Here is a 230,686-nt window from a genome sequence, read left to right on the forward strand (position 1 = left end):
GAGATAAATATGGCAGGAGCATTGTTTTTGGCCATCCAGCTTTGTTTAAAGTCTTCCAGTGTTAATGGTTCTTCCTGTTGCGGTAACTGGTGATCTTCGGGTTTAAAGGCATCTATTTTGTTAAATACAGTAATGATGCGTTTGTCGATAGCACCAATGTCTTTCAGAGTTTCGTTAACCGTGCGGATTTGATCTTCAAAATTAGGGTGTGAAATATCTACCACATGGATCAGGATATCCGCTTCGCGGGTTTCATCAAGCGTCGATTTAAAACACTCAACCAAATGGTGGGGCAGCTTACGGATAAAGCCTACCGTATCCGACATCAGGAAAGGCAGGTTTTCAATCACAACTTTCCTCACGGTGGTATCTAACGTAGCAAACAGCTTATTCTCCGCAAACACCTCCGATTTGGCAATCATGTTCATTATTGTTGATTTGCCTACGTTGGTATAACCAACCAATGCCGTACGCACCAGTTGATGGCGGTTTTTACGCTGGGTTTCGTTCTGTTTATCTATCTGCCTTAGCTTATCCTTTAGTAAGGAGATTTTATTCAGGATCAAACGACGGTCGGTTTCAATTTGCGACTCACCCGGGCCGCGCATACCAATACCTCCCTTCTGGCGCTCCAAGTGTGTCCAAAGGCGAGTAAGGCGGGGTAATAAATATTGCAATTGTGCTAACTCAACCTGGGTTTTGGCCTGCGCTGTTTGAGCACGGCTTGCAAAAATATCCAGGATCAGGTTATTGCGGTCCAGGATCTTTACCTGTAGTTCGTTCTCAATATTACGCAATTGTGAAGGCGAAAGGCCATCATCAAAAATAACTATATCAATTTCTTCTTCTTTAACGTAGGCTTTAATATCTTCCAGCTTACCTGAGCCAACAAAAGTTGCCCTGTCCGGGCGCTGCAGTTTTTGAGTAAAGTGGGTAACAGTCAATGCCCCAGCCGTGCTGGCCAAAAACTCTAACTCTTCCAGGTGTTCCTTCTCAATCTCGTCGGTTTCGTTAGGGGTTATTACACCAACAAGTACAGCTTTTTCCTGCTTCACAGCAGTATCATAAAATTTTTGCTTCATTAATTACAGTATGTCAATCCAAATGCCAATTGAATAAATGTACGTAAACGGGGCTGTGAAATAAAATTTTAATGTCAAAATAACATAAGCGGGAATAAATTCATGACAGAAGCTTTCATTATGAAAAATTAAATTAAAATGACTAAAAAAATTTGCTTTTAAATATTCCGGTAATTGTTATTTTTGATTTGATTAAACCTCATCACGATGAACAGGCTCTTACTGCTGCTTGGAGCAGCCCTATTTAGGTTACCGGCTAAAACCTCAAAAGCCGGAACACATCTCCATTTTTTTCATTTTATAACTTGACCATATCAGTACCCGAACGATTACGTATCATTCTGCGATCATCTGTTTGCTCTGAATTAAAATAATCCTGATAGGCAAATGCACCTCATGTAATGCTCTATTAGCCTGCACTCAAACCATTATAGTATAATTTAAACCCTTACAATTAATTTAAATGAATAAGTTATTAACCCTTATTGCAATAGGAGCCTTTGCAACTGCCGCAAAAGCACAAGCTCCTGCTATCCCTACCGCTCAGGCCTTTGGCAAGGTGGACAAAGCCGACCTTGAAATGAAAGCCTGCGATTTTGAAAAAGATGCCAACGCTGAAATTCTTTTTGATAAAGGCGAAGTGTACTTCGATACCCAATACAATATCATATTTGAAAGGCACAAGCGGATTAAAATATTTAACGATAATGGTAAAGATGAGGCCAATATCCGGTTATCTTATATCAGTGCCAATCATTCGGAATTTATAACAGGCTTACAGGCCGAAACTATTAACCTTGAAAATGGCGTGGCAACTCCAATTAAGGTCGACAAAAAGCAGATCTTCACACAAACAGTCGATAAAAGCCGCTCCGCAATTGTTTTTTCGTTCCCTAATGTAAAACCCGGTAGTATTATTGAATATAAATACAGGCATACCATTAATAACATTGTTGATTTTCCCGACTGGTATTTTCAGGACGAATTACCAACACGCTACAGCGAGCTTAATACCAATATTCCGGATATTCTAACTTACAAAAACCTGGTAAACCTTCATTACCCTTTGGTGGTGGATAAAACTTCGGGCAGTAATACCCACACCCAGGCAATGGCCAACATCCCTTCGGTAAAAGAGGAGCCATACATGGATGCCATTAACGATAATTCGGAAAGGATCCTTTTCCAGTTGCTAAGCGTTCGCGGAACTTTTATGCACAGCTTCTCCGACACATGGACAAAAGTTGGCGAAAATGTTGTTAAATGGGAAGATTTCGGCGAACAGCTTAACCGCAAACTCGCAGGCGAGGAAACAATTGTTGCTAAAGCAAAAACTTTCAAAACCGACGAAGAAAAAATAGCCTACATTTTTAACGAGGTTAAAAACACCATGAAATGGGACGAGTCATATGACAAAACCACCAACGATGGTACAGTTAAAGCATGGGAAAAGAAAACCGGCAACTCAACAGAGGTAAACCTTATCCTTTATCATTTACTTCAAAAAGCGGGCTTAAAGGTTTACCCTATGATGGTTAGTACCCGTAAACATGGCCGCATAAACCCGGCTTATCCAAACTCATACCAGTTTAACAGCACGGTGGCTTACATACCTGTTGATAGCGCAAAACACTACGTACTTGATGCCACCAGCAAATACAATCTTTATAACCAAATCCCTTATAACTACCTTAATTCATTTGGTTTTTTAATAAACAAAGCGGATAATATTTACGAAATGACGTTTTTACAAAATACTGATGCGGTAAGACAGGTAGTTTTGATTAACGCCGAAATTAAGCCTGATGGCAAAATGGCCGGAAGCGCCGATATCAGCAGCTTTGCCTATAACAGGATCAATGTTATAAGAGGTTATAAAACCGATGGTGAAAAAAAATATATTGAAAACCTGCGCGATAATAACAACAGCCTTAAAATATCGTCGCTAAAAATTGAAGATATTGACGTTGATACGCTACCTGTACGTCAAAACATCAATTTCAATCTCGACCTTGCAGGCTCAGATGATAATTATATCTACTTTAATTCAAACCTGTTTACCGATCTTAAAAAGAACCCGTTTTTAAGTGAAAACCGTACTACAGATATCAACTTCGGCTATCGTGACAACTATGCTATTACCGGCATTTTTAAGCTGCCTGCGGGTTATAAAGTTGATGCCTTACCTAAGAGCGTAAGTATGGCTACTCCTGATAACTCCATTGTGTTTAAACGCATGGTAGCCGAACAGGATGGGCAGATCATGGTACGTCTTAATATCGATCACAAAAAATCGATATACTTTAAAGAAGAATATGCTGATTTTCATGAGTTCTGTAAAAAAATGTACGAGATGATCAACGAGCAGATCGTGCTTAAAAAGTCATAATAAATAATATGTTCAGTAAATATTTTAACAGGCTGCTGCTAACTGCAGCAGCCCTGTTTGTTTTAGCGGCTAAAAGCTACGGACAGGATAAAACCATTCCTAAAGATCTTTATATAGCCTCAACTATTCCCGATTCATTGAAGGAGGATGCAAATTCTGTAGTGCGCTATAGCATGGAAGATGATAATTTTATAGGTCCCGGTAAAGCGGAAGAGCACTTCCATACTATTGTTACCATCTTAAATGAAAAAGGAAACGACGAGGCCGAGAAGGTTTTACAATACAACAGAAAGTACAGCCTGGTAAATTCATTTGAAATGCGTGTTTACGGTGCTGATGGTACCCTCATCAAAAAATATCACAAAAGTGATATGTATGATAGGTTAGCTGTTGACAATGAAACCATGGCAACTGATGACAGGCTGCTTGCTATAAGTCATACCATTGCCAGTTATCCTACAACTGTTGAGTTTATTTATGATTTAGATGTTAGGAGCCTGATGGACCTTGGAAGCTGGGCTTACCAGGATTATGAACAATCTGTTCAAAATGCCTATTATCACATCTCCATTAACAGCGATGCCGGCTTTAGGTACCTGAATAAGAATACCAGTATTAAGCCACAAAAAACCACCGCCGATAAAATTGACAGCTATTCGTGGAAGGTTGCCAACCTAAAAGCCTTTAAGCATGAAGAAGGGTCAAAGGGATGGCGGGTATTGCCAAGGGTCTATTTTGCCGCCAGCGATTTTGAGTTTTACGGCGTGCCCGGCAATATCAGCACCTGGCAAAACTATGGCAAATGGCAACAAAAATTGAATGCAGATGTATGTACACTTAGCCCGGAGCGGGTTGAGGAAATAAAGAAAATGACTGCCGATATAAAAACTGATAAAGAAAAAGTGAAGTTTTTATATGAATATATGCAACACAATGTACGTTATGTGAGCATACAATTAGGTATAGGCGGCTGGAAACCCTTCCCCGCAACATTTGTTGATCAAAAAAAATATGGTGACTGCAAGGCTTTATCTAATTATATGTCGGCCTTACTTAAAGCGGTAAATATACCTTCGTGCTATGCAATCATAAACGCGGGCGCAAACATGCAACCGGCAGACCCTTCATTCCCTTACGATCCTTTTAACCACATTATATTATGTGTACCGCTTAAAAGCGATACTACCTGGCTTGAATGCACAAGCCAGACCCAGGCTTTTGGAAAGTTAGGCTCATTTACCGAAAACAGGTATGCGTTATTAGTCACTGAAGATGGCGGCAAACTCGTAAAAACGCCTAAGAGTATAGATACTGATAACCAGTTTAACAGCGAAGTACATATCACACTTGATGCCGATGGCGGTGCCAAGGCAAACGTCAAAATCATCAGTACAGGCGATTACAGGGACGATTATCTTGGCTTAATGTATTTAAAAACAGATGAACAGAAATCGAAGGTGATAACTATGTTGAACATGAAACAGCCTTCCGTTTTTACTTTTAAACCGTCAACAGACAAAGATGGGGTAAAAGAAGTCGACATCGATCTGGAGTACGATAAGTTTTGTGATGTATCAGCAGGTGGCAAACAGTTTTATAAACCAAGAGTATTTGATTTATGGCAGTCAACATTCCCGGTAGAAGAAAAACGAAAAAGTGATTATTATTTTGAAGTACCCATGTTAAAAACATGCGTTACTACTATCGATCTGCCTGCTGGCTTTGAAATTGACGCCCTGCCAACCGATCAAAGCCTTAAATTTACTTACGGTACTTATGATGTTAAGTATGTTTATGACGCAACTAAAAACCAGGTGGTAAGCACTACCAAATTCAATTTAAAAAACCACGTGATCCCGGCTGCCAAATACAGCGAGATGCAGGTTTATATGGATGCTATAGCCAAAGCCCAAAATAAAAAGCTGGTGATACGCCGTAAAGCATAAATTTGTGCCTGATGATATTCAGGCTCGACGAACGTTTAATATTTCCAAAGCCCGATCTGGCCGAACCAGACGGGCTTTTGGCTGTTGGCGGTGATTTGAGTACCAAACGGTTATTGCTGGCCTATCAAAACGGCATTTTTCCCTGGTATAGTGATGATACGCCCATCCTGTGGTATTCGCCGCACGAGCGGTTTGTTTTATTTCCTGATGAGCTAAAAGTATCCAAATCCATGCGGCAGGTATTACGCTCAGGCAAACTGAACGTTACTGTTGATACCTGCTTTAACGATGTCATAACAGCCTGTTCAACCGCTCCGCGTGAAGGGCAGGATGGCACCTGGATTGTGCCCGATATGATAGCTGCATACAATCGCCTGCATTTGGAAGGCTATGCCCACTCTGTTGAGGTATGGCAGGATGACAAGCTGGTAGGCGGGCTGTACGGTGTACACGTAGGTGATGTTTTTTGTGGGGAGAGTATGTTTAGCCGCGTCAGCAACGCTTCAAAAACAGCGCTCATCTATCTGTGCAATACAGGGCTTTACAAGCTTATCGATTGTCAGGTACACACCGGTCATCTCGAATCGCTGGGAGCAAGGATGATAAGCCGGGAGCAATATATGGATGTATTGCTAAATAATTTAGTTTGATTAGTTACCTTTGGGCCCTATGCAGCAGGTGGTAAATTTAAAGGAAAGGATCATTTTAGGTATCGACCCCGGCACAGCCGTTATGGGTTACGGACTGCTAAAGGAAACCGGCCCTAAAATTGAGCTACTTGCTATGGGCGTAGTAAAAATGCCCGTTACAGACGATCATATGCTTAAGCTGCAGCGTATCTTCGAAAAAACCGTCGCCATTATAGATAACTATCACCCCGATTGCCTGGCTATTGAAGCTCCTTTTTACGGCAAAAATATACAGGTAATGCTTAAACTTGGCCGCGCCCAGGGCATGGCCATAGCCGCCGCATTATCGCGCAATGTAGAGATCACCGAATACGCTCCCCGTAAAATAAAACAATCCATAACCGGTAACGGGAACGCTACCAAAGAACAGGTAGCTGCCATGCTGCAAAGCCTGTTAAAGTTCAAGGAAACCCCCGATTTTCTGGATGCTACCGATGGTTTGGCTGTAGCTGTTTGCCATTCATTTCAACGGATCCCTACAGGTTCGGGTTCCGGAAACCCGGGCTCTAAAAAATCATATTCAGGTTGGGATACTTTTGTGAAGGATAATGCTAAGCGGGTTGTGAAGTGAGATGAATTTGAAGTAGGATAATAAAAGAAGCGTCATTGCGAGGTACGAAGCAATCCCAAACTATACAGGGCGGACCTGCTAATCGGGGATTGCTTCGTACCTCGCAATGACGCTGTTATGTTTTGAATATTTCGCCTTTACGGCTTCACCACACTTTTCACATACTTATCTACACGCCCGTCTTTAATCACCCCTTTCCAGTTTAAGCCAAAACCGAAATCATATTTATTGCCCTGCTCGTCAACATAGCATTTCATATCGTGCGGCACATCCTCAAACTGGGCTTCAACGGCTTTCATATCCACCGGCATTTGCAGCGGTAACAATGCAGATGGCTCTGCTTTACCTGTCATGACATCAAGTGACGCCTGGCCTTGCACGCCGAAATCAACAATGATGGCATTGGCATCCTTTTCAAATTCAGCAAATACCATTGGATTGCTCATATTAACAGATACAATAACCGGCTTCCCTTTCATTTTGGCATAAGTATCGGTAACCATAACCAAATCGGTAACATTAATAGCAGTGCTTGACTTACCGTTGTAAGTACGGTTTGTAAATTTCTCCAGCGGATCGCCGCCTGCTATACTGGTTGCGCGGGCATCGGCAGCAGTATAGGCACCGTATTGCAGGTTAACCGGTACATAACCTGTTCCGCCGTTTTTGGCATCGGCACTGTTATAACCGCCGCCGCTGTTGGGGCTGGCTATGAATACCAGGGCATAATCGGCTTCATCCGGATTATCTGTTACTTTAAAATATTTTTTAACAGTCTCCATATTTACAGGATATTCCAATTTTTCAGGTGTCTCCATTCCCAAAAAATTCCTGCCGGCAGGGGTGAATTTTTTAGGAACATATACCGTTTTGCCGCTTTGTAAAGGCAGAATATTAGCCTTATTTTTAAGCATCACTATCGATTTAAGCTGCGCCTGGTAACCGGCATCCATAAACTCAGGCTTGCCAACAACCTGTTTGGAAACTTCAGGTTCCAGATAAGGGTTTTCAAATAATCCCGTCCTGAAAATATTGCGCAATAACCTCACTGCCGATTGCTCAAACCTTGCCCGCATAAACGCTTCGCCATGTTCTTTTATGCCTATCTGGTATGCTTCAACAACCGGGGCAACCTCGTTATTGCCGCCAAACTGATCAACACCCGCCATCAGCACTTTGTAATGGCGCTGCGCTATAGAAAGCCCTTCAACACCCCATGACTTACCCGAAAGGAATGAATCAACGGTAGTTTCATCGCCGGTAACCAGCCAATCGGTACAAACTACACCATCATATTTGTACTTTTTGCGAAGCAAGTCGTTAATAATGTAGGAGTTATAGTTGTTGGCCACGTTTTCGTGGTTTTTGATATCCTGGTTATAGGAGATGGTGTAATAAGGCATTACGGCTGCGGCCATGCCGGTTTTACCTTGCAGCTTAAATGCGCCCTCGGTAAAAGGGATCAGATGCTGATTAAAATTATTCCCAGGATAAACGGCATACTTACCATAAGCATAATGCGCATCCCTGCCGCCCTCACCGGCACCACCACCGGGCCAGTGTTTAACCATAGCGTTTACACTGTTATATCCCCAGCCATTTTTAATTTCCTTTTCGGCAGCCGAAGTCTGGAAGCCATCAATATAAGCACGGGCCATATCGGCAGCTAACTGCGGATCTTCGCCAAAGGTACCGCTAACGCGAGCCCAGCGCGGATCTGTAGCAATATCTACCTGTGGCGAAAGCGCTGTCGAGATCCCCAATGCCCTGTATTCCTGTGCTGCAATGTGGCCGAAATTTTTTACCACTTCAGGATCAAAGGTTGCGGCCAATCCAAGCGAACCAGGCCACATGGAAATAGCGCCGCCTGCCCCTGCATTATATTCGGCGGTAGCTACGGTACCATGTCGTGGGTCGGAGCTATTATTATTCGGAATGCCCAAACCCAACCCTTCCACAAATGCCTGCGCATTGTTATTCCATTGGGCTGCTATTTCAGGGCTTTGTACCGAGGTTACCAGCACATGCCTTACATTATCCTTAGCTAAAAATTGCTTTTGTTGATCCGAAAGATCAGACGCTTTGGCACCGCTTTCAGCAAAAACTTTATTGTTATAAGTACCGGCGAATGGCCCGCCCGCTGCCGCCGGGATTGGTTGATGACGGCTGTACAACATCAACCCGGCAATTTGCTCAACACTCATTTTTGAGGCAAGGTCTTTGGCACGCTCATCAACCGGCAAGCGCCAGTCTTCATATTTATCAAGCTTCCCGTTCTTGTTCAGGTCTTTAAAAGCAAAGCCATCAACGGTTAATATTTTCACACCCGATGTGGTAGCGTAGCCCAGGTTTTGCCCACCTGTGTTAGTAACAAAAGCAATATCGCCTGCTTTTCTTTCTGTCCATTTGTTTTGTGCTATAACAGCGGTTGCCGGCAGCAGGGCCAGCAGGGTTATCAGTTTAATAGGTTTGGCCATGATCATTCATGATTCGGGTTAAAGAAAAAAGCCCCTGCAAAAAATATGCAGAGGCCGGGGTTGGTTTTACTTTAGTTTTAGTTCTTTTATGGTTTGTTCGGGCAGCAGCGCTTTGTTTACCTTTTCAACAGTGATATCTTTAGCAAGGCTGAAAGATGCCGTTTCTTCTATTTTGCGCGATGATGAGCCTATTTTCACTTTATAGCTTCCTTCATCAGCTATCCAGGCCTGCCTGTCGGTATAAAACGAAGCCAGATCTGCCGCTTTGATAGTAAACGTTAAGGTTTGAGATTGGCCCGGTGCCAGCAGCTTTGTTTTACCAAAAGCCTTCAGTTCATCTTCCGGTTTATCCAGGTCCTTTTTAGGAGCAGCGAGATATAGTTGCACCACCTCTTTACCGGCAACATCACCGGTATTTTTAACAGTAACCGAGGCAGTGATCATGTTTTTGAAAACCTTCGAACTCAATTTCAGATCGCTGAATTTAAAATTGGTGTATGACAAGCCATAGCCAAACTCATAGGCCGGGGTAACTTTAGCGGCATCGTAATAACGGTAGCCCACGTAAATACCTTCCTCATAGATAACCTGTGTTGGTTTACCTTCGGGCGTGCCGGGGAAATTATTAGCCGATGGCACATCTTTATAGTCGGCAGGGAAAGTAGTTGCCAGTTTGCCCGATGGGTTTACTTTACCGCTTAACACATCGGCAATGGCGTTACCGGCTTCCAGGCCTGGCTGCCAGGCTAATAAAATCCCGTCTACCTTATCGCGCCAGGTGGTAACATCAACAACACCACCTACGTTAAGCACAACAATTACCTTTTTACCTTTAGCATGAAACGCGCTGGCAACACCATTGATCAATCCTTTTTCGGCATCGTTTAAATAATAATCGCTTTCCAATTTTCGGTCAGCACCTTCGCCCGCGTTACGGCCAATAGTAATCAGCGCTTCATCGGCACCATTAGCTTCTTCGCCTACGATAGCGTTTACATCCATTTCGGGTATTGGGGCAGGATGGTCAAAAAAGTTTTTAGGTTTTGGCTGTTTGGCCTTCATATCAGTGAGGTACGCTTTGTAATTATTGGAAAGCGTTTCCTGTAACTTGAAGTTGGCATTCGCCAGGCCCTGCATTAACGAAATGGTATAGGCTTTGTTCACATCGCCGCTGCCGGTACCGCCTGCAATAATATCGTACGAGGTATTACCAAACACTGCAATCCTTTTACCGGCACCAAATGGCAGTGCATGGTCATCGTTCTTTAAAAGTACCATACCCTGGGCCGCAGCTTCACGGGCTACAGCAGCATGACCGGTCAGATCTGGCGCATCAGAGTATTTATATTTTTTGAATGTAGGTGATTGTATAATTACATTCAGGATACGCTCGACATTGGCATCAAGTTGTTGAGCGCTAAGCTTCCCGCTTTTTACAGCAGCCACTATGTCATCAGATTGGGTTGGGTTACCCGGCATCAACAGATCGTTGCCTGCTTTCATCTGTGCTACGGCATCTTTACCGCCAAACCAATCGGTCATAACAAAACCTTTAAAGCCCCACTCCTTTTTAAGGATTGTAGTGAGCAGGTCGCGCCTTTCGGATGTAAAAGTGCCGTTCAGTTTGTTATATGACGACATCACCGTCCATGGCTGCGCTTTTTTTACCGCAATCTCAAAACCACGCAAATACAACTCGCGCATGGCACGCTCGCTTACTATGGTGTTGATGGAGTTACGGTTGGTTTCCTGGTTGTTGGCAGCGTAATGTTTAATAGAAGTACCTACCCCGTTTGATTCGATACCGTTAACAATAGCAGCGGTCATACTGCCGGCCACTAAAGGATCTTCAGAATAATATTCAAAATTCCGGCCGCCCAGCGGGTTGCGGTGAATGTTGAGGCCCGGCGCCAGCAAAATATCCACACCGTATTCGCGCACTTCGTTACCAAAGGCAACGCCTACTTTATTTACCAGTTGGGTATCCCAGGTTGAGGCCAACAAGGTGGCAACCGGGAACGCCGTAGCATAATACGTTTTTGATTTATCGCCATTGCGGATAGGCTCGATCCTCAACCCTGCCGGACCATCAGATACCGTGATAGACGGGATGCCTAAACGTGGAACAGCATGCGTCCGGCCGGCAGCTCCGGGTACTTTTTCGGGGATATTATAAGCATCCGGATCAGAGGGTGGCAATTTAAAACCGCCTATATCAATTGCCTCAGGTTTTTTGCCCTTTACCGGCGGCGGTACGCCCGGCATCTTAAAACCCATTCCCACAATAAGCTTCGATTTTTCTTCGAGTGTCATGGCAGCAACAATCTGCTTTACGTTTGTTGCGCTTAATTGTGGGGCAGGGCTTTTGCTTTGGGCTTGTACTGCCTGGTGAATACCACCGGCAAATAAAACGCATGCTAAAGCAACGTGTAGTTTGTAGCTCGTTCTCATTTTTTAAAATTAAATAGGTTAAAGGGGCTAATTGGCGATAATAACAGCAAGGAAAATATACTCTTTGTGTCATTATTACACAATAGTAAAAATTAAGTTTTACAATAGCAAGTTTTATCGATGAATAGATGAAGAATACGGATGGAAAGGAGAAATTGGACGATAAAATGGGACAATGATAAATTTTAAACTACCTGTTATTCTGAAAGATAACGAAAAATATTTTCAAGATGCGGGGCTGCCATACAGGGTGAAGAAGATGCTTCGTTCCTACCCATGACATGTTAAAAAAGGCGTTCTTCGTCAGCAGGTAAGCTTTGGGCGAAAACGGGCGGAACAATGGTGGCCTTGAGCGAAGGAAAAGGGCATAGCAAGTTTTTGCGGAAGCGTTGGACATGTGTGTGCGAAGCGGGGCAAAATAATTGCAGCCCGTGGTTCTGACTGTTTTGCAGGGCAAGGCCGGCGCGACGGGTTGTGGAGTGGGTGAGCGCAAAGAAGCCTCCCTGCTGACTTGATTTATTCGTTAAGTATATGTTTTAATAGGTACTCATGAGCTCGTTTCACTCGGTTTTTGGGTACTTTTGTATCAAGACAAAAGTACCTGGCCCCGCGCGGCCAAAAGCGCGACGATGTAAGTTTATTATAACAACAGCTGTTACCTGCCTCCGTGCGATTGCTTCGTTCCTCGCAATGACATGTTGAAGATGCCATTTCACCTTTAGATCCCAATTTTCTCAGCCAGGACAGCAGAAGAGTAACGAGAGCCGGCCCTACGCCAATACCTCTTCCAATACATCTGCCGACTTAATATTACCAAAGCCTTCAATATGCATAGCGTAGTATTCAAGCAGTTTATTTACCAGGTAGCGGCGTTCATCATTACTTAGCTTAAGGTGGAGCATGTCTTCAAAACCGGTTTGCAGCACCAATGCAAAATTCCGGGTGTGCGGAGGTGAAAGGTATGAAATGCTTTCGGGCTTGTAACGGGTAAATTGCCCGTTTTTAATGTCGAAATAATCAGCCTCATCCTCCATATATCTGTCGGGGTAAAAGCCAAGATAACGGGTAAGCCGGGTTAAAAATATTAAATGAAAGTTGGCCACGCTTTCGGTTTGATGATCGAGCCATTCAATAGCACTGAAAATAAAGTCGAAAAGGTTCTCATCCGTCGATTGCTGCTTGATGGCTTTATATAGCACCTCGTTCAAAAATATGGCTATACAGCTCTTAATCACATCGTAAGGGATACTGAGCAATACCGGCGCATTCTTTAATTCGGAAATGCGCTGCAAGCTGCCTGTATTTTTGTGATAAACCACCAGATCTAACAAATGCAGGGGTTGCAGCATGTTCCTGCCTATCTTAGCCTTGGGCTTTTTAGCACCATTAATGATGTACGATTGCAGACCAAATTTCTCGGTAAAGATCTGTACGATCACACTGCTTTCACCGTAATCGGTAGCCCTGAATATGATACCCCGGGTTTTATGCAGCATGCCTTATCAATAAAATGATCTTCGGTAAAAAAATAACTATCCCGGTTATCAGCGCGAACAATGCAGCCACAACAACAGCGCCGGCAGCTATATCTTTTACATGCCCCGCTTTTTCGTTATAAGTAGGCGAAACAAGGTCGGTCAGTGTTTCGAGCGAAGTATTGAGTAATTCGGTGATAAGCACTACTGCAATGCAGGCCGTAAGCCAAAGCCACTCGGCAGTTGAGATCTGAAAAAGTAAGCCCAGGATTACGGCGATCGTTCCGGCCACCAAATGAAACCTGAAGTTAGGCTGGGTTTTAGCAGCATACCCCAAACCCTTAAACGCAAAACCAAAACTGCGTACCAACCTTTTCATGTTCAAAAATACAAAGTTTAGGCACAAAAGCGGATAGCGCATTTACAGCGCTCCTGCCATAGGTATGGCACCAATAGCAAAGGACATAATACAAGTGTTCAATTTTTAAAAAAACCGGTGTTCAACTTTTTCTTTTACCAAAATACAAAATCTTGATTATCAACACCAATTTGTTCAAACGCCAAAAAACAACCAATCCAATAAAATACAACACACTGATTATCAAGACCAATATTTTATAAAACAACAACAAGTGTTCAGTCCTAAAAAAGTTGAACACTAAACGCTGCAAATAAATCAGCTGATGGCATATAACCCGTTACCCGTTAACTCATTGTCACATTATCACTATCATTAATAGGCAGATAACGCATTTTTCGTAGTTTTGCGCCTCTCTCTTACATATCACGTTAATAATGTTCTGGAAACATATAGCTTCTGCAATTCTTAAAAACAGGCTGATAATTTTTATTTGCGTTTTAGCGCTGAGTGCCTTTATGGGCTATGAAGCGTCGAAGGTAAAAATCACCTTCAATGGCGGTAAGGTGCTTCCGGTTACCGACTCTGCTTTTATCCGTTATGCCGAGTTCAAGAAGACCTTCGGGCAGGATGCCTCATCGATGGTTATTGGCATTAAATCACCCAACATTTTTGATAAAGATGTTTTTAACGACTGGTACCAGATTGGCGAACAGTTAAAGAAAATAAAAGGGATTAAAGCTGTGATCTCGGCGGCTAATATCTACAACCTGCAAAAGGACACCCTGCAGCATAAATTTGTATTGAAGCCTTTGGTTTCCGGTCCGCTGCAAACCGCCGCGGCTGTTGATAGTGTAAAACAACAACTTGCTTCCATGCCATTTTATAAGGGGCTGATTGTAAGTAACGATGGCCAGAGCACCCTGATGGCCATTACTTTTGATGATAAGATCATCAACACGCCGTTCCGCGTGCCCATCATTAAAAAGATCAACCAGCTTGGGCAGACATTTGAAAACAAGCATAATATCAAAGTACACTATTCGGGCCTACCGCTTATCCGTACCGTGGTTGGCGACCTGGTGGCCCATGAGTTTTCATTATTCCTGAGCCTTTCAGTGGCTATTACCGGCCTTATCCTGCTACTGTTTTTCCGATCTGTATTCCCGGTTATTTTCCCGGTACTGATCGTGATATTGGGTGTAATATTCAGTCTTGGCGTACTGCAAATGATGCATTATGAGATGACACTTTTAACCGGCATCATCCCGCCGCTTATTGTGGTTATCGGGATCCCCAACTGTGTATTTATCCTCAATAAGTATTTTCACGAGTACGGCATCAGCGGCAATAAAATGGCTGCTTTGGAGGTTGCCGTTGAGCGAGCAGGTATCACCACCTTTATAGCCAACGTTACTACGGCTATTGGCTTTGGTGTGTTATGCTTTACCAATAGCGAATTGCTTACCCAGTTTGGTTTAATAGCCTCAATTGGTATCATGGGCACTTTTGGGTTGAGCCTTATTTTAGTGCCTATTATCTTCAGCTTTCTGCCTGCACCAAAGGCAAGTCAAACCGGTATTAAAGACAGTAAACTAATGGATGGGCTATTGGCCACTTTAGATAAGCTGGTGCATACCAAACGTAAAACTATTTATTTAACCACAGCCCTATTGGTTGTCATCGCCATTGTTGGTATGATCAGGATCAATATCAATGGTTATGTGGTTGACGACCTGCCCCAAAGCAACAACACCCTGCACGATCTTAAATTTTTTGAATCGAATTTTAACGGGGTGCTTCCTTTAGAGGTTAGTATCGATACCAAACGCAAAAACGGCGTAATGAACTTAGCCACCATCCGCAAGGTGGAGAAACTGGAAAAACTGATTTCCTCCTACCCTGAATTTAGTCGCTCGGTATCATTGATCCAAGTGTTGAAATTCAGCACGCAGGCATTTTATGGTGGCAGCCCTGAGTATTACCGCCTGCCCGATGGGCTGGAGCAAAATTTTATCCTCAACTATGCCGGCAACTCAGGCAAAGGTACAAGCGGCCTGCTGAAAACTTATCTCGACAGCACCCACCGCGTTACCCGTGTCACCTTCGAAATGGTTGATGCCGGTTCAAAAAAAATGAATACCGTATTAGCTGAATTGCAGCCCAGGATCGATTCTATTTTCAACCCGAAGAAGTTCCATGTTGAGCTAACCGGCTCGAGCATCATATTTATAAAGGGCACCAACTACCTGTTGAAAAACCTATATGAAAGCCTGGCCTGGGCTATTGTACTTATTGCGGGCGTAATGTGGATCCTTTTCCGGGGTATAAAAATGATTGCCATATCGCTTGTGCCAAACCTTATTCCTCTTGTTATCACAGCGGGCATCATGGGCTTTTTCGGGATCCCGCTTAAACCATCAACCATATTGATTTTCAGTATTGCCATGGGTATCTCATCCGACCAGACCATTTATTTCATTACCCGTTACCGTCATGAATTACGTCACAGTAAAAAAAGTATCTCTAAAATAGTTTCAGACACTATCCGCGAAACCGGTGTCAGCATGATCTTCATTGCTACTGTGCTGTTTTTTGGGTTCGGTATTTTCGCGATATCAAAATTTGGGGGCACCGTTGCTTTGGGCGTATTGCTATCCATTACCCTGCTGGTGGCTATGATCAGCAACCTTACTTTGCTGCCTGCGTTTTTACTCTCGCTTGAAGGCGGTGTTGACCGCGACAAGATCAAAGGACCGGATATTGAGGAAGCTTAAAACAATCGCATATCTATGGCAGGCATTTAGGCCCATAACTAAATGATTTAAGTACAATTCCTTTTGGCATAAATAAATACTGTACATTTATTTATGCCAAAAGATGAGGTTACCGATCTACTTTTCTTTATGAGAACCTTCCCTTCCGAAGTGCGGGAGCGCGCTTTATGGCTGCGCGATTTTATATGGGACTTGTACCCGCAGGCCAATGAACTTATTTACGATAATTATAATGCATTGGCCGTGGGCTGGTCGCCTACCGAAAAAATGAGCCATATATTTTGCTCGTTTGCCGTATACCGGGGCATTAATTACAACACCCATTTTGGTTTTTATTGGGGCGCCGAGCTTTCTGATCCGCAAAAATTACTTATTGGTGAAGGCAAGCAGTATCGCTATTTGCTGGTGAACGATATTGAAGCTTTTCCGCAGCAGGGAATAAGAAAGTTGGTAGACGAAGCCTGGCAAAATTCGCTGGCAAAAGTTAAAGATGCCAAACAGCTAACCCAGGGTAAAACCATTGTAAAAATGGTATCTGATAATAAGAGAGAGAAGAAACTTAAAGTCCCTAAGAAGTAACCCACTTAAAGTTACAAATCTGTGAAGGCTTTACAGGTCATAATATTCCTGGCTCTTATGTCTAAAAGTCTCGATTTTCTTCCCGCGCTCATCCCCTAAATACCTGCACTCATGTACTTTATCTTTTAACTATATAATAGTTTTTGTTGCTTTGATAATAATTCGGCAGCAAGCAAATTGAAACAACAGGTAACTATATCACTTTATTGGAAATGTCAGCTCATTGGCTGGTCGGTTGCGGCGCTTTACTGGGGATATACCGGCTACAATCAGCCGGGCTTTAACTGGTGGTTAAGCATTCTTCAATTTACTACCGATGTTGCAGTTTATATTACCATAACCCACCTTTACCATCGCTTCGCTGTAAAATTGGGCTGGCAAAACCTCGGATTAAACAAATTATTACCCAGGTTAGTACCCGCAGTCGTCGTATTGGGGTTGGTTTACCTGTTTGTAACTGTTTCAAAGGTTTACCTTTTCAGAGTGTGGTTTAAACCGGGCTTCTCGGAAGCGTTCGGTGATTTTTTTGATTTCTACCGGGATAGCATTTTCGTGGCCGGGGTACGGTTAATGTCCATCTGGCTACTGGCTTACCACATGTACCATTACTCAAAACGCGAGATCAGCATTGCCAGAGAAAATGCCCGGCTGGCGGTTATTACGCGCGATGCGCAGCTTAACAGCCTTTCGGCACAACTTAACCCGCATTTCTTATTCAACTCTTTAAATAACATTAAAGCTTTGGTTATTGATGATCCCAAATCGGCAAGACGGGCAATCGACCTGCTGGCCGATCTGCTGCGGAACTCCCTTTACAGCGGCGACAAACAAATGATCTCCATAAAAGAAGAGCTGGAACTTGTTAAAGATTACCTCGAACTGGAAAAACTCCGGCTTGAAGAGCGGCTACAGTATCACATTGAAGCGGGCGATGAGTATCATAGTATGCTTATTCCCCGCTTGTGTATTCAAACGCTTGTTGAAAATGCTATAAAGCATGGCATCAGTCAGCAAAAACAAGGTGGGCTCATTCGGGTACAACTTATTAATGATCATGACAATTTGATAGTATCCGTAAGTAATCCCGGCCGGTTAAATCCGACGGACGATAGCAGCGGGCTTGGCCTTAAAAACCTAACTGAGCGTTTGCGATTACAATACAAAGACTTTGCCCATTTTACCATCAGCGAAACAAATGGCATAGTAACGGCAACCATTAAAATTCCTGTTTCATGAAAAAGATAATGGTCTTGATTGTTGATGATGAACGCGCTGCCAGAAATGAAATACGGCGACTGTTGGCCAATTATCCAGACTTTGAAATTGCAGGAGAAGCCGCCAATGCCGATGATGCTCTGAAAATAATAAATGACCAAATACCCGACCTCCTTTTCTTAGACATCCAGATGCCCGAAAAATCAGGCTTTGACTTACTGGAATCGTTAGAGAAGGCACCACCGGTGATATTTACAACGGCTTATGACCAATATGCGGTTAAAGCTTTCGAAGTAAGTGCGCTTGATTACCTTGTAAAACCTATCCGCGATGAAAGATTTGAAAAAGCCATAGCGCAGTCAAGGCAGCGCCTGGGTAAAACAGACCCTGCCGGACAGATCTTTGTGAAAGACCGTCAGCAATATCATTTCATTCAGTGGAGCTCTGTACACCTTATTGAATCGATGGATAATTATGCAAGGATCTTTTTGGGCGATAAAACGGTGTTCCTGAAAAGCTCTCTTAACCAGTTGGAAGATAAATTGACCAGCAATATCTTTTTCAGGATCAATCGTGCGCAAATTGTTAACAGGCAATACATCCAAACCATAACAACGGTGGATGGCCGTTTAAAAATAACGCTTAGTACAGGTGCTCAACTGGAGGTTTCCGAACGACAGTCTGGCAAATTCAGGCAATGGATAGCAAGTAAGTAAATCAACCAACACATAAATAAACAATAAAAAATGATGAGAAAATTATTCTCCCCGCTATTGCTATGCTTTGTTTTTGGCAGCATGGCATCGGCACAAAGCAAAAAAGCTACGGGATCTTACCTTCAGGATAGCGTATTGCTAAAAACACGTGACGGCGCATTTGTTACCGTGATGGTGGCCCGCAAAAAAGGCGTAACCGAAAAGCTGCCAGCTATTTTCCAGTTTACCATTTATGCCCGACGAACAGATTCATTAAAAATTCAGGAAGCTGCAGACAGGGGTTATGTTGGTGTGTTTGCCTATACCCGCGGCAAATGGAACAGTCCCGGTGAGCCGCTGGCTTATGAAACCGACGGCCGCGATGCATACGATGTGATCGACTGGATCAGCAAACAACCCTGGAGCGATGGCCGGGTTGGCATGTACGGCGGAAGCTATAACGGCTTTACACAATGGGCTGCTACAAAGAAGCTTCACCCGGCGCTTAAAACCATTGTACCATCGGCCGCGGTAGCACCGGGGCTTGACGTACCCATGACCAATAATGTGCAAATGAGCTTCGTTTTTTCGTGGACTTATTACACCAGCAACAATAAATTCCTGGATGAAAAAGATTACAACAGTCCGCAATGGAACCAGTTGTACTGGAAATGGTATAATGCAGGCTTAGCTTATCATACCCTTGATAGCCTTACCGGCCGCGGAGTTAACCACATGTTCAAGCACTGGGTAGCACACCCCACTTATGATCAATACTGGCAGGATATGATCCCTTATAAAAAAGAATTTGCAGATATCAACATACCCGTGTTAACAACTACCGGCTACTACGATGGCGGGCAAATTGGCGGCATGTATTACTATCGCGAACATCTTAAATATAATCATAACGCCAACCACTATGTCATCATCGGCCCCTACGGGCATTTCGGTTCACAAGGGCATCCCGATTCGGTTTTTAATGGTTACCGCATTGATGATGCGGCGCGGATCAATATTCACGAAATTATTTACCAGTGGTTTGATTATATCTTCAAAAACAAACCCAAACCTGCTATCCTGAAGAATAAATTCAACTTTGAAGTTATGAGCAGCAACGGGTGGAAACATGTGCCTTCATTAAAGCAAATGAGTAATGATACCCTGAAGTTTTATTTGGATAACTCCCGGTTAAATCCGGTTAAGCCATTGAAGAAGCACTTCACCTCACAACGTGTAGATTTTGCCAACCGGGATAGTATCAGCAGTTATTATTTTTTAAATCAGCTTATTTACGACACGCTGAATACCGGCAGCAGCCTTGTTTTTAAAAGTGATCCGCTCGAAAAGCCTTTAACTATAAGCGGAGCTTTTTCGGGCGTTTTAAAAACCATCATCAATAAAAAAGATATGGACTACCATATGGTTATGTTTGAAGAAATGCCTGATGGCAAATATTTTTATCTCACCTACTTTATGGGCCGGGCGAGTTATGCCACCAACGCCGAGAAAAGGCATTTATTAAAACCCGAACAAATGGAAAGCATTCCTTTTACCAACAGCTATATCACCAGCCGTCAATTCAGCAAAGGCAGCCGTATCGTGATCCTGCTCAATATCAACAAAAGCCCTTTTGAGCAGATCAATTACGGAACAGGAAAAAATGTAAGTGACGAAACTATCAGCGATGCTAAAGAACCACTGCAAATAAAATGGTTTAATGATAGCTACATTAATGTTCCGGTATTGAGGTGAGGAAAGACACGAGATGCCCAGGAAACAAGAGGCAGGGATGAAATATATCGTCAAGTTGTAGAATCCAGACTTACGAAGTTTCAGAAACTTCGTAAGTCTTCACACGTCAAATTTTCCAACTCACAATAATGACGATTTAGTCATGGACAAGCCTTATAACTTCTTAATCTCAATATTCCTGTACCAAACATCTGCGCCATGATCCTGCAATACGATGTGGCCGGTTTTAAAGGTGCCGAAATCGGGCCATTCTTTAAACTTACTACCTGCTACCAGTTTTTTCCAGTTATCATCCCATAGCGTAGTTGACAATACATGCTCGCCATTGATTGTAAAATCAAGCTTGCTGTTATCGCAAACTATCTCCACCTGGTTCCATTCGCCGGCAGGTTTAACTACTTCTTTTGATATGGAGATCAGATCGTACAGATCACCTGCACGGTGCTTGATGAGTTTGCCGTCTTCGTTCTCCTTGTTATCAACAACCTGGCATTCGGGGCCGGTAAAGTAGCTGTATTTATATCTAGTAGTATCTTCCTTAACATGAAACAGAATCCCGCTGTTGCCGCCTTTGGAAATTTTCCATTCCAGCTTCAGATCAAAATTTTCATATTCACCATTGCTCACCATGTCGCCGCCGTTTTTGCTTTGCCAGTCGCCTTTTTCTGAGGCATCAAGGTGTAGTATGCCATCTTTGGCTTTCCATGCTAAACCAGGTGCCGGTTTACCATATGCGTGCCAGCCATCGGTAGTTTTGCCATCAAATAATGGCTCAAATCCAAGCGCTGTACTTTCCGTTTTTTTGTTGGTATCAGCAACAACGGTGCTGTCCTTATTATAGTTTTTGGGGGTAGATGAATGGCAGCCGCTTATGGCGATGGCTGTTAGTGCTATTAAAAACAACTTGTTCATTGGTGCTATGTTTAATTAGTAAGTTTTAAATATTTCCCTTTTTAAATTCGCCCACGGCATAAGTAGCAGCGCGGGCTGTTAATGCCATATACAAAATTGAGGGGCTTTGGTTTCCGGTTGTAGTCATACAAGCGCCATCGGTAACAAATACGTTTTTACATAAGTGCAGTTGGTTCCACTGGTTAAGCAGCGATGTTTTAGGGTCTTTCCCCATGCGTACTCCTCCCATTTCGTGGATGTCCAGTCCTGGAGCCTGTTTATTTTCGTGCTTTTGAATATTGGTACAGCCGGCTTTCTCAAACATATCGGCGGTTTGGGTTAAAAAGTCCTGGATCATGCGCTCATCATTATCATCATACTCAACCGAAGTGATTAGCAGCGGGATCCCCCATTGATCTTTCTGCTCTTTACTTAAACGCACATGGTTCCTTTCCTTGGGTATGGTTTCGCCCTGCAGGTACATGTAAGCACTCCATCCGCCCGGTTCTGTAAGCGAATCTTTGTAAGCCCCTCCTACCCCGCCTTCGGCAGTTTCTTTTGGTCCCCGGTTACGGTATGCACCCATAAACGTGGTGAAGCCACCTTTATAATCGGTTTCCTGTTTGTGCAGGTTACGATAATTGGCCAGGATCAGCTCGGTTGGGTTACGGCCAAAATAATATCGATCTAAAAAACCATCTATATCGGCGGTAACCGATGCCCGGTAATTTTGAAAGGCGATGTATTTGCCCAGTAATCCATTATCATTACCAAGCCCGTTCGGGAAGCGGCCCGATGTTGAATTAAGCAAAACCAGGTTAGTATTCAATGCCGAGGCATTCATGAAAATGATACGTGCTTTATATATAAGTTCCTGTTTGGTATTGGTATCAATAACTTTTACTCCGGTAGCTTTGCCCAGTTTTTCATCATAAATAATAGAATGAACAACCGAGAACGGCCGTATGGTTAGATTACCTGTTTTTTTGGCCCATGGCAGCGTTGAACTCACTGAGCTAAAATAACCACCGAAGGGGCAACCGCGCATACACAGGTTGCGTGCCATGCATTTAACCCGGCCCTGGTCAATATGGATCTGCTTCGGCTCAGTAATATGCGCCCAGCGGGCATGTACCAGGTGCCTGTCTGGATAGTTTTCTTTTACTTTTTTGCTGATATGTTCCTGCACGGCATTCATATCAAAAGGAGGCAAAAACTCACCATCGGGCATAGCTTCAATGCCATCCTTACTGCCGCAAACACCTATAAACTTTTCTACATGTGAGTACCATGGCGCCACATCATCATAACTAATAGGCCATTCAATACCATAACCAAGCCGTGCCGGGTTTTCAAACTCATACTTGCTCCATCGCTGGCAGGCCCTTCCCCAGGTAAGCGATTTACCGCCAACCTGGTAGCCACGGATCCAATCGAAAGGTTTTTCCTGAATGTAAGGATGATCTTTATCCTTCACAAAAAAATGGGCATCGTCTTCACCATAACCGGCAGCTCGGCTTATCAACGGATTTTCGTCGAGGAAAGCTTTCGTCATAGCCCCGCGGTGTTTAAACTCCCAGGGATCCATAGTTGCGGTGGGATAATCTTTGATGTGCTGCACATTACGGCCCCGCTCCAGCACCAGGGTTTTTAAGCCCTGCTCGCAAAGCTCTTTAGCCGCCCATCCGCCGCTGATGCCCGAGCCTATTACTATGGCATCATAAGTAAACCGCTCGGCGGTATTTTTAGGTTCATCAGGCATAGCTACAATTGGTTATGGTTAATAAACTGTTTAATTGCCAATAGGTTTTATAAAGCTAAAAGCAGAAGGCTTAAAGCTATTCGCCTTTACCTTTATGTTTTCCGCCCTCGGCTTTCAACTCTTATACTGTTAAGCTCAGTTGCGCCGCCGCGGCTTCATCTAAAAACACCTGCGCATATTGTAGCGTTTTAAATATGGAAGCCGGTATATCATTAGTGACACATCCCTGCAAAGCCTGTGCTATTATAGGTGCTTTTTTACTCCCGCTGGCTATCAGCACCGGTACGGAAGCTTCGGCCAGCTGCCTTAAACCAAGCGTAATGCCTTCGGTTAAAACAGTATCCGTAGTAAAATATTTTTGAGCAACCTCAATAGTAATGGGCGCCAGGGGCGAGTGGTGGGCATACGAATGAAAATCAGCACCGGGCTCATTAAGACCGATGTGACCATTTAGCCCCACGCCAACCACCATCATATCCAGACCACCAAGTTTATCAATATGTTTGTTCATAGCCTGGCATTCGGCATCCAGATCATCAGCAACGGCATTAAAAAACTTCTTTTTGTTAGCTGAAATATTAAGCGGCGTAAAAAAATGTTTTTCGAGGAAGTAGGTACAGCTGCCATCATTAGTACGGTCGAGGCCCACCCATTCATCCAGGCCAACAAAATTGGTTTGGCTAAAATTAACAAGGCCATGGTTTGCATATTGAACCAGGTAGCTAAGCAAACCGGTCGGCGAATCACCTGAAGGGAAACAAATTAGCGCATTTGGCTTTTGGTTAACCAGGGTAACTACCAGGTCGGCCACCGCCTTCGACATGGTATTATAATCAGGATATGTATGTAATTTCATTTGCTATTTATTATCGAGCCAAAGATTTACCGGTTTATCAACCTTTGCCGAAAAAGGCAGCTCAATTTTTTTGCCGGCACCTGCTGATGCGTAGGCCGCGTAAATGAGCTCAAGCACCGCCCTGCCGTCTTCGCCCGTTACCAATGGTGTTTTGTTGTTTTGTACACAGTCAATAAAATGTTTTAGCTCATGCGGATAGCCCTGGTTAAAAGCCTCTTCAAAAATGGTAAAACTCCAGCCTTGTGTAGTATCCGATTTTTCCATGGCGTAACTATAGCCATCGCGGCTGTATGTTACTGCTGCATTGCCCATAAACAAATCGGCATAAATAACGCCGCTAAGGCCATGAATTTCGCAACGGTCATCCATTCCACCATGTTTCGCCCAGCTGTTTTCTGCCACGGCAGTTACCCCGTTTTCAAACTCAACAATAATTACCGAATTGTCTTCGCCTTTGGTACGACCTTTATGCAGCACCGTGCTCATGCTGGCATACACACTTTTAGGCTTGGCATTATTCAGCATCCAACGAAACCAGCCTAACGCGTGGCAGCCCATATCCATGATCACCCCACCGCCCGAAAAATTGATATCATAAAACCAATCCGAATGCGGACCCGAATGCTTTTCGCCCTGCTTCAGCATATAGATCTCGCCGACGGCGCCCTCTTTTACCAAATGCCTTGCCCGCTCATATTTGGGTGCGAAGCAAAGCTCTTCGGCATACATCAGCTTTACGTTGTTGGCCTTGCATACGGCTATCATTTCATCGGCCTCCTCAAGCGTAACGGCAAGTGGTTTTTCAATAATAACATGCTTGCCGGCTTTGGCTGCTTTGATGGTGGCTTCGGCATGCAAATAATTAGGCAGGCAGATGTCCACTACCTCGCAGCCCGATTCGGCAAGCAGTTTATCAATATCATCAAACCATTGGGCTATGTGATATTTTTCGGCAAAGGCTTTGGCTTTTTCCGGGTTGCGGGCATAGCAGGCCACCACATCAGCTTCGGGAATAAAGCGATGATATGATTCCATGTGGATATCGGTAATAAAACCGGCGCCCAGTATGGCTACTTTAGTTTTGTTCATAAAACATATATATAATAAAGCGCCGATAATTGGAACAGCGCGCAGGGTTTATCTGGTTTAGAATACCGTTCAAGATTAATGAATAATATTTAGAAATTGAAAATTTTTGGAAGATGCTTGTTGGGAGCATGTAAGAGCTGTTGTTGTATCCAAGTCACATTGGCCCGCTCAATCGCCGCAGATTGGATTTGTTCTTTTTCTTGATAAAAAGAACCAAAACCGAGCCGAGTGAGCTCATGAGCACCTATAAAACAAAATACTTCGCGAATAAATCAAGTCAGCAGATAGGCTTCTTTGCGCGCAAGGCCTTTGCCCTGCAAACCGGGCAGAACCACGGGCTGCAATTATTTTGCCCTGCCTTCACAGGCTCCCGCTCCTGCAAAAACTTGCTATGCCCTTTCCTGCGCTCTTGGCCACCATTGTTCTGCCCGCTTTCGCCCGAAGCTTACCTGCTGACAGAAGCGGTTTCAAATATGTTACGGGAATTTAACCAGAGCCTTTATAAATACCATCTCCAAGTTTAGCAACAGTTTTATTCTCCTACCCCTCCATAATGTGTTTTTTAATAAACTCGATGGTTGATTCGGGCAGGGCATTGCCGCTGGCCTGGGTAAGGCTGCCGTCGGGCTGTAACTCGAGCTCGGCATTGATGTTGTTATCAATAAAAACATGCAGCTTATTTTGCTCTTTTTCAACACGGCAGGTAAGCTCACGTTCTGAGTAGTTGATCAGGAATTCGTACTTCCCATCTTTCGCGGCCGGTGTGGTATCTTTTTGATCGATCATGGCAGTTTGTTTATTGAGATAACATACCACGATTGATGATGTTTACTTTATTGAAAAATAAAACAGTTGTTTAAACATGCTTTAAAATGAGGCAGAAAAAAAGAGATAGCCCGCCGGCTGTCTCTTTTTTAAATTTAAGTTGACTGACCTCATTATTTATCATAAAGAACTAATTGGTTAGAACGATAATAACAATTAGTCAAATATAAGCACTATAGAATTAGTAGACTAATTTTTTGGATAAAAAATGTTACTTTTTTTTCATTTTGGGTCAGTTTTTCTTAACAGATGGCGTTTTGTTAACAATACTGTCCTTTTTCTGCCCATTTCCAGGCAGTTTTGGTGCAAAATTTCTGATTATCGTATCCTTTTTAAATTTTATCGTATTATTCTTCCCAGTATCAACTTTTAGAGTACTATCCTGCATATTTTTTAATCCCGGCCCTTTCAGGCTATCAGTTTTGAGGTTTAGCCCCGGCTTAACAGTTCCGGGTTTAGCAGGGGCATTTTTTGCCGGCGATTTGGTCGATGCTGTTTTTTTACTGTGCTTTTTAATGATATCTTCTTTTGATGCTGGACGCTCTTTAGGCTTCCATAAAAAGCCTTTCAATATCTTATCGTCTTCCTTTACTTTATCAATAGGGATATACCTGTTTTCGGGCTTGGTTAAAAAGTAAATATCCGTAGCCTGGTTCTTTTTAAAAACAGTACGGATGCGGCTGCTTAATGACCGCTGCATGCCCGAAACCTTGCCGCTGTCGCGTTGAAAATATATGGTTTCGGCATTGCCAAACGTATACATCTGGTCAAGCTTATCATCCTTAAAATATCCCCGCATTTTTTTACCCGATACCTGGTTAAAATGCGTTGAATCATCCTTTTCAATATTTACGATGAAAGCCGATGGGAACAGTTCGATATTATCCAGCTTTTTATGGCGCATTTGCATATATACGGTATCCCCGCTCAGTTGTGAGCCCTGTGTCCAGATAATTGGGTTCACATACATGCGCATGGTTGAGTCGCTGTTGCTGTAAAATACCGAATCAGATTTAGCCTGCAGATCAGATTTAAAGATCTTAACGTGGTGATGGCCAATAAGCATCCGCACGCGTGCCGTATCTTTCAAATTAACCGGGTATTGTTTAAAAACCGGGTCCCGTTGCATTTGTTCACGGTATATACTATCCTGCTTTGCTTTTTTAGCGGCAGCGAGTGCGTCCTTTTTCCTTTGTAATGAATCATTTACCGGTTTAGGCTTTCCAAAAAAATCGCGGTGAAAGTAACTGGTGTCTTTAGGTACCTTTATATAATAAGTAGTAAGAAACTTCGACGATTTTTTATCAGCCGCCAGTTTACGCTGCTTCAACGTAGTATCGCGTAAAGTACGCTGGCGTTCCTGGTAAATTTTCTGGTTTTTATAGGTCATGATCTGCGTTTCGATCGTATCAGCAGTCATATATATCGAATCGCGTTTGATGTGGCTGGTATCCTTTGGCGCCACAGTTGTTTGTACGGGGACAAGCTTTCCTGCTACTTTAGCAACCCCAGGCTTAATAGCATCGGCCACCCCGGCCAGGCTGCCTATGTTTTTTATATTCGCTTTATCTTTATTGTTTTTTAATGCTGGGGCCGCCGCCTTCAGTGCCGAATCGATCAGCTTTTCGTTCCCTTTTTTGGCCTGTGTTGCCGCTTTTATCAAAGCATCGGCATTAGCATCTTTATTATTTTTTAAAGCACCCTGTACCAGCGCAGTCGCCATATCAACATTGGCACTATCCTTTTTACCTATGGTAAAAGGCTGTTTAACGGGAATAGTATTGGCCGGGGCCTTGCGGTTGCTATCAGGTTTTATAGCATTAGCAATTTTAGTAAGGTCAGTTACTTTTTTGGCCGCCGCTTTGGCATTCTTATTTGCAGCGGGTAATTGCTTAGCTGTGGTATCGGTTTTACTGGTGTCCTTTTGCTCGGAGATCAGTACCACATAAGCATTTTCGGTAACAACAGTTTTTTCTTCGGCCCTGTAATAAGTACCCAGGTCGCCTTTAATGGTTACTTTTTGTTCCTTGTCTTCGAAGGTGATGTTCTTTACCGCGCGGCCATATCCTTTTAGCTTATCGTAAAAAAGGCTGTCCCCTTTTAATGATTTGGTACCTTGCCTGTATGAGTTTTTTTTACCAAAATATGCCTGCTCGGTAACGGTGTTATACAAACCGTTCTCGGTATACAGGGTATCTTTATCCTTGGTGCCGTAAATGTTAGTTGGGCCGAAAAAATAGGCAATACGCGTACCTGTGTTATACTTAAGGGTATCGTTTTTTATCAAAGCATCGGGTGTGGTGAGCACCACATCGTACCTGAAATATGAGTCGCGGCTGAAGGCAAAATAGTAACCGTTTTTACTGGTAAGCACATTATCCTTATTCACCAGCTTTCCGCCGCCTGTATAAGTGCCTATGCGGCTGGCTGTATTATAGGTAAGATAGTTAGTGGTTAGCGTGGCATCACGGTCAACCATTTTAACGTTATCGGTGAGGATGGCTGTTTTGGTGTTGCCGTTATAGTTCAGTTTATCCGAAAATATATTCAGCGTATCGCCCTGGTTTATATTTACATTGCCAAAAGCGTCAAATGCGTTTTCGTTAGGGTAAAAGTAAGCGCTGTCTGATCGGAGGATGGAGTAATCCTGCTTAAACACACCTTTGTATACCTTAATCAGCTGTCTGCCACTGGCCGTTTTTCCGCCGGTGCTTCGTTCAGATTGTATCAGGTTTACAATTGATTTTTTTTGAGCTATAGCTGCAGTTGCCATCGCCAAAAACAAAAAGCATAAAACGTATTTCCTCACAATGGCAAAATTAGTTTTTTGTTGGGGTTATTAAATTAATAATTTTGATGAATGCTACCAGTCAATCAGTTTGTTAATTTTATTGAACAAAACAGCTTATTTACGCCATCTACCAAAATACTGGCAGCTGTAAGCGGCGGCATCGATTCGGTTTTAATGGTACACCTGCTTAAAGCCGCGGGATATGATTTCGGCATTGCCCATTGTAACTTTCAGCTGCGCGGTGATGAAGCCTTGCGCGATCAGGCTTTTTGCCGTAACCTCGCCACTACCCTCGGCGTACCTTTCCACACGGTTAATTTTGATACAGAACAATACGCCGCAGACAACAAGGTATCCATACAAATGGCAGCCCGCGATTTGCGTTATCAATGGTTTGATACCATCGGTCAGCAATCAGGTTATGAGGTTGTTGCGCTTGCTCACCACCAAAACGATACTATCGAAACAATATTGTTAAACCTTACCCGCGGCACCGGAATTGCCGGTTTGCATGGGATTTTACCTAAAAACGGCAAGTTGGTACGCCCGTTGCTATTCCTCAGCCGTACAGAAATACAGACCATTGTTACAACCGAAGGTTTAACTTTTGTGGAGGACAGCTCTAACGCATCAGCAAAATATGCCCGTAATAAGATCCGGCTTGAAGTAGTACCTAAGCTGAAGGAACTGAACCCCTCGCTGGAAAAAACATTTGAAAACAACCTGCTCCATTTCCGTGACCTGGAACTATTGCTTGAACTTAAGCTTGATGAATTAAGGCAAACGTTGCCGCAGATACATAATGACCTCACATACCTGCCCATTACCAAAGTAAAAAACCTAAACCCCAAACGGCTGCTTCTTTTTAAACTGCTGGATGAATACGGTTTTAATGAAACTACCATCGACGATCTCATTGCCTCACTTGATAAACACCCGGGCCGGGTATTTGAGTCCGGAACACATACCTTATTGCTCGACAGGGAAAATATCATTCTCAAACAAAAAACAGCGACCCACCTGTCCGAAGTTATTATCAATGCTACAGACCACGAGGCAAATTTTGGCGTTTATAAGCTTAACCTGTTGCATGATGATAGTCCGCTGATTATAAAAGATAATCCGTTCGCAGTATCCATTGATGCTGATAAGTTAGTTTATCCGTTAAAAATGCGTACCTGGCACGAGGGCGATCATTTTTTCCCTTTGGGGATGAAGGGCAAAAAAAAACTGAGCGATTTTTTTATTAATCAAAAAGTGCCGCTGCACCAAAAGGAAGAAATCCCAATCCTGATAAATGGCAATGGCGAAATTATGTGGGTTGGCGGCTATCGCCCCGACGAAAGGTATAAAGTGAGTGATAACACTAAAAAAGTTACTATCTTCGAACTGTTTAAACTAACATGAGCGATAAATCCGTTTTTACCGAAAAACAATACCTTGGCCGGGAATTTATACCGCTAACCATACGCCTGGTTTTAGCTATGTTCTGTTTTGCAGCCTACTTTTTCACCGACGAACGCGAACGCAACGGCGATTTGCTGGTTGTAGTGGGCTTTTCCATCATCATTATTTCCATTATCCTGGGATTCCTGCTGCATTTCCGTACCCGTGTAGAAAACAAAAGCGTTATGCTTGACGGTTTGTGGACAACCAAGCTGGTAAAAATAGATTTGAACAGTATTGTTAAAGCCGAAAAAGGTACCTATAGCCGTTATCTTTTTAACAATCCTGTTTATAACCTGCATACCAAAGGTACCATTCGTTTTTTTACTTCCGGCAACGAAGCTATTCATCTTACAGATCGTGACGGACTGCTTTATATCATCGGCTCCAAACACCCTAATGAGTTTTTGAGGGCTATACGGGAAGAGATGAAGAAGTAACCAGCCACCTAACACACTGATCATCAACCAGCTGATTCAGGTAAAATTACGCATTCACATTTACCATATTGAGTAAAACTACTCACGTTATTTAAAATACCATCGTTTATATTTGGAACATATGCTACAGGCAGCCTTTTGAATAAAGCTTTTGCCTTATATGTTACAACGGCACCATTAGTTTCTATCAAATAGTTTAACCTTAAAGTAATTGGTATGAACCTCTTTAAAAGTGCATTGCTTTGGTATTTATGTATCATGAGCAACCTGGCCTTTGCACAAATAATCAGCCGCCCCAGGCCGCAATCTACTCCTCAGGTTATTATGCGCCGTATGCCCACCCGTTATGCGTTTTCAACAGAACAGCAAAGGAGGCTTGATTCATTATTAAGAGCTTATAAAATAAAAGCAAACGACCTAAGACGGATGTCGCCTGTTGTATCTGAACGCAGTTTAATGATATTACAGACTGAAACCCGGCAAAAAGCCAGTCAACTGCTCACTACCGATCAGAAACAAAATTTCCAGGCGTTATCGCAGGATACCCTGATGGTGGCTTTTGATAAAGCAGTTGCCCCTATTAAGTCTTTCCCTTTTCCTCCGCCTATAGGTTACACTTACGCGGTACTTGACGATGCGATTTTTAGCAGCTGCCAGTTATTAGGCGATGCAAGCAATATCATCTATAGGGCCATTACTTCATCAAATTGCAATTATGGTGACGTTGGGTACTACGCTATTCCTGATGGCTTTGTAGTAGTTACCAAAGTAGAAGAAATTAATGACGATGCTACTTCCGTTAGCGGCAGTGACCGTTTTTCTGAAGGGCGGTACCAAAGTATGAGCCTGTTAGATTTTTTTGCTCCCCGTAAAGGATATTTCAGGGTTTTCGCTTTTTTGGTAACGGATGTGCCATTTAATGCAACTAACACCCCTGTAACTGCAGGCAATGCACTGGAATGGATCCGTATGGCAGCCAATGTTTTACCGGATGCCATTAAAAAGAAACCTTTTAAGCCGGGATATAATTGCACCGTAATTGTTTATGAATTTAAATCCGAGGAGGCCAACACGCATTTGTCACCTTTGTTATCACCCCGGTTCAATGCTCAAACCCATCTCCAAAAATCACATATAGCCCAAAGCTTACAACCCTGATTATGGCCTCGATCATTAAATATAAAGCCCAGAAAAAGCTAACAACAGTTTGGTTTTGTTCATCCGCATTGCTTTTGATTTACGTAATTTTATGGCAGATGACAGGTAAAGAGACCATTACAGATATCGCATCATGGTTATTACAGCATCTTGTCCCCTACCTCACTCTCATTACAACAGGTTTTATAGTGGCTTATAGTCAGGAAAACAAATACGACAATGCACAAATAGATATTTTCTTTTACAGGCTATCATTGTTGGTAAGCATTTTTTATATAGGTTTCCTGCTGGTGGTTTTGGTTATGATCCCTAAAGATCAATTTCAGCACGGTCAGCAATATGCCAAAGATTCCTTTGAACAAACCAGCAAGATATTGCCCTATTTTGAGGCGATACTGGGCGGTGTACTTGGGGTATTTTTTACCAAGAAAAGTGATTGAAAATTTTTCTGCACATTTTCAATAGTCATATTATCTACTTCCCATTATTAAGTTTTTCAACTCATCAATAAAACCGGGCTCTGTGGGTTGATAAAAGTTTGATGATATTATTTTTAAGTTATCCAAAATCACATATCGCGGAATAGATGATATATTTAACTGGCGCACAATAGCTGATTTAGTTGCCGCACCAAGGTGATAATTGTTTATTCCAAGATGTTTTTTTTCGGCCAGGGATGCGGTTTTCCAGGATGCTTCTTTTTGATCGAGATTAATCGAAATTACCTCCACAGCATTTTTTCTCAATGCAGATCTTAAACTATCTATCACCGGCAACTGAGCCCTGCAGGGCGAACACCAGCTTGCCCAAAAATCCAATATGTAAAACTGTTTCTTCGATTTAAGCAGATGATTCAATGATACTTTTTTTCCGTTTAAACTAATTAACATATCGCTTGATATAATCTGCTTGCCATCCAGCATGTTTCTCATAATGCTATCGAGATGTATCAAATAGGCTGTATTAACCATCTTTCTCTTGTAGTCCTTTATTATTTCGCCAAATTCAGCCCCTTTTTTTACCGGCGAATGAGTTAAACAAATAATAAGATAGCTGGCTTTAAACCTGCCCAAATTAGCTGCCGATGCTTCTTTATATATAGTAATGCCATTAACATAGTCCTCACCTTTGTTAATGATTTTGAGCCTGACGTAGCCGTCAATCACACTCAATAAATCTTCGGCCAAAAATAGGTGTGGGCTATTTAAAACATGCTCGATATCCTCACTCAACTTTGAAAGTACAGGTAAAGCAGGCTCAAAGTATTGGCCATTACCCTCATAAAGCCAATTAAACAACCGTTTGTAATAATGAAGTTTACAGTTGATTGTCAGTTGCTCAAATGCTGATGAATCTATTTGAAAATTAGCCAAAAGGCCATTGATCCTATCCGTTTCTTCTCGAAATTTTCTATTAAATTCTGTATAAAAAGATTTCCAAAGTTCATTCTTGGAGGATACTGCTTTGCCGCCGGGCGCAGTAGTATAGTTGGTATAATATGAAATAGAATCGTTGGATAATACAATTCCTTTTTTTAATCTTTCTGTATTCAGAAATCCCTGGCTTGTTAATGATAAATTCAATGTATCTCCAGGCGATGCAAGTACTGAAAACTTTCTTTCTTTCGTGCTTTTATCTTTTCCAAACTCAAAAAAAGTCATTGTTAAGGCAACAGGAATATCTGTTGTTACATTACGTATAATTACAGTATCCTTTTCCCCGGGATTGATAAATTTGAGTTGCTTTGCTTCCAAAAAAGCGTTCATATACTCGAGCCTGAACTGCTCATGGGCTTTAAGCCGGAATACAATCGTTGCTTTAGAGCCGTTTTCCGTTGCTTGACTATGAATTGATTTGTGCTGATCAGGCCGAAACGCGGCAAAGAGCTGAACACATATTACAGATAGTAATATCTGGTAAAAAATTGATTTAAGGCTCATAGATAAGGTTTATATCGGATTATAACTCAAATATAAACAGATTATTATATCGCTTATAGCCCGTTAAAGATATATCATGTGTAAATATTCACTACACACTCTCCATCACCCGCATCAATTCCTCAATAAATAAAATAGCCGCGCGTTTGCGGTAAACACCTTTTTGCCATAGTATGTATGATTGCCGTTTGATATCTTTTGATTCGATGGGTATGGCGATAACTTTATTCCAGCCTATTATTGCTTTTTCATTCAGGATAGTTGCCCAATGGCCGTTCTCAACCAGGGCCAGTAATGAATGCACATCATTGAGCTCGATTTTAATATTGGGCACTATCTTTTTACGGTTAAACAAATCATTAATAAAATCGCGCGAGCTGAAGCCTTTGCCCGGTAAAATGAGGTCAAGCTTAGCCAATTCTTCCAGACTTACTTTTTTGAGTTGCGCCAGCGGATTATTTTTTGAAACCACCATTACCACGCTCGAGCTAAACAATTCCTGCATTTCCAGGTCTTCGTCATCACTTTCATTGTGGAAAGCGAGGATCATATCCAGCTCGGCAAGGCGCAGTTTCTTTTCCAATTCTTCGGGGCTGCCATAAGTGATAAAGATCTTGATACCGGGATATTTAGTACTGAAGGGTGCCAATGCAGGTAACAGCAAAGAAGTAAAAGCGTACGAAACGCCAAGGTTAAGCTCGCCGATGGTAGCATTTTGCAATTCACTGATGGCCTGCTTGCTCCGCTGCACATCGTTAAGAATCTTGCGGGCATGAGTTAAAAATATATGACCAGCCTCAGTGATCCGTACATGCTTGCCTATCCTGTCGAACAAAAGCATGCCCAGCTCCTCTTCAAGCTGCTTGATTTGCTGCGATAGCGTGCTTTGTGTAATAAACACAGCGGCTGCAGCCTCGGTAAAATTCACGGTTTCGGCAGCTTTAACAAAGTACTGCAATTGACGCAATTCCATAATCAATCGTTTTTATCTATCAATTCTATTAAAACAATCTATTTTACAAATGTATTGATATGCGCGATATTTGCAGCATAAAACAATTCAATAGTCTTGTATTAAGTACTCCCCTGAAATTGCTTTTGTTATGAATTGAACAAATGAATGTGTTTCGCTCTTTAAAGTACCGTAATTTTAAGCTGTTTTTTTACGGTCAGTCAATATCCCTCATTGGCACGTGGATGCAAAAAACAGCCGTAAGCTGGCTGGTTTACCGCCTTACAGGTTCAGCACTTTTATTAGGTATAGTAAGCTTTGTAAGCCTGATCCCATCATTAATATTGGCCCCATACGCGGGCAGTATTGTCGACAGGCATAACCGTTACCGTATTTTGGTTATTACCCAGGTGGTATCCATGCTGCAGGCGGGCGCTTTTGCTTTTATGATCTTTTTCAAGATCTATAACATCCCGGCTATTATCGGTCTTAGCCTGTTGCAGGGTATTGTCAATGCCTTTGATGTTACCTGTCGCCAATCATTAATGGTGGATATGGTTGATGACAAGGCCGATCTGCCAAATGCCATCGCTTTAAACTCAACCATGACCAACCTGGCGCGTATTGCAGGCCCGGCCATTGCAGGTATTGTACTGAGTGCTTTTGGTGAGGATGTTTGTTTCTTCGGTAACTTTTTAAGTTATATCCCGGTACTTGCCTGTTTATTCATGATGAAGCTAAACACCATAGTGCCTGTCCGTTCAGAAAAAAGTATCTGGACAGAATTACAGGAAGGTTTCAGATACGTGTCCGGCGACAGCGACCTGAGCAGCATGATCCTGATGCTTACCGCAAGCAGCCTGTTTGTGATACCATTTAATACACTGATGCCCATCTTCGCCAAAGATCTTTTTAATGGCGATGCAAAAACCTTCAGCTGGTTTGAGAGCGCAGCTGGTTTAGGCTCAGTAATTAGTGCTGTATATCTGGCTAACCTGAAGAGTAATAAAAACCTGGTAAAGATCATGTCAATAGCAAGTCTCATTTTTGGTATAAGCGTGCTGATGGTGGCCTATGCTGGCAAACTACCTTTTGCTTTAATATTTATGGTATTTACAGGCGTTGGTATGATGGCGCAAACATCGGCCATTAATACTTATATCCAAACCCATGCTATCCCGGCCATGCGGGCAAGGGCTATCAGCTATTATGTAATGGCTTACCAGGGCATGATCCCGGTGGGAAGTTTGATGGCCGGTTGGTTAGCCAACGAGCTCGGTCCACGCAGGGCTGTTTGTATCGAGGGAATTATTGGGGTATTGGCTACTGCATTGTTTGTATTGTATAAAAGAAGACAGGCATCCGGTGAAGCCGTTGAAGGAAAAGCCGTGCTGGCTGATTAAAATATGTTAATGCTTAGGGATTGAATGAAACAAAGCATTAATATCGATCAATAAATGACAAATGATCAAAACTTTAATATTGCGGTACTTATAATAGTGGTACCCAAAAATCAGCCCAATAACAAATGGCACAAGCATATTAATAAGGGTGCCATACCCAGCGTGGACTAAGGCAAAACAAAGTGCCGATATAAGAACTGGGAAATGCCAGTGATCAAAAAGAAGTTGTAACCGGCTTTGAATATAACCCCTAAAAATTAATTCTTCCAAAACACCGGCAGTGATCAGGGCGAAAATCTTCAACGGTACTGCCATCTGCAAAAACTGAGCTGCTAAAGCACTGGTTTTAAACCCCACCGCTTTTAAAGGAAGCCACAGCAAAACAGTTGCAGCTACAATGACTACCACTATAACGATGACAGATATTATATAAAACCTAAACGGATATCTTTCTTCTTTCCACAACAAAAAAGGCCGTTTTTCAACCTCACGGGCGTACAGATAAACAACACCACAATAAACCCAAAACGTTATTCTGGTTATCAACATCCTTTCGGCTATTGGTAAGCCGCGCAACAGTATTGAACTTAACGACCAGCATACATGGAGTGATATAACAACTAAAAGACTGTTAATTATTACCTTCCGTTCATCGTTTTCCAGTTGTTGTATCATTTAGCGATTTAAGGTTTAGTGTTTCAATGTACCAAAAGATTATGAATTAGCAATGGTTTGGGCAGAGCTTATTTCAGACGTAACTCAATTTTCTTTTCAACCCTTGCAAGCGTAATCCAATCTAAAAAATTCTCAGATGGAACACATCCTTTTAAATCCAATCCCCGCGTATATCTGCTAAGTGCTTTCGGGCCTAAACTTATTGTCATCTCGTATTCTCCCTGCCCGTCTTCCCCAATCCATGCTTTGGTTACGATTTTACGGGTATCGTTAACGCTTTTAGCCGTTAGCTGCTTTTCATTTGCCGGCATTGACACTCCATCGCACCAAAAACGTCTTAATTCATCATCTTCAAAATTTTTGAATGTCTTTGACAGATGGTATTCAAGGTAGATACAAAAATCTTCACTAAATGAATGGTGAGGGTTATCTCCTGTCATAAAATGGCGGGCGGCGGATAAAATAATCTGTTACAAAAAAAGCCCTCTCAAAACTGAAAGGGCTTGTAATATCTTACATCTTCAAACCAATCTCTCTCAAGCGCTCATCCAAATACTCACCAGCAGTGATATCAGTATACAGCTTAGGATGCTGCTCATCAATACATGAATCAAGACTGGTCAAATCCATACCTGATTTTGGGTGCAGGAAAAACGGTACCGAGAAACGTGAAAACTTCATCAACTCACGCGGCGGGTTCACCACACGGTGAGTGGTTGATTTCAGTTTATTGTTAGTTAAGCGCTGCAGCATGTCGCCAACGTTAACTACCAGGTCTTCGCCGTAAGCTTTAACCGGGAACCAGGTATTATCGCGGGTTAACAGTTCAAGACCATCGGCGCTGGCTCCTATTAACAGGGTGATCAGGTTAATATCTTCGTGGGCTCCGGCACGTACAGCATCATCAGGCACCGATTCAGGCTCGGTTATCGGAAAATAATGCAGGGTACGAAGTATGGAATTACCGTTATGGACTTTATCATCAAAATAGTTTTCGGGCAATTCGAGGTAAACGGCAATTGCGCGGAGCAGATGTTTACCGGCTGTCTCAAGCTTTTTGTAAACTTCGATGGTGGTTGGGTTAAATTCAGGCAGCTCGTTAACGGTTACATTATCCGGGTACTGTGCTTTCAGCGTCTCATCGTCAGTTACGGTTTGGCCAATCTGCCAAAACTCTTTCAGGTCGGGGGTTTTAAAGCCCTTTGCTGTTTCCTTGCCCTTTCCGGTGTACCCACGCTGGCCAGCCAAACCGGGAATTTCATATTGCTGTTTTATTGCATCGGGCAGGGCAAACAGCGTTTTAACCTGATCGTAAAGCCTATCTATCAATTCTTTACTGAGGCCGTGATTAGTGATGGTAACAAAGCCGGTTTGGTTAAAAGCCTTGCCGATATCGTTCGAAAATTGCTTGCGTTCTTCGGCACTGCCGTTTATATAGGTATTCAGGTCCAGGCGTGGAATGTTTACTGTGCTCATAGTTATAGTTTATAAAACAGGTAGCAAAATTATTTAATTTTTAAGCGAGGAACACAAGATAGTGATAAAATTTTATCCCCATAATTACGCTGAGCCTGTTCGCATTAACTCTTCAAAACAATTTTTGCTTTAAACGTTTTATACTTCTGCTTGTCATACATTCAGCAACACCACGTGACAGGCCATCTTAAACATACGTTATTATGAAATTTATTAATAAAATATGCGGTATCAGCTTAATAGCATTTTTAATAATGCTTGCCGCACCAAACATGAGCAAAGCCCAGGAAGGAGGCTATGTATCCGACCAGGAGTTTTACGACGAACTTGACCCATACGGTACCTGGGTTAACGACCCGCAATACGGCAACGTTTGGATCCCGGACGCCGGTGACGATTTCAGACCATATGCTACGCGGGGCCACTGGGTTGTAACCGACTATGGCAATACCTGGGTATCCGATTATGAATGGGGCTGGGCCCCGTTTCATTATGGCCGCTGGCGTTATGATGATTATTACGGCTGGGAATGGATTCCGGGCCACGAATGGGCACCGGCATGGGTTAGCTGGAGGCATGGCGGCGGTTATTACGGCTGGGCGCCTTTACAACCGGGCATCAGTATCAGCATATCATTGGGCAACAGTTACCGTGTGCCGGATTATTACTGGGTTTGTGCGCCACAGGCTTATATTACCAGGCCAAACATTTACAACTATTATGTACCGCCAACACGTGTGGTGAACATTATTCATCAAACAACCATTATTAACAACACTTATGTTAATAACAACCGCACTTATATAGCCGGCCCACGAATTAACGAGATCAGGCAGGTTACCAACAACCGTAACGTTCGTGTTTACAACATTAATAATGTTAACCGGCCAAACGGCGGCGGTAGAATAGTTAATAATACAGTAAACATTTATCGTCCTGAGGTAAGGAAAGCACCCGATGCACGCCCGGCAAGAGTTGTGAACGCGGCAGCTTACAGGCAGCAAAACCCTAATGATGGCATAGCCAACAGGCGAGCCGGTAACGCTGGCATCAACCGGAACAACGCTGCCCGCTTAAAGGAAGTGGCCCGAAATACACAACCAGACAACAAGGTAGTACAGGTGAATCATGAAAGGCCCGCTACCCGGCCAAATCCCGGTGCTAACGCTCGCCCTAATCAACCCAATGTAAGGCCGGTAGGCGACAACCAGCAGGCACAGCGTCAGCAACAAGCACAACAACGCCAGCAACAACAGCAGGCACAGCGTCAACAGCAACTGCAGCAACGGCCTCAAAACCAACAGGAACAGCAAGTGCAAAGGCAGCAACAACAAGCTCAGCGCCAACAGCAACAGGAACAACAACGTGAGCAGCAACGGCCTCAAAACCAACAGGAACAGCAACGTCAGCAACAGCAAGCTCAGCGCCAACAACAGCAAGAACAGCAACGTCAGCAACAGCAAGCTCAGCGCCAACAACAGCAGGAACAGCAACGTCAGCAACAGCAAGCTCAGCGCCAACAACAGCAGGAACAGCAACGTCAGCAACAGCAAGCTCAGCGCCAACAACAGATGGAACAGCAACGTCAGCAGCAACAAGCTCAGCGCCAACAACAGATGGAACAGCAACGTCAGCAGCAACAAGCTCAGCGCCAACAACAGCAGGAACAGCAACGTCAGCAGCAACAAGCTCAGCGCCAACAACAGCAGGAACAGCAACGTCAGCAGCAACAAGCTCAGCGCCAACAACAGCAGGAACAGCAACGTCAGCAGCAACAAGCTCAGCGCCAACAACAGCAGGAACAGCAACGTCAGCAGCAACAAGCTCAGCGCCAACAACAGCAGGAACAGCAACGTCAGCAGCAACAAGCTCAGCGCCAGCAACAGCAGGAACAGCAACGTCAGCAGCAACAAGCTCAACGCCAACAGCAGCAGCAACAGCAACACCGCCCCTAAAACAATTAAATTATAACCGCTACAATAAACAGCACGTATAAAGCATTATATACGTGCTGTTTTATTACCAATCAATCTATTAAAATGAAAAACCTCCTACATATAAGTTATTTTATCACCTTAATTGCCCTTGTGTCCAGCTCAGCTGCAAAAGCCCAGGAAACCACCAGCAAATCATCAACCCAAATCAACTTTATTGAAAACTCCTGGACCGAAGCTCTAAAACAGGCTGCCCGTCAAAACAAATATATTTTTGTTGATGCTTATGCCACTTGGTGTGGTCCCTGCAAAATGCTCAAGGCTACCACATTTAAAAACAACAAAGTAGCCGATTTTTACAACGATAATTTTGTAAATGTAGCTATCGACATGGAAAAAGGACAAGGCCCTGCCCTGGCTGCCGAATGGGGACTGCAGGCCTACCCTACCATGATTATATTTACCAGCAAAGGCAAACCCGTATCAGGAACCGTAGGCTATATCAGGGCAAATGACCTCATTAAATTTGGCAGGCAGGCATTGAATAAATAGTTCAATTGAACCTATAAAAAAAGACCGGCGCTATAAGCAACCGGTCTTTTTTTTAACTCAATTAACAACTTTATTTAGGTGTAGATAAAAGTACCTACTAATAAAGCCAACACCTGGTCCATAGATAATGGCTCATCAAAAGCTGCGGTAGCCACCTCAACAGAAGTTGAAGAGCTTGATAAACCAGGTAATGTGGTAACGTTAACACCACCCTGGGTAACGTTTTGTTCGCCATCGTAATTTCCGTTAACCTGCGTCACACCGGTATCATTACCCAAAGTAGCGGTACTGGTAATCCACGGGGAAACACCCAGCAACTGTCGGATAGCCGATGCGTGGCGGGCTTCAACCGCATGGATTGATAAAGCCGCGGTCAAAATATCTTTATTGCCCAGCAAGTTAGGTGCCTGGCCTTTATAAGCACGTACACCCGTATCTTCAAAAGCCAGCGCCACCTTCAAAAACAAGTTGTAATTTCCGAACAAACCTTTAAAGGGCCCGTTACCTGTGCCGCCGCCTGCTGTAAAATCAAACTTGGGCGAAGTAACCGGCGTACCGCCCGAAGCTGTAATGGCTGATTTCAGGAAGGCCACATGTTGGTTTTCGTCGTCTTTTACTGTGTTGATATAAGAGGCGCCTGCAGCAGGGATCAAACCTGCTGAGGCAGCACCTGTATTATAAAATGACGACTCAAGATATTCAAGTGTTAAAGCATAATTTAAAACCTCAATCACTGTTGGAGCAGCAGCAGCCCCGTACGCCTTTTTGAGCATGGTACCCATGGCAAACGGCACAGCAGCCATAGCCACTTTTGAACCGAAGCTGGTTATATTTTTGATAGCTGCACGACGCGGATTAAGCCTGTCGTTCAGTTCGGGATCAAATTTTTCTATTTCGTCTATTATATTAAATAAATTCATGGCGATGTGGGTTTAAGCTGTGTAACTGTAATTGGATGCACTCACTTTAGTTTTGAGGTAGGTGTTTGCGATAGGCAATACCTCGGCAATGGTAGCTGATTTATTCAAACCGTTGCTGTCTACCTGGTCATCGGCAGCAAATGACCCTGCCATCAGGATATTGCTGATCAATGCTGCGTGCCTGGCCTCAACCGATACAATTTTACCGGCAATGGTTAAATAACCGGCATCCTTAATCAGGTAACCTGCACCATCATAAGCTTTAACACCGGTATCTTCAAATGCTTTAGCAGCACCAAGTACGGCTGCTTTTTTGGTAAAATCGATAGTGCTGAAATCGGTGGTAAGAGCAGGGATTGCATTACCTCCTAAAGCAGCTTTGAAAAATTCACGGTGGAGTATCTCATGATCACGAATACTTGTTAAAAGCGCTCTTTCATCGGAGGTCATCCCCGAATATGGGGTGGTAATTACCTGGATATAAAACGCAGCTTCCAGTTGCTCAAGCGCGTAAGCGTAGTTAAGGATCGCAAGATCGCCTTTGGCACCGATATCAATGCCCCCGCCAACAATTACCTTATGGTCTTTGTGACAAGCTGCTGTAGCTAAGAGTCCGGCTGATGCCACGCCTAACCCTGCATAGCGTAAAAATGACCTCCTGGCCATATTTGCTCCGCCTATGCTTTCCTGTTCAGATGTTTTCATAGAATTCGATTTTTAATGCTATAATTAGTTATCTTGTAGATGGATATACGCCCGTTATAATCCAACAGATTTCAATTTACGATAATTAATCTACTCTTAATTGGAGTGTTTAACTGCAGGTAAAACCCATGGCCCTATTTACAGCTAAAAAAACTTCAGAAAAAATTGAGAATAATAAAAAAGGCCGAAACACTCTCGCAGTTTTTCGGCCCTACATCTACCTATGAAAACAACCCTTTGAGAAGGGTGTTAATACTTATCCAAACCGGGTGCCAAATCATAAAACCGCTTTAAACTTCTATAAATAAGCTTTTTGGAGCTAACAGTTGTCACCGTGTGGAAAGCAATCCCAAAATCGGGGATTATAAGCTACTGTCATTAAATATTCTTAATTAAAAAGCAATCAGATCAGAGAGAGATTGAAATTTCCGCTAAATAAAAAAGGCCGGACAACTCTCGCAGTTATTCCGGCCCTACATCTACCTATGAAAAACAACCCTTTGAGAAGGGTATTAAACTATATTCAAACCTGATGCCAATGTTTAAAAATGGCTTTAAATGCCTAATTGGCAGCTTTTTAAAACACAACCGCACCTCAATGTGTAGAAATGACACCCAAAACCGGGAATTAATTTCCCAATGGTTAATTTCGGCAGGCTACATTTTAATTATCAGGCAACATAACGCCGTAATAAAAAAAGGCCGGACAACTCTCGCAGTTGGTCCGGCCCTACATCTACCTATGAAAAACAACCCTTTTTAGTAAGGGTATTAACTGTAATTCAAACCAGGTGCCAAATGCCAAAATGCCTTTCCAGTACTCAGAACGCATTTTCAAAGGCGTAGTGAATATAAAGTGAGTAAATACTTTCCTGGAAATAGTGGTATAATTTTCCCAGAGGTTAAAACTCGATCGGCTAAACTACCTCACCCATCATCACCCAGACTGGATGACCTATCCGGTTACATAAACCTGCTTAAAGAGGAAACCGGCACCAAACATTGGATAATAAAAAAGGTCGAAATACTCTCGCAGTATTTCGACCCTACATCTACCTATGAAAAACAACCCTTTGAGAAGGGTAATAACATTTATTCAAACGAAATGCCAATTGTTAAACATGCATCTATATACCTTAAAAACAGCTTTTTAATATTACTTAAATATTAAACTGTAGATTTTTTCCCCAAACGAGGGTGCAATTTCCACACCCGGGGAAACAGATTAAAAAATCAAACAATTCTGAGTATTAAATGCTTAATAAAGAAACCATCCCATATAAACTTTGTTAAACCGATTATGGACTATAATGTATATTTACTGGCAACCGATCCCCAAAACCCCTGTAGGGATGTGATCCATTCCAGGGATACACGCCTCAAGGTAAAAGTTTACTGTCTTGATGAAGAACAATTTAGTCCGGATGATAACGAGATCCAGCTTTATGGATACGCCGATCAGAAGCTTTACGCCTTTGAAACGGTTAGTGTAGCTGCCGAAGACGCGCTGGATTTGGTAGGCGCCATACAATGGTATGCCCACTATATCGAATTTCCGGAAATGGAAATCCTCCCGGAAGACCCCCGTCCGCGTGCCCAGTACAGGGATGTGAAGTAAATTACTAAAATACATCTCATTAAAAATCAATATATTACAAAAAATGCAAAATATTTTTTGAAGAATAAACATCAAGCCCTATATTTGCAGTCCCAAAAGCAAGGGAGCTTAGCTCAGCTGGTTCAGAGCATCTGCCTTACAAGCAGAGGGTCACTGGTTCGAACCCAGTAGCTCCCACCAAAAGCCTGACAGTAATGTTGGGCTTTTTTATACTTGCGCTCTTCGCTAAATACTTCACGAAAGTATTTGCATTATATGGCAAAGTGATTTAACTTCGCCGCTCGGTTTTGCCAAAACGATGGTAAAATTAAAAACAAAGGGAGCTTAGCTCAGCTGGTTCAGAGCATCTGCCTTACAAGCAGAGGGTCACTGGTTCGAACCCAGTAGTTCCCACAAAAAGGCCTTGCAATTGCAGGGCCTTTTTATTTAAAATCAGCCTTTAAAGTCTTTCAAACTCATTTTTATCGCAATACGCTTTGAGTTAATCCCCCTTGAAACTATCCACAAAAGCTTTAACCGCATCTGCCGTGGTTTGAAAAAATGCCGGCCCGGCAAGTAATGTTATTTGAGTTAAAGGCTTAGCCGAACTCAGCAAGTGATCTTTCAAAAAAGCCTCGGTTTCATAGGCGCTTATAGCGCCTTTAATAATGTTGACAGCAACAACGCCTGTAGGCGAATCAATACCAGCATCCTTTAAATCGCTGGCATGCGAATAACTGCTTACCCCCAGCCTTAAAGCTTCGCGCATTTCCACACGGCCAACACTGATCATTAGTTCAGGATTAAAGGACTTTCGGTCGCCAAGCCCTATGATCAGCAACTTTCCGGCAGGCAAGCTGCCAACTGATGGTGTAATAAGCATTGTTTCCAGGGTCCGGCCTTCAAACCTGCCGCTTTTACGCAATTCGGTGAGTATCCCTTTTAAGGCCTCATCTACATGTACAAGGCCGTTAAGATTGCGTGGCAATGCGGGCGGTGAATTAAAAATATCGCCCTCTGTGTATTCAAAAACACAAATTACCTGAAGTGGTGTTTGCTGATTGGAGGGTGATTGAACTGCAGTTGATATTGTTATACCGTCTATTTGGCCAATTGTTGCCGATGTACCGGGAGCGGGTAAAGTTGACACTTGTGTTTGTGCCCAACCCTTTGTAAAACTTACTAAGCTGATAATTGCCATTGCAAACATCAGCTTTAACGAGCCCGTATGCGATTTTATAGCTGCTTTCTTAATTATTGTAATATTGTGTTCCATGGATGACGATGTTTAAATTGATATTATTTATCTCTCTCATTAATACATCAAAAGTGGAGGAAATTGAAAAACAAAAAGATGACGTAGATTAAGAAATAAAAAATCATCTTAAAAGCTAAATAAATCTAAACGCGATTCCACCATATCATATATGAGGCACAACCAAAATGTTAAGCATTTTTTGTTCTTTTGCTTTAGCCTATGCAAACGTTAAAACAGTTAAAAAACGGAGAATTAAAAGGAGCAGTATCGCTTAAACTATCAGAAAATCTTTCCCACTTTCCTATTGAAATTTTTGAACTGGCAGATACACTGGAATATCTTGATCTTTCATTCAATAAACTGAACGCATTACCGTCAGATTTTGGCCGCCTCCAAAAGCTGAAAACCTTTTTCTGTTCAGAAAACCAATTCACTGTTTTGCCGGAAGTATTGTCCGACTGCCCATTTTTGGACATCGCAGGGTTTAAATCGAACCGAATAGAAAAGGTGCCGCCAGCATCGCTTAATCCTAATCTTCGCTGGCTCATCCTTACCAACAACAGGATTACCGAGCTACCCGCTCATATAGGCAACTGCAGCAGGATGCAGAAACTAATGCTTGCGGGTAACAGACTAACAAAACTGCCGGCTACACTTGCAGGCTGTCGTAACCTGGAGCTGCTCAGGATTTCCGCCAATCAGCTAAGTGAATTTCCCGAATGGCTCTTATCTATGCCCAAACTATCATGGCTGGCGTTTTCGGGCAATCCTTTCAGCTATAAACCAACAGTACATTCACTTACAGCGATTGATAGCGGCGAATTGGAAATCAACCAATTGCTTGGCGAAGGCGCATCCGGTGTTATCTCCAAAGCTACCTGGCGGCATGCCGGTGAAACCACTGAGGTTGCGGTTAAAATATTCAAAGGAGCAATTACCAGCGATGGCCTGCCCGAAGATGAGATGAACGCCTGTATTACCGCAGGCAACCATGAGGGATTGGTAGAATTAATAGGCCAAATCGCCAATCATCCCGAAAATAAAAAAGGGCTGGTGATGAAGCTCATACCAGGGAGTTTTTACAATCTCGGCCTGCCTCCCAGCCTTGTTAGCTGCACGCGTGATGTTTTTAAGCCTGATCTGACTCTGACACCCGAACATGTATTAAAAATTGCAGGTACCATTGCATCCGTGGCGGAGCACCTGCACTGCAAGGGGATTATGCACAGCGACCTGTATGCACATAATATTTTGATTGATGATGAAGCCAATACACTGTTCAGCGATTTTGGAGCTGCCTGTTTTTATGATACGGCCAATACAACAGTAGCCGGCAAACTTGAACGGCTTGAAGTAAGGGCTTTCGGTTATTTATTGGATGACCTGGCAAGGCTATGTAATGACACAGAACACCCTGATCTCAAAAAGTTATTGGTTTTGAAAGAAAGCTGCCTGAGCAAACAATTAACGAACAGGCCTACATTTCGCCATTTAAACGCCGCATTTTCCGGATTAAAATGACCGGCCAAACCTACTGTATTCATCCGAAAAGCTACGGCGAATTTCATTTCCCTGACGACCTGTTTTATTTTGGAAAAACAAGCACACGCCCGCAATATTTTTAATTTTTTAGAAAAATTTAAACAAAAAACGATAGTTTTTAATAATCTGTCGATTCATTTAATCTATTCGTCGGTTTTTTTTGATTTTAGCAATCCATGTATTAGATTTGTAGCTATTTCAATACAAGGTTACCACCTTGATTTGTGATAAGGTTTAGGTTTAAAGCCTCCAAGCAGCGAGTGCAAGGAGGCTTTTATTTTTTAGTCTTATCAATAACGCATCAACTAAAGCTTTAGTATATGAAAAAGTCTAAGTTGAAAGTATTTAGTCGAAAGTATTTATTTGCAACTGCCACCCTTGAGATCAGTGATTTATGATTTAAAATACGGTGCGACTCCGGTTGAGCAATGCTGTAATACCTATCCGGCTTTGAACTTACGACTAACAACTCAGGGCTTAAGGCTTACCTATTTTCCTTCACCACATCGATAAGCCAGGTCACCAGGCCGATAAAACCGGCAATAAATAACCCTGCTCCTGCACCGCGCGCGTAATCGTCCCATTTTTCGCCGGGACCACTGGGAATGGCCATCCCTGCCGAAAACAGGATAATACCTATTAATAAAAGATAAACAGAGCGTTTTGCTTTATTTTTCATCGGCGTAAATTAAAAAAATCATTTTTAATTTCTGTATTTTTGCAACCTCCTAAAAAAGAGGTGAAATTATAGATGTACAAGGAATATAAGCAGTTAAATTTATCGCAAACCGGCAAAGAGATACTGGATTTCTGGAAACAGAAAAATATTTTCGAAAAAAGCATTACCAGCCGTCCGGCGGGTAACCCTTATACTTTTTATGAAGGGCCGCCGAGCGCTAACGGCATGCCTGGTATTCACCACGTAATGGCGCGCTCAATTAAAGATATTTTTTGTCGCTACAAAACCCTTAAAGGCTACCAGGTAAAACGTAAAGGCGGTTGGGATACCCATGGTTTGCCTATTGAGCTTGCCGTTGAAAAAGCCCTGGGCATCACCAAAGATGATATCGGCAAAAAAATAAGCGTAAAGGATTATAACGATGCCTGCCGCAAGGAGGTGATGCGTTATACCGATGTTTGGAACGACCTGACCGAGAAAATGGGTTACTGGGTTGACCTGAATGATCCGTACATCACTTACAAAAACGAATACATTGAAAGCCTTTGGTGGATCCTTAAACAGCTGCACAATAAAGATCTGCTGTATAAAGGTTACACCGTACAGCCATACTCTCCAAAATCTGGTACCGGCCTAAGCTCACATGAGCTTAACCAGCCTGGCACCTACAAAATGGTGAAGGATACCACCATCACCGCGCAGTTTAAAGTTAAACGCGACGGCGATTCGGAGTTTTTGTTCAACGGAATAGATACGGAAGTATTTATCCTCGCCTGGACAACTACCCCATGGACTTTACCATCAAACTGCGCCCTCGCCGTTGGCGAAGGCATTACCTACGTTAAAATCAGCACCTTTAACCCTTACACCTACCTACCGGTTTGTGTAGTGCTGGCTAAAGACCTCGTTAAAAAATATTTCAAAGCCGAAGGTGAGAATGCTTCGTTCGCTGATTACAAAGGCGGCGACAAGATCATTCCATGGAAAATAGAGGCAGAAGTAAAAGGTAGTCAATTGGTGGGCATCCACTACGAGCAGCTGATGCCTTATGTAACCAACGAGGACCTGGAAAAAAATGCGTTCCGTGTTATTCCTGCCGACTTTGTTACCACGGAAGACGGTACCGGTATAGTACACACCGCATCTGTTTTTGGTGCGGATGACTTCAGGGCCTGTAAAGAAAACAATGTGCCATCGGTAATGGTGAAAGACGAAACCGGCAAAGATGTTCCGTTGGTGAACAAACAAGGCCGTTTTGTTGATGAAGTTACCGATTACGCCGGCCGTTACGTTAAGGAAGAATATTATACCGACGCAGAGCGTGCCGAAGAAGGTTTTAAACCGACCGACGTACTGATCTCTATCAAATTAAAAACCGAGAACCGCGCGTTCGACGTAAAAAAATACGAGCACAGCTACCCGCACTCATGGCGCAGCGATGAGCCGATATTATACTATCCGCTTGATAGCTGGTTTATCCGTACCACTGCGGTTAAGGATAAAATGGTGGAGCTGAACAAAACCATCAACTGGAAACCGGAATCAACCGGTACAGGCCGTTTTGGTAACTGGCTGGAAAATTTGGTGGACTGGAACCTTTCACGTTCACGTTACTGGGGCACCCCGCTGCCTATCTGGCGCGAGGAAAACGGAACGGAAGAGATCTGCATTGGTTCAATTGCCGAATTAAATGAAGAGATTGCAAAATCGATCAAAGCAGGTTTCATGCCTGAGGGTTTTAAGTTGGAAGACATGCACCGTCCTTATGTTGATGATGTTGTTTTAGTATCATCAACCGGCAATAAAATGCTGCGCGAGCCCGACCTGATCGACGTTTGGTTTGACTCGGGCGCTATGCCTTACGCACAATGGCATTTCCCGTTTGAAGGTCAGGAAGAATTTAAGAATGCGTACCCGGCAGATTTCATTGCCGAGGGCGTTGACCAAACCCGCGGCTGGTTCTTCACCCTGCACGCTATAGCCGTAATGTTGAGCGAAGCAAGTGACGAGGTGGAAGCTATCAATGAACAGGTTGGCAATAAAGGTATCGCGTTCAAAAACGTAGTATCAAACGGCCTGGTGCTTGATAAAAACGGCAATAAAATGTCTAAACGCTTAGGCAATGCCGTTGATCCGTTCGAGACCATCGAAAAATATGGCGCTGATGCTGCCCGCTGGTATATGATCAGCAATGCATCGCCATGGGATAACCTTAAATTTAACGAAGAGGGTATAGATGAAGTTAGGCGTAAGTTTTTCGGTACACTGTATAACACCTATTCATTCTTCACACTGTACGCTAACATTGATAAGTTCACTTACAGCGAAGCCGAAATTGAGATCAGCAAACGCCCTGAAATTGACCGCTGGATCATATCACTGTTAAACACCCTGAGCAAAGAGGTTGACGGTTACTATGCCGATTTTGAGCCAACCAAGGCGGCCCGTGCTATCCAGGAATTTGTTGATGTGCATTTCAGCAACTGGTTTATCCGTTTAAGCCGCCGCCGCTTCTGGAAATCTGATAATACAGAAGATAAGCTTTCGGCTTACCAAACATTATATACCTGTCTCATCGCTATCAGCAAACTAATGTCGCCAATTGCACCATTCTTTGCCGATAGATTATATTGCGATCTGAATGCTGTTACGGGTAAAGAGGAGTTTGAATCGGTACACCTGGCTTACTTTCCTGAGTATGACAGCGCTTTGGTTGATGCCGAGCTTGAAGAGCGCATGCAGCTGGCACAGGATGTTTCGTCATTAACCTTGTCACTTCGTAAAAAGGTGAATATCAATGTGCGCCAGCCATTGAGCAAAATTTTATTGCCAATACTGGATAAAAGCTTTAAATTACACGTTGAGCAGGTAAAAGACCTCATTTTGTCTGAAACTAACATCAAGGATATCGAGTATATTACCGATACCGCAGGTTTCATCAAAAAGAAAATAAAGCCAAACTTTAAGGCCTTAGGCCAAAAAGTAGGTAAGGATATGAAAGTTGTAGCCGAAGCCATCACAAATTTCAGCCAGGAAGATATTGCAGCTTTAGAAACTAACGGTAACATCCCGGTTCTTGATGGCAAATACGAAGTATTAGCTACCGACGTTGAGATCATAGCCGAAGATGTTCCCGGATGGCAGGTGGCAAATTTGGGAAAACTAACCGTGGCTTTAGATGTTACCATAACCAACGAATTAAAACAGGAGGGTATCTCGCGCGAGTTTATCAACCGTGTGCAGAATATACGTAAGACCAAAGGATTTGAAGTAACTGACAGGATAAACGTGCAGGTAAGCAGCACCCCGGCGATCAGAGAGGCCGTGGAAAAGAATCTATCCTACATTTGCGCCGAAATTTTGGCCGACAGCATTACGTTTGTGGATAACCTTACCGGGGGAGAACCTGTTACAATTGACGAACAAGAAATATTGATTGCTATTAGTAAAGTATAATGAAACAAGAACAAGAAAAAACCAGATATTCTGAAGCTGACCTGCAGGAATTTAAAGGGATTATCCTGGATAAAATGCGCATAGCCCGCGAAGAATTAAATTCATTGGCTACGTCATTGAGTTCGCCTAATGCCAACGGCACCGATGATACCGCCGGTACTTACAAAACATTAGAAGATGGCTCGGCCACGCTTGAAAAAGAGCAGATAAACCAGTTGGCTGCACGTCAGAAAAAATTTATTGAGCAGCTTGAAGCCGCGCTTGTACGTATTGAAAATAAAACTTACGGTGTTTGCCGCGAAACAGGCAAGCTGATCCCGAAAGAGCGTTTACGTGCTGTTCCGCACACAACCCTCTCTATGGAAGCTAAATTAAAGCAATAAATGAAGGCTGCTTATACCAAACCTTTTTTAACTGCTGCCTTTATTATCCTTGCCGACCAGATCATCAAGACCTGGGTCCGCGCGCACATGCAACTCCAGGACGAAATTCGTTTCCTGGGAAGCAGGGGGATGCTGCACTATACCGAAAACAACGGTATGGCATTTGGTATGGAGTGGGGCGGCGATGCGGGCAAACTGGCTTTAACGCTGTTTCGCATAGTTGCGGTTTGCGGTATAATTTACACTCTTATTTATTTAATTAAACACAAATACCATCGCGGGCTCATCATGAACGTAGCACTCATTTTAGCCGGCGCCATGGGCAATATTATCGACTCAACCTTTTATGGTATAATGTATAAATATGCCCCTTTATTTCATGGCCGTGTGGTTGATATGTTTTACTTTCCGCTATTGCGTGGCACCTATCCGTCATGGTTCCCGTTTTGGGCAGGCGAGTCGTTCGAGTTTTTCAGACCGGTTTTTAACCTGGCCGATGCCTCTATCTGCGTGGGTGTTATAATGATCCTGCTGTACCAGAAGCGCTATTTTAAACACGAAAAACCAGAAGTAGCCAGCCCCAACAGCGAAATGGTTGAAGAATAGAATTATTAAATCCTTAATATATTAAAGCCGCAATGAGCGGCTTTTTTTGTTGGAGAAGAAGATGAAATTGGTGCAAAGGCCATGTCACCCTGAGCTTGTCGAAGGGTCGCGCGTAGAGGCCTGCCCACCATGCTTCGAGGGCCTCAACATGACAGCCTTCTTTTATTATTGAAATGTCGCTTCGTCAAAAACCCACATAAACCAGCCTGCAAACCTGCTTACTGCTCCTGTTGGCGTCGGTAACAATCAATACCCCCTTCTTAAACAGGGCTATACCTTCCCAGTTATTTTTAACGCCATCAAATGAACGTACATATTTCCACTGCTTACTTTTACGGGTATCCAGCATCACAATCGCTGCGTAAGGATTATTGTGCAGGTAGTTAGGATTGGCGCTCAACCTACTACCAAGCTCCGGTATTAGTTTACCTATGGCCGCTTCAGGCTTCTTCACCCAATCGTTATTTAAATAGGCATCATAATCACCATTCCAAAAATAGTTTACACCGTAAATCTTTCCATCACCGGCTGCCGCAATATCCGTGACCCTGAAATACAGCAATGGCGTTTTAATTTGCTCAGGGGCTTTACTAAAGGAAGTATCTATCAAATAGCCGCAGCCACCTTTGGGCATGGCATTAAACTCATAATAAGCCAGCAATTTGTTTTCTTTAGGGAGATAGGTAACACTTTCAAAACCGGCATTGCTGATGGATGGATATCTCCGCAGGGAAATAAAATGCTCCGGATCAATTATCACTTCTCCTTTAACGGTATCTAATTTGCCCTTCAGCACAAAACAGTATGGGTATTTATCATCCGTTTCTATAGAAAGGAACACCGTATTATTAGCGATGCTGATAGCTTCAAAGCCTTCATAGTTTGCCTTTACAGAATCGGGCAGCAAATTCAGCCCTTTTACGCTGATGGTTTTATAGGCTGATAATGCTGTATCCTGTCCGTCAATAACCCGGTTGATGCTATCTGCAAAGATGCTATACAGGTTAAATGTGCCATCCAATTTTGTTTCTTTATGATCGCCGTATTGCGGTTCGAGGTAAAGACGGCCGCCATAAATGGTCACACCCGAAAATTCTTCGTTCACACCGTTGATGGCTTTTGGTAGAGGGATGTTTTTATATACATTTTGTGCCCTTGCGGCCATTGCCGAAAAGACGGTCACAACCAGCATAAATAACAATCTTCTCTTTTTCATATCACCCGGATAATGTTGATTAAAAGTAGATAATAAAGTCGGGAAATTTTAACCTCGCGTCCGTTTGTAAACGAGTGCTTAATATGGTTTGCGATCGCATTACCATTAGCGTTGCAACACACCCAGGTTACGCACTCGTTTGTAAACCAGCGCGAGTTAACATTTATAAATGTAAACCCTACGCTAATCAATAAAACCTGCTTTAACACGTTATATATTACCACAAGCGGCTAAATAGTGTATATTGGGACTTAACAGAGCCAGATTTAACAATTATCACCAAACATTGTGAGTGTTAAACAGATATATCTGCCGCGATATATAACGATTTAACACTTTTTAACATTTAAGCATGGATTTTAGTTGGCGAAAAATTGAGCGGGTGTTTAAGTTTGCCTACCGAAACGAAAAAATTAATGGAAGAACAAAATAGTTACACTGGAAATGTTTCATCAGCAGCTCCGGCAGCTCCAACATCGTATTCAACCGATATCAGGGCGCTGAATGAAATGATACAAAGAGAAAGCGCGTTTATCGATCTGCTGATCATGGAGATGGATAAGGTAATAGTTGGGCAACGTTACATGGTTGAGCGATTGCTCATCGGTTTACTTGCTAACGGGCACATTTTATTGGAGGGTGTACCAGGATTGGCAAAAACGCTTGCCATCAATACCCTGTCAAGAGCTATCCAGGCCGATTTTAGCCGGATCCAGTTTACTCCGGATTTGCTCCCTGCCGACGTGCTGGGTACCATGATCTACAACCAAAAAAAGGAAGAGTTTATTGTGCGTAAAGGCCCCATCTTCTCCAACTTTGTTTTAGCCGATGAGATCAACCGTGCACCAGCCAAAGTGCAAAGTGCGTTGCTTGAAGCCATGCAGGAGCGTCAGGTAACTATTGGCGATACCACGTACAGGCTTCCCGACCCGTTCCTGGTATTGGCAACTCAAAACCCTATTGAGCAGGAAGGTACCTATCCCCTGCCCGAAGCTCAGGTTGACCGTTTTATGCTTAAAGTAGTGATCAAATATCCTAATAAAGAGGATGAGAAAAAGATCATGCGCGCCAACATTTCACCGGCCGGCATGAATAAGCCAAACGCTATCATCAAGCCGGAAGAGATCATTAAAGCCCGCCAGATTGTTCGCGAGGTTTACATGGATGAAAAGATAGAGCAATACATCATCGATATTGTTTTCGCTACCCGTTTCCCCGATCAGTTTAAGCTTGCCAAATACAAGCCGCTTATCACATTTGGTGCCTCGCCAAGGGCCAGTATCAGTTTGGCACTTGCAGCCAAGGCTTATGCCTTTATCAAACGCCGTGGTTATGTGATCCCGGAGGATGTACGCGCTGTTTGCCACGATGTGTTAAGGCACCGTGTTGGCTTAAGCTACGAAGCCGAGGCTGAAAACATCACCAGTGAGGATATTATCACAGGAATCCTGAACGCTGTTGAGGTACCGTAATGGCCGCCCCACCCAAACCTTCCATGAGAAGGGAGGGCTTTAAGAAAAAGGGCATTTAATTAAAATTAACTAAGACATTCAAAAGTCTCCTCTTCCGGGGGAGATTTAGGGGGGCGCCTATGGAAACCAAGGATCTGCTAAAAAAGGTTAGGAAAATTGAGATTAAAACACGTGGCTTAAGTAACCACTTGTTTTCGGGTGAGTATCATTCGGCTTTTAAAGGGCGCGGTATGGCCTTTAGCGAGGTGCGCGAATACCAGATCGGCGACGAGATCCGTACCATCGACTGGAATGTGACCGCCCGCTTTAACCACCCCTACGTAAAAGTTTTTGATGAGGAGCGCGAGCTTACCGTGATGGTGCTGATGGATGTGAGCGGGTCTGAAAACTTCGGCACGCAGAACCAGCAAAAGCAGGACCTTGCTACCGAACTTTGCGCGGTACTGGCATTTTCGGCCATACAAAACAATGATAAGGTGGGTGTGATCTTTTTCAGCGATAAGATCGAGAAGTTTATTCCGCCCAAAAAGGGCCGTAGTCATATTTTAATGATCATTCGCGAGCTGATCAATTTTCAGCCCGAAAATAAAGGGACCAACGTAGCCGGGGCATTAAAATATTTTACAAGCGTTATTAAAAAGAAATGCACCGCCTTTGTGATCTCTGACTTTATTACGCCCGAGTTTGAAAACGAGCTCAAGATCGCCAATAAAAAGCACGATATCATTGCCGTAAAGCTGTACGATAAGCACGAAGAAGAGTTCCCGAACCTGGGCCTCATCCCGGTTAAGGACGAGGAAAGCGGGCACATCATGTGGGTTAACACCGGCGATAAGGCTGTTCGCGATGCCTTTAAATGGGATGCTGTGAAACGCAACGCCGCCCTGCAAGATGCTTTTCGCCGCTCGGGGGTTGACTATACTACCATTGGCACACATGAATCATACGTTAAACCATTAATGACATTATTTAAAAAGCGGGAAGGCCGGCGGTAAAATATATGAACAGGTATATGAAATACACCCTGGCTATGTTGGTATTGCTTGCAGGCTTTTACCAAACAGGCAGGGCACAAAACTTTGGGGCAAAGGCTACACTGGATAAAAAATCTATCCTGATAGGCGAACAAACACAGCTCAACTTAAGTATTCGTTTTCACGCTAAGGACAGCATCGGATTTCCTAAACTGGCCGACAGCATCGGCAAGATCCGGATTGTAAACTTTAAGGCAGATACTGCTTTTGATAAGGGCGATCAGTCTATCGAAACCATCAACAGGCATTATACCATTACCGCTTTCGATAGCGGCACCTATATCATCCCGTCATACGCCTATAAGTCACCGGTAGGCGACTTACTAACGGATACATTGAATCTTGATGTCAGAACTGTTGCCGTTGATACAACTAAAGCGTTCTATGACATTAAACAGCCACTGGCTGTTAAATACACTTTTTGGGACTGGCTGCGTGATAACTGGAAGCTGGTTACAGGTATATTGCTTGGCTTGATCATTATTGGCGCCGTGGTTTACTATTTGTTAAAACGGCCTAAAAAGGAAGTGATTGTTGAAGAAGTTAAGCCCGATATCCCGTTGCATATCCAGGCCCTTCAAAAACTCGAAGAGATCAAAAACAAGCAGCTTTGGCAGCATGACCAGGTTAAACAATATTATATCGAACTGAGCGATGTGGTGCGCGAGTACCTTGAAAAACGGTACAACATCCAAGCCCTGGAGCAAACATCCGAAGAGATCTTTGCCAGCTTAAGGCGCATGGACATAGCCAGCGAAGACAGGAACCTGTTAAGGCAATTGCTCATACTTGCCGATATGGTAAAGTTTGCCAAAGAGAAACCCGCGGCCAATGAAAATGAAAAGAGCATGGAAAACGCCGTTACTTTTATTAAAGATACACAACCCCATGCCAGGCCAACCGATGTAAATGTGAAGGGAGATGAGGCAAAATGATTTGGTTTAAAGGAATAGAATTTGCTCATCCGGGCTTTTTCTGGCTGCTGATCAGCATCCCGCTTATGGTGGGCTGGTACATTTGGAAACAAAAGCAGTTGCAGGGTAACCTGGCTATGCCTACTATCAGGGGTTTTGCCATGATCACAAAAAGCATGCTGCCCCGTTTCAGGCATTTGGGCATTATATTACGCTCATTGGCAATGGCAGCATTGATCGTAGCACTGGCAAGGCCGCAATCGTCATTAAGCTGGCAGGATACTACTACTGAGGGCATCGATATTGTTATTGCTTCTGATATCTCCGGCAGTATGCTCGCCGAAGATTTTAAGCCCAACAGGCTTGAGGCTGGTAAAAACATCGCCATTGATTTTATCCAGAACCGCCCTAACGACAGGATAGGCCTGGTAGTTTTTAGTGGTGAGAGTTTTACGCAATGTCCGCTCACCATTGATCACTCGGTACTGGTAAACCTTTATGCCGATATAAAAAATGGGATGATTGAAGACGGTACTGCCATCGGGATGGGCTTGGCTACGGCTGTAAACCGTTTAAAAGATAGTGAGGCCAAAAGTAAAGTGGTGATCCTGCTTACCGATGGTTCAAACAACTCGGGCTCTATCCCTCCGGTTACCGCTGCCGAAATTGCCAAACAATTTGGTGTTAGGGTCTATACAGTAGGCATCGGCACTAACGGCTTTGCACCTTACCCGGTTCAAACTCCAATGGGCATCCAATATCAGCGCATGAAGGTTGATATTGATGAGGGTACATTGAGCAAGATCGCCACAATTACCGGCGGTAAATACTTCAGGGCAACCAACAATAGTGCTTTGAAGGATATTTACGAGCAAATTGACAAACTGGAAAAGGCCAAGATAGACGTTACCCAATACCGCAAAAAAACAGAACGGTTTTTGCCGTTCGCCATTATTGCGCTGGCGCTTTTATCGTTAGAATTTTTAACAAGACACACCCTGCTTAAGGGAGCTATAACATAACAGCATGCTACGTTTTGCAAATACAGAATTTTTATGGGGATTGCTTGCTATTCCGCTGCTGCTCTTTATTTTTTTGAGGGTAAACTGGTGGAAACGTAAAGCCATAGCCTCCTTGGGTAATAAGGAAGTGGTGATGCAAATGATGCAGCAGGTTTCCTTTTCACGCCCATGGATCAAATTTATCTTTTTTATAGTGGCCTATGCTCTGCTTATAGTGGGCATAGCCGATCCGCAGCTGGGTTCAAAAACCGAAGAGGTGAAACGCAAAGGTGCAGATCTGATGATCCTGCTTGACGTATCCAACAGTATGCTGGCGCAAGACCTTGCCCCTAACCGTTTGGAAAACGCCAAACGTGCGTTATCCCAATTGATTGATAAACTGCATGACGACCGTATCGGCATCGTTGTATTTGCGGGCCAGGCTTATGTACAGCTTCCGGTAACTACGGATTATGCGGCAGCTAAACTGTTCCTCAATACCATTAATACCGAAATGGTACCAACACAGGGCACAGCTATTGGCGCTGCAATTAATTTAGGCATGCAGTCGTTTGATTTTAAGAACGGAACAGGCAAGTCCATTATCATTATTACCGATGGTGAAAACCATGAGGACGATGCTGTATCGGCAGCCAAAGCCGCTTTAGCAAGAAATGTTACGGTAAATGTAGTTGGAGTAGGTTCGGAAGAAGGTGCACCAATCCCCATTTATCAAAACGGCAAACAAACCGGTTTCCATAATGACAGTACAGGCCACCCTGTAGTAAGCAAGCTGAATGAGCAAATGGGCAAGGAGATTGCCGAAGCAGGAAACGGTGTTTATGTACGTGCCAATAATGCCAATAGCGGCCTCAACATTGTAATGGACCAGATAACCAAGGTGCAGCGCAAAATGACGGATACCAAACAGTTTAAGGATTTTGAAGACAGGTTCCAGTTTTTCCTGGCAATTGCTTTTGTATTGTTATTGGCCGAGTTCTTTATTTCCATCCGTAAAAACATGCGCCTGAGTAAGATCAAATTATTTGAAGTAAAAAACACATGAAGCAATATATCATAGCCATTTTATTAGTGCTGCAGGCTTCATTTATTTTTGCCCAGCAGGAAAAAAAATACCTGAAGCAGGGTAACGAGCTTTATCAGCAAAAAAAGTTTAAAGAAGCTGAGGCGGCTTACCGCCAAGCAATGAGCAAAAAGGAAAAAACCCTGGAGGGTAATTTTAACCTTGGCGACGCCATGTTTAAACAGAAAAAATATGATGATGCAGCGGCGCAGTTCAATAAGCTGGCAACGGGATCCATCGATAAAAATGTAAAAGCAGGCGCCTATCACAACATCGGCAATTCATTTTTGACCGAAAAGAAATACCAGGAAAGTATCGACGCTTATAAAAAGGCCCTCATTAATAACCCTAAAGACGAGGAAACCCGGTATAACCTTGCCTATGCTCAAAAAATGCTGAAAAACCAGCAGGATAAGAATAAAGGCGGCAATAAGAATAATAAGGATAAGGACAAAAACAAGGATAAGAATAAAGATAACAAAGACAATAAGGACAAGGATAAAGACAAAAAAGATCAGGATAAAAATAAGCAGGACCAGGACAAGAAGGATCAGGATAAGCAAAAACAGGATCAGAAAGATCAGCAGGGACAACAGCCTAACCAGTTGTCAAAAGATGACGCTCAGCGAATGCTTGATGCCCTTAACAATGATGAAAAGCAAACCCAGGATAAGCTTAAGAATAAAAAATTAAAAGGTGCTAAGGTGCCTATTTCAAAAGATTGGTAAAATCTTGTTGTTTTGTAGATACTAATGAAAATTAAACTTTCCATATTAACGCTGCTGTTGTGTTGCTCAAGCCTGATTTTTGCGCAGGTAAAGTTCACGGCATCGGTAAATAAAACCACCATAGGCACAGGCGAAGTACTTGAAGTTACTTTTTCTATTAATGCCAATGCCGATCGTTTTGCGCCTCCTTCATTTGGTGGTTTCCAGGTGGTTGGCGGCCCCAACGTATCCAATAGCATATCCATGATCAATGGCGTTACCTCTGCAAGCATCGCATACGGGTATGATCTTGTACCAACTAAAGAAGGCGAATTAACCATCGGCCCTGCTACTATTATGGCGGGCGGAAGGCCTTACAGCACTGCCCCGATTAAAATTAAAGTGGTAAAAGGCCAGGGCGGGCAGGCTAACCAGCAAACTCAGCAACAAAGCAGCAATGGCCCGGATAGCCGCAACATTCAAAAAGGACGTGTAAGCGATATCTCCAAATCATTGTTTTTACGTGCCGAGGTAGATAAAACAACGGCTTACATGGGTCAGCAGATCATGATGAACCTGCGCCTTTATACCCGGGTTAACATCGCCAACGGCGAACCGGAAAAAATCCCTGATCTGAACGGTTTTTATAGCCAGGAGATCAAAAATACTAATCCCAACGCCCAATGGCGCACCGAAATTTTAAATGGTGTACGGTACAACGTAACCGATATTAAACAAACCGTACTGTTCCCAGAGCATGAGGGTAATATCACTATTGAGCCTTCTGTCATGAACTTTATAGTAAGGCAACAGGCCGCTTCATCATCAGGCGACCCCTTCGATGCATTTTTTGGCGGATATGAGGATGTGAAGTACAAGATTAAAAGCACTCCTGTTGTCATCCACGTAAAACCATTGCCATTGGCAGGCAAACCTGCTGAGTTTACCGGCGCTGTGGGTAAATTTAATATCGAAGCTTCGCTTGATAAAAATGATGTTAAAGCTAATGATGCCATTAATTACACCATAAAGGTAAGCGGCGCAGGCAACCTGAAATTATTAAAACCGATAAGCCCAACTTTCCCGGCTGACTTTGAGAAGTATGAGCCCAAGATAACCGATACAATTACCATAAACGCCAGCGGGGCATCGGGCAGCAGAAAATACACCTATCTGCTGATCCCAAGGCACCAGGGCGATTTTACTGTCGACCCGGTTAAGTTCGCATACTTTAACCCTGCTACCGGCAGGTATGTTACTTTAACTACCCAGGCATTCCATATCAAAGTAGCTAAAGGTACCGGCGATGGTAGCAATGTTACCGCCTTTTCAAACGCGGGTAAACAGGATGTTAAGCTGCTAAGCAATGATATCCGTTACATAAAAACCGGCAGCGAGCTAAATGAAGTAAGCAGCGATTTTTATGGATCGGGATTATATTATTTCCTGCTGATATTAGGTCCGGCAGGTTTCCTGGGGGCTTTAATTTACGGTAAATGGCGCGATAAAAACAACGCAGATATGGTTGGTTTAAAAAGTCGTAAAGCAGGTAAAGTGGCAGCTAAACACCTGGCCAGTGCCAAACAGCAATTGAACGATAAAAAGGCATTTTATGAAAATCTGTTCCGCGGTTTATATGGTTACCTGAGCGATAAGCTTAATATCCCCTATGCTGATCTTAACCGCGAAAAGATAGCTTCGGAACTAAAAGCCCGCTCGCTTGATGAAAGCCTCATTAATGAGATGTTGGACACACTCGATCTTTGCGAAATGGCGCGTTATGCCCCGGTATCAGGCATTACCGAGCAGCAGGTGTTTGATAAGGCACAAAACATGATCAATAACATTGAAAATAAAATATGACATGATGAAGCGCATTATATATCTACTGCTCACCATCGTTATGCCTATATATGCATTAGCTAACGATGAAGCTAACATCCTGTTAAAAAAAGGGAACGACCAGTACGCCAAAGGTCAGTATAAAGAAGCTATAACCACATACCAGAAAATTGTGGATGACGGGCACCAGTCGGCATTGGTTTATTATAATCTGGGCAATGCCTACTTTAAAAATGAGGATGTACCATCTGCCCTGTTGTATTATGAAAAGGCGCATAAGCTTTCGCCCGGCGATGAGGATATCAATTTCAATATCCAGTTTGCCAATCAAAAAACAACCGATAAGGTAGAGGCAGGTACCGAGTTTTTCATAACCAAATGGTGGCACTCGTTTATTCTCCGTTTTTCGTTAACAACGTTGGCAGTGATGACAATCCTATTCATTATTGCAGGATGCGCATTGCTGATCGTATACAGGTTCGCTAATTCGGTAAGCATTAAAAAATGGTCGTTTTATTCGGCTTTAGTGATCTTGCTTTTCGGTTTTGCAAGCATGTTTGTTGCAAGTCGCCAGGATCAATATTTTAACGCACACCATGGCGCAATCATTTTCAGCACATCTGTCAATGTAAAAAGCGCGCCAACGCCCAATGCTAAAAACCTGTTTCTGATCCATGACGGTACCAAGGTTGAAATATTGGAAGATAACAACGGCTGGATGAAGATCAGGCTGGCCAGCGGCAACGAGGGCTGGATCAATGCCTCGGATGCTAAGGAAATATAGTTTTTGGGGAGGTGAAAGGATAAGGTAAAAGGCGAAAGGTTGCTTTTTAAACTCAATTCAACCGTTTTCTGGTCGAAGTTTAGCGATAGCGTAACTTCGTCCTAAAACCGTGGAAGCATTCTGCTTCCGATGATCTCTATTGTTGCAGCATGGTTAAACTGAAAGCTTAAGTTATTTTAAGTCCAAGTTACGCTATCGCTAAACTTGAACCAGTATTTGTGTATTTGCCTTAAGCTTTCGGCTTTAAGCTATGTTTCGCTAACAGCTCCAATACATCCTCTTCCGTTCCGGTAAAAGGGCCTGACGATTCTATTTTAAAACTGGCCATGGCAGCGGCAAACTCACCTGCTTCCTGGAAATCTTTTCCTTTGGCGCGTTGGTATAAATAGCCTGCCATGTAAGTATCACCGCAACCAGTGGCATCAACTACTTCAACCGGTTTATATGCCGGGATCTGGTAATAAACACCATCGGTATAAATAACCGAGCCCATACTGCCCAGGGTTACTACCACTTCTTTAACCCCCCATTCGTTCAACACTTTAGCACCTTCATGGATATCAGTAATACCGGTAAGTACTTCCATTTCGTGCTCGTTCACTTTCAGGATGTGGATGTGTTGCAGGGCTTCGCGCTTTTCGGGCCAGTCGATAGCCACTACGTTTTTATCTTCTACTTTACGCAGATAGCCTTGCGCGTCAAGAGAAAGCTTTCCGCGTTGAGCGAGGTCCTTTATAAATTCTACGGAGATATCATCGGCCAGTAAAGGGCCCAAATGATAAACATGGGACTGGATCTCATCAAGCTGTTCAATGGTAAAAGGATCGGCTTTTTGCAGCACACGCTGGGTGCGGTGATCCTGATTAGCAGAGTAAATATTTTCAAAATAAACCGTTTCGCCGCCAGTAGTGGCATGAACTTCAATACCCTTGCCGCGGAGTTTTTCAACCACCGGCATTTCGCTTAAAGCCAGCGAAGTAACCAGTGTATAATTAACATCCATATTACGGATGGCGTTTGAAAAATAAAAAGAAGTACCGCCAGCCATATGCTTCACCGCTTGCGGTGTCACTACTTTATCTAACGTAATATGCCCTACACAACAAATATCGTACATGAAATTCCCCTATTATGATTTGATACTCAGCCCCTATTATTTAAAATAAACGGCAAATGTAAGAAATAGGATTTTGAGTACAAGAAGTTATCTGTTTTGTGACAGGGAAATCACTTTACGAATTACCTGGAATTTATACGATGCTCAACACATCCGCCCCAGCCATTTCAGCCAAATCATCAAAATATACCGATGCAAGATGCTCCCAGCTTAAACGACTGCTGTATTGAAGCCCTTCTTCAATAAATTGTTCTCTCAGACCATTGCTTTTAAGCAGTATTTCAATCCGCTCAACATAGCAGCCTGCATCATATGGTTCGCATTTAAAACCATTAATACCTTGCTCAATAAAATCTTTTGAACCGCCGCCGTCGGCAATAACGCACGGTACTCCCGATGCCATAGCCTCAAGTACTACATTACCATAAGCCTCAGATACCGAAGGAAACAGGAACAAGGTTGATGACGCGTATAAAACCGAAAGTGTTTTATGATCTACCTTACCGGTAAATACAGCGTTGGGCATCTTCGCTTCACAGGCTTTGCGCGCAACGCCGTCGCCTGCTATTATGAAGTTAACTTCGGGATGGCGGTCCTGCATAATGGTATAGATCTCAAACAGGGTTTCCAGATTTTTTTCCCAAACCAAGCGGCTTGCAAACAAAATGGTAGCATTATCATTTCCTGTCAACGAGCGCAGACTCTTTTTATGCCGAGGCGAAAACAGGCTGGTGTCTATTCCTCTCTGCCATAGTTTCATACGATAGGTATCAACCCCCATATCAATCAGTTCGTCCTTCATGGTAACTGAAGGCACATAAACCTGATCGCATTGATTATAAAAAGCCTTGTGACTTTCCGTCATCATCTGTTTAACCTTATTGATCAGGAAGGGGGTATGTTTCAGGTAATAATCGATATAGGAAATAAAATGGGTGTGGTATATGCTGATAACAGGCAAGCCACGGTGGGTAGCATACTTTAACGCAAAATTGCCCAAAAGCGATGGCGTAGCGATGTGTACAACATCAGGCGAAAAATTATCTATCTCATCTTTTAGCTCGCCCATCACCAGAGCAGGTATCGCCATAGTGTAACCGGTGTTGATTGGCAAGGTCAAAGCCGGCACTTTTAATGATTCAAAACCCGCTATGCTATCCGGCCCGGCCCCGTAAATAAACAAAAACTCAAAAACATTACGATCAATCCGTTCAATAAGCTGATGCATCGTACGTACTGCACCGTCAAAATTTTCAATAAGTATCTCGGCAAAAAAAGCCACTCTGATCTTTTTCATCTTATTGACTGATTAGCGGTTATTACTTTGTGTTTACCTTCGCATATCTTACAGGTTCCGGCCCCGTCATCAGAAACTCCCTTAATTCGGCTAATTTATCGGTGTTGATCAGGTCTACCTCACATTCAAGCAAGGCCTTCCATACTTCCTTGTTTTCGGGAGAAGCCCACAGGCGTACCCGTTTTTTATGGTGATGCGCAGCGGCTACGTAATCACGAAGCAGTTGTTTCTGATCTTCAGGCATGGGGCCTTTACCTGTCCAACTGATCAGGCGCGAATATTTGCAGCTGGCAGTTTTATAAACAGTGTTTGAAAGCGTATCGGTATGTACCTGCATCAAATCTTCATCAATAAAAGCATACCGCTGTTTTTGTGCCTGAAGCATTTTATAAGGCTTATTGCCGGTTATAACAATGGTTACGCTGCCTTCTGTTATTTCGCCGTTATTATAGCTCGACAGCATTGGCGCGTAGCGCTTTAATACTTCCGACAGCTTTGCATAGGTTTTTTCAGCGTCGGATTTGATATCTATCATCAGGGTAACAGGAGAAAGCGGATACACCACCTCCCTGTTTTTCCCTTCATAACAGTTAAACAATGGCTTTAAATAAAGCTGCTCCAGGGTGCGTTTTTTTTGAAAAGCGGGCAACATATGTGCAACCAGCAATTCGTCATCACGCAGGTAAATATCAGCTTCTATGTTTTGAAAACCGTTATCCAAAGCATCGTACAGCGGTCGGTTGTGCCAGTAGTCATTATGCGCGAAACCTTTAGAGAGCGGGTTATTTTGAGCCTGGCAGGTAATGGCTCTGAAGGCAAGGATAACAAAAAACAGAAATTTCAGGTGCTTGTGGCAAAATGCTGCTTGCATCGTAATTTGTATTTGTTGCTACAAATTTACCCTCCCGATATGTACAGGCAGTTATGTCATGGTAAAGTAAAAGCATCAATTGCTTTAATTTATTGTAAATGGCTTAACATTTTCATCACATTAAAATATACAAACCAACACTTTTCGATTAAGGCGGATTCATATTAAATATGCATTTTATAAACACGTGTTAGTAAGCTATGCGGATCTGCGAAGGATTAATTCGGCAAGCTGCTGCCAGTTAGTGGCTCTTTCGGGAAGCGCAAACAAATCTGAGATAAGCATAAATATGTCTTCCGCACTTTTACCCTCCTGCCTTAAATATCTTATCGATGTTGAACCGGCCGATTTGGATAGTTTTTTACCATCCGCTTCAAGCAACAGTAGATGATGATAAAATCTGGCATCATTAAAAGCCTGCTTCTCCAGTACCGTTGCCAGTTGAAGTTGTGCCAGTGTTGATGCCCGTAGATCTTCGCCTCTCACAATCAGATCAATGCCGTAAAACAGGTCGTCAACAATTGAAGTAAGCTGATAGGCCGGGAAGCCGTCTTTTTTCCTGACCACAAAATTTTCCATTTCGACAGGTAGTTGTGCCTGGATAATAGTACCATCATAGTTTTTCACCTGTAACGAAACTGCATTATTGGTATGTAATCGCAAGCTCGCGTCGGGGGTATTAAGGGGGAACTGCTTCGCCAAACAAGTGCAACCTCCAGTTTCACTAAGTTGTTTGCGGGAACAGGTGCAGGCAAAAACAAAATCACCCGCAACCAATTGATCAAGAGCTTCATTGTACAGCTGCATCCGATGAATTTGGGAGAATTGGGATTCAAAATCATCCGCATCCCGCGGGCCTTCATCCCAGGGGATCTCCAAAAATCGTAGCGTATCGAAAATATCAGTCAGGTATTCCCGGTTAACCCTTGCCCGGTCGAGGTCATCAATCCTCAATAAAACTTTAGCGCCATGCTTACGCGCCAATGCCGCGGTGATAGAAAAAGACAGCACATTGCCCACATGCAAAAACCCGCTTGGCGTTGGTGCCATGCGGGTTTTATTAAAATGTATCGGTGGGATTGTCAATTGTTTTTATGATTAATGAACGAGCCAAGATACAAAAGATGGGGAGGAATGAAAAGATTGGCTATGCCAGCAACGTCCCCCCATCAACCACCAAATTCAATCCGGTTCCAAAGCTTTGTTTCATGAGATAAACAAAAGCAAGGGCAACATCATCCGCATGGCCAACACGGCCAAGCAACAACGTATCTTTTGCCCAATTATAAAGCCCTTCTTTATCTTCGGCAGGCAGGCTATCCCAAAGGTTAGTATCAATTACACCGGGTATTACGGCGTTTACGCGTACAGGAGCAAGCTCAACGGCCAGGGCTCTTACCAAACCTTCCATAGCACCGCAAATGCTGCTGGCTATCGACCAGCCGGCTGCCGGTCTTGTTCCCGCCGTGCCCCCAGTTAGGTTTACCGAGCCGCCCTCATTAATGAACGGGGCACCATACTTGACAGCAGCATAAGCCCCCCAATAGCGGAGATTAAAGAACTTACGTGCGGCCTCGATATCTGTTTGGTCGATATTATTCAAATTAAGGTTTTCGGCAGCGGTATAAACCAGGTGATCGAACTTCCCGGCCTGCTCAAAAAATGATTTTATATTTTCCTCATGCGATAGATCCACGGCGTAGCCTTCAGCATCTTCAGGCAATTGACTTAAAGCGTTATTGATCTTGCTTTGATTACCTGAAACTATCACCACATTTGCACCTTCGGCAGCAGCAGCTTTTGCTGTCGCGAAGCCTATACCAGTACTACCTCCCAATATAATTACCCTTTTGCCATTTAATGACGATTTGTTTTCAATTTGACTGTTCATAATGTTTATTCTTTTTTAGACACCGCAAAGTTCCCCCATAAACAATCGGCTGCACTTACCATTTGGTAAAAAGCGATTAGCCTTCAAAATTTATAATGCTAAATTTGAGCTATGACACTTGCAGACCGGATTATCCGATTCAATGAACAATTAATTTATACCGGCGATCCTTTACCCGAAGGTATCCGCATTATGAACCCGTTTAAGGAGCATCCGCAAACTATGCGTATTGTTGATGAGTTTTATCATAAATATTACAACGATAATCAGCAGCGCCACATCATTTTGGGCATTAACCCGGGCCGGTTTGGGGGAGGCTTAACAGGCATTCCTTTTACCGACCCTAAACGATTGATCTCCGAATGTCATATCAATTATGAAGGCAAAATGTCGCACGAGCCATCATCGGTATTTGTTTACGAAGTGATCAATGCCTTTGGCGGACCGGAAGCTTTTTATAAGCAGATCTATATCAACTCCCCTTGTCCGCTCGGTTTTACCAGTATTAATACCAGCGGCAAAGAAAAAAATTATAATTATTACGACAGCAAGGAATTAACCCGCGCCGTTTACCATTTCATGATCGAAAACATCCGCAAGCAGATTGACCTGGGCATTAATACCGAAAAATGTTTCTGTTTTGGTACGGGAAAGAATGAAACATTCCTGCGCAAGCTAAATGACGAATATCATTTCTTTGGCGAGATCATAGCATTGGAACATCCCCGCTTTATCATGCAATACAAAACGGCAAGCAAACAATTTTATATTGATAAGTACCTTACTGCTTTTGAAAGTATTGCGGGGTAAACGGATACTTATTTCATGGTAAAACACTTATATTGTGTGCACCAATCAATTAGCCTGTAAGCAATGACCCCAAGCAAGTTTTTAGTATTTCTACTCTTTATTTTTCCTTTTATTTCAAAAGGTCAATCAGTATCTACCAACAATAAACTCATTTCGCCCCGTATCAGGGTGATCATGGATAATGATTTTAGCGGAGACCCGGATGGCTTATTTGCGCTTACACATTTGGTATTATCCCCATCGGTTGACGTTAGAGGGATCATCGGTTCGCACCTGAATGCCAATGATGGGTTCGACAGATCTAAAACCCAGGCGGAGAATGCGGCAAAAAAGGCTGCAGACCTGTTAGCCGTTTTGAAGATCAAAGATCAATTCCCGGTAATTGCCGGCTCCAATACGGCTATGGTGAACGATAGCACCCCGGTTAAAAGCAAGGCTGTCGACCTGATCATTAAAGAGGCTTCCCGTACAGATACTTCCCTGCCATTGTATATCCTTTGCGGCGCCGGGCTTACCGAAATTGCATCGGCGGTATTAACCGAACCCAAAATTGCTGATAAACTTACATTGGTATGGATTGGCGGCCCGGAATACAGCGACCTGGCATTGCCCCCGCCAAATTACAGCAGTCCTGAATATAACCTCAATATCGATATCAATGCAGCAAGGGCGGTGTTTAACCATTCGCAATTAAAGCTTTGGCAAATCCCAAGGGACGGGTACCGCCAGGCGATATTGCCCTATTCTGAATTACAACTTAAAATAAACCCGCAGGGTGAAGCCGGTAAATACCTCACTGGCGTACTTGAAAACTTAATGGCCCGCATCCAGCAATTCCATCTTAATTTAGGCGAGACCTATATTTTGGGCGATAGTCCGCTGGTTTTGCTTACCGCCTTGCAATCATCCTTTGAGGCCGATCCTTCATCGAGCGAATATGTGTTAAAGCCCTGCCCACTCATTAATGCGCAGGGTGGGTATGATTATAATGCCCACGGTCGTAATATCCGTGTTTATCGCAGGTTGGATATCAACCTCATGTTCAATGATTTTTTTGCCAAACTGGAGCTGAATAAGTAAAGGCAGCAGCCTGTATATTTTTAACTATAAACGGTTTATTTAGTATTACCTTAAGCGCTGTTTTGTACTTATTTTGGCCTGATCATAAACCTTGATATCATGCTTAAACAAATTGGCAAAAAAGCTCAAAATATGCTCCTGCTTACTTCATTGTTATTTGCGGGGAGTCAAACTTTTGCCCAAACTAATGATACATCGCTACCACGGCTTATCGAAAAAAATGGCAGGCACGCATTTTTAGTTGATAGCAAACCCTTTTTGATGCTGGGCGGCCAGGCGCATAACTCAAGCGCATGGCCTGCTTTAATGCCGGGTGTATGGAAATCAGCCGGGGCAATGCACCTTAACACGCTCGAAGTGCCCATTTACTGGGAACAAATAGAACCCCAGGCCGGAAAGTTTGATTTTGCGCTGGTTGATACCCTGCTTACCCAGGCCCGGCAGCACAACGTACATTTGGTGCTGCTCTGGTTTGGCACCTGGAAAAATGGCAGTAACCACTACATGCCCGAATGGATGAAACGTGATGCAGAAAAATACCCAAACATTACAGGTAAAACAGGCAAGCCCATTGATTCGCCCTCCCCGCATTCAAAAGCTACTTTAGATGCTGATATCAAAGCGTTTTCGGCGGTAATGCGTTACTTAAAGCAGGCCGATGGGCAATATACCGTAATCATGGTGCAGGTTGAAAATGAACCGGGCTCATGGGACACCATTCGCGACCATTCAGCTAAGGCGCAAAAACTGTTTGAGGGCGATGTGCCGGCCCAACTGTTAAAACCAGCAGTACTAAAAGCCCTGAATGTATCGGAACACTCAAAAGGCTCGTGGACCAAAGTTTTTGGCGACAGGGCTGACGAATATTTCCAGGCCTGGTCAATAGCCCGGTTCATTGAACAGGTTGCGGCAGCTGGAAAAGCAGAATATCCGCTTCCATTGTATGTGAACGTGGCCCTTCGCGATCCGCTTACCAATCCGACGGCAACCCATTATGAAAGTGGCGGTGCAACGGATAATGTGATTCCGATCTGGAAAGCAGCCGCCCCATCCATCGACTTGCTTGCTCCTGATATTTACCTGTCGGGCAGTGAAAGGATATTGAAAGTAATTGACTTATATACCCGTGCGGATAATACTTTATTTGTACCCGAAGCTGGTTTAATTGCTGATAATGCCAAATATTTTTATGATGTTTTGGCCCATGGCGGTATTGGTTTTTCGCCTTTCGGGATAGATGACAATGGCGATAGTTCAAACGATGATCATTTGGCCGAGCTACTTTCCCCTTTTGCGGATGAATATGCCGTGGCAGCACCAATGATGCGGGAGCTGGCACAATGGGCATTTGAAGATAAGATCAAAGCCGTTGTTGAACATGAAGATGGTGCGGAGCAAAGCATTAAACTTGGTGCCTGGGATGCCATTGTAAAATTTGGCAGCGGTCGGGGTGGTGAACTTAAACCTAATAAAGACCATAACGGTAAAGCCATGATTGTTAGCCTTAATGAAAATAAATTTATCATGACAGGCACAAACTGCCGCATCACTTTCCGCCCGGCCGGCAGCAACACCGGTAAGGCATGGCAATACCTCAAGGTTGAGGAATACTGGTATGATCAAAGCGTATTTAAATCGCTTCGCATCCTTAATGGTGATGAAACAGACTGGGGAGGGCCTGCAATTGGCGATAAGCCAAGGGTACTTCGGATTTCGTTGGTGGTAAGGTAAAATTATTAATGTAGAGACGCATAATTGCGTCTCTCTCAGGCAGGTCACGCACGCAATTTTGAATTAAACGTGGCTCTGTATATTTGGAGACGCAACTATGCGTCTCTACTTTACCCCCTATTTCACCTCATAAACCACCGCCTCATACGGCATCAGCGTGCCATTTTTTGATGGCTTTTGATAATTGCCGATTAAAACCGTTGCATTACCCAAATCAATACCCGTTTGAGCCGGAACTGTTTTACTCGTAAAATTCAGGAGTACCAGCAGCTTCCTGCCGTTCAACTCCCTGGTGTAGGCATAAGTATCGGGGTTTTGCGCGTCGAGCAATGTATATTTTCCGTATACCAGTATCGGATTATCCTTCCGAAGCTTTACTATCCGCCTGAAATAATTCAACGTGCTATTGGCATCTTTTTCCTGCGCAGCAGCGTTGACACTTTTATAATTGGTATTTACCTTTATCCAGGGTGTACCCGTTGTAAAACCGGCATTGGCCGTGCTGTTCCATTGAAATGGAGTGCGCCCGTTATCACGGCTTTCAAAGGCTATTCGTTTTAAATAAGCGGGCAAATCAGCGCCGATATTTTTTTGCCGCTGATATTCGTTCAAGGTTTGCACATCGCGGTAATCATCAATTGTTGTAAAACCAGCATTGGACATGCCCAGTTCATCGCCATTATAATAATAGGGTGTACCACGCATGGTCATCAAAAAGGTGGTCAACATTTTTGACGATACTGCCCTGAACTCTGGGCTATCATTGCCGAACCTGCTTACCAACCGGGCCTGGTCATGATTGGCTAAGAATATTGATAACCACCCCTTTGATGCAAAGGCACTATCCCATTTGGTAAATACCTGTTTTAAGTGAACTACGCTATAGCCTTCGGGTTTGGCAATATCCACACCTTCAAATGCGTAAGCCATGTTCAATTCATTTCTGTCGGCATCAACTAAATTATGGCCGTCTTCAAAAGTATTGCCTGCACCTTCGGCTACACTCATTACGTTATATTTACTGAGCACTTCTCTGTTCATTTCCTGCAGGTATCCGTGCAAATTGCCCTGTACGCCGTAATATTGGGTAAAGTTTTTTTCAAACCCTTTCGGAAAGGCCGGAAAGGTAGTATCCTTTGCAGCAAATTGGAAGGCATCCAGCCGGAAACCGTCAATCCCCTTATCAGCCCAAAACTTCATTATGCCGTATACTTCATTCCTCAGTTTTGGATTTTCCCAGTTAAGGTCGGGCTGCTTGTGCGAAAAATAATGCAGGTAATAGGCATTGGTAAGCGAATCATAACGCCAGGCATCGTGGTTTACGTCAAATAAACTGTAGCGATAAGCGGGTTTGCCCTTTTCGGCGTTCCACCAGTGATAATATTCCCGGTACGGATTTTTGCGCGAGCTCCTGCTTTGTTTAAACCATTCGTGCTCATCGCTGCTGTGATTTACTACCAGGTCCATCACCAGTTTTATACCGCGGGAATGCATGCCTTTCAGCAAAACATCAAAATCATCCATGGTTCCAAAATCCTTCATGATGTTGCGGTAATCGCTTACATCATAGCCATTATCGTCATTAGGCGAGCTGTAAATTGGGTTAAGCCAAACAACATCAACACCGAGGCTTTTGATATAATCAAGTTTGGAGATAATGCCTTTCAGGTCACCAATACCGTCTCCATCGTTGTCCTTAAAGCTTCGGGGATAAACCTGGTAAACTACGGCTTCCTTCCACCATTTGCGGTCAATGGTGTCTGCTCTGCCTTGATTGTTTTGCGCAGCCCCTGAAAAGGCAACAAACATAAAAACAATGAAGGCCACAAAACGAAAGTAAGGTACGTTCATGATCATAATTGGTTAAGTTTTAGCAGGACAAAACTGACTTTCTGCGGTTTATAACAAGAGAATATTAAGGTAGCAATATTTAAGCGGAACAAAAAATAATGCAACTAAATCCGTTGCCTTAGCGCCCCTACAAATTTAAAGTTCAAACATTATGCACATTTCGGGGTTTAGAAATGAGCTAACACCTATCACAATTACACAGTCAATAAATTGAATTTTAATTATTTATATACGTTAGCGTGCATCACAAAACACCACATAAAATCTCTGCCCTGCTTTTAAAAACAGTTTTATTCATACTATTTACAGGCATATCGGTACATGCTTTCGGCCAGGTACCTGTACCTGCCGATTCGGTAAAAGCCGATTCATTGCGCATTAAAGAAAAAGTAGTACAACCGGCCAAACCGACTGATACTTTATATAAACAATATGACTTTGGCGACCTGGTGCGTAACATACTTCATCCCGGCCGACCGGCTGCAGCCGCCAATAAAAAGTCATCGGGAATCACCATCATACCCAACGTGGCATCTAATCCAACCATCGGGTCGCAAATTGGTATCAAGGCTGTAGCCGGAAAAAAATTAGGAAACGATCCTAATACCCTGCTTTCGGTTGCTGCCACATCGGCTTCTATTACTACCAAGGGGATCATCTATTTTTATATCAACCATAACATATATACACCGGGTAATAAATGGAATTTTCAGGGCAGTTTGGTTGCAGCCAAAACGGTATCGCCCGATTATGGTTTGGGAATTGGCCAGGCATCAAGCGGCAGCGAAGCCGACCAGGTGCTGGCCAACCCCGAGCGTAAAGGCAGGGCGCTGCATTCGCAATTTTATAATATCCGCGAGAAGGTATACAAAGAAATTGATAAGGGGTTATTTTTAGGTGCGGGCGCTTCCTTTGATATCAGGCGAAAAATTGAGGATACCAAATCAACAACTGATCTTACCCCATACAATATCTATAGCGACCGTCATGGATTTGCCCGCGACCATTATGCTGCTAACGGCTTGCTTTTTAACTTACAATACACTACCCGCGACAACCAAAACCGGGCCTACAGAGGGATTTACGTCGATGCAGGCTTCCGCATTAATCAAAGCTGGATGGGAAGCTCCAAAAACGCGGTGCAGTTCACTACCGATTTCAGGAAGTATTTCAGCCTGTCAGAAACTAACCCCGAACATGTTGTTGCCTTCTGGAACTGGGGCTCATACCTGATCAGCGGCGACATCCCCTATCTCGAGCTGCCAGGCACCGGCAAAGATCCTGGCTTCCGGAGCGGCAGGGGTTATGTAGTACAATATTTTAAGGGTACGCAATACAATTACTCGGAAGTAGAATACCGTTTCCCGATACTGCGGAATAAATTTGTAAGCGGCGTGGCATTTGCCAACCTGCAAACAACCAATGATGAGTCGGGTACCAAAATATTTCAGCAATGGCAACCAGGCTATGGCGGCGGCTTGCGCGTATTATTTAATAAAGCAATACGCACCAATCTTTGCCTTGATTACGCCTTTGGCAGGTATGGCTCAAAAGGCTTCTTTTTGGGCTTGAATGAGGCGTTTTAAATACCAAAGCCTCCGGGAAATAACAGAGGCTTTGATTATAAATTAACCCTATAGCGTTCCCATATTTAGTTAGTTTACTTAGTATAAATGGCCAGCTTTGTGTTTTTGGCATCGAGCGGCGTCATCCACTTGATACTTTTCCTTTTAACGATGCCATTTATTTTATCTGCAATTACCAATTGTTTCTTGTTTATCAATATCGAGTCCTTATCGGAAGATATCGCGATCCATCCTGTTTCATTAACAATATAAGGTTTATCATCAACCTTAACCAACACATCCTGATTGCCAGCTTTTGCTGCAGATAGTTTATTATCAAACGTTCGGGCGATTTTTACCTGATCAAAATGTTCCAGCGTAATATGATAATCCAGATCGCCAATCACCTTGTTTACCAGTTTTGAAAAAGAGTTTGATCCTGATCCTTTGTCTAACCCAAAATACATCAACGCTTTTGTATCTCCCGGCAAATTGCCCCAATGCTCGCTTTGCATAATGTTATTATAGCCTTTTTTAATAATCTTTAATTTAAACCTCATTTCCCCATCGGCCATAAAACTAAGTGAGATCTTAAAATAGCCCCTTACATCCGTTTTGCCAAGCAGCGTTTCATCGGTCCAGTAAATACCAGCTGCTTCAATTGGTAATAAGGTTTTTGAATCAACAACGAGACCGGCGATGTTTATATTTCTTGTCATTCTGTTATGTGTGCTGGCCAATAGCAGGGCCGGGGTGAAAAACAGAAGTATCGCAACAAAAGACAACTTTGTTATTAAAAATTTATTCATGACAGTATTTAAGTTTAGGTGAAGATAGGAGTTTAACTAAAGAAAAAAAATACAACATAAAATATCTGCGCTGTTAATTATTATTCTTAATTTTATATTGTAAGCATCTGTAAAACAATCATGTAATACAACTACATGATATTCCTAACCATATCAATAACAGGGAAGCATGGCCAAAAAGAAAACAGCCGATAAAGACAGCATCTGGAAAAGCCTGCAATTAAAGCTTGGCGTAATTACTGTTATTTTAGGTTTACTAACTACCGGGTATAATCTGATTAAGAAAGATCCGCCACCGCCGGTTAACCCTGATCTGAAGGCCAGCCTAGAAATTTCCTATATCAGCATGATCAATGATATCTATGCCCTGGCAGGGGGGGATAGTGCTGTCCGGAAGAAGGACGCCTTTTATCTTGATTATCCCATACTCACTAATGAAATTTCAGATAAAAACCTTCAGAAAACCGACCAGCTTTTTAACGACACCACGGCTGTTGATTATGACCTGTTTATCACCTGCCTCATGATCCAGAATAAAGGCAAGGGCGATGCATCAGACATTGAGCTTGACGTGAGCAAGCTCAATATTAGCCAGCCGCTTACTGTAATTGAAGACCCTCAAAGCAAAAATGACTATGACAGCCAGATCAGGGCTAAGGGCACTGCTGTGAAACAAGTTATAAAACTACCTTCAAGGCTTTCAACCGGGCAGGGAATTTTAATCCCGTTATTTGTGACTTACGATAAACCAAACCCTGTTAATAAAAACAGGCAGTGGAAAATTGAATCAAAAACCATTTTTCTGCCGGATAATATCCGCTATACAGAACCGGCAGATACCGCCCGGAAATCATTAACAATACGAAAAATGCTGAGCCCGGTGAGACTGGCCGAAGGTGTACAGGGGCGCGGATAGTTCGACAATGATCAGATATTCATAAGAATGGAAAATAACGAAAACCCAATACCGGTCAAACAACCTAAAAACAGCCTCGCCCTTATCCTGATAGTGGCTGGCTGTATTTTGATCATTGGCAACCTGTATTTTTATATTGCCCGGCAAAAACGCTATACTATAAAAAGGCAACAATTGGACAGCCTTGCCAAACAGCTGGACACCGCTAACGCGAAATTTGAAATTGGTTATGGCGAAATGAGCATAGCCTCATACCATAAGATGAAAATAGCTGCCGGCCAAAAAGATCATAGCCCTTTGGTTTACCCGGTAATGAAGAACGAAATAGATGATCTCATTACTGCAGGAAGCTATCACCCCGACTATGGAATTTCTTCTACCTACCTGGAGGAGTTTACAACTTTATACAGGCAAAAAAAGCTGAAGCCAATGGGTACGGCAGTAGCCTGCTTAATTATTAAACAAGTTGGAAAAGGCAAAGCAGAATCTGTAAAGCTCGACATCAACCGTTTAAAGCTTGATGAAGTAAGTGAAATGTTTGACCCTACCGATATCAATAAATTTACAGACCCGGAACGTGCAGCTAAATCTTTCCATTCTAATTCACTGCAAATAGATCTGGGCTCGATGGATACCGGAGAGGCCTTACTGATGCCTCTTTACATCAGCAACGGTTTTTTAAGACTAACAGAAGGCGGTGACCCGCCGGGATGGTCTGTTACCGCCGGGCCAATACTTCTCCCGGTTAGTTTAAATTATATAAAAAAAGATAAGCGTATTCAAAAGATCCCGCTGCAGGAAGTACTTAACCGGCCCATAGAGATCCTGGATTAGGAATCAGTTAAGGTGCGATATAACTATCTGCCATGGCACTGTATGCCGGTTAAACAAATTTTATAAATAAACAGGCCGCTTTAATTGGAAGAAAAAAGCGGCCTGTTATTTTGTTACTACTCAAACTGGTTATTGACCGCTTGTAGCGCTCCAGCCATCACCCCAGCCGCTGCCGGCTGCTGCTTTGGTACCTTTTAAAAGTTTATCATATTTTACTGTCTGTTCTTTAGTTAAAACAGCTTTGATCTTTGAGATGGTAGCTTCCCGTAGTGGCTTAATATCAACCATCATTTTCGTATTATCACCTTTATCAGCGGCTTTGATCTTTTCAAACTTATCGGATGATTCCTGGTATATTACCGCAATTTTTTCGGTTTGTTTATCAGTGAGCTTTAATTGCTTTTGCAGGTCTTTTGATTTTTCAACAGGTTTGGCACCGGGCTTGGTTTGCGCGTTGCCTGCTGCAGCCAATCCAATGAACATGCAGCATAGTAATAAGAGTTTTCTCATGGTTAAGATTTATTTTAATTGTTGTTGATATAAATGTAACTATTTTGGTATAAAACCAGAGCTAATATTTTCTATTACAGAAACATAATTTAATTTGTTTTGACTGCCATTTGCATCGGCATACAACCAGGCATGTTTTTACTGCGGAAAATCAATTTTGTTAATTGGAGGGTTTTGTATTGTGCATTACCCTCGGTAATGTTTAAGAACTGGTTAGGGGCAACATTTTTAAAGTGCTGCACAGCGCCGCTTCCTGCCCACTTGATCTCAATTTCATCAATTATCCTGGCCTGGCCAACGCCTATCTCCTGCTGCAATGGCGATGACCCAAAGCTCCCGCCCGAGTTAACATCCTTATAAACAGAACGCTTAACACCATTTTCCATAAAAGTAAGTTTGATGTGGCTCCCGATGGCTGCATTATTGGCTTTTGTGCCGTTCAATTTCAGGCTAATCCAGTTATTATTACTTACACCGGGGTTCATGTATAATGAGCTGGTGTACGAGTCGCCGATGTAAGCCCCGCCCATTTGAGCAAAAATATCCTGGTGCCCGTTGTTCCGCAAATCGGCAAATGCAACGCCATGCCCTTTTTGCAAATTCCCCATACGCGACGATGAAGTAATATCGGCAAATCTTTTCCCGCCGATGTTCCTGAAAAACTTATTAGGTACCAGCGATTTAAAATCGGGGTTTCCTGTGCCAAAATACATGTCGGGATAACCATCGTTATCAATATCACCAAAGTTGGCGCCCATGCTGTAAACTACTTTATCGAGGCCGGCTTCTTTGGTTACATTGGTAAATGTCCCGTTATGATTGTTTTTGTATAGATAAATGTTGCCAGCTTCCGGTACAGCTTTGCCCAGGGCGGCGGCGGCACTGTAATAACCTAAAGTACGTTCAAAGTTATAGTTAGCGACCATTAAATCGGGCCAGCCATCGTTATTATAATCATAAAACCAGGTGGTAAAGGTGCGTTGTTTAATTTGATCGAGGCCCGATTGCGCGGTAACATCCTCAAAATCCACACCCACACTGGTTTTACCTTTATTTTTAAGCAGGTATTTATGCCCGTCCATAGTTGAAATAAATACATCCGTAAAACCGTCATTATCATAATCGGCAGATGTTACGCCTTTAACAAATGCCTTAATACCGCAATGGGCAGCAGTAGTTATATTAGTGAATGTACCGTTACGGTTATTCATGTACAGCTGACATGTTGATTCATCAGCGTAATACATTGACTCCGAATTTTCATTACCCACAAACACATCCAGCCAACCATCGTTGTTAAAATCGGCCCAGGTTGCAGTTTGCGTTGGGTGCAGCATAAATAAACCGCTTATGGCAGTTACATCGGTAAAAGTTCCGTCGCCGTTATTACGTAACAACGAACTGGGCTGGTTGCCGAAGCCCTTGGTGAGCCATGCGCCGCGCAAAACAAAAATGTCCAGCTTACCATCATTGTTATAATCCGTTTGTTGGATATTCAGTCCACCGGTAATGCCTGTTAAGCCTGCGGCCCCCGTACGGTCGCTAAATGTGCCGTCCTGGTTATTTTGAAAGTAATGCATGGGGTCGCTCAGGTCCCAGCCCGATGTCATGATATCGAGGTAGCCATCGTTATTAAAATCATCAACAATTACCCCTCCCGCACGACCGTTAATATTAACACCAAGGTTCGCTGCCACGTCAACAAATGGTTTAACCTGTGATACAGTATCCGGGTCGGCGTTAAGGCCTGGGATTAAGGCATTCTTGGGCACTTTTTGCGGATACTCGCCAAGTGTCATATAGGCAATATTGATCAGCCAGCGCGATTCATAATCATCCGGGTGAAGCTTCAGCAATGCTTTATACACTTCAATTGCTTTTCTTGAACCTGTTTGGATCTTGTGTACCCCATCATCTTTAATTGGGAAGATGCATGACGAGCCGGTATGGTTAAGCATGCAATTACTGCGCTCGCCCAAACGCATGTAAGCTATCGCCTGCTCAGGCAGCATTTCATCTGTCGACATAAAATCGATATTATCCATCAGGTTTTTATAGATATTTACTGATTGCTGTTCCTGCCCTGCCTTTAATAATAGTGAAGCTTTTGAAAACAATACTTCAGGACTTTTAGCAAGCCGGTTGGTTTTAAGCAGCGAATCGCAGTAGGCCAGCTTCATCTCGGGGTTAAAGGGGTTGGAAATGGTGTTATTCTTTTTACTGATCAGTTTTAGTACCTGCACCATGTCTTCGTTAGATGAACTTTGGCAGGATGCTATTATGGTGAAACCGCACAGCAGCATAAGGGCGGCTGTGATCTTTTTCTTTATCATAGGTATATTTATTTACCCGCACGGATAAAATGCCAAAGCATATCATCCGCGATAGTGTAGATGCGGAATTGAATTGTATAAATAAATTTGAAACAATAGAAACCTATAGAGGCCTAAACAAATGCCGGCCTGCAAATGGGTTACACGGAGAAAATCAGCAGGATACTTTGGGTGGTAGTTCAGGAATTTCCTGGTGGGAGCTAATTGAAAATGGCGCCGATTGTACAACGTTCTCCGGCAACGGTGTTATAGGGCAATTGAATTCAAATTGCACAAATGAAAGGCTAATGTTATCCTGCAAAACCATTTTGCCAAAGGGCACATGTTCTTTTTGCGGAACAGGGATATCCTTTATCCCTTTTGCATCAAGTATATTACTATCGGCAAAGCGGGTAGTTTCATAATTGGGGATACACATTAGGTGAAGGGCGTTTTTTGTTACCCGCATTTTTACGTAATTGTAAGTGGTCCTTCCAAATGTGATATGCCCGGATATATTTTCAAAAGAGCGCCAATCATGAATTGCAGGCAAATTAACGGGGATGGTTACCTCCGTCAGATCTGTTATATTATATAGCCCTTTTTGAACCTGCTCATTGAAAAATTTATTTGATTTGTAAACCAGATATTGGTGCAAGGCCAGTTGCCCGCCAATGTTCAGCAGGTAAATATTAAGCAATATTAAAGCGATGGTCTTTTTCAAAGGTTTACAATTATCTAAAGATGAGATTTATAAACGATATTTTCAAGACTTATTTATGCCCATTTAATTTATTATTAAAATCATATAATATCAATGTATAAATCGACTTACCCGGTCGGCGCTTCGCCGGACCAGCCGCTTTACCCTTCGCGTGAGAAGGAAAAAGAACCCCTCTTTGCGCTTGCGCAGAGAGGGTGACGAGCGTAGCAATCCCGGGGTGAGTTAAGACCCACCCTACTCTAATATTATTTAGGCCTTTTTCAGCAGAAAACGATTCTTTAACCGCTCTCTAACAGGTTCATCATAGAGCTTGAGGCAGGCATAGGCGATGGCGATACTCGCTACAAAAAGGCCCAAACCTACAAGCAGTCCTTCTGTCATAGGGATCTTATTATTTGTTACCCAGGCTGTATGAAAATAAATGAGAGGATAATGTGTGATATAAAGCGGGTACGACAGATCACCTATAAATTTGCAAACCCTTACTGAACTTTTACTCTTTAACGTTCCGCCGGCGCCGATAGCCACAATTAACGGGAAAACGATAATAATACAAAACGACTCATACAAACCATTCATCCATAAATGTTCGGGCCCTCCTATCCGCGTCACGCATAAAACGGCAATAATTAGAGCACTGCAAACCGTAAATGCGCCTTTAACATGAATGAGCTTACCCATACGGCACAGCAGCATACCTGCAAAAAAGGGATAAAGCAACCGCGTGAAGCCAATATAGAGTTGTGTTTTATTAACCGACCATCCGCCAATTACATCACCCTGCGGTCCCATTACCGTGTAATGGATCAGCAAACAGGCCGATGCAAATACCAATATGGCCAGCAGCGTTTTGGAGAACTTGCGGATCACCAGCGCGTAAAGAATATTAGCGATATATTCAAAAAACAGCGACCAGGCCGGGCCATCCAACGGGTGCATTTCCTGCCAGCCGCGGATATCCATAGAAGGCAGTATCGGTATCAGCGTACAACCAACCAGCATTACCAACAACATTTTCCAAACCGGCGTGTCATGAATAAGCGGAAACACTGCACCGCTTTGCGAGTAAAAAAACAAGGCGCCAATAATTGATCCGGCAATAACCATGGGCTGCAGGCGAATGAGACGGCGCTTATAAAAATCCCATTGGGTCATTTTGCCCCAGCGGTCGTCATAGGCGTAAGCGACTACAAAGCCCGAGAGCAGAAAAAAGAAATCGACCGCCAGGTATCCATGATTTATGATTTGCTTAAAGCGGTTACCATCAGCATAGGTTTCAAAAATATGGAATGCCACCACAAAAAGTGATGCCACACCGCGTAAGCCGTCAAGAATTTGGTAGTGCCCTTTTGTTTCAAGGTACGTAGTGCTTTTACTCATTTAGCAGGAAAAAACAAGTATGACAAATTGGTTAATTCGGGATTGATAGCATGCGCTGCAAACAGAACATAGCACCCTGGCTATAAATATGCTTTAATTTATTGGCAAGTCAAAACCGGAAGAATAAAGAGCATATTAACGTTACAATCGCGGCTTAGCAGCCAGTACTATCGGCGTCGTTTCCACAAGCTCAAGCGATTTAACCATATCTTTTGTCGTGCTTTTGTATTTTTTAAAATGAGGTGTTTGCAGGTGGGCCTGGTATGCGGCAGCATCAGCATAAATTTCAAAAACTGTTATGTGGGTAGGGTTATTCTTTTCGGATACAGCATATAAGGTTAAAACGCCGGGTTCAACGCGTACTGCAGTTTCGGCATGCTCTTTCAATGCAGCCATGTAATTGTTTAACTGGGCCGAATCTATCTGGAGTTTGGCTATGCGTACTACCTTGTTTTTATCCTGGGCAGCGGCGCTTTGAGGTGCAGATACTGATAACATAAAAATTAATAAAGCTGATAATAAACCGCTGCCCCAGGCTGTTAAGCGAGCGTATAGGATTTGTTTTGTTGATATTTTTGAAGTTAGATCTACAACTTTCATATTTGCGTTTTTTTATAAATAACTCAACCACCATTTTGCTTTGTTGGCCTGTTTATAAGCGTCGTAGCGTTTGCATAACGGATACAGTGCAACCACTATCCCTATCCAAACAAGGTAAGCAACAGGCAACGAAAAACCATAACCCTTCAAATCGGTAGTGAACCAGATGGGCTTTGTCAGGAACCATAATTTCCAGTCTTGGCCGGGCGTAAATAATGACGCGACAATCGCGATCAGGTGTATGATATAAATGTGGATAAGGTAATAAAACATAGGCACCCTACCATAAACGGAAACTACATTTACGACACTGCCCTTTGTTTTTTCGGTAAATGAAAGAAACAGAAATGCAGCTCCCAATGTCAATAACAGGTATAAAAGCGATGGCGGGTACTTACTCACCTTAATAAATGAAAGCAGGGTAAACAACGCATTTTTCTGCACGCTCCACTTCACTGGATCGCCATATAGGTTTGTGTAACGTAATACAATGAACAAAGCCAAACAACATGCGCCTGCTATTAATAAATTTCTTTGTCTTTTGCCAACATCATAACCTGCCGTATACCATCCGCCCAAACAGTAACCTAAAGACATAACTGCCATTAGCGGTACAATGGGATAACCTACCAACAAAACTTCTTTATGCCACATAAAAAACTGCTGTTCATGAAGCAGCGCCCAGCCAAAAGCCGGCAACGTGCTGCCCGGCACATGAACACCATCTAAAAGGTTATGCCCCGATATGATTACAACACTAATGCCCAGGATTAATTTTTTAGGCAAATGAATCAATGCCGCAAGTATGATCATGCTTAAGCCCAGCGCCCAAATGGTAATAAAGAAAAACATGGGGAACGTGATATTGAAGTTCCAGCCAAAATTAACCACGAACATTTCGAGGAAAATAAGCCATAATCCACGCTTCACCAGGAATACGGACAACTCCTTTTTAGATTTCTTTTGCCCGATGAGGTGGGCCGAGGTCCCGGCAAGCAACATAAATATCGGGGCGCAAAAATGGGTGATCCACCTGGTGAAAAACAATATCGCGCTTGTTTTTGTGAGGTCAAGCGGATCATAAAAAAATGATCCCGAGTATAAATAATCCCTCACATGATCGAGGGCCATAATGATCATGATAGCTCCGCGGAGAAAATCGATAGAAGTTATCCGATTTTTTAAAACTGTGCTCATTCAGGTCTTGGGGATAAAATTAAAGGTAGCACTTTTTTATAATTTGTTTTTTACAAAGATTTGTCAAATTCTCCGGCTGACAAAGTGATCTTGTCATCCTAAGCCTGTACACCGGCCGTGCGTAGGAACCCTTACCTTAAGAAGCCCAGGATTTCAACACTCAGCATGATACCATTATATCTGGCTATAGCATACCACTAATCAACTACCTAATAAGTTTTATCAGGTATTATGATTATCATATTGGCTAATTCATCATTTACCTGTACGACACATGCCATAACATTCCTTTTGACCTGTGAATATGCTGAGGTTATTTGTACCACACAAGTGCCGCAACTGCCCATTCCGCAACATAATCCAAATCCGGGGATTGCCAAATGATCTGCTATGAGCGACATCAAACTATGGTATTGCCCTTGAATGATTTGTAATCGGTGACTTTCGCCCAGATAATTAAGTGTTAGCGGTATTTTATTGCTTTCCATTATTTGCAGGTAGTAAACGCCGGTTTAGTAACTAATAAAAAAACTATCTTCTCCGCCCTATAACTACTGCAACAATGATCATAGCGGCAGCGGGAAATATCTTATTAGTTGTAACCGCATGTATTCGGCGATTCCCGGTGTACATTGTTAATAACAGCCCAATAATACATAGGTAAGCAGCTTATCCGAATAAATCTCATAACTATAGTTGTTAAGTTTGATAGTATCAATCCTCATACAAACGTTACCTGTTAACATTTAAAAATTTATTGAGCCGTTGAGTTGGTCGCCACTTTATGAAAATATTATCCTTACTTCACCACCTCACTTACCAAAATAACAGGACTGACATTAGTGTAATTTGCAAAATCCGCACGGATGGCGTCTCTTTTGGGCGCTATAGCGGCTTGATAGTCGCTTAGGCTTTTTACATAAAAAGTGCCAATAGCCATAAAAGGCAGCGGTTGGTTAGGGATACCGCTGGCAATCCCTTTTTCAATGGTGTATTTAACCAAATTTGATCCCAGGAACTGTGCTACCATTGGCATATGCTTTGTTTCGTAATATTCCATATTAAAGGTTTTACCTTCGGCATAAGGGTACATAATGGATATTTTGACTAAGCCTTTTTCAACAATTGCTTCGTTCTTCTTTTCCTGACTAAACGCAGTAAAGCAAGTGGCTAAAAGGATAAATGATAAAATTAGTCTTAATTTCATAACTGGTTTATTTAAATGATAAAGCATTCTATTTTAACAGATTACACAAATATTAAAATATTGCCATTATTCACAAAACATTATGCTGACTAATGTTTAAAGTCGCACGAACGGACATGCCACGAGATTACTTATAGGACAAAAACAAAAGCCTCAAATCTTTTGACTTGAGGCTTTTGACTTTTTTCTGGTAGCGGGAACAGGACTCGAACCTATGACCTTCGGGTTATGAGCCCGACGAGCTACCAACTGCTCCATCCCGCACTGTTTTGATAGTACAAATATACGATAAGTTATCACATCTGTTTGTCACAAATTGGCTCATGTGGCCAACAATTTCTTAAAACACTATCATCTAACCTTTTAATTTGGTTGATATAAGTCAATTTCGTTCTTACTATAAGTCAATGTGTGGCGTTTGGGTACTTTGCACCTTTGTGATACCCTGACCGATGAACGGACAGGATGATAAAATTTCAAAGAAATGAAAACAGCTAAAGAATTATTGCTCAACTATCTTGAGCGGATCAACAACCCAGATACAGCTATTGAACTTTTTGCCGACGACGCAGTGTTCGAGCTTCCCTACCTTGCAAGTTTAGGTTTACCCTGGCAATGGAAAGGCCGGGACGTAATATATAATTTCCTTAAAAACCTACCCAAAACATTCGGCAACTTTAAATTTCAAAACATCAGGATCCATATTGATACACCTGATCAGGCCTTTGGCGAATATGATGTGAACGCTATAGTCAATTCGACAGGTCGGGTTTATCCGCAAACCTATATGGGGCGCGTGGTTGCCGAAAATGGTAAGATCAAACTGATCCGCGAAGCGCTTGATATGGTTGTAGTGGCCAAAGGAATGTTTCCTGACGGGCTGGCACACTTAGCTTAAAGCTACTTACGAGCCTGGGCCCTTTTTTAAAAATTACAATTAACCATATCTTCCTTGGTTGTCCAAACCTGTTTTTCTTAGATTCATTGCCTCAAAAATGCTTCGATCAACGTAAAAAGGCCTTAACTAAAATTGTTGAGGCCTTTGCAATAATCAGATACGCTATCATCAATTAGCCACATCATTATTTTCAATCCCTGTTTTGTTTTTATTGATCCTGTCTTTTAAGCCTCCAAAATTGTAGTTCAGGCTGATGCTAAATGACCTGTAATAATTCGTGCTTTGGTAAGTTTGATTAAACTGCGGACCGAAAGTTTTGCTTACACTGTTGCGATATTTGGTAAACGGATTTTTGATACCGCCGGAGATGCTGAACTTGTTTTTCACGATATCCTTATTAAAGTTAAAGGCGCTGTAAAAAAAGCCGTTGGTGTACCCCTGTAAACCTGTAGGGTTGCGGCTATTTATACCCAAATCGGCATTCAGGGCCCAGCCATGGTTCAGGCGTACTACGTTTGATAGCGTGGCCCCATACATCAGCAGGTTATTGTTCACTACTTTTCCACCGGCCTGGCCTTGCAGCCACAAATACGTCATATTACCATTGAGGCTTACGTTGTAAATTTTAGTTACAGGATAACTAAGGTTAAAATTAACGCCCGCACTGCTGGCCTTGCCTGTATTAGCATAGGTAACTTGTGTAACCTGGGTGGTCCGGTCAAAATTAACAACCTGCAAATCGAGGTTGTTCATGAACGAATAGTCGAGCCCGATGTTTACTGATAATTTTTTATTGCCGCCATACCCAAGCTGGATATCGTTCAATAAAACAGGTCTCAGGTTTGGGTTACCGGTAATTTCATAATTGGGGTTTGAGCGGTCAACGTAAGGGTTAAGCCTATTGATGCCTGGTCTCCTGATCCTTTGCGAAAAACCGAAGTTGATACTGCTTTCGTCTTTAAATCTTTTACTTACCGAAACAGAAGGAACAATGTTAAAATAGTTTTGATCGGCCACAGATGCCGTACTCATGAAATCAGCCCGGATCACGGTTTCCTCAACCCGCACACCGGCATTGATGTTCCAGCTGTTTAAAGCCAATTGATAGGAGTTATAAGCGCTAAATACATTTTGGGTATTTGTAAACGCGTTTGACTGCGCTGCATCATGCTCATATACACCAGTTGTTTCATTTAATGAGCTATAGCTAAAATCGCTGCTGTTATTCCTGAATATAGCTTTAACACCGGCATCAATGGTCATTTTATTTACCGGGGTAACAAAATCAACCTGTACAGTGTGTTCTTTAAATTTTTGTTTATCGCTTTGTTGAAAATTGGGGCCCGGGAAATTTACCCGGTCAAAAAATTGAATGTCGCCATTTTTGTTATTTGTGTTGCCGCTGTACATGTATGAAAATGTAAGCAGCCTGTTTTTAACCCCTTTAAAACCTAATTCATAATTGATCCCGGCATCAATGCCGTGGCTGGCGGCTTTATTATTGTTTTGAAAACGGTATTGTTCAGGCTGACTATCGCCGGTTAGCAGGGACGACTGCCCGTTATGATCGATTGCACGGCTGCCATTATAATTGAACTGGGCGGTTAATAAATTCAGTGTATCTATCTGCAGGCTTAATTCGGTGCCGAAATAAGCGGTTTTATTATTTGAACGTTGATAACCGGTTTGCGCCAGCGTTGTACCGACAGTATCAACACGTTTGTTGGTATTATAGGTTTGCGGCGAATTGTTGATGCTGCCACCGCCAAAAGCAGAAACACCAAACTTGCCTTTTTTAGCCGTAACAGAACCTCCGATGCCGGGGCCACCTGTAGGCAAGCTTTCATTGATATTTACAGAACCATTGATACCATCGTTGATTTTTTTGCTGGTGATGATGTTAATGATGCCCGCCAAACCTTCGGCATCATATTTTGATGGCGGTGTGGTGATCACCTCAATCCGCTCAATGGTTGATGCCGGGATGCTTTTTAAAACGGCTTTAAGGTTGCTTTCCAAGCTGCCGGAGGGCTTACCGTTAATAAGCACTTTAAAGCTTGAATTTCCTTTGAGCAGTAAATTATCATCCCCATCTAATGACAGGTAAGGAATTTTCCTCATCATGCTTAGTACATTATTTCCCTTACTTTCAGGATCCGCCTTCAGGTCGTAAATTATTCTGTCGGCCTTTTGCCTGATGATCGGTCTTTCGGCGGTTATGGCAACCTCTTTCAGGTTAGTCATTACATCACTCAAATAAACCGGTTTTAGCACCAGTATTTGCTGCTGATGCGTAAGATCGAGGGGTATTGTTTTTGAACTGTAGCCAATAGCGTTAATAGACAGCGAATAGTTTGACGGTTGTACCGAAGCAAAACTGAAGGAGCCATCGTCTTTAGTAACAGCAACCATAATGGTTTCATTGGCAGCATTCTTTAGCCGTACGGTTATCAATGGCAAAGGCGCTTTGGTTACCGAATCAGCAATATCTCCTTTTACCTGCACTGGGGTTTGGCTATAGCTATTGAGGTTATAAATGATTAACACAGCTATCATCATGATGAACCGTATTGCTATTTGTTTAGTTTTCATATTTGTGAGGGTGTTAGATTTTGGTTGATTTTTTAGGCAAAAGGATTCCCGGAGAGAATTTCTCTCTGTAAAATTTGATGGTACAGGCGATTAAACCACCCGCTTAGTACAATAAATCAGGCTGATTATTTAATCCTTACGGCGGCGAAGCAGCAAGTAATAGATTAGAAAGCCGGCTGAGATAAAGATCATTTCAACTCCGTAAGGAACGGGCGAATCTTCGGCACTGTAGGGGATGAATTGCATTACTATAAAACCTATACCGGCGCAAAGGAGGATGAGCCCCCATTTTAAGGCTTCGTTGCCTGAGTTTAACTGGGCCAGAAATTTCACGCTGTTCTCATCCAGCGGCCCTGATTTAATAATGCGTTTTTTCAGCATGTAATTATAAAGGGCAAGTATGAATATAGCAATCAGTATAAAGAATATGATGATTACGATGAATGGCATTAACTGTTTCATGATCTTGTTTGTTTAAGTATTTGCTACAGTAGTCAACACATGCGGTACCGCGGTTGCAATTATTTAAAAATATTTTTTATTCTTTTTTGCAACCGCTAAACCTTATATATTGACTACTGTAATATGTTTAATGAACACGAGGTTGTATCCAGGATATTAAATAAAGATCTCCGGGCTTTTGAACTGCTGGTAAAGCAGTACGAAAAGCTGGTTTTCTTTGTGATAAACCGGTTGGTGCAAGACCAGCAAAACAAGGAGGATATATGCCAGGAAGTTTTCATTAAGATTCACCAAAATCTGCACCGGTTTGAGTTTCAATCGAAACTATCAACCTGGATAGCACGTATAGCCTATTTAACCGCTGTAAACTATTTAAAAAAGAACAAGAACAATTCCCCGGCCGAATATCCCGAAAATATTGATAATTATCATCTTACAGATGAAAACCCCGAACAGGAGCTGATAAAAAAAAATACCGCAGCTTATGTTAACCTGCTTATTGAGCAAATGCCGCATCAATATAAAACAGTGTTAACGCTGTACCACCTCAATGAGTTTTCATGTGCTGAGATCGAAGACATCACGGGCATCCCGGAAGGAACAGTGAAAAGCCATCTTTTCAGGGCGCGGAAATTATTGAAGGAGAAGATTGAAAAAGACCTTAAGAAAGAAAATATATGAAAGAGCTGGATGACGACGAATTACAGGAATTATTGAACAACGGTTTAGTTCCCGATAACAAAATACTTTCGGAAGAAGATAAGAACGACCTGCTCGCTTATCAAAACTTATTTACCGCACTGGGCACCGAGCCAAAAGAAGGCCTGCCTATGAGTTTTGCCGCTAACGTTAGGAGAAAGCTGCAGGAACAAATCAACCGTAAAAACGATCTGCGCTTTAACTTGTTGGCGCTTGGGATATTTGCATCGGGTTTGGCCTTGGCCTATGGATTGCTATCGATAATGAGCCCAGAAAGTGGTGATATGTTTTTAAATGCAATTATCAGCTTTAAATGGCTGTTATTAACACTGGTTGCAGGATTTGTGGGCTATCTTTTTATTGATCAGAGATTGGTAAACAGGAGTTATTAAGAACTGGGAAACGTAGAGATCATCATTGCGGATGGGGGTTAACAGGGTTAACACAAATTCAGAAACAAACTATCAAGTAACTGATAATCAATTAAATAAAACACAACAGGGGTTACACATCTCACAATGCGCAGAGCGGGCTTACATGTTTTGCAACCTGCAAACGGGAGACGCATGTGATGCGTCTCTACATTAAGATTAACGGGCTTCTTCTAACGTATCAGGAACAGCATCTTCGTCCTCTTCCTGTGGTTGAGGCTCTTCCTTAAACACACGGATGGTTTTAATATACCTGCGCTGGTAACGTTCGTTCATGGCGGTTTCAGTAACGCCATTTTCATCACCCGATGTAGAATGGATAAACACCAATGGTTCACCAGGTTGTGATATCACAATACCAATATGCCCTGCACTGTGGTAATTGTGACTGCGGGTTCCGGTAAACAAAATCAGATCGCCAAATTTGGCGTCTTTAATATCAATCCCCTTAACCGGCGCAAAATCCGATGAACTGCGGGGAATAGAGATGCCGAAATGAGTAAAAACATAATTAACAAAACCCGAGCAATCAAAACCTTTTTCCGGGTTGCTTGAACCATACCGATACCTGATGCCTTTCAGGGTTTGGGCAAATTCAACCAACTCGTCGGGTGTGGTTTCGCCAGTTTCATAATTGGCCACAACTTCGGCATAATGATGCCTCAACCTTGCATGGCTATGCAATTTTACCGTTTTATTTGCTTTATGTTTTTTTGATGCGTGAAATACGGCAGGCTTTGCCGGCTTCATAAGTGATAAACAAGCTACAAGGAGGAGTTTGGAACCAATTACAACATGCATGTTGTAATGATAGGTAAAAATTCCCACGGATAGTAATCAAAATGTAAAAAAGATGGCAGGGGCTAATACTATTATTTCATTTACTTCATCAAAACGTAAAATGGGTGTTAAAATAACAGCCATTTGAAAATTACGGCCGCCCCGTGGTAAAACATATTCGTTAAATAAGGCACCTATACTGGTAAGTAACCAGTCTGATCCTGAAAATTACCTGAAACCTGTAGTCGGGAGGCCTCAAATCTTTCGATTCAAGGCTTTCATTCTTCGTAGCGGGAGCAGGACTTGAACCTACGACCTTCGGGTTATCTCTTTATAGTTAATGCTCGTTTAATTCGAATCCAAGCAATGAATCGGCAATAATCCCTTTTGATTTTAATAAGAGAATTCCGCTTTCAATATCCGTCTTTGTAAATTTTGAAGCCTTTTCTTCTGACCACATTAAAAATTCCATTTGAAAATTTTCTATTTTCACTGCTTTTTTTTCAGTTAAAATAAATAAGATTGTCGATATAAGTTCTAACTCTTTGTCGGATTCGATATAATTAGATAAAGATAGAGATTGCAAAATTGGCTCTTCAAATCGTTCAAGTTTGCCGATTAAAGAATTACTAACCAAGGTGTTTTCTGCCGCTTGTAGGGCTTGTTCCGTTGTAAAATTAAAATACTGTTGATATTCTTTAATATCTCTGCTTAATATATCAATAGAGTGAGTATAAGGCCCATAGTTGTAAGCATTAAATTTAAAATATTGTTCTCCGCTAAATATATTGATAAAAAAGGCGGCCTTTTGAAGTCTTGTCTTATTAAATTTTCTTAAGCCCAGTTTTAGATGCATCAAAATTACATGAGACGCGTTCAGTTTAGGAATCTTTTTTGAGTTCGTAATTGAACTGATATTATTAGATGGTTCGTACAACGTGAAATCGAAATAACTCTCAAATGGCTTTACCGCTTCAGTAATAAGAGCCTTTACTTTAGTCCATTCTAACCCTCCATTACCGCAGCCCAAGGGAGGAAATGCTATCGATCTAACGTTTAGTTTTGGCAACATCGTAACTAACGTTTCAAGACCTTTTGATATGTAGGAATATTCGGATTTTTTCCGCCATTCTGCCTTAGTCGGGAAATTAATAATCAATTTTTCATTTTCAGTAAATGTCAAAATAGAGCCTATTTTAAATTTCCCAGACTTGCAGGCTTCCTCGTACCGTCTATTATTATTAGGATATTTAATCTTAAACTGATAAGCTATACCCTTGCCCATATAGCCTTCACAATTAACAGTGTTAACTATTGCGTCCGAGCTTGATTCAAGTATATTTCCTATTGTGTAATTTATCATTTTACAAAAAGTGCCGCATTAACGTTAACAAAAAACGCACTCTCTCCCAAAATTGAATCTCTCAACTTTTCGACTTTCTTATTAACTTCAATATTGGGAGTATATATGCAAAAAAAATCGGCGGGGTTTATGGTAATCGGAGATAAACATTCCGCCATACAAATTTCTCTACAAACATGACTACTATAGTCCCTTAAGTTCATTACATCCCAATTAATTGAATTAAAACCCTCCTCATACGGCAATGTTGTACAATTGGTTAAAGAAAGAGGGTGTTGTGTTAATATCCTAAATCCATTTCTATAAGCAAAAGTTCTTTTTATCGTTATAAACACAAAAGCCTTGCCAGTATGAGTGTTCTGAACGGCACCGTCAAATGGTGTTCCCCCAAAAAAATGAAAAGGTACAAGGCCATTTAGATCCATTGCTTCCCGATGATCGATAATTTTTTGTTCAGCAACATCATCGAAACTATTCAAATCATTCCTTGCAATCAAGCCATTTCGAAATATGCTTTCAATATTCTTGAAAGAGGTTAAATGGTATAATAACTTCCCTTCTTGCGGCGGCGTGGCCATAGACTTAGGTTCTTTTGGTAAAACTAATCTATGATTTTTTTTATAAAAAAAGCCTCAAATTTTTCAACTTGAGGCTTTTCATTTTCTTCGTAGCGGGAGCAGGACTCGAACCTACGACCTTCGGGTTATGAGCCCGACGAGCTACCAACTGCTCCATCCCGCACTGTATTTGTGCTATATATTTGAGATCCGGCCATAACCCCGGAAAGGTGCTTCCAATTATCAAAATGCAAATTTGCACTCCGTTTTAATTGGACTGCAAAGATATAATTCGTTTCTTTGCAGTCCAAATATATTTTTAATTATTTTTTTATGGCTCATCAGGCAGGTTTTGTAAGTATAATAGGTAAACCCAACGCAGGGAAATCAACCCTTATGAACGCGCTAGTGGGCGAAAAAATGTCCATCATCACCCCTAAAGCGCAGACTACACGCCACCGCATTTTGGGTATTGTGAATGACGAAAACTACCAGATCGTGTTTTCGGACACCCCTGGTGTTATCAAACCGCACTACGCCCTGCACGAAAGCATGATGCACCAGGTTGACGGCTCTATTGTTGATGCCGACCTTATTTTGCTGGTTACCGACATTTATGAGGAATATGATGAAGCAGACGTTCTTAAAAAATTGGAGCGTTCATCAGCGCCTCTTGCCGTACTCATCAACAAAATTGACCAAAGCGATGAAGAAACCGTAAAAAAGAAAGTTGAATTTTGGCAGGAAAAATTAAACCCTAAAGCCATCTTCGCCATATCGGCACTGCATGGCCACAACATCAAGGCCATTATGGATTTCGTGATCGAAAACCTGCCGGAGCATGCCGCTTATTACGAAAAAGATGCGTTAACTGACCGTAACGACCGCTTCTTCGCTTCAGAAATGATCCGCGAACAGGTGTTTAAGCAATACAAGAAAGAAATTCCGTACAGCACCGAGGTTATTGTAACCGCCTTTATTGAGGGCGAAAAGCTTTACCGCATCAGCGCCGAGATTATTGTGGAACGCGAATCGCAAAAGAACATCATCATAGGCAAGGGCGGCGAAATGTTAAAAATTACCGGCACCTATGCCCGCCGCGCCATGGAAGACTTTTTTCAGCAAAAGGTTTTCTTGGAAATGTTTGTAAAAGTGATCCCTGACTGGCGTACCAAAAAGAATTACCTCAAACAATTCGGGTACGAATAGAAAGAACAGAACCAAGACTTTTAGAATCAGATGCAGGATAATCCAACATCTTGACCTTTAATTAATAAAAATTAAAAATTTCGTAGAAGCAGTTGTTAAGTTAGATAGATTTGTATTCCTGAATCTTGATTTCTTGCATCCTGACTCTTAATAAAAAAGCATGAGTAACATAGTAGCCATTGTGGGCAGGCCCAACGTAGGCAAATCAACATTATATAACCGTTTAACCGAAAGTCGCAAGGCCATTGTTGATGACTTTAGCGGTGTCACGCGCGACAGGCATTACGGCGTTGCCGAGTGGCTTAACCACAATTTTACCGTTATTGATACAGGCGGCTATGTAGCTAATTCCGACGATGTTTTTGAAACCGCCATTCGCGAGCAGGTTGATATTGCCATTGAGGAAGCTTCAGTGATCCTTTTTGTTGTTGATGTTACAACCGGTATCACCGATCTGGACGATGAGATTGCCAACCGCCTGCGCAAAAGCAATAAACCTGTTTTTGTGGTAGTAAACAAGCTGGACAATAACAACCAGGTTGCCGATGCTATGGTGTTTTACAGCTTCGGCCTTGGCGAAATCTACAGCATTTCATCAATGACCGGCTCAGGTACCGGCGAATTGCTCGACGAAGTGGTAAAACACTTTGAAGACGAAGTACTGGAAGAAAACACCCGCCCTAAATATGCTATTGTCGGTCGCCCCAACGTGGGTAAATCATCTATCATTAACGCACTTATCGGTAAAGACCGTAACATAGTTACCCCTATTGCCGGTACCACCCGCGACTCTATCCATATCCATTATAACCAGTATGGTCATGATTTTATGCTGATAGATACAGCCGGGATGCGTAAAAAAACCAAGGTTAAGGAAAACATTGAGTTTTACTCGGTAATGCGCACCATCAAAGCTTTGGAAGAAGCCGATGTAATTATCCTGATGATTGATGCGGTTGAAGGCTTTGAATCGCAGGACATCAATATCTTTCACCTGGCCGAAAAGAACAAAAAAGGCGTAGTAATTGTGGTGAATAAATGGGATTTGATTGAGAAGAACAGCAAAACCATCAAGGTTTTTGAAGAGCAGATCCGCGATAAGATAGCCCCCTTTACCGATGTGCCTATTGTATTTACCTCAGTTACCGAAAAGCAAAGGGTATTAAAGGTGATTGATGTAGCCAACCAGGTTTACCAAAACCGCGCACGTAAAATCCCGACTTCCAAACTGAACGAGGTGATGCTGCCTATCATCGAAAACTATCCTCCGCCATCAATAAAAGGTAAATACGTTAAAATAAAATACATTACCCAAATTGCCGGCACTTCGCCAATGTTTGCCTTTTTCTGCAATTTGCCGCAATACGTAAAGGAGCCTTATTATAGGTTTATCGAAAATAAGCTCCGCGAAAATTTTGATTTTTCGGGCGCCCCGGTGCAGGTATGGTTCAGGCAGAAGTAAGAACCTTGATTTTTAGGATTTGAGGATTACCTTGAATTTGATCTATCAAATCCAGACTTACAAAGTTTCACCACCGCGTCATTGCGAGGCACGAAGCAATCTCCTATTTGAAGGTACGCCCTGCTTAGTCCGCGATTGCTTCGTTCCTCGCAATGACGTTTTTTACCCCCTCGTTGTTACGTTTCCATCTCCCGCTCCGTAATACCACTAAACCTCAATACTTTACACTTCATGAAAAAGTTTTACTGTTTAGTACTAATAGTACTGGCTGCTTTTACGGCATGCAAAAAAGGTGAGCTATCAGCTGCCGGCGGAGAAGATAATGGCTGCATCAATCGCGTTAAACGTGATTACAGCGACAGCAATAAAGTTGAACTGGCAGCGGCTATTACGCTCCTGCAAAAAAATAATATCCCGGTTAACGGCCTGGTGATATATAGAGTTATTTTAAACGATAGCATAAGCAATAATGGCCCGCTTAATATCTACCAGCATGTTATAGCTTATGAAGAAAGCAAAGGTTTGCCCATCTTTAATTCGGGAATAGGCTATCATTTCAGGAACGAAGTTTTCGCAACTACCATTGGTCGGCGCTATGGCACACTTAGCCTGAATACTACGGCAACGGCTCCGCTGCCCCAAATACGTAAAATTTTTATTGATGCTTTTAAAAAAGATGGCTATACCATTGATAACCGCGTTAATGAATCATCATGCCTTAATGCGGAGTTCGGGTATTACAACCTAACGCCGGATACGCCTGACCAGCCTCATTTTGCCAAAGTTTGGAAGGTTACTTTTATGAATTACGATTATCCGGTGGCCTACATTCAGGATGATAACCGAAAACTATTATCCTATTTCAACGGATTATTAACACTGAACAAAACCAATAAAAAATAAAATACCGGCGCAATTGGCATTTCTTTAGCCAGCCGGCCATTCTACTTTGTCAGTTTAAAAACACAAAATGCAACATGGTTGCATTTTGTGTTTTTGTCATTTACCTTTATCCATAATTAACCGCAATATCATATGAAGGATTTTGATGTGATCATTATCGGCGGCAGCAGCGCCGGTTTATCTGCAGGCATGGCTTTGGGCCGTGCCATGCGTAAAGTATTAATTATTGATAGTGGCTTGCCCTGCAACCGCCAAACGCCACACTCACACAATTTTTTTACTCGCGATGGTCAAACTCCACACGAGATTTTGACTATTGCCCGCGAACAAACTTTAAAATACCCAACTATCACGCTGCTCCATAGTGAGGCCACTCAATGTACACCAATAACTAAGGGCTTTGAGGTTAGTACAATATCCGGTGAAACATTCAGCGCAAAGAAAATTATCCTTGCTGCCGGTATTAAAGACCAAATGCCCGATATTCCCGGCTTCGCCGAATGCTGGGGAATATCGATTATTCATTGCCCCTATTGCCATGGTTATGAATACGGTTATCAGCCTACAGGCATATTTGCTAACGGCGAAATGGCTTTTGAGCTGACCAAACTTATTTCAAACTGGACAAAAGATCTCATTCTGTTCACTAACGGAAAATCAACTTTGACAGGAGATCAGCAATCCATTATCAGTCATAATAATATACAAATTATTGAGGGGGAAATAGCAGCGTTTGATCATCATGACGGCCAGATAACTACCATCCATTTGCAAAACGGCTCCGAAATAAAACTTAAGGCATTATATGCGAGGCTCCCATTTGTGCAACACAGTGATATTGCATTACAATTAGGCTGCTCATTTACCGATCAGGGCCATATCCAGGTTGATGCACAGCAAAAAACAACGGTACCCGGCGTTTATGCCGCCGGTGACAGTGCTTCAGGCATTCGCTCCATAGCCAACGCGGTTAACAGCGGCGGCATGGCAGGCGTTATGGCAAATTTGGAATTGATTAATGAGGTTTTCTGGTGGGAAAAGAATAAAATTAAAAGCGATTGTCATTCCCATGAATAAGCAAAGCGCTGTATATTGGTCGCAACAAAAAATTTCCAGCACCAGTTTCAGGGCACTTCAACCCAATAAATACTTATTCGTAAACTCTCGCGGCAGTGAGGATGTCGGCAAAAACGCCCCAATTTACATTTTCGGGAACTGGGAGGTTGTTATTCAGATAATAGCCTTCCATGTCATCGGTCCAACTTTGGATTCCCTCAAGGTAATCTAACAAAGACTTGTTTTCCCATTTATCAGGGTTATCTTTCAAGTCATTGATCAATGAAGACATGAATTGTACAAAATCATCTTTCAAGTTTAAATTTTTCATAAATCAAGCCTTGAAGATAGTTGGTTTCTTTGCAAGGTATGGACGATTTCTTTTTATCCTCACCCTACTTATTCCCTACCCTATTGAAATGTTTTTTATTTGAGCTTAAATCATCTACTGCTCCAACCCTTTTTTAAAGGTTACATCACCCGTGTTGATCACTTTAAAGTAGGCGTTATCACCCCATTTAAAGCGGGCCGCCTGGGCTTTCAGGATTGTTTTTATCGGCTCCCTGGAGATCTGTACTTCGTGCGAATCCATTTCTTTAATGGTTTGCGAGGCATACAGTATAAATTTATCGACCTCGTCATTATTAACAGCATATTGAGTTAAAAACTCAGCTTCAGTCGGGTATTTTTTAAGCAATTGCTGCTGGCGGTCAACAACGTAAGCGGTAAATAATTACTGCTGGCTCAGGTCCTGGATAAGCGGGGTGAATTTGCTGGTATCCGCCGGTACAAAAACATCGGGCATAATGCCTCCGCCGCTAAAAACTTTACGCCCGCTTGAAGTATGGAATGATGGGGTGCCTTTAAAAACACTATCGTTAAGGTTGCTTTGTTCTGAAAAAAGTTCACCTTTTTGCATGCGCTGGGCAAGTTCATTGCGATAACTGTCAACCCCGTTTTTGTATGATTTCTGGATAGAGCGGCCCGAAGGGGTATAGTACCTGGCCACTGTTAAATTAACTGCCGAACCATCGTCAAAAGCAAACTGCTGCTGTACCAAACCTTTACCAAATGATCGCCGACCAACAATAGTAGCCCTGTCAAGGTCCTGCAGGGCCCCTGCTAAAATCTCACTGGCCGAGGCCGAATATTCATCAATAAGCACGGTAAGTTTCCCTTTCTGAAACATGCCCGAATCGGTGGCAAAGTAATCAGTACGGGGCTCGTGAATACCTTTGGTATAAACTATCAACTTTCCATCAGTTAAAAACTCATCGGCTAATGAAGTAGCAGCATTAAGGTACCCACCGCCATTGCCTCTCAGGTCGAGCAGCAATTTATTCATACCGTCAACTTTTAGCGCCGTTAAAGCCTTTCTGAAATCGAGGTCGGTAGTGGCCGAAAACTTGCTGATCTTGATATAGCCGGTGTTAGCATCGGCCATATAGGCAGCATCAACGCTGCTCAGGTCAACATGCCCCCGTTTAACCGTAAGTATTTTTAAATCTTTGCTCAGCGGAGGCACAACACTCAGTTTTATTTCAGCATCCTTTTCGCCCCTGAAAACACTATTTATACGGGTGGCTGTTAGCTTGCTGCCCGAAAACTTTTTATCGTCGACATTGATCACCTTACTGCCCACCAGTAAGCCCGCTTTTTCGGCCGGACCGCCGGCATAAACCTGCGTAATGATCAGTGTATCACGAAGTAACTGGTATTCGATACCGATACCGTTAAAACCACCGTCTAACCGTTCATTGATGGATTGCGCCTGCTGCTGCGGTAAATAAAGCGAATGCGGATCAAGGTTTTGAAGCAGGTTATTTACCGACACGCCTTCAATACTATCGATATTAACGCTGTCAACATAGTTGCGGTCAACCAGTTGCAGCACCTTTGCTATTTTACTATTGCTCACAAAGGAGAAGCCAAGGTTATGCGCGGCAAAATCCTTGTTAAGCACCTGGCCTATCATCACCCCTACCAGCAGCAGGATTATTGTCCGGAAAATTACACCCGCGGTCCTCTTCATAACTTATTACACACAAAGTTAATAATTGCAGGGTCAATAATTTTTACCCGCACCCTTGCATTTGATGATTTTTACCGAATTTTGTTATAAATTATTTGAAAATAGGCAATGGAAACCACTACTGAAAGGGAATCGCACTACAAAAACCTCGAAAAACAGACCGTAAGGGAAATTTTAGAAAACATTAATAACGAGGATAAAACTGTTCCCTTTGCTGTGGAAAAGGCCCTGCCGCAGATAGAAGCATTGGCAACTATCACCGCAGAAAGGATGAAAAACGGCGGACGTTTATTTTACATAGGCGCCGGTACCAGTGGCCGTTTAGGCGTGGTTGATGCATCGGAATGCCCGCCAACATTCGGCGTTCCGTTTGATATGGTGGTGGGCTTGATAGCAGGCGGCGATGGCGCGATCCGCAAAGCGGTAGAATTTGCTGAAGACGATGCTGTACAGGCCTGGAAAGATCTGGAAGCTTTCGACATTAATGATAAAGACGTGGTTATTGGCATAGCCGCTTCGGGCACTACACCGTATGTGATCGGCGGCTTAAAAACAGCTAATGAGCATAATTTAGTTACCGGCTGTATTGTTTGTAACAGCGGCAGTCCGGTAGCGGCTGTGGCACAGTACCCGGTTGAAGTAGTAACAGGCCCTGAGTTTTTAACAGGGTCAACCCGCATGAAAGCAGGCACGGCGCAAAAATTAGTTTTAAATATGCTGAGCACAAGCGTAATGATCCAGCTTGGCCGCGTAAAAGGGAACAGGATGGTTGATATGCAATTGAGCAACCACAAATTGGTGAACAGGGGCACCCGCATGGTAATGGACGAAACCGGGCTGAACGAAGAAGAAGCAGCCGGGTTACTGAAACAATACGGCAGCGTACGAAGCGCTGTTGATCATTATTTAAAAAAATAAACTGAATTTGAAGATGTGTTGATTTGGAAATTTGAAGATGTTTGTATTCGATAAATTCTCAAATTCAAAAAATTCGGGTTCAGACAATTTGAAATCAAAAACATGCACGATATTGAACCATATTACCGCTGGAGAGACGATTACGTGGCATCAGAAGATGAGTTTTCGCCTTTCTACGCGACAGAATACAGCGAGTTTGAATTTGACAAGCAGGTATACAATTACCTGCTGCACCCGCAATGGGACTCATTCGGCTCCAATACCCTTTATTTAAAAGTGCTTTTTGCCGATTATGATAAAGGCTACACTATTATTGAGCTGATAGGTGAATGGAATGACGCCATAAACAACGACATTATGCTGCTGAAGCGTGAGCTGCTCGACCTGATGATAGATAATGGCATCAGCCATTTTATCCTGATCGGCGAAAACGTACTCAACTTTCATTCAAGCGATGATTGCTATTACGAAGAGTGGTTCCAGGACGTGGAAGACGGCTGGATAGCAGGCATCAACTTCCGCGAACACGTGATAGACGAATTTAAACACAGCAATATCGACTATTACATCAATTTTGGCGGCGAACTCGATAGCCTTGGCTGGCGTACCCTGAAACCCATACAGGTTTTCAAAAAGGTTGAAGAGCAGTTGATGAGGAGATTGAATTAGGGGTACAGAGTCAAGAAGCAGGAAGAACAGAAATCAAGACTGCAAGAATCAAGAGACAAGACATTTCGGAAAACTTTCCTGTTTCTTGACTCTTGATTCTTGCAGTCTTGCTTCTTCATGCTGTATTCACCTTTTATTTATATATTCGTACTATAATTTTTAACACAAAATGGAATTTAAAGAATCTAAATACAACTTCGATAATGTAATCGAAGTTAGGGATCAATCAGAAGTTGATTCACGCAGGTTTATGGCCGGCGTTTTCAGCTGGATGTTCGTTGCACTTGGCGTATCAGCGATAACAGTTTATCTATTTTTGAATATGGGCCTGATCAGTCTGATCGTTGCACCAACAGGCGGCCTTACGGGTTTTGGCTATTTTGCGCTGTTTTCGCCACTGGCGTTTTCATTGGTAATGCAATTTGGCTATAACCGAATCTCTTATCCGGTATTGGTGCTGCTTTTCGTAGCTTATGCAACACTTATTGGCATCAGCTTAAGTTTGATATTTCTGATCTACACATCTGCATCAATATTGGGTGTTTTCATTACCGCATCAGTAACTTTCGGTATTATGGGCATTGCCGGTTATACTACCCAGATGGATTTAACAAAGTTTGGTTCAATCATGTACATCCTGTTCATTGGGATTTTTGTAGCTTCATTAGCTAACTTCTTTATGCACAGCGAACAAATGAGTTACATCATCAGCTACATAGGCATAGCTGTATTTACTGGTTTAACTGCCTACTATATGCAAATGTTAAAACGCATTGGAGCAGGTATTGAATACGGTGATGCAAGCTCGAAAAAACTGGCCCTGATGGGTGCGCTAACATTGTACATCACACTGATCAACCTGTTTTTTATGCTCCTCCGTTTATTCGGCAGAAGAAGATAATCTCATTAAGAAATTCAATCATAAAGCTGCCTCCGCAAAAGGCGGCTTTTTTTGTTTAACAATGTGGCTTAGGCATGATATTTAGCGTATGTTATACACTTGCAAATGATAACTTTATTGCGCAACTTTGCACTGCTTATGGAGAAAGACGGAGGGATTAGACCCTGCGATGTCTTAGCAACCTGTGCTTCACAAGGTGCTACATTCTACCAGGCAGCAATTACGCGCCCGGACAGATAAGCGAAAGTCATAACAACACCCGACTTTTCGAGATAAGCTGTATTTAGATTTGAGATATTAGACGTGAGATTTGAGATAGCTTCGGCTCTTTCAATCGCCTGTTTAATGTCTTTTTATCAGATATATGAGGTGAAAGACATGATGTTTTAGCAAGGTTCTCTCCGCTAAAATCTCACGTCTCAAATCTCATATCTCACATCTCAAAAAATGGACATTAGAAAAGAATTACAGAAACGCATCCTGGTGATTGACGGAGCAATGGGTACCATGATCCAAAGGTACCAGCTTACCGAGAAGGATTTTCGTGGCGAGCGTTTTCGCGATCATCATAGCGACCTGCAGGGCAATAACGACCTGCTCAATATCACGCGCCCTGATATTATCAAAGCCATCCATGCCGAATATCTTGATGCCGGTGCGGATATCATTGAAACTAACACTTTCAGCACACAGGTAATTTCCCTTGCCGATTATCACCTGGAAGAACTGGCCTATGAACTAAGCTACGAAGGCGCACGCATTGCCCGCGAGGTAGCCGACGAATATACCCGGCGCAACCCTGCAAAGCCGCGTTTTGTTGCCGGTGCCATCGGCCCAACCAACCGTACTGCTTCCTTATCGCCAGACGTTAACGACCCCGGATATCGCGCCGTTACCTTTGATGACCTGGCCGAGGCCTACTATGACCAGGTACGGGGTTTGGTTGACGGTGGTTCGCACCTGTTGTTGGTTGAAACCATATTTGATACCCTTAATGCCAAAGCTGCGCTGTTTGCCATAAAACGTTATGAGCAGGAATGTAAAGCTGCAGGTAAGGATTTTCCCGCTTTCAGGGATTCGGGCGGTATCATGATCTCAGGTACTATTACCGATGCTTCAGGCCGTACCCTTTCCGGGCAAACTGTCGAAGCTTTCTGGAACTCGATAAGCCATGCCAACCTGCTATCGGTAGGCCTAAACTGCGCTTTGGGTGCCCGGGAAATGCGCCCGCACCTTGCCGAGCTTTCTGAAAAAGCAGGTGTATTTATTTCGGCCTATCCAAACGCCGGCTTACCCAACGAGTTTGGTCAATACGATGAAACTCCGCATGAAACCGCTCACCAGGTTGACGATTTTATCAAAGCCGGCCTGGTTAATATTGTTGGTGGCTGCTGCGGTACCACACCCGAGCATATTAAGTGCATTGCCGATAAGGCTGCCAAATATCCGCCCCGCCCTATCCCACAAATTGAGCCGGACATGCGCCTGAGCGGTTTGGAATCCGTTACCATAAAACCCGAAAGCATTTTTGTTAATGTGGGTGAGCGTACCAATATCACCGGTTCACCAAAGTTTTCCAAATTGATCCTTGCCGAAGATTATGAGGCTGCTTTATCTGTTGCCCTGCAGCAAGTTGAAGGCGGCGCACAGGTTATCGATATTAACATGGATGAGGGCATGATTGATTCGGAGGCTGTGATGGTAAAATTCCTGAACCTGGTTGCTTCTGAACCGGATATAGCCAAACTGCCTATTATGATCGACTCATCCAAATGGACGGTGATTGAGGCTGGTTTAAAATGCGTACAGGGAAAAGGTATCGTGAACTCTATCTCCCTTAAAGAGGGCGAAGAAAAATTTAAGGAACAGGCCCGGAAAATCTTAAGCTATGGTGCTGCCACCGTAGTAATGGCCTTTGACGAAACCGGTCAGGCTGATTCATTGGAGCGTCGTATCGAGATCTGCAAACGGTCATATGAGATCCTGGTGAACGAAGTAGGATTCCCGCCGCAGGATATCATTTTTGATCCGAACATCCTAACAGTTGCTACCGGCCTGGAAGAACATAATAACTACGCGGTTGATTTTATTGAAGCCACCCGCTGGATCAAACAAAACCTGCCGCACGCCAAAGTGAGCGGAGGTGTAAGTAATATTTCGTTCTCGTTCAGGGGTAATAATACCGTGCGCGAGGCTATGCACTCGGCTTTCCTGTACCATGCTATTAAAGCGGGTATGGATATGGGTATTGTAAATGCCGGGATGCTGGAGGTTTACGAGGAAATTCCGAAAAACCTTTTGGAGCTTGTAGAAGATGTACTCCTTAACCGCCGCCCGGATGCTACCGAGCGCCTGGTTGAGTTTGCCGACACCATTAAGAGTAAAGGCAAAGAAGTAGTACGCGACGAAGAATGGCGCAAAGGCACCGTTCAGGAGCGCCTCTCCCACTCGCTGGTAAAAGGCATTGTTGAATACCTTGACGACGATGTGGAGGAAGCCCGCCAGGCCTACAGCAACCCCCTTGAGGTTATTGAAGGTCCGCTGATGGATGGTATGAATATCGTAGGCGACTTGTTCGGTGCCGGTAAAATGTTTTTACCACAGGTGGTAAAATCGGCCCGTGTGATGAAAAAGGCGGTGGCTTACCTGCTGCCTTTTATTGAGGAAGAAAAAAAGAACAACGTAAATGCCGATCAGCGCGCCAACGCCGGCAAGGTATTAATGGCCACCGTAAAAGGCGATGTACATGATATCGGCAAAAATATAGTTGGCGTGGTACTGGCTTGTAACAACTTTGAGGTGATTGACCTTGGGGTGATGGTGCCCGCGCAACGCATTATTGAAGAGGCTAAAAAGCAAAACGTTGATATCATTGGCTTAAGCGGATTGATCACCCCATCGCTTGATGAAATGGTGCATTTTGCTAAGGAAATGGAACGCGAAGGTTTTACCATTCCGCTAATCATTGGTGGTGCTACAACGTCGCGCATTCACGCTGCCGTAAAAGTGGCGCCGCAATACTCCGGGGCTGCCATTCACGTTTTGGATGCTTCGCGCAGCGTTACCGTTTGCAGCAATCTAATGAGCAAGGACAACCGGGATGCCTATATCCAGAGCATTAAAGACGAATACGCCAAAGCCCGCGAGGCACATGCCAATAAAAAATCGGACAAGCGTTTCGTAACAATCGAAGAAGCCCGTGCCGGTAAATTCCAGATTAGCCTGGATGGCGATGTGGCGCCGAAACCCGCATTTACAGGCACCAAAGTATTTGAGAATTTCCCGCTGGAAGAGTTGCTGCCTTATATCGACTGGACGCCATTTTTCCACACCTGGGAACTTCGCGGCAGCTATCCGAAGATCTTTGACGATAAGTTTGTAGGCGTTGAAGCCAAAAAACTATTTGATGATGCGCAGGTATTGATGAAACGTATTGTTGACCAGAAACTGTTCACCGCGAAAGGTGTAATTGGCTTCTGGCCGGCCAATGCCGTAGGTGATGATATTGAATTATATACCGATGAAAGTCGCACAACAGTTTTAAATCGCATCCATACCTTACGCCAGCAGGCCGAAAAGTTGAAGAATGATCCGTATTATGCCTTGTCAGATTTTATCGCACCAAAAGAAAGCGGTGTGCCTGATTACTTCGGCGGCTTCGCCGTAACAACCGGTTTAGGTTGTGATAAGCTGGTAGCAGAATTTGAGGCCGATCATGACGACTATAACAGCATCATGGCCAAAGCCCTTGCCGACCGCCTTGCCGAAGCCTTCGCCGAAAAAATGCACGAATTGGTGCGTAAAGAACATTGGGGTTATGCCAAAGGCGAGCAATTAAGCAATGTAGAGCTGATTAAAGAGGAATACCAGGGTATTCGTCCCGCACCGGGTTATCCCGCCTGTCCGGACCATACCGAAAAAACTACCCTGTTCGAATTGCTTAAAGCCGAAGATAACGCGAACATGCAGTTAACCGAAAGCCTGGCCATGCTGCCTGCCGCTTCAGTAAGTGGTTTTTACTTTGCGCATCCGCAGGCAAGGTATTTTGGCTTAGGCAAAATCAGTAAGGACCAGGTGGAGGATTACGCGATGAGGAAAAATATGCCGCTTGAGGATGTAGAAAGATGGTTAGGGCCGAATATTAATTATTAGCCCCCCTGCCCCCTAAAGGGGGAGTGAAAGCGAAAATTGAAAAAGCGCGAGAACGTGCGATTCCCCTCTTGAGAGGGGTGGAGGGGTGTGTTAACAAAGCGAAAAATAAACGCCGCATAACACACCCCTGCCAACATACAAATCCACCGCGCCCCCTCTCAAGAGGGGAACTCGAATTGTAATTATAAAACTTAAATAAAAAATTCCCCCTTTAGGGGGTTAGGGGGCAAATGAAAATACCTGAACATATAGCAAACGCCAACGGCAAAACACTTTTTTCTTTTGAACTGATCCCGCCTTTAAAGGGGCAGAGCATCCAGGGCATTTATAATGCAATTGACCCGCTGATGGAGTTTAAACCTCCGTTTATTGACGTTACTACCCTGCGCGAAGATTTTATTTACAAGCAGCATCCAAGTGGTCTGCTCGAAAAATTATCGTACCGTAAACGCCCGGGTACCATTGCCATTTGCGCGGCTATCATGAACAGGTACAAGGTTGATACCGTGCCTCACCTGCTTTGCGGCGGTTTTACTAAAGATGAAACTGAAAATGCGCTTATTGAGCTCGAGTTTTTAGGCATCGAAAACGTGCTGGTATTACGTGGTGACGCCCGCCTTGGTGATTCGTCATTTGTACCTACGCCCAACGGCCATTGCTATGCTACCGACTTATTGCAACAGGTGGTAAACCTCAACAATGGCATTTATTTACATGAAGATCATGGCAATACGGCCAAAACAAATTTCTGTGTAGGCGTTGCCGGTTATCCCGAAAAACATTTTGAGGCCCCTAACCTTAAAACCGATTTCAAATATCTGAAACAAAAGGTGGAGATGGGTGCGCAGTTCATTGTAACCCAAATGTTTTTTGATATTGATAAATACAAAGAGTTTGTGAATGGCTGCCGGGCCAATGGCATCAATGTGCCTATTATTCCGGGCCTGAAACCAATCACATCGTCAAAACAACTGGTTACATTATCAAAAACCTTCCATATCGATATCCCCGAGGATCTGAGCGATGCCATCCACGCATGTGCCACCGAAAAGGAAGTAAAAGAAGTAGGCATTGAATGGATGATTAACCAGTGTAAAGAGTTAATTGCCTTTGGAGCACCGGTACTGCACTTTTATACCATGAGCAACGCCGGACCAACTAAACGAATTGCTGAGGCGATATTTTAGCCCTCTCCAATATGTCATTGAACGTAGCGTGGCAACCGCACGGAAGCACAGCCGCCCTGTATAGTGTGCGATTGCCACGTCGTACCTCCTCGCAATGACATGTTTTTTCACAGCGTTTCCCGTATAAACCTTTGCCCTTGTTGTGAATCATAAATTAAAATATTTACTTTTAATTATCAATCTAACACCTGCTTATGGATACTTTTAGTCACATCAAGGCTGTTATCAGCATTACATTGGGCCTTAGTATTACCCACCTGCTTAAAGGTGCAGCCAAACAAATTCAGCATCCCGGCCGGGATAAACCTTATTGGGTGCATAACCTATGGACGCTTTACGTATTTATATTACTGCTGCACTTTTGGTGGTGGGAGATTAGCCTGCATGAAATTAAGCACTGGCTTTTTGCCGAGTACTTTTTCATCATCATCTACATAGTAACTTATTACAGCGTTTGTGCACTGCTGTATCCTGATGATTTGAAAGACTATCAGGGCTACAAAGATTACTTTTACTCACGCCGAAAATGGATCTTCAGCATTTTGGGAGCGAGTTACCTTCTCGATATTATTGATACCGAAATAAAAGGGCCAAGCTATGTGCATCACTACAATATCGAATATCCTATCCGCAACATCAGCCATTTTATATTATGCATGATAGCCATTAAGGTGGAGAACCGAAACTTTCATGCGGCTTTGGTGATCATCTTTATTCTGTACGAGGCTTCGTACATACTGAGGCTATTTTGACGGTTAAAATGAGAGGGCGCCGACATGCAACGGCACCCTCTTCCCCCGTTCCCATGCAGGTTACTTGCAAAAGATAACCTGGTTCGTTTTTCCCCAGTCGTTACTTTCGCCGGTGGTTAATTTGCGATAGGTTGTCAGGGTTAGGCTATAGGCGCATGAGGGCCATGCGCTAAAAGGAGGAGTTAAAACAAATGGTGACGGCGAGGCCATGTCAAATTTCTTAGCGTCTCCGCGCGGAGTTGTGCCACTGGGCAAACCGCTGACCGTACCCGTAGCGTTTGACCATACACCCAGCGACCAGCTGGCAATCAGTTCATGATCAACTGTGTAATCGGCATGGGCGGTTCCGCTTACCGGAGTGCAGCCACTGCCCCCGCCGGCAAAAAGTTCTTCCAGCTTCAGCAGGTTTACTTCGTTCCAGTTGTTAACATAGATCTTGCCGATAAGCGATTGCGTATTCAGGTTTGGCGAAGTGGCATTAGCCGGATCGTCAGTAGTTTGAAATTGGATGTATAACATTCTGCCGTTTTTCTGATCTGCCACAGGCACAGCTAAACCAGGCGTTAACCCGGCGCTGGCATCGCCGCCTCCAATAATGGTAGTAGTGTTTAAATAAAACAGCGATCCATAAAAACCATTATCCAATGCAGGCTGATCAACACGTACCCAGCCATTGGCGTCAGGGTGCAGCACATGATCCGGGATCGGATTAGGATAATTATCTGCAGGAACGCTATCGGGCACAGAAGCAGGTTTATTGATATCGATCACTACATCCTGAAAGGCAGTTGTACCATTCCAGGTGATTTGCCGGGTGGCAACTTTTAAGGCTGTAGCTTCCATCTGGGCGGTAGTTACCGGGCTGAAGTTCAAGTTATCGGTAGAAAACAAAAAGCGGTAATAAAGTGGGCTGGCCGGCGCGGTGGGCACTTTCTTGGTGGCGTAGCCCCCCAGCTTAACCGAACCAAAGAAACCGTATCCTGTGCCGCCCGCTCCAAATTTGCTCATAAGGGTTTTACCGCTGCCATCAATATCAGATGTAATGCTGAAATTCCCAACCGCGGTAAACCATGGTATATCGCTGGTAATGATGCCGCCGCCTTTAATGCACAGTTTTACGCAGAAACAGTTGTTGGCATTATGCCTGTCGTTCTGGCGGCCCCGGGTACGGTCTTCGGCCAGCAGTACAGTGCCAGATGAACTTTCAACCCTGAAATAATAGTCCGGACCGGCAGGCCATTCTACATTGAGCCATGGCAATAAGGTTTTCCTAAAATTGTCACCGGGATATACGATAGTGAACTTGCCGTTGTTATCGGTATAGGCGTTACCCAAATAATCGTCTTGCAGCAGGTCTACATCATAGGCAAAAACTTTAACACCGGGAATTGGCTTTTGGGTTTCACAATCGTTTACATAACCGCAAACTACCCAAATGTCCAATAAGGTAAGGATGCGGCAAAACCATTTGGCATCTATTTCATAATCAAATCTTGCGTATTGGACATTTTCCTGGCTGCTTTTATAAATGGGTTGCAGTGTAGTAATGTGGAACTGTAATAGCGGTTCATTTTTAGGCAGCGGAATTTTGAAAGGAACATTGCCGCAGTACCAGTCCACATCAATGCTGCCGCCTTCATAGCCTGATTTGCCGCCGTCAATTTCTATAGTAAAATCGCCGTTTTCCTGCACATCGGCATGGGTGATGAACATCCGTTCCTTGGCTTTCAGTTCATCATCATTTACCTGGTGAAATGTTTGTTTGGGATCGGCTACAGCAAGCCGGGTTTCATTTTGCTGATCGGAAGGGCGATAAACTTTTACCGATGTACCCGCAACGGGCAGTTCGCAGTCTGAACATAATAAACCGCGCAGGTTCCCTTTAATAATGTAGTTCATAAGTTTTTGATTAGTATTTGTACCGGCTTACTCTTTAAACTGGATTTTCAGCATACTCCACCGCAAGCAGGCTGATGTCCAGCTCATTTGCTGAGTCAAAGGTTGGGTAAAACGGCTGCGCAATCAACGTTGCCAGTACGCTATTATAGCCTGTGCTTGTACGTGATATAAAAGCGTATCATCAACATGAGCTAAACGTAGAATTACGTTTTAAGGGAAATTCGGTATAAAAAAGAAAGCGCCTTTCCGGGCAGGAAAGACGCTTTGCAATCACATTTTAGGTTGTTATTGATACAGATATGTTTCGGTGAGGTGTTGCATAGCTTCCTGAAACAGCAAGAAAGCAGTTTCCTCATCATTTTGGTTTATCGCGTTAAGCGATGTAGCAATATATTTATCGTACAGGCCTTTAAATATCGCCTCTTGGTTTGGTGTTTTATCGATAGCTTCCAGCAGTGATGCCGAAATAGTGTAGTACTTTTCAACTTCCACACCGCTAAACTTTTCGGTCAATATTTTATCGCGAAAAGCGCGAAGTGTATTTAACTGGCCTTCGGCTTCTGTGCCTAACATGGTAGTTGTAATACGGGTAAGGGCGCATGGGTCATTTGAAGTCGTAACAGCGGGACAACCAGCAGTGCCCGGGCAAGGCACAGCTTGCTCCACATACATTCTCATACCATCTGATGGCTGAATAATAAGCTTATAAGGTAGATTTTCTTCCATCAGGTGCCCAAAATGATAAATAAAATCATCACAAGCAGTATTCTTTAAAAATTCGGACAACCGTACCCTACCCATAAATGATCCACGGTTAATTTGGGTATAACCCATAGCCGGATCAAGCTTCTTAAAATTCAATACGTGATTAAACAGTACCTGCCATGTTCTCTCCAATGAAATAACTTCACCAGTGTTAGTCATAAAACCATGCTGGTTGATAATAGAGTTAGGCAAGCTGGCTGTTATTGTGTAATTACAGGGGATCAGTACCAGCATTCTTGATGATGGATCATTGGCATCTTCAAGGCCGTTCATAAACTTGATACCGGATACGTTTTCGCCGCTTAAAACAGTTTCAACAGCTGTGCGGCTAAGCATTACCGACTTAACTTCTGTAGGGAACTTCTGATGAAAATTTTCGGTTAATTCTAAGTAGAAGCTTTCGCTGATGAACTCGCCTACCTGATCAGGGCTGATCTGTGTAATTAGCATTTCTTGTTTCATAAAATCGGGTTTTAGGTTTTTGTGATATTATTACCAAAAGCAATTTAATAAACAATATCCATATTTAGATATTATATTAAAAACTTTTTTGCATCCTGAAAAACAGGATTATTTAAGCACAAAATACCTATATAACCAGCAATTTCATGCCACGTAAGATTACAGTTTCTGATACGTAAAAATACGTATAATACGCGGGTAATAAAACGCATCTAATTTGTAATTCACTAATAACCAACAACATAAAACCAAATCAAAAACCTATCACAACCTATATGGCCGGGGCATCTCATTGAGAGAGATACTTATTAGTATTAGTTTTATACAAAAAAATCCCTACACGCTATTATTTTTATGGAAACACAAGAAAGAAGACCATCATCACCTATCACCGGCAAAGAAGGCGCACCGATTGATATCAACCTGGCCGCCGAATGGACAAAGAATCACAGGCATCGTAATCCAAAAGATATCATATCACAATTTTTCGGACAGGAAATATTAAACACCATATTAAAGCAAGATGGCTGCATGGGCATCCGTATCTATTATGCCAACGATCAAAAACTTAATAGCTGGCAAAAGTTTTGGGTTTCTGTAAGCAATTTCCTTTTATCTGTTATCGCCAATGTTAGCGGGCAGCAGCATTTCATAATCACTGGGGTAACGGCTGATGGAGAGGATCAACTTCCAGGCAATAAATCAGCAGCGGCTAAAGAGTTTGCCAAAGGTGTTCAAACCTTCGCACTCATGACAGCCGAAAATGACAATATTGTTGGTGAACAGGCTATGCCATGCCCTGGAACATCTGGATGCCCACAAAATATACTTACAAACGATTAGATATCTATCCTAAATACCATGGATGTCGCCCTATTATTATCTAAAATATCAGTAATTTCTGGCGTTGTCCCGCTATTGGCCGCTGCCTATAATTACAAGGGGCTGGATAGACTAATGAAAACATTGTCACTATTTTTGCTAATATCAAGTCTTTTTGATTTTGGTCAATGGTTGGCTTTCGCTTTCAAACCATATACAGGACATCCATTAAACACCAATCCATTACTTCATGTTTATGTTACAATTAGCATTATTTTCTTTGGTATTATCTACTATAATTTGTTTAGAAATTCGATACTGAAAATAATAACATTAATATTAGCAGCTTCGACAATTAGTATTGTATTGTATTATGCGAGGCATCCTTTCGATTATCCATCGGTTTCGAATACAACATCAAGTCTTTTACTAATAGTATTATCGCTTATATACTTCTATCAGCTTTTAAATCCACAAACCTTTATTCATATTGAAAAACAAGGTTTATTTTGGTTTAATTCAGGCGTGCTATTTTACTCAGCAGTCAATATCTTTTTATTTATGCTTTTTAGCAAGATACCTGATAAGGATAAAGCAGATTATTATGTTATCTTTAGCATAACTAATATTATTACGAATCTAATATACTCTGTCGCACTGCTTTGCAGGCCACAAAAAAAGGCATAAGCAGGTTTGCATATTATGATCATGTATAACAGCCCTATTTTAGAGATAACCCAAAATGGCTTAATCCCGGTACTCATCATCGGGACACTCGTAGTTGTTATATTGATCGGCTTTTTATTTTTCTTCGTGATTATTTACCAGCGGAGAATGCTTAAAAACCAAGCAGAGCTACGCGCCATGCATGATGCACGTCAAACCGACCTCATGAACGCCGTTTTTGAAACCCAGGAAAGTGAACGCAGACGCCTGGCCGAAGACCTGCACGACAGCGTAGGCCAGGTGCTTTCGGCAATCAAGCTTAACCTGCACCGGCTGGACAAAAATTGCGTGAGCGAGGTAAGCCAGCCCCTGCTGATAGATACTCGCAAACTGGCCGATGAGTGCATCCAGGAGATCAGGAACATTATACAAAATGTGCTGCCCCCTATACTTACCGACTATGGATTGCTGATTGCTGTTGAGGCGCTGTGCACCAAGGTGGAAAACAACACCCATATCAAAGTTAATTTCACTAAAAATTTTGCCGATAAGCGCTTCTCTAATGAAATTGAACTGGCACTGTACCGCATAGCTCAGGAGTTGTTTGGTAATGCTATCAAACACTCGGAAGCTACGGTGATAAACCTTAATATGGCCTTACAAGCCGGTTACCTCATTATGGAGTTTAAGGATAACGGTAAAGGCTTTAATATGGACGATGTTAAGCAGGGTTTCGGTCTTAAAAATTTACAAAGCCGCGTGCAACTCATTAATGGCGAAATAAATACGTACAGCAAACCGCTTAGCGGGGCAATCAGTATCATTAAATTAAAAGTAGCATAGTTAAAATCAATAGTCTATATTTATTGATAATTTGAATCTTGTTAACAACCTATGGGCCCAATTAAATTAGGTATAGTAGACGACCATAAAATTTTCAGAAATGGTTTAAAAGCTACCCTTGAGGATTGCGGAGGTTTTGAGCTGGTACTCGAAGCTTCGAACGGCAAAGAGCTGATAGGCTTATTGACCGACAAAACCCCCGATGTTATATTGATGGATATTAAAATGCCCGAAATGGACGGCATCCAAACCGCCACCTATGTCCATCAGCATTTTAAGGACATTAAGATCCTGGCATTATCCATGTTTAATGAAGACAAATACATTGTGGATATGATGAAAGCCGGCGCATCGGGCTACCTGCTTAAAAATGCCGAACCGGAAGAGATCATCGAGGCTGTATCAACCGTTTATAACAAAGGTTTTTATTTTAATGAACATCTCTCTATAACGCTCATCAAACAGCTGGTAGGTAACGACCACGCCGATAATATCCCCAATAACAAAACCGACCTTAACGAGCGCGAAATTGAAGTGCTTAAACTGGTTTGCCAAGAATGCTCCAACCAGGAGATAGCAGATAAAATTTTCCTGAGTGTGCGCACTGTTGAAGGTTACCGCGCAAGGCTGTTTGAAAAAACCGGATCGAAAAATTTAGTAGGGTTGGTTATTTACGCTATTAAACGCGGCATTATTAGTGTAAATTAGTCGTCAGTCCTAAGTTTTAAGCCTTAAGTCATTAATTATAAGTAAGAAGTACAAGGCCTGACCGACTTCTGACTAAAGACTTCCGGCTTAATACTTAATTACGCTGATAGCTTTTTATCGCCGGCCAGGTTGCGCATAAACCTTTTGCGGTAATTAAGCGGGCTCAGGTTCATTTTAGCTTTAAACATTTTATAAAAGTGCGATACATCGCCAAAGCCGCTCTCATAGGAGATCTCTGAAATAGGCTTATCTGTTTGCACCAGTTGCTGTATGGCATAATTAAGGCGGTACTCAATTATAGTTTCCATGAATGTTTTGCGGGTAACTTTTTTAAAGTATTTGCAAAAAGCATTCGGGGTCATATTGGCAATACCGGCCGCTTTATCTAATGATACGTGGTTTCTGAAATTTTCAACCAGGTAAGCAAATACCGGGTTAATACGCTCACGCTCGGTATTTGAGCGCTCGCCAATAATGCGGTTCTGATCGAGCAGCACGTACTCTTCTGATGAAGCCATACGGTGCAGGATCTCGAGCAAACCTATCAGCATCCTGAAATTGCTTTTCTCTTCAACCAGGCTAAGCAGCAGTTTGTTAACCTCGGCACGCGTTTCGCCATAAAATGACACCCCGCAACCGCTTTGCTGAAAAAGTTTTTTGATGAGCTGAAGCTCAAATTTGTTAAAAAACTCTTCGCCCAAAAAAGCATCATTAAATTGGATCACCACCGCGCTTGCCTCGCGAAGCACTGTTTCATTGGGTTCAAGTTTCCAGCAATGCGGCAGATTGGAACCAAGCAACACCAGATCGCCGGACGCAAAATCTTCCATGTGGCTGCCAACATAGCGTTTGCCGGTGCCGCTGATAATACATGTCAATTCATATTCTTCGTGAAAATGGTAGGGGGCATCAAATGCCAGCTTATCAAATTTCCGCACAAGAAATGACTGTGTATTTGTAGGCTGAAGAACTTCGTACGACGCTTTTATCATTGCATATTTTAACGTAAATAAAATTCTAATTCAAATTACGGATAAAATCATCCATAAATGTACCATTCATTTCATTTTTTTTCAACTAAAGTTAACCTTACTTTGAAATATAAACCTAAAAACTATGGATACACAGATCGCTCATTTACCGTCACTTGATAATTTTATAAAACTATCCAACCACAATATTAATGAATTTCGAGAAAAAGGCCATACCCTTGTACACGAAGTGCTTACAAAAGATGAAATTGCTGCCTATCGCCCCGTAATTGTTGGCGCGGCCGACAGGTACAACACCGAAAAGCGCAAACTGGACGAACGCGACACTTACGGAAAAGCCTTTTTGCAGATCATGAACCTTTGGCAGGTTGATGAAGATGTTAAAACGTTTGTAATGGCCAAACGCCTGGCCAAAATTGCCGCCGACCTGATGGGAGTTGAAAATGTACGCATTTATCATGACCAGGCGCTATTTAAAGAGCCCGGCGGCGGCCCTACCCCATGGCACCAGGACCAGTACTACTGGCCTATCGATACCAACAACACGGTAACCCTTTGGATGCCCCTGGTTGATATTGATGTAAACATGGGTATGCTGACCTTTGCCTCGGGCTCATACGTTAATGGCGCTGTATTTAACCATGAAATTTCTGACGAATCGGAATCAGCATTTGACGAGTATGTGAAAGAGAAAGGATTTGAAATAACCCGTGCCCAAACCATGAAGGCGGGCGACGCAACCTGGCACCGGGGCTTCACCATTCACAATGCTCCCGGCAACAACTCAGATAAAATGCGTGAGATCATGACTATCATTTATGTAGCCGATGGCGCCCGCGTCACCCCTTACAAAAACGAATGGCAAAAAAATGATCATCAAAAATGGCTTATGGGTAAGCCTATCGGCGGGCTGATTGATTCGGAGTTGAACCCGAAGGTGCTCTGACCCCCCTCTAAACCTCCCCCAAAGGGGGAGACTTTAAAATAGCTGTTAAAAGCCCTCTCCTTTGGAGAGGGTTGGGTGAGGTTACGCCGCCACCCAAACCGCGTCTATAAACCATTTTTTGGTATCAAAAAACTGGCCTACCGGCTGAAAGCCCGTGTTTATGGCTATCTGATCGGTTTGCATAAGGGTGAACTTTTGGGAGATCTCCATATAGATGTATTCATCCTTCTTGAAATCTATTTTTTCGTTGCCGATGCTTACCTGCTGATCTTGCAAACTAATGAGGTAGCTTTTGCAGGCTCCGGTTTCGGGATCGTAGGTTGGATAATGTTCAAACTTGCTTATATCAAAATTAGCATGCAGCTCGCGGTTAATGCGGCGTAACAGGTTGAGATTAAACTCGCGGGTAATACCATCTTTGTCATTATAAGCCGCAAGGATAACCCTGGGGTCCTTCTTCAGGTCCATACCAATTAACACCATATCCCCTTCTGATAGGTTATTCCTTAGCTCACGGCAAAACTCTATGGCCCCATCAAGTGGCATATTGCCAATGTTTGAACCTAAAAACAGCACCACTTTACGCCTTGGCGAAATAGCGGCGGCCTTTTTCAGCATCTCAAAATATTCGCCATTTAGTCCGGTGATCTTTAAGCCGGGCAAAGTTACGGGCAGGGTTATATTGAGATATGATATTACATTATCTGAGATATCAATAGGCAAATAGGTAAAATCAGCCTTTTTATCCAGCAGATATTTAAGCAGGTAAGAGGATTTTGTGGCATCACCAGCACCAAGTTCTATCAGGTCAAAAGCATCTCCATCGGCAATTAGCGCATCGCAGATTTCAGCGGTTTTTTCTGAAAAGATCTCCAGTTCGCAGTTAGTCGGATAGTATTCAGGGCAGTTCATGAGCTCCTGGAACAGCTTATCGCCATTGGCATCATAAAAATACTTTGAATTGAGGTGCTTTGGCTCCGATTGCAGCCCAGCAATAACATCGGCATAAAACTGCCTGTTTTCGGCGCTTATGTCACAATTTACGGCTGTGGGTGTAAAGGCTTGGTTCATAGATGTGGTGGTGTTTTTGTGTCAATTTACCTCGCAAGTCTTATGCCAGTAAATTGCCATCGTAAATTTGTCTGAAAAAAATTGCGATATGTTGCACGACTATGACCCGGAGGTGTAACTTCTGACGCGCCGCGCAGCACTTTCTGATTAACCATAAACTTGCCATTGTATTCGCCTATGGCACCCGGCGCCTTGGCAAAACCCGGGTAAGGAAGGTAGGAACTTTCTGTCCACTCCCAGCGGCGACCCCAGTTAAATTTCGAGGATGCCGCTTCCCATTCAAACTCCGTTGGCAATCTCAGTCCTTTCCACGATGCATAAGCGTAAGCTTCAAAATAGCTGATATGTGTAACGGGATCTTTTAAATGCAATGGCTCTAAGCCGTGATAGGTATAATTATGCCATTCATTATCTACCAAATGCCAATACAAAGGCGCTTCTGCTTTATTGGTTTTCACCCAATCCCAGCCTTCGGCATGCCAGTGCCGGAAATCATGATAACCGCCGCTGTTAATAAATTCCAGGTATTCGGCATTGTTTACCAGTTTGGGATTTATTTCATAGGCATTGAGGTATACTTTATGGCGGTTGAGTTCATTGTCAAAACAAAAGCCATCGCCGTTAAAGCCTATTTCATAAATGCCTTCATCCATGCTGATAAAAGCATCATCCTCCCCTTCATCAACATGAGGCGCTGTATAATTTTTATTATAGGCAGGAAACAACGGATTATGGCCCAGTATGAATTTAATATCGGTCATTAAAAGCTCCTGGTGCTGCTCCTCGTGGTTAAAACCGAGGATCAGTAGTTCTTTAACATCGTCACTTACGTCGCCACTTAAAAAGCCTTCCATTGCCTCATCTACGTATTTGCGATATCCATAGATTTCAATAACTGTAGGGCGGCTAAGGTTGCCGCGGTCGGTACGGATTACCCGTGCACCAACAGTTTCATAGTAGCTGTTAAAAACGTAGTTGTAATCAGGGTTATACTCCTGGTAGCCCATAAAGTAAGGCTTGAGGATAAACGTTTCAAAAAACCAGGTAACGTGACCAATGTGCCATTTAGGCGGACTAACGTCCACCACAGGCTGTACCACGTAGTCTTCGGTTTGCAAATACGAGCAAATTTTTTCTGTACGTTGGCGTACCTCTTTGTACCGGGCTATTAAATCCATCGATGTTATTTCTTATCCAAAAACTGTTTTAAGTTTGAAATTGTTTTAATCCCCAATTGCCTGGCCTGCTGTCGCCTCATCATTAAAGCGTAAGCATTGTTAAAACCAATGGGTTTAAGCCATTTTATCTGGTATTTACTTTCAAACTGTCGCTGTACGTAATTGTATGTACTATCCCTGTTTATTGTTACCTCGTTAACCGTTTTTGGCGATGCCTGTAAAATTGCCAGCAAACCCGTCCCCGTATATTCCGGATAAAAATCTATCTGGTTATTGGTTAGCGCGTCAAAGCAAATTTTGGTGCCGCCAAGGCCTGTTTTGGTTGATACCTCATGATCTGTATAACCCTTTATCAGCATGCTGTACATATTAGCCAGGATGTATTGTTCACCAAATATCTTTGAACCTATCCGCACTATACCATCGTTCCCGCCCCGTTCCGGTCGCCATAATTTATTGGCAACCAAAAAATCCTTTGCAACGCGCTCGGGGCTTTGGTGAAGATAGTCGGTACGGTAATTTAAAACCGTCATGACTGAATCATTTATTTTGCCCGAAAGCAGATTTAATGTCTGTTCAAGGTCAGGAAATTTTTTCAGGACATCATCGCGCACAATTGGCGCCGCATAGTATGGCGGAAAAATGTGCTTATCATCATCCAGTACAACCAAATCGTAAGCTTTTAGCCTGCCATCGGTTGAGTATCCGCTGATCACATCAAGCTGCTTTTCAAAGGCTGCTTTATACATTACAGCATCACTGATTACGATAGTATGGATCTTTAAGCCATATTTGCTCCTAAGGCCGAGGTCGCCGTCCTGCCTGCCCATAAATTCGGGCGTAAAACCCGCGGTAAGCTTTCCTTTTGATTTTGCCGGGATGATATAAAATAAGCATAAAACTACCAGCAATACCGGAAAAGCATATACCACCCGTTTAAGCTTTTTAAAGCTGACCTTCTGCACCATCGACAGTAATAAATCAAAAATAACAGCAAGCAAGGCCGATGGGATTGCTCCTGCCAGGATCATGTTGGTATTATTAAGTGATATCCCACCGAAAATAAACTCGCCCAAACCACCGGCTGCAATGAGCGAGGCCAGTGTTGCCACGCCAACGTTGATCACCGTAGCGGTACGGATGCCCGCAAATATTACCGGCATAGCCAGGGGCAATTCTACCTTAAACAGTATTTGCCATTTGCTCATCCCCATAGCAACAGCAGCTTCTTTAACCGACGCATCAACCCCTAAAATGCCCGTGTAGGTGTTGCGGATAATGGGTAGAAGTGCGTATAGCAATAATGCAACAATGGCTGGCTTAGGACCAATCCCTAAAAGCGGGATCATGAAACCAAGCAACGCTATACTGGGAATTGTTTGCAGTACTCCTGCAATCCCTAAAACTATGCCGGCGAATTGTTTTTTATGAACAATAAGAATGCCCAGCGGCAAGCCAACCAATACAGCTATACACAACGAAATAAAAGTAAGCCCGATATGCTGCAGTGTTTGTTCCTGCAACTTGCCGGCCTGCTGCTGCATAAACTGCCATAAAGTTTGCTGTTGCTCATTCATGGGCCTGATGGTTTTTATATTGATAAAAGGCCGTCATCAGTTGTTCAAAGCTTACAGTTTTAATCTGGTTTTGATCTTTGCTGATATTAATGGTTTCGCCGTTATTAAATTTAAAACTCTCCAGAGCTTCCCACAGGTTAATACCAGCTTCAAATGACGAGGCTTTTGCTTCTTTGTTCAATTTAGGCAGCAGCTCCCAGAGATCAATCAGTTTAATGGCCTTAAATTCCAGTTGCAGGCGCTGATGTTTTAGAAAATCCTTTACAAAATCGTTAACGGGGTTAAAAAGTAACTGGGCCGGTGTGCCCGACTGTACAATTTTCCCTTTATCCATCAGGCAGATCCTGTCGCCCAGTTCAAAAGCTTCCTGTACATCGTGCGTTACCATGATGATGGTTTTACGCTTAAGCTCATCAAGTGCCTTAAATTCGGCATGAATCTTTGAGCGGGTAACATTATCCAGCGCGCCAAAAGGCTCGTCCATCAGCAACACCGGCGGGTCCGACACCAATGCCCTTGCCAGGCCGATGCGCTGCTGCTGGCCACCGCTCAGTTCGTTAGGGTAAATATTCAGATACGAAGCGTCGAGGTGGAGTTTTTCCATTAGCTCGGCCGTGCGCTTTTCAGTTTTCTGCTTATCCCATTTTAACAAGTTAGGTACAACCGCTATATTTTGAGCAACCGTATAATGAGGAAACAAGCCGTTATTTTGCAATACGTAGCCAATTCCGCGGCGCAGGTTTTCAGGCTGCTGCTCCATGATGTTTTTATCATTCATGTAGATTGTGCCGCTTGTTGGCTCAATAAGCCGGTTGATCATTTTTAGCGTGGTGGTTTTACCGCAGCCGCTGGTGCCCAACAAAATGAGGTTCTCCTGCTCCCCAACCTCGAAAGATACCCCATCAACTGCTTTAACCCCACCAAAATATTTGCTTACCTTATCAACCTTGATCATGCGCGCCGGTTTAATCCCCAAGGGTCATGAAAAGGTTGTTCAGCGATTCGGAATACAGTGGATGGGCAAAAACACAATAGCGAATCCTGTCGTAAGTAATACCGCCTTCCATGGCCATTTGCAGCACAGTCATGATTTCTCCGCCTTCGGGGCCAAGTACGGTAGCACCTAAAATCTTTTTTGTATCGGGATCAACAATGGCTTTCATAAAACCACGTGTATCGCCGGTTTCAATAGCACGCGCCATATGGGCCATGGGCAGCTTTGCTACTTTATATTTAATCCCCAGCTTTTTTGCCCCCGTTTCATCCAAGCCGATCCTGCCCAATTGCGGATCGGTAAACATGCAATAAGGCACCGGACGGTCCTGGATGTTATAATCCGTTTTTTCGAAAAGGTTACGGTAAACAATGGTATAATCGTTATAGGAGATATGCGTAAATGCCGGGCCGCCCTTTGCATCGCCAAGTGCATAAACACCAGCGGCTGAGGTTTCCAGCTTATCGTTCACCCTGATGTTACCATGCTCATCCGTTTCAATCCCGGCGATGGGCAAATTCAAAGCCCCCGTTTGCGGTTTGCGGCCGATGGCCACCAATACATGGGTGCATTTAATTTTTCGCTCCTCTCCTTTTTGAGCTATCGTCGCTGTTATTTTGCCGCCGGCTTTTTGTTTAAACTTAACAGCCTGAGCATTATTGAGGATCTCGATTTTCTCCAGTTCGAGGATCTTTTGCATCTCTGCCGAAATATCCTCATCCTCATGCGAAACTATCCGCTCTGATTTTTCTAAAATAGTAACCTTGCTGCCAAACCGCCGAAACATTTGCCCAAATTCCAGTCCGATGTAATTTCCGCCAAGCACAAGCAGATGCTCCGGTACTTCTTCCAAATCAAGTATGGTGGTTGAGTTGAGATATTTTATCTCATTCAATCCCTCAATTTGGGGAATCAAAGGCAGCGCGCCGGGGTTTAAAAAGATAAGATCGGCAGTAATCGTTTGCTTTTTGCCGCTGTTAAGCTTAACCTCAACCGTTTTTTCGCCGGTAAAAGTCGCCTCGCCCAACACCACATCGAGGTTTTGTGTTTTTTCGGCAGATTTTAGTCCGCCATTACGCGAGCGTAATACGATATCGTCCTTACGCTTTTTTATGGCGGCAAGATCAACCGAAAACTTTTTTACCGGCACACCCAATTCATGACTTTTACCGGCCATGTAAGCCGCCTTTGCCGAAGCAACCATGGTTTTAGTAGGCGTACAGCCATCGTTAACGCAAGTACCGCCATAAAATCGTTTCTCAATTATAACGGTCTTTTTCCCGGCATTAGCCAATTTTTTGGCTAATGGGGCGCCGGCCTGACCGGCGCCTATAACAATGGCATCGTAAGTTTTCATAGTTTTATTCGGTAATTTTCACACCCTTCCAAAACGCCACATAGTTGGTAATGTTTTTTGCAGCATCTTTTGGTTCAGGATAATACCAGGCAGCATCCTGATTTTCTTTGCCGTCTACTTCGAGGGAATAATATGATGCCAGTCCCTTCCACGGGCAGGTTGTATGCACGTCGGAAGGTTTAAGGTACTCGGCCTTAACACTTTCTTTAGGGAAATAATGATTATTTTCAACAACAATAGTGTCATTGCTTTCGGCAATGACCTGGTTATTCCAGATAGCTTTCATAAAAAGATGATTGATTTATGGAATAAAGATAGCTTTAACCCGGCAAGGTTTGCAAGCCCCATCTTAATTTTTTATTTTATTTAATTGATATACAATAACTTTCATTAACAATTTGGATTTTTTTTATTCTTTATTTTAATTTTATTATTTAAACTCTATCTTTGCAATCCCAAATCAAGGGAAACAATAAAAAAGGCCCGTTCGTCTAGGGGTTAGGACAGGAGATTTTCATTCTTCAAACAGGGGTTCGATTCCCCTACGGGCTACCACAAGACACGAAACCTCAAATCGAAAGATCTGGGGTTTTTTAATACGTTATCAATCCAGCGTTTTCCGGGGTTGCGTAATTCAAATCAAGGGAAACAAAATAAAATGGCCCGTTCGTCTAGGGGTTAGGACAGGAGATTTTCATTCTTCAAACAGGGGTTCGATTCCCCTACGGGCTACGAAGCCGCTTTGCGAATGCAGGGCGGCTTTTTTATTTATTCAAATCTGAACAACTTAGAAGCAAAGCACCCTATGCCAACCACTCACCGCATACTTGCGCCGGGCTGGGTTTTTAATCCCTCTAAAAATGAGGCGTCTATACTATTGTATTTTTTACCATTCTCTCCATTCTTCGGTTATATCTTCATCCTCTGAATTGTAACCTTTGTTGTGCCCAACTGTAATAATTATATTCGCTATCGCCTCCCGTTCCCCGGTTTCAATTAAGTCCTCACCAGAATTTTCATTCAATTCGTTTAATTTTAAAACCGTAGTTTTTACAATTTGCATTCCATCTTCCTCCGATTGTGAATTTGCCATTTGAATGTTATACTCATTGAGAATTTGTACACATTTTTCTATATCCTTTTCAGTATAATTTGGGTGTGCAGACTTCATATAATCCGCCATTGATCTTTTTAATGAAGCAATCTGGGCTTCAATACTTTGATTTTCCATAGTTGAATGTTCTTTTGACTTGTTTGCCGTTTTATTTACCTGGTGATTTCGATTTGATTTACTATTGCATGAAATGACTAAAAATATCGCCATAAATATGATAATGGGCCTTATATTCATTGCTTCATTTGTTTATAAACCTAGTTTACTTTCAGTTCTTTTTTCCACTCCATAATTAAGAAAATGTATCAAAATAGCGAAAGTACTAAAGGTAATTTAAATGTTTAAAGTTCATTTTATTTGTACATGCTTGTTTAGCCCCCAACAATATCAAATCTTCTATTAGATGGTTCGAGTTTTGCACCAAGGAAATCACTATAAACCCGTGGTTCTGTTAGGATTTGAGTCAACAACAAGGCCCTCTGGGCAAAAATAATAGTGTAGCTTTAAGTCGCCAACTTGCGTAAGCCAGCTATAAAGGAGTTCGAAAACGTTCCCCTGCGGGCTACAAAGCCGCTTTGCGAAAGTAAAGCGGCTTTTTTTATTTTTGGAATCGTTGTCTCATTTCAGAAATCCACATGGAGAAGTTTCTTAAAACGCCTGATCAAATATCTGCTTTAATGCAGCATTGGTTCCTTTCTTATCATCTTAAGGATAGAGATTCTTTTTCAGGGTCTGAAGCTTTCACCTTTTTTGATCTTATACCTGAAGGTCTCCAACAGGCGCTTCTTCAGCGAGCAAATTTAGATGAGCACGAAAAGCCCGTATTCTTGCTCAATTGCGGCAATGCCGGATTTGTATTGAATACCACTCATAGATTCATAAGGATAGGCGAATGTGATCTTGATTCTATTTTTTATACAGAGTTTACGTGGCACAGTGGTTATAAATCAATAAGAATAGAAGGGGCGCCAATAGGAATTAAGTCGGATGGATATTTTGCCGAGTTCGGTTTGGAAACCCAAAGACGTGAAATTGTATATTGGCTGATCCCATCCGGAAGAGCCGGATTTGCTTTTTGGAATGTCACAAAAAAATGTGAGCTCATAGGGCGAAAGTATCTTTAACAGGTTCACTGAAAGCATCGAACTTACTTCATTCCTTCCGTTTCGAATAATGGGCGTTATTGGGGCAACAATGGGTGTATTTGCTTTGGTGCTGATGATGCTACATATCGCTATGATGGAAATTCCATTACCGGATTTAAAGATAAAGAAGGGCAGAAATAACAACAAGGAATGACAATGCGAAGTTTAGCACACATAAACTTTAAAACAACTCAGCTACATCCAACGAAAAGGCCGATTAAACCTGTCGTTAATCAGCCTTTTCGCTGGATTCTGAAACATGCAGCAGGTCTGAACCAGCCGAGCTACATTTCCTTTCCCTTAATTTTACCCCTTATAACCCGGATCAAATTCCACAATCCATTCAATGCCATACTTATCTCTGAACATACCGGCATATGTACCCCAGGGACTATCACCAATCGGCCCTTCAACTTCGCCGCCTGCTGATAATCCGTTAAATATTTTGTCGGCTTCTTCACGGCTTTCGGCGCCCGCATATATTTTAGACCTGTTTTCGTTCTCGCTTACCCGTCCCATAAATTCCGGAACATCATTGGCTATCAACACATTGTTTTTACCGAGGGGTAAACCGATGTACATTATTTTGTTTTCTTCACTTTCCGCCACCTGAAACTCAGGACCAGCCAAATCTTTAAAACGAATGATCTTGGTGAACTCACCGCCAAAAACTGATTTGTAAAAATCGAATGCTTCCTGGGCGTTGCCATTGAAGTTGATCCAGGGATTAATTGCTCTCATAATTTTTAGTTTTTAAATTGTTATGTTTTTGTTTATCTCTTCGGTTATTAATATTCATTTTACCTTATGATTTTTGCGATAAGGTTGAAAACAGATCGTCCAGGTTTTTCAGCATCAGCATCATTCCTTTGGTGAAACCATCGGTTAAGCGTTCCATTCGTTCCAGCGATTCATTATAAATGGAAATATTCACTGTTGTTATGCCATCTTGTTCGCTGAAATTATAATCCCATTCGGAGCCCGGTAATTCGGGATTTTCATCTTTGTCGGCAAAAGAATTGTATAATTGAAAATTGGTTTTAGGCGTAATAGAAGTGTATTTCTGCAACAGCCAGCGTTCTTGTCCGTCGGGGCTTATCATGGCGTAAAATCTTCGTCCCCCAACTTCAAAATTCATGTATTTGGTTTTGGAGCGCATTGGCGCGGGTGCAGCCCACTGGTCAAGTATTTCCTGTTTGGTAAAAGCATCCCATACCAGGTCAAGCCCCGCATCAAACTCGCGGGTTATAAATACCTTTTGCGCTGCTTTATCAACGGTAAAATCAAATAGCAAATCGTTGTTCATATTTTTTGTTGTTTAATTGTTGATAATACTTTGTCGAGCTGATTAAACTGCGTTTCCCAACTTTGCCTGAATTGGGCCAACCAGTTGTCGAGCTCCTGCATTTTCTTTGCATTAAAGTGATAATAAATTTCCCTGCCCGAGTGCTCTGGTTTAATGAGTTCGCATTCATGCAGTACTTTAATATGTTTGGATACTGCCTGCCGGGTCATATCAAATTTTTCGGCCATTGCATTAGGCGTTAACGCCTTGATAGCAATTAAAGTTAAAATCGCCCTGCGTGTGGGATCGGCTATGGCCTGGAATAGATCTTGTTTCATGTTAAAACGCGCAACTTTTAAGTTGCGTAAATATATATGCAACTTTTGAGTTGCGCAAATTTAATTGCGATTATCTTTTGAGTGGGGGCGAAAACTTAAAGGTCTGGATATTAGTTAAGGCAAGAAAGTTTCATCATTGAAACAAGGGGATTGATTTTATCGGGGATCGCCGAATGTTGAACAACAGTTTAATATTCAAAATATTATAAAAAGCTTAAAGCTCCTTCTCCTCGCTGGCAAGAGGATGCGACACAAAATCCAGCGAGTGGGCGTACCCGTGACTTATCAAAACTAAGAAGCCACGGGCACTCTACGCTGCATCCCAGCGATGCACACTCAGGCCAAATAGGATCTATTTCAAGCCCCTCTCGGTTACCAATCTCTCTATTTCCTTATTCCTGACCCTATTCCTCGCCGCTATCGGAATATAAACCAATGGAAGAAAGGTCAACAATCCAAACCCATTTCTGACAACGCTATAAACGGACACTCCGATTAAAAAACCAAAGATCACGGCATCCATAAGCTTACCAGACTTGACCTTCCTTGCTTCCTGTAATAATTCGTCGTTTGTTAATTCGGCTAATTCTTTTTGTTTCATTGATGTGATATCTGTTAACGGTTAAATTTTAGTAGTTGAAATTGCAGGCTACTATTTCGATTACAAGTTACTAAATAAAGGAAACTACCTGAGAAGTCACCAGTATTTTACTTCGCATCCCTGCGCCGCATACTCACTGCCGCACAATAGGTTCGAGATAGTTCCCTACAACCAGGAAAAGACTTTACGAAAGTGAAAAGTAAAGCGGTTTTAATTGGATCTTTTAGTACAGTAGCATTCGGTTGATATCGGCTTAAATATAAAGAAAACTCACCGGCAATATCTTTGTGTCGCGATCCACCCCTCAACATGTCGTTTTCACACAGTACTTACTCTTACAATACTCACCATCTTTGTATTGTCAATCAAATCGAAACAATTAAACTAACATTCCATGAAAAGAGTATTTAAGGGATCTAACGTCATCCAACCGGCATTAATAATAGCTATGCTTCTTTTTACAATATTCCAATCTAAAGGGCAACAACTTAAGCCTGCCGCCAGCGGCTATGCACCGGTTAATGGCATCAAAGTTTATTACGAAGTTTATGGCGAGGGTAAGCCTATCGTTTTGCTGCATGGCGCTTTTTATACCATTGAGTTAAACTGGGCGCAGTTAATCCCCGAACTGTCAAAAACAAGAAAGGTAATTGCCCTTGAAATGCAGGGGCACGGACATACACCATATTCGGACAGAAAATTAGACATTGCTACCCTGGCAAGTGATGTGGAAGGAGTAATGAATTACCTAAAAATTGATAGTGCCGATGTTGCAGGATATAGCATGGGAGGTTCTATAGCTTACCAGTTTGCAGTAAAAAGCCCTAAAAGGGTAAGAAAATTGGTAATCATTTCATCTACCTACAAAACTAATGGCTGGCTGCCTGTGGTAAATGGTGGTTTTAAAGGTTTCAAGCCTGAATTTTTTGACAATACTCCGTTAAAAACTGCATATGATGCAGTAGCACCCGACAAAACAAAATGGAGAAAGTTTGTAGAACAAATGATTGTTTTTGCCGGAGAGCCTTTTGATGTGGGCGATGCCAATATTGCTAAAATCACGTCGCCGGTATTGCTTATCTCGGGCGACAATGATGGCCTGGACAAAGTGGAGTTGGCAAAAACATACCAATTACTGGGCGGTGGCGTAGCTGCCGATTTAGCTCCCATGCCAAAATCACATTTAGCCATTGTACCAGCGCAAAGCCATGTGGGTTTAATGCAGCAGACCAAAACTATCTTGGATCTTCTGAATGGCTTTTTACAATAACAAAGCCGCAAAATGCAATCTGAAGATACCACCGCAGGAAAAGGAATTTTATTTACCTATAAACTATTTATAAACAAATGAGAAAAATCAGAATTTTTGAACATATCTCGCTGGATGGCGTGATAGAACATGACGGAGACTATACCTATGGCGCATGGACAACACCTTATCGCAGTCCTGCCGGGGCGGCAACCCTCCTGGAGGCATACGGACCAAACTTCGATCTACTCCTTGCCCGCCACACTTACGATATATTTAGCGGATTTTGGCCTACTGCCGGAGATTTCCCAATGGCTAATGCTATAAATGCCGCAACAAAATACATAGTAACCCACAGGCCCGACAGCCTGGAATGGGGACCGGTAAAGGGTTTGGGCGAGGACGTTATAGCGTCTATTCGCGATCTCAAATCAACCGACGGCCCCGACCTGATCGTCGTTGGAAGTTCAACGCTAACTTCTGTGTTGCTTGATCAGGGACTGGCTGACGAGGTAGTGCTCATCACCTACCCGGTGTTGCTTGGCCGGGGTAAACGCTTATTGTCGGGCACTATTGACGCCCGGGAGCTTGCTTTTGTCGACTCGAAGAGTACGCCCACCGGTTTGCTGGTCAACACTTACCGGCACGTTGGTCCGCTGAAAAAGTAACATTTCGCCAGGGGGAGAATTTCCCAATCACGCTACGAAGCCACTTTACGAAAATAGAGCGGCTTTTTTAATTACTTCCGGGAACACAGCACCTACCCTTACAAACTGACATTTGGTAAACCCTGCCAACCGCATTAATTGTTAATTTTGCAACAGATAAAAGTTTAAGAATGTCGATAACTACCGAAGACGAAAAAATTGGAATGCAGCAGGCAAGTGATGCTGTAGCCATTACGCTCAAGAGGATGCGGGAGTACGCCAAACCAGGTATCTCTACAAAAGAACTTGACGAATACGGCGGCGAATTGCTGGCACAGCTGGGAGCAAGATCTGCGCCTTTGTTAACCTACAATTTCCCGGGACATACTTGTATAAGCGTGAATGAGGAAGCAGCGCACGGCATACCTTCGGCTGATAAGATCCTTAAGGAAGGCGACCTGGTAAATATTGATGTATCGGCAGAGCTAAATGGTTACTGGGCCGATAACGGCGGGTCTTTCGTTTTAGGGCAAGATATCCATGGCTATGGCAAATTGGTGGAGGCCTCGAAAGAGATCTTAAAAAAAGCGATCAAAAACATCAAAGGCGGTGTCAGGATTTCGGAGATCGGCAGATTAATTGAAACTGAAGCCAAAAAAGCCGGCTACACGGTAATAAAAAACCTGACCGGGCATGGTGTTGGCCGCAGCTTGCACGAAGAGCCGCATGAAGTTGCCAACTTCTGCGACAGGTATAACACTGCGCGCTTTAAAAAGAATTCGGTGGTGGCGATAGAGACATTCATTTCAACACGGTCGACAATTGCCGATACTCAAGCCGATGGCTGGACATTAATTGGTAATAAAGGCGGTTTTGTTGCACAACACGAGCACACCATTATGGTAACCGGCGGTGAGGCCGTGATATTCACAGCGCAGAACGGTATTTGGGATTAATTCTTTTTAGAATAGATCAGGCAATACCCTGAAGTATTTATATTAGATAGCTACTAAGCCGCTTTACCAAACCGAGCGGCTTTTTTTGTGCGTATGCTATGACAAGCCGAGGGTATGCAGTCATTTAAAAAACGCTGCAAAGCAGAACCGTGTATTTTAGATTTAATTTATCCGTTAACCTATTATCCATTAGTATTTTATTAATTTGGAGTAGTTATTAACTTCATTCATTTGCTTGAAGCCGTATACATTCCATATTACCCTTTATGACGCTGCGTTTTTTGGGATGCTGTTTATCGGCCTCACTTTTATCCTGCTTTTATGGTTCACCAGGAAAACAAACCAGCCGGCAAACCGGTTGTTGGCGATAGCATTGGCAATTGCCGCTTTTTGGATAGTCCGGATCCTGGGCACCGATATCGGGCTGTCAACCTATATTACCAACTGGGGCCGGCTGCCGCTGCAGTTTTCGCTGGCATTTGGCCCGCTCATTTTCTTTTATGTACTTAAAATAGCCCGGCCGGAGTATAAATTCACCCGCAAGGACCTGCTGCATTTCAGCCCCTTGTTAGTCGAACAAAGCGCCTGGGCTTTAGAAGTGCTGGAAAGTATAAAAACAGGCCGGGCAACTTATGATACGCTGATATTTCAACGATTAAACCCCGTACTACAGCTATTAGCATTTATCTCGGTCATTATTTATCTATACCGGTGCCGCAAGCTGATCGAAAACTTTTACCAGGAGCTAAAATTTAACGGAGGCGACCGGTACCGGCACGAGTTAAAATGGATAAATAACCTACTGACAGGCTTCGGGTTGTTATGGCTGTTGTGGATCCCTTTTATAGCTACCGACTATTTTTATTATGATTCCCAATTGGGCATACAGTCCTATTATCCTTTGTATCTCCTGCTAATGTCCATGCTTATCTGGATGGCGGCAAGAGCATTTTTAAGACCGGAAGTTACTGCACAGGCGGATAACATACCGGTTTTAAAACCATTACTACCGACGGAGCTGAAACAAAAAGGCGTTTGGTTAAAGCGGGTTGTTAAAGAAAATAATTACTACCAGGATCCGGAGTTGAGTTTAAGTTCTTTGGCCGAAAAGCTCGGCATGCATACCCATGAATTATCACGGATCATCAATACTGTGCTCAAAAAAAGCTTCAATGATTTTATTAATGAATACCGGGTCCAGGCTGCTGCGCGGAAAATGCAGGACCCCGCTAATGATCATATCACCCTTTTAGGGATAGCGTTTGAATCGGGATTTAACTCCCAAAGTACCTTTAGCCGCATTTTCAAGCAAGTGACGGGGAAAAGCCCGCAGGAATATAAAAATAACTTAAAAAAAGAGTACCCATCTTATAAGTTGAGAAGCAATACCCAATTTGCGCCGATAGTTTTGAATCATGAAACCGCACCTAAATGGTCTCATGATAAAACAAACCGCAACTTTATGTTTAAAAATTATTTCAAAATCGCCTGGCGTAATTTAACGCGCAATAAAAGCTATGCCGCTATTAACATCACCGGCCTGTCCGTAGGTATTGCTGTTTGTATGGTGATCTTTATCATTATACAGTTTCAAACAAGCTTTGATAGTTTTCACCCAAAGAAAGACCGTGCCTATCGTGTGCTAACCGAATACCATCACGCAGAAACTGGCGATATTACCTATGGCAAAGATATCCCTTTTCCGTTGCCTTTAGGATTAAAAACGGCTTTCCCCCAAATAGAACAAGTTGCCCCAATTTTTGCAAGCCAGAATGACCAGTTGATTATCCCCGACGAAAACGGGGCTACGATAAAAATGTTTAAGGAACAACGGGGCCTGTTTTACACCAATCCATCATTCTTTAAAATTTTCAACTTCCCGCTGCTTGCCGGCTCGTACGCTTCATTAAAAGACCCTGACAACGTACTGCTTACCAAAGAGGTTGCTGAAAAGTATTTTGGCGACTGGAAATCGGCAATAGGTAAAACCATTAAATTGCAAATGGGCGGCTTTATGTTTGAGCATGGCACGGACGTATTAAGAGTGTCGGGGATCCTGGCTACCATTCCCCCAAATTCCGACTTTCAGCTCAAACTTGTTGTTAGCTTTGGGACAGGGTTTACCGGAGACTATTTAGCAAAATCTACAGATTGGAACAGAACGGTAACTGATTTTGGCTGCTATATTTTGTTACCCAAGAACCTTACTGCCGACAATTTTAATCAACAGCTGAGAGCTTATTCACAAAAGGTACAATCTTCTGATAATAAGGACAGTCATATTATACAAGCACTAAATGCTGTTCATTATGATTCACAAACAGGCAACTACAGCAACCAAACAGCCAGTCATCAGTTGCTCAATGTATTGTGGCTAATTGCCGCGTTCATCCTGCTCATTGCCTGTGTAAACTTTATCAACCTCTCTACCGCGCAGGCTGTTAACCGGGCAAAAGAGGTTGGTGTCAGAAAGGTTTTGGGGAGCAATAAATCGCAATTGCAACTCCAGTTCATTGTCGAAACATTTTTAATCGTGACGAGCGCTGTATTACTTGCAGTTGCTATTACCATACTTGCATTACCTTATATAAGCCAGTTGTTAGAATTGTCGCTTTCATTCAACATATTCAGCAATCCTTCGATTATTTTATTCCTCCTGGCTGTAGCAGTTGTTGTAACCGCATTAGCGGGTTTTTATCCTTCTATTGTTTTATCGCGTTTCAATCCTGTTAATGCTTTAAAAAGTAAACTCACGACAGATCCGGCAAAGGGAATTTCATTAAGAAGGGGCCTGGTGGTGTTTCAATTCATCATTGCGCAGGCATTGATCATCGGAACGCTCGTCATTGTAAAGCAAATGGACTATTTTATGGATCAGCCTTTGGGCTTTGATAAAGAAACAATTGTTAATATTCCGTTCCGGGTAGATAGTCTTCGAATGAGCAGGCTGAGTTATTTGAGGGACCAGTTATTATCCATAAACGGCGTACAGGCGGTATGCTACAGTTCGAACACCCCAATTGAAAACGGTAATGATACGTGGAGCGCAGTCAGGTTTGACCATGCAACAAAAGAAACAGGTTTCAAGGCGATTACCAAATTTGCCGACGAAGGCTACGTACCCACCTACAAACTAAAGTTGATAGCAGGAAGAAACCTTCAGCCCTCTCCTTTAACCCGGGAGTTTTTGGTAAACGAATCGCTTGTAAAAAGCTTAGGAATTAAAAACCCCGGGGATATATTGAACAAGGAAATCAGCATATGGGATGGTGTAATAAAATGCCCGGTTGTTGGCGTGTTAAAAGATTTTAATGACAGGTCTTTCCGGCACGGCCTTGCACCATTGCTTATCGCCACAAACATCACCATGTATAATCAGGCCGGTATAAAGCTTAAAACCACGAATGTTTTTTCGACGATGCAATCTGTTAAACAAGTATTTGAAAAAACATTTCCCAATTTTGTTTATGAATACCGATTTTTAGATGATAAGATTGCAAGTTTTTACAAACAGGAAAATCAGTTAGCCCAATTGTATAAAATTTTTGCCGCTATCGCGATACTTCTAAGCTGCCTGGGCTTGTATGGTTTAGCCTCGTTCATGGCTGTACAACGGATAAAAGAAGTCGGCATCCGCAAAGTACTTGGCGCTACGTCAGGCAGCATCGTTTATTTGTTTTCGAAAGAGTTTATCATACTCATTGCTATCGCCTTTGCCATCGCTACCCCCATTGCATGGTATTACATGCACCAGTGGCTGCAAGCTTATGTTTACCGCATCAATATCAGTTGGTGGCTATTTGCGGCGGGCGGAATGGCAGCAATTGTTATTGCACTTGCAACCATAAGTTTCCAGGCAATAGAAGCGGCGAAAGCTAATCCGGTGAAGAGTTTGAGGAGTGAATGATTAAGTGGTTCAGGTTGGCAGGCAAACAAAGATATTAAATGGATTTGGTTCAATATAATATGTTGAATTATTTACTTTTAACAAATTAAATTCTTTAAATTGATCGCATAAAGAATCTAATTAAACCCTATGCGGAACGCAGCCGCTAAACCTTAACATCAACCTCACATATCAATACAGCCATGATCAAAAACTATTTTAAAGCAGCGCTTCGCAATTTCCGGGCGCACCGTTTTTTTACTTTCGTAAATATAGTGGGATTGGCTATTGGTGTCAGTGCGGCCCTGGCTATTTATGTTATCGTAAGTTTTGATCTCAGTTTCGATAGGTTTCACAACGATAGTGACAGGATTTACAGGGTCGTAACGGACTTTTCATACATGGATAAGGTAGTAGCCAAATTGGGCATGGTAAATGGCCCGCTTCCCGCGGTAGTAAAAGCAGAAGCAACTGGTATAAAAACTGCCACTCGCTTTTTAGAAATGAAAAACACTGATGTACAGGTCCCCGATGAAACATCAAATCCGGTTAAATTCAGAGGTGAAAGCAGTATTGTGCTGGCTGATGATGAATATTTTAATCTGTTTAATTACAAATGGCTGGCAGGTTCGCCAGCTACAGCGCTTAGAGAGCCATACCAGGTGGTACTTACCTCTGCTCAGGCCAGGAAATATTTCCCCAATGCTCCTTACAACCAATTATTGGGCAAAACGATCATATATGACAGCATCAAAACAACCGTTTCTGGCATAGTTCAAACTCCCGCTCAAAATACCGATTTTTATTTTAAGGATTTTATATCCTATCCAACCTGTTTGCATAATGCTAACCTGAAAAACATGACCCGTTTAACCGAGTGGCCGGGTGTGGTGTGGCAATTATTCATTAAGATTGATAAACATGCGAATGCCGCTGACATAGAAGAGCGGATCAATGGGTTGCTGAAAAAATACAATAAAGAATTAAGGCCTGGAGACGGCCAGACTGAACATTTACAATCATTCCGCGACCTGCATTTCGACCCGGGATATGCCAATTTTGAAAAAGGGAGGCGGGCAAACAAGACTACGCTATATAGTTTACTCATTGTTGCCGGATTTCTGTTATTGCTCGGATCCATCAATTTTATTAATCTTTCAACAGCGCAGGCTGCACAGCGGGCCAAGGAAATTGGGATCCGTAAAACCATGGGCAGTAGCAGATGGCAGCTAATTGTACAGTTTTTGAGCGAAACTTTGGTTATCACACTTGTTGCCATCTGCATAGCCATGGTACTGACACCGGTGATATTGAAATTCTTTGCAGATTTTATCCCCCCGGGCGTATCTGTTAATTATTTTGATAGCAACCTGTTGCTGTTTTTATTCACACTCCTAATAACAGTAACCCTACTGGCCGGATTGTACCCCGCAATTATCCTTTCCGGATACCGGCCGGTATCTGTATTACATAACCTGCCGAACAAAGATACAGGCAAGAGCAGCGGAACGTTGCTTCGAAAGTCGCTGTCAGTTACGCAGTTTATAATCGCCCAATTTTTCATCATGATAACGCTGCTGGTTAATAAACAGGTTTTTTATGCGCTGCATAAAGATATGGGCTTCAGTAAAGATGGGATCATCAACATAAGTACTCCTCTTAATACGATAAACACCAACAAACAACAGTTATTTAAAGACAAAATAAGTCAGATCCCCCAAATCGACTTAATGAGTATCGGAAGCGAGCCGCCTGCTGATGAAAAGATCGGAGTATGGGAAGTAACTTATAACGACGGGAAAAAAGAAGTTAAAGCAACCCTGCAACAACGAAACGGCGACGAGAATTACCTTAAAGTTTACCGTATAAAATTATTAGCCGGCCGTAACCTGCAACCGGCAGATTCACTGACTGCCGTACTGGTAAATGAAAAATATACCCATATGATAGGTTTTCAGAACCCCGCGGATGCTGTTGGGGCATCTTTTGATTATGAAGGCAATAAGAGAATGATAGTTGGCGTAGTTGCTGATTTTTATCAGAAATCACTGCGGGACCCAATCATGCCCATGTCTATACAAACCCCGCATTACCGGTTTAATGATCGGTTTTTCCATATCTTGCTAAAACCTCAAACCACCGGAAATAATGATTGGAGCAATGCCATCGGCAGAATGAGAAAAGCCTGGACGGAGGTTTATCCAGATATTGAATTTGATTATCATTTTTTTGATGAAGAGGTAGCCCGTTTTTATGATAGCGAACAGCGCACATCGAAATTACTTGGCTGGGCAACAGGACTTTCTATATTAATCAGTTGTTTGGGCTTACTCGGGCTAACCATTTTTAATACCAACAGGCGCACACGGGAAATTGGTATCCGAAAAGTACTTGGCGCGTCGGTAACACAAATAGTAAAGTTATTGTCGTCAGAGATAGCCGGATTAATTATTTTATCTTTGGTATTGGTTATGCCATTTGCCTGGTTTGCAATGAATAAATGGTTACAAAGCTATGCGGACCGCACGGCAATAAGCTGGTGGATATTTGTTCTTAGTGGAATTGGAATGTTGTTTGCCGCATTTTTGACATCAGCTTTTCAAACAATCAGGGCGGCTTCCTCAAATCCGGTAAAAAGTTTAAGAAACGATTAAAATGCCGTTTGTAAAACATTCTTTATTATTCTTTCAAAAAACCAGTTTATATTTAGTGGTGTCAAGCAACCATTAAAGTCAGAAATTTCTAAACATTAAACCTTATATCTCCTGAAGTAAATGCCGTCGTATTTTACATGGGGGGCATTATTTTAACCCCAGCCTGCTGCGCAGAAGATCCCGGTAAGTGCTGCCTATCGGGATTTTTTCGCCGTTAATAATAAGCTGATGTACTTCGATCATGGTAATATGTTTGATAGCTACCACATACGATTTATGCACCCTTAAAAAATCCGTTGCGGGTACGAGGTCAAAAATATCGCCCATGTTTTCGCGCACCAGGATGTTTCTGTCTTTAAGGTGAATGGTGATATAATTACCGTCTTTTTCCAGGTACAAGATCTCATCTACTTTAACCTGGTAAGTTTGCGGGCCGCTTTTGATAAAAATGGTGGGCTCATCCTCTTTGTTTGCCCCATTTTTTGAAGATAGTGCCGCTGCGGCTTTATTTATGGCCGCAAGAAAGCGCTCGAAGGTGATAGGTTTCAACAGGTAATCGAGGGCGTTCAGGTCGTAGCTTTCTACCGCATAGTGACTATAAGCGGTAGTAAAAATGATCATTGGCCTGGGCGACAAGGTTTGCACCAACTGCATTCCGCTGATATCAGGCATATTAATATCCAGAAAAATAAGGTCTACCTTTTCGCGGTTCAGGAATTCGATGGCCTTCACCGGTTCGCGAAAGGTGGCTTTCAAATCAACCAGGCTGGTTTTAAGACAATAGCGCTCTATCACTTCAAGCGCCTTAGGCTCATCATCAATGGCAATGCAGGTTATCATTCCAGGTCAATTTCGAGTTTAACAATATATTTCCCCCGGTCTTCATTGATCTGCAGGTCATGTTTGCCAGGATACAAAAGATCGAGCCGTCGCTTTACATTCCCGAGCCCGATGCCGCTTTTCTCGTCTTCCATTTTTTTGATGGCGCTATATTTAGTGTTGATACAGGTAAAGGTCAGCTTATGATCTGAAAGAACAATGGCGATATCTATCCCGGAGGTTTGTCCGATAGAAACGCCGTGCTTAAAGGCATTTTCAACAAAAGGGATAAATAGCATCGGAGCGACGACGACAGCTCCCGTCTGCGCAGGGTGATCAAATATCACTTTTACCTCATCAGCTGCATAACGCAGCTTATTCAGGGTGATGCAGTCTTCCAGGTATGCTATTTCTTTGTTCAGCGGCACGCCGCCTGCATTGCTGTCATAGATCATGTAGCGCATCATGCCCGAAAGTTTGGAGATGCCGTCGGCAAGCTCATCATTCCCCTTTTCCTGTGCCATCGAAAACAGGTTATTGAGGGTATTAAACAGGAAATGCGGATTGATCTGCGATTTAAGGAATTTGATCTCGGTACTCAGTTGATAAGCCTCCAGCTGATTGCGTACCAGTTCATTTCGGGCCCATTCTTTCAAAAAGAAATAGGCTATTGAAAGCCCGGCTGCGGTTAAAAAAATAAGCAGCATAGTGAGCTGCATGTGCACCCAGTTCCCTATTGCAAAAAACGCGTTATGATTTGGTATCAGGTGATTAAGGCCGTCCTTGCCTGCTGCAAAACCAGGAGGCGGAGGCCCCATGGGCAGGCTATTGCTCAATTTAGAACCAACCAAAATATAATTGGCCAAAAAGACCAATATAAACCAGCCGGCGGCTATAGCGATGCCCGCAAATAAGCTTTTATACCGAAGCGCCTTATTAAAGATCCAAAATATATTGCCGTAAAACAGCAGGGCCAGAAACGCGAGTGTAAAGCGGGAATACGGAAAAATGGTGTCTACCTCACTTCTTTCCATGATCTTTCCGTTGTGGTTTACCCGGATCTTGACCGTTGAGCTGGTTAGCGAATTCAGGGTATAGTACACCCCTACCCAGAACGCCAGGTGGATCAGTATCTCGATGATATGTTTGACCTTGATACGGTGCATTCTTCAAAAGTATATTAAGCCCGGCTTATTCATAAATTATTGATGTTAATATAACGATTTGCCGGCTAAACGGGCAATTTTTGAAATCCGGGTTTAGGGCCACCGGCAATTTGTTTTCGGCAGAAGCTCAAATAACAAATATCCATTTTACGCCGAAATGAAGACGCTGTTCATACCAAAGTTTTTGGTGGATTTAAAGGGCAAAGTACTATTGCTTAAAAATATCCAAATTATGAAAAAGCGATTTTTATTGTGCACAGCCCTTTTATCATGCACCATTATGGCCCGGGCACAAAAACCGGATACCGCACAAGTGCTGGTACACTACAAGTTTTCCCACATCAGGGATACCACCAACCGAGAACACCCCTACACCGAGAACATGGTTTTGATTGTAGGTAAAAATGCCGGGGTTTATAAAAGTTATGACAAGCAGTTGCAGGATGCGCTATTTAAAAAGCAGGTACAGGAACAGGTAGCCAACTCACCCGACGGACATGTAAATATCCAGCGGAGATCATCGGGCTCGGGTACGGATTATTACCAGCTCCCGAACGAAAAAAAACTGGCAAGGAAAGAACCGCTCCTGTTCAATAGCTATCTCATAACAGATGCCCTGCCCGCCATCGAATGGAAAATAAGCGGAGATACAGCAACGTTTGGCGGCTTGCATTGCCAGAAAGCAACAGGTCATTTCAAGGGAAGGGATTATACGGCCTGGTTCAGTCCTGATCTGCCGCTGCATATAGGCCCCTGGAAACTCAATGGACTGCCGGGAGTGATTGTGGAAGCTTATGATACCAAAAAAGAAGTTTATTTTAAGTTTGACGGGATTGAAAAAGCGGTCATCTCTCCGCAAAAAAGTGATCAGCCGGCCAGCCCGGCTCCTGATAACCAGGGACGGATGGCCGTGATGATAGGCATGGACGACCAGGTTGGCGATCCAAATATCATCCAGCTCCCCACCAATGCCATTAAAACTACCGAAAAGGAGTTTTCCAAATTGCAGGAGGCCATGCGAAAAGACCCGAATGCCTTTGCTCAGTCAATGGCAGCTGCACAGGCGGCAAGCCAGGGCCGGCCGGCCCCAAAAATCGATATCAGGATCGGTCCGCAGCCGGTGATCAACAACCCGATAGAATTGCCTGAAAAGAAATGAGCCGGATTATAAAATCAGTATGGTTGCTGGTTATAGGGTTACTATTTTCGGCTCCCGGCTTTGGTCAAAGTATTAAGGGGACAGTAAAAGACAGCACCGGGAAACCGGTGCCTTATGCCACTATTAACCTCAAAAACACGGCCACTAATAACATTATAAACTATACCATTACCGATACCAAAGGCACCTACATTTTGCCGCTCCCGGCCAATACACCGGTGAGCGGCCTGCTGGTCGAGGTGCGTTGTATAGGCTATAAAAATCAGAGCAGGGGCATTACGGATTTGCAGGCGCCTGTTGATTTTACTTTATCTGTTTCCATCAACCAGTTACAGGCCGTAGTGATTAAAAGCAGCCGGCCGGTGCTGCGGACTAACGGCGATACCCTAAGTTATAAAGTATCTGATTTCAGCAGCGTACAGGACAGGGTTATTGGCGATGTGATTAAAAAACTGCCGGGTATAACGGTTGCCGCTGACGGCAGGATCAGCTATAACAATAAGCCGATCTCCAACCTGTACATCGGTGGTGATAACCTGCTGGACGATAAATATAATATCGCTACCACTACCATTCCCCAAGGTGCGGTAGATCAGGTGCAGGTGATCCAGAACCACCAGCCCGTTAAAGTGCTCCAAAATAAAGTAACGAGCGATGATGTGGCGCTCAACCTCAGCTTCAAAAAAGGCGCTAAATTACAGATGGTTGGGCAGGAGAGCATCGGCGCTGGCCTTCCTGGCAATTATGATGTGGATTTGAACGCCATGATGTTTAAGGATAAGTACAAGGCCATTAATTACCTTAAAGGCAATAACACAGGTAACGACCTGCAGCAGGACCTGGTATCGCACAATTTTGCCGATTATATGCAGCGGATCGATAACGATGTGCCGGCCACCATGTTATCGCTTGGTTCGGTGAATGACCCGGCTTTGTCGCGTAACCGATATCTGTTCAATCGCTCGGGAATTCTCAATCTCAATAACCTGGTCAATTTTAAAAAGAATGTGCAGATGAAGATCAATGCTTACTATTTGCGCGATACCCGGCGGCAGGACTACAGCCAGCACACCACCATCTTTTTACCCGGCGATACGGTACGCTATAATGAAACGCAACGTAACCGCTTCCGCCCCGACATATTGCATACCCAGTTTACGCTGAACATTAACCAGGATAAATATTACCTGAACGATGTGTTGCTGATGGATAACAACCGGTCCACCAATTACTCAGACCTGAATACAAACGGCAGCATGGTAAACCAGGTATTTAAAGATAACGCGCTGAATTTTTCTAATGAATTTAACCTGATCAAATCCTTAAGATCCAACAATATTATCCAGGCTTACTCCTATATCAGTCATTCGACTGAGCCCGAGAGCAGGACAATTGGGCCGGACTATAACAATCCAATATTCAACAATAATGTACCTTATGCACAGTTGGTGCAAAATGTAAATGTGCCCGCGTGGTATACCAATAACTATATTTCTTTCAAAATACCGTCGAACCTTATCACCCAAAGTTTCAGAACAGGGTTCAGTGTCCAATCACAAAAGTTAAACTCCGATCTAAACGTTGTACAGGCAGATAACACGGTTAACCTTGAATCAGACAGTTCCATCAACCACTTAAACTGGACCAGGAAAAAACTGTATGCCGAAGCGGCTTATGATCTGCCAGGCAGTATCCTCAAAGTGAACCTCAACTTGCCGTTAAGCCTGCAACAGATCAATTATTCGGACAGCCTGTATGCGCTGCGCAAGTGTTTAACAAGGTTATATTTCAACCCGCAATTAAAAGTAAAATATCAAACCGGGATGGAGAACTACCTGAATTTGCTTTACAGCTACCGCAACGAGGCCGGTACCATAGAAGATATGTACCGGGGCTATATCCTGAAGGATTACCGGACCCTTTATGCCAATAATGCCAGCCTTACCGAACGGCAGAACCAGTTGGCAGCCCTTGGGTTTAACTACCGCAAAGCGCTCACCCTTTTGTTCGCCAGCCTGAACATTGTTTATAACCATATCGCTTCCAATAGTATCACTTCGGAAGTAATTACCAACAACCTGCGGCAGCGTGTAGTGTTGCCATACTCCAACAGTACCGATTCATGGACGGTGAACGGTACTGTCAGCAAATATTCCTTCGCATTAAAAACCACTTTCAGCGGAGGGGTACAATGGCAAAGTAATAAGTCGGTGCACATCCAGAATAACGCGCTGCTGCCTTTCAATACCATTTCCAGAACTATAAATGCCGGTGCAGATACCAAAGTGAATGAGCAGGTAAACTTTAGCTATAAAGCTGCATTTACCCAAATCCAAAGTCATTCAGCAGCGGAGGCATCGGCTTATCATATTAACCAGTTGCTTCAGCAAGCGTCGGTAAACTATAACCCGGTAACCAATTTGCAGTTCAAATTATCAGGCGAGCATTACTTCACCCGCCAGCAAGGCAATCCTGATCTCAAATACTTTTTTGCAGATGTTTCAGCAAAATTCAGGGTCGAAAAATGGAAGGCCGACCTGGAGCTGAGCGCCGCTAATTTTCTGAACGTAAAAACTTACAACACGCTTTACTTATCAGCCAATACATTAACTGCCAGTTCGTACACCTTGCCGGGAAGGATTATATTGCTCAAAATAATGTTTCATATTTGAGTGGTGTCAGGTTTTTTAGACAGCCTATCCGGCCTGCTGCTCCTCTTCCGTCAGTTTCAGCAATGTGGCTTCATTTTTTATGCGGATGCTTTTGCCCGATATTTCGATGATCCCCTCGTCGATAAAATCATTTATGGTGCGAAACAGCGATTCATACGCTGCGCCTGTAAATGAGGCCAGATCTTGCCGGGTAAGTTCAATATTGATAAAACCATCTTCGTTAAGTCCGAATTTGTTTTTGAGCGAAATGAAAGCCTGTGCCACGCGGCCTTTAACCGGCATGTGTGCCAGGTTGCGCATCCGTTTTTCGGATTCCTGCAATTCGTTAGCAAAAAAACGCATGAGCTTAATAACAAAGTTATTGTTAACCTGTAGGGTGCTTTCAAAAAAGGGCATTTCGATGTAGCAAATTATACCTGCCTCAATGGCTGTGGCCGAAACCGGGTAAAACTCAGTACTGCCTAAACCAAGATGCCCAACAATATCGCCTTCGCAGGCAAAACGGAGAATGAGCTCTTTTTCCTTATCCCACTTTTTATGAACCTTTACCGTTCCCGAATAAACAAAGTAAATGCCGGTAACGGGATCACCTTCTTTAAAGATCTGCTGCCCCTTTTTTACAACGATATTTTTCCTGGCGGCGCTGATTGCCGGGATCCAGTCGGGCAGGCAGTGTGTACATAAAAAGCAAGTCCCCAAATCGCATTTATCTTTGTTTTTCGCCATTTATTGATGTGTATTTAAGCCGGTGCTGTTATAAAAACATGCTAATTTATTAAAAGCGGCGGCCTTTTGGCTGTTCCCAGGTAGCCATGTTAAAAATAACTCCCAAACTTAACAATACCGCACCGCCAAAAACAGGCCATGGGAATGAGCGGATGCCATTAATGTTAATGCTCCACGGATGGGAATCGAAAGGATTAACGGTATTCAGGTTCCTGAATAGCAACAATCCGGCAATGATGCTTGCGGCACCTAAAACAGAAAGAATAATGCTGGTAATTTTCATAATTATTGTTTGTGCAATGATTTTTATTAAAAACCAAGCAAATGTTGAATAAAAATATTGCATGTGCAATATAAAATTGAAAATAAATTTATTTATACTTGCTTTAAGTATTACCTTTGCAAGAAAAATAGCACAGTCCCCTAAAAACGGAGCGGGACTAATCAAAACATGGAAACAAAACAGAACGCCATCCCGGTTTCACCCTCATTAAATGATCTTTACAATTTTAAATCCGGCTTAAAAGGCACCAGGCAAATGAAAACAAGGCTGATCTTTATATCGGCACTTTGTATTCTTATTGCCGGCCTTATCAGCGTAATAGCCAAAGGCCTTATCTATCTTATTAATATCGTTACCAATATCTCATTTTACGGAACGCTGGATGCCGGCTTTCACAGCCCGGCCAATAACCATTTGGGTTTATGGGTAATTGTTATACCGGCTATAGGCGGCATTATAGTAGGCATTATGGCCCTGTATGGCTCCAAGGCGATCAGGGGGCATGGCATACCAGAAGCAATGGAGCAGATCCTGGTAAATAAAAGCAAAATAAAACCGATTATAACTTTTCTGAAACCCGTATCATCGGCCATAGCCATAGGTACCGGCGGGCCATTTGGCGCCGAGGGACCTATTATTGCAACCGGCGGGGCACTTGGTTCAACCTTTGGCCAGTTATTCAAAATATCGCCCAACGAGCGTAAAATTATTTTGGCAGCAGGAGCAACAGCGGGTATGTCGGCCATATTTGGCACGCCCATAGCAGCGGTGTTTTTAGCTATTGAGCTGTTGTTGTTTGAGTTTTCGCCCCGGGCCATATTACCGATGGCATTAGCTTGTATCACCGGAGCAGCCGGACACCATCTGTTATTTGAAGCCGGGCCTGTATTCCCGATGCCTGATGTAGATACACCTTCAAATACCGCCCTGGCTATTTACAGCATCATTGGCCTGGTCATTGGCTTTATATCACTGGGGCTTACCAAAATAGTTTATTTTATTGAAGATAGCTTTGAAAAACTGCCTATCCACTGGATGTGGTGGCCTGCAATTGGTGGCCTGGCGGTAGGCCTGATAGGTTATTTTGCGCCGCACACCCTTGGTGTAGGATATGATAATATTATCACTATTCTTTCGGGCACATTATCATTGATGCTAATTGTGCGTTTGTGTTTATTCAAATTTCTTTCATGGGCTATAGCCCTGGGCAGCGGCACTTCGGGCGGCACGCTGGCTCCCTTGTTAACCATTGGCGGCGCGGCTGGTGCGGCTTTTGGCGCATTGGTGCACCTGGTATTTCCTGATGCGGGCTTAAGTATTCCAATAGCCGCACTTATTGGCATGGCCGCTATGTTTGCAGGCGCTTCAAGGGCTTATTTAACCAGTATAACCTTCGCGCTGGAGGCTACTATGCAATCGCATGCATTACTACCGTTGCTTGGTGCCTGTACAGCATCGTACCTGGTTTCATTCTTCCTGATGGAAAATACCATCATGACCGAAAAAATTGCCCGCCGGGGGGTATACACCCCTGATTCATACGAACCCGATTTGTTACAGGTATTAACTGTTGCCGACGTTAACAATGAAGTTGGTGAAACCTTAAAAAGCAATAGTACCATAGCCGAAACAAGGGCCCGGCTTACCGGAAATAATATTACCCAAAGTTTTTTTATAGTGACTAATAGTGATGGCAGCTATGCAGGCATGGTTAGCCTGACCGACATTTATAACCATAGTATTTCTGCCGAACTCATCATAAGTAATATAACCAAGGCAAGTAAACAGGCCGTGAGGAGCAATGATCCACTGAAACGTGTTGTGGAGATAATGGCTGAAGAATCGGTAGAGGTGCTTCCCGTTATTGCCGCCGGAAATACTATAGCCGGGCAAATCTCCTATAAAGAGATCTTAAACACCTACTATCAGTATGTTGCCGAAAACCGGAAGCAAAACACACAGATCTCCCTTAAACGGCGTAGACTTAAAATTGCCGCCCGTGGCCGCAGCAGGGCTAAATCTTAAAAATGAAAGGCATCTGAATTTAAAAAGGAACCCCGCGTGATGTAAGATCAGTCGGGGTTTCTTTTTCTGAACATTCCTGTCTCGTAAAAAATTAAATACGCCGAAACTGGGTTATTGCTTATTTATTCTATAGCTTTGATTTTTAAAATATTGCCGCTTGTTTAGCAGCATTTTATCCTCCATTTCTGCCAATTACACCTATTTGATTTAACGTTGCTGTTGAAAGTAATATTTAACTATTAAATCATATTTTATGAAAAAATTTGTAATTGAAAGAGAACTGCCCGGCGCCGGTAATCTGTCGCCCGAAGAATTACAAGCTATTTCACAGGCATCGTGTTCGGTTGTGAATGAATTGGGTAAGCCCTATCATTGGATTCAGTCGTTTGTTACTGCTGATAAGATCTATTGCATCCACATTGCCGAAAGTGAAGATGTTGTTCGTGAACATGCCATGAAAGGGGGCTTTCCGGTAACCAGTATTGCCGAAGTTAAGGCCATCATTGACCCAACAACAAGCACCGCCACAGTTTAATATCAATGCCGGCTGGTAACAAAAAGAGGCCCGTAGTTTTAATACAGGCCTCTATTATTTTACAGTGATGCGTTTTAGTTACCCACCGAAACAGAAGCGTTGGTTTTAAACAGCGGATCGGGTTTAAAATAATTGCCGCCTGTAAAACTGATCACATAATCAGATTTAAAATGGGTACTTTTTTTATAATAATCGGTACTGATGATTTGAGCACCTGATTTTTGGGCTGCTATAAACGAGCTCATATCATTTGCGCGGGCTTCTTCTGTATCCGAGTCGGCACGGGTACGGATAATGTAACCTTTTTTAACCAGCTTTTGAATAGCTGCCAGGTCCTTTTTAGCATCATTCATAATGTGAATGGCGGCTTCAGGTGTGCCCGGCAATGCATCGGCAAACAATACACGGCCTTTTAACGATGGGTGACCGGCGATATAGGCAGCTCTTTTTTCGCCTTTTTCATCAAGAATAAAAATGAACTTCCCTTTGGCCGCTTTAAGCGTTGGCCAGTTGTTGTGCAACACAGCAGCTTCAAGGGTTTTGTATGTGCCGCGCACATCATCAGGCGTTATCAGGTATTGTTTACCCAAATTATCCAGTATCGCCTTGTCCAGGTCGGCAAAAGTTTTTGCTGTAAATTTTTCAGGAACAGTAAAGCCCGGTTTTTTCGACGGCTCGTCTTTAGCATTCATGGTAATGTAAATGGGATTATGATCAGGATGTTCATCACTCCATTTTTTTAGCTCCCGCAGGCAAAGCTTAAAAGTTGCACAGTTGCTGCGGTAGTCGATATCTTCAATATGAAAAACCTTAAAACCAGGTTCTTTCATTACGCCCCGGGTATCAAACGCCGGCTGTCCCGGCACCCAGTCCAACCCTTTGGGATGCGCGTACTTACCGCCCTTGGTATCGGCATATACATCTATTTCCAACGCGTTTAGGCCTAAATTGAGCTGATCGGTAAGGCTGATATGTTCATAATCGATCTTGCTCATACCAACCGAATCTCGCTTTTGCAAAAAACGGAATAGTTTAGGATCAATTGCCTGTTTATAGCTGTTGTGCGATCCTATTACTTGAAAATGGTTGATGGTTTGATTGTCGGGATCACTCTTAATTGCAGCTGCAATAAGAACAATACCGGCAAGTAATCCGCCTATATGTTTCATTGTTTAATTGGTTTTTATTGTTTAATAAACACAAAGCGCAAAGGATAATTCTTTGCGCCTTGTAAAAAGGGTATTATTAATAACCCGGGTTTTGTTTCAGGTTAGGATTTGTTTTTAATTCGGTTGATGGAATCGGATATAACCTGCGGGTTGGATCGGTGTTCATTTTCAGGTCGTCCGTTTTGCCGCCCATAACCGGTAGTGGATATTCTTTCTCGAATAAGCCATAACGGATCAGGTCATTACGGCGCCATGCTTCCCATGAAAGCTCACGTGCGCGCTCATCCAGCAAACCATCCAGGTCAATTGATGTAGCAAGCTCCGCGTGGGCACGGCTGCGTAGTTTGTTTACCAAAGTAAGCGGAGTTTGTGCGTCACCGTTTATGGTAGTAGGGGCAGCACCACGTAATATAGCTTCAGCTTTCATCAGGTAAATATCGGCCAAACGGAATACCGGTACATCGTTACTGTTTAAACGGGTAGCCTGGATGATGTTAACGTCAGGATAGTATTTAATTGAACGTACCCCTTCCGATTGCGAAGTTGTCACATCATTACCCAAATCCATTGGTTTTAAACCGGTAAGGGTTAGTGTTGGGATAATGTTAATTTGCTTGGTTGCGTTCGGGGCCGGGTAATAAACCGGTTGATTGGTGAAGCCGCCATTGCCATCAGGATAATATTGCGGACCGGCCAGCCATGTTTTGCTACGGTCATCGCCGGGAATATTAAAGCGGTTATAAAACTCGGGGGTGGTGCTCATGGCTATACTTAAGCCTACGTTAAAACCGTATGCCTGGGCCAGGTAATAAAAAAAGCCGAAACGGGTAAACTGGTTGCCCGGGATCTGCTGATCGTAAGGGACCGCGAAGATGGTTTCATTAATTGCAGGGCCGTTTGTTGGCAAAAATATATCCCTGTATTTAGCATCCAGGAAATAATTGGTGTTAGCCTGTACGCTATCACACATGGTAACGGTTTCCTGGTAACGGTTGGTGCCTGTATATACGCCAGAGTTCAGGTACATTTTTGCAAGCAGGGCAAACACCATACCCTTTGTTGGGCGGCCGTATTGTGATACGTTTGTTGCTGCATTGCTGGTTTTAGCAGGCAACAATGGTAAAACGCTTTTAAGTTCGCTTTCAATAAACTCATACACTTTAGCCCGGGGCTGATTGGCCGGTTGGGAAGTTACCGGGAAATCGGTAATGATAGGTACATTACCATACAAATCCATCATGAAGTAAAGGTATAGGGCCCGCATTGCTTTAACCTCGGCAATAGACGATGCTTTTTTTGTCGCTGTCGCTGATGATGCATTAATAACACTAATAATACGGTTACAGGTATTGATACCACCAAAGCCCCATTGCCATACGCCTATGACGTTAGGATGGTCAAAGGTCCAGGTATGGTAGTGTAGCTGGCGATACTGGCCGCCATCGTCAAAGTTGCCGTCGCGGGCAGGTAGGATGGCTTCATCAGTCGATAGGTCCTGCATACGCCAGTAAGGCACTGCATAGCTCGATGAAAGGTTTGAATAAATAGTACCGAGCAATGCAGTATAATCTGCGTCTGTAACCGGGAAGTTTGATTTTACGTATTGTGATTCAACAGGTACATCTAATTTTGTACACGAATATGTGCTCATGATCACAGCAATTGCGGCACATATAAAAAATATCTTTTTCATCTTTGTCTTTCTGAGTTTTTTTTAGAATTGTGCAGTTATACCTAAGCTAAAAGTGCGTGTTTTAGGATAAAAATCGCGGTTATCGATGCCTGGGGTTAAACCGCCTATGTTAACTTCGGGATCAACACCACGGTATTTGGTAATGATAAAAATATTGTTGCCCGATGCATAAAAACGTAAGCTCTTAATAGCCTGAATGTGCGGTTTAATGGTATAACCCAAAGTAGCGTTATCCAAACGAAGGTATGAGCCGCTTTCAAGGAAACGATCAGAGATCAGGTATGCGTTGATGTCTTTGAACGATTCGCCTAAGGTAAATCTCGGTATATTCTGCAGTTTCGAGTCGGCTGGATTATTTAAAGCTGCAAGGGTTGCGTTCAGTATCTTGTTGCCATAAACACCACGTACCAGGAAGTTTAAGTCGAAGCCTTTATAGAAGAAACTATTGCTCCAGCCATAAACCAATTTCGGCTGCGCGTCATATTTAATAAACTGATCGGTAGTAAGCGGTTGGGTAGCAGTTGTTGATCCGTCGGCTTTTTGATAGGTACTTACGCCGTTAGCGTTTTTACCTAAATAATGCCATAAGTCAAAAGTGCCGATAGCATAACCAGGCTGAATGATTTGACTGTAGTTGCCCGACTGGCCCTTACCGCCTAACTGGGCAGTTTGAATAAAGTTAAGACCGAACTGGCTGTTTGATAAACTTTGTACAACGTTTTTGTTATGCGAAACGTTGAACGAAGTGCGCCAGGTAAAGGCCTGTGATTTTACAGGTACTGCGTTTAATACAACCTCAATACCGCTGTTTTTAATTTTACCTACGTTAGCAGTGTAAAACGGATAAAAATACAATGTGGTTGATACCGGGTAAGTGTAGATCAGGTCGGATGTTTTCTTGATATAGTAATCTACCGAACCGGTTAAACGGTTATTGAACAACCCAAAGTCCAAACCGATGTTGGTGGTAGCCGTACTTTCCCATTTCAGGTCGGGATTATCATTACGTACCGGACCAATAGAGTTAACAATATTACCATTGTTCAGGAATTTGCCGCCGCCCGGAGGTACACCATAAATTAATCTTGCAGTAAAGGCATCAAAACCTAAGCTGTTACCAGATACGCCGTAGCCAGCCCTTAATTTCAAATCGCTGATAACGGGAATTGATTTCATGAAATCTTCGTTAATAATCTTCCATCCTGCTGAAGCAGCCGGGAAGTAACCATGGCGCTGGTTAATACCAAATGCCGATGAACCGTCTTCCCTGAGTGAAGCCTGTAACAGGTATTTATCCGAAAACTCGTACTGACCACGTGCGTAAAATGAAACGAATCTTAACGTAGAAATATAGTTAGGGTTGAACACAATTTGTGAGAGTTGGGTAGGGTTTGACAGCGCCAGGTAATTATAAGTTAACGCATCGTTTGAAAAACCTTGTGTTTGTACACCAAAACCATCATTGTTACGATCCTGCTGATAAGAGTAACCACCTAATAATTTCAGCGAGTGCTTACCAAAAACACGATCATAATTAAAATAAGCTTCAACAACGTTGCTTGTATTGGTGTAAGCGCTGCGTACCGCTACACCACCGGCATTAACATATATACCCGATTGGCTGGTAGAATAAGTGTTAACGTTATTTTGTTCTTTTTGCGTTGATCCGGATATTGTAAACTTCAAGCCTTTCAAAATGTCAACAGAAGCGAAGCCATTGATCAATGTTTTGTTATTCTCTGTTTTGGTAAAGTTGTTATTAATTAACGATAACGGATTTAAAGGCCCGCTACCTGTACGGGTATAGTTTTCTTTATAAGTGCCGTCGGGGTTAAAAGGGCTAACCGTTGGCAGGTAGAATAAGATACCGGATAATACCTGGCTTTGGAAAATATCGTTGTTTTTGGTAACACTGTTGGTTAGGGTGATCCCTAATTTTAAACGGTCATTAAAAAAGCGTTGGTTGATATAGCCTTTGTAAATGGTACGCTCAAGGCTGGTGTTTTTCAATATACCATTGTTTTTCATATAGTTTACACTCGCGCCATACTCTGAGTTGGTACCTGCGCCCCCATATGAAAGGTTATGATTTTGCGAGTAGCCGGTTCTTTCGGCCAGTTTTTGCCAGTTGGTGTTTGAACCGTCGTCATCGGCAGTACTTAGTTTTGGTACGCCATTGTCGGTTAAATATTTGCGCAGTTCATCGCCGGTAAGTACGTCAATGTTTTTTGACACGTTCTCAACAGCTCCATAAGCGCTATACGTTAACCGTGTTTGGCCAGCTTTAGCCCTGCGGGTAGTAACAATGATTACACCGTTGGCCGCGCGCGAACCATAGATCGCGGTCGATGACGCGTCTTTCAATACGTCGATACTTTCGATATCGGCAGGAGCCAAAAGGTCTATGGACGCACCCGGCACACCGTCAATTACGTAAAACGGCTGTTGTGCAGCTCCTTCACGTAAGGTTGAAGGGCCCCTTAAAATAGTGGCCGGCTGTTTGTTAGGGTCACCGCTTTTGGTAATGTTCAAACCGGCTACTTTACCTTGTAACAACTCGGCAGGAGTAGTTAATACACCGGCATTAAAATCTTCGGCCTTAACCGAGGTGATAGCGCCTGTTACATCCTTACGGCTTGCGGTACCGTAACCGATAACTACAACATCTTTAAGTTGTTTGGTATCGGTAACCATGGTAACGTTAACAACTTTTTTGTCGCCGATGGTAACCTCTTTCGGCAAGGAACCTAAAAAGGTAAATTTAATGACGTCATCGGCCCCGCTTACCACTACCTGGTAAATACCGTTAGCCGAAGTTGAAGTAGCTTTACCTGTGCTTTTAACCGTTACTACCACCCCTGGTAACGGCAGGTTACTTTCGTCGGTAACGGTACCCCTGATGGTACGTTGTTGTGCAAAAACCGCTGACGAGGCCATAAGCATCAGCATAAAAAGACAAATCGTTTTACCCGATCCGTGCCATAATCTAAGAATAGATCTGTAGTTTTTTTCCATAGTTTTTAATTAAAGATAAACCCCTGTTTTAATAGTTGCCCAAGTTGAGAATAGGAGGGCCATAATTGGTGCAAAGCAACGTTTGTTTTATTATCAGGAAATAAATATAGGGTTAACTTATTTATTAATTAAATTTGATATTGATTTTCTTATCCGTGTTACTTTTGACTGATTTTCAGTCTTTTGCAATTGACAAACAAGCAGACTTTGTTAACCGGGGATTAACAAGATTTAAATTTTGACGTTTTGTAAAAAGGGTGTTATGAAGCAACCGCTAAAAAATTCGACTTTTTACAATCGATGGAAAAAGATATATTTAGAAGCAATGGCGCAATTTACCGGTTGGCCAGCGAGATCATCGTGTAGGCTCCATTAGTTTGAATAGTAAACATAAATTCGCTGTTTTGGTAAATCTTGCTGCCGGGTTTTCCATAAATTATGTCTCTGAAGTCATGACTTTCAAGATAGTCCTGGAATGAATGATCGTGCAACACAGGACACATGTACAGAAGTTGTTCCATCCTGATGGCGAGGGCCGTTTTTCGTTTTTTATTTTCCCATCTGTCTTTATCCTGGTTAAAAGTCCATCCGCTGCTGATTTTATTGAGTTCGGTAGTATAAACGCCCGGCCCTGCTTTCATAAGCAGGATCATATCGGCAGGGGTAATTTCTCTTTCTGCTGTGTTTGATTTGCGCCATGGATGAAAAGCAAGCAATAATATCAATAACGTAGCAGTTAGAAGGCCGATCCAAAGGTAATTTCGGCTTTGGGGAGGTTCGGGGATTATCGGATATTCGTGCGGGAACAGTTCATTTTTAATTACCGAGAGTGTATATTTTGCTTCGGCCCGGGCAAGACCTTCTGCAACCAACAGGGCCTCAATCTCATGATCTGAATTGCCGTCGGCAATCATCCACTTTATCTGTTCGGTAATTTGTTGTTTATCCATTGGTAATGATGACAGGGTTAGGTTTAGTTTTGAAACTCAAGATACATATTTTTATAAAGGCAACATAACGGCAATTAAAAATGTAGATAGCGTTTCTTGAATGGGATACGCAAGGTAAAAGCGGCTCTATTTTTTTAGCGTACAGTTTATAATTATTATTGCACCGCTTTAGTTCTTCAAAACCAAATGAAACGCATCCTCCCGGTAATTGTACTTTCCCAGTTTTTTTGCACTTCACTGTGGTTTGCAGGCAACGCCGTTATGGGCGATATAGCCAAACAATTACAGCTTGAACCATCTTATCTGGCTTACTTAACAAGCGCGGTTCAGCTTGGCTTTATTACCGGTACCCTTGTTTTTGCCATCCTTGGTATTGCCGACAGGTTTTCGCCAGTAAGGGTGTTTTTTACCTGTGCACTTATTGCCGCAGCTGTCAATGCGTTGGCATGTTTACCGGGAACGGATGCTGCGATACTATTAGTGCTAAGGTATACCATAGGTTTTTTCCTGGCCGGGATTTACCCGGTGGGCATGAAGATAGCCTCCGACCATTATCCGCAGGGATTGGGAAAAGCCCTCGGTTTTTTGGTTGGAGCATTGGTTTTGGGCACAGCGTTGCCGCACCTGCTTAAAAACCTGATGGCCACATTGCCATGGCGGTACGTTATCTTGTCGACATCGATATTAGCCGCTTTGGGCGGATGTACGATGATATTATTGGTACCCGACGGTCCGGAAAGGAAGCAGGGAGTGGCGCTTAATCCGGCTGCGTTTTTACAAAGTTTTCGAAACAGGCAATTCAGGGCAGCAGCCTTTGGTTATTTTGGCCACATGTGGGAGCTTTATGCTTTTTGGGCTTTTGTCCCCATGATGCTAACCGCCTACAATAATCGGTTCTCAAATGCGATTTTGAATGTCCCCTTACTATCTTTTCTCATTATTGGGATGGGCGCTTTGGCCTGTGCAGCCAGCGGTATCATATCGAAATATCTGGGAGTGAAAAAAGCAGCTACCATCGCGTTGGCAATTTCTTGCACCTGTTGCCTGGTATCGCCGCTATTTTTATTTACCGGCTCGACATGGATATTGATTTCATTTTTATTGATATGGGCTATTGCAGTCATTGCCGATTCGCCGTTGTTTTCAACACTGGTTGCGCAAAATGCCGATCAGCAATCAAGAGGAACCGCGCTAACCATTGTCAATTGCTTCGGTTTTGCTGTTACCATTGTAAGTATTCAACTGATCGCGGCTTTACGAACGGCCGAAAACGCGCGATATATTTACATGCTACTGGCCTTAGGGCCGGTTTGGGGATTAATGGCACTGATAACAGGGCGAAACACTCACCAAGGATAGAAAAGAGAAAAGCTCCGGATCATAAACCCGGAGCTTTTCTCTTTATTGCTTAATTATTAAATGCTTACCTGAATTTAATATTAACACTTCCGCCCGATGCTTCGGCTTTAACCGGGATGCCGCCGCCATTGTATTTACCGTTAACCCGTTCCTTTTCCCATTGTCCGTTAAATTTAGCAACAGATGATGGCGACACGCCTTCACCTCGCAGGTCGAGGTCATAGCCCTGGTTTTGCGGAAGTTCGATATCAACATTACCGGCGCTTGATTCCAGTTTAAGGTATTTGCCCACTTTAAGCATTTGCGCGTATAAACCGCCGCCGCTGGTTTCGGCACTAACGCTGCCTGCCATGCGTTTAAGATCGATGCTGCCTCCTGATGTGCTGGTGATGAGCTCACCACTGATATTATTGCCGTTAACACCGCCACCGCTGGTCTCGGCATTAATGGTGCCTTTTAGGTTTTCTAAAGTTATACCGCCGCCACTGGTTTCAAGCCTGATCCTGCCGTTACAGTTTTTGGCCTCAATACCGCCTCCGCTGGTCTCAAGCGAAATATCATCGCCCGAGTTGGAAACATGAATGCCGCCGCCCGAAGTATTACCGCGGATGGTACCGTAAAGCCTGTCGATAGTTAAACCGCCGCCGCTGGTACTGAATTTTTCGTTGCCTTTTAAGTTATCAAGACCAATACCGCCTCCGCTGGTTTCCAGGTCGGTTGCGCATTGCTGCGGTACATAAATACGGAATGAGATGCTCAATGAGCTTCTCCAGTTAAAAAAGTTTTGACGCTTGCTTTTGGCGATGGCCCTAACTTCATGCCCGCTAACAGATATATCAAGTGTATAATCCTTGTCAAGGCGTTTTTTGATCTCTTCCTTTGAAAGCTCACTGTTATTATTGCCTTTGATGTAAACTTCAACGCGCGGTACCTGTCCGGCTTGTCCGCTAACTACAATACCACCGGCTGATGTCCGTACTACAGCACTGGTAATAGCATCATTGGCTAATGACCTGGTGAGGTATAATGAACGGCTATCGCCATTTTGCGCTACCGCCACAGCAGTTTGCCCGGCAAGCAAAAGGAGTAAAATATATTTTTTCATAAATGGGGTTTTAATGGTGATACAACTATGACCACACTTTACCCCTATACGTTACAGGTGTTTTAATTTTTATTTAGGCAGTTCAACCCAGCAAATCCCATAAATTACCAAAGGGATCTTTAAAAACTGCAACTGTGCCATATGATTCAACCTGGGGTTCACGAACGAAGATGATATTTTTGTCCTGCATCGCACGGTAATCGCGCCAAAAATCATCGGTCCTTAAAAAAAGGAATACGCGGCCACCCGTTTGCTGTCCTATCCGACCTTCTTGTTCATCACCTACGGCCTTTGCTAACAGCAAGCTACACTCAAATGCCCCCCTGGGCCTTACCAAAACCCATCTTTTGTTTTCATTGATCGGTGTGTCTTCGACCAGGTCGAAATTCAATTTTTCTACATAGAATTGAATTGCTTCGTCATAGTCATTAACCACCAATGTAATGTGTGTTATAAATTGCTTCATAAGCAGAAAAATAAGATGAATACATTAACAGTTAAAAAAACTTACTACAGCCGCCATTTAAACGACATGCTGTCGATAGCCCGCATAGTGCATAAAATTCCGTTTAAATGATCGTGCTCGTGCTGCATCAGTTCAGACAGGGCATCCGTCATTAGCCACTGCTGTTGCTGCCAGTTTTCGTCAAGGTAATTTATGGTGATGGTTTTATGCCTTTTAACTTTCACCAGCAGGTTAGGAAAGCTCATGCAATCGTCCCAAAGTTCAAAAAGTTCATCGCTGGCGTCCTGTATTTCGGGGTTAATGAAAACTACAGGCTTGTCAATATTCATGTAAACCAAGCGTTTCATGATGCCCAGTTGAGGAGCCGCGATAGCCCGGCCAAAGTTGTATTTTTGCCTGATCTCCTGCATTACATGGTGCATGTCTTCAACCCAGCCGCTTACCATCGGCAATTCGTTTCGTAATACCGGCGGGCAAACCCGGTAAAGGCGCTCATCGCCGAGAAGCAAAATATCGTTCAATTTTTCCATTCCATAGTAAAACGTAAATTTATTACTTCCGGAACCATATTAATCCCTCATGAATTGCTTTAACTTTATACTAAAACCAAAATAAGCGGAAATGCGGGAAAGCTAAACATTGACTTTCTTATCCAAATAAAGTTTTTTTGCAGTTAATTTATATCCCATGCAGCCAAAAGAAATTTTAAAAGAGCACGTAGGCAAAACCGCCTCGCTGACCGATGAGCAGTTCGATTATTTCTTTTCGCATTTTACCTACAAAACATTTAAAAAAGGGCAAACTATAATCGGGGAAGGTGATAAAGTAGACTGTGAGTATTTTGTACTTTCGGGCTATCTTAAGTCGTTTTTTATTAATGACGAACTGAAAATGTTCATCCTGCAGTTTGCTATGCCTACCTGGTGGGCTTCAGATTATAATGCGCTTTACAGTGGTGAACGCGCTACAATTAGCCTGGATTGTATTACCGATGCCGAAGTACTTTGCCTCACCAGCCAGGACCGCGAAAAGCTTTGTAATGAAATTCACGCAAGCGAACACTTTTTTCGCTGGCGTACCAACAGGGGCTATGTAGCTGCTCAAAAAAGGCTGCTGTCATTTATGAATAACAACGCCAGGCATCGTTATGAAGAGCTGCTGGCGCAGTACCCTACGTTGTACAATGTGGTTCCTAAACAATTAATAGCCTCATACTTAGGTGTTTCAAGGGAAACATTGAGCCGTTTATACCATTCTTAAATGTGACGTACATCACATAAATAAAGCGGTATTTCAATTGTGATATAGGTCACACAGTTTCCAGGCCATTAGTCCCCAACTTTGTATTGTCATTAAAGACATAACAAAATGGAAACTCAAAAATTTGAAATCATCAGCGCAAAAAGTAACATCGACTGGGTTGGTCGTAAAGTTACAGGCGCACACAATGGTACCATCGCTATAAAAGAAGGCACTTTAACTTTTGCAGATGGACAATTAACCGGCGGTAAATTCGATATCGACACCACCTCTATTAAAATCCTTGACATAACTGACCCGGCTACCAACGCCCAGTTTGCAGGCCACCTTGCTTCCGACGACTTTTTTAATTCAGAAAATTATCCCGAAGCCCAATTTGTGGTTACTGCGATCAACAAAGGCAGTAACGACACTTATCGGATCACCGGCGACCTGACTATAAAAGGCATTACCCATGCTGTAGGTTTTGATGCACAAGTTAGCCGCGCTGCCGATACGGTAAGCGCAACCGGTAAAGTTGTGGTCGACCGTACCAAATATGGTATGAGGTTTCGTTCCGGAAACTTTTTTAAAGACCTGGGCGATACACTTATCTACAACGATTTTGACCTGAATGTAAACATAACCGCAAAAGCTGTTTAAAACAGCTTTTGCTTAAAAACCAAAGCCATGCCATACGTAAAAATTGAACTGACCCGCGAAGGTGTTACCCGCGAGCAGAAACAAATCCTGATAAAGGGTGTAACTGATTTGATTACCGATACCCTGAACAAAGACCCACATTTAACCCATGTAGTGATCAGCGAAATTGAGCTGGATGATTGGGGATATGCCGGCGAACAGACATCAGTATTAAGAGAAAGAGGCATCACTGCCAACAAGAAATAAAAAAATGAAAAAGCAAACAATAATCGTTACCGGAGCATCATCTGGTATCGGTAAAGAAATAGCCCGTTATTTTTTAGAAAAGGGCGATAACGTAGTCATCAACTCAACAACTGCCGATAAACTGGAAGCTGTTTACCAGGAGTTGGGTGCTGGCGATAACCTGGCCATGGTTGCCGGAAACGTAAGCGATAAAGTCACAGGCGAAAAGCTGGCCCAAACAGCCCTTGATAAATTTGGAAGCATAGATGTGCTGATCAACAACGCCGGTATTTTTGAAACCAGGCCGTTTCTTGAAGTTGATGAAGCCTACCTCGACCGTTTTTTAAACACCAACCTTAAAGGTACTTACTTCACCACCCAGGCCGCTATACCGCAAATGCTTAAACAGCATGATGGTGTGGTGATCAATATAGGTACACCATTGGTTAACCATGCTCTTGGCGGAGTTCCCATTACAGCACAAATGGCATCAAAAGGTGCAATACACGCGCTTACTATACAACTGGCCGGCGAGTTTGGTAAAGATAATATCCGGGTAAATACCATTGCGCCAGGTACCATCCGTACCCCAATGCACGGTGATGATGCCGACCAAAGCGCAGGATTACACCTGCTGAACCGGGTGGGCGAAGTTGAGGACGTAGCCCAAATGGTGTACGCCGTTGCCAAAAACAATTTCATCAGCGGGGCCATTATCAATGTTGATGGAGGCATGGCGGCAGGCCATAATTTAAATTGAGTGTAAAATTCTTTTAGCAATTGCATTATGCCTTGCTTAGCGGCAGGCATAATGTTTAATTTATCAATAAAAATGGAAACTAACGATCAAAGCAAAGCTGCCATTGAACAGGCGCTTGAAAATTACTACTTCAAAGGGATTTATGAAGGTAATTTAGATTTGTTAAACCAGGTAATGAATACCGGCACCCTGCTTTTTGGCGATGTAAAAGGACAGCCTTATGCCAAAACATTGGATGTTTATTTGGACGGGGTAAAAAACAGGGTAAACCCTAAGGATTCGGGCAAACCATTTAACGGAAAAATCATTTCTGTTAAAGCGGTAAATTCAATTGCCATTGCCGAAGTACAGGTAAAAATGTACGATTTTAATTATCATGAGTTTTTGTCATTCCATAAACTCGGCGGCAAGTGGCTCATTGTAAATAAAATGATCAGCGATACGAATTAATTTCGTTTCAGTGATAAATTGACCTATAGTCTTTAGTCTAAAGTCATAAGTTCTAAGTGGAGAAAAGAGAAAATCAGACTTGTGACTTCAGACTTAGTACTATCCACTTAATACTAAAATCATGTGGTATAACACAAAAGCATCGGAAATGCTGGGTATTGATTACCCGATTTTACAAGGGCCTTTTGGCGGTAATTTATCGTCGGTTGAATTGGTAGCCGCGGTATCAAATGCCGGCGGGCTGGGCGGATACGGGGCTTACACCCTGAGCGCGCCCGAAATTGCAGCGGTAGATAAAAAGATCAAAGCAGCAACCAATAAACCGTACAACATTAACATATGGGTTTCGGAAACCGATGCACCTGACGGTGCAGCTACCGATGCGCAGTATGAACATGCAACACAGTTGTTTAAACCCTATTTTGATGAAGCCGGGATCCCATTGCCGCCCAAGCCCGATCCTTTTAAATTACGGTTCGAAAACCAGTTGCAGGTGATCCTTGACCTACGCCCAAAAGTATTCAGCTTTATGTTTGGCACGTTGCCCGCCGATGTGATGGAGCAGTGCCGTAAGTTAGGCATCGTTACAGTAGGCGCAGCTACCACGCTGGATGAGGCTATAGCATTGGAGGCAAGCGGGGTGGACCTGATCATAGCCTCGGGCTTTGAAGCGGGCGGTCACAGGCCATCATTCCTTGCCCCCGCCGAATCATCAACCACCGGTACTTTTGTGTTACTTCAACTAATTAAGGAGAAAGTAAAAGTACCCGTTATTGCCGCCGGGGGCATTGCTAATGGCCGGGGGGTAGCCGGAGCCTTAACATTAGGTGCCGATGCCGTACAGATAGGGACTGCTTTTTTGGCCGTTGATGAATCGGGTGCACTTCCCGTCCACAGGCAAATGCTGTTCTCAGATGCAGCGAAATATACTACCTTGTCCCGCGCGTTTACAGGCAGGCTTGGCCGGGGGATCACCAGCAGGATCGCTAAAGATCTGATTGGCAAAGAAGCCGGGGTTTTACCTTTCCCGTTACAAACAACTTTTATGTCGCCGTTAAGAAAAGCCGCGCTTGAGCAGCAAAAATGGGATATGATTTTGTTTTGGGGCGGACAGATAGCGCCAATATTAAAACACACCAAAGCAGCCGCGTTGATGCAATCATTAATTGAAGACACTACTAAAATTATGAACCCATGAAAAGCGAAGTTAACGTAACCTACCTGGGTGGACCAACCATCATTTTGGAGATCGGCGGCTTAAGGCTTATGACCGACCCTACGCTTGACCCCGCCGGCGAGCAATTCATGATCAACGATAAGCCTGCCTACCATAAAACCGAAGGCCCTGCTAATACCGACATCGGTAAAATAGATGTGGTTTTGCTAAGCCACGATCAGCATGGCGATAACCTTGACCATGCCGGCCGGGAACTGCTGAAACAGGTTGATAAAACATTAACCACCCAAATAGGAGCCGAAAGATTAGGCGGCAATGCCCTTGGCCTGGCTCCATGGGAAAGCATAGCGCTTAACGATGAAGTGGTTATAACAGGTACACCTGCAAGGCATGGCCCCGCTGGCAGCGAAAAACTTACCGGTGATGTAACGGGTTTTATTATAACTATTGCCGGGCTCCAGATCTATATTACCGGGGATACCGTGTTTTATGATGGCGTAAAGGAGGTTGCAGAAAAATTTAAACCTCAATATGTATTCATATTTGCCGGGGCAGCCAAACCCCGCGGTCCGTTCAATGTAACAATGGGTACTAATGATGCTATTGATACCGCCTTTGCCTTTCCTGATGCTACAATCATTCCGGTGCATTTTGAAGGCTGGTCGCATTATACCGAAACGGGCGAGATGCTGCAGCAATCATTTAACGCGCTGGGCATAGGCGGTCAGCTCAGGATTTTACAGCCGGGCGTAAAAACAAGTTTATAAGCAATTACTGGGATCATTCTCGCTCGTGGCCGGTAATTTGGGGTTCTGATAAAATTTCGGGCTCTTCAATTGATGCAACCACCTTTTTAGCGGCGCGCTCTGTAGCAAATGATGCTACCACGCAGGTAACCAGTATCAATATAATGGTACCGTTCAAAATATTATCGTCAATAATCTGCGCCTTGTATCCTACTAAAATAATGGCCAGGGTAGCCGCGGCGTGTGCGCTGCTTAAACCGAAAATGAGGTTACGCTGTATGCCCGAATATTTGAATATTTTTTGAGTAGATAATGCCGCCAGCCATTTACCCAACAAAGCTCCCAATGTTAAGCTTACAGCAACAATGGTAGCCTGTGGTCCGCGGCCCAGCACACGCAAATCAACCAGCATGCCTACACTGATCAGGAAGAATGGAATAAATATAGCATTACCCACAAAATCGATCCTGCTCATTAGGGTTGATGACTGCTGTACTGCTTTATTTAAAGCAAGCCCCGCCACAAAGGCCCCTATAATGGGTTCAACCCCTGCCAGCTGGGATAAAAAGGCCGACACAAACACAATAAAAAGCACAAACACATATGGCAGTGTTTTACTATCGCGATAGCGGTTAAAAAACCAGTTTGCCAGCGGCGGGATCAGCACAAACATGATGAACGCGAATATCGAAAGCGAAATCATCAGCTGCAACCAGAAGCCAAAACCCAGCCCCCCATCCTTAGCGCCCATAATTACAGGCAGCAAAATCAGTACGGCGGTATCGGTCAATATGGTGCCCCCTACACTTATGGCGACGGCCTCATTTTTTGCGATGCCATATTTACTTACTATGGGATAGGCCACCAGTGTATGCGTGGCAAACATACTGGCCGTTAAGGCCGATGTTATTAACGAATAACCCAGCACATAATAACAAACAGGAAAACCGATGAGTATGGGAATACAGAAAGTAAAGAAGCCAAACACAAAGCTTTTGTGCTTCTTCCGCTTAAACTCGTTCAGATCGAGCTCGATGCCGGCGATGAACATAATATAGAGCAACCCGATGGTAGAGAACAGCTCAACCGCCGAGTTTTTGGTGAGCAGGTTTAACCCATGCGGACCAACCGCTATGCCAGCCATAATAAAACCCACAATACCCGGAATTTTGAACTTGCCCATGATGATTGGAGCAAGTAATATGATCAACAATATCAGCGAAAAGACAAGTACCGGGTTACTAAACGGCAGCTCAAGCTGTTGTGTTAACCGGCCCAGGATATCGGCATTATGCATGGGGCAAAGTTAGCACATAATAGCTACTTTCTTTTATCGATAAACTTAACAGGCTTGCGCACCGCTTCAGGGAATTGTAATTTCTGCATCTCATCGTGCTTCAGATAGGTGATATGCGGGCTCACCCTTAGCCTGGCCTGCAAATTAGCCCGGATCTTGCGGTCGCATTCATCCGTATAGTTAACAGGCAACAGGTGAAGCAGTACTTCGTCCATACCTATCTCATTCGAGTACACTTCGGCTACAAAATCTTTAATCTCTTCCATGCCATTTAGCAGATCAAACAACGCCGGAGGGTAAAGGGTTGTACCCTTAAATTTGATCATTTGCTTTTTACGGCCAACGATAGATGATAGCCTAATACTTGTACGACCGCAGCCACATGGTTCATCAAAATAATGGCAGATATCCCCGGTTTTATATCGTAATAACGGCATACCCTCAACGCCAAGCGTGGTAATGGTAACCTCCCCCGATTCACCCGGAGCCACCGGGTTGTTCTGCTCATCCAGTACTTCAACTATCAATAGCTCTGGTTGGTGATGGCCGCCCCTGCCTTCGCCGCATTCGGCAAAAGCGGTTTGCATTTCGGTAGAAGCATAGGTTGAATACAACTTGATATCCCAGGCTTCGGTGATCTTTTGGCCTAAGATATTCAGGCTGAAATCGGTATTACGGATATTCTCGCCAATACAAACCGCCTTTTTTACTGACGATGTATTGATATCGATATGATGCTCCTGCGCAAAATGGATCAGCTTTAAAATAAATGATGGTACCGCTACAATAGCAGTCGGCTTCAATCGCAAAATGGTTTCCCATTGTAGCGATGGCACACCAGGTCCAAGCCTGATGATACCCGCCCCTATTTTGCGGATCCCCGAGTAATAGGCCATCCCGGCCATAAACTGCCTGTCGAGCGTAAGCATCAACTGGTATAAGTCGGCAGGCAAACCATCAGCACAGGTAAAAGAATTGTATTCGTTATAAGCCAGCCGTTCCAAATCATTTTCGGTAAGGGCAATAGTTACCGGGCTGCCTAAAGTGCCGGAGGTGGAACTGTACTCAATGATTCTCCCCTTATCCACACATAAAAAATCATCATTTCGTTTTTGCAGGTCTTCTTTAGTGGTGGTCGGGATCAAACGCAGGTCATCAAGCGTTTTGACCTGGTTGATATCGATCTGATGTGCTGCGAAAAGGTCTTTATAAAACGGCGAGTTTTGGCTGAGGTATGCCAGCAACTCCTGCAGCTTTTGCTCGTGGTATTTTACAACCTCGTGTTTGGGTTGGCGTGCTAATGGCTTAGGGTGTTGTGTTATCACTGTTCAATAATTACCACGGCCGATGCCATTGTTTTCAGATGGGTTAATGATACGGAAATTTTTAACGGCCCGTTACGGTTAATCACTCCCGCACTTTCGCCGGTAGGTTCTAAAATGGGCTTGCCGTTTTCATCATTGCTGATCTCAATTTCGCTAAAAGCGGTATCTTTTAGCCAGCCCGTACCTAATGCTTTAAAAAAAGCCTCTTTGGCGGCAAAGCGGGCGGCATAATGCTGATACTTATTGGTCTTACTCTCGCAATAGGCTATCTCTTTTGCCGAAAATACCAGCTCACGAAAACCCTGTTCTTTAGCAATACTGCTTTGCACACGCTCCACCTCTATCATATCAATACCTACACCTAAAACTGTCATGAGCTTACCTTTTTAGTACATTTTTCAACCTGCTTTTTGATATAGTTTTCCTCATTTACTGTGGCTATTACCTTGGTTAAAGCCGTTTTGTAATACCCGAGGGCTTTTTTATACTCGTTATGCTTAAACGAGTAATCGCCGGCAATCACATACGCGTGGTAAAATTGCGGATTGCTGGCCACTACGCTATCAGGGTTAATCTCGCCGCCATCAAAAGCTTTTTGCTTCAGCGTACGATAGGTTATAAAATTACGATAAGCCCGGGTGTTCAAAAACGTATCGGGCTTAATGGTAAGCGCGGTATCCATAATTTCATGATCGGTTTGCATGCCTTTCATGGCGAAGATTTTTTTTAAATCATAAGCAACAAACTCACCCAGCTGCCATGGCGAAGTGGAAACCCAAACCAGCAGCTTTTGCGGCTCGAACACTACCGAGTGGTGCGCTATCAATTGGTTCGGCGCTTTCTCGTTGCCCATACCAATATCTTCACCGTGCAGGCCCTGGCGGTCGCGCAAAATATCAACTGTTTTTTGCACGGTGTTCTTGCCTTCGGCATTCAGCAGTTCCATTAAACGCTGGTAACGATAGGGCGAAGCGCTATTGCTTAGTTGTACCAGGTTTTCTTTAGAGTGTGCCAGTCCTTTGCTTTGAAAGTGGTTGGCGCAAACAATATAGTTTTGGCGAGGATCATACACATCCAGCGTATCCGGTGTTTTCTCGATCACTACGGCTTTGTTATCCTCGGCAGAGGCAACCAAAAATGATTCGGACACAAACATTTTGCGCTTTTTGGCTATTGTGATGGCCTCTTTAATGTTTTTGGCGTACTGCAAGATCTCCCGGGCCACTAAAGATACCGGTGTAGCCGAACCCGATGGGATATTGGTTTTATCAGCGTTGATGGTAACGCTCAGGCCTTTTTCGTTCATGCCGGATACCGCGCCTACGAAGCCGCCCCAGGATATGGTCATGAATTTATGCCCTTCAGATGGATTGAAGAATGCCACTATTTTATCATGCGCAAAATTATCACCCACATAAAAATCAAAGTTGCGACCTATGATCATGGTACCATCGGCCGAGCGATCATTCCAGGTACCGAACGAGGTGCAGCCCACCAGCGCCATACTCTGCAATGCGTGACCAATATCATGTGCAGCATGGTAATTCAAAATGCGCTGATAGTTAGAGCCGATATACTGGTATTTATCCGAGGCTGATTTAGAGATGCCGTAGATCTCCTCTTTATATTCCTCGCTTACGTTCTTAGCCAGATCGCGGTTAAACCAGGCTATAAAATATTTCAGGAACGACAGGTATGATTTTGATGGGATGATTTTGTTGATCTGATCGGTAAAATAAACCTCCTGGTTTACCACCAGCTCTTTGCTCAGTTTGCCATTAATTACCCCGCGCTCAAAAGGCTTACCCTCTACATACATTTCAAACAAACCGCTTTTACTTTTCCGGAACCAGTTGTTATTAATGGTATAAAACCCCGGCGAAGGTTCCTTTCGTTGTAATTGCAAGCTGCTCAAGTCGGCAGGTTTGGGCGGGTAATCGATAGCTACGCAGTACAGGTAAATAAAGCCGATCAGCAGCAAGCCCACAAACACAAAGCCTGTATACAACAACCTTTTCCCAAACCGCTTCCAGCTAAATTTCCTGTTACGCATTTCTTATTTTATCTATCAGATCATCATTGCCCAACAAGGCGCAACAGGTAACTATCCCGCTCATGGCCGCGCCTAAAATGCCATGTAAATTAAGGTTTTGCCCGGTGAAGTACAAATTAGGCAATTTAGTGCGAGGCGAAATAAACGTTTTCAGCGGGTGTTTATAATCCTTGGCAATGCCATAAAGCGAGCCATCATCATTACCTATATAATCGCGGTACGAGAGCGGTGTGGCGGTATAGTATGAATAGATCTGACCTCTTAAACCCGGAAACTTTAACTCCACATCATCCAGTAAAACTTCAGCTCTTCGCTTTTTAAATTGCTCGTAAGTTTCTCCGCGATAAGCCTCATCAGATACGGTATTGAAAGTATCTTCCCATGGCTTCACTTCCTCATAACGCATATAGGCCAGTATGGTCATACCGTCTGCATATTCCTTATTTTTTGACGATGGTGTCATGAACACGGCATAGCCCAGCGGCCAGTTTTGCTCCGTGTAATCGGCCATGTGCCATACCTGTCCGTCCTTAAAACTATAAACGTTGTGGCTAAAGTATTTGAACGTATCTTTTTTAAATACGATGTTAATGGTAAACGACGATACGGAGTTTTCCAGGCTTTTCAATCGGTTACGATACACGTTCTTGATTATCTGCGAGTCCGTCATCTCCAATGTTTTTACCGGGTGAATGTTGGATATAAAATGACAGGCATCCAGCTTTTCGCCATGCTGCAGTTCAACATACGCTATTTTACCATCCTGTTCTACCAGTTTTTTCACGGCTTTATTCCGGATGATAACGCCGCCCCTGTCGCGGATATTGCGGGCAATGAGCCTGGCAATCTGCGATCCGCCGTCAACACATTTCCAAGAGCTTTCAATGTAGCTGTTAAGGATAAGTGCATGAACGTAGAGCGGTGTTTTATCGGCCTGCCCGGCATATAAAGAATTGTTACCGGCCAATACCTGCTGCAATTTTTTATTGTTGGTGATAGATGCCAGGAAAGCCTCCGTGTCCACCTCCAGCACATCGGCCTTTTCATAAAAATCATCCGACGAGCGCAAATTATACAGCGGGAACTTATCGCAAACCTCTTTCAGTTTATTGCAATAGGCGCGCAAAGCCGGTTCCTCATCCGGGAAATAGACCAGTAGCTGTTTGATGAAATTATCATAACCCTGCGCCTGCGGATATTCAACCGGATCATTATCGATCAAGATCTTATCAAAAGCATCAGGGCTTTGCTTTTCCAGTTTCAGATTATTAATAATATCTATATACTTAAAGATCTGGTATAGGTTTTGGCCTTTATCCAACCCGCCAAGATAATGAACCCCAGAGTCGAAGATCACCCTATCCCGCACATAAGTTTGCAGCGAGCCGCCAAGCTGTTTGTTTTTTTCAACAACGCAAACCCGATACCCTTCGCGACCAAGCATATCGGCGCAAACCAGCCCACCCATACCGCTGCCAATGATCAGTACATCAAACTTATCACCCATAAACCGGCTGCCCTTCCTTTTTGATCACAAAAATAATATTTGAAGTGTATTTCGTGTTGTCGATCTCGGTGACCGAAAGCTTATGCACAGCTGCGATGTCCCTCAGCATTTGTCCGGAAAAAAAAGATAAGCCATTTGCCCCCGTTTTATTAAAACCGAGCAGTTTGGTTGAAAACGTTTCGGTAAGCTCCGTGCCCTTGTGCCTTTCCTGCATATCCTTATTGCCATCTCTGATGATGAGCTGGCCATTAGGAGTTAGTTGGGTGATACATTTTTCTATCAATTGCTTTTGCTCAGCGGGTTGTAAATAATGCAGCATATCGGCCATAATAATGGCATCATATTGCTGCATTTCAAAAGCAAGGGCATCAGCATAAACAAAATTGATCTCAGCCGTTTTGCTGAAACAATTGTTGGCTACTTCAATTTTCTCCTCATCATAATCAACCCCGGTAAACTCGCGCTCCGGTGCGGCGAAATGCAACATGTAGGGCATAAACCCATATCCGCAACCCAGGTCGAGCATTTTCCCCTGTTTAGGCAACAGCTCATGAAATACCTGGTAATTTTTTTCGAGGCAGACTTTGATCCGCATATACCATTCTAATACCGGGCCTTTGTACAGGTAGTTGTAAAACAGTTGCTCTTTAAAATAAGCCGGTTGCTCAATTTCGGCGCTTAGCTTTTGATATTCTTCTTTAAAATAGCGGCTGATATTTTTGGTGCGTTCGGCATAACCATTGCCAAATGATGTATCAGCAGCAGCAATGCGCGGCAGGTATTTGATGGTAATCGTTCCATTCTTCAGCAGAAAGTCGCCTTTGGTCATGTTATAACCTGTGCCGTGCAGCATAATGGGCAGAATATCCATACCCAGTTGCCCGGCCAAAAAGAAAGCGCCTTTATGGAAACGTTTCATTTTGCCATCGGGCGAGCGGCTTCCTTCGGGGAAGATCACCATTGAGTAACCTTGTTTAACTTTTTCGGCCAGTTCATCAACATTCTGCTCCACGCCTTCGGCCACCGGGAAATACCCGGCCATCCGTACCACGGCACCAAACACCGGCGAATTCCATACCCAATGATTGGTAAACAATATCAGCTTAGGGTGCTGCATGATCAGCACCAGGATATCTAAAAACGATTGGTGATTACTGATCACCACGGCAGGTTTCTCAAAACTGTCCTTGTTAACCACACGCTTACGCAGGTTAGGCATAATGTACATCATCGACCAACAAAACTTCGACAGGATAGCATGATAAACATATTTGCTCCTTGGCCCTTTAAACGGGTTGAGCTTGATAAGGAACAAGCCGATCAAACTTGATAACAAACATCCGCTTACGAAGTAAGTGAAGGCGAAAACCGAGATTATGAAGCCGCTCAATGTCCATGGGAAGCGTTTGGCTTTTACCCGGTTCCTGATCAGCAGGTTAAACAAAAACGGGATCAGGATCTGAGCCATTACCACTACGCAAACTATGCCGATGATGGAGATCAACGCGATAGAACGCAAGGCCGGGTGTTTGGCAAAGATCAGCACCCCCAAACCCACAACCGTAGTAATGGCTGATAGAAAGATGGACGACTTGTATGACGATAAATTCTTTTTACCCGTTTTATATTCCTGCAGCAACCCATCCATAATAAACAGGCTGTAATCATCGCCCAAACCAAATATCAGTGCCGATATAATGATGTTCACGATATTGAACTGAATGCCCAGCAAGCCCATCAAGCCCAAAATCCAGATCCAGGAAATAAACATGGGGATAAAGGAAACCAGTGTAAGTTCGATCCGTCCGTAAGTGAGCAGCAATACCGTAAACACCAGTAATGACGACATCACCGCGATACTGGTAAAATCATTATTAATGATACCAACAAAACGGTTTGTTAAGTATTGCTTATCAACAACAGTAACATTTGGCGAGTTCTCGAACAAGTTGTACAGCTTGGTTTTATCACCCTGCGAGATCTTAACCAATGTAATTACACCGGCCCTGCCTGGTCGCTCGGTGATGTAATCATCCAACAAACTTTTGCGGATGCCGGCCATTTCATCCTGGCCAACCGGTTTAAAGTTTTTATTGATGAGTTCCTTAAAATGGTCAAAAGCGGATGGCTTGAAACCTACGGCAGCGCCTTCATTAACCAATACAGCCATTAACTGCTGTTTTTTTGCAGGTGTCCAGTAGTTATTCCAACGGGCAATTCGGGCTTTTTGCAGCGAATCGGAAATAATTAGCGATGATACGCCGGAGTATTTTTTGACGATGTTTTTTTCTTTCAATAATTCTATCTGTGCCGAGAGCTTTTCGTTGGTGCGAAGCGCATCATCAAGGGTTTTTCCCTCGGCCAGGAGGTAAACTGATTGCAGGGCGTATTTATTAATCGCATTCAGCTTAGCTTCGGATGCTTTGAGTTTATCGGTCATGAAATTCATGCGGTTCATATCCGTTTCAAAGCTTACGTTCCGGGCGGTATAGCTAAATACTACGGTAAGAATGACAATAGTTGAAATAATAAATTTATTATACTCGGGATTATAGGCCGATAGCTTATCAATCCACGAAAGCTGGGCTGTATGCTGATCCTGTTCTTTTTTTGAGGCGATGAAATGCGGGAGAAACACCAACGAGCAAAACGACGCGCCGATTAAGCTAAAGGCCGCAAACAGACCAAGATCTTTCAGCATTTCCGACTCTACAAATTCCAGGCACAAGAAACCGCCGATAGTAGTAAAACTGCCCACAGTAAGCGGCATAGCCAAATCGCGGATCACCTGTTCAATACTACGGGTATGGCGATAATGATTAAACACATGCAGCGAATAATTAACCGCAATCCCCAGCACAACCGAGCCCGTCCCTAAAGCAATTACCGAAATACTGCCTTTCACAAAATAGATCACCGCCAGCGAAAACCAAGCACCGAACAATACCGGCACCAGGATCACTACCGGGGCACGCTTCTTTTTAAAATAAAATGCCAAAAAAACGACCAGGAAAACTATGGTAATGCCCTGAGTAAACATCGAATCACGCCGCAATTGCAGGGCGTTGCCTACCGATACGGCCGTTGTACCGAAGTAACGGCAATTGATCGTTGTAAAACTTTTTTTTTGCAGGCTATCGATAGTATTGTCCAGTCCCTTAAGCAGTACGGCGTTTTCGCCGGTATTATTGGGCGAATATTTTGGTGTGATGAACAGCAGCAGGTTTTTGTGATCTCTGGTCATTACATAGCTGTCGTACAATTCAAAATTTTCGTCGTATTGCAGCTGCTGTAATTTTTTAAGGCCGAGGTATGAGATGCCAACCGGGTCGCTGCTAATCATACTTTTCAGCGCTAAACCGGCAGGCGAGGTTAGCGTGCGCAAATCGCGGGCGAGGGTTTCTTTTACCTGATCGGGGCGGATAAGTGTGTCAATATTTAAATAATCGCGCTCGGTAAGGTAAATGGGCAGGTTTTTATTAATAGTACCAAAAAGCGCCAGCACCAACCCCTCATCAACCTTTGCATTGATCTTACTTACATACCGTGGAAGTTTTTGCTGAACGGTTTCGGTAAAATTATCGGCAAAGACGATAAGGCTATCGGGCTGCTGTTGTGTGGAATCTTTTAACGATACCATCACCACCAGCTTATCAACAAACTTGGAGTTTTGAAAAATATAGTTGAGTTTCTCTATCTTTTTATCCTTCGGCAGTATTTTGGAAATATCCTCCTCAAATCTTATCCTCGAAGCGAAAAAACCGATAAGCACAAAGCTTAACGCAAACACAGTATAAAACAGTGGTTTGCGGATATTGAAATAATTATAGATGCCTACCAGGATTTTTTCCATGAATTACAGGGCGGGGACTGGCCTCCGCTTAAACAGCTTTAGTAACGCAAAAGTGAGCAATCCAGCTATAATACCTGCAAAAATTGCCAGCGAAATGCTGCCGTAAAGATATTGTTCCAAATGTTCGCCAATGGATTTAAGCGAAATTTTATCCAACGGGATATCCACATCCTTGCCGCCCATCCATAGGCTACCTGTTTTATAACTCAGAAAAATAATAACCGGGATCATGGGCGCAACGCTGATGTGGGCTGCCGTAACCACAATGGCTTTATTGAGCCTGAACAGGAAGGCCAGCGAAATAGCCACCAACAACTGGAAACCCCAGATAGGGACAATCCCCATAAAAACGCCAAAAGCTACAGATTTAGCTTTTAACTGATGCGAGTGTTCAGGGTTAAAAAACAGGTTTTTGAGCATCTGCTTTGCTTTTTTTTTATCAAAAAGCGTCCTGAAAAAATCGCGGGGTTTGATGTATGCGAAAGTTATGATAACCAGTACAGTGTTGAGTACACTAATGCGCGAAAAATCCTGAAAAGGGCGAAAATGCGATACCCGTATTTCTTTGGGGGCATAATAAACCTTTACCGGAACCCAATCTATCTTGATACCTTTCCAGGCGGCACGAACGATCACTTCTATCTCAAACTCATATTTACGGGTAATGAATTTGGTGTTCTTTAACAGATGAATGGGATACAAACGATAGCCTGATTGCGTATCCGGGCATTTAATGCCTGTCTCCACCCGAAACCAAAAATTAGAAAACTTATGCCCAAAACTACTTTTCCCCGGCACCGACGATTGCTCCATATTTCGCGAACCAATGATCAGCGAATCCGGTTCCTGTTCCAGTTTTTCAATAAAAGCAGGTAGGTCGGTAGCAAAATGCTGACCGTCCGAATCAATGGTGATAGCGTGTTGGTAACCCTGCTCGGCAGCAAATTCAAAAGCTTTGCGCAGGGCCCAGCCTTTTCCCACATTTTGGGTATAACTTACTGATTGTATTTGCGGGACCGACCGGATAGTGGCAGGAGTACTATCAGTAGAGCCATCATTTACCACAATAACCTGATCGGTATAAGCTAACACATCGGTAATAACAGCGGCCAGCGTACCCTGGTTATTATAGGTGGGTATAATAACGCATACCTGTAATTGTTTAAACTTTGCCTGTATAAGTTCTAAATTATCCGTCATATATCATTCAATCGCACGTACCGGCTTCAGTCCAGGTTTTTATCAATGGGTTTTGTGGGTTTACGTTTAATACTTTACAAAAGTATTGTTTCAGGTTAAATTAAACGTTAAATTTTAGTGTGAAGTATTTTATAATACTCAATGTTCGGTGATAGCGACTCCTCACCTTGGCTACGTCTTAGTTTAATATTTTAAAGAAAACACTGTTAACAGAAACCATATCCCCATATAAATCACAAAAATTAAAAAGTCTATCCCTGTTATTTTCTCACCTTCAATCCAATCTGTTCTTGCTCCTTTTGACGGCACGCCAAACTCTCGCTTTTGTGCTTTTATACTAAACATCCTCAACAATTGAAAAAGCAACAGCAAAGGGAAAGTATTGGCAAGAGCGCCAGATGGATTTGCCATCCCTATGCCTAATTCAACATCATATCTAAACCATAAAAAAACGATAAAATGTATTATCCCGAAACACAACCAGATGAGATACGATCTAAAATTCCTTAATGACACATATAGGAATCCATAAAAAAATAGCTGGGTCGATATGGCATAGGCGACAATGGAATTTTGCCTTGCACTTACCCCTAAGATAAACGGAGAAAATACAATAACTAACGTTAGTGCAGTATAAATAACAATAGTAACCTGCTCCCAGTATTTAAGCTCTTCATAGTGAATAAACGGCTTCTGGATTTTAGTTTTCTTCATTTGCAACAAGGTCAGCTATCAAAACTATCATTTTTTTGAATATGATTTAGAGGCAGGATTATTATTAACGATAAATAGCCCAATGTCTCTACAATACCCACCCGCCGGGCCCGTTAAATAGCAGCCACCCCTCCGAAGCAAAGGACGGCGTTGTTATTTTCAAATCCGAACATTTACCTTATTTTCGCCCTGATTTTGTGAAAAAGAGTAATCAAACCTTATTAAATAAAACTGCTGTGCCCATACTACAGGTTGGAGGAAAAACCCTTACGCTGGATGATTTTTACCAGGTAATTTTTAATAGTGCTACGATTGCTCCTGACGAACAGGCACTGCAAAAGGTAGAAGCCAGCTTTACTTTTCTTGGCAATTTTTCATCCAACAAGCTTATTTACGGCATTAACACCGGCTTTGGCCCAATGGCGCAATACAAGGTGAGCGATGAAAACCGTTTGCAATTACAGTATAATCTCATCCGCAGCCATGCTTCGGGCGGTGGCAGTTTGATGCAGCCCCAGTTGGTAAAAGCCCTGATGCTTGCCCGGCTTAACAGTTTTATGCAAGCCCATTCCGGTGTACACCCCGAACTGGTGAACCTGCTTGCCGAACTCATCAATAAAAACGTTACTCCCTGTATATTTGAACATGGCGGCGTAGGTGCCAGCGGCGATCTGGTACAGTTAGCCCACCTTGCACTGGTTTTAATTGGCGAAGGCGAGGTGATTTATAACGAAAAAGTACAACCAACAGCTTCTGTTTTTGAAAAACTGAATATTAAACCACTGCAAATCCATATCCGTGAGGGACTGGCCATTATCAACGGTACTTCGGCCATGACCGGGATTGGATTGCTGAATATTATCCGAGCTAAAAAACTGCTGGGCTGGTCGGTAATGTTATCGGCCATGATCAACGAGGTGGTGGGTGCTTTTGATGACCATTATTCGCACGAGCTAAACAGGGTTAAACATCATACAGGTCAAAATGCTATTGCCGCGCAATTGAGGGAAATCCTGAAGGATAGCCAAATGACCCGCAGCCGCTCAGAGCATTTATACAATCCCGAAAATATTGATCAGGAAGTTTTTGAGGATAAGGTGCAGGAATACTACTCGCTTCGTTGTGTTACGCAAATTCTCGGTCCGGTGTATGATACAATTGCTCGGACAGAAAGCGTGGTTGTAGATGAACTGAATTCAGTGAACGATAATCCGGTTATCGATCATGAAAACCATAACATCTTCCACGGCGGTAATTTCCATGGCGATTATGTTTCGCTGGAGATGGATAAACTCAAGATAGCTGTTACCCGTTTATCGATGCTATCAGAAAGGCAGTTGAATTATTTACTGAATGATAAGCTGAACCAGAAGTTTCCGCCGTTTTTGAATTTAGGTGTATTAGGCTTCAACTTCGGAATGCAGGGAATGCAGTTCACGGCTACCTCAACCGTTGCCGAAAACCAAACCCTTTCGTATCCCATGTACGTACACAGTATCCCAAACAATAATGATAACCAGGATATTGTAAGCATGGGTTGTAATGCGGCATTGTTAACAAAAAAAGTGATCGATAACAGTTTCGAGGTACTGGCTATCCAGGCTATGACGCTGCTGCAGGCTGTCGATTACCTTGATTGCGCAAACAAGCTATCTACCCAAACCAACAAAGTTTATACCGGCTTGAGGGCTATATTCCCTACATTTATTGAGGACAAACCCAAATACCAGGACCTGCAGCAAGTAAAAGCCTATTTTGAAACTGCCGAAATATTTCCTGAATTTATTAAACCTTTTAACACCAAAAACATCATATGAAATGTGCATTAGTAACCGGCGGCTCAAGAGGAATTGGCAGGGCCATTTGCTACAAAATGGCCGCTATGGGTTATTATGTACTGGTAAACTACAAAGGCAATATTGATGAAGCCAACAATACCCTCGCCCAGATCAGGGAGAACGGCGGCGATGGCGAACTGTTGCAATTTAATGTAGCCGATAAGAACGATATCCAGCAAAAATTAGGCAGCTGGATAGAAACCAATACCGAAAAGTACATTGAAGTTTTAATAAACAACGCCGGCGTTAAAGATGATGGCCTGATGATGTGGATGACAGACCAGCAATGGGATGGCGTAATAAATACGAGCTTAAGTGGCTTCTTTTACGTTACGCGTTTAGTCCTTAACGGAATGCTGGTTAAAAAATACGGCCGGATTGTGAACGTGGTTTCGCTTTCAGGGTTAAAAGGCTTGCCGGGACAGGTGAATTATTCGGCCGCTAAAGCAGGTGTTATCGGTGCAACCAAGGCATTAGCGCAGGAGGTTGGCCGCAGGGGGATTACGGTAAATGCTGTAGCACCCGGTTTTATAGCTACAGATATGACTGCCGGGCTTGATGAAAAGGAGTTAAAAGCGATGGTGCCCTTAAAAAGATTTGGCACTCCCGAAGAGGTTGCTCATGCGGTAGGGTTTCTGGCGTCGCCGGAAGCCGCTTATATTACAGCTGAGGTGCTTTCGATAAATGGTGGGCTTTATTCGTAAAAAAGAAAAAAGCCGCCCCAACCGCCGCCGCTCGGCTCCAGCCGAGTGGCAACTATCAAGCGGCCTCTGGCCGCCGAAGCGAAAGAAGGAAGAAAGCCAGAGGCCTGGGAATAATTACCACTCGGCTGGAGCCGAGCGGTGGCAAATTTTATTTACCGATAACAAACACAAGCGTAATTAACTCTTAATATAAACTTAATTATAAGCTATTAAGATACAGGTATTTTAATAGCCGAAATTTGGAACATTAAACGAGCGCTATACATACAAAAACCAGATTAAGTTCTATTTTTTTGTATTTTTATCACATTTTGTTGACTATGTACTATCAGTTTTTGCTCAAATATGAATAGGGTTGTGATAACAGGGATGGGTATCTATTCGTGTATTGGGAAAAATCTTGATGAAGTTAAGGAATCCCTTTATGCCGGCAGGTCGGGCATTGTATATGATGCTATCCGTAAAGATTTTGGCTACCGCTCGGGCCTTACCGGTGCGGTTGAAAAACCCAACCTGAAAGGCACGCTTGATCGCCGGGCACGTATCATGTTGCCCGAGCAAGGCGAGTACGCCTACATAGCTACCATCGAAGCATTACAACAGGCAGGTATCGATGCTGATTACATCGCCCAAACCGATGTAGGCATTTTATACGGTAATGATAGTACCGCTAAGGCTGTTATTGAAACTACCGATATTATCCGCGAAAAAAAAGACACTATGCTCATTGGTTCGGGGGCAGTTTTTCAAACCATGAACTCCACTGTTACCATGAACCTGGCAACCATATTTAAGCTGCGCGGTGTCAATTTTACCATCAGCGCGGCCTGTGCCAGCGGTTCACATTCTATAGGCATGGGCTATCACCTCATCAAAAGTGGTATGCAGGACTGCATCATTTGCGGTGGTGCGCAGGAACTAAGCCATTATTCAATGGGCAGTTTTGATGCGCTTTCGGCATTTTCCGTACATGAGGCCGACCCGGCAAAAGCTTCCCGCCCCTTTGATCGCGACCGCGATGGATTGGTGCCAAGCGGTGGTGCTGCTACCGTGATCCTGGAAAGCCTGGATTCGGCCCGGAAAAGAGGCGCTACCATTTTGGGCGAAGTTGTTGGTTACGGTTTTTCATCAAACGGGGGGCATATCTCAAACCCAACGGTTGAAGGGCCGGTACGCTCGTTGAATATGGCGTTAAAAGATGCCGGTATAAAGGCTTCTGAAATTGATTATATCAATGCTCATGCCACCTCTACCCCTGCCGGCGATGCCAGCGAGGCTAAAGCCATTGATGAAGTTTTTGGAGATTATAAGCCTTTGGTAAGCTCAACCAAATCCATGACCGGCCACGAGTGCTGGATGGCAGGCGCAAGTGAAATTGTTTATTCCATGCTAATGATGCAAAACTCGTTCGTGGCGCCTAACATTAACTTTGAAAACCCCGACGAGGATTCGGCGAAACTTAACATCGCTACCGAAACCGTCGAAAAAAATATAGATACATTCCTGTCAAACTCGTTTGGGTTTGGCGGCACCAACTCGTCCCTGATTATTAAAAAATATATTTAAACTAAGCCATTATGCAAATTGAAGAGATCATAGAAAAAATCAACAGCTTCCTTGCCGAAGAATTTGAAGTTGATGCAGATAAAATGGTGCCCGCAGCTAATCTGAAAGAAACCCTCGACCTTGACAGTCTTGATTATATCGACCTTGTTGTAGTAATTGAAAGCAACTTTGGGTTCAAAGTAAAACCCGAAGATTTTACGGGCATTGTTACCTTCCAGGATTTTTACGATTACGTACTATCACGCGTACAACCTAAGGAGCTTGCATAATGCCCGCCTGGCAGGGAAAATCTAAAGGCAACACCCTTGGCTACCGCATTTTTGTAAGCGTTTTAAAAACAGCAGGTGTAATGCCGGCCTATTTTATGCTGAGGTTTGTAGCGCTTTACTATTTCCTGTTTTCGTGGCAAACATCAAAAGGAACATACTACTATTTCCACAAGCGGCTCGGTTTCGGCAGTGTAAAATCAATATTCAAGCTTTACCGAAATTACTATCTGTTTGGTCAAAGTATTATCGATAAGGTGGTGATTATGTCGGGGATTCCCAACAAGTTCACTTTCAACTTTGATGGAATCGACAACCTACGGCAGATTGCTGCCATGAACAAGGGCGGATTACTGCTTAGCTCGCATATCGGCAGCTGGGAAATAGCAGGTGAGCTGCTTGACCATATCAACACCCGCATTAATATCGTAATGTTTGATGGCGAGGACAAACAGATCAAGCGATACATGGATTCGGTAACCGGCGAGCGGAGAATAAACATCATTGTGATCAAAAATGACCTGTCGCACATATTTAAAATCAACGCCGCATTTCAGAACAATGAGCTGGTTTGCATGCATGCCGACAGGTATATCGAAGGCAATAAAACCATAACAAGGGAGTTTTTAGGTGAGGATGCGAAATTCCCGGCAGGGCCGTTTGTAATGGCCGAAAAATTTAAAGTCCCGGTAACTTTTGTTTACGCTTTAAAGGAAAGCGCGTTGCATTATCACTTTTTTGCCAGCCCGGTAAAGGATTATTCAGATCTGGGCAGGGGCAAAGGCATGGAGCAACTTACAAATGATTTTATCGCCAGTTTTGAAAACAAGGTAAAAATGTATCCCGAGCAGTGGTACAACTATTATAATTTTTGGCAATGACCTTACCAACACAGGATATTTTAACGTTAATACCACAGCGCCCGCCATTTGTAATGGTTGATACGCTGGTGTCTTCGTCGGGTGATACCACGGTAACATCGCTGTTGATATTGCCCGAAAATGTTTTGGTAAGCGATGGTGAATTAAGCGAAGCTGGACTGACTGAAAATATTGCCCAAACCGCCGCCGCAGGTGCTGGATATGCAGCTCATCAATTGGGCAAGTCTGTACTGCCTGGTTTTATCGGCGCGGTAAAAAACCTGGAAGTATTTGCTTTGCCAAAAGTTGGCGATACCATAGAAACCGAAGTAAAAATTGAAAACCAGGTTTTCGATGTTACCATCATCAAAGGAAAAATTACTTGCAAAGGCATAACGATAGCCCAATGCGAAATGAAAATATTTATTCAACCACAATAATATCAACCATGAAAAAAAACGCAATTAAACTGAGTTTACTGATACTTTTATTAACCGCGTTCTTAAAACCGGCATCTGCCCAAACCAAAGCAGAGGTATTTGATAGAAAAACCCCGATAACCTGGTTAGGTATGGATTTTTCACAAATGAAATTCATTGGTTCGGAAGAAGCTTACAGACGGGAGGTGATCAATGCCGAATTTGTTGGCAAATACATCCCCCTATGGGAAAATTTCTTTCTAAAAGAACCTAAAAAATATAACCCGGCCAGGGCGGTTCACCGCGATACCGTTCATTTTGCAATGAATGTTACCGAAAAAGTTAACAACGCGCTTACCAAAAACTTCTTTGATACTGATCCCGGTCATTTCAAAACGCTGACCGAAAAAGATATTGATGCATTGATTAAAAACTATGATTTTTTAGGTAATAAAGGCATCGGCATGTTGCTGATTGTTGAAGGCATGGATAAAGGGCGGGCGCAAGGGGGCGCCTGGGTAACTTTTGTTGATATGGATAAGAAAACTGTTTTATATACCGTTTTCCGCACCGGCAACAGCCGTGGATTTGGTTTTAGAAATTACTGGGCACACCCATGGCCGGTAATCCTGGACGATTTTGGCGCTGATTTCGATCTTTTCAAAAAATACTAAGCCCCTAAGGTTTTGCAGCAATCGCTAATAAATACTATTGAGATTGAAGTCAAATTCAGCGATGTGGATATGCTGGGCGTGGTTTGGCATGGCAATTATGTCCGCTATTTTGAGGACGGTCGCGAAGCATTTGGCAAACAATACGGCCTGGGTTATATGGATGTATATAATGCGGGCTACGTTGTGCCTATAGTTAACGTAAATTGTGATTATAAGCGCTTTTTGCGGTACGAGGATAAGGTTATTATCGAAACCACCTACACCCCTACCGAATCGGCCAAGATCAATTTTACTTACAGGTTGCTCAACGCCCAAACAGGCGAACTTATCGTTAAAGGATCGACAACACAGGTTTTTGTTCGCCGTGATAATTTTGAACTGCAACTCACCAACCCGGATTTTTTTCTGGATTGGAAACAACAACAAGGTTTGATATAACAGAACGCCGTGATGAAGAAGGTTTACCTTGTTGCCGATAATGTTTACTCGCCGTTAGGGGCTACCACCACTCAAAATTTTGAGCACCTGGTTAACGGGGTTTCAGGCGTGAGGCACCACGATGATAAAGTCCTGTCTGACGATCCTTTTTTTGCATCGCTATTTGAAAAAGTATATTTTCAAACCGATGAATGCTGCACCAAATTCGAGCACCTTCTCATCGCTTCGTTAACCGAAACCTTACATGGAGTCGATAAAAATATATCCGATAAAAAAACTGTTCTGATTATTTCCAGCACCAAAGGCAACATTAGCCTGTTGGAAACCGAACAAGCGGGCCCTGAACTGGATGAACGGATAGCCCTGCATACTTCGGCCAAAAAGATAGCCCAACATTTTGGCTTTATTAATGAGCCAATAGTAGTTTCGCATGCTTGTATTTCCGGTTTGGTAGCTATGATAACCGGGATGCGGCTGATCCAATCCGGGCAGTACGACCATGCGGTTATAGCCGGGGCAGATGTGATTTCAAAATTTGTGCTTTCGGGCTTCCAATCTTTTCAGGCCGTTAGTCCGGGATTATGCAAACCATTTGATGCAGATCGTGATGGTATCAATTTGGGAGAGGGCGCGGCTACGGTTATTCTATCGGCAGACAAACCAACCGGAGAGGCTATTGAATTAGTTTCCGGTGCAATAAGCAATGATGCCAACCATATTTCAGGCCCATCACGCACCGGCGAAGAATTATATTACGCCATCAATAAAGCGATGGATGCTGCCGGTTTAAAGCCTGAGGATATTGATTTTATATCTGCCCATGGTACAGCGACCGTTTATAACGACGAAATGGAAGCAAAAGCCGTAACGCTGGCCGGTTTGCAGCATGTTCCACTCAATAGCCTGAAAGGGTTTTACGGGCATACCTTAGGCGCATCAGGCTTGATCGAAGCCATAATTTCAGCGCGATCATTGAGGCAAAATATTATTATTCCAACAAAAGGTTTCAACAAACAAGGTGATGCCAACCCCGTAAGTGTTTGCAGTCAGTTAATCTCAAAACCGCTCAATAGCTGCCTCAAAATAGCTTCAGGCTTTGGGGGATGCAACGCTGCTATCATCCTAACCAAATCACAATAATGAAAAAAGCACTGATATTATTTGTTTTATACTCATTGATCTGCGCATGCAAACAGAAGCAGAAACCCAATCCCGATATCTGGACAAAAGAATATGAACAAGGGCTCTACAACTACATTGATTCTACAACCAAAGGCGGCATGGCTGATGAGCGGGAAAGAATAAGTTATATAAGGTACATGGTAAGGCGAATCAAGGAGGAAATCCCCAATGGCTTTAATTCCGTGTCAAAAGATAGCTTGCAAAGTTTAAACATAAAAATCACCCGGGAGTATTTAATAAAACAAAGAAACGAAGGGCGTTCTTTTGAAATGGCAACCCGTTATCAAAAATGGAGCCCCTTTATAGAAAAAGGGTTCAGAGATAATTATGTTGCCATATATCAAAGTATGGGCCCCGGATTTGGCGATAAATTATGCGATTGTATGGTTGGTAAACTAAAAAAAATGTACCCCGACTCATTACCACTTCCAATCCCAAAAGAAATTAACCGAAAATTAACCCTTGAGTGTGTTGAGGTAATTAAAAAAAGCAAATCAATTTAACCAAATCACAACAAGATATTTGATAATATGAATACAGAACAGGTAGACGTATTGGTGATAGGCGCTGGTCCGGCTGGAACAGTGGCCGCTTCTATCGTACACCAGGCGGGCTTTAAGGTAAAAATTGTAGAGAAGCAACTTTTCCCCCGCTTTGTGATTGGCGAAAGCTTGCTGCCCCGCTGCATGGAAGCATTAACCGAAGCCGGTTTTGTCGACGCCGTTAAAGCGCAAGGTTTCCAGGAAAAAACGGGCGCAAAGTTTGTGAAAGACGGTAAGATCTGCGACTACCAATTTGCCGATCAGTTTACTCCCGGCTGGAACTGGACATGGCAGGTACCCCGTGCCGATTTCGACAAAACATTGGCTGATACCGTCGAAAAAATGGGTGTGCCTGTTCATTACGAAACTACCGTTACCAACATCGTTTTCAGCGGCCAGGATTCGGTAACTACCGTTGAAGATAAAGAGGGCAACCAAACTGAGATCTCGGCCCGTTTTATTATTGATGGCAGTGGATATGGGCGGGTGATCCCCAAACTGTTTAATCTCGACAGGCCATCTACCCAGGTTCCGCGTAAGACCCTGTTTGTGCATACCGTTGATAAAAAACGTTCCATGGCCGATGAGCCAAACCGCATTACCATTGTGGTACATCAGCCCGGCGTTTGGATCTGGATCATTCCTTTTGCCAATGGCATTACCTCACTGGGGTTTGTAGGCAACCCTGAGTTTTTTAAACAATATGAGGGTAGTGATGAAGAAATACTGCGAGAACTCATCGCTTCGCAGCCTTATTTCAGTGAACGGTTTGCCGATGTAGAATTTAAATTTTCGCCCAAAGTGCTGGAATCATGGTCGGCCACAACAAGTAAATTTTATGGCGATGGCTTTGTGCTTACCGGCAACGTGACCGAGTTCCTCGACCCTATATTTTCATCGGGCGTAACGCTGGCTACTGTATCGAGCCAAACGGCAGCCAAGCTGGTGATCCGCAAGCTTAACGGCGAAGCCGTAGACTGGGACAAAGAATACATGCAGCACATGATGCAGGGTGTAAATACCTTCCGCTCGTATGTTACCTCCTGGTACGAGGGTGTTTTGGATACCATATTTTTCGCCGATAACCAGGACCCGCTTGTTAAAAGCCAGATCTGCTCGGTATTGGCTGGCTATGTTTGGGACCTGGATAACCCCTACGTTAAAAACCACGAAACAGCATTACATAAACTGGCACGCACCATTACTTTAAGGGATATGGTAGCGGCGGATAAGAGCTGAAAGCAGAACGCTTAAAGCTCAAAGCTTTTTATTTGATTATAATATCGACAGACGCATTATAAATTGAAAAACCACTATTACATATCAGCTCATTGCAGTATCAGCGGCAACACAGTTCGTTATAATAACGAAGTGGTGTTTGAGGGTACAGAGAGTGATATTCCCGGTTTTTTACTGTCGGTTTATCAGCACCTGGGGATAAAATACCCTAAGTTTTATAAGATGGATAACCTCGCAAAGCTGGGTTGGCTTGCTGCCGAGGTTCTGCTGAAGGACTTTGATAAAGCAAAATACCAACCGACGGACATCGGCGTAGTGCTAATCAATGCAAGCTCGAGCCTTGATGCTGATAAACGGTATTTTGAATCCGTTCAGGATATAGCAAGCCCAGCCTTGTTTGTTTACACGTTGCCGAATATCGTTATCGGCGAGATCTGTATCCGTCATCATTTTAAAGGCGAAAACGCTTTTTATATTTTTGACCGGTTTAATGCGAATTTTATCAGCAGATATGTTTCTGTTTTATTGGAGACAGGGCAATTAAAAGCCTGTATTTGCGGCTGGGCGGAAATGACAACCACGGGCTATAAAGCCGTTTTGTTTTTGATTGAGAAAGCGGGGGCAATACCTTTTTCTATCGAAACAGTCAAAATGGGATATGATTCATTGCCGTTGGTTAAAACCAACGGTAAAAGGGGTTAACGGATGCTGGCTTTAGCCACAATCTAAAAGCGGCATTTTGGCTAAAGCCCCGGGGTACGGATGAGTATTCCGTTGGCTGAAGCCAACCGCAATGAATTATAAATTGCACAAATGAAGTCAATAGAACTTCACAACAGAAAATATTAATAAAATTTACAGTACAGCAAATGGATAAATTAATGGCCGATCTGAAAGAGCAGATCATTGAGCAGTTGAATTTACAGGACGTGAAGCCGGAGGATATCGGCGATGATCAGGCACTTTTTGGCGATGGGCTCGGTTTAGACTCGATAGATGCCCTGGAACTTATTGTACTGCTGCAGCAAAAGTATAAAGTAAAACTTTCCAATGCTGAAGACGGCCCTAAAATCTTCCGCTCGGTACGTACCATCGCCGAATTTATTGAAAGCAACAAGATCCCGAACGCTTAAACAATGGATCAACCTGTTCTTATCGCCGGCGTGGGGGTAATTTCGGCCATAGGTAATACTGTGGCCCAAAACCTGCTGTCGCTTGAACAGGAAAAAACGGGCATTGCCCCTATCCAGTATCTGGATACTGAACACCGGGATGAATTTCCTGTTGGAGAGGTTAAATTGAGCAATGATGAACTTGCGGAATTGTCTGGATTTAAACCCTGCATCAGTCGTACGGCTATGCTGAGTTTAATTGCCGCCAAAGAAGCTTTAACAGATACAGGAATTACCAATCTCTTAGGCTTACGAACAGGCTTTATCTCGGCAAATACCGTCGGTGGCATGGATAAAACCGAAGATTTCTTTCGGGATTTCTTAGCCGATAACACCAAAGGACGTTTACGCAATGTGGTAAATCACGAGTGTGGTGCAGTTACCAATTTAGTCGCCGATCAGCTGGGCATCCGGCATCATGTAAGCACTATCAGCACGGCATGTTCTTCATCGGCCAATGCCATTATGTACGGCGCACGGCTCATCAAAAACAATATGCTTGATGTGGTCATAGCCGGTGGTACCGACGCGCTAACCCGCTTTACACTGAATGGTTTTAACACCCTCATGATACTGGATAAACAACCCTGCCAGCCCTTTGATGCTAACCGTCGCGGCCTTAACCTTGGTGAGGGCGCTGGTTATGTAGTGCTGGTATCTAAGCGCTTTGCCTCATCGCTTAAAAAAGAGTTGTGTTGTACCCTGAGTGGCTACCACAATGCAAACGATGCCTATCATCAAACGGCTTCATCACCAGAAGGTACGGGTTCATTACTGGCGATGAAAGGCGCGCTGCAAAAGGCCGGATTGCAATCTTCAGATATTGATTACATTAACCTGCACGGCACCGGCACACAAAATAATGACAGTTCGGAGGGGGCAGCCATCAGCAGGCTATTTACCGGGCATTATCCTAAGATGAGTTCTACCAAAGCTTTTACAGGGCATACGCTTGGGGCAAGCGGTGGCATTGAAGCTGTATTTTCGGCATTGGCGGTACAGCGTGGGTTAGTATATCCTAATCTAAGGTTTGAAACGCCGATGGAAGGCCTGCCTTTTACGCCTGAAACCCGCTTTTCAAAACAACCGGAGATAAAGCATGTACTCTCCAATTCGTTCGGGTTTGGCGGCAATTGTTCATCATTAATATTTTCAAAACCATAGGCGATGTACATCAGGGCAGCAAGCAACATATCGCCTCAAAATACTTTCGGTAATCAACCTTTTCTTTCGGAACTGATTGAATACAATGGTGATAGGCTTACGTGTATCGAGCCGGACTATAAAACCCTGATCGATCCAAAACTCACCCGCCGCATGAGCCGCATTATTAAAATGGGTGTAGCCGCAGGGATGGATTGCCTGCACCAGGCGGGGATCAACGCACCCGATGCCATTATTACCGGCACGGCTTACGGCTGTTTGGAAGATACCAATACCTTCCTGAGTAAAATGGTGCAGCAGAATGAGGAAGCGCTTGCGCCTACGGCTTTTATCCAATCAACCCATAATACCATCAGCGCGCAGATAGCGCTGTTGCTGCAGTGTCATCGATACAACAACACGTTTGTAAATGGCGGTGCGTCATTTGAAAACGGCTTGCTTGATGCCATGATGCTTTTATATGAGGGTGAAGCAAGTAATGTACTCATAGGCGGCATTGATGAAATCACTATTAATAGCCATGCTATTCTAAAGCGCATGGGATTATATCGCCGTAAACCGGTATCAAACTTTGAACTGTTTAATACTCCCGGTAAGGGAACAATGGCCGGCGAAGGATCCGCTTTTTTCCTGTTAAGCCGGGAAGCCTCGGGTAATGACTGGGCTAAAATTGACGGCGTATCCAGCTTTTATAAACCGCGCAACGTTGCCGAAATACAACAGCATATCCGCACGTTTTTGTTAACACAAAATACTGATATTAATGAAATAGGCCTCTTGCTAACAGGTAGCAACGGTGATTTAAAAAATGTTGCAGTTTATGAACAACTACTGCAGTATGATTTTGATAATGTGCCTGTTATCAATTACAAAGCCCTCTGCGGCGAATACCCAACTTCATCTGCATTTGCGATGTGGCTGGCGGCGCATGAAATCAAAAACGGTGTTTGTTCATTTGTATCATCTCGCAATCAAATTCCGTTAAAAAAAGTGCTGATCTATAATCACTACCAAAATATTCACCACTCGCTAATTCTGCTCTCGGCATGTTAAACTTCAGGAATGCCAATATCCTTTTTGCCGGGCTGCTGGGGTTAATAATCTGGCAGCACATTACTGAAGGGGTATCGTGGTGGAGCTACCTGGTGCTGGCATTTATTTACTCGTTGATATTATTTTACGGTTGCTACTACATCGGCTCCAATTTTTTTATGCGGGTGATGTGTGCTGCAAAAACCAGCAAAAAGGCCATCGCCATTACTTTTGATGACGGGCCGGACGCTACTGCTACACCTCAGATCTTGGATATTTTAAAGCAACTTAACGTTCCGGCGGCTTTCTTCTGCATAGGCAACAGGATAGCCGGCAATGAAACTATTTTAAAACAGATCCAGGAGCAAGGCCACATCATCGGCAATCATAGTTTTTCACATCATTTCTGGTTCGATCTGTTTCCCTCGGCTAAAATGCTGGATGATATGCTTCAGGCCAACCAATTGGTGAGGCAGACGATTAACTTAAGTCCGCTATTGTTCAGACCTCCTTATGGAGTGATCAACCCTAACCTTAAAAAAGCTATCATAAAAAGCAGGATGGTGCCCATAGGTTGGAGCGTACGCTCGATGGATACGATTATTAGCGATCCGGAAAAACTTTTAAATAAGATAAACCGCCGCATAAACCCCGGCGCCATTTTCCTGTTTCATGATACAGGAGCAGCAACAATTTCGGTTTTACCCTTGTTTATTGAACAAGCTAAAGCACAGGGATACGAAATAGTACGGCTGGATAAAATGCTAAATTTGCGGGCATATGCGTAGATTGATTGAAAATAAAATATTAAAAGCTGAAGCAGGGGCTGTGCGATTCCCTCCCTCGGGAGGGTGTAGGGAGGGCTTTCATCAGCGTTTAACCCCTACCTCCTCCTTCCCCAAGGAAGGAATCGCGCGGGCCGCCACACTTTTATCATGTACTAAGTCTCTATTGATTCTTTTGATAATCATCTGCGCGGCCATCTCTGCCCAAGCCCAACACGCAGGCTATACCCAGCTATCCGATCTTACCAAATTTAAGCAGCAATTTGCCGATGTCGCCGCAAAAACCAATAGCATTAAAAGTGATTTCACCCAGGAGAAAAGCCTGAGCATGCTCTCGGAAAAGATCACTTCTAAAGGCAAATTCTGGTATCGTAAGCCTAATATGCTGCGGATGGAATATACCCAACCCTTCAGCTACCTCATGATCCTGAACAAGGACAATGTGTACATAAAAGATGGGCAAAAGGAAAACAAGGTATCAACCCGCTCTAACAAGGTATTTAAGCAGATCAATAAAATTGTGATGGATTGTATCCAGGGAACGGCCCTCAACAGCGGCGATTTCAAGTCGGCTGTTTATGAAAACAAGGGCACTTATTTGGTTTCGCTTTCACCTGTTAACAAGCAATTGAGCGAGTTTTTCAAAACCATTGAAATTACCGTTGATAAAAAGGACTATTCCGTAGACACTATCCAAATGGTGGAAAACTCGGGCGATAGTACCACACTCCGTTTCACTAATAAAGAGATCAATGCCAGTATCCCGGATGCGCTTTTTGCTATTAAGTAGCTACCTGCTCATTTTGGCAAGCTGCTCATCGGTTTATAAAAATCTGAAACCGGCCGAAGGCAGCGTACGTGAGATCAGGAAATTTGCTCCTGATTTTACGCGGGCGCTTTACAAAACCGAGGTGGATGTTATAGGCGGTCACCATTTAAGCGGTCTGCTATTGATTAAAACCCTGCCCGATAAAAGCGTTCGTATGGTGTTCAGTAATGAAATGGGCTTTAAATTTTTTGATTTTGAGTTTAAACCCGATGGAGGCTTTAAGGTATATTACATCATAAAGCAAATGGATAAGCGCCCAGCGATCATTACACTGCAGAAAGATTTTGAACTGGTGATGATGCGCAAACAAAATCCGGAAACGGCCTATATTCGCAAGGACGACCATTACCTGTACTACGTTTTTCCGCAGGAAAAGGGCGCTAATTATTACATAACTAACAAAGCCGGAACAGAACTGATCCGCATGGAACGCTCATCCGACAGGAAACCCGTTGTGCAGGCCATTATGAAAGATTTTCATGACGGCATCCCCGATACCATCGGCATCAGCCATAAGAATTTTAAATTTAATATCGGCCTTAAACGTTTGGAAAGATAGATGCTTAACAATAACTTTTTCGATTTTACCACTCCCGAAACAGATGGCTGTTTGCTCAAAACAACCATCACCCTTAACCCCGCGCATGAGATTTTTAAGGGGCATTTTCCCGGTAATCCTATTGTGCCGGGTGTGTGTATGATGCAGATGATTAAAGAAGTGCTGGAAAATCAGCTCGGCAAAAAGTTAAGACTTGTTAAGGCTGATAATATCAAGTTTCTGTCGTTCATCAACCCTAATGAATACCCCCAGTTTGGGTTGGAGATAAAGATGAGTACCGTTGATGAGCAGGTTAAGGCAGATGCACAGCTGGTAAATGAGGGAATTGTGTTTTTGAAGTTTAAGGGAGTATTTAAATAAAAAATGTCATTGCGAGGAGCTGCTGGGGACGAGCGTTGGACGCGACGTGGCAATCTCGTAGCTATGCATAAATACATTGCAGGTTCGCTCTGCTTTCGACGAAATTGCCGCGCTACGCTCGCAATGAAATAGTTTTATAATAAAAGGCGAATATCAATTCTGCGGAGCCGCCTTAGCGCTTTTTCCTAACCTGATAGCTGCCAATAAATAATAAAAAGCCCCAAATGCTGAATATCCTGCTAAATTCACAATCCCCATATTAGGCGAATGTGCCATGACGATGAACGACACGCCGGCAAGCATAGATTGGCCGCCGCTCAATATCATCGGCCATTGACCGCCAAACTCTTTTCGCCTTTTCAAGCCAAGCACCAGTTGGATCAATCCTGTTAACAAAGCCCAGGCACCAAATACAATTAATGCAGCAGGTACACCTTTGGTTATAGCAAAACCTACTGATAAGGTTGTAATAATACTGATAGCAGCGTTTACATACTGTGGCGTTACCGATGTGCCATTACCCTGATTAGCGCGGATATCCAGGAATGTACCCACAACATCCCAAAGCGGATAGATTACGAGCAGGATAGTAGCTGCGGTGAATGAGGTTTTGGCTAATAAGGATACCAATATTACCCAGGTAACCGAAAATGCTACTCTTGTATAATAAAGCTTACGCAGCTCGCGTGCTGTTTTCACCGCGGCTGATGTTTCTATGATCAATGTTTTATTTGCTGACATGACTTTCAATTTTGTTTTCGTTTTTGTTTGATGAAGCAAAATTGGGCACAAAACCGGGCAGTAATTTTCACTTAGGTGAAAACCGGATGGGACATTTGTCAGCAGAGTATCGTTTTTACGGCTTTTGTTGGGATAGTCGCTTTTTGATTCGTGTTAGCGATGGGTTTTTGATTCCTAAATACGACGAAATGTGATAGGCAGGAATCCGGTTTACAATGTTGGGATGCTGGGCTACCATTTTTAAGTAACGTTCTTCGGCGGTGTTAAATAGAAACTCTTCTGTGCGAGCTTGCGAGTGGTTGAAGAACAGTTCGGCAATTAGGCGACCAAACCTTGGCCAGCCGGTCGGGGTTGTATAAAGATATTGGAGATCGGTATAATTGATGGAGATGATCTCGGCATCTTCCATCGCCTGTATAAAATAAGCGCAGGGGTACTGGTTAATGAAGCTCCTGAATGATACCAGAAATTGCTTTTCAGAGAAAAAATAAATATTCTTCTCTTCCTGCGTTTCGGGGTGTACATAATAAATCCGGAACAGACCTTTGGTTATCAGCGCCAGATCGGTACATACAACGCTTTGCATATTAAAAAAATCACTTTTAACAATTTTACGGCTGCGCCAGTAAGGCAGGCTAAGGGCAACATCATTTGCCGATAATTCGGCAAAATTGCCAAGCAGTTCGTTCAATACCTCCTGTTTTTCGTGCATAGTGTAAAAAATGTGTAATCCTCTCAAATATCGGTACAAAAAACCACACCCTTTTTCACCTTGGTTAATCAAATGAAAGTTTAATTTCTTATTTTACATTCAAACTAAATTCAGGATAAAAAACAATCGTTAAAAAAATCAATCAGCATCATGAAAAACATAAAATTATCGCGCCATGTTAATGAGTTTGATCGAGGTGGCCCTTTTCCTGTGTGCCATCATACTGGCGGCATCTGGTCCAAGAAAAAACAAAAAGAAAGAAAATAAGATCAATGCCGATGCGCTCCTGCATTCTGAATATCATGTTACAGAAAACGGCGGGCTGGAGCACATAAAAAGCAATTATTAAAATTTTATAACTCCCCTATCAATAACCGCGACAACCTTTTAAATAAAAAGAAACCGCCTCAAGTAATTTTGCGGCGGTTTTTTGTTTATTTTACCGCTTTATAAACCCTGTCTATCTCCCGGTTTGAAATACATTTACAGTTTTTTATTATTCAGCATAGTTCACAGCAGCCTGTTTGCGCAGGTAAAAGTTAGCGGGAAAATAACCGATGCTTCAAAAAGCCCGGTAACCCTGGCAGTTGTTAACCTTCAGCAGCAGCAATCCGAACAAATAAGGGCAGTACAAACTGATTCGCTGGGTATGTTTTATTTTACCGATGTTGATAATGGGGATTATTACCTAACCATCACATACACCGGCTATCAGAAAACAGAAATTAAACTAAACCTGCGGCATGACACCACCCTATTCATCACCCTTACCGACCTTATTACGCGGCTCAATGAGGTAACCGTAACAGCCAGCAAACCCTCTGTTGAAAACAGGAGCGATAAGCTGGTTTATAATGTGTCAACCAGTGCAACATCGGCGGGGGCTGATGCACTTACTGTTATAGGCCGGGTACCGGGCGTAAAGGTTGGTGATAACGACTTGGGTATTGTTGGCAAGGGCGGCGTTAAGGTTATGGTGAACGAAAGGCTGGTACAACTGGCCGGTACCGATCTGCTCCGCTATTTGCGTTCACTATCTGCAAGCCAGCTGGCCAGTATCGAGCTCATTAAAAACCCGGGCGCTAATTATGATGCCGAAGGGAATTCCGGGCTCATCAACATCACTCTCAAACACAGTAAAAAGCAAGGTTATTCGGGCAGTGTACAGATCAATGATAAACAATGGCTGCATAAACCGGCCACTGTTTATGGCACCAGCAATTACTGGTGGTTTAATGCCAGTGGTGACATCAACTATAATTCGGCCAAATTATCGGCCTATGCCAGCGTAAATATTGATCACGACCACGAATTGGAAGGCTTTGAAACCGATATTTATTACCCCAAACAAACCTGGCTGCAAACCGATACAGGCAACTACCGCTATCACAATTTAAATCTTATAGCCGGTGCCGATTACCGCCTGAGCTCAAAAGTTACGGTCGGCATAAATTACCAGGGCGGGAAAAACATCTATGACGGATCAGACCATGTGAGCAACCCCATCATCAACAACAGTACCGGCGCTATCGATTCAACATTAAGAACTTATGCCACCTACCATCCTGTAGCTATAAGCAACGCCGTTAACCTGCACGGTACTATAAAACTGGATACAGCCGGCGCCAAACTGCTGCTTAATGCTGATTACTTTAACTATTACCGTACCGACCGGTCTGACTTTGAAAGCAATACCTACCTTGCCAATGGTTCTCTGAATGCTGCCAGCCGCAACCGCTATCATGATACCAACAAGCAGGATATTAATATTTATACCTTTAAAGCAGATGCTGTTGTACCTGCCAAATATGCCCGCTTTGCATTTGGCGGTAAGCTCAGCTTTATCAACAATTACAGCAATGCATTCTATTATAAAAAAACCGTTAATGATTCACTGCGTTATGACGATAACCTGAGCAACGAGTTTACCTACACCGAAAACACCCAATCTGTTTATGGAAGCATAAGCCGCGAGGATGGCAAATGGAAATACCAGGCCGGTTTGCGGGTTGAACGAACCGAAACCAAAGGTTTTTCGCATACGCTTAACCAAACTACTGTTAATAATTACACTAAACTGTTCCCCTCGGCAACGGTGAGTTACCAGGCAGGGGTTGATCATATCCTTTCGCTAAATTTTGGCAGGCGTGTAAACCGGCCAACCTTTTGGAACCTTAACCCTTTCAAGAGCCTATTTACAGCCTACAGTTACGGCGAAGGCAACCCCTACCTTCAACCCGAATACAATACCAATTTTGAGTTTTCGCATACCTACAAAAACAGACTTACTTCGGCCATATTTCTAAATGTTACCAATAGTGGTTTTAACAATGTAACCATCGCCCGGCCGGATACCAACCTTGTTTATACTACTCCGCTCAATTTTATTAAAACTTACCGGGCGGGTATTTCCGAAAATTATTCGATGCAATTGCTTAGCTGGCTTGATAATAATAACCAGTTCACTTTTTATCATACAGATGCAAAATCGGCATTGACTACAGTAAATGGGATCAGCGGCTTCGGGACGTATATTGCTACTAACAACAACATCTATTTTAATGCCGATAAATCATTTTCATGTGCGGTAAACTTCTGGTACCAGTTTCCGGAGATAGACCATGTTGGTCGCAGCGACGCCTATTATAAACTCGACCTTGGTCTTAAAGCATCCGTTTTTAAAAAGAAGTTCGATGTTTCGTTTGTAATTAACGATGTTTTCAGGAGCAGCGCATCGGCAGTTACTACAATTGTTAACGGGGTAAGGCAAAAATACACCAACTTCCAGATTAACAGGTATGCTCTTGTTGGCATCAGTTACCGCTTTGGCAATAGCCAAAACAAAGCAGAAAAGCAGGATACCGGCAACCAGGAAGAGAAAGGCCGGATCCATTAAAAGCAAAAAGGGGCTTTTGCGGCCCCTTTCAAACAATTACAAAACAAAAACAAGGTTACATTTTACCTGTGCTGTCTTTCCCCGTTTTGCCTTTACCCATTTTACTTTTTGACATTTTATCATGGCTCATTTTATCCGAACCCATTTTGTCTGATGCCATTTTATCATGGCTCATTTTATCCTTGCTCATTTTATCAGTACTCATTTTGCCCGAAGCCATTTTATCGTGGCTCATTTTGTCTTTGCTCATCTTGTCCTTTTTCATTTTACCGGTGTCGCTTAGCATAACGGTATTATGCGCAGGATTTAATGTTTTAGCTTGTACATTAGCTGTAATGCCGGCAATAGCGAGGGTGGCGATAAGGGAGCCCGAAATAATTGATGTGATTTTCATGTTTGATTTTTTAGTTGGTATTTGCCGCTTAGTCGGGTTGATAAATGAAACCTTACAAAATATTTTCATTTATTTAGAAAGCCATCCGGTAGGCTATCAATCAAAAAAATTCGTGAAATTCGTGCACACTCAATTCGACCACATTAAAGCTACTTTATGGAGATCAGCCAGGCACAGCAACTTGTAGATAACTGGATAAAAACAACCGGCATCAGGTATTTTAACGAACTTACCAATACCGCTATTTTAATGGAAGAGGTTGGCGAAGTGGCCCGCATTATGGCCAGAAAATACGGCGAGCAATCATTCAAAAAATCAGATACAGAAGTTAACCTGGCCGACGAAATGGCCGACGTTCTTTTTGTACTTATTTGCCTTGCCAATCAAACCGGCATCGACCTAACCGACGCCCTGGAAAAGAACATGGAAAAGAAAAGCATCCGGGATGCCGACCGGCATAAAAACAATGAAAAACTGAAATAGTTGAAATTAAATTTTTCATTAATAAAAAAAACAAAATAAAATTCCTTAAAAATTAAATTTAATACAATTTAATAAGGCACGAGGCGTTTGATCTAAAACAGTTAAAAAGCCTTATTATGAAAACCTATTTTATACTGTCGGTAAGTTTTTTACTTGTACTAACGTCATGCAAGCATCAAACTGAACAAAAAGCAAATGTGGCCAACGTTGAGTTAATCCCTCCTCCGCCCGCCGAAGAAAAAAGCATAGCAACTGCGGATCAACTCGAAGACGCCGGTACTGCCAATAAACCACCGGCACCTAACTCCTCTTTTGCCGACACCGCCAAAAAAATCATCAAGGAAGGCGACATTCGCTTTGAAACCGGCAATCCGAAAGCAGCAAGACAAAACATCGTTTCATCGCTCAAAAAGTTAGGCGGTTACCTTGCCGAAGAAAATGAGACCAACAGCGGCGAAACCAATCAAAAGGAATACAGTCTCAAGATCAGGGTTCCCTCTAAAAACTTTGATGCTTTTTTAAATAGCTTAACTTCCAATGCAGATCATATCGACTCCAAAAACATTCACATCAGGGATGTGACAACGCAATTCATCGACGTTAAGGCACAAATCAACAATAACAAGCAGTTAGAGCAGCGTTATTTGCAGTTGGCTGCTAAAGCTATCAAAATGACCGACCTGCTGGCTATTGAAGATAAGCTTGCCGCTATCCGTACCGAAATTGACTCGGCACAAGGGCAGTTGAACTATTTAAGCAGCCAGGTGAGTTACAGTTCGCTGGATATCAGCTTTTACACCAGGCAGGCCAACCTGGTTAACAATGGCAATGGTTTTGGCTATAAGTTTAAAAACTCACTGAGCACCGGCTGGGATACCATGCAAAACATGTTCTTTTCAATAGTATCCCTGTGGCCTTTAATATTTGTTGCGTTAATTATTTACCTGTTAATCATCCGCTGGAAAAAACGAAGGAGAGCAACTGTGTTAACAGAGGCATAAAAAATATCGTTAAAGTTAATTTAATATTTAAATTATAAAAAGGCCAATGCAAAAAGGTATTAACTAATGAAGATTTAATTAAAAGGGTAGAAACTTTACTAAATTATTTAATAAATGCTTGATAAGTAGAAATTTAACACCTAATTTTAAGCACCTAATTATTTGATCATGATCCGTGTACGGTCTAAAGTTGTACTGTTGGTTGCCCCCCATGTAGTTGGCCTTGAGGTATTGCCTAATAACAAGGTTTTTAAACATATTTCAGCTATTCCGGCTATTTTTCCATCCATACACGATATCAAACCCAACCTGCTCATACTTGATTACGATTATCTTGCTCAAGACATCGAAAAGATCCTTCGCCGTTTAAGCACAAACATTGCATACAAAAATATCAGGATTTGCTGCTATAAAAACAAATGGAACTCCAAGGTGGATCCTTTCCTGAAAACATTAGGCGTTGACCATATTTTTTACGCTGAAGATATGCAGGACGAAGTCACCAGGAAAAGCGCATTTGACGCCATTGGCAATGTTATAATGGACGGGACGTTTTTTAATTTATTAAAGCCGGTGCATTGAGCGCCCGGTTCTCTCAAATATCATTGCCCATCTTGTCTCTCCTTTAAACAACCACATCTCCCTCAAAAACCCTAACAGCCGGCCCTTCTAAAAAGATTTCCGTAAAGGCGCTGCCATCATAATCAAAACGGATATTGAGGTTGCCCCCCAATACTTTTATAGGAGTGGTAATATGCCCGGTTTGTTGTTTGTGCTGCGCCATGGCCAGGGCAACTGCAGTTACGCCTGTTCCGCAGGCAAAAGTTTCATCCTCTACCCCACGCTCAAATGTACGTACAAAGTAGCCCTCCTTCATTGGTTCAACAAAATTTACATTAATGCCGTTTTTGCGATAAGTGGCATTATTGCGGATAGCATGGCCTTCCTGGTAAACATTGCGCTGTTCAAGCCCCTCAACCAGCTTTACGTAATGTGGCGAGCCGGTATTAAGCACATAAGCGTCAGCATCAGTATTAACTTCGTTTACATCAATCATTTGCAGACTTACCCAATCACCTTCGTCTGAAATTTTGGCATAATGCGAGCCATCTACCGCCAAAAATTCAGTTTCCGATTCAATAACGCCTAAAAATTTGGCAAAGGCCACAATACAGCGCCCGCCATTGCCGCACATACTACTCGGCTGGCCGTCGGCATTGTAATAAATCATCTCAAAATCGTATCCGTCTTTGTTTTGCAATAGCATCAAACCATCACCCCCGATACCGAAACGACGATCGCACAGGCCCGAAATCAGCTTAGGATTATGATGATCAACGCTGTTATCGCGGTTATCAATCAAAATAAAATCATTGCCTGCGCCCTGGTATTTATAAAAATGTATCTTCACAATTATCCTGTTAATATCAGCCCCTTTAGTCTTCAACAAAACCCGTGCTAACAATTAAAATAGCCGATGTTTATCTATTTAACAAATTTTAACAAAAAACGGGATAACTAATCATTGATTATCTCGTCTATATGGTATTAAATTTGATCTGTAAAATAAGTAAACTTAATAATAAGAAAGGCAAATAATAAATGAAAAAGATTGGTTTAACACTATTAACCGCTTTTGTTGGAGGTGCGATGGCCTTAGGAGTATATAAGGTTATCGAAAACAAGTACTCCGACAACCTGAGCTTTGAAGACAAGCAAAAGGTATATTTTACAAGCAACCCCTCAGCTCCGGTTTCATCAACCGGCGACCTTGATTTTACCCAGGCAGCGGCGGCAGCTACCCCGGCGGTGGTTTATATCCGCACAACCTATACTAACAAAGGCAGCGGCGGACAGGATCAGCTGGAGCAGATGTTTGGCGATATGTTTGGTCAGCGGGTGCGTCCGCAAGGCCCACAGATGGCATCAGGCTCTGGTGTTATCATTTCGCCCGATGGTTACATTGTAACCAATAACCACGTGGTTGAAAAGGCCGATAAAATTACCGTTGCTACCAATGACCACCGTACTTTCAGCGCCAAAGTTATCGGCACCGACCCAAGTACAGATCTCGCTCTCATTAAAGTTAGCGCTAACAACCTGCCAATTGTAAAATTAGGTAACAGCGACGACGCTAAAGTTGGCGAATGGGTTTTAGCTGTAGGCAACCCTTTTAACTTAACATCAACCGTTACAGCCGGTATCATCAGCGCCAAAGGCCGTAACATTGGTATTATTGGCAGCGAAAACAATGATGACGATAACCCGTTTGGCCGTACCCGCAACCAGTCGACTCCTAAGCTGAACAAAGCTATAGAGTCGTTCATCCAAACCGATGCGGCTATTAACCCTGGCAATAGCGGCGGTGCCCTGGTGAACACCCGTGGCGAACTGATCGGTATTAACGCCGCTATCGCTTCACACACCGGTTCATATGAAGGCTACGGCTTTGCAATCCCGGTTAACCTGGCTAAAAAAGTACTGAACGATATCAAGAAATTCGGTACAGTAAAACGCGGTTTTGTAGGCGTAACGTTCACCGAACTTAATCCCGACGTAGCCCAAAAACTTGATGTGACAACCACCAACGGCTTGTATGTTAACGACCTTGTACCGGGCGGCGGTGCCGAGCAGGCAGGCTTACGCAAAGGCGATATCATTGTTAAGGTTGAAGGTCAGCCGGTTTATGAATCATCTGATCTGCAGGAGCGTGTAGGCCGTTTACAACCCGGCGACAAGATCAACGTTACCGTGTTGCGCGATGGTAAGGACAAAGATTTCGCGGTAACGCTTAAAGGAGATGCCGTAGCACCATCAAACCGTATCGCGGCGTCTAAATCGGCTGAAGAGCTGTTTAACAAACTGGGCGCAAGCTTCCACGCTTTAACCCCTGCCGAAAAGAACAGGCTGCATGTTAACGCCGGTGTATTGGTTACCCAGGTACGAGAAGGTGGTTTATTTGACGCCGCCGAAATACCCGAAGGCGTTGTGATCACCAGCATTAACAAACTGCCGATTAGCAGTATCGAAGATATTGACAAGGCAATTGTAAAACCTATCCAGGGCAATATCATTATTGCCGGGATCTACCCCGATGGTTCGCACTTTAGCAGCGCGTTCCCGGCTCAATAAGCTTTTTTAAGTGATTTTGCATACGGAAGCTCCGGCCTCTTTTGAGATTGGGGCTTTCTTTTTATGGAGAATTTCGGGACTTGAAAGGGCTTTTGTTCGCCCTAAAACTATTTAAAACAAATTAACCCCAAAGCTCCATCCAACCCAACCAGTCCAGTTACGATTATCACGAATAAAAGAATGATGCAGGTCCCGCACATAAGCATAACCATCAACAGGACTGCGTTGATCCGAATACAGAAAATTCAATGACGGGCCTGCAAAAATTGAAAACTTCCGGCTTACCTTATAAGTGAAATCAAGGTTGAACTTGTTAAGCTGATTGGTTTTTAACCAGGTACCCTGGTACAGGTAACTTGAACCAATTTCGGTGTTGATAGCCAGGTGCTGCCCCAGTCCAAACTCGCGCCCGAACCCCAAACCAAATGAATATAATTTACTGTTGCCATCAACCCGCATACCGCCCTGCCAAATGGTGTACAGCTTGTTGTTGCCGTTTTTGAAGGCGAGGTTAATATTTTGAGTTTCGTTAGTGGAGATAGCGAGCTTATGGTAACCGCTGTTAATAATATTCAGCAGCCCGATACTAAAGCCTGATGAGGTATCGGCAATGTTCACCAGCGCCAATTGCACCCCGGTAAGATGTTTGGCATAATTGAACAAGCCTGCCACTTGCAGACCACCAAATTTTTGTTGTGCGATATTGCCGATCCCGCCAAGTTGCAGCGCATCAGAATTTTTGCCGGCAATATTGCCTATCGCCCCTAACTGAATGCCCCTGACTGATCCGCGGGTATGGTTGTAAAGGGCCGACAACTGCAGGCCATTCATGTTTTGTTTTACGCTGTTATGGAGCAGGGCCAGCTGAATGCCCCGCACGTTGCCCAGCACGTTATTGTACATGCCGCCAAGCTGAATGCCATTTACTGAGCCGCCCACCACATTAAAGATCCCGGCTATTTGTACCGCGCCAACGTCGCCTTTATCTAAATTGAAAATAATGCCCATTTCAAAGCCATCAACCCCGGCATTATAGCCGCCCACAACATTGAGGGAAACCACATTCACTACCTGTCCGCTGAAGTTGCCGTGAGTGCTTACGCCCGGTATGGCCGAAGCCTGGAAGGGGGCCTGTGCAATCAGCCCGCCGAGATTGGCCGCCTGGATTTGCTGTTTGGTGGAAAGAAACAGTCTGCCCAGCGAAGTATTTTCGACCCCAGAATAATCGTCACTAAGGATATACCCCAGGAGGCTGCGTTTTTTCTTCAGGGTGGTGTCGGTGCTCCTTACGTTAACATCTGCTAAAAAAGTAACCGTAGTATCCTTATAAAATTCCCGGCTGACGGTGAGGGTGATCGGCTGGCCTTCGTTATGCAGGCTAATATCAAAATGACCTTCCTTATCGGTCAGTACCGATTGCAATTGCTCGTGCGAGTATACACTGGCATTGGGCAGGTTATGACCGGTTTGCTCGTCGGTTACGGTACCGCTGATGTTGTAATTGTCGCCCTCGGTAGCGGTCTTGTCGGTAACTATGGTCAGTTGGAGGGGTGCATATCTCAGGATAATAAAATTCTTCGATTCGCGGTACTCAAAGCGATAGCGAAGCATGTGGTCAAGCACTTCTTTAATCGTCCAGTTATCCGCATTGATGGTAACCAGGCTGTCGGTTTTTACAATGTTGCTGTTGTACGAAAAGTAGAAGTTGCCTTTTTGTTCGATGGTTTTAAGCACCGTACCTAAGCGCATTTCAGTTACATGAACGGATATGTTTTTGGAAAGGATGGAATCGGCACGAGCGGTTAAAGCCGTAAGAAGCAGCAGGCAGATGGTATAGTTTAGGTAACGATGTAGTTTATACAACATAAAAGTATTATTCAGCCAATATTAATAAACCAGCAATTTTTCCACCACGTCATTGCGAGGCACGAAGCAATCGCGAGCTATACAGGGCAGATTTGCACGGCCGATCTGCTTATTGGCGATTGCTTCGTGCCTCGCAATGACGTCTTTTTTAATACTGCGTTTCTTTCCTTTCTACCTCAACACAATCCCCTTTTTCCCGCGCTCCACTTTGATCTTGAACGTTTCGGAGATCACCAGCAGAACCTGATCTAACGACTGATCTTTAAACACCGTAGTAATAGGCAGGTTGGCAATGGCTTTATTGCCGATAACAATGTGCTCCCCGTAGATCTCATTTAACGAGCCCACCAATTCGTGCAGCGGGGTTTCATCGCAAACCAGTTCGTGGGTTGCATAGTAGTTATATAAACGCCCTTTGATGCTTTCCTTAGTCTGCAGGCCATCCTTACCGGTAACCAATACCTTTTCGCCGGGATTGAGGTTTACGCTTTTTTTCTTTTCGCTTACGTTAACTATGCCCGTTTCAACAATAACCTGCGTTTTGCCGTCGCGGCTCTTTATATTGAATGACGTGCCAACCACCCTAACCGTTACACCGTTCACCCTAATTATAAAAGGTTTGGTTTTATCGGGCGTTACTTTAAAAAAAGCCTCGCCCAGCATAGTCACCGGGCGGATCTTGCCGGTAAACTTTTCGGGGTAAATAAGGGTACTGTGACTGTTCAATGTAATCACCGAACCATCGGGCAGGGTTTGCGAACGGGTTTTCCCTTCGCTATCTACCTTAACAAAAGCGATAGCCTTGTTATCGTAATAATGGCTAACCGTTAGCCAGGCCACCGTGCAAATCAGCAATAGCGATGCCGCGATACCTATCCACCAACTGGTTTTCATTTTGCGGACCCGCGCTGATGGAGCTACGGCCGGAACAGTATTATTCAGCCTTTTTTGCAACCGGAGATAGGCGGCATGCTCATCCAAAGTCTTAGTTGAAGCAATTTGCCGGCTCTCATCCCAGATCAGTTTAAAATTATCATACTCATGCCTGTTAGCGGGCGAAGCGGCAATCCAGTTCTGTATAGCCTCCACCTCGGCGGGCGTAGCTTCGCCAACCAGGTATTTCACCAGCAAATCATCATCTATAGGCATACCGGTATAGCTCATACAAACCAATTAATAAATAACAATAAAATAATGGGTAAAAACTCGGCCAGTTTTTGGCGCATTACCCGCAGCGCTTTGCCCATCTGGTTTTCGACGGTCTTGATCGAGAGGCCCATTTGATCGGCAATTTGCTGATATTTCAACTGCTCAAACCTGCTCAGCTGAAAAATAATGCGGCACTGCTCGGGCAGTTCGCTCAGGGCTTTTTCAATGTGCTTTTGCAGCTCGGCGGTGAGCAGTTTTTTTGAGGCCAGTTCGTCGCTACCAACCTGTTCCATTTCATCGGCATAATAAACGCCGAAACTGGCGCGTACCTTCTGATGTTTCAAATAATTCAAGCTTTCGTTATGTACAGAGCGGTACAGGTAGGCCTTGATACTGCCGTCGGTTTTAAGCTGATCGCGTTTTTCCCAAATGCGGCAAAATACGTTTTGTACTACCTCTTCGGCCATTTCATCATCCTTTAAAAAAGTGTAGGCATAGGCGTGCAGACTTTTAAAGTGATCTTTAAAAAGCCGTTCAAAAGCTTTCTGGCTTCCCTGTTTAATTAAACCAATGGCCGTGCTATCGCTGTATTCCACTTTTAAGGTGCAGATGTTAGCGCTAAAGATAGCTTGTTTGGCCGTTAAATTCATAGTACCCAAATGTTAAAAATGAATCAGGCCAGTTGAATTTGGATGGTGTACAGCGAATGATGAATATCCACCTTGCTGCACACGCCATTGGTATAGCTGTAGAAATTGTAATTACCATCGGGCAGATCAATACGGTATACATGCGGGCTCACCTGCTTAACCTGCAAAAATTGCTGAAAGTTATCGGAGTACACCTGCGCCTGGTCGGCCGGTTCATGGCAGTATAGCAGCATGAGGTTGGCGGCTATTTGCTTTTGATCAACCGTTTTGCCGCATTTGCCTTCGGCGATGGTTTGATAGCCCGAGGCCAAGGCTTTGGTTTGACGGTTGCATTTTTCTGAACCATTGACATTCCTGCACACCTGCGAACTCATGAGCTTGCCATTATTAAAAGTGCTCTCTTCCTGGATCTCCACCTTAATGCTGAAAATGAAGCGCATTTTTACTTCGGAGATCATTTTGAGGTACAGCTCATCACCCTGGCGTTTTTGATACAGGTTCATGTGGCCAACCACCTTGCCGCTGTGCAGCACATTGTATTTAACCGTTTGTTCCTGCGCCAGGGCACCCACAGCGAGGCACAGCAAGGCCACCACCATAGCCGCCCATTTTAGCGGACCGAAGATATTGAACGTTGGGAAAGTTTTATTTTGAAGGGCAGGCCGGATATATTTTTTAAATAACCAAATTATTAAAGCGGGTATCATGGGTTGTTATTTTAAAGTGATTGAATAAAGCTTTTAACGCGTTTACTTTATTACAACACTCTAAACTTTTACCCCTATGCCTTTGCATTATTTTGTTCGATTAATTGAATTACTACTATGCCTATATGCATTATATAATTTCAAATATAAGTAAAAAAAACGGGTGTCCCAATTTTTTGATTCCCCACAAAAAAATGAAAAAAGCACGCGGTCCGTTTTTGCGAAAATAAGCGTGTTCCATTTTTTGAGTGTGAAAACGCGGAACATCTTTTTTATGAAACACACTGATAATCAAACAATTAATATTTCGACCGAAACAACGATAAAATACTGACAATCAATTACTAAAACTTTTAAGAGTAAAATATAGCCTTGATTGAGGCACCCCGGCAGACAGATTTTTTTTGGTAATTTTTTGATGTTTTTTTAATGAAAAATGGCTTTAGGCGATGTGGGGTGGTTGGGGTGCTGACAATATAGCGCCACCATTTGGTGGGGGGTTAAGCGCTATTTTTAATACTCATTTTCGTGATATCACGAAAATGAGTAGGGATTTATAAGTAGGTGTTTTCCGATTATAACATAGATTGTTTTTTATAAACGTGCTTTATAAAATCGCCAAGATTGATAATATGCTCTTGTTGCTCTTTTAAGTACGTAGGAATAATAGTTTTGGGTACAACTAATTGTAATTGTTGAGCTCGCATTTCTTCTGTTTGATTCCTACTTATAGAAGGTTCAAGGGTGATCAAGTGTTTATAGGGGATTTTATCAGCTTCAGATAAAACTTGTCGCCATCTGTCTTTGGCTGTGGTCTTAACGCCAAGCATTGTTAATAATTCAATATTGAATTCCGGCGAATGATAGCGATTTTTAGGAAAAACGAAATCGGGTTTATTATTTCTTTCTGTTAGTTTACCCTTGTCAAATAATAATTTATGCTCATCAAAAATCACAGCTAAATGATTTTCAAATGAATGTCCAGCTCGTGACTTCCTTCTGTTTTGAACGCTTAATGAAAAACTTATAAACTCGTCGACATCAGTCCCATCTTTTCCAAATCCCGCCTTAAGTCTTTCTTTTACGATAATAGATTCCAAGGTTCTAAATAATAACTCTTCTTTTTCAAGCCATGCAATCAATGTCTCGTCTGGTGCATCAATCACAGATACATCTTTAACTATGGATCGAGCGTAGGCAGAAAATTCATTTGTGGAAGGAAATACAGAACCAAATTTTTGTATTAAGATATTGGCGTCAAATTGTGGCTCTTCTATTTCAATACCCAATGAAGAAATTATATACTTTCCAGCAAAACCAATATCTGATTTCTGCCCTGTTAAATCCTTAACGATGAATTTGTTTTCGACCTCATCCAAATCAAACAACCAAAGCAACTGTTTTTCAGACGTCGAACCTTTTTGTGCTACAAATATAGCAGCAGTGTTATCTCCTGTTCGCGCTACTATGATTAAGTCACCAACCGAAGAGTATGGAATTACCTGATTATCGGTATAATAAAGCCTATGTTCGGTTCTCGTTGCGTGATTTTCTCTTGCATCATACCAAGTCAACTCCCCTGTATTCTCAATAATGTTGTCTTCATCTTCTGATAGATATATAAACTTCGCTGTAAACTTAAGCGGATCTAATCCAAATATCTTTTTAAAGCCTGAAGTGCCATTTAATTCATGTTGATTAGATTTTTTAGGGTTAATTTCTACTTCGCTTAGCCTTTTGGCTCCTAAACTGATAAAGTATTGGGATAACGAATTTGCCATGTTAGTGCTCTTGGTTTAATGCAACAAAACTTTGATCATGAAGCCTAATTTAAATATCATATGAGTTTATGATATTTATTAACTCTTTTCCAACAGCCTGAATCAACGGTGTCACGACCGAATTTCCAAATTGTTTATATGCTTGATTATCTGAAACAGGTATTCTAAAACTTTTATTCCCCTTATTCACAGGATAGCCCTGTAAAGCGGCACTTTCCATTGGTGTTAATCTTCTTGGATTGCCAGTGGCCTGTGGTATTAATATTTCAGATCCATCTTTATAGTACCGCGCACTCATCGTTCTGCTAATCCCATCTAAATTAACAAGCCCAAAGCCAAAACCATTTCCTTTCAGCTTATGCTTTTTTGAATATTCTTGAAGAAAATTCCACAGTTTATCGGATAAGGTGTACTTCGGGTCTACATTATCCTGGAGGATCGTTCTGATTTGCTTATCGGCTTCTGGTAATTTAACCAGATCAAAATCAAAGCTTATATCATCACCAAAAACATTCTTGTCAAAACCAACCATCAAAGTTCTATCCCGATGTTGTGGTACAAAGTGTTTACCGTTAAGCACTCTATGATCAAATGAATAGCCTAAGTCTATAAGCGTTTGTTTAATTACTTTAAAAGTATTACCCTTATCATGAGATACAAGGTTCTTGACATTTTCCAGGAAATATGCTTTTGGGCGATGTTTTTCAATGATTTCCGCTACGTGAAAAAATAAATTGCCTTGCTTTTCATCCTCAAAACCATGCTTCCTACCCAGGCTATTTTTCTTTGATACTCCCGCTATCGAAAATGGTTGGCACGGAAACCCTCCACATAAAACGTCAAAATTCTGAGGTATAAATGATTTAGTTTCTTCTTTTGTTATATCACCAAAAGGTGTTTCACCAAAGTTTGCAAAATATGTTTTTTGAGCATACTTGTCATATTCCGAACTGTAAACACATAGGCCGCCCAAGTTTTGCAAAGCCAATCTAAAACCTCCTATACCTGCAAACAAATCAATAAATGTAAACTTCTCTGTTCCTTCTTTTGGTCCAGGAAACGGGATATCAGTGGCATCAAAAAGGTTCTGTTGTACTGCTGAATATAAAGCTTCAGGTTCTTTAAATTCATTCGGTGCGTTCTCAACTATCTCGTACGCTTTTTCCTTATATATTGGGTTTTGTGTAACTACATAGTGTGTTAAAACTGCGGAGTCGAGTTGGTCTGGTAATATTGTCGACGTAGCTTTCATGGATTTAACCGCCATTAATTGGTTCCTCCATTGAAAGATTCACTGTTAAAGAAATCTCTAATAGTTACGTCAAGTGCACAAATTATTTTTTCAAGGTTGATTACAGAAACATTGCGTTTTCCATTTTCGACTTCGTTAACATAGGTCTTATCTATTTCAGCCTTAAAGGCTAAGGCTTCCTGGGTGAGCTTTAAATTTGTTCGGTATTCCTTTATGCGCAAACCGATTTTCTTCCGAATATCCATAGCTGCAAGCTATTGTCTATTCGACTATAAGTCAATCGGATATAAGTGAACTTTAGAGAATTATTGAGTGTTGAGAATTACAGTTAACGCGTTCAGTGAATTATCCAGAGATGCTTTTTTTAATTCACATTCCCATATTTTAATAATCTTCCAGCCATTAGCAATTAACGCTGTTTCGGCTTTAATATCATTTGATGTATTGCCATTAATCTTATTTAACCACCATTCAGTTCTTGTTTTCGGTACAACAAAATACCGGCACCCCTCATGCCCATGCCAAAAGCATCCATGAATAAAAATCACTGTTTTATACTTTGGTAAAACTATATCAGGCTTACCCGGCATATCTTTCACATGAAGCCGATAGCGGAAGCCATTTTTATGCAGAAACTTACGCACTAAAAGCTCTGGCTTGGTATCCTTGCTCTTAATCCGCGACATGTTGTAACTCCGTGTTTCCTTTGAATGAACGTCTGCCATATTATCTAAACTACAATCCTAACCTGGCAAAGTTTCATTGCTAACTCTCCACATACCACCTAACCACCGCCACATCCGCCTCCGCCCAATCCAAAGCTAATAATTCATCTTTAGGCAGCCACTTAAAATCAAGATGCTCTTTTAACACAATCTGCCCCGAAGTAATTCTACAAACAAAAGGGATCAACTGTATAGTAACATTGGGATATTGGTGCGTGTTAGCAGGCAGGGAGGCCTCAACTTCTATATCTACATGAAGCTCTTCCTTAATCTCGCGGATGAGGCAGGCTTCGGCGGTTTCGCCGGGTTCAATTTTACCGCCGGGGAACTCCCATTTTAAAGGCAGGCTCATGGTTGCGCTCCGCTGAGCGGCAAATACAAGTCCGTCGGCATTAACAATAATAGCGCATGTTACTTTGATCACGTTTCTAAGATAAGAGTTTGGGGAAAGAAACAAGACGACAATGTGAAGAAGCACGACAGTAGAAGGACAGAAGCAAGACGGTAAGAGTTAAGAAGTAAGATAAGAACCATGACATATTGTTATCAAGCCCTAAACAAAAGCGCGCCGGGCCGACAAATAAGCGGGCCTGGGAGTATGGCCTCGTGGGTGGAAGCTTTTTTTTGTCTTGATGTTTGGTTAATTGCATCTAAGGTAAAGTAAAGTACTCCGTCCGGCCAACATAGCCGTTAACTTAAGGAAAAAACTCTTCAAAGCGAGGGAATGTGCGACTCCCCTCTTGAGAGGGGTGGAGGGGTGTGTTATTCTACGTGCAGCCTATCGCTTGTATAACACACCCCTGCTCCCGCTCTTTCCCACTACGCCCCCTCTCAAGAGGGGATTTTAAAGCGCATGTGCTAAATTAATCTCTTAGGTTAATGGCTATGGCCCGGCCAGGAGGGCGACAATGTTTGTTAGTTACAACAAGGTTTAAACAGAATGATGTATACCAATTTACCATGTCCTTTTTCCATCCCACAAAACCAAAGTTTAGGGTGTATGCCCCAAAACACTAAATTATATTCCCCGTTTATACCATGTATTTTATTTACCATGGTATAACTTTGGTATATCAAACGAATAACATCAAACCATGAAAGCAATAATTTTAAAAGACTTTGGCGGGGTTGAAAACCTGGTACCTGCCGAAATACCTGTACCAACCATAGCCGCCGATGAAGTACTGGTAAAACTGAAAGCCATCAGCATAAACCCTGTGGATGTTAAAACCCGCTCGGGGAAAGGCGTTGCAGGGCTTATTAAGGACGAATCGCCGATTATATTGGGCTGGGATATTTCGGGCGAGATCACCGAAGTGGGCGCGGATGTTACCGGCTTTAAACCCGGCGACGAGGTTTTCGCCATGATCGCTTTCCCCAAAACCGGTAAAGCCTATGCCGAATATGTTAAGGCTAAAGCCGATGAACTTGCACTGAAACCTGCCGGCGTTAGTCATGAGGAGGCTGCGGCAGCTACACTTGCCGCGCTTACTGCCTGGCAGGCTTTCCACAGCAATGCGCCTGTTAAACCCGGCGACCGGGTATTGATCCACGCCGCATCAGGCGGGGTTGGCCATTATGCTGTGCAGATAGTTAAACATTTGGGCGCCTATGTTATCGCCACTTCTTCGGCTGCCAACCGCGATTTTGTGTTGGGCCTGGGTGCCGATGAACATATCGACTATAAGGCACAGCCCTTTGAAACCGCTACCGGCGATATCGATTTTGTGCTTGACACCATTGGCGGCGAATACATTGACCGCTCGCTGCAGGTGATGAAAAAAGGCGGCACCATTATAAGCATCGTTTCGGGCATGAACGAAACTGTTACGCCCAAAGCCAATGCACTGGGCATTAATGGCCACAACACCCGGGTAAAACCCAATGCCGAAAACATGGCTACCATTGCCGGTTTGCTGCAAAAAGGGATCATTAAATCGTACATATCCAAAGTATTTCCGTTTGAGCAAATGGCCGATGCACATTTGCAGTTAGAAAGTGGGAGGACAGTTGGTAAGGTGGTGCTGACGTTTTAATCCCTCTTCATTCCCCTCTTGAGAGGGGGCGCGATGGAAATGTGTGATGGCAGGGGTGTGTTTATGCGATTGGCTTATCAAAGCAGATCGCCCCCGCAGTTCCTCTCAAGAGAAAAATCGCACATGGTGCGCGCTATCGCTTAATAATATTTAGTTGTATTTAACTAACATTGGCCCGCTCAATTGCCGCGGGTGGCTGTTACGTTTTTCGCTGTTGTTTGTTTTTTTAAGGTGCTCAAGAGGGCTTCGCCGTCTGTCTTGACACAAAAGTAACCAAAAAGTCAAGTCGGCAGGGAGGCTTCTTCGCCGCACGGCCTTCGCCCGCTTGCCTTTCCCTGCCTTTACCCTGCAAAGCGAGCAGAACCACGGGCTGCAATTATTTTGCCCTGCTTCGCCCGCTCATGGCCCTCGCTTCTGCAAAAACTTGCTATGCCCCTGCAGCCGCACCACCCACCATTGTTCTGCCCGCTTTCGCCCGAAGCTTACCTGCTGACAGTTTGGGAAAAGAAGCAAGACTGTTAGAAGTCAAGAAGCAAGACGGTAAGAGTCAAGGAGTAAGATAAGAACCGTGACATATTGTTATCAAACCCAAAACAAAAGTGTGCTGGCCCGACAAAAAAGCGGGCCTGGGAGTATGGCCTGCGGGTGGAAGCATTTTTTTGTCTTGATGTTTGGTTACTTTGCATCTAAGGTAAAGTAACTGGCCTCCGCGGCCAAGAGCGGACGATGTAAGTTATAAAACCACAAAGCTCGTCCCTGCCCCAATGCACATCCCACCAATGAACTATTGAACCAATCAATCCAAATCCCCATTGCCAAAAGTATCTCCCTGGTTAATATCCCCGGTGTCGAAACCTTTTTTAAACCAGTACATCCGCTGGGCACTGGTGCCATGGGTAAAACTATCGGGCTCTACATGGCCCTGTGCTTGTTTTTGTAATCGGTCGTCACCTATGGCGTTGGCCGCGTTGAGCGCTTCTTCTATATCACCTTTATCAAGCACGTTTTTCATGGTTTTTTCGTAATGCGCCCAAACGCCGGCATAAAAGTCGGCCTGCAGCTCCAGTTTTACTGAAAGCTTATTGTATGCGCGTTCGCTCAAACGTGAGTGTGCCTGATCCATTTTTTGTGAGATCCCCAACAGGTTTTGCACATGATGGCCAACCTCATGCGCTATCACATAGGCCTGCGCAAAATCGCCGGCGGCACCGAAACGGTTCTTCAACTCATCGTAAAAAGAAAGATCAATATATACCCGCGAATCGCCGGGGCAATAAAACGGGCCGCTTGCCGAGCTGGCATTACCGCAGGCCGACTGTACATAATCGCTAAATATGGTTAAACGCGGCTTCTCATAAGTACGGCCCATGTCGTTAAACAGTTTTGTCCAGATATCTTCGGTATCGGCCAAAACCACGCGCACAAATTTCTTGCCTTCATCTTCGGGGCCGTTATTAACGGTTTGCTCCTGCCGGGCCGGCTGATTGGTTGCTACCTGGTTAAGCAGCGCCGACGGATCGACCCCTGTAAAAAAATAAATAGCGGCCGCTATAATACCAAGTACGCCACCGCCAATGGCTAACCTGCCGCCGCCACCGCCGCGTTCATCATCTACGTTATCGCTTTCGCGTCTGCCAAACCATTGCATATGTTGCCCCCCGGGCCCCCTAAAAGGGGAGTTTTTTATACATGATAATAAAAAAAAGCCTCCGTTTGTTTGAACGGAGGCTTCAGATTTTTTCACCCCCCTTTGGGGGTACGAGCCGATTATTTCACAATCTCAAATACGGCCTGGATCTGGAAACTTAGTTTGATGTTTTTGAAACTGATATCCGAATCGCCAACGTTGCTATCTGCCGAAGCTTTGAATGTCATCACATTGGCAGCATACATCCTTGGTTGCGGAAAGCTGCTGTTATCGCTTTCGGTAATATTGATAGCACCACCCAGCTTTTCACCAAGGGCAGCCAACAGGTAAGTTGCTTTATCGCGTGCGGCCAACAGGGCTTTTATTTTAAGGTCACGCTTCAGATCGGCCATTTTTGAATAGTCGTAGCTTTCAATATTGGTAGCCTGAATCCCTTTAGGATCAATTTTCGACATGATCTGGTTAAACTTATTCAGGTCGCGCACACGCAGGCCGTATTGTTTGCTGGCCAAAAAGTCGGGTGCTTTTTTCTTTTGATAGGTATTGTTCCAGGCAGATACATTGTTCACCGTAAAATCTGACGATGGAATGCCGGCATCTTTAACGGCTTTTTCCAGCTGGTCTTCCAGATCGTTAATGGCAATGTGCTTTTTGCCATCCATGTATTCCTGTAGTGATATGGTTACGTTTATAATATCAGGAGTAACCTCCTGCTCGGCAATGCCGGTAACTTCAATTTTACGCCTAAGGTCAACGTTTTGGGCAAATGCGCCAATGGTAGTTGCTAATAGTGCGGCAAGGATAAATAGCTTTTTCATGTGTATTTTATTTGATGTTATGACTAAGGTAACGTATGTTTAGTTTAATGTGTAACAGTAAGGCTACAATTAATTGCTAAGCCATTGGTATGCTTGTAAATAAACCGGCGGGTGGTTTTGTTTGAGGGGTGAAGTTAATTCCCTCCCTGGGGGGCACGTTGAAATGCGCGGTTGCAGGGAAGGGTTTCTTCGCTTTGCGTTAATAAAAACAGTTTAAAGAAATCCCTTCCTACACCTTCCCCTGGGAAGGAATCAAGCAGCCCCCACTTTTGATATATCGCCCCTCCCTTCAAACCCTTTACCTTTTTAATAGTTATACTACAACGCACTAATTTATTTGGTTATGAGATCGATATGGAAAGGTTCGATAGGTTTTGGGCTGGTGAGCATCCCTGTTAAATTATATTCGGCAGTACAAACCAGCTCGCTTGATTTTGATATGCTGGACAGCCGAGATCATGCACGCATCCGTTTTCAGAGGGTAAACGAAAATACCCACAAGGAAGTCCCTTACGATAAAATTGTAAAAGGCTATAAGCTTGATGAAGATTACGTGATCATGGACGACCAGGACTTTGAGGATGCAGCGCCCGAAAAAAGCAAGGTGATTGAAATTGAAAGCTTTGTAGACATTGCCGATGTAAACCCTATGTTTTACGAAACATCATACTATACCGAGCCCGATACTAAAAACAACAAAGCCTATGCCCTGCTTATCCAGGCACTTACGCAATCAAAAAAAGCAGGGCTGGCCCGTTTTGTACTGCGCAGCACCGAAAGCCTTTGTATCGTTCATCCACTTAAAAATGTACTGGTAGTAACCCGCATCCGCTTTGGACAGGAAATTCGTGACACGGGAGATCTTAACCTGCCCGATAAGATAGATGTAAGTAAAAAGGAACTGGATATGGGCCTCACGCTGATCAACCAGTATGCAGAAGATTTTGATGTATCTAAATTTAAAGATGAGTATAATGATGAGCTGCTCAGGATCATCGAGGCCAAATCAAAAGGTAAACGCGCCAAAGTTAAAAAGCTTAAACCCCGTAAAACAGGCAGTGACGATTTGTACGACCAGCTGATGGCCAGTTTAAAAAGCAAGAAAGGAGCTTAATGAAGCCGGAAGTACGGAGTTGAAAGTTTTAAGTCGATAATTGAATTATTCCTCAAAAAGAGTCAACGTGTGTTGTTTTCAGAACTCAAGGTTGGAAATGTTTGGAAAACTGTTTTTTTAAGAAGATAAAATCCTTCAGATAATACGATTAAATTATCCTAATAATTAATTTTATTTTTAAAAGAATAAGTTTTGGCTTTGTGTTTGTAGTGTTTATCTCACAAAAACATTAAAACATCTATCATGGCAACTACTAAAGTAAAAACACCCGAACAAACTAATGATGTGCAGGAATCGGCACTGAATGAATTATTTATTGACGAATTAAAAGACATTTACTGGGCCGAAAAACATCTTACAAAAGCACTGCCTAAAATGGCTAAAGCGGCAACATCCGATGAATTACGCTCGGCTATCGAAAGCCACCTGGCCGAAACCGAGCGGCAGGTGATTCGTTTGGAAGATGCATTTGCTTCCATTGGCCAAAAAGCCGTGGCTGTAAAATGTGAAGCGATGGCTGGCCTCATCAAAGAAGGTGAAGAAATTATATCAGAAACCGAAAAAGGCAGTATCACCCGTGATGCCGGTATTATTTCTGCAGCTCAAAAAATTGAGCACTACGAAATAGCATCGTATGGCACCCTCCGCACGCTGGCTGGCGTACTGGGCTATGACCATGCGGCCGAACTGCTTGATTCAACCCTGCAGGAAGAAAAAACTTGCGATAGCCTGCTCACTCAAATTGCCGAAGCCGGTATCAACCAGGCATCAAAAGCCGAAAAAGCTTAACGTTTGTTAGTTTTTTAAGAGCGGTCGTGGGGGAATTATTCCTCGCGGCCGTTTTTTATTTGAGCGTGCTGTCGCTAATCGATGAACGTAGCGCACAAGACTCCTCCTTGTTCCTCGTCGAATGACATTTCACTTTATATTAAGAAGTGTTAAGCCGCACCAACGTTAATTACATATTAATTAAAGCATTTCCACAAACAATAAGCGGCAAACACGGTTTACCAACAAAAAAACCGACGCCCTATGAAACAATTCCTCCTGGCACTATTCGCCTTTTTATTTTGCTTTTACGATGATGTTTTTGCCCAGGATAAATTAGATGGCGTTTATGCCGGATGCGAGTTTTCGCCAAGTCCGATATTTGGCGGAGGCATGAACAGAACTGACGTAGCTATATTATTCAGGCCTGATGGTACTTTCAATTCTTCGCTTAACAGTGCCGACTGGCAAACAAGCGTAAGCGGGCATTACACCATAATTAAAGGGGAGGTAACACTTAAATATACTAAAAGCTCGTCTGTTTATGGCATAACCAAATATGGAAGCCTTTCCAATTATGCACATGAACTGTTTAAACTTCAGGGGAACATTATACCTCCGGGCTATTACTCGTTCATCAGCGCTATGGGCGGTGGCGGCGCGGCCTATGGTACAACTTATGTAGGCGCTTTAAGCACACAGGGATTGAATTTCGACGGCAAGGGGCATTTTAGCAATTCGCGCTATTCGGGTTCAGTGGTAGCCGGCGAAAATGTTGGCGGTGGCAGCTCAAGCAGCCGGGACGGCAGCGGAACCTATAAAATAAACAAGGGGGTGCTTACACTTACCTATACCGATGGCCATACCGAGCTGCACAGCTTTTTTTGTGATATGGGCGGTAAAACCCGTATGGCTGTAGTTGATGGACGGGTATTTTTTGTAGACAATGATGACAATGCCACCGCTAACAATACCAAATCATCAGCCGCGGCTAAAAAAACTTCCGAAAACTCCGCCGCAAATACAAGCAATGCCGCTGTGCCAAATGGAAAAACCCTGCTTTTAAAAGCCAATGCCGTCCATGGGGGCGATAAACTGAATGCCTTGAAAACCGCCCGGTTAACAGGTTCCGTTTCGGGGTTAAAAGTAGTTGAGCTGATTGATATTCCCAACAGCAAGGTACGCGTTGAAATATGGAAAAACGGCAAACCGGTGTCGGTGCAACAAACCGAAGGCAGTAACGGATGGCAATGGAGCAGCGGCAACAAGTCCGACCTTCCGGCCAATAACGTTGCCGAGATAAAAACCGCCTTATACACCGGGGTTATTGGGTTACGCAGGTCATCGCTTGATCAAATGCAGGTCATCAATACTCAAAAAATTCCCGATAATGATATGTATACGGTTCAATGCAGGTTAAATGGCAACGAATACGTGTTTGCTATAAATAATCAAAACCAACTAATAGCTTACGGCTATAAGGTAGGCGACAAAACCCTGTTCGCCATGCTATCAGATCTTCGGCCGGTACAAGGTATTACCATTCCGTATCGTGAGGCTACAACAAGCGGCCAGCAAAAGCTTAATATTCAATACGAGAGCATGGATGTGAACCCGGTTTTAGACGGGCAAAGCTGGGCGGTACCTGCCGGAAACTAAATTCTATTTCAGGTAGATAATTTATTAGGCTTCAGGTACAGGTAATCATTCTTAAAATCGAGGATCATATTGAACCGTTTTAAAAGACCGTTCCCCAAATAGTTAATTTCAAAACCTATTGGGTTTTTATTGCTCAGCATAATGGCTGGCACATTACTAACAGGGTATCCATTGAGCCTGAATAGTGGTGTTTCTACAATCTTCATTTCATATTTTACCCCGCGCGGATCGCTGATGGTGGATGACTTGATGAGTTTAAGATCCCTGGGGAAATTATTTTTAACAGCCCAGGCGCTATCCAGGATCGCTGACTGATCGGATCCGGTATCCATAGAAAAATTGCCGGTGTATTTTTTGCCGTCTATTTCAAACGTACCGGTAGCATAAAGAAACGAATGGATAAACCCAATCTTCGAGCGTTCATAACCTTTTAAGTTTTTAGGCATTTTATTGCGGATGATGATACGGTTATTATCATAATCAACCTCTACCTGTTTACCCTCAAACAGGTTCCAGCCAAAACGGCCGTCCATTCCAGTCGAGGTTATGTTTGTAGATAACATTTCCTGGCTATGCCAAACAGCTGTGCCCATTTGCAATTTTTGGACCTTGCTCATTTCATTAAAATTCGGCTTAGCTTTACCGGCCAACACATCAGCCTGATTGGGCAGCAGATTAGTCCTTTTTAATATGGCATCCCGTGTTAAATGAAAATCGAATGAGCTTAGGTCAAAATGCAGGTTTAACGTGTCGGTATCATTCATCACAGCCTTTACCGCTATGGCGCTGTAGGCTGTAAGTTTAAACGGAATAGTATCGTTTTTGCTGATTCGGGCTTCCTGTTCATCCGCCGGCGGTATAGCGCTTGCTATTTGCGTATAACATGAATCCTTACCGTTAAGCAGGATAACGAAGTTATACCTTGTACCGGGCTTAACCTTTACCCTTATGGAATCTATATCTGTATAAAATGTAACCCATTTAATTGCCCGTGTCCTGTCGGCAGTATAAACGTCCGGCCTTGTTTTTGGCGAAAGCGACCATGCGTTTTTGTCCAGAAACCCGCCATCGTTAATCGCTACTTTTTTTGATGTTGCTTTGATCACAGGTAGTTTCGACTGGCCAAACACAAGCCCGGCCGGAAGCAGGCAGATAAGCAATAAAATGTATTTCATCGGTTTTTGTGATGTGTGTTGTTTAAAGATACATTTCTGGTGCCTCCTCTCATAACCTAACCTGTAAATGAGTGTATTTACAGGTCAAAAAAACAATTTCTTAAAACTTTTATGATGCCAAGGCTATTATACTAATATCTATGAAATTCATTAATTAAAACACGTATTATGAACTCACTCCTGTATATAATTGCTGTTATCCTTATCATAGGATGGGCAATCGGTGTATTTTTCACAACAGTCGGCAGCCTGATTCACATTTTGCTGGTAATAGCTGTTATCGCGCTTCTGTTAGGCGTCATCAGACGGTCGACAGCTATATAACGCTGCTGAAAATATAAAACTAACAGGCTATCTCCAACGAGATAAGCTATCTGAACCTTGATTCGCTTGATTTGCGGATTACCTGATAAAATCAGAAAGTCTTTAAATCAAATGGATCAAGGTTTTTTGTATACTTGTTTAAATCATCAGGGAGGAATCTTTAATCAGGAGAATCAAGGTTTGAAAAATATATACATTTTATTATTTATGGCAGTTGTAGCCACCATCAGCGCATGCTCGCCTAAAGTACAACCGTTCGCTGCCACTAATAAAGTATACCACACCCAAACTGATTCATTGGTTGAAGTGATAAGCCGCGAGCAGCCTGCCATGCTGGTTGACAGCGCGGGAGGCGCCATCCCTTCGGAATGGGTTGGTACCGTGAATTTCAACCTGCGTAAGCCCAATTATGTCATTATACATTATACTGCCCAGGATTCGGTTAAACAAACCCTCACCACATTCACGCTGGTAAAGCCGCAGGTGAGTGCGCATTATGTAGTAAGTAAAGACGGCAAGGTTTACCACATGCTAAACGATTACCTGCGGGCCTGGCATGCCGGCATCAGCAAATGGGGCAGTATTACCGATATGAACAGCTGCTCCATCGGCATCGAAATTGACAACAACGGGCACGAGCCTTTTAATGATATACAGGTAAAGAGCCTGCTGGCTTTGTTGGTTCAATTAAAGAAAACCTACAACATTCCGCAGGCCAATTTTATAGGGCACCAGGATATAGCGCCACTGCGCAAACCCGATCCGGGGCCATTATTTCCGTGGAAATTGTTAGCACAAAAAGGTTTTGGGTTTTGGAGAGAAGAGTTGCTGGAGCTTCCGCCGGATAATTTCGATTATGCTACCGCGCTTAAGCTGATCGGTTATGATATCAGCAATCTCCCGGTAGCCATTGTTGCCTTTAAGCGTCACTTTGTACAAACCGATGAAACACCGGTAATGACACAACTGGATTTGAATATACTTTATAATGTTTATAGGAAATATTGAACCCGCAACCTTTTCCTAAAATGTCATTGCGAGGAACGAAGCAATCGCACGTAAGCAGAGCCGCTCTGTATAGCAAGCGATTGCTTCGTTCCTCGCAATGACATTTTTTTATATTTTTAAGTATTGAGGTCAATAGCAACATTATAATGCAAATAGCACCCCACCCTTTGCTTTCGGGTATTGTTAAGCACTATTTAATTATAACGCATACTCAGCATGTTGCCATGAATTATCGTCTGTTTTCTGACGGTAACCCAGGGATTGTATTTCATTTTAAAGCCCCCTTACTCCAATACAACCAGCAACATACGGTTACAAGCAAGCAACCCGGCAGTTTTGTTTACGGGCAAATAACCCGCTATAATGATATTATTTCGGCAGGTGAACTGGCTATGCTGATTGTGGTTTTGCAACCTAATGCTTTGTTGTCTTTACTTGGTGTAGCCGCAAATGAACTAAATGACAATACCGTATCATTAAAAGACCTCTTCGGGCGGGATGCCCTTGATTTGGAAGACCGCATTGCAAACACCATTAACCTCCCTGCTGCGGCTGCAATTGCCGAACAATTTTTGTTGAACAAAATGGCTTCGAAAAGAAAACGTGCAGACATTACAGATCAGGCCATAAACATCATTCATGCAAATAAAGGGATCATCAACATTCAAAACCTACTGAAAATGATACCTCTAACCGAACGGCAACTTGAGCGCAAATTCAATGAGGAAGTAGGTCTTTCTCCTAAAAAATTTATTGATGCCGTTAAGTTTCAAACCTATCTCAAACAACTTCAAAAACTCACCTCAATAAAAGAGCTAAACTCATTGAGTTATGCCTGCGGATATTACGACCAGGCGCATCTTAATCACTTTTTCCGGAAACACACAGGCGTTACTCCCCTGCAATACAAAGCCAATCACAATCTTTTAGCAATAAACTTTATGCCGTTGGTTTAAAATTGCGTTTGTCGGTTTTTTACAATGCTTTTCGGTATGGCTCTGGTAGCTTTGAAAAAAAGTTGATCAGCGTATGGAAAACCTAATAATCGCCACTGCCCAGTTCGAAAACAGAAGCGGTGATAAAGCCTATAATTTATCAATTATTAAGCAAATGGCTGCCGATGCCGCCGCACAAGGTGCCAAAGCAATCGCTTTTCATGAATGCTCCATAACAGGCTATACCTTTGCCCGGAAACTTGATAAAGCACAGATGCTTGAGCTTGCCGAAGAAATCCCCGGCGGAGCGAGCATCGCTACATTAACCGAGTACGCCCGGCGATATGACATCGCTATACTGGCCGGTCTGTTTGAAAAGGACAAAGAGGACAACCTGTTTAAAGCTTATGTATGCGTTGATAAAACCGGACTCATTGCCAAACATCGCAAACTGCATCCATTTATTAATCCACATCTTTTACCCGGCACAGCGTATACCGTATTTGATTTATATGGATGGAAATGCGGCATACTGATTTGTTATGATAATAATATAATTGAAAATGTACGGGCAACTACCCTGCTTGGCGCACAGATTATTTTTATGCCGCACGTCACTATGTGCACACCATCAACCCGACCAGGCGCCGGCTTTGTTGACCCGAAATTATGGAAAGACAAAAGAACAAACGAGCAGGTACTTAGGCAAGAGTTCGACAGTCTTAAAGGCCGGCAATGGTTAATGAAATGGTTACCCGCCCGGGCTTATGATAATGCTATCTATACTGTATTTTCCAACCCTATAGGCATGGACGATGATCAGCTAAAAAATGGCTGTTCCATGATCATTGACCCGTACGGTGATATTATGGCCGAATGCAGATCATTAGACAATGAATTAGTTTTGGCCGAACTAACTCCTGATAAGCTAACCAAAGCCGGTGGCTATCGTTACATCCAGGCCAGGAAGCCTGAACTATATAGGGATATCATCGGAGCCGAACACGAAAGCTTTCAAAAAGTGGTTTGGCTTTGATATTGGCGGGGTGGTAGCCATATTATTAAAAACGTCATTGCGAGGTACGAAGCAATCCCAAACTATGCAGGGACGACCTGCTTATCTGGGATTGCTTCGTACCTCGCAATGACGCGTGTATTATTGGTGAATTAAGAAAATTTAATCAATCCACTCAAACTTAGTATAAGGCACAAGTACTTCCGGTACTTTAATTCCTTTTTCGGTTTGGTTGTTCTCTAACAAAGTAGCGACAATCCGCGGCAGGGCCAGCGCGCTGCCATTTAGCGTATGTGCTAACTGTGTTTTACCATCGGCATTGCGGAAACGCAGCTTAAGCCTGTTACTCTGGAAAGTTTCAAAGTTTGATACTGATGAAACTTCCAGCCAGCGTTGTTGCGCCGCACTCCAGGTTTCCATATCGTAAGTTAAGGCAGAACCAAAACCCATATCGCCACCGCAAAGGCGTAATACTCGGTATGGTAAACCTAACTTTTGTAACAGGCCTTGTACATGGCTGCTCATCAGCTCCAAAATCTCGTATGATTTATCGGGATGGGCAATGGTTACTATCTCTACTTTATCAAACTGGTGCAGGCGGTTCAGTCCGCGTACGTGTGCGCCATATGAACCTGCCTCACGACGGAAACAAGGTGTATGGCCACAGTTACGTACAGGCAATTGATCTTCTTTTAAGATCACTTCACGGTACAGGTTAGTAATAGGCACCTCGGCGGTAGGGATCAGGTACAGGTTATCAACACCTACATGGTACATCTGGCCCTCTTTATCCGGCAATTGTGATGTGCCAAAGCCGGATGCTTCATTCACCATTAATGGTACACTTACCTCACTATAGCCTGCTTTTTCGGCCTCGTCGATAAAATAATTGATCAATGCGCGTTGCAATTTAGCACCCTTGTTTTTATATACTGGAAAACCGGCTCCGGTTATTTTAACGCCCAGTTCAAAATCAATCAGGTTGTATTTAGCGGCCAGTTCCCAATGCGGTAGCGCATCGGCAGGCAACTCAGGCTTGGTACCGTTCTCCAATACTACCTCATTGTCTTCAGGAGTTAAGCCTTTGGGTACAGAACTATGTGGCAGGTTGGGCAGCAATACCAGTTTCTGGTAAAGTTCCTCTTCGGTAATGGTAAGCAGGTCGCCAAGCTTTTTGATCTCTTCTTTCCATGCGCCGGTTTTGCCCTTAAGGCCTTCAGCTTCTTCTTTTTTACCGGCACGCATCAGCTCGCCAATTTGTTTTGCAGCTGCATTGGCCTCGGCCGAAACATTATCCATACTGGTTTGAGTGGAGCGGCGTTTGTCGTCCAGTTCAATTATTTCATCAACCAGTTGGGGCTGTTTAAAATTTTTTACAGCCAAACGTTCCAAAACCTGTTCCCGGTTATCACGGATATAACTAACTTGCAGCATTATTTTATTTTTTAGGCAAAGATATTTTTTAAGTAGCAGTTTTAAGTAGCAGCGGCAGTTTTTTTTAAAACATGACCAGATAACTGCAACTGCCTGCTGCAACTGCCACTAAAAACTCATGAACAATCCCATAGGCAAACTATATTTAGTTCCCACTCCGATAGGTAATCTGGAGGATATGACCTTCAGGGCTATCCGCGTGTTAAAAGAGGTGGATTTAATATTGGCTGAGGACACCCGCACCTCTGCTCCCATGTTAAAACACTTTGAAATCCATCAAAAGGTATTTGCACATCATCAGCATAATGAGCATCAATCGAGCAACGAGATCATTAAATTCTTGCTGCAAGGGAAAAATATCGCGCTTATTTCGGATGCCGGTACACCGGCTATTTCCGATCCGGGTTTTTTCCTGGTACGCGAGGCTTTGAAGTTTAATATCGCTGTAGAATGCCTGCCCGGCGCTACCGCCTTTGTGCCGGCTCTGGTAAATTCGGGATTCCCTACTGATAAGTTCTGTTTCGAGGGGTTTTTACCGCTAAAAAAAGGACGCCAAACCCGGTATAAGTTTTTGGCCGAAGAAGAGCGCACCATCATACTATATGAGTCGCCTCATCGTTTGTTAAAAACACTGGATGAGATGGCCACTTATTTTGGTGCTGACAGGCAGATCTCTGTATCCCGCGAGCTTACCAAAATGTTTGAAGAAACCGTACGTGGCACTGTAGTTGAAGTAAAACAATACTTTGAAACGCACCCCATGAAAGGCGAGTTTGTGATGTGCGTGGCCGGCGCAGCGGCTAAACCGGCAAAAGGGAAATATGAAAGGGATGAGGAAGAAGAGTAAAGTCATTGTCCTCCTGTATGTCATTGCGAGGAACGAAGCAATCGCATGCTATACAGAACGGCTTTGCTTCCGTGCGATTGCCACGCTACGCTCGCAATGACATAGTTTTATACATCATCTATTTAATAAAAAATAAACCCCTCATTGCGAGGCACGAAGCAATCCCCAAACTATACAGAGCGGACCTGCTCATTGGGGATTGCTTCGTGCCTCGCAATGACGACGGAGAATTATACCCTACATGAAAAAAAACCTACCATTAGCCATACTATCTGGCTTGCTTTTATGGATAGCCTGGCCGCCTACCCCTTATACTACGTTTTTACTTTTCATTGGCTTTGTGCCTATGCTGCTGGCCATTGAAAACATTATTAATGATGATAAACCTAAAAAAGGCAGGCGGGTATTTAATGTAACTTTCATCGGCTTTTTTATCTGGAACTCATTATCTGTTTACTGGGTTTATAATGCACTTAAAATAGTGGGGGAGATTGTGGCCATACCCATTACCCTTATCCCCTACTCGCTTGGGCCGTTGTTGATGGCAACGGCTTTCTGGCTGTATTACCGGTTGAGATTGGTTGCCCCTCGCTGGGTTGCACTAATTGGCCTGGTTTGCTTCTGGATCGGGTACGAATACCTGCATCAAAGCTGGGACCTCTACTTTCCGTGGATGACGCTTGGAAATGGCTTTGCCGTGGCCCATCAATGGATACAGTGGTATGAATATACCGGCGTATACGGCGGCACTTTATGGATCTGGGTAGTAAATATCCTGGCTTTTTTAATTTATACAAGCCTTCGCGAAGCTCAGACCAAACGCCACAGAATGGCGTTAATCACGGCGATTTTAATTGTTGTAACAGCGCCTCTTGGCTATTCATTATCGGTTTATCATAACTATGTTGAAGAAGTAAACCCATCAAACATCGTTATTGCCCAGCCCAATATAGATCCGTACGAGAAAGATGGCACCATTCCCCCGGCTTCACAGCTTGATATCCTGATCCAGCTTTCAAGACAGGTGGCCCAACCCAATACCGAATTTTTTATCTGGCCCGAAACAGCTATCCCCGCGCCTGTTTATATTAACGAAGAACAGATAGGCCAAAATGATTTTATTAAGCAGGCCCAGCTTTTTTTACGGAAATACCCTAATGGCAACCTGGTTACCGGCGCCGAAACATACAGGCTATATAACAACAGGGCAACACCAACGGCAGTTCCATCACCATGGGGCGGCGACCAGTTTGCCGACTTTTACAGCACAGCCCTCAATATTGAAAATGGCGACAGGATTCAAACCTATCACAAATCGCGATTAGTGCCCGGGGCCGAGTCATTGCCTTTCGGCAATTCACTTTCATTCCTGAAACCCGTATTTGAACATTTAGGCGGTGCTACCGGCAACTATGCTCCCGAAAAAGATGCAAAAGTGCTTTATTCGCAAAGCGGCATCGGGGTTGATCCGGTTATTTGCTATGAATCGATATGGGGAGGTTACATTGCCCGCTCTGTTAAAAAGGGTGCTCAGTTTATCGCTATTATTACTAACGATGGCTGGTGGGAAAACACATCGGGTAAAGACCAGCATTTAGATTATGCCAAACTTCGGGCTATCGAAACACGCCGCTGGGTTTGTCAATCGGCCAATACCGGTATTTCCGGGTTTATCAACCAGCGCGGCGATGCGGTTAAACATACAGAATGGTGGGTTAAAACCTCGATCAAGCAAGATATCAACCTTAATAGTGAGCTCACATTTTATGTTAAACACGGCGATTATATTCCGCAAGCCGGCAGCGTATTGGCAGGGCTTGGCATTGTGTTTTTACTGGGGATGAGATTGAGGAAAAAACAAACGTTAACAGCTTAGGAGGCCAACTTAAAGGCTGTTAATCAAGTACAGAAAGGGTGGTTTTTATAATATCATCAAAAAAAGCCTTATCGGCTGTGGCTTTAGCTGATACCTGCATGCCTCTTACCGCATTCATGATGAACCGGGCCAATGCCAGGGAATCCTGAGGGCTACGGATCTCACCACTGTCCTGCCCTTTTTTTATAGCCTGAAGAATGGCATCTTCAAACTGCTGCTCATTTCGGCATACCACATTCTTAACTTCAGCATCCAGCGATGCCAGTTCAATTTCGGCATTTACCATGAAACAGCCTTTACGTTGTTCATCGTTTAGCAAATCGCGCATGGTAAGCTCTAAAAGCTTTTGTATAGCCTCTTTGGCCGATGCTGAATTATTGATAATATCACACATCTGGTTTCCACCCGCCTTTTGATAGCTATCCAAAGCTTTAATATATAAAGCGTGTTTATCACCAAAAGTATCATACAAGCTCGAGCGGCTTATGCCAAGGCCGTCAACCAAATCCTGCATAGACGTGCCATTGTAGCCCTTGTGCCAAAAAATGCAAACGGCCTTGCTCAATACCTCGGCTTCATCAAAATCTTTACTTCGTGCCATAACAAAAAAGCTTTACCCGTTTTGGGCAAAGCTATTCATTTTTAATTAATTGTTTAGTTATACCCTTCCCCGTTTACGTTAACCGGGTTTTACAGGCATGATTATCTCACACCGCCACTGGCCAGGATAATTTCACCGGTTAACCAGCGAGAATCATCGGATGCCAGGAATACGGCAACAGGTGCAATATCATCCGGCTGACCGATACGGCCAAGCGGTGTGGTGCTTTCAATTTGTGCTTGAAAATCACTGCCGATAAAACCTGCGGTGTGTGTTCCTTCGGTTTCGACCATGCCCGGATTAATGGCGTTCACACGGATCTTTTTAGGACCAAGCTCTTTTGACAATACCTGGGTAATAGAGTCTACCGCGCCTTTGGTACCGGTATAGATAGCGCTTTGTGGAGGAGTAATACGAGTTACAGTTGAACTTATGTTGATTATGCTGCCGCCTTTATCGCCAAAGCTATTTACCGCTCCCTGGGTAGCAAGCAATAAGCCCAGTACATTGATATCAAACTGGCGGTGAAATTCTTCTTCGGTTACAGCTTCTATCGGTGTAAACTGATATACACCGGCATTGTTCACCAAAACATCAACACCACCGAAAGCCTCTTTTGTTTCTGCAAAAAGGCGATCAACGTCGGCCTTCTTTGCCACGCTGCCTTGTACGGCGATAGCTTTGCCGCCTTCGGCGGTAATTTCGGCCACTACTTTATCAGCACCATTTTTATCTGATGCATAATTTACTACTACTGCAGCACCTGCCGAAGCCAGACTTTTAGCTATACCTGCGCCAATACCTTTTGAAGCTCCTGTTACTACTGCAACCTTGTTTTCTAATTTTTTCATTTTCTGGAAGATTAATTTAATTTGGATCAATCGTTCCACAAATATAAACCCATTTTGGAACAATCATTCCTGAATTAATTTTTATTAGGCTGGGATGACAAATGAAGGGGGGGGGTAAATATGCTGGCGAGGGTTAAAGACAGACTTGTAAGCCCAACGACACGATTATCCATGACAAGTTAGGACTGGTGAAATATTGAGTTATTTTAAATCCGGAGGCTCTGAAGGTAAAATAAACGAAAAAGGGCCTGTCAGTCTGAACCTGTCGAAGACTCGCGCACAGAGGCCTGCCCACCATGCTTCGACAAGCTACCTATGACAACTTAAAAAAGGGGGTGTAATACTGAGCCTGTCGAAGTATGGCGGGCAGGCCTCTGCGCACGAGTCTTCGACAGGCTACCCATGACATAATAATTTAAGCAGGTACAAGTTCCCTATTTAATTCAAAGGCGAGTTTTTCTAATCGCCTTTGTTTCTGTTTCTTAATGATATTTTCATAGGCTTGCAGCCCTTTTTCCACAAAGTCGGCTCCTTTTACAATTAAACGCCAGTATTGAGCGGCCAGTTTTCTGGCTGTTGCTTTAATAGCTATTGCCGGACCTTTTCTGCCTCTTAATCTTCTTGCAAATGAACCCCAGCCGATATACTTGCTGTTCAATAATCCATGGGCCATTTGTTTGAATATTTGCCCGACGGCCGGTTTACCCTTACTTTTACTTTTGTTCTTTTTCCCTGAACGATCCTGGCCGGGAGATAAACCAAGCCAGCTTGTGAAATGTTTTTCACTTGGCCATCGGCTAAGATCCGAACCCACCTCTGTGTATAACTGTAACCAGTTGTAATCTGTAATACCCGGAAGTTTAGTTGCATCCTTACCATCAAATATTTTTAACAGATGATCTCCCAGGTTGTTGATATGAGGTTTGTTGTGACGGATCGCCTTGCGTTTTCCTTCGCTTATTCCCGGCGGCAGGTTCTTATCCCTGTTGATCCGTTGTAAAACACTATCAATCTGGCTGTCGCATTCCATTATCTGACCTTGATAAAAACCATAAGCCTTATAGGCCTGACCTAATGCAAAAAGCCCTTGCGCTGTATAATGACCTTGCAGGGCTTTCAATAGCTCTTCCCCTTTATTCTCCCTGATCTTTTTATGGCAAAGTGAAAACAACTTATCAGGATCTCGCTCGCCTTGCAGTATCGCATCGATTAACGCCATCCCGCTTACTCCATGGACCTGGCTTAATACCTCCGGCAAACGGATATTCATTTCTATTAAGGCCTTCTGCATGTGCTGAACATGCATGGCCGCACTCCGAAGATGATCCTCACGAAGGCGCTGATAACTACGCAATTCTTTGATATGACCTTCGGATACATAACAGCGGTTCAGCAAGCCATAACTATGCAATTGCTGTATCCACTGACAATCTTTTACATCTGTTTTCCTGCCTGGTAACTGGCGCGTCTGTCTTCCGTCAACAAGCCACACATCCAATCCCCCATCTAAAAGAATATCGTAAAGTACATACCAGTATACTCCTGTGGCTTCCATTGCCACTGTACTTACCTTATGCTCCAATAAATAGTTCTTAAGTGATACCAGATCACTGGTGAAAGTCTCAAACGAACGAACCGGCTGGCCTTCAAGACCCACAAATACCTTGCGGGCTCCAATATCTATACCTGCCGCATGAAAATGCATCTTTTCCATACTTATAACGCTTTTTAAACCGTGCCCGAAGGAGTTTAAAGAAAAGACAGGCTACCCATCGGACAAATCACCCACACAAGGGATCGTACCATACCTTCAGACTCTTGCTTCGGAACCATACTCAGCAACAGGCAATAAGCACTATAACTCGGTCGGCCACACTGCACGGTTCAGCAAATCTATGTCATTTCACCTTCAGAGGCCACGGATTTAAACACTCAGTATGACAGGCCCTCTTTGTCATCTAACCTTCAGAGGCCTCCGGGTTTAAACACTCAGCATGACCCGGTTTTAATTTTGTCGCGGGTATAATTCAGCCTACTCCTCCGTTGCCATTTCATTCCTTTTCAGGATAAAGGCCATCAGGTCATTGATGGGGTGTTTGATGATCTTGCCGGTCTTTACGCCGTGCAAGTGGCATAATGAAATAAGTTCTTCGGAGAATGAATAAGCTATGGAGCCAACAAAGTGGCATTTATATTTATGATACTCAGGGTATGATTTGATATTGGTTTCAATAAATTCAACCAAACCGTCAACCAGCATGGAGTGGCCGTATTCGGTGGCTTTTATTTCACTTACAAACTTACTGAACGATGCCAGGTAAGTATTGGCATTAGGCTTTTGATACACATTTTTGATCACGATCTCCTTGTTCAGGTGGTAAGCCTTATCAAACTTCTGGCTGATATCATACGGCATATTACCATATAAAAAATCAGTGATCAGCTTTTTGCCAAACCAGGTGCCTGAGCCCTCATCGCCCAAAACAAAACCAAGGCCATGCTGTCCGTCGTAAATTTCCTCGCCGTCAAAAAAAGAGATATTACTGCCGGTGCCCATTACACAACAAATACCCTTTTCCTGGCCACAGGTTGCATAAGCGCAACCCAGCAGGTCGCTGTCAACGCTGATATAAGCTTTATTAAAATGTGTGCTCAGGGCATTTGATACAATCTCATGCCTGTCGGGGCTGCTGCACCCTGCACCAAAAAAGTAAACCTCCGAAATCTCGGAAGCAAATGCTACCATTTCAGGGGCCTGGTCCAGTACAATACGTGCTATCTCTTTTTCGGTTAAAAAATAGGGGTTTAATCCCGCGGTAAGGAATGAGCGGCTTTCCTGGTCTGAAACGGTCAGCAGCCAATCGGTTTTTGATGATCCGCTATCTGCAACTAAGATCATTGACAAATTTCTTCAAGCGCTTTAACAGTAAGTGGCTTATGGATAAACTGGGTAATATGCTTATTATCTTCCGAGTTCCTGATATCGGTAGGATCAAGCGATGACGATAACATATATATTTTTATTCCTTTTTTAGCAATGTCCAAACCGGCAAATTCGTGCAGAAACTCAAACCCCGTCATCATTGGCATCCTGATATCTAAAAAAATAACGTCGGGGTTTACCGATCCGCTTTTTAACGATTCAATGGCCTCCATTGGCGATTGACGCACAATAATATTTTCGGCAAAGTTGCTGCTTTCCAAAACCCGGCGCGTTATAAAGCTATCAATGTAGTTATCATCAATAAGCATACAGGTTTTGAAAGGCGCGGTCATGATTCAAAAATAAGTTTTTAAACTTACTATTAAAATATTTTTTATTTGATGTTAATACTGTTTGTTATCTGTTTTAACATGATCTCGGCCTGTTTACTTTGGTATTGCGCGGCAAAGAATTTTGATTGCGCGTCAAGATAGTTACGCTGTGCTTCCCTTACCTCAAGCGGGGTAATATTGCCTAACTTATACTTATCAAGCGTAATCTCCAGGTTTTTTTTGTTAAGGTTTACATTGGCTTCTTCCAGCTTTACAAGGTCAAGCCCCGAAAGGTATGCTACAAATAAGCTGTTGATCTGGCTTTCAATATCCAGTTTGGTTTGTTTAGCAGCAATGCCGGCATTATCAATCTGGATCTTGGCATTCTTTTCGCGCCTGTTTTGGTTAAAGCCATTAAAAATGTTGATGCTTGCCGTGAGGCCGTAATTAAAGCCATGTACATTTTGCGACAAGGTAAACCCTGCCGGTGTTTTGCTGTTGGTAAAAGTATATCCCGATGTTACCCCCACCTGCGGATACCGTGTAGCGCGCACCTGTTTAAGATTGATCTCGGCCAGGCGCTGGTTTATTTGTGCCGATAATATCGCCGGATTTTGCAGTTGCGCGTTGTTAAGCACATCGGCCAGCGCAAGCTTTTCATCAATTACAATGGTATCGGCAACAGAAAAATCGGTTTGCAGATCGCGGATCAGTAACTGATTAAGTTGTATTTTGGTTGTCTTGAATTGCTGGTACTGGATCACCAGGTTACCGGTATCTGTATTCAGGTTTACCTGGGCATTCAACACTTCCAATCGCGAAGCCCTTCCTACAGCAAACTTATCGTTGGCAATGCGCAACTGCGTGCGGGAAATATCAATAGCTCCTTTTAATGCCTTGATCTGTTCGTTTTGGCTGATCAAATTATAATAAGTATCGATAACGCTGGCCACTGTTCTTTGTACGGTATCCTGTAATTGCAGCACACCCAGTTTATCCATCTGCTTTAGCTGATCATAATTTGCAAACATGGCGAAGCCATCAAAAATTGTCCAGTTAAGGTTTACCCCATAATTATTATTGGAGTTTTTGGCATTGCGGATATTGTTAACCGTACCATCATTACGGGTTTGCTTGGTTGTTTGGCGACTGTTATTGTCATTAAAGTCGCCGGTAACCACCGGCAAGATCCCGGCATTACCAAGTGTAACATTATTTGATGCTATGGTTGAGTTGTTTTGCGACAACTTGATATTATAGTTGTTTTTCAACGCTATTTCAACCGCGTCTTTTAAAGTAAGTAAGGGCGCTTCCTGCTGGGCTAAAGCCATGGTTGATATCATAGCGAAACAACAAACCAGGCAGGCTATTTTCTTGATCATCATATTATGTTACAAGTTTTCGATCAGTTTAGGTTCTTGATGGTGCGGGTGACGGGCAGCTTCGGCCATTTCCGCTTCAGCAGCCATATCCTCCGGATCGTGGTCATGGTCTTTACGGGTTTTAGCAGCCAGCAGCAGGTACATCATCGGGATGATGTAAAGGGTTAACACCAATGAAAACAGCATCCCCCCCATAATCACAATCCCCAATGAAACACGGCTTTTTGCACCGGCGCCCAGCGCAAACGCAATAGGTACAGATCCAAGCACCACGGCTAAGCTGGTCATTAATATGGGGCGTAAACGCGCGGTTGCCGCTTCAATAACTGCCTCGTATTTGGCTACGCCCTGTTCCATCCGTTGGTTTGCAAACTCTACGATAAGAATACCGTTTTTAGTTACCAGCCCTACAAGGGTGATGATCCCGATCTCGCTGAAAATATTGAGGGTTTGATTAAACAACCACAGTGATAAAAACGCACCCGAAATAGCCAGCGGAACGGTAAGCATCACGATAAGCGGATCCATAAAGCTTTCAAACTGGGCCGCCAGTACCAGGTAGATCAGCAGCAAGGCAAAGCCAAAAGCAAAAAGAATGTTTGACGAACCTTCGGCATAGTCACGTGAGGGGCCGCTTAACGCGGTACTAAATGTATCGTCAAGTAAGCTTTTGGAGATCCTGTCCATCTCCTTGATACCATCGCCTACAGTATAACCCGGAGCAAGACCGGCCGAAAGTGTTGCCGATTTATAACGGTTAAAATGGTAAATGGCCGGAGGCGTGGCGCCTTCGGATGTTTTAACTACGTTATCCAGCTGAACCAACGTCCCTTTTGAGCTGCGCACATAAATTGATTTCAGATCAAGCGGCTGATCGCGGTTAGCGCGGTCAACCTGTGCTATTACCTGGTATTGCTTACCGTTTATCAGGAAGTAGTCGAGCCGGCCTGCGCTATAATATAATTGCAGCGTTTGGGCAATATCATCAACCGAAACACCTAAGTCACGGGCACGCTCACGGTCGGTAACCACGCGCAACTCGGGTTTAGTAAATTTGAGGTTAACATCCGTTCCCTGGAAAACCGGGCTTTTTGACACCTCGGCAAAAAAGGTCGGCAGCACTTTACGGATCTTTTCAAAATCCTGGTTTTGGATAACATACTGCACCGGCAACGATGTTTTTGATCCGGAACCACCGCCACTGATAGTTTGCTCCTGCACCACAATGGCACGCGCATCGGGCATTTTGCGTAGTTTACCATTCAGCCAGTCGGCAAGTTCCTGCTGGGTTCGTTTTCGTTCATCCGGACCAACCAGCCCTACCCTGCCAAAGCCGGTATTTGAAGCACCGCCGCCGCCAAATGATGGCGAAACAATTTCAAGGTTAACATTGGCCTCCGGAATTGAATCTGCAACCAGGTTAGATACCTTATCCATATACCGGGTCATGTACTCATAGGTTGCGCCTTCCGAACCGGTAACGCTGTAACGGAGCAAACTACGATCATCAAGCGGGGCAAGCTCAGATGGGATAACTTTTACCAGGATGCCGATAATAACCAAAGATGCCCCAAGAATGGCAAATGATACCCATTTGCGCTTCATGAACTTAATGAGCGATTCGGTATATGAAGTGGTCATATTAATGAAGAACGGCTCCGTTCTTTCATAAAACTTCGATTTCTTTTGGTTTTTGCGAATCAGCTTAACGTTAAGCATCGGTGTCAATGACAGGGACACGAATGCCGATATCAACACAGCGCCGGCTACCACTACCGCAAACTCGCGGAACAAACGGCCGGTGAAACCCTGTAAAAACACAATAGGCAAAAACACAGCTGCCAGCGTAACTGATGTAGATACTACCGCGAAAAAGATCTCGGCCGAACCTTCAAATGCCGCTTTACGGATAGCCATGCCAGCCTCTACCTTTTTATAGATATTTTCTGTTACCACAATCCCGTCATCCACCACCAGGCCCGTTGCCAGTACTATCCCCAAAAGGGTTAAGATATTGATAGAGAACCCAAAGATATACATGATAAAGAACGCACCGATCAATGATACCGGGATATCTATCAGCGGGCGGAAAGCGATCAGCCAATCGCGAAAGAAAAGGTAGATGATAATTACCACCAGTACAAAGGCCACGATCAGCGTTTCCTGCACCTCAGATATCGACTGGTTAATGAACCTCGTATTATCCAAAGCCACTTTTACCGAAATATCAGGCGGAAGATCTTTTTTAATCTGTTCTAAACGGGTATAAAAATCCTTGGCTATCTGTACATAATTAGCACCCGGCTGCGGTACCAATGCCAGACCAACCATCGGCACCCCCGACTCTTTAAATATGGTTTCCTCGTTTGCAGAGCCCAACACAGCATAACCAATATCGCTCAGCCTAATCACCCTGTTGCTGTCGGCACGGATAATGAGGTTGTTAAAATCTTTTTCCGTTGCCAGTTTGCCCAAAGCCCTGATGGTAACTTCGGTATTATTACCCTCAATTTTACCGGCAGGCAACTCTACGTTTTCTTTAGCTAAAGCCGCACCAATGTCGGTAGCTGTAACGCCAAGTGCCGAAAGCTTGGTAGGGTCTATCCATAGGCGCATAGCATACTGACGCTGTCCCTGTACGTTAATGGTACTTACGCCGGGGATGGTTTGCAAGCCTTCCAGCAGCACATTTTCCGCATAATCATCCAGCTGGTTTATGTTACGGGTGTCACTGCTCACAGT

The 230,686-nt window shown here is 43.3% G+C and carries 207 protein-coding genes, 6 tRNA genes and 1 riboswitch (2 of these 214 only partly in view); of the genes, 111 read left to right on the forward strand and 102 right to left on the reverse strand.

Annotated features, from left to right (window positions below; genetic code table 11):
* Positions 1 to 1,082, reverse strand: partial view of a GTPase HflX gene (hflX, locus tag ACP26M_RS20315; protein ID WP_426582762.1) — the 5' portion only. It extends 103 nt beyond the left edge of the window; the window shows 1,082 of its 1,185 coding nt (coding positions 1-1,082); it begins with the start codon at positions 1,080 to 1,082; its stop codon lies beyond the left edge, outside the window.
* Positions 1,083 to 1,545: 463 nt separating this feature from the next.
* On the opposite strand from hflX, the gene ACP26M_RS20320 reads away from it, so the two are divergent.
* From ACP26M_RS20320 to ruvC, 4 genes are read left to right on the forward strand one after another with little or no spacing between them, the layout of a single operon-like run.
* A complete protein-coding gene (locus tag ACP26M_RS20320) occupies positions 1,546 to 3,471 on the forward strand; it encodes a DUF3857 domain-containing protein (protein WP_426582764.1) in 1,926 nt (641 codons plus the stop codon).
* 8 nt (positions 3,472 to 3,479) lie between these two features.
* Positions 3,480 to 5,417, forward strand: coding sequence for a DUF3857 domain-containing protein (locus ACP26M_RS20325; RefSeq protein WP_426582766.1), 1,938 nt, complete (start codon positions 3,480 to 3,482; stop codon positions 5,415 to 5,417).
* An 11-nt stretch (positions 5,418 to 5,428) separates the two neighbouring features.
* On the forward strand, positions 5,429 to 6,067 hold the full coding sequence (aat, locus tag ACP26M_RS20330; RefSeq protein ID WP_426582768.1) for a leucyl/phenylalanyl-tRNA--protein transferase: 639 nt from the start codon (positions 5,429 to 5,431) through the stop codon (positions 6,065 to 6,067).
* A 19-nt stretch (positions 6,068 to 6,086) separates the two neighbouring features.
* Positions 6,087 to 6,677, forward strand: a complete 591-nt coding sequence (gene ruvC, locus ACP26M_RS20335; RefSeq protein WP_426582770.1) for a crossover junction endodeoxyribonuclease RuvC — start codon at positions 6,087 to 6,089, stop codon at positions 6,675 to 6,677.
* A 137-nt stretch (positions 6,678 to 6,814) separates the two neighbouring features.
* On the opposite strand, the gene ACP26M_RS20340 is transcribed toward ruvC, so the two are convergent.
* From ACP26M_RS20340 to ACP26M_RS20355, 4 genes are all read right to left on the reverse strand, one after another.
* Positions 6,815 to 9,154, reverse strand: coding sequence for a glycoside hydrolase family 3 N-terminal domain-containing protein (locus ACP26M_RS20340; RefSeq protein WP_426582772.1), 2,340 nt, complete (start codon positions 9,152 to 9,154; stop codon positions 6,815 to 6,817).
* A gap of 66 nt (positions 9,155 to 9,220) precedes the next feature.
* Positions 9,221 to 11,605: a glycoside hydrolase family 3 C-terminal domain-containing protein gene (locus tag ACP26M_RS20345; protein ID WP_426582774.1), complete on the reverse strand. Its 2,385-nt coding sequence runs from the start codon at positions 11,603 to 11,605 to the stop codon at positions 9,221 to 9,223.
* Positions 11,606 to 12,375: 770 nt separating this feature from the next.
* Entirely contained in the window at positions 12,376 to 13,101 is a 726-nt protein-coding gene (gene recO / locus ACP26M_RS20350; protein ID WP_426582776.1) for a DNA repair protein RecO, read from the reverse strand.
* Positions 13,091 to 13,459: a diacylglycerol kinase family protein gene (locus ACP26M_RS20355; protein ID WP_426582778.1), complete on the reverse strand. Its 369-nt coding sequence runs from the start codon at positions 13,457 to 13,459 to the stop codon at positions 13,091 to 13,093. Before ACP26M_RS20355 ends, recO begins: the two co-directional genes overlap by 11 nt.
* 416 nt (positions 13,460 to 13,875) lie before the next feature.
* Between ACP26M_RS20355 and ACP26M_RS20360 the strand changes: the two genes are divergently transcribed.
* From ACP26M_RS20360 to ACP26M_RS20380, 5 genes are all read left to right on the forward strand, one after another.
* Positions 13,876 to 16,215 carry an efflux RND transporter permease subunit gene (locus tag ACP26M_RS20360; RefSeq protein WP_426582780.1) on the forward strand — a complete coding sequence of 780 codons (2,340 nt, stop codon included), beginning with the start codon at positions 13,876 to 13,878 and terminating at the stop codon, positions 16,213 to 16,215.
* 129 nt (positions 16,216 to 16,344) lie between these two features.
* Positions 16,345 to 16,794 (forward strand): hypothetical protein, encoded by a 450-nt coding sequence (locus ACP26M_RS20365; RefSeq protein WP_426582782.1) that lies wholly within the window; start codon positions 16,345 to 16,347, stop codon positions 16,792 to 16,794.
* A 177-nt stretch (positions 16,795 to 16,971) separates the two neighbouring features.
* Complete coding sequence (locus ACP26M_RS20370; RefSeq protein ID WP_426582784.1) at positions 16,972 to 18,030, forward strand: sensor histidine kinase; 1,059 nt, start codon at positions 16,972 to 16,974, stop codon at positions 18,028 to 18,030.
* Positions 18,027 to 18,725: a LytR/AlgR family response regulator transcription factor gene (locus ACP26M_RS20375; RefSeq protein ID WP_426582786.1), complete on the forward strand. Its 699-nt coding sequence runs from the start codon at positions 18,027 to 18,029 to the stop codon at positions 18,723 to 18,725. The genes ACP26M_RS20370 and ACP26M_RS20375 overlap by 4 nt, the downstream gene beginning before the upstream one ends.
* A gap of 30 nt (positions 18,726 to 18,755) precedes the next feature.
* Entirely contained in the window at positions 18,756 to 20,459 is a 1,704-nt protein-coding gene (locus ACP26M_RS20380) for a CocE/NonD family hydrolase (RefSeq protein WP_426582788.1), read from the forward strand.
* Between the two features lie 153 nt (positions 20,460 to 20,612).
* Here the strand turns inward: ACP26M_RS20380 and ACP26M_RS20385 are convergent, their stop codons facing one another.
* The 4 genes from ACP26M_RS20385 to ACP26M_RS20400 form a co-directional block, all read right to left on the reverse strand.
* Positions 20,613 to 21,371 (reverse strand): 3-keto-disaccharide hydrolase, encoded by a 759-nt coding sequence (locus ACP26M_RS20385; protein ID WP_426582790.1) that lies wholly within the window; start codon positions 21,369 to 21,371, stop codon positions 20,613 to 20,615.
* Positions 21,372 to 21,396: 25 nt separating this feature from the next.
* Complete coding sequence (locus tag ACP26M_RS20390; RefSeq protein WP_426582792.1) at positions 21,397 to 23,112, reverse strand: GMC oxidoreductase; 1,716 nt, start codon at positions 23,110 to 23,112, stop codon at positions 21,397 to 21,399.
* Between the two features lie 121 nt (positions 23,113 to 23,233).
* Positions 23,234 to 23,968, reverse strand: a complete 735-nt coding sequence (locus ACP26M_RS20395) for a glucosamine-6-phosphate deaminase (RefSeq protein ID WP_426582794.1) — start codon at positions 23,966 to 23,968, stop codon at positions 23,234 to 23,236.
* Between the two features lie 3 nt (positions 23,969 to 23,971).
* Positions 23,972 to 25,057, reverse strand: a complete 1,086-nt coding sequence (locus tag ACP26M_RS20400; RefSeq protein ID WP_426582796.1) for a Gfo/Idh/MocA family protein — start codon at positions 25,055 to 25,057, stop codon at positions 23,972 to 23,974.
* 236 nt (positions 25,058 to 25,293) lie between these two features.
* On the opposite strand from ACP26M_RS20400, the gene ACP26M_RS20405 reads away from it, so the two are divergent.
* A complete protein-coding gene (locus tag ACP26M_RS20405; RefSeq protein ID WP_426582798.1) occupies positions 25,294 to 25,581 on the forward strand; it encodes a hypothetical protein in 288 nt (95 codons plus the stop codon).
* Positions 25,582 to 25,597: 16 nt separating this feature from the next.
* On the opposite strand, the gene ACP26M_RS20410 is transcribed toward ACP26M_RS20405, so the two are convergent.
* Positions 25,598 to 25,843, reverse strand: a complete 246-nt coding sequence (locus ACP26M_RS20410) for a hypothetical protein (RefSeq protein ID WP_091216455.1) — start codon at positions 25,841 to 25,843, stop codon at positions 25,598 to 25,600.
* A 271-nt stretch (positions 25,844 to 26,114) separates the two neighbouring features.
* On the reverse strand, positions 26,115 to 28,691 hold the full coding sequence (locus ACP26M_RS20415; RefSeq protein WP_426582800.1) for an OstA-like protein: 2,577 nt from the start codon (positions 28,689 to 28,691) through the stop codon (positions 26,115 to 26,117).
* Positions 28,692 to 28,742: 51 nt separating this feature from the next.
* Between ACP26M_RS20415 and tilS the strand changes: the two genes are divergently transcribed.
* The 4 genes from tilS to ACP26M_RS20435 all read left to right on the forward strand — a co-directional run bounded on the left by tilS (position 28,743) and on the right by ACP26M_RS20435 (position 32,157).
* Entirely contained in the window at positions 28,743 to 30,080 is a 1,338-nt protein-coding gene (tilS, locus tag ACP26M_RS20420) for a tRNA lysidine(34) synthetase TilS (RefSeq protein ID WP_426582802.1), read from the forward strand.
* The gene (locus ACP26M_RS20425; protein WP_426582804.1) at positions 30,077 to 30,559 is read left to right on the forward strand and encodes a hypothetical protein; all 483 of its coding nucleotides are present in this window, start codon (positions 30,077 to 30,079) and stop codon (positions 30,557 to 30,559) included. The genes tilS and ACP26M_RS20425 overlap by 4 nt, the downstream gene beginning before the upstream one ends.
* Positions 30,560 to 30,775: 216 nt before the next feature.
* Complete coding sequence (locus ACP26M_RS20430) at positions 30,776 to 31,717, forward strand: hypothetical protein (RefSeq protein WP_426582806.1); 942 nt, start codon at positions 30,776 to 30,778, stop codon at positions 31,715 to 31,717.
* 2 nt (positions 31,718 to 31,719) lie between these two features.
* Entirely contained in the window at positions 31,720 to 32,157 is a 438-nt protein-coding gene (locus ACP26M_RS20435) for a hypothetical protein (protein ID WP_090534471.1), read from the forward strand.
* A 30-nt stretch (positions 32,158 to 32,187) separates the two neighbouring features.
* Here ACP26M_RS20435 and ACP26M_RS20440 read toward each other — a convergent pair whose 3' ends face one another.
* Positions 32,188 to 33,471 carry a TlpA family protein disulfide reductase gene (locus tag ACP26M_RS20440; protein ID WP_426582808.1) on the reverse strand — a complete coding sequence of 428 codons (1,284 nt, stop codon included), beginning with the start codon at positions 33,469 to 33,471 and terminating at the stop codon, positions 32,188 to 32,190.
* Positions 33,472 to 33,748: 277 nt separating this feature from the next.
* Complete coding sequence (locus ACP26M_RS20445; RefSeq protein WP_426582810.1) at positions 33,749 to 34,630, reverse strand: LysR substrate-binding domain-containing protein; 882 nt, start codon at positions 34,628 to 34,630, stop codon at positions 33,749 to 33,751.
* A gap of 143 nt (positions 34,631 to 34,773) precedes the next feature.
* Here ACP26M_RS20445 and ACP26M_RS20450 point away from each other — a divergent pair, with 143 nt between their 5' ends.
* Positions 34,774 to 36,012 carry an MFS transporter gene (locus tag ACP26M_RS20450; protein ID WP_426582812.1) on the forward strand — a complete coding sequence of 413 codons (1,239 nt, stop codon included), beginning with the start codon at positions 34,774 to 34,776 and terminating at the stop codon, positions 36,010 to 36,012.
* Positions 36,013 to 36,018: 6 nt separating this feature from the next.
* Here the strand turns inward: ACP26M_RS20450 and ACP26M_RS20455 are convergent, their stop codons facing one another.
* The 3 genes from ACP26M_RS20455 to ACP26M_RS20465 all read right to left on the reverse strand — a co-directional run bounded on the left by ACP26M_RS20455 (position 36,019) and on the right by ACP26M_RS20465 (position 38,163).
* Positions 36,019 to 36,687: a CPBP family intramembrane glutamic endopeptidase gene (locus ACP26M_RS20455; protein WP_426582814.1), complete on the reverse strand. Its 669-nt coding sequence runs from the start codon at positions 36,685 to 36,687 to the stop codon at positions 36,019 to 36,021.
* A gap of 68 nt (positions 36,688 to 36,755) precedes the next feature.
* Positions 36,756 to 37,127 carry a hypothetical protein gene (locus tag ACP26M_RS20460; RefSeq protein WP_426582816.1) on the reverse strand — a complete coding sequence of 124 codons (372 nt, stop codon included), beginning with the start codon at positions 37,125 to 37,127 and terminating at the stop codon, positions 36,756 to 36,758.
* Positions 37,128 to 37,200: 73 nt separating this feature from the next.
* A complete protein-coding gene (locus tag ACP26M_RS20465; protein ID WP_426582818.1) occupies positions 37,201 to 38,163 on the reverse strand; it encodes an isopenicillin N synthase family dioxygenase in 963 nt (320 codons plus the stop codon).
* A 203-nt stretch (positions 38,164 to 38,366) separates the two neighbouring features.
* Between ACP26M_RS20465 and ACP26M_RS20470 the strand changes: the two genes are divergently transcribed.
* Positions 38,367 to 40,118 carry a DUF6600 domain-containing protein gene (locus tag ACP26M_RS20470; protein WP_426582820.1) on the forward strand — a complete coding sequence of 584 codons (1,752 nt, stop codon included), beginning with the start codon at positions 38,367 to 38,369 and terminating at the stop codon, positions 40,116 to 40,118.
* Between the two features lie 84 nt (positions 40,119 to 40,202).
* Positions 40,203 to 40,649, forward strand: a complete 447-nt coding sequence (locus tag ACP26M_RS20475; RefSeq protein WP_426582822.1) for a thioredoxin family protein — start codon at positions 40,203 to 40,205, stop codon at positions 40,647 to 40,649.
* Between the two features lie 74 nt (positions 40,650 to 40,723).
* Here ACP26M_RS20475 and ACP26M_RS20480 read toward each other — a convergent pair whose 3' ends face one another.
* Both ACP26M_RS20480 and ACP26M_RS20485 read right to left on the reverse strand, forming a co-directional pair.
* Positions 40,724 to 41,569, reverse strand: coding sequence for a ferritin-like domain-containing protein (locus tag ACP26M_RS20480; protein ID WP_090535042.1), 846 nt, complete (start codon positions 41,567 to 41,569; stop codon positions 40,724 to 40,726).
* Positions 41,570 to 41,581: 12 nt separating this feature from the next.
* Positions 41,582 to 42,274, reverse strand: coding sequence for a ferritin-like domain-containing protein (locus tag ACP26M_RS20485; RefSeq protein WP_090535041.1), 693 nt, complete (start codon positions 42,272 to 42,274; stop codon positions 41,582 to 41,584).
* A gap of 1,300 nt (positions 42,275 to 43,574) precedes the next feature.
* On the opposite strand from ACP26M_RS20485, the gene ACP26M_RS20490 reads away from it, so the two are divergent.
* From ACP26M_RS20490 to ACP26M_RS20500, 3 genes are all read left to right on the forward strand, one after another.
* Positions 43,575 to 43,892, forward strand: a complete 318-nt coding sequence (locus tag ACP26M_RS20490; protein WP_090535036.1) for a hypothetical protein — start codon at positions 43,575 to 43,577, stop codon at positions 43,890 to 43,892.
* Between the two features lie 102 nt (positions 43,893 to 43,994).
* A tRNA-Val gene (locus tag ACP26M_RS20495) sits at positions 43,995 to 44,072 on the forward strand.
* A gap of 138 nt (positions 44,073 to 44,210) precedes the next feature.
* Positions 44,211 to 44,285 (forward strand) — tRNA-Val (locus tag ACP26M_RS20500).
* Positions 44,286 to 44,373: 88 nt separating this feature from the next.
* Here ACP26M_RS20500 and ACP26M_RS20505 read toward each other — a convergent pair.
* Positions 44,374 to 45,147 (reverse strand): M17 family peptidase N-terminal domain-containing protein, encoded by a 774-nt coding sequence (locus ACP26M_RS20505; protein WP_229701711.1) that lies wholly within the window; start codon positions 45,145 to 45,147, stop codon positions 44,374 to 44,376.
* Between the two features lie 201 nt (positions 45,148 to 45,348).
* Here ACP26M_RS20505 and ACP26M_RS20510 point away from each other — a divergent pair, with 201 nt between their 5' ends.
* Entirely contained in the window at positions 45,349 to 46,650 is a 1,302-nt protein-coding gene (locus ACP26M_RS20510) for a leucine-rich repeat-containing protein kinase family protein (protein ID WP_426582826.1), read from the forward strand.
* 505 nt (positions 46,651 to 47,155) lie between these two features.
* On the opposite strand, the gene ACP26M_RS20515 is transcribed toward ACP26M_RS20510, so the two are convergent.
* Entirely contained in the window at positions 47,156 to 47,350 is a 195-nt protein-coding gene (locus ACP26M_RS20515) for a hypothetical protein (RefSeq protein ID WP_426582828.1), read from the reverse strand.
* Positions 47,351 to 47,422: 72 nt separating this feature from the next.
* Between ACP26M_RS20515 and ileS the strand changes: the two genes are divergently transcribed.
* Genes ileS through ACP26M_RS20530 form a run of 3 tightly spaced genes read left to right on the forward strand, consistent with a single transcriptional unit; the run spans position 47,423 to position 51,795 of the window.
* Entirely contained in the window at positions 47,423 to 50,806 is a 3,384-nt protein-coding gene (gene ileS, locus ACP26M_RS20520) for an isoleucine--tRNA ligase (protein ID WP_426582830.1), read from the forward strand.
* Positions 50,806 to 51,189 (forward strand): TraR/DksA family transcriptional regulator, encoded by a 384-nt coding sequence (locus ACP26M_RS20525; RefSeq protein WP_090533802.1) that lies wholly within the window; start codon positions 50,806 to 50,808, stop codon positions 51,187 to 51,189. Before ileS ends, ACP26M_RS20525 begins: the two co-directional genes overlap by 1 nt.
* Positions 51,190 to 51,795, forward strand: coding sequence for a lipoprotein signal peptidase (locus tag ACP26M_RS20530; RefSeq protein WP_090533800.1), 606 nt, complete (start codon positions 51,190 to 51,192; stop codon positions 51,793 to 51,795).
* 184 nt (positions 51,796 to 51,979) lie between these two features.
* Here the strand turns inward: ACP26M_RS20530 and ACP26M_RS20535 are convergent, their stop codons facing one another.
* The gene (locus tag ACP26M_RS20535) at positions 51,980 to 53,011 is read right to left on the reverse strand and encodes a hypothetical protein (protein WP_426582833.1); all 1,032 of its coding nucleotides are present in this window, start codon (positions 53,009 to 53,011) and stop codon (positions 51,980 to 51,982) included.
* A 416-nt stretch (positions 53,012 to 53,427) separates the two neighbouring features.
* Between ACP26M_RS20535 and ACP26M_RS20540 the strand changes: the two genes are divergently transcribed.
* From ACP26M_RS20540 to ACP26M_RS20575, 8 genes are all read left to right on the forward strand, one after another.
* A complete protein-coding gene (locus ACP26M_RS20540; protein WP_426582835.1) occupies positions 53,428 to 54,483 on the forward strand; it encodes an AAA family ATPase in 1,056 nt (351 codons plus the stop codon).
* A gap of 119 nt (positions 54,484 to 54,602) precedes the next feature.
* Complete coding sequence (locus ACP26M_RS20545; RefSeq protein WP_426582837.1) at positions 54,603 to 55,478, forward strand: DUF58 domain-containing protein; 876 nt, start codon at positions 54,603 to 54,605, stop codon at positions 55,476 to 55,478.
* Positions 55,479 to 55,495: 17 nt separating this feature from the next.
* On the forward strand, positions 55,496 to 56,452 hold the full coding sequence (locus ACP26M_RS20550) for a hypothetical protein (RefSeq protein WP_426582839.1): 957 nt from the start codon (positions 55,496 to 55,498) through the stop codon (positions 56,450 to 56,452).
* On the forward strand, positions 56,449 to 57,453 hold the full coding sequence (locus tag ACP26M_RS20555; RefSeq protein WP_426582841.1) for a vWA domain-containing protein: 1,005 nt from the start codon (positions 56,449 to 56,451) through the stop codon (positions 57,451 to 57,453). The genes ACP26M_RS20550 and ACP26M_RS20555 overlap by 4 nt, the downstream gene beginning before the upstream one ends.
* Before the next feature lie 4 nt (positions 57,454 to 57,457).
* Complete coding sequence (locus ACP26M_RS20560; protein ID WP_426582843.1) at positions 57,458 to 58,498, forward strand: vWA domain-containing protein; 1,041 nt, start codon at positions 57,458 to 57,460, stop codon at positions 58,496 to 58,498.
* On the forward strand, positions 58,495 to 59,244 hold the full coding sequence (locus ACP26M_RS20565; protein WP_426582845.1) for a tetratricopeptide repeat protein: 750 nt from the start codon (positions 58,495 to 58,497) through the stop codon (positions 59,242 to 59,244). Before ACP26M_RS20560 ends, ACP26M_RS20565 begins: the two co-directional genes overlap by 4 nt.
* A gap of 24 nt (positions 59,245 to 59,268) precedes the next feature.
* Positions 59,269 to 61,086, forward strand: coding sequence for a BatD family protein (locus tag ACP26M_RS20570; protein ID WP_426582847.1), 1,818 nt, complete (start codon positions 59,269 to 59,271; stop codon positions 61,084 to 61,086).
* A 1-nt stretch (position 61,087) separates the two neighbouring features.
* Entirely contained in the window at positions 61,088 to 61,849 is a 762-nt protein-coding gene (locus tag ACP26M_RS20575; protein WP_426582849.1) for a tetratricopeptide repeat protein, read from the forward strand.
* Between the two features lie 229 nt (positions 61,850 to 62,078).
* On the opposite strand, the gene ACP26M_RS20580 is transcribed toward ACP26M_RS20575, so the two are convergent.
* The 5 genes from ACP26M_RS20580 to ACP26M_RS20600 all read right to left on the reverse strand — a co-directional run bounded on the left by ACP26M_RS20580 (position 62,079) and on the right by ACP26M_RS20600 (position 67,025).
* Positions 62,079 to 62,966: a PfkB family carbohydrate kinase gene (locus ACP26M_RS20580; protein WP_426582851.1), complete on the reverse strand. Its 888-nt coding sequence runs from the start codon at positions 62,964 to 62,966 to the stop codon at positions 62,079 to 62,081.
* 133 nt (positions 62,967 to 63,099) lie between these two features.
* On the reverse strand, positions 63,100 to 64,263 hold the full coding sequence (locus ACP26M_RS20585) for a glycosyltransferase family 4 protein (RefSeq protein ID WP_426582853.1): 1,164 nt from the start codon (positions 64,261 to 64,263) through the stop codon (positions 63,100 to 63,102).
* A gap of 22 nt (positions 64,264 to 64,285) precedes the next feature.
* Positions 64,286 to 65,134: a phosphatidylinositol-specific phospholipase C/glycerophosphodiester phosphodiesterase family protein gene (locus ACP26M_RS20590; protein WP_426582855.1), complete on the reverse strand. Its 849-nt coding sequence runs from the start codon at positions 65,132 to 65,134 to the stop codon at positions 64,286 to 64,288.
* Between the two features lie 198 nt (positions 65,135 to 65,332).
* Positions 65,333 to 66,184, reverse strand: a complete 852-nt coding sequence (locus tag ACP26M_RS20595; RefSeq protein ID WP_426582857.1) for a glutamate--tRNA ligase family protein — start codon at positions 66,182 to 66,184, stop codon at positions 65,333 to 65,335.
* A 97-nt stretch (positions 66,185 to 66,281) separates the two neighbouring features.
* Positions 66,282 to 67,025 (reverse strand): SDR family oxidoreductase, encoded by a 744-nt coding sequence (locus ACP26M_RS20600; RefSeq protein WP_426582859.1) that lies wholly within the window; start codon positions 67,023 to 67,025, stop codon positions 66,282 to 66,284.
* A 111-nt stretch (positions 67,026 to 67,136) separates the two neighbouring features.
* On the opposite strand from ACP26M_RS20600, the gene ACP26M_RS20605 reads away from it, so the two are divergent.
* The 3 genes from ACP26M_RS20605 to ACP26M_RS20615 all read left to right on the forward strand — a co-directional run bounded on the left by ACP26M_RS20605 (position 67,137) and on the right by ACP26M_RS20615 (position 70,646).
* Positions 67,137 to 67,835, forward strand: coding sequence for an SMUG2 DNA glycosylase family protein (locus ACP26M_RS20605; protein WP_426582861.1), 699 nt, complete (start codon positions 67,137 to 67,139; stop codon positions 67,833 to 67,835).
* 63 nt (positions 67,836 to 67,898) lie between these two features.
* The gene (locus ACP26M_RS20610) at positions 67,899 to 68,915 is read left to right on the forward strand and encodes a nucleoside hydrolase (RefSeq protein ID WP_426582863.1); all 1,017 of its coding nucleotides are present in this window, start codon (positions 67,899 to 67,901) and stop codon (positions 68,913 to 68,915) included.
* A gap of 99 nt (positions 68,916 to 69,014) precedes the next feature.
* Positions 69,015 to 70,646: a DUF5597 domain-containing protein gene (locus ACP26M_RS20615; RefSeq protein ID WP_426582865.1), complete on the forward strand. Its 1,632-nt coding sequence runs from the start codon at positions 69,015 to 69,017 to the stop codon at positions 70,644 to 70,646.
* Between the two features lie 117 nt (positions 70,647 to 70,763).
* Here the strand turns inward: ACP26M_RS20615 and ACP26M_RS20620 are convergent, their stop codons facing one another.
* The gene (locus ACP26M_RS20620; protein ID WP_426582867.1) at positions 70,764 to 72,497 is read right to left on the reverse strand and encodes a glycoside hydrolase family 13 protein; all 1,734 of its coding nucleotides are present in this window, start codon (positions 72,495 to 72,497) and stop codon (positions 70,764 to 70,766) included.
* Between the two features lie 239 nt (positions 72,498 to 72,736).
* On the opposite strand from ACP26M_RS20620, the gene ACP26M_RS20625 reads away from it, so the two are divergent.
* Positions 72,737 to 74,083, forward strand: a complete 1,347-nt coding sequence (locus ACP26M_RS20625) for a BamA/TamA family outer membrane protein (RefSeq protein ID WP_426582869.1) — start codon at positions 72,737 to 72,739, stop codon at positions 74,081 to 74,083.
* A gap of 74 nt (positions 74,084 to 74,157) precedes the next feature.
* Here ACP26M_RS20625 and ACP26M_RS20630 read toward each other — a convergent pair whose 3' ends face one another.
* Positions 74,158 to 74,781 carry a hypothetical protein gene (locus tag ACP26M_RS20630; protein WP_426582871.1) on the reverse strand — a complete coding sequence of 208 codons (624 nt, stop codon included), beginning with the start codon at positions 74,779 to 74,781 and terminating at the stop codon, positions 74,158 to 74,160.
* A 259-nt stretch (positions 74,782 to 75,040) separates the two neighbouring features.
* Between ACP26M_RS20630 and ACP26M_RS20635 the strand changes: the two genes are divergently transcribed.
* Entirely contained in the window at positions 75,041 to 75,787 is a 747-nt protein-coding gene (locus tag ACP26M_RS20635; protein ID WP_426582873.1) for a hypothetical protein, read from the forward strand.
* A 27-nt stretch (positions 75,788 to 75,814) separates the two neighbouring features.
* Positions 75,815 to 76,621: a hypothetical protein gene (locus ACP26M_RS20640; protein ID WP_426582875.1), complete on the forward strand. Its 807-nt coding sequence runs from the start codon at positions 75,815 to 75,817 to the stop codon at positions 76,619 to 76,621.
* A 129-nt stretch (positions 76,622 to 76,750) separates the two neighbouring features.
* On the opposite strand, the gene ACP26M_RS20645 is transcribed toward ACP26M_RS20640, so the two are convergent.
* The 8 genes from ACP26M_RS20645 to ACP26M_RS20680 all read right to left on the reverse strand — a co-directional run bounded on the left by ACP26M_RS20645 (position 76,751) and on the right by ACP26M_RS20680 (position 84,815).
* A complete protein-coding gene (locus ACP26M_RS20645) occupies positions 76,751 to 77,131 on the reverse strand; it encodes a hypothetical protein (RefSeq protein WP_426582876.1) in 381 nt (126 codons plus the stop codon).
* Between the two features lie 89 nt (positions 77,132 to 77,220).
* Complete coding sequence (locus ACP26M_RS20650) at positions 77,221 to 79,464, reverse strand: FG-GAP-like repeat-containing protein (protein WP_426582878.1); 2,244 nt, start codon at positions 79,462 to 79,464, stop codon at positions 77,221 to 77,223.
* Positions 79,465 to 79,618: 154 nt separating this feature from the next.
* Positions 79,619 to 80,167 (reverse strand): hypothetical protein, encoded by a 549-nt coding sequence (locus ACP26M_RS20655; protein ID WP_426582880.1) that lies wholly within the window; start codon positions 80,165 to 80,167, stop codon positions 79,619 to 79,621.
* 249 nt (positions 80,168 to 80,416) lie between these two features.
* A complete protein-coding gene (locus tag ACP26M_RS20660; RefSeq protein ID WP_426582882.1) occupies positions 80,417 to 81,547 on the reverse strand; it encodes an acyltransferase family protein in 1,131 nt (376 codons plus the stop codon).
* Positions 81,548 to 81,688: 141 nt separating this feature from the next.
* Positions 81,689 to 82,147: a putative quinol monooxygenase gene (locus ACP26M_RS20665; protein WP_426582884.1), complete on the reverse strand. Its 459-nt coding sequence runs from the start codon at positions 82,145 to 82,147 to the stop codon at positions 81,689 to 81,691.
* A gap of 12 nt (positions 82,148 to 82,159) precedes the next feature.
* On the reverse strand, positions 82,160 to 83,344 hold the full coding sequence (locus ACP26M_RS20670; RefSeq protein ID WP_426582886.1) for a DUF1624 domain-containing protein: 1,185 nt from the start codon (positions 83,342 to 83,344) through the stop codon (positions 82,160 to 82,162).
* Positions 83,345 to 84,143: 799 nt separating this feature from the next.
* Positions 84,144 to 84,551, reverse strand: a complete 408-nt coding sequence (locus ACP26M_RS20675; protein ID WP_426582888.1) for an EthD family reductase — start codon at positions 84,549 to 84,551, stop codon at positions 84,144 to 84,146.
* 188 nt (positions 84,552 to 84,739) lie between these two features.
* Positions 84,740 to 84,815, reverse strand: a tRNA-Met gene (locus ACP26M_RS20680).
* Between the two features lie 220 nt (positions 84,816 to 85,035).
* On the opposite strand from ACP26M_RS20680, the gene ACP26M_RS20685 reads away from it, so the two are divergent.
* The gene (locus tag ACP26M_RS20685; protein ID WP_426582890.1) at positions 85,036 to 85,449 is read left to right on the forward strand and encodes a nuclear transport factor 2 family protein; all 414 of its coding nucleotides are present in this window, start codon (positions 85,036 to 85,038) and stop codon (positions 85,447 to 85,449) included.
* A 168-nt stretch (positions 85,450 to 85,617) separates the two neighbouring features.
* On the opposite strand, the gene ACP26M_RS20690 is transcribed toward ACP26M_RS20685, so the two are convergent.
* Together ACP26M_RS20690 and ACP26M_RS20695 are read right to left on the reverse strand one after the other, a co-directional pair.
* Positions 85,618 to 88,041, reverse strand: coding sequence for a TonB-dependent receptor domain-containing protein (locus ACP26M_RS20690; RefSeq protein ID WP_426582892.1), 2,424 nt, complete (start codon positions 88,039 to 88,041; stop codon positions 85,618 to 85,620).
* A 129-nt stretch (positions 88,042 to 88,170) separates the two neighbouring features.
* Positions 88,171 to 88,503, reverse strand: a complete 333-nt coding sequence (locus ACP26M_RS20695; protein WP_176626601.1) for a DUF6249 domain-containing protein — start codon at positions 88,501 to 88,503, stop codon at positions 88,171 to 88,173.
* A 123-nt stretch (positions 88,504 to 88,626) separates the two neighbouring features.
* Here ACP26M_RS20695 and ACP26M_RS20700 point away from each other — a divergent pair, with 123 nt between their 5' ends.
* Together ACP26M_RS20700 and ACP26M_RS20705 are read left to right on the forward strand one after the other, a co-directional pair.
* Entirely contained in the window at positions 88,627 to 89,184 is a 558-nt protein-coding gene (locus ACP26M_RS20700) for an RNA polymerase sigma factor (protein WP_426582894.1), read from the forward strand.
* Complete coding sequence (locus ACP26M_RS20705; RefSeq protein ID WP_426582896.1) at positions 89,181 to 89,594, forward strand: hypothetical protein; 414 nt, start codon at positions 89,181 to 89,183, stop codon at positions 89,592 to 89,594. Before ACP26M_RS20700 ends, ACP26M_RS20705 begins: the two co-directional genes overlap by 4 nt.
* A 198-nt stretch (positions 89,595 to 89,792) precedes the next feature.
* On the opposite strand, the gene ACP26M_RS20710 is transcribed toward ACP26M_RS20705, so the two are convergent.
* The 4 genes from ACP26M_RS20710 to ACP26M_RS20725 form a co-directional block, all read right to left on the reverse strand.
* Positions 89,793 to 90,383, reverse strand: a complete 591-nt coding sequence (locus ACP26M_RS20710; RefSeq protein ID WP_426582898.1) for a C40 family peptidase — start codon at positions 90,381 to 90,383, stop codon at positions 89,793 to 89,795.
* A 367-nt stretch (positions 90,384 to 90,750) separates the two neighbouring features.
* Entirely contained in the window at positions 90,751 to 91,776 is a 1,026-nt protein-coding gene (darG, locus tag ACP26M_RS20715) for a type II toxin-antitoxin system antitoxin DNA ADP-ribosyl glycohydrolase DarG (protein WP_426582900.1), read from the reverse strand.
* On the reverse strand, positions 91,773 to 92,354 hold the full coding sequence (locus ACP26M_RS20720; RefSeq protein ID WP_176626595.1) for a DarT ssDNA thymidine ADP-ribosyltransferase family protein: 582 nt from the start codon (positions 92,352 to 92,354) through the stop codon (positions 91,773 to 91,775). The genes darG and ACP26M_RS20720 overlap by 4 nt, the downstream gene beginning before the upstream one ends.
* 90 nt (positions 92,355 to 92,444) lie before the next feature.
* Positions 92,445 to 92,517, reverse strand: a tRNA-Met gene (locus ACP26M_RS20725).
* Positions 92,518 to 92,666: 149 nt separating this feature from the next.
* On the opposite strand from ACP26M_RS20725, the gene era reads away from it, so the two are divergent.
* The 4 genes from era (at position 92,667) to ACP26M_RS20745 (ending at position 96,984) form a co-directional block, all read left to right on the forward strand.
* Positions 92,667 to 93,542 (forward strand): GTPase Era, encoded by an 876-nt coding sequence (gene era / locus ACP26M_RS20730; RefSeq protein WP_090533711.1) that lies wholly within the window; start codon positions 92,667 to 92,669, stop codon positions 93,540 to 93,542.
* A gap of 160 nt (positions 93,543 to 93,702) precedes the next feature.
* On the forward strand, positions 93,703 to 95,004 hold the full coding sequence (gene der, locus ACP26M_RS20735; protein ID WP_091173447.1) for a ribosome biogenesis GTPase Der: 1,302 nt from the start codon (positions 93,703 to 93,705) through the stop codon (positions 95,002 to 95,004).
* Positions 95,005 to 95,235: 231 nt separating this feature from the next.
* The gene (locus tag ACP26M_RS20740; RefSeq protein ID WP_188834106.1) at positions 95,236 to 95,907 is read left to right on the forward strand and encodes a hypothetical protein; all 672 of its coding nucleotides are present in this window, start codon (positions 95,236 to 95,238) and stop codon (positions 95,905 to 95,907) included.
* A 132-nt stretch (positions 95,908 to 96,039) separates the two neighbouring features.
* On the forward strand, positions 96,040 to 96,984 hold the full coding sequence (locus ACP26M_RS20745) for an NAD(P)/FAD-dependent oxidoreductase (protein ID WP_188834107.1): 945 nt from the start codon (positions 96,040 to 96,042) through the stop codon (positions 96,982 to 96,984).
* A 73-nt stretch (positions 96,985 to 97,057) separates the two neighbouring features.
* Here ACP26M_RS20745 and ACP26M_RS20750 read toward each other — a convergent pair whose 3' ends face one another.
* From ACP26M_RS20750 to ACP26M_RS20760, 3 genes are all read right to left on the reverse strand, one after another.
* Positions 97,058 to 97,294 carry a DUF7660 family protein gene (locus ACP26M_RS20750; protein ID WP_426582904.1) on the reverse strand — a complete coding sequence of 79 codons (237 nt, stop codon included), beginning with the start codon at positions 97,292 to 97,294 and terminating at the stop codon, positions 97,058 to 97,060.
* 114 nt (positions 97,295 to 97,408) lie between these two features.
* A complete protein-coding gene (locus tag ACP26M_RS20755) occupies positions 97,409 to 97,660 on the reverse strand; it encodes a hypothetical protein (RefSeq protein WP_426582906.1) in 252 nt (83 codons plus the stop codon).
* Positions 97,661 to 97,696: 36 nt separating this feature from the next.
* The gene (locus ACP26M_RS20760) at positions 97,697 to 98,995 is read right to left on the reverse strand and encodes a S41 family peptidase (RefSeq protein WP_426582908.1); all 1,299 of its coding nucleotides are present in this window, start codon (positions 98,993 to 98,995) and stop codon (positions 97,697 to 97,699) included.
* 108 nt (positions 98,996 to 99,103) lie between these two features.
* Here ACP26M_RS20760 and murQ point away from each other — a divergent pair, with 108 nt between their 5' ends.
* From murQ to ACP26M_RS20790, 6 genes are all read left to right on the forward strand, one after another.
* Positions 99,104 to 99,913 carry an N-acetylmuramic acid 6-phosphate etherase gene (murQ, locus tag ACP26M_RS20765; RefSeq protein WP_426582910.1) on the forward strand — a complete coding sequence of 270 codons (810 nt, stop codon included), beginning with the start codon at positions 99,104 to 99,106 and terminating at the stop codon, positions 99,911 to 99,913.
* A 102-nt stretch (positions 99,914 to 100,015) separates the two neighbouring features.
* Positions 100,016 to 100,582 carry a hypothetical protein gene (locus ACP26M_RS20770; protein ID WP_176626583.1) on the forward strand — a complete coding sequence of 189 codons (567 nt, stop codon included), beginning with the start codon at positions 100,016 to 100,018 and terminating at the stop codon, positions 100,580 to 100,582.
* 169 nt (positions 100,583 to 100,751) lie between these two features.
* Positions 100,752 to 101,483 carry a Bax inhibitor-1/YccA family protein gene (locus tag ACP26M_RS20775; protein WP_426582912.1) on the forward strand — a complete coding sequence of 244 codons (732 nt, stop codon included), beginning with the start codon at positions 100,752 to 100,754 and terminating at the stop codon, positions 101,481 to 101,483.
* 133 nt (positions 101,484 to 101,616) lie between these two features.
* Positions 101,617 to 101,726, forward strand: a riboswitch (SAM riboswitch).
* A gap of 204 nt (positions 101,727 to 101,930) precedes the next feature.
* The gene (gene metH, locus ACP26M_RS20780) at positions 101,931 to 105,635 is read left to right on the forward strand and encodes a methionine synthase (RefSeq protein WP_426582914.1); all 3,705 of its coding nucleotides are present in this window, start codon (positions 101,931 to 101,933) and stop codon (positions 105,633 to 105,635) included.
* 230 nt (positions 105,636 to 105,865) lie between these two features.
* A complete protein-coding gene (locus ACP26M_RS20785; RefSeq protein WP_426582916.1) occupies positions 105,866 to 106,822 on the forward strand; it encodes a methylenetetrahydrofolate reductase in 957 nt (318 codons plus the stop codon).
* A gap of 194 nt (positions 106,823 to 107,016) precedes the next feature.
* The gene (locus tag ACP26M_RS20790) at positions 107,017 to 107,574 is read left to right on the forward strand and encodes a hypothetical protein (RefSeq protein WP_110584101.1); all 558 of its coding nucleotides are present in this window, start codon (positions 107,017 to 107,019) and stop codon (positions 107,572 to 107,574) included.
* 60 nt (positions 107,575 to 107,634) lie between these two features.
* Here the strand turns inward: ACP26M_RS20790 and ACP26M_RS20795 are convergent, their stop codons facing one another.
* On the reverse strand, positions 107,635 to 109,473 hold the full coding sequence (locus ACP26M_RS20795) for a hypothetical protein (protein WP_426582918.1): 1,839 nt from the start codon (positions 109,471 to 109,473) through the stop codon (positions 107,635 to 107,637).
* Positions 109,474 to 109,758: 285 nt separating this feature from the next.
* Positions 109,759 to 110,700 (reverse strand): hypothetical protein, encoded by a 942-nt coding sequence (locus ACP26M_RS20800; protein WP_426582920.1) that lies wholly within the window; start codon positions 110,698 to 110,700, stop codon positions 109,759 to 109,761.
* A 354-nt stretch (positions 110,701 to 111,054) separates the two neighbouring features.
* On the opposite strand from ACP26M_RS20800, the gene ACP26M_RS20805 reads away from it, so the two are divergent.
* Genes ACP26M_RS20805 through ACP26M_RS20820 form a run of 4 tightly spaced genes read left to right on the forward strand, consistent with a single transcriptional unit; the run spans position 111,055 to position 113,739 of the window.
* Positions 111,055 to 111,543: a hypothetical protein gene (locus ACP26M_RS20805; RefSeq protein WP_426582922.1), complete on the forward strand. Its 489-nt coding sequence runs from the start codon at positions 111,055 to 111,057 to the stop codon at positions 111,541 to 111,543.
* Between the two features lie 18 nt (positions 111,544 to 111,561).
* Complete coding sequence (locus tag ACP26M_RS20810) at positions 111,562 to 112,209, forward strand: hypothetical protein (RefSeq protein ID WP_426582924.1); 648 nt, start codon at positions 111,562 to 111,564, stop codon at positions 112,207 to 112,209.
* Positions 112,210 to 112,224: 15 nt separating this feature from the next.
* Positions 112,225 to 113,031, forward strand: coding sequence for a sensor histidine kinase (locus ACP26M_RS20815; protein WP_426582926.1), 807 nt, complete (start codon positions 112,225 to 112,227; stop codon positions 113,029 to 113,031).
* A 51-nt stretch (positions 113,032 to 113,082) separates the two neighbouring features.
* Entirely contained in the window at positions 113,083 to 113,739 is a 657-nt protein-coding gene (locus ACP26M_RS20820; RefSeq protein ID WP_090533679.1) for a response regulator transcription factor, read from the forward strand.
* Positions 113,740 to 113,837: 98 nt separating this feature from the next.
* Here the strand turns inward: ACP26M_RS20820 and ACP26M_RS20825 are convergent, their stop codons facing one another.
* Positions 113,838 to 114,731, reverse strand: a complete 894-nt coding sequence (locus tag ACP26M_RS20825; RefSeq protein WP_373615734.1) for an AraC family transcriptional regulator — start codon at positions 114,729 to 114,731, stop codon at positions 113,838 to 113,840.
* A gap of 124 nt (positions 114,732 to 114,855) precedes the next feature.
* Here ACP26M_RS20825 and ACP26M_RS20830 point away from each other — a divergent pair, with 124 nt between their 5' ends.
* The gene (locus ACP26M_RS20830; protein WP_426582928.1) at positions 114,856 to 115,677 is read left to right on the forward strand and encodes a phytanoyl-CoA dioxygenase family protein; all 822 of its coding nucleotides are present in this window, start codon (positions 114,856 to 114,858) and stop codon (positions 115,675 to 115,677) included.
* Positions 115,678 to 115,758: 81 nt separating this feature from the next.
* On the opposite strand, the gene ACP26M_RS20835 is transcribed toward ACP26M_RS20830, so the two are convergent.
* The 6 genes from ACP26M_RS20835 to ACP26M_RS20860 are packed head-to-tail and all read right to left on the reverse strand — an operon-like array spanning position 115,759 to position 122,140.
* On the reverse strand, positions 115,759 to 116,748 hold the full coding sequence (locus tag ACP26M_RS20835) for an L-histidine N(alpha)-methyltransferase (RefSeq protein WP_426582930.1): 990 nt from the start codon (positions 116,746 to 116,748) through the stop codon (positions 115,759 to 115,761).
* 26 nt (positions 116,749 to 116,774) lie between these two features.
* On the reverse strand, positions 116,775 to 117,926 hold the full coding sequence (gene egtB, locus ACP26M_RS20840) for an ergothioneine biosynthesis protein EgtB (protein ID WP_426582932.1): 1,152 nt from the start codon (positions 117,924 to 117,926) through the stop codon (positions 116,775 to 116,777).
* A gap of 5 nt (positions 117,927 to 117,931) precedes the next feature.
* Positions 117,932 to 119,503, reverse strand: coding sequence for an ABC transporter permease/substrate-binding protein (locus ACP26M_RS20845; protein WP_426582934.1), 1,572 nt, complete (start codon positions 119,501 to 119,503; stop codon positions 117,932 to 117,934).
* Positions 119,496 to 120,458, reverse strand: a complete 963-nt coding sequence (locus ACP26M_RS20850) for an ABC transporter ATP-binding protein (RefSeq protein WP_426582936.1) — start codon at positions 120,456 to 120,458, stop codon at positions 119,496 to 119,498. Before ACP26M_RS20850 ends, ACP26M_RS20845 begins: the two co-directional genes overlap by 8 nt.
* Before the next feature lie 10 nt (positions 120,459 to 120,468).
* Positions 120,469 to 121,854: a mercuric reductase gene (locus ACP26M_RS20855; RefSeq protein WP_426582938.1), complete on the reverse strand. Its 1,386-nt coding sequence runs from the start codon at positions 121,852 to 121,854 to the stop codon at positions 120,469 to 120,471.
* A 4-nt stretch (positions 121,855 to 121,858) separates the two neighbouring features.
* The gene (locus ACP26M_RS20860) at positions 121,859 to 122,140 is read right to left on the reverse strand and encodes a DUF427 domain-containing protein (protein ID WP_091173371.1); all 282 of its coding nucleotides are present in this window, start codon (positions 122,138 to 122,140) and stop codon (positions 121,859 to 121,861) included.
* A gap of 194 nt (positions 122,141 to 122,334) precedes the next feature.
* On the opposite strand from ACP26M_RS20860, the gene ACP26M_RS20865 reads away from it, so the two are divergent.
* A tRNA-Glu gene (locus tag ACP26M_RS20865) sits at positions 122,335 to 122,409 on the forward strand.
* Between the two features lie 105 nt (positions 122,410 to 122,514).
* Positions 122,515 to 122,586: transfer RNA gene (locus ACP26M_RS20870), tRNA-Glu, on the forward strand.
* A gap of 154 nt (positions 122,587 to 122,740) precedes the next feature.
* Here the strand turns inward: ACP26M_RS20870 and ACP26M_RS20875 are convergent.
* Positions 122,741 to 123,085, reverse strand: a complete 345-nt coding sequence (locus tag ACP26M_RS20875) for a hypothetical protein (protein ID WP_426582941.1) — start codon at positions 123,083 to 123,085, stop codon at positions 122,741 to 122,743.
* 518 nt (positions 123,086 to 123,603) lie between these two features.
* Between ACP26M_RS20875 and ACP26M_RS20880 the strand changes: the two genes are divergently transcribed.
* Entirely contained in the window at positions 123,604 to 124,092 is a 489-nt protein-coding gene (locus tag ACP26M_RS20880) for a hypothetical protein (protein ID WP_426582942.1), read from the forward strand.
* A 327-nt stretch (positions 124,093 to 124,419) separates the two neighbouring features.
* On the opposite strand, the gene ACP26M_RS20885 is transcribed toward ACP26M_RS20880, so the two are convergent.
* From ACP26M_RS20885 to ACP26M_RS20900, 4 genes are all read right to left on the reverse strand, one after another.
* Positions 124,420 to 124,854 (reverse strand): VOC family protein, encoded by a 435-nt coding sequence (locus ACP26M_RS20885; RefSeq protein WP_426582944.1) that lies wholly within the window; start codon positions 124,852 to 124,854, stop codon positions 124,420 to 124,422.
* A 64-nt stretch (positions 124,855 to 124,918) separates the two neighbouring features.
* The gene (locus ACP26M_RS20890) at positions 124,919 to 125,419 is read right to left on the reverse strand and encodes an SRPBCC family protein (protein WP_354485426.1); all 501 of its coding nucleotides are present in this window, start codon (positions 125,417 to 125,419) and stop codon (positions 124,919 to 124,921) included.
* Entirely contained in the window at positions 125,416 to 125,736 is a 321-nt protein-coding gene (locus tag ACP26M_RS20895; RefSeq protein WP_090533654.1) for an ArsR/SmtB family transcription factor, read from the reverse strand. The genes ACP26M_RS20890 and ACP26M_RS20895 overlap by 4 nt, the downstream gene beginning before the upstream one ends.
* A 352-nt stretch (positions 125,737 to 126,088) precedes the next feature.
* Complete coding sequence (locus tag ACP26M_RS20900) at positions 126,089 to 126,337, reverse strand: hypothetical protein (protein ID WP_426582947.1); 249 nt, start codon at positions 126,335 to 126,337, stop codon at positions 126,089 to 126,091.
* 394 nt (positions 126,338 to 126,731) lie between these two features.
* Here ACP26M_RS20900 and ACP26M_RS20905 point away from each other — a divergent pair, with 394 nt between their 5' ends.
* The 5 genes from ACP26M_RS20905 to ACP26M_RS20925 all read left to right on the forward strand — a co-directional run bounded on the left by ACP26M_RS20905 (position 126,732) and on the right by ACP26M_RS20925 (position 135,729).
* Positions 126,732 to 127,607 (forward strand): alpha/beta fold hydrolase, encoded by an 876-nt coding sequence (locus ACP26M_RS20905; protein WP_426582949.1) that lies wholly within the window; start codon positions 126,732 to 126,734, stop codon positions 127,605 to 127,607.
* Positions 127,608 to 127,684: 77 nt separating this feature from the next.
* Positions 127,685 to 128,254, forward strand: coding sequence for a dihydrofolate reductase family protein (locus ACP26M_RS20910; RefSeq protein ID WP_426582951.1), 570 nt, complete (start codon positions 127,685 to 127,687; stop codon positions 128,252 to 128,254).
* A gap of 170 nt (positions 128,255 to 128,424) precedes the next feature.
* A complete protein-coding gene (gene map / locus ACP26M_RS20915; protein WP_426582953.1) occupies positions 128,425 to 129,189 on the forward strand; it encodes a type I methionyl aminopeptidase in 765 nt (254 codons plus the stop codon).
* Between the two features lie 235 nt (positions 129,190 to 129,424).
* A complete protein-coding gene (locus tag ACP26M_RS20920) occupies positions 129,425 to 133,096 on the forward strand; it encodes an ABC transporter permease (RefSeq protein ID WP_426582955.1) in 3,672 nt (1,223 codons plus the stop codon).
* A gap of 182 nt (positions 133,097 to 133,278) precedes the next feature.
* Positions 133,279 to 135,729, forward strand: a complete 2,451-nt coding sequence (locus tag ACP26M_RS20925; RefSeq protein WP_426582957.1) for an FtsX-like permease family protein — start codon at positions 133,279 to 133,281, stop codon at positions 135,727 to 135,729.
* Between the two features lie 147 nt (positions 135,730 to 135,876).
* Here ACP26M_RS20925 and ACP26M_RS20930 read toward each other — a convergent pair whose 3' ends face one another.
* Together ACP26M_RS20930 and ACP26M_RS20935 are read right to left on the reverse strand one after the other, a co-directional pair.
* Positions 135,877 to 136,569 carry a LytR/AlgR family response regulator transcription factor gene (locus ACP26M_RS20930; protein ID WP_426582959.1) on the reverse strand — a complete coding sequence of 231 codons (693 nt, stop codon included), beginning with the start codon at positions 136,567 to 136,569 and terminating at the stop codon, positions 135,877 to 135,879.
* Positions 136,566 to 137,714 carry a sensor histidine kinase gene (locus ACP26M_RS20935; protein WP_426582961.1) on the reverse strand — a complete coding sequence of 383 codons (1,149 nt, stop codon included), beginning with the start codon at positions 137,712 to 137,714 and terminating at the stop codon, positions 136,566 to 136,568. The genes ACP26M_RS20930 and ACP26M_RS20935 overlap by 4 nt, the downstream gene beginning before the upstream one ends.
* A 232-nt stretch (positions 137,715 to 137,946) precedes the next feature.
* On the opposite strand from ACP26M_RS20935, the gene ACP26M_RS20940 reads away from it, so the two are divergent.
* Entirely contained in the window at positions 137,947 to 138,873 is a 927-nt protein-coding gene (locus ACP26M_RS20940; protein ID WP_426582963.1) for a GLPGLI family protein, read from the forward strand.
* A complete protein-coding gene (locus ACP26M_RS20945) occupies positions 138,870 to 141,545 on the forward strand; it encodes a carboxypeptidase regulatory-like domain-containing protein (RefSeq protein WP_426582965.1) in 2,676 nt (891 codons plus the stop codon). The genes ACP26M_RS20940 and ACP26M_RS20945 overlap by 4 nt, the downstream gene beginning before the upstream one ends.
* A gap of 24 nt (positions 141,546 to 141,569) precedes the next feature.
* On the opposite strand, the gene ACP26M_RS20950 is transcribed toward ACP26M_RS20945, so the two are convergent.
* Positions 141,570 to 142,271: a Crp/Fnr family transcriptional regulator gene (locus ACP26M_RS20950; protein ID WP_426582967.1), complete on the reverse strand. Its 702-nt coding sequence runs from the start codon at positions 142,269 to 142,271 to the stop codon at positions 141,570 to 141,572.
* 49 nt (positions 142,272 to 142,320) lie between these two features.
* A complete protein-coding gene (locus ACP26M_RS20955; RefSeq protein WP_090533632.1) occupies positions 142,321 to 142,554 on the reverse strand; it encodes a hypothetical protein in 234 nt (77 codons plus the stop codon).
* A gap of 168 nt (positions 142,555 to 142,722) precedes the next feature.
* Here ACP26M_RS20955 and ACP26M_RS20960 point away from each other — a divergent pair, with 168 nt between their 5' ends.
* Both ACP26M_RS20960 and ACP26M_RS20965 read left to right on the forward strand, forming a co-directional pair.
* Positions 142,723 to 144,579, forward strand: a complete 1,857-nt coding sequence (locus ACP26M_RS20960) for a chloride channel protein (RefSeq protein ID WP_426582970.1) — start codon at positions 142,723 to 142,725, stop codon at positions 144,577 to 144,579.
* Between the two features lie 253 nt (positions 144,580 to 144,832).
* Entirely contained in the window at positions 144,833 to 145,114 is a 282-nt protein-coding gene (locus ACP26M_RS20965) for a DUF4242 domain-containing protein (RefSeq protein ID WP_426582972.1), read from the forward strand.
* Between the two features lie 74 nt (positions 145,115 to 145,188).
* Here ACP26M_RS20965 and ACP26M_RS20970 read toward each other — a convergent pair whose 3' ends face one another.
* The 4 genes from ACP26M_RS20970 to ACP26M_RS20985 form a co-directional block, all read right to left on the reverse strand.
* Positions 145,189 to 146,283: a phosphatidylinositol-specific phospholipase C1-like protein gene (locus ACP26M_RS20970; RefSeq protein ID WP_426582974.1), complete on the reverse strand. Its 1,095-nt coding sequence runs from the start codon at positions 146,281 to 146,283 to the stop codon at positions 145,189 to 145,191.
* A gap of 76 nt (positions 146,284 to 146,359) precedes the next feature.
* On the reverse strand, positions 146,360 to 147,976 hold the full coding sequence (locus ACP26M_RS20975; RefSeq protein WP_426582976.1) for a RagB/SusD family nutrient uptake outer membrane protein: 1,617 nt from the start codon (positions 147,974 to 147,976) through the stop codon (positions 146,360 to 146,362).
* Between the two features lie 21 nt (positions 147,977 to 147,997).
* Positions 147,998 to 150,991, reverse strand: coding sequence for a SusC/RagA family TonB-linked outer membrane protein (locus ACP26M_RS20980; protein WP_426582978.1), 2,994 nt, complete (start codon positions 150,989 to 150,991; stop codon positions 147,998 to 148,000).
* Positions 150,992 to 151,326: 335 nt separating this feature from the next.
* The gene (locus ACP26M_RS20985) at positions 151,327 to 151,941 is read right to left on the reverse strand and encodes a hypothetical protein (protein WP_426582980.1); all 615 of its coding nucleotides are present in this window, start codon (positions 151,939 to 151,941) and stop codon (positions 151,327 to 151,329) included.
* Positions 151,942 to 152,127: 186 nt separating this feature from the next.
* On the opposite strand from ACP26M_RS20985, the gene ACP26M_RS20990 reads away from it, so the two are divergent.
* Complete coding sequence (locus ACP26M_RS20990; protein WP_426582982.1) at positions 152,128 to 153,300, forward strand: MFS transporter; 1,173 nt, start codon at positions 152,128 to 152,130, stop codon at positions 153,298 to 153,300.
* A 64-nt stretch (positions 153,301 to 153,364) separates the two neighbouring features.
* Here ACP26M_RS20990 and ACP26M_RS20995 read toward each other — a convergent pair whose 3' ends face one another.
* From ACP26M_RS20995 to ACP26M_RS21005, 3 genes are all read right to left on the reverse strand, one after another.
* Complete coding sequence (locus tag ACP26M_RS20995; protein ID WP_426582984.1) at positions 153,365 to 154,405, reverse strand: DUF4097 family beta strand repeat-containing protein; 1,041 nt, start codon at positions 154,403 to 154,405, stop codon at positions 153,365 to 153,367.
* 82 nt (positions 154,406 to 154,487) lie between these two features.
* Positions 154,488 to 154,871 carry a VOC family protein gene (locus ACP26M_RS21000; RefSeq protein WP_426582986.1) on the reverse strand — a complete coding sequence of 128 codons (384 nt, stop codon included), beginning with the start codon at positions 154,869 to 154,871 and terminating at the stop codon, positions 154,488 to 154,490.
* 44 nt (positions 154,872 to 154,915) lie between these two features.
* Complete coding sequence (locus ACP26M_RS21005) at positions 154,916 to 155,401, reverse strand: peptide deformylase (RefSeq protein ID WP_426582988.1); 486 nt, start codon at positions 155,399 to 155,401, stop codon at positions 154,916 to 154,918.
* A gap of 157 nt (positions 155,402 to 155,558) precedes the next feature.
* Here ACP26M_RS21005 and ACP26M_RS21010 point away from each other — a divergent pair, with 157 nt between their 5' ends.
* The 7 genes from ACP26M_RS21010 (at position 155,559) to ACP26M_RS21040 (ending at position 160,152) form a co-directional block, all read left to right on the forward strand.
* A complete protein-coding gene (locus tag ACP26M_RS21010; RefSeq protein WP_426582990.1) occupies positions 155,559 to 156,131 on the forward strand; it encodes a Crp/Fnr family transcriptional regulator in 573 nt (190 codons plus the stop codon).
* A 108-nt stretch (positions 156,132 to 156,239) separates the two neighbouring features.
* The gene (locus ACP26M_RS21015; protein WP_426582992.1) at positions 156,240 to 156,773 is read left to right on the forward strand and encodes a YceI family protein; all 534 of its coding nucleotides are present in this window, start codon (positions 156,240 to 156,242) and stop codon (positions 156,771 to 156,773) included.
* Between the two features lie 27 nt (positions 156,774 to 156,800).
* On the forward strand, positions 156,801 to 157,019 hold the full coding sequence (locus ACP26M_RS21020) for a tautomerase family protein (RefSeq protein ID WP_091173280.1): 219 nt from the start codon (positions 156,801 to 156,803) through the stop codon (positions 157,017 to 157,019).
* 4 nt (positions 157,020 to 157,023) lie between these two features.
* On the forward strand, positions 157,024 to 157,758 hold the full coding sequence (locus ACP26M_RS21025; protein ID WP_426582994.1) for an SDR family NAD(P)-dependent oxidoreductase: 735 nt from the start codon (positions 157,024 to 157,026) through the stop codon (positions 157,756 to 157,758).
* A gap of 72 nt (positions 157,759 to 157,830) precedes the next feature.
* The gene (locus tag ACP26M_RS21030; protein ID WP_426582996.1) at positions 157,831 to 158,208 is read left to right on the forward strand and encodes a nuclear transport factor 2 family protein; all 378 of its coding nucleotides are present in this window, start codon (positions 157,831 to 157,833) and stop codon (positions 158,206 to 158,208) included.
* 121 nt (positions 158,209 to 158,329) lie between these two features.
* Positions 158,330 to 159,406: an NAD(P)H-dependent flavin oxidoreductase gene (locus ACP26M_RS21035; RefSeq protein ID WP_426582998.1), complete on the forward strand. Its 1,077-nt coding sequence runs from the start codon at positions 158,330 to 158,332 to the stop codon at positions 159,404 to 159,406.
* The gene (locus ACP26M_RS21040; protein ID WP_426583000.1) at positions 159,403 to 160,152 is read left to right on the forward strand and encodes an MBL fold metallo-hydrolase; all 750 of its coding nucleotides are present in this window, start codon (positions 159,403 to 159,405) and stop codon (positions 160,150 to 160,152) included. Before ACP26M_RS21035 ends, ACP26M_RS21040 begins: the two co-directional genes overlap by 4 nt.
* Before the next feature lie 13 nt (positions 160,153 to 160,165).
* Here ACP26M_RS21040 and ACP26M_RS21045 read toward each other — a convergent pair whose 3' ends face one another.
* The 8 genes from ACP26M_RS21045 to ACP26M_RS21080 all read right to left on the reverse strand — a co-directional run bounded on the left by ACP26M_RS21045 (position 160,166) and on the right by ACP26M_RS21080 (position 172,080).
* The gene (locus tag ACP26M_RS21045) at positions 160,166 to 161,428 is read right to left on the reverse strand and encodes a cation:proton antiporter (protein WP_426583002.1); all 1,263 of its coding nucleotides are present in this window, start codon (positions 161,426 to 161,428) and stop codon (positions 160,166 to 160,168) included.
* Between the two features lie 23 nt (positions 161,429 to 161,451).
* Positions 161,452 to 162,753, reverse strand: a complete 1,302-nt coding sequence (locus ACP26M_RS21050; protein ID WP_426583004.1) for a phenylacetate--CoA ligase family protein — start codon at positions 162,751 to 162,753, stop codon at positions 161,452 to 161,454.
* Entirely contained in the window at positions 162,750 to 163,127 is a 378-nt protein-coding gene (gene acpS, locus ACP26M_RS21055; RefSeq protein WP_090533594.1) for a holo-ACP synthase, read from the reverse strand. The genes ACP26M_RS21050 and acpS overlap by 4 nt, the downstream gene beginning before the upstream one ends.
* Positions 163,124 to 164,806 carry a C45 family autoproteolytic acyltransferase/hydolase gene (locus ACP26M_RS21060; RefSeq protein ID WP_426583007.1) on the reverse strand — a complete coding sequence of 561 codons (1,683 nt, stop codon included), beginning with the start codon at positions 164,804 to 164,806 and terminating at the stop codon, positions 163,124 to 163,126. Before ACP26M_RS21060 ends, acpS begins: the two co-directional genes overlap by 4 nt.
* Positions 164,799 to 166,313, reverse strand: a complete 1,515-nt coding sequence (locus ACP26M_RS21065; protein WP_426583009.1) for a phytoene desaturase family protein — start codon at positions 166,311 to 166,313, stop codon at positions 164,799 to 164,801. Before ACP26M_RS21065 ends, ACP26M_RS21060 begins: the two co-directional genes overlap by 8 nt.
* Entirely contained in the window at positions 166,306 to 170,166 is a 3,861-nt protein-coding gene (locus ACP26M_RS21070) for a 1-acyl-sn-glycerol-3-phosphate acyltransferase (protein ID WP_426583010.1), read from the reverse strand. Before ACP26M_RS21070 ends, ACP26M_RS21065 begins: the two co-directional genes overlap by 8 nt.
* Positions 170,167 to 170,169: 3 nt before the next feature.
* Positions 170,170 to 171,366 (reverse strand): DUF2062 domain-containing protein, encoded by a 1,197-nt coding sequence (locus ACP26M_RS21075; RefSeq protein ID WP_426583011.1) that lies wholly within the window; start codon positions 171,364 to 171,366, stop codon positions 170,170 to 170,172.
* A 183-nt stretch (positions 171,367 to 171,549) separates the two neighbouring features.
* Positions 171,550 to 172,080 carry a hypothetical protein gene (locus ACP26M_RS21080; RefSeq protein WP_426583013.1) on the reverse strand — a complete coding sequence of 177 codons (531 nt, stop codon included), beginning with the start codon at positions 172,078 to 172,080 and terminating at the stop codon, positions 171,550 to 171,552.
* A 197-nt stretch (positions 172,081 to 172,277) separates the two neighbouring features.
* Here ACP26M_RS21080 and ACP26M_RS21085 point away from each other — a divergent pair, with 197 nt between their 5' ends.
* The 19 genes from ACP26M_RS21085 (at position 172,278) to ACP26M_RS21175 (ending at position 187,709) form a co-directional block, all read left to right on the forward strand.
* Positions 172,278 to 173,897 (forward strand): HAL/PAL/TAL family ammonia-lyase, encoded by a 1,620-nt coding sequence (locus tag ACP26M_RS21085; protein ID WP_426583015.1) that lies wholly within the window; start codon positions 172,278 to 172,280, stop codon positions 173,895 to 173,897.
* Complete coding sequence (gene fabG, locus ACP26M_RS21090) at positions 173,894 to 174,622, forward strand: 3-oxoacyl-ACP reductase FabG (RefSeq protein ID WP_129569468.1); 729 nt, start codon at positions 173,894 to 173,896, stop codon at positions 174,620 to 174,622. Before ACP26M_RS21085 ends, fabG begins: the two co-directional genes overlap by 4 nt.
* Positions 174,623 to 174,967: 345 nt before the next feature.
* Positions 174,968 to 176,188, forward strand: coding sequence for a beta-ketoacyl-[acyl-carrier-protein] synthase family protein (locus ACP26M_RS21095; protein WP_426583017.1), 1,221 nt, complete (start codon positions 174,968 to 174,970; stop codon positions 176,186 to 176,188).
* 11 nt (positions 176,189 to 176,199) lie between these two features.
* On the forward strand, positions 176,200 to 176,457 hold the full coding sequence (locus tag ACP26M_RS21100; protein WP_426583019.1) for an acyl carrier protein: 258 nt from the start codon (positions 176,200 to 176,202) through the stop codon (positions 176,455 to 176,457).
* Positions 176,457 to 177,335: a hypothetical protein gene (locus ACP26M_RS21105; protein ID WP_426583021.1), complete on the forward strand. Its 879-nt coding sequence runs from the start codon at positions 176,457 to 176,459 to the stop codon at positions 177,333 to 177,335. The genes ACP26M_RS21100 and ACP26M_RS21105 overlap by 1 nt, the downstream gene beginning before the upstream one ends.
* Positions 177,332 to 177,754 (forward strand): 3-hydroxyacyl-ACP dehydratase, encoded by a 423-nt coding sequence (locus ACP26M_RS21110; RefSeq protein ID WP_426583023.1) that lies wholly within the window; start codon positions 177,332 to 177,334, stop codon positions 177,752 to 177,754. The genes ACP26M_RS21105 and ACP26M_RS21110 overlap by 4 nt, the downstream gene beginning before the upstream one ends.
* Before the next feature lie 8 nt (positions 177,755 to 177,762).
* Complete coding sequence (locus ACP26M_RS21115; RefSeq protein WP_426583025.1) at positions 177,763 to 178,407, forward strand: hypothetical protein; 645 nt, start codon at positions 177,763 to 177,765, stop codon at positions 178,405 to 178,407.
* A gap of 12 nt (positions 178,408 to 178,419) precedes the next feature.
* Entirely contained in the window at positions 178,420 to 178,845 is a 426-nt protein-coding gene (locus ACP26M_RS21120) for an acyl-CoA thioesterase (protein WP_426583027.1), read from the forward strand.
* A 12-nt stretch (positions 178,846 to 178,857) separates the two neighbouring features.
* Positions 178,858 to 179,985: a beta-ketoacyl synthase N-terminal-like domain-containing protein gene (locus tag ACP26M_RS21125; RefSeq protein WP_426583029.1), complete on the forward strand. Its 1,128-nt coding sequence runs from the start codon at positions 178,858 to 178,860 to the stop codon at positions 179,983 to 179,985.
* Positions 179,985 to 180,530 carry a hypothetical protein gene (locus ACP26M_RS21130; RefSeq protein ID WP_426583031.1) on the forward strand — a complete coding sequence of 182 codons (546 nt, stop codon included), beginning with the start codon at positions 179,985 to 179,987 and terminating at the stop codon, positions 180,528 to 180,530. Before ACP26M_RS21125 ends, ACP26M_RS21130 begins: the two co-directional genes overlap by 1 nt.
* Before the next feature lie 27 nt (positions 180,531 to 180,557).
* The gene (locus ACP26M_RS21135) at positions 180,558 to 181,808 is read left to right on the forward strand and encodes an NAD(P)/FAD-dependent oxidoreductase (protein ID WP_426583033.1); all 1,251 of its coding nucleotides are present in this window, start codon (positions 180,558 to 180,560) and stop codon (positions 181,806 to 181,808) included.
* A gap of 63 nt (positions 181,809 to 181,871) precedes the next feature.
* Positions 181,872 to 182,510: a hypothetical protein gene (locus ACP26M_RS21140; protein WP_426583035.1), complete on the forward strand. Its 639-nt coding sequence runs from the start codon at positions 181,872 to 181,874 to the stop codon at positions 182,508 to 182,510.
* A gap of 146 nt (positions 182,511 to 182,656) precedes the next feature.
* Complete coding sequence (locus ACP26M_RS21145; RefSeq protein ID WP_426589751.1) at positions 182,657 to 182,941, forward strand: phosphopantetheine-binding protein; 285 nt, start codon at positions 182,657 to 182,659, stop codon at positions 182,939 to 182,941.
* 3 nt (positions 182,942 to 182,944) lie between these two features.
* A complete protein-coding gene (locus ACP26M_RS21150; RefSeq protein WP_426583037.1) occupies positions 182,945 to 184,144 on the forward strand; it encodes a beta-ketoacyl-[acyl-carrier-protein] synthase family protein in 1,200 nt (399 codons plus the stop codon).
* Between the two features lie 3 nt (positions 184,145 to 184,147).
* The gene (locus ACP26M_RS21155; RefSeq protein WP_426583039.1) at positions 184,148 to 185,197 is read left to right on the forward strand and encodes a beta-ketoacyl synthase chain length factor; all 1,050 of its coding nucleotides are present in this window, start codon (positions 184,148 to 184,150) and stop codon (positions 185,195 to 185,197) included.
* Positions 185,191 to 185,964: a polysaccharide deacetylase family protein gene (locus ACP26M_RS21160; protein ID WP_426583041.1), complete on the forward strand. Its 774-nt coding sequence runs from the start codon at positions 185,191 to 185,193 to the stop codon at positions 185,962 to 185,964. The genes ACP26M_RS21155 and ACP26M_RS21160 overlap by 7 nt, the downstream gene beginning before the upstream one ends.
* A gap of 163 nt (positions 185,965 to 186,127) precedes the next feature.
* Positions 186,128 to 186,751 carry an outer membrane lipoprotein carrier protein LolA gene (locus ACP26M_RS21165; protein ID WP_426583043.1) on the forward strand — a complete coding sequence of 208 codons (624 nt, stop codon included), beginning with the start codon at positions 186,128 to 186,130 and terminating at the stop codon, positions 186,749 to 186,751.
* Positions 186,714 to 187,349 carry a hypothetical protein gene (locus ACP26M_RS21170; RefSeq protein ID WP_426583045.1) on the forward strand — a complete coding sequence of 212 codons (636 nt, stop codon included), beginning with the start codon at positions 186,714 to 186,716 and terminating at the stop codon, positions 187,347 to 187,349. The genes ACP26M_RS21165 and ACP26M_RS21170 overlap by 38 nt, the downstream gene beginning before the upstream one ends.
* Positions 187,350 to 187,709: a hypothetical protein gene (locus ACP26M_RS21175; RefSeq protein ID WP_426583047.1), complete on the forward strand. Its 360-nt coding sequence runs from the start codon at positions 187,350 to 187,352 to the stop codon at positions 187,707 to 187,709.
* A gap of 153 nt (positions 187,710 to 187,862) precedes the next feature.
* On the opposite strand, the gene ACP26M_RS21180 is transcribed toward ACP26M_RS21175, so the two are convergent.
* Positions 187,863 to 188,450 carry a DUF308 domain-containing protein gene (locus ACP26M_RS21180; RefSeq protein ID WP_426583048.1) on the reverse strand — a complete coding sequence of 196 codons (588 nt, stop codon included), beginning with the start codon at positions 188,448 to 188,450 and terminating at the stop codon, positions 187,863 to 187,865.
* A gap of 115 nt (positions 188,451 to 188,565) precedes the next feature.
* The gene (locus tag ACP26M_RS21185; protein ID WP_426583050.1) at positions 188,566 to 189,162 is read right to left on the reverse strand and encodes a Crp/Fnr family transcriptional regulator; all 597 of its coding nucleotides are present in this window, start codon (positions 189,160 to 189,162) and stop codon (positions 188,566 to 188,568) included.
* A 181-nt stretch (positions 189,163 to 189,343) separates the two neighbouring features.
* On the opposite strand from ACP26M_RS21185, the gene ACP26M_RS21190 reads away from it, so the two are divergent.
* Positions 189,344 to 189,511: a hypothetical protein gene (locus ACP26M_RS21190; RefSeq protein ID WP_426583052.1), complete on the forward strand. Its 168-nt coding sequence runs from the start codon at positions 189,344 to 189,346 to the stop codon at positions 189,509 to 189,511.
* Between the two features lie 123 nt (positions 189,512 to 189,634).
* A complete protein-coding gene (locus ACP26M_RS21195; protein ID WP_426583054.1) occupies positions 189,635 to 192,058 on the forward strand; it encodes a TonB-dependent receptor domain-containing protein in 2,424 nt (807 codons plus the stop codon).
* A 55-nt stretch (positions 192,059 to 192,113) separates the two neighbouring features.
* Here ACP26M_RS21195 and ACP26M_RS21200 read toward each other — a convergent pair whose 3' ends face one another.
* A complete protein-coding gene (locus ACP26M_RS21200; RefSeq protein WP_426583056.1) occupies positions 192,114 to 192,452 on the reverse strand; it encodes a hypothetical protein in 339 nt (112 codons plus the stop codon).
* A gap of 156 nt (positions 192,453 to 192,608) precedes the next feature.
* On the opposite strand from ACP26M_RS21200, the gene ACP26M_RS21205 reads away from it, so the two are divergent.
* From ACP26M_RS21205 to ACP26M_RS21215, 3 genes are all read left to right on the forward strand, one after another.
* Positions 192,609 to 192,935, forward strand: coding sequence for a nucleotide pyrophosphohydrolase (locus ACP26M_RS21205; RefSeq protein ID WP_426583058.1), 327 nt, complete (start codon positions 192,609 to 192,611; stop codon positions 192,933 to 192,935).
* A 116-nt stretch (positions 192,936 to 193,051) separates the two neighbouring features.
* Positions 193,052 to 193,936, forward strand: a complete 885-nt coding sequence (locus ACP26M_RS21210; RefSeq protein WP_426583060.1) for a DUF4349 domain-containing protein — start codon at positions 193,052 to 193,054, stop codon at positions 193,934 to 193,936.
* A gap of 168 nt (positions 193,937 to 194,104) precedes the next feature.
* Complete coding sequence (locus tag ACP26M_RS21215; protein WP_426583062.1) at positions 194,105 to 194,518, forward strand: hypothetical protein; 414 nt, start codon at positions 194,105 to 194,107, stop codon at positions 194,516 to 194,518.
* A gap of 43 nt (positions 194,519 to 194,561) precedes the next feature.
* Here the strand turns inward: ACP26M_RS21215 and dapF are convergent, their stop codons facing one another.
* Positions 194,562 to 195,347: a diaminopimelate epimerase gene (gene dapF / locus ACP26M_RS21220; RefSeq protein WP_426583064.1), complete on the reverse strand. Its 786-nt coding sequence runs from the start codon at positions 195,345 to 195,347 to the stop codon at positions 194,562 to 194,564.
* A 191-nt stretch (positions 195,348 to 195,538) separates the two neighbouring features.
* On the opposite strand from dapF, the gene ACP26M_RS21225 reads away from it, so the two are divergent.
* Positions 195,539 to 197,068, forward strand: coding sequence for a Do family serine endopeptidase (locus tag ACP26M_RS21225; RefSeq protein ID WP_426583066.1), 1,530 nt, complete (start codon positions 195,539 to 195,541; stop codon positions 197,066 to 197,068).
* Positions 197,069 to 197,179: 111 nt separating this feature from the next.
* Here the strand turns inward: ACP26M_RS21225 and ACP26M_RS21230 are convergent, their stop codons facing one another.
* The 9 genes from ACP26M_RS21230 to ACP26M_RS21270 form a co-directional block, all read right to left on the reverse strand.
* On the reverse strand, positions 197,180 to 198,934 hold the full coding sequence (locus ACP26M_RS21230; RefSeq protein WP_426583068.1) for a carboxypeptidase-like regulatory domain-containing protein: 1,755 nt from the start codon (positions 198,932 to 198,934) through the stop codon (positions 197,180 to 197,182).
* 171 nt (positions 198,935 to 199,105) lie between these two features.
* Positions 199,106 to 200,098 (reverse strand): FecR domain-containing protein, encoded by a 993-nt coding sequence (locus ACP26M_RS21235; protein WP_426583070.1) that lies wholly within the window; start codon positions 200,096 to 200,098, stop codon positions 199,106 to 199,108.
* On the reverse strand, positions 200,095 to 200,733 hold the full coding sequence (locus tag ACP26M_RS21240; protein ID WP_426583072.1) for an RNA polymerase sigma-70 factor: 639 nt from the start codon (positions 200,731 to 200,733) through the stop codon (positions 200,095 to 200,097). The genes ACP26M_RS21235 and ACP26M_RS21240 overlap by 4 nt, the downstream gene beginning before the upstream one ends.
* Positions 200,734 to 200,756: 23 nt before the next feature.
* Entirely contained in the window at positions 200,757 to 201,440 is a 684-nt protein-coding gene (locus ACP26M_RS21245; RefSeq protein ID WP_426583074.1) for a DUF6134 family protein, read from the reverse strand.
* Between the two features lie 575 nt (positions 201,441 to 202,015).
* Positions 202,016 to 203,221, reverse strand: coding sequence for a type II restriction endonuclease (locus ACP26M_RS21250; RefSeq protein ID WP_426583076.1), 1,206 nt, complete (start codon positions 203,219 to 203,221; stop codon positions 202,016 to 202,018).
* A gap of 49 nt (positions 203,222 to 203,270) precedes the next feature.
* A complete protein-coding gene (gene dcm / locus ACP26M_RS21255; RefSeq protein WP_426583078.1) occupies positions 203,271 to 204,473 on the reverse strand; it encodes a DNA (cytosine-5-)-methyltransferase in 1,203 nt (400 codons plus the stop codon).
* 14 nt (positions 204,474 to 204,487) lie between these two features.
* A complete protein-coding gene (locus ACP26M_RS21260; RefSeq protein ID WP_129569492.1) occupies positions 204,488 to 204,718 on the reverse strand; it encodes a helix-turn-helix domain-containing protein in 231 nt (76 codons plus the stop codon).
* Positions 204,719 to 204,778: 60 nt separating this feature from the next.
* Positions 204,779 to 205,198, reverse strand: coding sequence for a very short patch repair endonuclease (locus tag ACP26M_RS21265; RefSeq protein ID WP_426583080.1), 420 nt, complete (start codon positions 205,196 to 205,198; stop codon positions 204,779 to 204,781).
* A gap of 40 nt (positions 205,199 to 205,238) precedes the next feature.
* Complete coding sequence (locus ACP26M_RS21270) at positions 205,239 to 205,622, reverse strand: (deoxy)nucleoside triphosphate pyrophosphohydrolase (RefSeq protein WP_426583082.1); 384 nt, start codon at positions 205,620 to 205,622, stop codon at positions 205,239 to 205,241.
* A 670-nt stretch (positions 205,623 to 206,292) separates the two neighbouring features.
* Here ACP26M_RS21270 and ACP26M_RS21275 point away from each other — a divergent pair.
* Positions 206,293 to 207,234 carry an NADP-dependent oxidoreductase gene (locus ACP26M_RS21275; RefSeq protein ID WP_426583084.1) on the forward strand — a complete coding sequence of 314 codons (942 nt, stop codon included), beginning with the start codon at positions 206,293 to 206,295 and terminating at the stop codon, positions 207,232 to 207,234.
* A 796-nt stretch (positions 207,235 to 208,030) separates the two neighbouring features.
* Here the strand turns inward: ACP26M_RS21275 and ypfJ are convergent.
* Both ypfJ and ACP26M_RS21285 read right to left on the reverse strand, forming a co-directional pair.
* A complete protein-coding gene (gene ypfJ / locus ACP26M_RS21280; RefSeq protein WP_426583086.1) occupies positions 208,031 to 208,882 on the reverse strand; it encodes a KPN_02809 family neutral zinc metallopeptidase in 852 nt (283 codons plus the stop codon).
* 119 nt (positions 208,883 to 209,001) lie between these two features.
* Positions 209,002 to 209,700 (reverse strand): SIMPL domain-containing protein, encoded by a 699-nt coding sequence (locus ACP26M_RS21285; protein ID WP_321556125.1) that lies wholly within the window; start codon positions 209,698 to 209,700, stop codon positions 209,002 to 209,004.
* Between the two features lie 343 nt (positions 209,701 to 210,043).
* On the opposite strand from ACP26M_RS21285, the gene ACP26M_RS21290 reads away from it, so the two are divergent.
* The 3 genes from ACP26M_RS21290 (at position 210,044) to ACP26M_RS21300 (ending at position 213,241) form a co-directional block, all read left to right on the forward strand.
* Positions 210,044 to 210,814, forward strand: a complete 771-nt coding sequence (locus ACP26M_RS21290) for a Ku protein (RefSeq protein ID WP_426583089.1) — start codon at positions 210,044 to 210,046, stop codon at positions 210,812 to 210,814.
* A 243-nt stretch (positions 210,815 to 211,057) separates the two neighbouring features.
* Positions 211,058 to 211,603, forward strand: a complete 546-nt coding sequence (locus ACP26M_RS21295) for a ferritin-like domain-containing protein (protein ID WP_091173178.1) — start codon at positions 211,058 to 211,060, stop codon at positions 211,601 to 211,603.
* 243 nt (positions 211,604 to 211,846) lie between these two features.
* A complete protein-coding gene (locus ACP26M_RS21300; protein WP_426583091.1) occupies positions 211,847 to 213,241 on the forward strand; it encodes a hypothetical protein in 1,395 nt (464 codons plus the stop codon).
* An 8-nt stretch (positions 213,242 to 213,249) separates the two neighbouring features.
* Here ACP26M_RS21300 and ACP26M_RS21305 read toward each other — a convergent pair whose 3' ends face one another.
* Positions 213,250 to 214,416: a hypothetical protein gene (locus tag ACP26M_RS21305; RefSeq protein WP_426583093.1), complete on the reverse strand. Its 1,167-nt coding sequence runs from the start codon at positions 214,414 to 214,416 to the stop codon at positions 213,250 to 213,252.
* A gap of 168 nt (positions 214,417 to 214,584) precedes the next feature.
* Between ACP26M_RS21305 and ACP26M_RS21310 the strand changes: the two genes are divergently transcribed.
* The 4 genes from ACP26M_RS21310 to ACP26M_RS21325 all read left to right on the forward strand — a co-directional run bounded on the left by ACP26M_RS21310 (position 214,585) and on the right by ACP26M_RS21325 (position 217,719).
* A complete protein-coding gene (locus ACP26M_RS21310) occupies positions 214,585 to 214,740 on the forward strand; it encodes a lmo0937 family membrane protein (RefSeq protein WP_426583095.1) in 156 nt (51 codons plus the stop codon).
* Positions 214,741 to 214,947: 207 nt separating this feature from the next.
* The gene (locus ACP26M_RS21315) at positions 214,948 to 215,748 is read left to right on the forward strand and encodes an N-acetylmuramoyl-L-alanine amidase (RefSeq protein ID WP_426583097.1); all 801 of its coding nucleotides are present in this window, start codon (positions 214,948 to 214,950) and stop codon (positions 215,746 to 215,748) included.
* Between the two features lie 146 nt (positions 215,749 to 215,894).
* Positions 215,895 to 216,704, forward strand: a complete 810-nt coding sequence (locus ACP26M_RS21320; RefSeq protein WP_426583099.1) for an AraC family transcriptional regulator — start codon at positions 215,895 to 215,897, stop codon at positions 216,702 to 216,704.
* A gap of 73 nt (positions 216,705 to 216,777) precedes the next feature.
* The gene (locus tag ACP26M_RS21325) at positions 216,778 to 217,719 is read left to right on the forward strand and encodes a nitrilase-related carbon-nitrogen hydrolase (RefSeq protein ID WP_373615657.1); all 942 of its coding nucleotides are present in this window, start codon (positions 216,778 to 216,780) and stop codon (positions 217,717 to 217,719) included.
* Between the two features lie 141 nt (positions 217,720 to 217,860).
* On the opposite strand, the gene serS is transcribed toward ACP26M_RS21325, so the two are convergent.
* Positions 217,861 to 219,132 carry a serine--tRNA ligase gene (serS, locus tag ACP26M_RS21330; RefSeq protein ID WP_426583101.1) on the reverse strand — a complete coding sequence of 424 codons (1,272 nt, stop codon included), beginning with the start codon at positions 219,130 to 219,132 and terminating at the stop codon, positions 217,861 to 217,863.
* A gap of 118 nt (positions 219,133 to 219,250) precedes the next feature.
* On the opposite strand from serS, the gene rsmI reads away from it, so the two are divergent.
* Both rsmI and lnt read left to right on the forward strand, forming a co-directional pair.
* On the forward strand, positions 219,251 to 219,979 hold the full coding sequence (gene rsmI, locus ACP26M_RS21335) for a 16S rRNA (cytidine(1402)-2'-O)-methyltransferase (protein WP_175490094.1): 729 nt from the start codon (positions 219,251 to 219,253) through the stop codon (positions 219,977 to 219,979).
* A gap of 241 nt (positions 219,980 to 220,220) precedes the next feature.
* Positions 220,221 to 221,855, forward strand: coding sequence for an apolipoprotein N-acyltransferase (lnt, locus tag ACP26M_RS21340; RefSeq protein WP_426583104.1), 1,635 nt, complete (start codon positions 220,221 to 220,223; stop codon positions 221,853 to 221,855).
* A gap of 19 nt (positions 221,856 to 221,874) precedes the next feature.
* Here lnt and ACP26M_RS21345 read toward each other — a convergent pair whose 3' ends face one another.
* The 7 genes from ACP26M_RS21345 to ACP26M_RS21375 all read right to left on the reverse strand — a co-directional run.
* The gene (locus ACP26M_RS21345; protein WP_090533491.1) at positions 221,875 to 222,456 is read right to left on the reverse strand and encodes a TetR/AcrR family transcriptional regulator; all 582 of its coding nucleotides are present in this window, start codon (positions 222,454 to 222,456) and stop codon (positions 221,875 to 221,877) included.
* A gap of 101 nt (positions 222,457 to 222,557) precedes the next feature.
* On the reverse strand, positions 222,558 to 223,307 hold the full coding sequence (locus ACP26M_RS21350) for an SDR family NAD(P)-dependent oxidoreductase (RefSeq protein ID WP_112656429.1): 750 nt from the start codon (positions 223,305 to 223,307) through the stop codon (positions 222,558 to 222,560).
* A 415-nt stretch (positions 223,308 to 223,722) separates the two neighbouring features.
* Positions 223,723 to 225,021 carry an IS110 family transposase gene (locus tag ACP26M_RS21355; RefSeq protein ID WP_426582235.1) on the reverse strand — a complete coding sequence of 433 codons (1,299 nt, stop codon included), beginning with the start codon at positions 225,019 to 225,021 and terminating at the stop codon, positions 223,723 to 223,725.
* A 318-nt stretch (positions 225,022 to 225,339) separates the two neighbouring features.
* Positions 225,340 to 226,206: an N-acetylglucosamine kinase gene (locus ACP26M_RS21360; RefSeq protein ID WP_426583107.1), complete on the reverse strand. Its 867-nt coding sequence runs from the start codon at positions 226,204 to 226,206 to the stop codon at positions 225,340 to 225,342.
* Positions 226,203 to 226,583, reverse strand: a complete 381-nt coding sequence (locus ACP26M_RS21365; RefSeq protein WP_373615651.1) for a response regulator — start codon at positions 226,581 to 226,583, stop codon at positions 226,203 to 226,205. The genes ACP26M_RS21360 and ACP26M_RS21365 overlap by 4 nt, the downstream gene beginning before the upstream one ends.
* A gap of 41 nt (positions 226,584 to 226,624) precedes the next feature.
* Positions 226,625 to 227,947, reverse strand: coding sequence for a TolC family protein (locus tag ACP26M_RS21370; RefSeq protein ID WP_426583109.1), 1,323 nt, complete (start codon positions 227,945 to 227,947; stop codon positions 226,625 to 226,627).
* Positions 227,948 to 227,953: 6 nt separating this feature from the next.
* On the reverse strand, positions 227,954 to 230,686 hold the 3' portion of the coding sequence (locus ACP26M_RS21375) for an efflux RND transporter permease subunit (RefSeq protein WP_426583111.1). Its footprint extends 426 nt past the window's final position; only the last 2,733 of its 3,159 coding nucleotides appear in the window; the start codon falls outside the window, past its right edge; the stop codon is at positions 227,954 to 227,956.

This window comes from Mucilaginibacter sp. R-33 (genome assembly GCF_049949235.1).
GTDB lineage: Bacteria > Bacteroidota > Bacteroidia > Sphingobacteriales > Sphingobacteriaceae > Mucilaginibacter.

Coding starts and splice junctions, on each gene's coding strand:
- ACP26M_RS20860 (WP_091173371.1), bottom strand. CDS start 122,140: ATGAAAGCTATCTGGAATAACCAGGTCATTGCCGAAAGCAATGACACT.
- ACP26M_RS21235 (WP_426583070.1), bottom strand. CDS start 200,098: ATGAGCTATACCGGTATGCCTATAGATGATGATTTGCTGGTGAAATAC.
- ACP26M_RS21160 (WP_426583041.1), top strand. CDS start 185,191: ATGTTAAACTTCAGGAATGCCAATATCCTTTTTGCCGGGCTGCTGGGG.
- ACP26M_RS20545 (WP_426582837.1), top strand. CDS start 54,603: ATGGAAACCAAGGATCTGCTAAAAAAGGTTAGGAAAATTGAGATTAAA.
- ACP26M_RS20380 (WP_426582788.1), top strand. CDS start 18,756: ATGATGAGAAAATTATTCTCCCCGCTATTGCTATGCTTTGTTTTTGGC.
- ACP26M_RS20775 (WP_426582912.1), top strand. CDS start 100,752: ATGGAATTTAAAGAATCTAAATACAACTTCGATAATGTAATCGAAGTT.
- ACP26M_RS20480 (WP_090535042.1), bottom strand. CDS start 41,569: ATGAATTTATTTAATATAATAGACGAAATAGAAAAATTTGATCCCGAA.
- ACP26M_RS20475 (WP_426582822.1), top strand. CDS start 40,203: ATGAAAAACCTCCTACATATAAGTTATTTTATCACCTTAATTGCCCTT.
- ACP26M_RS20600 (WP_426582859.1), bottom strand. CDS start 67,025: ATGAACAGTCAAATTGAAAACAAATCGTCATTAAATGGCAAAAGGGTA.
- ACP26M_RS21295 (WP_091173178.1), top strand. CDS start 211,058: ATGGCAACTACTAAAGTAAAAACACCCGAACAAACTAATGATGTGCAG.
- ACP26M_RS20925 (WP_426582957.1), top strand. CDS start 133,279: ATGATCAAAAACTATTTTAAAGCAGCGCTTCGCAATTTCCGGGCGCAC.
- era (WP_090533711.1), top strand. CDS start 92,667: ATGGCTCATCAGGCAGGTTTTGTAAGTATAATAGGTAAACCCAACGCA.
- ACP26M_RS21105 (WP_426583021.1), top strand. CDS start 176,457: ATGCCCGCCTGGCAGGGAAAATCTAAAGGCAACACCCTTGGCTACCGC.
- ACP26M_RS21005 (WP_426582988.1), bottom strand. CDS start 155,401: ATGGAAAAATTGAACGATATTTTGCTTCTCGGCGATGAGCGCCTTTAC.
- ACP26M_RS21065 (WP_426583009.1), bottom strand. CDS start 166,313: ATGGGTGATAAGTTTGATGTACTGATCATTGGCAGCGGTATGGGTGGG.
- ACP26M_RS20995 (WP_426582984.1), bottom strand. CDS start 154,405: ATGAAAAAATATATTTTACTCCTTTTGCTTGCCGGGCAAACTGCTGTG.
- ACP26M_RS20855 (WP_426582938.1), bottom strand. CDS start 121,854: ATGAAAACTTACGATGCCATTGTTATAGGCGCCGGTCAGGCCGGCGCC.
- ACP26M_RS21300 (WP_426583091.1), top strand. CDS start 211,847: ATGAAACAATTCCTCCTGGCACTATTCGCCTTTTTATTTTGCTTTTAC.
- ACP26M_RS20880 (WP_426582942.1), top strand. CDS start 123,604: ATGGAGAAGTTTCTTAAAACGCCTGATCAAATATCTGCTTTAATGCAG.
- ACP26M_RS20410 (WP_091216455.1), bottom strand. CDS start 25,843: ATGATCGATCAAAAAGATACCACACCGGCCGCGAAAGATGGGAAGTAC.
- ACP26M_RS20760 (WP_426582908.1), bottom strand. CDS start 98,995: ATGAAGAGGACCGCGGGTGTAATTTTCCGGACAATAATCCTGCTGCTG.
- ACP26M_RS21080 (WP_426583013.1), bottom strand. CDS start 172,080: ATGAAGAAAACTAAAATCCAGAAGCCGTTTATTCACTATGAAGAGCTT.
- ACP26M_RS20620 (WP_426582867.1), bottom strand. CDS start 72,497: ATGAACGTACCTTACTTTCGTTTTGTGGCCTTCATTGTTTTTATGTTT.
- ACP26M_RS20460 (WP_426582816.1), bottom strand. CDS start 37,127: ATGACAGGAGATAACCCTCACCATTCATTTAGTGAAGATTTTTGTATC.
- ACP26M_RS20960 (WP_426582970.1), top strand. CDS start 142,723: ATGGAAACAAAACAGAACGCCATCCCGGTTTCACCCTCATTAAATGAT.
- ACP26M_RS20950 (WP_426582967.1), bottom strand. CDS start 142,271: ATGGCGAAAAACAAAGATAAATGCGATTTGGGGACTTGCTTTTTATGT.
- ACP26M_RS20405 (WP_426582798.1), top strand. CDS start 25,294: ATGAGCACCTATAAAACAAAATACTTCGCGAATAAATCAAGTCAGCAG.
- ACP26M_RS21060 (WP_426583007.1), bottom strand. CDS start 164,806: ATGCGTAACAGGAAATTTAGCTGGAAGCGGTTTGGGAAAAGGTTGTTG.
- ACP26M_RS20395 (WP_426582794.1), bottom strand. CDS start 23,968: ATGAAATTACATACATATCCTGATTATAATACCATGTCGAAGGCGGTG.
- ACP26M_RS20930 (WP_426582959.1), bottom strand. CDS start 136,569: ATGATAACCTGCATTGCCATTGATGATGAGCCTAAGGCGCTTGAAGTG.
- ACP26M_RS20465 (WP_426582818.1), bottom strand. CDS start 38,163: ATGAGCACAGTAAACATTCCACGCCTGGACCTGAATACCTATATAAAC.
- ACP26M_RS20990 (WP_426582982.1), top strand. CDS start 152,128: ATGAAACGCATCCTCCCGGTAATTGTACTTTCCCAGTTTTTTTGCACT.
- ACP26M_RS21260 (WP_129569492.1), bottom strand. CDS start 204,718: ATGGATATTCGGAAGAAAATCGGTTTGCGCATAAAGGAATACCGAACA.
- ACP26M_RS20670 (WP_426582886.1), bottom strand. CDS start 83,344: ATGAGCACAGTTTTAAAAAATCGGATAACTTCTATCGATTTTCTCCGC.
- ACP26M_RS20360 (WP_426582780.1), top strand. CDS start 13,876: ATGTTCTGGAAACATATAGCTTCTGCAATTCTTAAAAACAGGCTGATA.
- ACP26M_RS20770 (WP_176626583.1), top strand. CDS start 100,016: ATGCACGATATTGAACCATATTACCGCTGGAGAGACGATTACGTGGCA.
- murQ (WP_426582910.1), top strand. CDS start 99,104: ATGGAAACCACTACTGAAAGGGAATCGCACTACAAAAACCTCGAAAAA.
- ACP26M_RS21250 (WP_426583076.1), bottom strand. CDS start 203,221: ATGGCAAATTCGTTATCCCAATACTTTATCAGTTTAGGAGCCAAAAGG.
- ACP26M_RS20910 (WP_426582951.1), top strand. CDS start 127,685: ATGAGAAAAATCAGAATTTTTGAACATATCTCGCTGGATGGCGTGATA.
- ACP26M_RS20365 (WP_426582782.1), top strand. CDS start 16,345: ATGAGAACCTTCCCTTCCGAAGTGCGGGAGCGCGCTTTATGGCTGCGC.
- ACP26M_RS20385 (WP_426582790.1), bottom strand. CDS start 21,371: ATGAACAAGTTGTTTTTAATAGCACTAACAGCCATCGCCATAAGCGGC.
- metH (WP_426582914.1), top strand. CDS start 101,931: ATGGACATTAGAAAAGAATTACAGAAACGCATCCTGGTGATTGACGGA.
- ACP26M_RS21350 (WP_112656429.1), bottom strand. CDS start 223,307: ATGAAAAAATTAGAAAACAAGGTTGCAGTAGTAACAGGAGCTTCAAAA.
- ACP26M_RS21305 (WP_426583093.1), bottom strand. CDS start 214,416: ATGAAATACATTTTATTGCTTATCTGCCTGCTTCCGGCCGGGCTTGTG.
- ACP26M_RS21045 (WP_426583002.1), bottom strand. CDS start 161,428: ATGCATAATGCCGATATCCTGGGCCGGTTAACACAACAGCTTGAGCTG.
- ACP26M_RS21265 (WP_426583080.1), bottom strand. CDS start 205,198: ATGGCAGACGTTCATTCAAAGGAAACACGGAGTTACAACATGTCGCGG.
- ACP26M_RS20790 (WP_110584101.1), top strand. CDS start 107,017: ATGGATACTTTTAGTCACATCAAGGCTGTTATCAGCATTACATTGGGC.
- ACP26M_RS20445 (WP_426582810.1), bottom strand. CDS start 34,630: ATGGAATTGCGTCAATTGCAGTACTTTGTTAAAGCTGCCGAAACCGTG.
- ACP26M_RS20710 (WP_426582898.1), bottom strand. CDS start 90,383: ATGAAGCCGGCAAAGCCTGCCGTATTTCACGCATCAAAAAAACATAAA.
- ACP26M_RS20895 (WP_090533654.1), bottom strand. CDS start 125,736: ATGAAACAAGATCTATTCCAGGCCATAGCCGATCCCACACGCAGGGCG.
- ACP26M_RS21025 (WP_426582994.1), top strand. CDS start 157,024: ATGAAAAAGCAAACAATAATCGTTACCGGAGCATCATCTGGTATCGGT.
- ACP26M_RS20430 (WP_426582806.1), top strand. CDS start 30,776: ATGAACCTCTTTAAAAGTGCATTGCTTTGGTATTTATGTATCATGAGC.
- ACP26M_RS20580 (WP_426582851.1), bottom strand. CDS start 62,966: ATGTACGATATTTGTTGTGTAGGGCATATTACGTTAGATAAAGTAGTG.
- ACP26M_RS20985 (WP_426582980.1), bottom strand. CDS start 151,941: ATGGATAAACAACAAATTACCGAACAGATAAAGTGGATGATTGCCGAC.
- ACP26M_RS21095 (WP_426583017.1), top strand. CDS start 174,968: ATGAATAGGGTTGTGATAACAGGGATGGGTATCTATTCGTGTATTGGG.
- ACP26M_RS20885 (WP_426582944.1), bottom strand. CDS start 124,854: ATGAGAGCAATTAATCCCTGGATCAACTTCAATGGCAACGCCCAGGAA.
- ACP26M_RS21000 (WP_426582986.1), bottom strand. CDS start 154,871: ATGAAGCAATTTATAACACACATTACATTGGTGGTTAATGACTATGAC.
- acpS (WP_090533594.1), bottom strand. CDS start 163,127: ATGACAGTTTTAGGTGTAGGTATTGATATGATAGAGGTGGAGCGTGTG.
- ACP26M_RS20905 (WP_426582949.1), top strand. CDS start 126,732: ATGAAAAGAGTATTTAAGGGATCTAACGTCATCCAACCGGCATTAATA.
- ACP26M_RS21320 (WP_426583099.1), top strand. CDS start 215,895: ATGCAAATAGCACCCCACCCTTTGCTTTCGGGTATTGTTAAGCACTAT.
- ACP26M_RS20980 (WP_426582978.1), bottom strand. CDS start 150,991: ATGGAAAAAAACTACAGATCTATTCTTAGATTATGGCACGGATCGGGT.
- ACP26M_RS21190 (WP_426583052.1), top strand. CDS start 189,344: ATGAGTTTGATCGAGGTGGCCCTTTTCCTGTGTGCCATCATACTGGCG.
- ACP26M_RS21180 (WP_426583048.1), bottom strand. CDS start 188,450: ATGTCAGCAAATAAAACATTGATCATAGAAACATCAGCCGCGGTGAAA.
- ACP26M_RS21215 (WP_426583062.1), top strand. CDS start 194,105: ATGATCCGTGTACGGTCTAAAGTTGTACTGTTGGTTGCCCCCCATGTA.
- ACP26M_RS20435 (WP_090534471.1), top strand. CDS start 31,720: ATGGCCTCGATCATTAAATATAAAGCCCAGAAAAAGCTAACAACAGTT.
- ACP26M_RS20455 (WP_426582814.1), bottom strand. CDS start 36,687: ATGATACAACAACTGGAAAACGATGAACGGAAGGTAATAATTAACAGT.
- ACP26M_RS20665 (WP_426582884.1), bottom strand. CDS start 82,147: ATGAAAGTTGTAGATCTAACTTCAAAAATATCAACAAAACAAATCCTA.
- ACP26M_RS21115 (WP_426583025.1), top strand. CDS start 177,763: ATGAAAAAAAACGCAATTAAACTGAGTTTACTGATACTTTTATTAACC.
- ACP26M_RS20535 (WP_426582833.1), bottom strand. CDS start 53,011: ATGAAAAAGAGAAGATTGTTATTTATGCTGGTTGTGACCGTCTTTTCG.
- ACP26M_RS20785 (WP_426582916.1), top strand. CDS start 105,866: ATGAAAATACCTGAACATATAGCAAACGCCAACGGCAAAACACTTTTT.
- ACP26M_RS20550 (WP_426582839.1), top strand. CDS start 55,496: ATGAAATACACCCTGGCTATGTTGGTATTGCTTGCAGGCTTTTACCAA.
- map (WP_426582953.1), top strand. CDS start 128,425: ATGTCGATAACTACCGAAGACGAAAAAATTGGAATGCAGCAGGCAAGT.
- ACP26M_RS20935 (WP_426582961.1), bottom strand. CDS start 137,714: ATGCACCGTATCAAGGTCAAACATATCATCGAGATACTGATCCACCTG.
- ACP26M_RS21125 (WP_426583029.1), top strand. CDS start 178,858: ATGAAGAAGGTTTACCTTGTTGCCGATAATGTTTACTCGCCGTTAGGG.
- ACP26M_RS20540 (WP_426582835.1), top strand. CDS start 53,428: ATGGAAGAACAAAATAGTTACACTGGAAATGTTTCATCAGCAGCTCCG.
- ACP26M_RS20375 (WP_426582786.1), top strand. CDS start 18,027: ATGAAAAAGATAATGGTCTTGATTGTTGATGATGAACGCGCTGCCAGA.
- ACP26M_RS21155 (WP_426583039.1), top strand. CDS start 184,148: ATGTACATCAGGGCAGCAAGCAACATATCGCCTCAAAATACTTTCGGT.
- ACP26M_RS21290 (WP_426583089.1), top strand. CDS start 210,044: ATGAGATCGATATGGAAAGGTTCGATAGGTTTTGGGCTGGTGAGCATC.
- ACP26M_RS20825 (WP_373615734.1), bottom strand. CDS start 114,731: ATGATAAAAGCGTCGTACGAAGTTCTTCAGCCTACAAATACACAGTCA.
- ACP26M_RS20845 (WP_426582934.1), bottom strand. CDS start 119,503: ATGAATGAGCAACAGCAAACTTTATGGCAGTTTATGCAGCAGCAGGCC.
- ACP26M_RS21285 (WP_321556125.1), bottom strand. CDS start 209,700: ATGAAAAAGCTATTTATCCTTGCCGCACTATTAGCAACTACCATTGGC.
- ACP26M_RS21020 (WP_091173280.1), top strand. CDS start 156,801: ATGCCATACGTAAAAATTGAACTGACCCGCGAAGGTGTTACCCGCGAG.
- ACP26M_RS20685 (WP_426582890.1), top strand. CDS start 85,036: ATGAAAACAGCTAAAGAATTATTGCTCAACTATCTTGAGCGGATCAAC.
- der (WP_091173447.1), top strand. CDS start 93,703: ATGAGTAACATAGTAGCCATTGTGGGCAGGCCCAACGTAGGCAAATCA.
- ACP26M_RS20615 (WP_426582865.1), top strand. CDS start 69,015: ATGCTTAAACAAATTGGCAAAAAAGCTCAAAATATGCTCCTGCTTACT.
- ACP26M_RS21325 (WP_373615657.1), top strand. CDS start 216,778: ATGGAAAACCTAATAATCGCCACTGCCCAGTTCGAAAACAGAAGCGGT.
- ACP26M_RS20325 (WP_426582766.1), top strand. CDS start 3,480: ATGTTCAGTAAATATTTTAACAGGCTGCTGCTAACTGCAGCAGCCCTG.
- ACP26M_RS20835 (WP_426582930.1), bottom strand. CDS start 116,748: ATGAACCAAGCCTTTACACCCACAGCCGTAAATTGTGACATAAGCGCC.
- ACP26M_RS20510 (WP_426582826.1), top strand. CDS start 45,349: ATGCAAACGTTAAAACAGTTAAAAAACGGAGAATTAAAAGGAGCAGTA.
- ACP26M_RS21110 (WP_426583023.1), top strand. CDS start 177,332: ATGACCTTACCAACACAGGATATTTTAACGTTAATACCACAGCGCCCG.
- ACP26M_RS21360 (WP_426583107.1), bottom strand. CDS start 226,206: ATGATCTTAGTTGCAGATAGCGGATCATCAAAAACCGATTGGCTGCTG.
- ACP26M_RS20610 (WP_426582863.1), top strand. CDS start 67,899: ATGACCCCAAGCAAGTTTTTAGTATTTCTACTCTTTATTTTTCCTTTT.
- ileS (WP_426582830.1), top strand. CDS start 47,423: ATGTACAAGGAATATAAGCAGTTAAATTTATCGCAAACCGGCAAAGAG.
- ACP26M_RS20585 (WP_426582853.1), bottom strand. CDS start 64,263: ATGAAAAAGATCAGAGTGGCTTTTTTTGCCGAGATACTTATTGAAAAT.
- ACP26M_RS21310 (WP_426583095.1), top strand. CDS start 214,585: ATGAACTCACTCCTGTATATAATTGCTGTTATCCTTATCATAGGATGG.
- ACP26M_RS21015 (WP_426582992.1), top strand. CDS start 156,240: ATGGAAACTCAAAAATTTGAAATCATCAGCGCAAAAAGTAACATCGAC.
- ACP26M_RS21205 (WP_426583058.1), top strand. CDS start 192,609: ATGGAGATCAGCCAGGCACAGCAACTTGTAGATAACTGGATAAAAACA.
- ACP26M_RS21200 (WP_426583056.1), bottom strand. CDS start 192,452: ATGAAAATCACATCAATTATTTCGGGCTCCCTTATCGCCACCCTCGCT.
- ACP26M_RS20660 (WP_426582882.1), bottom strand. CDS start 81,547: ATGAGTAAAAGCACTACGTACCTTGAAACAAAAGGGCACTACCAAATT.
- ACP26M_RS20945 (WP_426582965.1), top strand. CDS start 138,870: ATGAGCCGGATTATAAAATCAGTATGGTTGCTGGTTATAGGGTTACTA.
- ypfJ (WP_426583086.1), bottom strand. CDS start 208,882: ATGCAATGGTTTGGCAGACGCGAAAGCGATAACGTAGATGATGAACGC.
- ACP26M_RS21075 (WP_426583011.1), bottom strand. CDS start 171,366: ATGACGGATAATTTAGAACTTATACAGGCAAAGTTTAAACAATTACAG.
- ACP26M_RS20595 (WP_426582857.1), bottom strand. CDS start 66,184: ATGGCACCAACGCCAAGCGGGTTTTTGCATGTGGGCAATGTGCTGTCT.
- ACP26M_RS20695 (WP_176626601.1), bottom strand. CDS start 88,503: ATGAAACAGTTAATGCCATTCATCGTAATCATCATATTCTTTATACTG.
- ACP26M_RS20650 (WP_426582878.1), bottom strand. CDS start 79,464: ATGATAAAGAAAAAGATCACAGCCGCCCTTATGCTGCTGTGCGGTTTC.
- ACP26M_RS20575 (WP_426582849.1), top strand. CDS start 61,088: ATGATGAAGCGCATTATATATCTACTGCTCACCATCGTTATGCCTATA.
- ACP26M_RS21345 (WP_090533491.1), bottom strand. CDS start 222,456: ATGGCACGAAGTAAAGATTTTGATGAAGCCGAGGTATTGAGCAAGGCC.
- ACP26M_RS20940 (WP_426582963.1), top strand. CDS start 137,947: ATGAAAAAGCGATTTTTATTGTGCACAGCCCTTTTATCATGCACCATT.
- ACP26M_RS21210 (WP_426583060.1), top strand. CDS start 193,052: ATGAAAACCTATTTTATACTGTCGGTAAGTTTTTTACTTGTACTAACG.
- ACP26M_RS20490 (WP_090535036.1), top strand. CDS start 43,575: ATGGACTATAATGTATATTTACTGGCAACCGATCCCCAAAACCCCTGT.
- ACP26M_RS20450 (WP_426582812.1), top strand. CDS start 34,774: ATGAATGTGTTTCGCTCTTTAAAGTACCGTAATTTTAAGCTGTTTTTT.
- rsmI (WP_175490094.1), top strand. CDS start 219,251: ATGAACAATCCCATAGGCAAACTATATTTAGTTCCCACTCCGATAGGT.
- ACP26M_RS21365 (WP_373615651.1), bottom strand. CDS start 226,583: ATGACCGCGCCTTTCAAAACCTGTATGCTTATTGATGATAACTACATT.
- ACP26M_RS20530 (WP_090533800.1), top strand. CDS start 51,190: ATGAAGGCTGCTTATACCAAACCTTTTTTAACTGCTGCCTTTATTATC.
- ACP26M_RS20355 (WP_426582778.1), bottom strand. CDS start 13,459: ATGAAAAGGTTGGTACGCAGTTTTGGTTTTGCGTTTAAGGGTTTGGGG.
- ACP26M_RS20900 (WP_426582947.1), bottom strand. CDS start 126,337: ATGAAACAAAAAGAATTAGCCGAATTAACAAACGACGAATTATTACAG.
- ACP26M_RS20340 (WP_426582772.1), bottom strand. CDS start 9,154: ATGGCCAAACCTATTAAACTGATAACCCTGCTGGCCCTGCTGCCGGCA.
- ACP26M_RS20425 (WP_426582804.1), top strand. CDS start 30,077: ATGAGCGATAAATCCGTTTTTACCGAAAAACAATACCTTGGCCGGGAA.
- ACP26M_RS20675 (WP_426582888.1), bottom strand. CDS start 84,551: ATGAAATTAAGACTAATTTTATCATTTATCCTTTTAGCCACTTGCTTT.
- ACP26M_RS20690 (WP_426582892.1), bottom strand. CDS start 88,041: ATGAAAACTAAACAAATAGCAATACGGTTCATCATGATGATAGCTGTG.
- ACP26M_RS21225 (WP_426583066.1), top strand. CDS start 195,539: ATGAAAAAGATTGGTTTAACACTATTAACCGCTTTTGTTGGAGGTGCG.
- ACP26M_RS21150 (WP_426583037.1), top strand. CDS start 182,945: ATGGATCAACCTGTTCTTATCGCCGGCGTGGGGGTAATTTCGGCCATA.
- ACP26M_RS21135 (WP_426583033.1), top strand. CDS start 180,558: ATGAATACAGAACAGGTAGACGTATTGGTGATAGGCGCTGGTCCGGCT.
- ACP26M_RS20630 (WP_426582871.1), bottom strand. CDS start 74,781: ATGACAAGAAATATAAACATCGCCGGTCTCGTTGTTGATTCAAAAACC.
- ACP26M_RS20965 (WP_426582972.1), top strand. CDS start 144,833: ATGAAAAAATTTGTAATTGAAAGAGAACTGCCCGGCGCCGGTAATCTG.
- ACP26M_RS20565 (WP_426582845.1), top strand. CDS start 58,495: ATGAAGCAATATATCATAGCCATTTTATTAGTGCTGCAGGCTTCATTT.
- ACP26M_RS20505 (WP_229701711.1), bottom strand. CDS start 45,147: ATGGAACACAATATTACAATAATTAAGAAAGCAGCTATAAAATCGCAT.
- ACP26M_RS20485 (WP_090535041.1), bottom strand. CDS start 42,274: ATGAAAACATCTGAACAGGAAAGCATAGGCGGAGCAAATATGGCCAGG.
- ACP26M_RS20400 (WP_426582796.1), bottom strand. CDS start 25,057: ATGAACAAAACTAAAGTAGCCATACTGGGCGCCGGTTTTATTACCGAT.
- ACP26M_RS20515 (WP_426582828.1), bottom strand. CDS start 47,350: ATGAAAAATAAAGCAAAACGCTCTGTTTATCTTTTATTAATAGGTATT.
- ACP26M_RS20800 (WP_426582920.1), bottom strand. CDS start 110,700: ATGAAACAAGAAATGCTAATTACACAGATCAGCCCTGATCAGGTAGGC.
- ACP26M_RS20970 (WP_426582974.1), bottom strand. CDS start 146,283: ATGAAACATATAGGCGGATTACTTGCCGGTATTGTTCTTATTGCAGCT.
- ACP26M_RS20605 (WP_426582861.1), top strand. CDS start 67,137: ATGACACTTGCAGACCGGATTATCCGATTCAATGAACAATTAATTTAT.
- ACP26M_RS20750 (WP_426582904.1), bottom strand. CDS start 97,294: ATGAAAAATTTAAACTTGAAAGATGATTTTGTACAATTCATGTCTTCA.
- ACP26M_RS20795 (WP_426582918.1), bottom strand. CDS start 109,473: ATGAACTACATTATTAAAGGGAACCTGCGCGGTTTATTATGTTCAGAC.
- ACP26M_RS20700 (WP_426582894.1), top strand. CDS start 88,627: ATGTTTAATGAACACGAGGTTGTATCCAGGATATTAAATAAAGATCTC.
- ACP26M_RS21185 (WP_426583050.1), bottom strand. CDS start 189,162: ATGCACGAAAAACAGGAGGTATTGAACGAACTGCTTGGCAATTTTGCC.
- ACP26M_RS20850 (WP_426582936.1), bottom strand. CDS start 120,458: ATGATCAAGGTTGATAAGGTAAGCAAATATTTTGGTGGGGTTAAAGCA.
- ACP26M_RS20390 (WP_426582792.1), bottom strand. CDS start 23,112: ATGCCTGATGAACCTAAAAATACCGCCGAGCGGTTTACTTATGATGCC.
- ACP26M_RS20570 (WP_426582847.1), top strand. CDS start 59,269: ATGAAAATTAAACTTTCCATATTAACGCTGCTGTTGTGTTGCTCAAGC.
- ACP26M_RS20720 (WP_176626595.1), bottom strand. CDS start 92,354: ATGGCCACGCCGCCGCAAGAAGGGAAGTTATTATACCATTTAACCTCT.
- tilS (WP_426582802.1), top strand. CDS start 28,743: ATGCTACCAGTCAATCAGTTTGTTAATTTTATTGAACAAAACAGCTTA.
- ACP26M_RS21130 (WP_426583031.1), top strand. CDS start 179,985: ATGAAAAAAGCACTGATATTATTTGTTTTATACTCATTGATCTGCGCA.
- ACP26M_RS20805 (WP_426582922.1), top strand. CDS start 111,055: ATGGAAACACAAGAAAGAAGACCATCATCACCTATCACCGGCAAAGAA.
- ACP26M_RS21275 (WP_426583084.1), top strand. CDS start 206,293: ATGAAAGCAATAATTTTAAAAGACTTTGGCGGGGTTGAAAACCTGGTA.
- egtB (WP_426582932.1), bottom strand. CDS start 117,926: ATGGATTTAATAGCCCGGTACAAAGAGGTACGCCAACGTACAGAAAAA.
- ACP26M_RS20820 (WP_090533679.1), top strand. CDS start 113,083: ATGGGCCCAATTAAATTAGGTATAGTAGACGACCATAAAATTTTCAGA.
- ACP26M_RS20745 (WP_188834107.1), top strand. CDS start 96,040: ATGAAGGATTTTGATGTGATCATTATCGGCGGCAGCAGCGCCGGTTTA.
- ACP26M_RS21170 (WP_426583045.1), top strand. CDS start 186,714: ATGCCAGTATCCCGGATGCGCTTTTTGCTATTAAGTAGCTACCTGCTC.
- ACP26M_RS21245 (WP_426583074.1), bottom strand. CDS start 201,440: ATGATACCCGCTTTAATAATTTGGTTATTTAAAAAATATATCCGGCCT.
- aat (WP_426582768.1), top strand. CDS start 5,429: ATGATATTCAGGCTCGACGAACGTTTAATATTTCCAAAGCCCGATCTG.
- fabG (WP_129569468.1), top strand. CDS start 173,894: ATGAAATGTGCATTAGTAACCGGCGGCTCAAGAGGAATTGGCAGGGCC.
- darG (WP_426582900.1), bottom strand. CDS start 91,776: ATGATAAATTACACAATAGGAAATATACTTGAATCAAGCTCGGACGCA.
- ACP26M_RS21240 (WP_426583072.1), bottom strand. CDS start 200,733: ATGAATTTAACGGCCAAACAAGCTATCTTTAGCGCTAACATCTGCACC.
- ACP26M_RS20955 (WP_090533632.1), bottom strand. CDS start 142,554: ATGAAAATTACCAGCATTATTCTTTCTGTTTTAGGTGCCGCAAGCATC.
- ACP26M_RS20830 (WP_426582928.1), top strand. CDS start 114,856: ATGGATACACAGATCGCTCATTTACCGTCACTTGATAATTTTATAAAA.
- ACP26M_RS20345 (WP_426582774.1), bottom strand. CDS start 11,605: ATGAGAACGAGCTACAAACTACACGTTGCTTTAGCATGCGTTTTATTT.
- ACP26M_RS20815 (WP_426582926.1), top strand. CDS start 112,225: ATGATCATGTATAACAGCCCTATTTTAGAGATAACCCAAAATGGCTTA.
- ACP26M_RS20470 (WP_426582820.1), top strand. CDS start 38,367: ATGAAATTTATTAATAAAATATGCGGTATCAGCTTAATAGCATTTTTA.
- ACP26M_RS20590 (WP_426582855.1), bottom strand. CDS start 65,134: ATGCAAGCAGCATTTTGCCACAAGCACCTGAAATTTCTGTTTTTTGTT.
- ACP26M_RS20640 (WP_426582875.1), top strand. CDS start 75,815: ATGGAAAATAACGAAAACCCAATACCGGTCAAACAACCTAAAAACAGC.
- ACP26M_RS21370 (WP_426583109.1), bottom strand. CDS start 227,947: ATGATGATCAAGAAAATAGCCTGCCTGGTTTGTTGTTTCGCTATGATA.
- ACP26M_RS20875 (WP_426582941.1), bottom strand. CDS start 123,085: ATGGAAAATCAAAGTATTGAAGCCCAGATTGCTTCATTAAAAAGATCA.
- dcm (WP_426583078.1), bottom strand. CDS start 204,473: ATGAAAGCTACGTCGACAATATTACCAGACCAACTCGACTCCGCAGTT.
- ACP26M_RS20320 (WP_426582764.1), top strand. CDS start 1,546: ATGAATAAGTTATTAACCCTTATTGCAATAGGAGCCTTTGCAACTGCC.
- ACP26M_RS20555 (WP_426582841.1), top strand. CDS start 56,449: ATGATTTGGTTTAAAGGAATAGAATTTGCTCATCCGGGCTTTTTCTGG.
- ACP26M_RS20705 (WP_426582896.1), top strand. CDS start 89,181: ATGAAAGAGCTGGATGACGACGAATTACAGGAATTATTGAACAACGGT.
- ACP26M_RS20740 (WP_188834106.1), top strand. CDS start 95,236: ATGAAAAAGTTTTACTGTTTAGTACTAATAGTACTGGCTGCTTTTACG.
- ACP26M_RS20975 (WP_426582976.1), bottom strand. CDS start 147,976: ATGAAAAAGATATTTTTTATATGTGCCGCAATTGCTGTGATCATGAGC.
- recO (WP_426582776.1), bottom strand. CDS start 13,101: ATGCTGCATAAAACCCGGGGTATCATATTCAGGGCTACCGATTACGGT.
- ACP26M_RS21010 (WP_426582990.1), top strand. CDS start 155,559: ATGCAGCCAAAAGAAATTTTAAAAGAGCACGTAGGCAAAACCGCCTCG.
- ACP26M_RS21070 (WP_426583010.1), bottom strand. CDS start 170,166: ATGGAAAAAATCCTGGTAGGCATCTATAATTATTTCAATATCCGCAAA.
- ACP26M_RS20525 (WP_090533802.1), top strand. CDS start 50,806: ATGAAACAAGAACAAGAAAAAACCAGATATTCTGAAGCTGACCTGCAG.
- ACP26M_RS21230 (WP_426583068.1), bottom strand. CDS start 198,934: ATGTTGTATAAACTACATCGTTACCTAAACTATACCATCTGCCTGCTG.
- ACP26M_RS20635 (WP_426582873.1), top strand. CDS start 75,041: ATGGCCAAAAAGAAAACAGCCGATAAAGACAGCATCTGGAAAAGCCTG.
- lnt (WP_426583104.1), top strand. CDS start 220,221: ATGAAAAAAAACCTACCATTAGCCATACTATCTGGCTTGCTTTTATGG.
- ACP26M_RS20645 (WP_426582876.1), bottom strand. CDS start 77,131: ATGAGAAAACTCTTATTACTATGCTGCATGTTCATTGGATTGGCTGCA.
- ACP26M_RS21030 (WP_426582996.1), top strand. CDS start 157,831: ATGGAAACTAACGATCAAAGCAAAGCTGCCATTGAACAGGCGCTTGAA.
- ACP26M_RS21315 (WP_426583097.1), top strand. CDS start 214,948: ATGGCAGTTGTAGCCACCATCAGCGCATGCTCGCCTAAAGTACAACCG.
- ACP26M_RS20810 (WP_426582924.1), top strand. CDS start 111,562: ATGGATGTCGCCCTATTATTATCTAAAATATCAGTAATTTCTGGCGTT.
- ACP26M_RS20890 (WP_354485426.1), bottom strand. CDS start 125,419: ATGAACAACGATTTGCTATTTGATTTTACCGTTGATAAAGCAGCGCAA.
- ACP26M_RS21175 (WP_426583047.1), top strand. CDS start 187,350: ATGCTTAACAATAACTTTTTCGATTTTACCACTCCCGAAACAGATGGC.
- ACP26M_RS21355 (WP_426582235.1), bottom strand. CDS start 225,021: ATGGAAAAGATGCATTTTCATGCGGCAGGTATAGATATTGGAGCCCGC.
- ruvC (WP_426582770.1), top strand. CDS start 6,087: ATGCAGCAGGTGGTAAATTTAAAGGAAAGGATCATTTTAGGTATCGAC.
- ACP26M_RS21035 (WP_426582998.1), top strand. CDS start 158,330: ATGTGGTATAACACAAAAGCATCGGAAATGCTGGGTATTGATTACCCG.
- ACP26M_RS21040 (WP_426583000.1), top strand. CDS start 159,403: ATGAAAAGCGAAGTTAACGTAACCTACCTGGGTGGACCAACCATCATT.
- serS (WP_426583101.1), bottom strand. CDS start 219,132: ATGCTGCAAGTTAGTTATATCCGTGATAACCGGGAACAGGTTTTGGAA.
- ACP26M_RS21100 (WP_426583019.1), top strand. CDS start 176,200: ATGCAAATTGAAGAGATCATAGAAAAAATCAACAGCTTCCTTGCCGAA.
- ACP26M_RS20560 (WP_426582843.1), top strand. CDS start 57,458: ATGCTACGTTTTGCAAATACAGAATTTTTATGGGGATTGCTTGCTATT.